We start from the raw sequence: 230,686 nt of genomic DNA, 5'->3' as shown, positions 1-230,686 counted from the left end.
CAAGCGCAGGCATAGAAGATATGGCTGACTCCCGTGATGTGCTTCTTGTAGACGGGTACAACATGATTGGCGACTGGCCGGAATTAACCAGACTGGCGGAAAGTGGGTTGGAAGAGGCGCGCAACAGGCTTCTCTTTCGTCTCGCTGACTACCAGGCCTTCTCTGGCCGTCGAGTCATTGTTGTGTTTGACGCCTACCTCGTGCCTGGACTCGGTAAATCCTTTACACAGAGCAAAGTGCAGATTTATTTTACAAAGGAAAAAGAGACGGCAGACGAATGCATTGAGAGACTCGTTCGGGAACTAAGCATGCGAAGACGCCAAATCTATGTGGCTACGAGCGATATGGTAGAGCAACATGTCATATTCGGACAGGGGGCGCTGCGCGTATCTGCAAGGGAGTTGCTGATTGAAGTAGAGCAGAACGAAAAAGAATTAAAGAAACGACTGGAAGAAGATCAGGCGAAGACAACACGGAATACACTTGGAGGCAAGTTAAGTCCGGATGTTTTGAAAGAGTTTGAACGCTGGAGACGGGAATGACTGTTCCTATTTACAAATTTTAGAATATTGAAACTCTTGACAATTATGTTATTGATGTTCTTTTTTAGGCAGAGCGTGGTTGACGGTGTGAGGTACCATCATATATACTGATCGTATATTTCATAGAGTAGAGTAACGGGGTACCTTGCGTTGCAGCCGGAGGGATTGTCTGTGAGTGTCGACCTCAAAGATATCATGTTATCAAAGTATGATTACCAAAGTGACGAAGACATTGTCGAAGCGGTCCGTGAAGGTGAAAGCGAAGCGCTGGAGTTTTTGATTAACAAATATCGTAACTTTGTACGCGCCAAGGCAAGATCTTATTTTCTGATTGGGGCAGACCGGGAAGATATTATTCAAGAAGGAATGATTGGCCTCTACAAATCCATTCGAGATTTCAAAGGGGACAAGCTGGCTTCGTTCAAGGCTTTTGCCGAACTGTGTATTACAAGACAGATCATCACGGCGATTAAGACAGCAACACGTCAGAAACATATTCCGCTTAATTCTTATGTATCTCTGGACAAGCCTATTTATGACGAAGAGTCTGATCGTACGTTACTCGATGTGATTTGTGGAACCCAGGTCAGTGATCCGGAAGAACTTATCATCAATCAGGAAGAGTTTGTGGGCCTGGAAGATAAGATGTCCGAGATTCTAAGTGATCTGGAACGTAAAGTATTGATGTTGTATCTGGACGGGAGATCTTATCAAGAGATTGCAGTAGATTTGGACAGACATGTGAAGTCCATTGATAATGCTCTTCAGCGCGTTAAGCGCAAACTTGAAAAGTACCTGGAAGTTCGAGATAATTAAACACATGTTGTCGTTGACGGAAAAGGCTCGGTGTTCGAGTCTTTTTTTAGTGTCTCAAGTTTATAAAATCAAAGAATGTTTATACTAGTAATCGCTCGGTCCATGCAGGAGAAGAGGAAAACAGAGATTTGAAACAAGAGTAAGTTGTACGGAAGTAATACCCAATGAATGAAAGGCTATTCTTTCATTGACATGGTTATACCCTTGTGATAAAGTGTTTTAGGTAGGCCTAAATTTATGGCTTTTTTTCAGGATCAATTTAGAGACTCTGCTTGAATGTGGAAGTCTTCGGGAGGTGTACATCATGCGGGTAATTATTACTTTGGCTTGTACTAACTGCAAACAAAGAAATTACACTACGACAAAAAACAAGCGTAATCACCCCGACCGCATGGAGATGAAGAAATTTTGCAAGTTTTGTAACGAGCAGACTTCTCATCGCGAAACCAGATAGTTTTTGGAGGTGTCGGCGTGAAACGAAGTTTCAAATCTCTGATTTCCTTTTTCACAGAAAGCTGGGCTGAACTTAAAAAAGTTCGCTGGCCTAATCGTAAAGAGCTGACCAACTACACATTGATCGTACTTGGTACTGTTGTGGTTATGACGCTGTTTTTTTGGGTCATTGACATTGGCATCTCCTTTGTGATCGAAGCGATTATTTAAGAAGGGTTCCGGTGGCTTGATATGGAAAAAAGATGGTACGTCGTTCATACCTATTCAGGGTATGAGAATAAGGTCAAAGCCAATTTAGAAAAACGCGTAGAGTCTATGGGCATGGAAGACAAGATATTCCGCGTTCTTGTTCCTATGGAAGAAGAAGTGGTAAACAAGGACGGTAAGAAAAAAACCGTTATGCGTAAAGTTTACCCCGGTTATGTCTTGGTGGAAATGGTACAGACGGATGATTCTTGGTATGTTGTTCGCAACACACCTGGGGTTACAGGATTTGTCGGTTCGACAGGTTCTGGGTCCAAACCAACTGCCTTGTTGCCTGAAGAAGTGGAACAAATTCTGAAGCACATGGGTATGGTTGAACCTAAGCCGAAAATTGAGTTCGAGATTAAGGAATCCGTACGTATTAAAGTCGGTCCTTTTGCGAATTTTGTAGGCTCCGTGGAAGAAATTTTGGTAGACAAAAGCAAGTTAAAAGTGCACGTGAACATGTTTGGACGGGAAACACCGCTTGAGTTGGAATATACGCAAGTGGAGAAGATATAGTCTCTTCAAGTTTCTTGTGGGAGGGTTGAAAAGCCCGTTAACCACTATTTTGCAAGGAGGTGTCAATCATGGCGAAAAAAGTTATTAAAATGGTAAAACTGCAGATTCCAGCAGGTAAAGCAAACCCAGCACCACCAGTAGGTCCAGCTTTGGGTCAAGCAGGTGTCAACATCATGGCATTCTGTAAAGAATTCAACGCTCGTACTGCTGATCAAGCGGGATTGATTATTCCAGTTGAAATTTCTGTATTCGAGGACCGTTCCTTTACTTTCATCACTAAAACTCCACCAGCAGCAGTTCTGTTGAAAGTGGCAGCTAAAGTTGAAAAAGGATCCGGCGAACCGAACAAGAAAAAAGTTGCTACTGTTAAACGTGATGCGGTTCGTCAAATCGCAGAACAAAAAATGCCTGACCTGAATGCAGCTGACGTTGAGTCTGCTATGCGTATGGTCGAAGGTACTGCCCGCAGCATGGGTATCACCATCGAAGACTAATTTTCATAAGAAACATGGCTTCGTAAAACCGGTCGATTCGCGACCGGTTGATGTGGGAGGTATATCCGCTAACACCACAAAGGAGGAATAAAACATGGCTAAACACGGTAAAAAATACCTGGAAGCTGCTAAGCTGATTGACAGCGAAGCAACTTACGAGCCTTCAGAAGCTGTAGAGCTTGTGAAAAAGGCAGCTACTGCAAAATTCGATGAAACAATCGAAGCGGCAGTTCGTTTGGGTGTAGACCCTCGTAAGCAAGACCAGGCTGTACGTGGTGTTGTTGTCTTGCCACACGGCACAGGTAAAACACAACGCGTATTGGTATTTGCAAAAGGTGACAAAGCGAAAGAAGCGGAAGCGGCTGGCGCGGACTATGTTGGTGATGCAGACATGATCAACAAAATCCAACAAGGCTGGTTCGAATTCGACGTCTGCGTAGCGACACCAGATATGATGAGTGAAGTAGGTAAATTGGGCCGACTGCTCGGCGGTAAAGGTCTGATGCCTAACCCTAAAGCCGGAACGGTAACTTTCGATGTAACTAAGGCTGTTCAAGAAATTAAAGCCGGTAAAATCGAATATCGTCTGGATCGTGCAGGTCAAATTCATGCACCGATCGGTAAAGCTTCTTTCTCTTCTGAGCAACTGAATGAGAACTTTAAAGCTCTCATGGAAGCTCTGAATCGTGCTAAACCGGCGGCAGCAAAAGGTGTTTATCTGAAGAATGTTAGTCTTTCTTCCACGATGGGCCCTGGCGCACGTGTGAACGCAGCAGCTTTTAGATAATAGTTCTTGACAGGGTTGACCTGTTTTGATAAGATATAAAAGTTGTGAGTCCGAGTGACTGACCGTTGACATTTGAATATGCTTACCGTAGACAGTAGGTGCCATTTGGCTTAATTTCCTGCCGAGGTGTGATTATAGAACTTAGAACGATGCAAATCGATGATGAGTATATATCAAGCCTTCGTGAATCTACGGAGGCTTTTCTTAATGGGATAAATTTGATCAGGAGGTGTACAGATTGGCAAACGCAAAAGTGATTCAAGCAAAACAAGAGTCCGTTGATGCAGTAACAGCAAAATTGCGCGAGAGCGTTACAACTGTTGTTGTTGACTATCGCGGATTGAACGTTGCCCAAGTAACTGAGTTGCGTAAGCAACTTCGTGAAGCAGGGATCGAATTCCAAGTGCTGAAAAACTCGTTGCTTCGCCGTGCAGCTGCAGCAGCAGAACTGACAGAACTCGATAGTGTTCTTACAGGTCCTACTGCAATTGCATTCAGCGTAGATGACGTTGTGGCTCCAGCTAAAATTCTGAACGACTTCGCGAAAAAGAACGATGCACTGGAATTGAAAGGTGCAGTCGTAGAAGGTCGCGTAATCGGAGTAGAAGAAGTTAAGGCGTTGGCAGAATTGCCATCCCGCGATGGACTCCTCTCCATGCTCCTCAGCGTGCTTCAAGCGCCAGTGCGCAACTTCGCGCTTGCGGTTAAAGCAGTTGCAGAGAAAGAAGAACAAGGCGCGTAAGCAACTTGGTCTGAACGCTGCTTAGGTGGCAAATGAATTTAAAAAAAATAATATTATATATGGAGGTTCACTCATGAGTAAAGAGCAAATCTTGGAAGCAATCAAAGGCATGACTGTACTGGAATTGAACGATCTTGTTAAAGCAATCGAAGAAGAATTCGGCGTAACTGCTGCAGCTCCAGTAGCTGCTGCAGGTGCAGTAGCTTCTGCTGAAGCTGAGCAATCCGAGTTCGACGTAATCTTGACTAGCGCTGGTGCTTCCAAAATCAACGTTATCAAAGCAGTTCGCGAAATCACAGGTCTTGGCCTGAAAGAAGCAAAAGAACTGGTTGACAACGCTCCAAAAGCATTGAAAGAAAAAGTTGCTAAAGAAGAAGCAGAAGCGGTTAAAGCTAAGCTCGAAGAAGCTGGCGCTACAATCGAAGTTAAATAATTTAGCTTTTATAAGCTAGATGAACAAAACAACAAACCCCTTGACTTATATCAAGGGGTTTGTTGCTGTAATTGTAAATGGAAAGTGAGTGAGGGCATGTCCAATCATTATTATTCGGACAAACCGCAAGTAGCGCATGATCGCAGAGCAACTGAAGCGGTTCTTCGCGGATTCAGTCTGCGACTCGTGACGGACGCCGGTGTGTTTTCTAAAAACGGAATCGATTATGGCAGCAGAGTATTGATTGATGCGATAGAGTTGCCACCAGGAGCTCATGTTCTCGATGTGGGTTGCGGGTATGGCCCGATGGGTCTTACAGCAGCCAAGCTTGTACCGGATGGGCATGTCACCATGATCGATATCAACGAGAGAGCCGTTGAACTTTCCAGGGAAAATGCAAAAGCAAACGGAATCAGCAATGTTACGGTATTGCAAAGTAATCTACTGGCTGAAGTAAAAAAGCAAGATTTTGACGTTGTACTGACCAATCCACCTATAAGGGCTGGGAAAGAAACGGTTCATGCTATTTTCGAACAGGCACATCGTCATTTGAAGGTAGGCGGTTCGTTATGGATTGTCATTCAGAAAAAGCAGGGGGCCCCATCAGCGAAAGCGAAATTGGAATCTTTGTTTGGACGAGTGGAAGAAGTGACGAAGGATAAAGGCTATCGGATTTTTAAAGCGGTGAAAGCGGAAGAAGCATCTACTAAAAGCTAAATCCGAGTTTGTAAAGTAAGCAGGGGATCATTTTTTTTGCAATAGGACTATTGACTTGAAATTCAGGTCGTGGTATTATTGTAAAATGTCAGTATTAAGATGCCCTACTTGGCTTTAGCTAACTAAAAATGTCAACCTTTTTTTACGCCGAACGGGCTTATTATGCCTACGTTTGGCGTATAATATGTACATTTTGGGCAAACTGGGGATAAGAATGATTTGGAAAGACATCCGCCGATCAAAGTTGCTCTTTTTTCGAACGACATTTCGAGTAAGGGCTTTTCTTTATTTGTGGATGCATTGCTTTGCTCTGTATGTGTACCATTATAAGGTTACAAACAGAGGTTCGCAACGAAATTTTTAAAGTGAGTAGACATTGAGGGGTGAGTTTAAGTTGGCAGGACATCTTGTTCAATATGGTCGACGCACTCGGCGCAGTTATGCACGAATTAACGAGATACTCGAAGTTCCGAACCTGATCGAAATCCAACAAAAATCCTATGATTGGTTTTTGGAGGAAGGGTTGCGCGAAATGTTCCAGGATATCTCGCCGATCCAGGATTTCACAGGTAACTTGATTTTGGAATTTATCGATTACAGTCTCGGTGAACCGAAGTATACAGTAGACGACGCGAAGGAACGTGACGTTACTTATGCAGCACCGCTTCGGGTCAAAGTCCGGCTCATTAATAAGGAAACCGGCGAAGTCAAAGAGCAGGAAGTATTCATGGGAGATTTCCCGCTGATGACCAACACGGGCACATTTATTATTAATGGTGCGGAACGGGTTATTGTCAGCCAGTTGGTTCGCTCTCCTAGCGTTTACTTCAGTACCAAAGTAGATAAAAATGCCAAAAAAACGTATACCGCTACAGTTATTCCTAACCGCGGCGCTTGGCTGGAACTGGAGATGGACGCGAAGGATGTTGTTTACGTCCGGATCGACCGTACACGTAAAATACCAGTTACGGTTCTCCTGCGTTCACTTGGTTTTGGCACAGATGCTGAGATTTTGGATCTGCTCGGTAATGACGAATATATTCGCAACACACTGGACAAAGACAACACGGATTCCACGGAGAAAGCACTCATTGAGATCTATGAGCGTCTTCGTCCGGGCGAGCCGCCAACGCTTGATAATGCGAAAAGCTTGCTCGTAGCGCGTTTCTTTGATCCAAAACGTTATGACCTGGCTAATGTAGGTCGTTACAAAATGAATAAAAAGCTTCACATCAAAAACCGTTTGTTTAACCAGCGTTTGGCTGAGTCACTTGTGGACGCTGAAACAGGTGAAATCATCGCTGAAGCAGGTCAAATGGTTGATCGTCGCTTGTTGGATGAAATCATGCCGTATCTTGAGAAAAGCGTTGGGTTCCGCACGTATCACGTGGGTAACGGCGTTTTGGATGCCAATGATATCCCTATGCAAACGATTGATGTGTTCTCACCAACTGAAGATGGTAAAGTGGTTAAACTGATTGCCAATGGAATCATTGACAAGTCCGTTAAAAACGTGACGCCGGCGGATATCATTTCCTCCATCAGTTATTTCCTTAACCTTCTGCAGGGGATTGGTAGCACGGATGATATCGATCATCTGGGTAACCGTCGTTTGCGTTCGGTGGGTGAACTCCTGCAGAATCAGTTCCGTATCGGTTTGTCCCGTATGGAGCGTGTGGTTCGTGAGAGAATGTCCATTCAGGATGCTAACGTAATTACACCACAGGCATTGATCAACATACGTCCTGTTATTGCATCGATTAAAGAGTTCTTTGGTAGTTCCCAGTTGTCACAGTTTATGGATCAAACGAACCCACTGGGTGAGTTGACACATAAACGTCGTTTGTCCGCACTCGGACCCGGTGGTTTGACACGTGAGCGCGCAGGTATGGAAGTGCGTGACGTCCATCCATCCCACTATGGCCGGATGTGTCCAATCGAGACTCCAGAGGGACCGAACATCGGTTTGATCAACTCCTTGTCTACGTTCGCCCGTGTGAATGAATATGGCTTCATTGAAGCTCCATATCGTTGGGTTGATCCGAAGACAGGTATTGTAACCGAGCAAATTGATTACCTGACAGCGGACGAAGAGGACAACTATGTCATCGCGCAAGCGAATGCGAAGTTGAACGAAGACGGTACATTTGAAGAAGAAGCGATCATTGTACGTTACAACAAACAGTCGGATAACATCCTTACGATGCCGAGTGAGCGAGTTGACTACATGGACGTATCTCCTAAACAGGTTGTATCCGTCGCTACAGCGCTTATCCCGTTCCTTGAGAACGATGACTCCAACCGTGCACTCATGGGATCCAACATGCAGCGGCAGGCGGTTCCACTCTTGATTCCTAAAGCACCACTTGTAGGAACAGGTATGGAGCACAAAGCTGCAAAAGATTCTGGTGTATGTATTGTCTCCGATTATGACGGAATTATTGAACGTTCTTCTGCGAACGAAATTTGGCTCCGTCGTGTTGAAGAAGTGGACGGTCAGGAAGTCAAAGGCGATATCGTTAAATATAAATTACACAAATTTATGCGTTCGAACCAAGGAACATGCATTAACCAGCGTCCGATTGTCAAAAGAGGTGCCGCTGTAAAAGCTGGCGATATCCTCGCTGATGGTCCTTCAACGGAAATGGGTGAATTGGCTCTGGGACGTAACGTCGTTGTTGCCTTCATGACTTGGGAAGGTTACAACTACGAGGATGCGATCTTGCTCAGTGAAAAACTCGTTAAGGAAGATGTATACACATCGATCCATATCGAGGAGTATGAGTCAGAAGCACGTGATACCAAGCTCGGACCTGAAGAGATCACACGTGATATCCCTAACGTTGGGGAAGAAGCGTTGCGTAACTTGGATGAGCGCGGTATTATCCGCATCGGTGCTGAGATTAGCGCTGGCGACATTCTGGTTGGTAAAGTAACGCCTAAGGGTGTAACGGAGCTGACTGCAGAAGAACGTCTCTTGCACGCGATCTTCGGTGAGAAAGCACGTGAAGTACGTGATACTTCCTTGCGTGTACCACATGGTACTGACGGTATCGTAGTAGACGTGAAAGTATTTACCCGTGAAAACGGTGATGAGCTGCCTCCAGGTGTTAACCAACTCGTTCGTGTCTATATCGCTCAAAAACGGAAAATCTCCGAGGGTGACAAAATGGCCGGACGTCACGGTAACAAAGGGGTCGTGGCCCGCATCTTGCCGGAAGAAGATATGCCTTTCCTGCCAGATGGTACACCTGTTCAGATCGTTCTTAACCCACTGGGCGTACCTTCCCGGATGAACATCGGTCAAGTACTCGAGGTTCACTTGGGTATGGCTGCGATGCAACTGGGTATTCACGTAGCAACTCCTGTATTCGACGGAGCGAAGGAGTATGACGTCTTCGATACGATGGAAGAAGCAGGTATGCAACGTAATGGTAAAACCGTCCTGTATGATGGTCGTACAGGTGAAGAGTTTGAACGTGAAGTTACTGTGGGTGTCATGCACATGATCAAATTGGCACACATGGTTGATGATAAAATCCATGCCCGTTCCACGGGTCCTTACTCACTTGTTACGCAACAGCCATTGGGTGGTAAAGCCCAATTCGGTGGACAGCGTTTCGGGGAGATGGAAGTATGGGCGCTTGAGGCATACGGTGCGGCTTATACACTGCAAGAAATCTTGACTGTTAAGTCCGATGATGTTGTTGGTCGGGTTAAAACGTATGAATCCATCGTCAAAGGCGAGAATGTTCCGGAACCAGGCGTTCCTGAGTCATTCAAAGTATTGATCAAAGAGCTGCAAAGCTTGGGTATGGACGTTAAGATTTTGAGTGAAGATGAGCAAGAGATTGAAATGAGAGAAATGGACGATGAAGATGACGCTGCGAGCGATAAGCTCAGCCTCAACCTTGAGGGTACAGAGGTCGGAGCGGAATAACCGCTTCGAGCGCATGATGACCGGCGTTTTTCATCAGGCTCGCGTCTCGCTCCGGCTTCGGCCGGAGAGGGCGTAACCTAGAATACAGGAATTGGTTAAGGAGGGTTGCTCCTTGTTGGACGTCAACAATTTCGAATACATGAAGATCGGGCTTGCTTCCCCAGAGAAAATTCGTTCTTGGTCCCGCGGAGAAGTGAAAAAACCGGAAACGATCAACTATCGTACGTTGAAACCGGAAAAAGAAGGGCTGTTCTGCGAAAAGATTTTTGGCCCTACAAAAGACTGGGAATGTCATTGCGGTAAATACAAACGCGTCCGTTATAAAGGCGTTGTCTGTGATCGTTGTGGTGTTGAAGTAACACGTGCGAAAGTACGCCGCGAACGGATGGGCCATATTGAGCTCGCTGCTCCGGTATCGCATATCTGGTACTTCAAAGGTATTCCGAGCCGTATGGGTCTTGCGCTGGATATGTCTCCAAGATCACTCGAAGAGATTATTTATTTTGCATCATATGTTGTAACTGATCCAGGAGAAACTCCACTGGAGAAAAAACAGCTGTTGTCCGAGAAAGAATACCGCAGCTACCGTGAAAAATACGGATATGGTTTCCAGGCTGGCATGGGCGCAGAAGCGGTTAAAAAACTGCTTCAAGACCTTGATATAGATAAAGAGCTTGAATTCCTGAAGGAAGAGCTCCGCACTGCACAAGGACAACGTCGTAATCGTGCGATCAAACGTCTGGAAGTTATCGAAGCATTCCGCAACTCCGGCAACAAGCCAGAGTGGATGATCATGGATGTACTTCCTGTTATCCCGCCGGAACTTCGTCCAATGGTACAGCTGGATGGTGGACGTTTTGCAACGTCTGACCTGAATGACCTGTATCGCCGTGTAATTAACCGGAACAACCGTCTGAAACGTCTGCTTGATCTGGGCGCGCCAGATATTATCGTGCAAAATGAAAAACGGATGTTGCAGGAAGCTGTTGACGCATTGATCGATAATGGTCGTCGCGGACGCCCGGTAACGGGTCCTGGTAACCGTCCTTTGAAATCCCTCAGCCACATGCTGAAAGGTAAACAAGGACGTTTCCGTCAGAACTTGCTGGGTAAACGGGTTGATTATTCTGGTCGTTCCGTTATCGTTGTCGGACCTTACCTGAAAATGTATCAGTGTGGTCTGCCAAAAGATATGGCACTGGAACTGTTCAAGCCTTTCGTTATGAAAGAGCTCGTTAATAAAGGCCTTGCCCACAACATCAAGAGCGCAAAACGTAAAGTTGAGCGTGTAAGTCCTGAAGTATGGGATGTTCTTGAAGAAGTAATCAAGGAGCATCCGGTTCTGTTGAACCGTGCCCCTACGCTTCACAGACTCGGTATTCAAGCATTTGAACCGATTCTCGTTGAAGGTAAAGCAATTCGTCTTCACCCACTCGTATGTACGGCATACAATGCCGACTTTGACGGTGACCAAATGGCCGTGCACGTTCCGTTGTCTGCTGAAGCTCAAGCGGAAGCGCGTATCCTGATGCTCGCATCAGGTAACATTTTGAACCCGAAAGACGGTAAACCGGTTGTTACTCCTTCCCAGGATATGGTGCTTGGTTCTTACTACCTCACTATGGACAACAAGGAAGAAAAGGGCACAGGTATGATCTTGCGTACAGTTAACGAAGCTGTATCGGCATACCAACGTGGTACTGCTGGTCTGCATGCGCGTGTAGCTATTCCGGTTAAGGCGCTTGGTAAAACAAGCTTCACGGAAGAGCAGCAAGAAGGAATGTTGCTGACAACTATCGGTAAAATTATCTTCAATGAAATTTTCCCGGCAAGCTTCCCGTATATCAATGATGCGACTCGTGCTAACCTGTACCAAGGTACTGCAGATCACTCATTTGTATATGAAAAAGGTGCTGATCTCAGAGAAGCTATTATGAATGCTCCTCTGGCTGGCGGTGTCGGTAAAGAATACCTCGGCTCCATCATTGCACGTTGTTTTGAAATTTATCACACAACGGAAACAGCCGTTATTTTGGATAAAATCAAACAACTTGGATTCACATACTCTACACGTGCCGGTATTACGGTTGCGGTATCTGATGTTATCGTTCCACCTGAGAAGTTTGAAATTCTTAGACAGTCTGAGGAAAAGGCACAAATCGTTACGAACCAGTACCGTCGTGGTCTGATTACGAATGAAGAGCGCTATGACCGTATCATTGATATCTGGTCAAAATCCAAAGATGACATCACTGAGATTCTGATGAAGTCCATGGATCGATACAACTCGATCATGATGATGGTAGACTCCAAAGCACGGGGTAACAAATCGCAAATCACCCAATTGGGCGGTATGCGTGGTCTGATGGCCAACCCATCCGGTCGTATTATCGAACTCCCAATCAAATCGAACTTCCGTGAAGGTCTGACGGTACTCGAGTACTTTATCTCCACTCACGGAGCGCGTAAAGGTTTGGCGGATACAGCCCTGCGTACAGCCGATTCAGGTTACCTGACTCGTCGTCTCGTAGACGTAGCCCAAGACGTAATTGTGCGTGATGATGATTGTGGTACAGATAAAGGCTTTACGGTAAGTCGTATCCAGGATGGTAAAGAAGTTATCGAAGATCTCTACGACCGTATTGAAGGCAGATACTGCTTCGAGACTCTTCGTCATCCGGAAACGAAAGAAATCATTGTAGGTCGCAATGAATTGATTGACTCCGATAAAGCAGAAGCGATCATCAAAGCAGGTATTACTAAATTGCAAATCCGCTCCGTCCTCAGCTGCCGTGCAAGTCATGGTGTCTGCAAGAAGTGTTATGGTCGCAACCTCGCGACTGGTAAACACGTGGAGATTGGTGAAGCAGTTGGTATTATTGCAGCACAATCCATTGGTGAGCCGGGAACACAGCTTACAATGCGTACATTCCACACCGGTGGTGTAGCCGGAGACGATATTACGCAAGGTTTGCCGCGTATCCAGGAGTTGTTTGAAGCTCGTAATCCTAAGGGTCAAGCAACAATCAGTGAGATTGATGGTGTAGTTAAAGAGATTCGCGAAGCGAAAGATCGTCGTGAAATCGAAATTCAAGGTGAGGCGGAATCCAAAGTTTACTCCGTTACCTACGGTTCCCGTGTACGTGTAAGTGAAGGCATGGAAGTTGAAGCAGGCGATGAGTTAACAGATGGTTCCATCGATCCAAAAGAAATGCTGCGCATTAAAGGCGTACGTGGCGTACAAAACTACATTTTGCAGGAAGTACAGCGCGTATACCGTAACCAAGGCGTAGAAATCAATGACAAGCACGTTGAAGTTATGATCCGTCAAATGCTGCGTAAAATCCGCATCGTAGATGCAGGGGATACAACGCTGTTGCCAGGATCGTTCGTAGATACGCATGAGTACGAAAGAGCTAACAAAATTGCGATTCTTAGTGATAAAGAGCCAGCGGTTGCTAAACCAATCCTGCTCGGTATTACGAAAGCATCCCTGGAAACAGACTCCTTCCTCTCGGCGGCTTCGTTCCAAGAAACTACACGTGTACTGACAGATGCAGCGATCAAAGGTAAAGTCGATCAGTTGCTCGGTCTGAAGGAAAATGTAATCATCGGTAAATTGATCCCTGCTGGTACAGGTATGCACCGTTACCGCAGCATCAAATTTGCTGAGCCAGAAGATGGCCAATCTTCAGTAGAAGAACTTGAGCCAGTTTCGGTTGATTAAATAGATTCCTCCTCATTTAGAGGGGAATGAAAGTTTTGTGCGTCAGGAGGCGGACGCTTGTATAATGCAGGCGGACGAATCCTGATGTACGTAAACTTTTAAAAAATGTTTTAGGATTAGCATTGACAATGCTTGCGCTAGATGCTAATATATCAAAGGTGCGTGGGCAGCTGATTGTACATGGTTCTATTCGGAGGAATACACAATGTCTAATGAAAAAGCCTTGCAAGATGCTCATGTCAAAATAGGTACCAAACAGACCATGCGGATGGTGCAGACAGGTTTGGCTTCCGAAGTCTATGTCGCAGAAGATAGTGATCCGCAGCTCACTTCCAAAATCATTGCACTGTGTGAACAACACAATGTGAAATGCACGAAAGTGGATACAATGAAAAATCTCGGCAAAGCTTGCGGGATTGGAGTGGGAGCAGCTATGGCTGCTGTCGTAAAATGATAGTGTAAGGAACGTTTTTGTCCGAGAACTTTTAAGGATTCTCCAAGGCAAAAACTTTTCATTTGTCTTTTTATGAACCGCCTGGGTCTGTGGACTTAGCGAAAAGAGGTTTATAAAGAAACATGAATATTTGAGGAAGGGGGTGGCAATCACATGCCAACTATTAATCAACTGGTTCGTAAAGGACGTCAAGCAAAAGTTGAGAAGTCAAAATCTCCAGCTTTGCAAAAAGGATTCAACGCTTTGAAACGTGAATCTACTAACATCAGTGCCCCACAAAAACGTGGTGTCTGCACTCGTGTAGGTACAATGACTCCACGTAAACCAAACTCTGCACTTCGTAAGTATGCCCGTGTTCGTTTGACGAACCGTCTCGAGGTTACTGCTTATATCCCGGGAATCGGACATAACCTTCAAGAGCACAGTGTGGTATTGATCCGCGGAGGTAAAGTTAAAGACCTTGCAGGAGTTCGTTATCACATCGTTCGTGGAGCTCTCGATACTGCAGGCGTAAACAACCGTATGCAAGCTCGTTCGAAATACGGTGCAAAACGTCCAAAAGCTAAAAAAGCCTAAACCATTATAAGCAGAGAACCTGAAAGCCTTCTGGCTTAGGTCTGGAAGGTACAGGGTCTGCTGAACAAGAAAGAAAGGGGGATATCCATGCCACGCAAAGGTCCAGTTACGAAAAGAGACGTGTTGCCTGATCCGTTATACAACAGCAAGTTGGTTACTCGTTTAATCAACCGCATCATGATCGGCGGAAAACGCGGTGTTGCTCAAAGCATTCTGTATAATGCGTTCAAGTTGATTCAAGAACGTACGGGTAATGACCCGATGGAAGTGTTTGAAGCAGCAATCAAGAATATCATGCCAGTCCTGGAAGTTAAAGCTCGCCGTGTCGGCGGTGCCAACTACCAAGTACCAATCGAGGTGAAACCAGAGAGACGTACTGCTTTGGGATTACGTTGGCTCGTGAACTACTCCCGCAACCGCGGTGAGAAAACAATGGAAGAGCGTTTGGCGGCTGAGATCATCGACGCTTCCAACAACACAGGCGCTTCCGTTAAAAAACGTGAAGATACGCACAAAATGGCTGAAGCGAACAAAGCGTTTGCTCACTACCGTTGGTAGGATTCAGTTCACAATAAAAAAACTTCAATTTTGAAGGGAGACCCATTTCATGGCTAGAGAGTTCTCCTTGAAAAATACACGTAATATCGGGATCATGGCTCATATTGATGCGGGTAAAACCACGACAACTGAGCGGATCCTGTTTTACACAGGACGTACGCACAAAATCGGTGAAGTACACGAAGGCGCTGCGACAATGGACTGGATGGAACAGGAACAGGAGCGCGGAATTACGATTACTTCCGCTGCAACTACCGCTGCTTGGAAAGGCCACCGCGTTAATATTATTGATACCCCGGGACACGTTGACTTCACTGTTGAAGTTGAACGTTCCCTTCGTGTATTGGACGGAGCAGTTGGTGTATTCAGTGCGAAAGAAGGCGTTGAGCCTCAGTCCGAAACCGTATGGAGACAGGCTGACAAGTACGGCGTACCTCGTATCGCATATGTTAACAAAATGGATATCATCGGTGCTGACTTCCTGAACGTTGTATCTGACATGCGTGATCGCCTTCAAGCGAACGCTGTTGCGATTCAACTTCCAATCGGCGCTGAAAATGATTTCAAAGGTATCATCGATATCGTTGCACAAAGAGCTCATATGTACAAAGATGATCTTGGACAAGATATCGAAGAAACCGACATTCCTGCAGAATTTGCAGATCAAGTTGAAGAACTTCGCAACGAGTTGATTGAGCGCGTTGCTGAACTGGACGAAGATTTGACAATGAAATACCTGGAAGGCGAAGAGATCACAATTGATGAGATCAAATCCGTACTTCGTAAAGGTGTTGTAGATGTTAAGATCTTCCCAGTTATCTGTGGATCCTCATACCGTAACAAAGGTGTTCAACTGATGTTGGACGCTGTTATCGACTACTTGCCAGCTCCAACAGATGTACCATCAATCACTGGTCATCTTGAAGATGGAACTGAAGCAGTTCGTAAGTCCTCTGATGAAGAGCCATTCTCCGCATTGGCATTCAAAATCATGACTGACCCTTACGTTGGTAAATTGACATTCTTCCGCGTATACTCCGGTGTTCTTCAATCCGGTTCATATGTATTGAATGCTACTAAAAACAAACGTGAGCGTATCGGTCGTATCCTTCAAATGCATGCGAACAGCCGTCAAGAGATCACTGAAGTTTACTCCGGTGATATTGCAGCTGCCGTAGGTTTGAAAGATACGGGTACAGGTGATACACTATGTGATGAGAAAAATCCGGTTATCCTGGAGTCAATGAACTTCCCTGATCCGGTTATCGAAATCGCCGTTGAACCTAAAACCAAAGCTGACCAAGATAAAATGGGTGTTGCTCTCGGTAAGTTGACTGAAGAGGATCCAACTCTTCGCGCTCATACTGACGAAGAAACAGGTCAAACAATCTTGGCAGGTATGGGTGAGCTTCACCTTGATATCATTATCGACCGTATGCGTCGTGAGTTCAAGGTTGAAACTACTGTGGGTAAACCACAAGTAGCTTACCGTGAAACATTCCGTGCTCCAGCGCGCGTTGAAGGTAAATTCGTACGTCAATCCGGTGGTCGTGGTCAATACGGTCACGTATGGGTTGAATTCGAACCTCTCGAGCCGGGTACAGGCAGCCAGTTCGAAAGTAAGGTTGTCGGTGGTTCCGTACCAAGAGAATACATTCAACCTGCACTGTCAGGGATTGAAGAGCAAATGAAAAACGGCGTTATTGCAGGCTTCCCGCTTGTTGACGTTAAGGCTACAATTGTAGACGGATCTTACCATGATGTCGATTCCAATGAGATGGCATTTAAAATTGCCGGATCTATGGCGCTTAAAGCGGCTAAAGACAAGTGTAAACCAGTTCTGCTTGAGCCTATCATGAAAGTAGAAGTAACTGTTCCAGAAGAGTACATGGGTGACGTAATGGGTATGTTGAACTCCCGTCGTGGCCGCATCGAAGGTATGGATTCCCGTAGTGGAGCTCAAATCATCCGTGCTAAGGTACCTTTGTCTGAAATGTTTGGTTACTCTACAACTCTTCGTTCCGGTACTCAAGGACGCGGCGTATTCTCCATGGAACTCTCTCACTATGAAGAAGTTCCTAAGAGCATCGCTGAAGAAATCGTTGCCAAAACAAAAGGCACCGAGTAGTTTTCTCACACTGGATGCAAGTGCATAAGAATTCAATTCGGAGCACTTCATTCAGTGAAAACATAAAATTATAATTTTAAGGAGGCCACGTTCAAATGGCAAAGGCTAAATACGAACGTAATAAACCCCACGTTAACATCGGTACTATCGGTCACGTCGATCACGGTAAAACAACTCTGACTGCTGCAATCACAACTGTATTGTCCAAAACTTACGGTGGTGCTGCTGTAGCATTCGACCAAATCGACAAAGCTCCAGAAGAGCGCGAGCGCGGTATCACTATCTCCACAGCACACGTTGAGTACGAAACTGACACTCGTCACTACGCTCACGTAGACTGCCCAGGTCACGCCGACTATGTTAAAAACATGATTACTGGCGCGGCACAAATGGACGGAGCTATCTTGGTAGTATCCGCAGCTGACGGCCCAATGCCACAAACTCGTGAGCACATCTTGCTCTCCCGTCAAGTAGGCGTACCTTACATTGTTGTATTCTTGAACAAATGTGACATGGTTGAAGACGAAGAGTTGTTGGAATTGGTTGAGATGGAAGTTCGCGACCTTCTTAACGAATATGAGTTCCCAGGTGACGATACTCCAATCACTCGTGGATCCGCTCGTGAAGCATTGGCTAACCCTGATGGTGAGTGGGCTCAAAAAATCGTTGAGATGTTCAAAGAGATCGACACTTACATCCCACTGCCTGAGCGTCAAACTGACAAGCCTTTCTTGATGCCTGTCGAGGACGTATTCTCCATCACTGGTCGTGGTACTGTTGCTACTGGCCGTGTAGAGCGTGGTACTGTTAAAGTCGGCGAAGAGATCGAAATCGTTGGTATCACTGAAGAAACTAAAAAATCTGTTGTAACAGGCGTTGAGATGTTCCGCAAATTGCTGGATTCCGCTCAAGCTGGTGACAACATCGGAGCACTTCTTCGTGGTGTTGACCGTAACAACATCGAGCGTGGCCAAGTTTTGGCTAAACCGGGTTCTGTTAAACCTCACACAGAATTCACAGCTCAAATCTACGTTCTGACTAAAGAAGAGGGCGGACGTCACAAACCATTCTTCACAGGTTACCGTCCACAGTTCTACTTCCGTACAACTGACGTAACAGGCATCATCAACTTGCCTGAAGGTACTGAAATGGTAATGCCTGGTGATAACATCACTGTTACTGTTTCCCTGATCTCCCCAATCGCGATTGAAGAAGGAACTAAGTTCTCCATTCGTGAAGGCGGACGTACAGTAGGTGCCGGTTCCGTAGCATCTATCCAAAAATAATTTAGCTTAACGCTGAATAAAGCATATGCAACAGTGTACTGGAACGAGTAACAGTGTATTGTAACGAAGCTTCGGAAGAGTTCTTTATCCGACATCGGATAAAGAACTCTTTTATTATGTGTAAAGTTTCGGAACCTGCGTCATGCGAAATGAACATCATTTACGAGTTTAGAAGGATTGGCAAGGCAGCCTGGATATTGAAGATAAACACTGCAGTAAACGAAGTCATTTCATCAGAAAAGATAAGTTTAAATGTTTTTCTTAAATATGCTTGCAATACGCCCATCTTTTCTATATAATAATGAATGTTGTTCTGTGACGTTGCGATGATGTGAGAGGTTACTGGCACACCCGGCCCCTTTGCCATGGGACAGTGGCTAGAAAATTTTCACGGAGTATGTCCGATAAAAAATTGGGCGATAGAAGGAGGGACTAAAATGGCAAAGCAAAAAATTCGTATTCGTTTGAAAGCTTACGACCACAGAATTCTTGATCAATCCGCGGAGAAAATTGTTGAAACAGCAAAACGTTCGGGTGCAGGTGTATCCGGTCCGATTCCGCTTCCTACTGAAAAACAAATCATTACTATTCTTCGTGCGGTGCACAAGTACAAGGATTCTCGGGAGCAATTCGAACAACGCACACATAAGCGTTTGATCGACATCGTTAACCCGACTCCACAAACTGTGGATGCCTTGATGCGCTTGGATCTGCCGTCCGGTGTAGATATCGAAATTAAATTGTAATATAGGCTACGACAAAGACCATGTATAAAGGAAAAGAGGTGTCAACATGAAAGCAATCTTAGGAAAAAAACTCGGAATGACTCAAGTATTTACACCTGAGGGTAACGTTGTACCAGTAACGGTTATCGAAGCAGGCCCTTGTGTTGTTTTGCAAAAGAAAGACATTGAGAATGATGGCTACGAAGCAATTCAAATCGGTTACTCCGATAAGAAAGAGAAAAATGCTAACAAGCCAGAAGCAGGTCACGCTAAAAAAGCGAACACTGCCCCTAAGCGCTACGTTCGTGAAGTTCGCGGTATCAACATCGCTGAATATGAAGTTGGCCAAGAACTGAAAGCTGACATTTTCGCTGAAGGCGAATTCGTTGACGTAACGGGTATTTCTAAAGGTAAAGGTTTTGCCGGCGTTATCAAACGTTGGGGACAAAGCACTGGACCTATGTCACACGGTTCGCGTTACCACCGTGGCCCAGGTTCAATGGGTTCGATCCAAGCTAACCGCGTTCCTAAAGGCAAACGCCTGCCAGGACACATGGGACATGATACTGTTACAATCCAACGTCTTGAAGTAGTTAAAGTAGACGCTGAACGTAACGTGTTGCTCGTGAAAGGTTCCATTCCTGGACCGAAAAACAGTCTCATCAGAGTTAAAGAAACGGTGAAAAAATAACCACTGAAGAAAGGAGGAACACAAAATGCCAAAAGTATCAGTTTACAATGTAGATGGTAGCCAAGTAGGTGAAGTTGAATTGAACGATGCGGTTTTCGGAATTGAGCCGAACCAACACGTTCTGTACGATGCAGTTCTTATGCAACGCGCTTCCCTGCGTCAAGGTACCCACAAAGTAAAAGGACGTTCTGAAGTACGTGGCGGTGGACGTAAGCCTTGGAAACAAAAAGGTACAGGTCGCGCTCGTCAAGGTTCAATTCGTTCACCACAATGGAAAGGCGGCGGTATCGTATTTGGTCCAACACCACGGAGCTATGCGTATAAACTGCCTAAGAAAGTTCGCCGCTTGGCGATCAAATCAGCCCTTTCATCCAAAGTGCTTGACAATGACATTATCGTTTTGGACGCTCTCACGTTGAGCACGCCTAAAACTAAAGAATTTGCAGCCATCTTGAGTAACCTCAAAGTGGGACGTAAAGCTTTGATCGTAGCTCCTAGCTATGATGATAATGTAGCTCTTTCCGCACGGAATATTCCAGGCGTGAAATTCGTAGCTGCTGACGGCATTAATGTTCTTGACGTGCTTTCGCACGACAAATTGATCATTACGAAAGAAGCAGTTCAGAAGGTAGAGGAGGTGCTCGCGTAATGAAGGATCCTCGTGATATTGTAAAACGTCCGATTATTACGGAACGTACTGCTGACATGATGAACGACTTGAAATATGTATTTGAAGTCGATATCCGTGCAAACAAAACCGAGATCAAAAAGGCAGTAGAAGCTATTTTCAATGTAAAAGTGAAAAACGTGAACACGCTTCGTGTTCCAGCTAAGCCAAAACGGTACGGACGTTATTCCGGATATACTAGCGAATGGAAAAAAGCGTTTGTAACGCTTACAAAAGACAGCAAAACGCTTGAGTTCTTTGAAACTGTATAATTGAATTTTTGAAGTAAGGAGGGAAACCCAGTGCCAATCAAAAAGTATAAACCAACATCCCCGGCAAGACGGAATATGTCCGTTTCAACATTTGAGGAAATCACCACAGATCAGCCGGAGAAATCGTTGTTGGCCCCGTTGAGCAAACAAGCAGGCCGCAACAACCAAGGTAAAATTACAGTTCGTCACCATGGTGGTGGACACAAACGTAAATACCGTATCATTGACTTCAAACGTACTAAAGATGGAATACCGGGCCGCGTTGCTACGATTGAGTATGACCCGAACCGTACATCTAACATCGCTCTGATTCACTATGCTGATGGTGAGAAACGTTATATCATCGCTCCTAAAGGTTTGAAAGTTGGAGATCAAGTATTCTCCGGACCGGAATCAGACATCAAAATCGGTAACGCACTGCCACTCGAAAACATTCCGGTAGGTACCGTTATCCACAACATCGAGTTGAAACCAGGTAAAGGCGGACAATTGGTTCGTGCTGCTGGTACAGAAGCTCAATTGCTTGGTAAAGAAGAAAAATACGTTTCCGTTCGTCTCTCTTCCGGAGAAGTTCGTCGTATTTTGAAAGTTTGCCGCGCGACAATCGGATCTGTTGGTAACCAAGACCACGAGCTCATCAAAATCGGTAAAGCCGGTCGTAGCCGTTGGTTGGGTAAACGTCCTGAGGTTCGTGGTGTAGTAATGAACCCTAACGATCACCCACACGGTGGTGGTGAAGGTCGTGCTCCAATCGGACGTAAATCGCCAATGTCACCATGGGGTAAACCTACTCTTGGTTACAAAACGCGTAAGAAAAATAAAGCTTCTGATAAATACATCATTCGCCGCCGCACGAAGTAATACACACTGTGCATAACTTCGTGAGGCATCTGCGGATGCATAATAGCTACGTTTGAAGGGAGGATCTCCACATGGGTCGCAGTTTGAAAAAAGGGCCATTCATTGATGGCTACATGCTCAAAAAGGTAGAAGAGATGGAAACTTCAGGTAAGAAGAACGTAATCAAAACCTGGTCCCGTCGTTCTACAATTTTCCCGCAATTCATCGGACACACATTTGGCGTTTACGATGGTCGTAAACACGTGCCAGTGTATGTAACTGAGGACATGGTCGGACACAAACTGGGTGAGTTCGCTCCAACCCGTACGTACAAAGGCCATACTGATGATGATAAGAAAACAAGAAGATAAATGAACATCTTTAATGTTTGAGAGGAGGTTACACAATGGAAGCAAAAGCACATGCTAAGTTTATCCGGATTGCTCCTCGTAAAGTTCAACTCGTTGTTGACTTGATTCGCGGCAAGCAAGTAGGTGAGGCGGTTGCCATTCTCCGTCACACTCCGAAATCCGCTTCTCCAATCGTTGAGAAGTTGCTTAACTCCGCTATTGCGAATGCGGAACATAACTATTCTTTGGATGTTAACAACTTGGTTATCTCGCAAGCTTACGTGAACCAAGGACCGACAATGAAACGTTTCCGCCCTCGTGCAATGGGACGTGCAAGTCGTATTAACAAACGTACTAGCCACATTACTTTGGTGGTATCTGAGAAGTAGAAGGAGGGGAAATGTGTGGGCCAAAAGGTAAATCCAGTCGGACTCCGTGTCGGAATTATCCGTGACTGGGAATCTAAGTGGTATGCAGGCAAAGACTTCGGTGATCTTTTGATGGAAGACGTGAGAATTCGTGAATTCCTGAAAAATAAATTGAAAGACTCCGCTTTATCTCGTGTAGAAATTGAGAGAGCGGCTAACCGCGTAAACGTAACGATTCACACTGCTAAACCAGGTATGGTTATTGGTAAGGGTGGTTCGGAAGTTGAGAATCTTCGTAACCAAATTACGAAAATTGCTGGCGGTAAAAAAGTACACATCAACATTTCTGAAATTAAGAACCAAGACTTGGACGCTGTTCTTGTAGCTGAAAGCATTGCACAACAATTGGAACGTCGTGTTTCTTTCCGTCGTGCTCTGAAACAAGCAATTCAAAGAACTATGCGCTCCGGTGCTAAAGGTATCAAAACTCAAGTAGGCGGACGTCTTGGCGGTGCTGAGATCGCACGTTCTGAAGGCTACAGCGAAGGAACTGTTCCACTGCACACACTGCGTGCTGACATTGACTATGGTACAGCAGAGGCTCATACTACTTACGGACGTATCGGCGTAAAAGTATGGATCTATCGTGGAGAGGTTCTTCCTACGGCTAAGAAACAAGCTGCTAAGGAAGGAGGCAACTAATCATGTTGGTACCAAAACGCGTAAAACACCGTAAGCAACAACGTGGACATATGAAAGGCCAAGCTAAAGGCGGAACAACTCTGAACTTTGGCGAATACGGTCTGCAAGCTACGGAACCGGCTTGGATTACGAACCGTCAGATCGAAGCGGCTCGTATTGCGATGACTCGTTACATCAAACGTGGTGGTAAAGTTTGGATCAAAATTTTCCCAGACAAACCAATCACTCAAAAGCCTCTCGAGGTTCGGATGGGTAGCGGTAAAGGTAACGTAGAAAAATGGGTTGCAGTAGTGAAACCAGGTAAGATCATGTTTGAACTTGCTGGTGTACCGGAGGAAATTGCACGCGAAGCAATGCGTCTTGCCGCTCACAAACTGCCAATCAAAACGAAGTTCGTGAAACGTGAAGAATTGGGTGGTGAAGCAAATGAAAGCTAGTGAATTTCGCAACCTAACCTCTGCTGAAATCGAGCAAAAGATTGCCGGATTTAAAGAAGAACTCTTTAACCTCCGCTTTCAATTAGCTACCGGTCAGCTGGATAACCCGACTCGCATTCGTGATGTGCGGAAAGAAATAGCTCGTGCTAAAACCATTATCCGTGAGAGAGAATTGGGAATCGGTTAATTAGGGATAGGATGGACAATCCGTCCGTAATCAGGAAGGAGGCCAACAATGAGCGAAGAACGTAACGCACGTAAAGTGCAAACTGGTAAAGTGGTCAGCGATAAAATGGACAAAACGATTGTTGTTGCTGTAGAAACTTACAAAAAACACAACTTGTACCAAAAACGCCTTAAGGTTACTAAAAAATTCAAAGCGCATGACGAAGAAAACACTGCGAAAATCGGTGACACGGTGAAAATCATGGAGACTCGTCCGCTTTCGAAAGATAAACGCTGGAGACTTACTGAAATCGTAGAAAAAGCGGTTATCATCTAATGCATCAGCAGCATTGCTGAAAGGAGGAATACTAAATGATTCAACCATTTACACGTTTGACTGTGGCCGACAACTCCGGTGCGAAGGAACTGATGTGTATCCGCGTACTCGGCGGTACGGGACGTCGTACAGCTCAAATCGGTGATCTGATCGTTTGTTCTGTTAAACAAGCAACACCAGGCGGCGTTGTCAAAAAAGGTGATGTAGTTAGAGCGGTTGTCGTTCGTACGAAACGTTCTGTACGTCGTAAAGACGGTTCCTACATCGGTTTTGATGAAAATGCAGCGGTTGTTGTAAAAGACGACAGAAGCCCACGTGGAACACGTATTTTCGGACCAGTTGCTCGCGAACTTCGCGATAAAGACTTCATGAAAATCGTTTCCTTGGCTCCAGAAGTTATCTAAAGCTTAATCTCGTGATGTTAGAAACAGGAGGTGTACGAAATGCCAAGAGTGAAAAAAGTTCTGGAATCCCATAACAACAAACTTCACGTTAAAAAGGAAGATACGGTTATGGTGATCAGCGGTAAAGACAAAGGTAAAAAAGGCCGTGTCATCGCTGCTTATCCTCGTGAGAACCGCGTCCTTGTGGAAGGTGTTAACATGGTGAAAAAACACCAGAAGCCTAACCAGCAAAATCCGCAAGGCGGCATTATCGAGAAGGAAGCTCCGATTCACGTTTCCAACGTAATGCACATCGATCCGAAGAGCGGAAAAGTAACCCGTGTAGGTTACAAAGTTTTGGATAACGGTAAGAAAGTGCGCGTTGCTAAACGTTCCGGAGAAATTATCGACTAATTGAACCGAATGAGAAAGGAGGGCTATGATTCATGGCATCAAGAATGAAAGAACGTTACCTGCAAGAAATCGCTCCTGCTTTGATGCAGAAGTTTAACTATACAACGGTAATGCAAGTGCCGAAAATCGAGAAAATCGTTATCAACATGGGTGTGGGCGACGCTGTCCAAAACTCTAAAGTGTTGGATTCCGCAGTAAGCGATTTGCAACTGATCGCAGGTCAAAAACCTGTAATCACTCGTGCTAAAAAATCTATCGCAGGATTCAAACTGCGTGAGAATATGCCTATCGGTGTGAAAGTAACATTACGCGGTGAGCGTATGTACTTCTTCCTAGATAAATTGCTCAACGTAACGCTTCCTCGTGTCCGCGACTTCCGCGGTGTATCGAGTAAAGCTTTCGATGGACGTGGTAACTACACACTGGGTCTGAAAGAGCAACTGATCTTCCCAGAGATCGAGTATGATAAAGTTGATAAAGTCCGCGGTATGGATATTGTCATCGTAACAACGGCGAAAACAGACGAAGAGTCCCGCGAATTGCTCACGCAAATGGGAATGCCTTTCGTTAAGTAATGTTGGCATAACGTTTCCGGGTGTCTGGAAAGACTCCCTTTTCTCCGAAATTATTTAGGAGGTGTCAGGCTAAGTGGCAAAAACTTCGATGAAAGTTAAACAACAACGTACACCTAAGTTTAAAGTACGTGCATATACACGCTGTGAGCGTTGCGGACGTCCACATTCGGTCCTGCAAAAGTTCAAAATTTGCAGAATTTGTTTCCGTGAATTAGCTTATAAAGGCCAGATCCCTGGCGTGAAAAAAGCAAGCTGGTAAAAAGTCCTGAACGGGAAGGAGGTTAACTCACAATGACTATGTCTGATCCAATTGCAGATATGCTTACTCGTATTCGTAACGCGAACACTGTTCGTCACGAAACGGTAGAAATGCCTGCTTCGACAATGAAAAAACAAATCGCCGATATCCTGAAGCGTGAAGGTTTCATCCGTGACGCTGAAGTTATCGATGATAACAAACAAGGGATTATCCGTGTTTTCCTGAAATACGGTCAAAATAACGAGCGCGTTATCACTGGTCTGAAAAGAATCAGTAAACCTGGTCTTCGTGTTTACACGAAAAGCAACGAAGTACCTCGTGTACTTGGTGGCCTGGGAATCGCGATCATTTCGACATCTAAAGGTATCATGACGGACAAAGAAGCTCGTCAATCGAAATCCGGCGGAGAAGTCGTTTGCTACGTTTGGTAATATAACGTCACAAGATAGGAGGTGCAACATATGTCTCGTATTGGTCGCAAACCAATCACAGTACCAAGTGGTGTAGACATCACCCTGGACAACACCGTTATTACGGTAAAAGGACCTAAAGGAACTTTGACTCGTGAGCTTCATAAAGACATGAAGGTTACAGTTGAAAATAACGAAATCACAGTTGTGCGTCCTTCCGATAACAAAACTCACCGTTCTTTGCACGGCACAACGCGTAGCGTTGTAAACAATATGGTGAGCGGCGTTACTGAAGGATTCGCGAAATCTCTGGAATTGGTTGGGGTCGGATATCGTGCAAGCAAATCCGGAGATAAAATCGTTCTGAACGTTGGTTACTCTCACCCGGTTGAAATTACACCGGAAGCGGGAATCGAATTCGAAGTACCTTCGAATACAAAAATCATCGTTCGCGGAATCGACAAAGAGCGTGTAGGTGCTTACGCTGCTAAAATCCGTTCCGTTCGTGAACCTGAGCCGTACAAAGGTAAAGGTATTAAATATGAAGGCGAGCGTATCATCCGTAAGGAAGGTAAAGCCGGTAAGAAGAAATAAGATTTCTCTTACCGCCTTTGCGCGGCTTTCGGCTTGCTTGCTTCGTGTGTTTCTAATATACCCCGTGGCTTCTGCTTTGAAGCCAGCGAGGTAACCTGAAAGGAGTGAATCTTTGAGATGATTACGAAACCAGATAAAAACAAGGCTCGTCTGAAAAGACACCTTCGTGTTCGTAAGAAAATCCAAGGAACGGCAGCACGTCCTCGTTTGAACGTATTCCGTTCTGGTAAACATATGTACGCTCAAATTATCGATGATGTTGCTGGTGTAACAATCGCTTCCGCGTCTACTGTAGACAAAGAGTTGAGCACTGACATCAAAAATGGCGCATCTGTTGAATCAGCTCGTAAAGTCGGCGAACTCGTTGCTAAACGTGCGAAAGACAAAGGTGTTTCCAACATCGTATTTGACCGTAGCGGATATCTGTACCATGGTCGTATCGCAGCTTTGGCTGAAGCGGCTCGTGAAGCAGGACTTGAGTTTTAAGATATTTTTCAAAAGGAGGTTAACGACTTGCGTGTAGATCCGAATACTTTGGAACTGACTGAAAGAGTTGTAAATATTAATCGCGTAGCTAAAGTAGTAAAAGGCGGACGCCGTTTCAGCTTTAGCGCACTGGTTGTAGTCGGCGACGGCAACGGCTGGGTTGGAGCTGGTATCGGTAAAGCGGGCGAAGTACCTGATGCAATTCGCAAAGGTATTGAAGACGCTAAGAAAAACCTTGTACACGTTCCACTCGTAGGAACATCGATTCCTCACTTGGTAACAGGTAAGTTCGGCGCAGGACGCGTGCTGTTGAAACCAGCATCTGAAGGTACTGGTGTTATCGCTGGTGGTCCTGTACGTGCGGTTCTCGAACTTGCTGGTGTAGGTGACATTTTGACAAAATCTCTGGGTTCTTCGAATTCCATGAACATGGTCAATGCGACTTTGGAAGGTTTGTCCCGTTTGAAGCGTGCTGAAGACGTGGCTAAACTGCGCGGAAAATCCGTCGAAGAGCTTCTGGGTTAAGGAGGGAATTCTCATGGCTAAATTAGAAATTACCCTCGTCCGCAGTTTGATCGGACGTCCGGAGACGCAAAGAACAACTGTGAAAACATTGGGTTTGCGCAAAATCAATAGCAAAGTGGTTCAAAACGATAATCCTGCCATTCGTGGTATGATTAACAAAGTAAGCCACTTGGTTGCTGTTAAAGAAGTAGAAGCTTAATAACGGGTTAATCCCACAAATCTTTAAGGAGGTGCAACGAACGATGAAGTTACATGAGCTTTCACCATCTCCTGGATCCCGCAAAGAACGTAAACGTCTTGGTCGCGGTCCAAGTAGTGGTACAGGTAAAACATCAGGTCGCGGTCACAAAGGACAAAACGCTCGTTCTGGCGGTGGAGTACGTCCAGGCTTCGAAGGTGGACAAAATCCATTGTATCGTCGCTTGCCAAAACGTGGTTTTGTAAACCCAACTCGCAAAGAATATGCAGTTGTGAATACTGAAGACCTGAACAGTTTTGCTGCGGGTACTGAAGTAACTCCAGAATTCTTGATGACGAACGGCGTAGTTAAAAACGCTAAATCCGGAATCAAAATCCTGGGTAACGGTGATGTCACTGTGAAGCTGACTGTTAAAGCTAACAAGTTTTCTCAATCTGCTATTGAGAAAATTGAAGCTGCCGGCGGTACAACTGAGGTGATTTAATGTTCAAGACCCTAAAGAATATCTGGCGGGTTGAAGATCTGCGCAAAAGGGTATTATTTACCCTTTTTGTACTGATCATTTACCGCATCGGCTCCTTTGTTCCCGTACCGGGAGTTAACAAAGATGTGTTCGAAGCGACAAATTCTGCGGGTAAAGAAGTTTTTGGACTTCTCAATACGTTCTCGGGTGGAGCGCTCTTCCAGTTCTCGATATTTGCGCTCGGGATCGTGCCTTACATCACTGCGTCTATCATAGTACAGTTGCTTTCCATGGACGTTATTCCTAAATTAGCGGAGTGGGCAAAGCAAGGTGAACAAGGTAAGAAGAAATCTGCACAGTTGACCCGTTATCTAACCATCGGGCTGGCATTGATTCAAGCGTTTGGTACGTCGATCGGATTCAACCGCTTGTACAATACAGAAATGGTTCCTAACGCTACATTTGCAGATTATATCTTGATTGCGATTGTACTTACGGCCGGTACTTCATTCCTGATGTGGCTTGGTGAGCAGATCACCGAGAAGGGCATAGGAAACGGGATTTCGATCTTGATCTTTGCTGGTATCCTATCAACGGTGCCTAATATTATCAAACAAACGATCGAATCTGACTTCATTCAACCTGACCAACTGTTTATGAATATTCTTAAAGGTGTAATCATCGCAATTGTTATTGTGTTGATCATCATAGGGGTCATTTACATTCAGCAGGCGATTCGGAAAATTCCGGTACAGTACGCTAAACGTGTCGTAGGTAACAAAATGTACGGTGGACAGAATACACATATCCCGCTGAAAATTAATGCAGCAGGTGTTATCCCTGTCATCTTCGCATCATCGCTGTTGATGTTCCCAACGATCATCGCCAACTTCTGGGCAGATCGCCTATGGGCACAGTGGATCGGACAGAACCTGACTACACACAAACCTCTGGGTATGTTGCTGTATGTCGTGATGATCTTCGGTTTCACATTCTTCTATACTTTCGTACAGATGAATCCACAGCAGATGGCTGATAATATGAAAAAGAACGGCGGTTACATCCCAGGCATTCGCCCGGGTAAAGCAACCGAGAAATATCTGACCCGTGTCATGACTCGTTTGACAATGGCCGGAGCCATCTTCTTGGCAGTCATTTCCGTTCTGCCTGTATTCTTAGGGGCACTTTCTGGTTTGCCTCAATCTGCGCAAATTGGAGGAACATCCCTCCTGATCGTTATCGGTGTTGCGCTGGATACGATGAAGCAAATCGAAAGCCAATTGATCAAACGCCACTACAAAGGTTTTATCAATAAATAGGCAATAGGTACCGGTCAAGCTAAGATTTACTTGCCGGCACCTATTGTGCTGTTTGTTGATGTAGGGTAGTCTTGGAGGGAGTGACATAACGTGAACATCCTATTCATGGGCCCTCCTGGGGCAGGAAAAGGAACACAAGCAGACGTCATCGTGAAAGAGTTCGGTATTCCCCATATTTCAACGGGCGATGCATTTCGTCTCGCGATCAAACAGGGAACTCCCATTGGCCTGAAAGCCAAGGAATATATGGATCAAGGATTGCTTGTACCAGATGATGTGACCATTGGCATCGTTGAAGAACGTTTGCAGCAGCCTGACTGCAGAGAAGGTTTCCTCTTGGACGGATTTCCAAGAACCCTGTCGCAAGCAGAAGCGCTCGATGGCATTCTGGATCGATTGAACTCAGGTCTCGATCATGTAATCAACCTGAAAGTGGACCGCAACAAATTGCTCGCTCGTCTGACGGGTCGTCGAATTTGTAAGAACTGTGGTTCCACTTATCATGTGGTGTTTAATCCGCCTAAGCAGGAAGGTATTTGTGATAAATGCGCCGGTGAGTTGTATCAACGCTCTGATGATAATGAAGAGAGTGTAGGTACCCGACTGGACGAGTATATCAACAAAACAGCACCACTCCTCACGTTCTATGAGACTAAAGGTCTTCTTCGTCAAATGAACGGAGAACAGGATATCGATCAAGTTTCTAAAGAAATCGTGTCCTTACTGAGAGGTTAATTGATGATCATTGGTAAGTCCGAAACGGAACTGGGCTTGATGAGGGAAGCAGGGAGAATTGTTGCGGAAACGCATCGTCTCTTGGCAGAGCATATCGCTCCCGGTATTACGACTGGAGAACTTGACCATATGGCCGATCAATACATCCGCAGTCAAGGAGCTGTGCCGTCTTTCAAAGGTTATAACGGTTTCCCTGCCAGTGTGTGCGCTTCAGTAAATGAAGAGTTGGTACATGGATTTCCCGGCAAACGCAAGTTGAACGAGGGCGATATCGTTACGTTTGACATTGGCGCGCAGTACCAGGGGTATCATGGAGATTCCGCCTGGACTTATCCGGTCGGCCGTATTTCCGAAGAAGCCCGTCGTCTTCTGGACGTTACCGAGGCTTCGTTATACGCAGGTCTGGCGCTGGTAAAACCGGACGTTCGCTTGTTTACAATATCTCATGCGATTCAGAAATATATTGAAGATGAAGGGTTCTCCGTAGTTCGTGAATATGTCGGTCACGGCATAGGCGCGGATCTGCACGAAGAACCACAGATTCCGAACTATGGTCTTCCCGATCGGGGACCACGGCTTAAAGCGGGCATGGTGCTGGCCATAGAGCCGATGGTTAACGTAGGTAGACGGTATGTGAAAACGTTGGAAGATAACTGGACTGTCGTCACGGTTGATGGAACGTTATGTGCCCACTTTGAACACACCGTAGCAGTTACACCAGATGGTATGGAAATTTTCACAAAACTGAATGCGTAGGTGATGAGGCATGAACAATCAGTCTAATCCGCAGCTCGGTCAACTTGTGAAGATCCGTAAAGGCCGCAATGCGGACCAAGCCGCAGTAATTGTTGCTATAGCGGACAGTAAGTTCGTGTATATTGCGGATGGAGACAAACGTAAGTTTGATCAACCCAAGAAGAAGAATCTTCTTCATCTTGAACTCCAGCCCATGATTAGTAGCGAGGTTGTAAACAGTTTAAACGAGTGTGGTCGGGTGACAAATGGAAAGCTCCGCTATGCGGTTCATTCATTTCTGGAATCCACCAACATTCAAGCTGATGAGAAAGGAGACTGACTAATGGCCAAGGAAGATGTCATTGAAGTGGAAGGTACGGTTCTCGAACCGCTACCGAACGCAACATTCAAGGTTGAGCTTGAGAACGGTCATCAAATTCTCGCTCACGTTTCCGGAAAACTACGGATGCACTTTATTCGTATCCTGACTGGAGACAAAGTAGTTGTTCAGTTGTCACCTTATGATTTAACAAAAGGTCGCATAACTTACCGTAAATAGTAGTAGACAGTTGCAATGAACTGTGAAGCTTATGTAGCGGGTTTTGCCCGGCAAAACTTGCGAAAGCTTCGAAGCCGGTTTTACAATAGTAGAACAAGGTCAATGCTTACGAAGAGGGTTTTGCTTAGCAAAACTTTGAGGAGGTAATTCACATGAAGGTAAGACCTTCGGTCAAGCCGATTTGCGAAAAGTGCAAAGTCATTCGCCGCAAAGGGAATGTTATGGTTATCTGTGAAAATCCGAAACACAAACAAAAACAAGGTTAAAGAAGGGGGTGTAGCGTAAAATGGCACGTATAGCTGGTGTGGATTTGCCACGTGATAAGCGCGTTGAGATCGCCTTGACTTATATTTTCGGAATCGGTAAAACGACTTCCCAGAAAATTCTGAGCACAACAGGCATCAATCCGGACACTCGTGTTCGTGATTTGACGGAAGATGAAGTCAGCAAATTGCGTGAAAGTATCGATAAAGAGGTCAAAGTAGAAGGTGACCTGCGTCGAGAAATCTCTTTGAATATTAAACGTTTGACGGAGATCGGTTGTTACCGTGGAGTTCGTCATCGTCGTGGTCTGCCTGTTCGTGGACAACGTACGAAAACGAATGCTCGTACTCGTAAAGGTCCTCGTCGTACAGTAGCGAACAAGAAAAAATAATAAGGGGGGATAAGAGAAAATGGCTAAACCGAAAAAAGTCGTACGTACTAAACGTCGTGACCGTAAGAATATTGAATCTGGCGTGGCGCATATCCGTTCCACTTTCAATAACACTATTGTTACTATTACGGATCCTCACGGAAATGCAATTTCGTGGGCAAGCTCCGGCGGCCTCGGATTCAGAGGTTCCCGTAAATCGACTCCGTTTGCTGCACAAATGGCTGCTGAGACTGCTGCCAAAGCTGCAATGGAACATGGGATGAAAGCCGTTGAGGTTATGGTTAAAGGACCAGGCGCAGGCCGTGAAGCAGCGATCCGCTCTTTGCAAGCTGCTGGTCTTGAAGTTAACCTGATCAAAGACGTAACTCCAGTCCCGCATAACGGATGCCGTCCTCCAAAACGTCGTCGTGTCTAATGAGATTTGCCCCTGCGTGTGGTATATTTCCGGCACAATCTGCTAATAATGGTTGTTTAGGCATACTACTACATGTTTTCGCAAGAGAAGGTAAATGTTTCATAGAGGACCGACGTTTTGAAGGAGGGGTATTGCAGTGATTGAAATCGAAAAGCCGAAAATTGAGACGGTAGACGTCAACGATGATGGCACCTATGGGAAATTCGTAGTAGAACCGCTTGAGCGCGGATACGGTACGACGCTTGGAAACTCGCTTCGCCGAATCTTACTCTCGTCACTGCCGGGTGCGGCAGTGTCTTCGGTTCAAATCGATGGCGTTCTGCATGAATTTGCTACAGTTCCTGGCGTAATGGAAGATGTTACGGAGGTTATTCTTAACCTGAAAGCTTTGTCGCTTAAAATTCATTCGGATGAGGAGAAAGTGCTCGAGATTGATGCTGAAGGCGAAGGAGCAATTACGGCTGGAGATATCCGTGCTGACTCCGATGTAGAAATCCTTAACCCGGATTTGCACATTGCTACGCTTGGACCAGGTTCGAGACTTCACATGCGTATTTTTGCCAATCGCGGTCGCGGCTACGTCCAGGCAGATCGGAATAAACGCGATGACCAGCCGATCGGCGTCATCCCAGTCGATTCCATCTTCACCCCGATCAGTCGCGTTAACTACGCTGTGGAAAATACGCGTGTCGGTCAAGTGACCAACTATGACAAGCTCACGTTGGAAGTTTGGACTGACGGAAGTATTCGTCCTGAAGAGGCTGTAAGCCTTGGCGCTAAAATTTTGACTGAGCATTTGATGCTCTTCGTGGGTCTTACAGACGAAGCGAAAGATGCAGAGATCATGGTCGAAAAAGAAGAAGACAAAAAAGAAAAAGTACTCGAAATGACGATCGAAGAGCTGGATCTCTCTGTTCGTTCCTACAACTGCCTCAAACGTGCCGGTATTAATACTGTGCAAGAGCTGACTACGAAAACAGAAGAAGACATGATGAAAGTCCGTAACCTCGGACGCAAGTCTTTGGAAGAAGTTCAAGAGAAGCTTGAGGAACTTGGTTTGGGACTCCGTACAGAAGAATAGACAGCCGAGTGCTTGAAGTGAAGGAGGGAAAACAATGGCATACCAAAAGTTGGGCCGTAATTCCAGCGCACGTAAAGCTTTGTTCCGTGACCTGGTAACCGACCTGTTCTTATACGAACGCATTCAGACAACTGAAGCGAAAGCAAAAGAGGTTCGCTCTATTGCTGAAAAACTGATCACTAAAGCGAAAAAGGGAGATCTTCATGCCCGTCGCCAAGTGGCAGCATATGTTCGCCGCGAAACTATCGATGGTGAGCAAGATGCAATCCAAAAACTGTTTAGCGAATTGTCCGGTCGTTACGCTGAGCGTCCAGGTGGATACACTCGTATCCTGAAACTGGGACCTCGTCGTGGTGACGCAGCGCCAATGGTTTACTTGGAACTGGTAGACCGCGCGTAAAACAGATGAGATGAGGAAAGGGGACAGAATCAACGATTCTGGATTAACCCTTTTTTTCTCTTCATTTCGGAATTCGTGCTGTAATAGAAGCTCCGTAAGGGGCTTCTTTTGCTGTTCGGGATAGGGATATGTATAGTATGGAACAAAGGTGTGGTAATAATGCGGAACTTATGTATGACGTTAACTTATGATGGCACTGCCTATTACGGCTTTCAAGTTCAGCCGGGAGGGAATACCATTCAGGACCATCTTGAAGATGCCATTCGTGCGTTGACCGGTGAGACTGTTAAAATTACAGGATCAGGCCGAACGGATGCAGGCGTTCACGCTCGCAGACAAATCTTCAATTTTCCTACGGCGTCCCAAATCCCGATTGAACGTTGGTGTATTGCACTCAACTCCAGATTACCATCTGATATTGTCGTTATTGACGCGATTGAAGTTTCGGCTGATTTTCATTCTCGCTATGCAGCGAAAAAGAAAACGTATCGTTATACAGTCAATGCGAACCAATTTCCGGATGTTTTCAACAGAAGACTGCAGTATCATCATCATGCGAAGCTGGACATTATGGCAATGCAGGAGGGCTTGCGTCATTTCATAGGGACGTATGATTTTACCTCTTTTGCTTCACGCAAGTCTCAGAAAGAGAATCATGTACGTTCGGTATACGAAGCATGGATGGAAGTGGACCGATCAATGTGCAGAGACCATCCGCGTGATCAGGGTGTCATTCACATTTATGTGAGTGGTAACGGCTTTTTGCAGCATATGGTTCGCATCATTGTAGGGACACTGCTGGAGATCGGAGAGGGCAAACGGAAAGCCTCTGATGTACCGAATATGATTGCTGCATGTAATCGATCTGCTGCAGGACCTACTGCAGTTAGCTGTGGTTTAATGCTCTGGGATCTTGAATACAAAAAAGATTAAATTTGGTGAGTGAAAAGCTTAATTAACACTTGCGGTTTAAGCGCCTATCATGTAATATAAAAGTTGTGTTTTCTTAATGGCTTTCCCACAGCCCCAATTAAGAGGTTCACATCAAATTTACAATCCATCAACACCTAAAGTTATAACTTAACGATCGAAGATAAATGAAAATGATGATTTTGAACATTTAAGGAGGAACTTTTCATGCGTACTACGTACATGGCGAAGCCTAACGAAGTTGAGCGCCAATGGCACATCATTGATGCTGAAGGCAAAACCCTCGGACGTTTGGCGAGCGAAGCAGCTGCTTTGATTCGCGGCAAACACAAGCCACAATTCACTCCACATGTGGACACTGGCGATTTCGTTGTTATCATCAATGCTGAGAAAATCGTATTGACTGGTAAGAAAATGCAAGGTAAAAAATACTACCGTCACTCAATGCACCCAGGTGGTTTGAAAGTAACTACAGCTGAAGAGATGGTTAAAAACAAACCTGAGCGTATGTTGGAATTGGCTGTTCGCGGTATGCTTCCTAAAACTCGCATGGGCGAGAAAATGAAGTTGAGACTTAAAGCGTACAGAGGTACTGAGCATCCACATGCAGCACAAAAACCAGAAGTTTACGAACTTCGCGGTTAATTAAAAGGAGGACAGTTTCATGGCACAAGTACAATACTATGGGACAGGTCGTCGTAAACATTCGGTAGCACGTGTTCGCCTTGTACCGGGTGAAGGACGCATTGTCATCAATAAACGTGATATTAATGAATACTTCGGTTTGGAAACACTCAAACTGATCGTAAAACAACCGCTGAACTTGACAGAAACGCTCAACAACTATGACGTTCTTGTTATCGCTCATGGTGGCGGAATCTCCGGTCAAGCCGGCGCAATCCGTCATGGTATCTCCCGCGCTTTGCTGAAAGCAGATCCGGAATACCGTGCATCCCTGAAAAAAGCAGGATTCCTGACTCGTGACCCACGTATGAAAGAGCGTAAAAAATACGGTCTTAAAGCGGCTCGTCGCGCACCTCAGTTCTCCAAACGTTAATATGTATAAAAGCCTTTGGCCTCGGCCGAGGGCTTTTTTTATTTATGTATGGCTATGTGGCCATCCAATTGTTCAGCTTGATCAATGGATCTCATATCTCTCCGATGTTTTTATTTTCATGCATAGCCTTTTTAAACACCCCTAATGTTCCTCTATATGCTTCCTTTAATATGTGCGCCAATGTGCCTTAATTATCCCCTATGCCCGTTATACGTTCTCTCGATGTACTCGTTCTGCATCTTTACTACCCTATCTATTTCAGTTCCTTATAAGTCCATCTAGCCGGGCTTATGCCTATTTCCTGAATGTGTTCATATGTTGTTATCCCATTATTTTTTAGTGTTAGTTTCATCAGTTTTTCTTATGGATACGATAAAAGTCTCTTACATATCAATTGCGACATATTGCAATCTTGCTCAGCTTAAAACTTGTTCTTCTCGTCCCTCATTTCCAATTGACCAGTGAAATTTTGGTTTTGCTCTTAGTACATGAACTTTCCAAACCCAGTAGCAGCAAAGGTTTCCAATGTCAAAGGGCAGGTTGTCACCTTCAGGGGGATTTGGTCCAAAATGATTGATTTTATCTGAATAACGGATAGATGCATAAATTGAACTAAAATATTCTCTGAAAGACACAGTTTAAATAGACAGGAACTGATCTTTTTTTACCAGATGGTAGGCATTGACATCCTCAATGAAAGATTTATAATAAACATAATTCATATTAGATTAGTCGGTTTTATGATTGAGGAGTATTGAAATGTAGAATGGGGGAAATTCAGGATGAACTTGTTGGAGAAAGAAGAACTGGCACGGACTAAGGCAGAGGAACTGGAACATGCAAGTCCAGAGGATATTATTCGTTATGCCATTGAAACATTTCCAAATATCACTTTTGCATGTAGCTTTGGTGCAGAAGATGTTGTACTTGTAGATATGCTTCAGAAGATCAGCCCATCCACAGATATTTTTTATCTGGATACGGATTTTCATTTTAAGGAAACGTACGAGACACGCGATAAGATGCAGCAGAACTACAATCTTGATTTTGTACGTGTTTCTCCTAAGATTACTCCTGAAGAACAGGCAGCTCAACATGGAGAAGAGATGTGGAAGTCTGACCCCAACGGATGTTGCAATATCCGCAAAGTGGAGCCGCTGACACGTATTCTTTCACAGTATGATGCGTGGATTACAGGTATCCGCAGAGATCAGGCACCAACTCGTGCTAATTCGAAGAAGGTTGAGTATGATTCAAAGTTCGGCCTGATGAAGTTTAATCCAATTGCGCATTGGACGACGGAGGATGTTTGGCAGTATATTCGTGACAATAACGTAGTATATAACCCGCTTCACGATCAAAACTACCCGAGTATTGGTTGTGAGCATTGTACACGTCAAGTTATGCCTGGCGAGGACCCGCGTGCTGGACGCTGGTCTGGTAATGATAAAACGGAATGTGGCCTTCATAAATAATAGATAAACAAGGAGCTGACAAGATGACATCGATTCTGCCTCATGGAGGTACGCTGGTTCAGCGTATCGTACAAGGAGAAGAACGGGAGCAACTACTGCGAGACAGTAAGGATTTATCCTCTTTGCGTATTAATACCTGGACGATATCAGATTTGGATCTGATTGGGGTGGGCGCATTCTCACCACTTCAAGGTTTCATGAATGAGGAAGATTATCTTTCAGTTGTATCACGCATGCGTCTCGCGGATGGGACAGTCTGGAGTATACCCATTACACTTGCTGTTGACGATAAACAAGCGGCATCCCTTCAACTTGGTGAACTTGTGAAACTTGTTGGTGATCAAGATGGGGTAACCTATGGATTGCTCGAAGTCCAAAGTATATACCAGGTGGATCAGGGTGAAGAAGCGCGACGTGTATTTAAAACAGATGATCCAGAGCACCCGGGTGTTAAAAAACTGTTGGAGCGCCCTGCAACATATGTAGGAGGTCCAATCCAAGTTCTGAATCGTCCGAAACCCGTGAAGTTCGAAGAGTTCTATTATGATCCTGCAGATACCCGGAAGATTTTCCAGGAGAAGGGTTGGAAGACGGTAGTCGGTTTCCAGACACGTAACCCGGTCCATCGGGCTCATGAGTACATTCAGAAGAGCGCTATGGAGATTGTAGATGCACTTTTCCTGAATCCGCTCGTTGGAGAGACGAAGTCGGATGATGTTCCCGCAGATGTTCGCATGAAGAGTTATCTGGTATTACTGGAGAATTATTATCCAGCTGATCGTGCGTTTCTTGGTGTGTTCCCCGCAGCTATGCGATATGCCGGACCACGAGAAGCTATTTTTCATGCAATGGTCCGCAAAAATTACGGTTGTACCCACTTTATCGTCGGTCGTGATCATGCGGGTGTAGGTGATTATTACGGAACATATGAAGCACAGGAGATCTTTACTAACTTTACAGCGGAGGAACTGGGGATTACCCCGTTGTTCTTCGAACATAGTTTCTTCTGTAAGAAATGTGGAAACATGGCTTCCAGCAAAACTTGCCCACATGATAAGGAGCACCACATGACGCTTTCCGGGACCAAAGTGCGCGGGTTGCTGCGTGACGGCCAGTGTCCCCCACCTGAATTTACACGCCCTGAGGTAGCCGAGGTGTTGATTGAAGGAATGGCGGAGCAAGTCCGATCCTAACGGTATATTTGTCCATCTTGTCCCATATAGATGATTAGAGTCATTTATAGGGACGAGGTGGTTTTTTTATGCGTAAAAATATGGGGAAGCACTTTGTAGTCTGGATCAGGTTAAAAACAATTAAAAGGGTTATGCTGAGCCTCTGTCTGTTGGCCATGTTAGTGGCAGTAATGTCCTACGAGTTACCTTCTGCAAAGACATCAGGCTACTGGAGTTTGCCAATGGCAGGTAAAGTCATTGCCATTGATGCAGGACACGGAGGTCCGGATGGAGGAGCTGTGAGTAAACAGGGGGTTATTGAAAAAGATATCAACTTGTCTATCGCTCTGTATGTGAGAGATTATTTGCAACAGGCAGGTGCCTTAGTGGTTATGACACGAGAAATTGACACTGATCTGGCTGATTCGGACACTAAGGGATACTCCAAACGCAAGACGGAAGATCTGAAGCAAAGAGTGCGACGAATAGAGGATAAGCAAGCAGACCTTTTCATCAGCATTCACATGAACAGTGTTCCTTCTAACCGATGGAGTGGAGCGCAGGTTTTCTATACACCTAACCATCCGGATAACGAAGGACTGGCCAATCTGCTTCAACAAGAGATGGTTCGTAATCTGGAGAATACAGATCGAATCGCCAAAACGGTTAACACGGTTTATCTGTTACAGGCTTTGAAGATCCCGTCAGCACTTGTAGAAGTAGGTTTTCTTTCTCATCCGGAAGAGGCACGTCTGCTTGCCGATGAAGCCTACCAACGTAAAGTAGCTGCTTCGATCTACAATGGGGTTCTAAGATATTCCTCAGGAGAACGGCCTAAAAGTTAGTCAGAACAAGAAAGGTAATGATATAATTGGAACAGCATACCTAAATTACATGCCAATAGATAAAGCTGAGGTGCTGTCTGATGTTATCAAAAGAACAGATACTTGAACTATTACAGCCATTACAAGAACCGCAATTGGGAGTAAGTCTGACCGAATTGGAATGGATTCGTGATGTTATGGTGAAAGAAAATCATGTGGCTCTGACCATGGTGACACTGGAGAACCGACCTGAGGATACAACGGCCTTGAGTGATGCTGCCCGTAATCTGTTATTCCAGCATGGATTGAAGGATGTACATATTCGCGTGCGTGCAGCTTCTGAGCATGATCGTGAGAGCCTGAATATGGGACAACCCGATGAAGAGCAAGATCGGGACGAAGTGCTCGTAAAAGGTCACGCAGCGGGTCTGGATGGACATGAACTGTTAAGTCCTGAATCAGGCGTTCGTTTTATTGCTGTGGCCAGTGGTAAAGGCGGCGTTGGTAAATCAACAGTGACGGTTAATCTCGCTGCGGCCTTGGCACGTCAAGGCAAGAAGGTGGGATTAATTGACGCTGACATCTATGGTTTCAGTGTACCTGACATGATGGGGATCGAAGAATATCCGGTTGTGGAAGATGGCGTTATTCAACCAGTTGAACGTTTCGGTGTCAAAGTTATGTCGATGGGTTTCTTTATTCGTGAGAACAACCCGGTAATCTGGCGCGGACCTATGCTTGGTCGGATGTTGCGTCAATTCTTTACTGATGTCCAGTGGGGCGAGTTGGATTATATGTTACTGGACTTGCCACCAGGTACGGGTGATGTCGCTCTGGATGTGCATCAGATGTTGCCTCAGAGCAAGGAAATTATCGTTACTACACCGCATGCAACTGCAGCTTTTGTTGCAGCACGTGCAGGTGCCATGGCCATCCAGACAGATCATGAGTTACTTGGTGTGGTTGAAAACATGGCTTACTACGAGTGTGGCAGTTGCGGAGAAAAGGATTATGTCTTTGGTCGTGGAGGCGGGGGGAGGCTTGCAGAAAGTCTGCATACGAACTTGCTTGCCCAGATTCCTTTGGGTACTCCGGATAATCATCCTTCCGAGCCTGACTTCTCACCGTCTGTATACAAAGCAGACTCCCGTATCGGAGCCATCTACGATGAAGTCGCTCAGTCCATTGAATCCAAATTCTAACGGGATGTTCGTTATAAATACAAATAAAGCCTGCGTCCATTCGGATGCAGGCTTTTAGTTTCTGGGGTATACCAACATCTACTGTTTATGAGCCTCCACCGCTGCCAGAATCTCCACTGCCTCCACCTTCTTCGCCACCGCCACCTTCTTGGCCCTGACCTTCTTGTCCTCCTTGCTCTTGCCCCTGCTGTCCGCCACTTTCTACTTTTGGTTGCAATTCCTCCTGTACAACCTTCTTGAGCAAAGTGAGTACTTCCATACGGAATAACGGGTTTTGCATTACTTCCTGCATAACAGTCATCGTCTGTTTGCGATAATCCGGTGTCTTGGTCATATCCATGAACATCTTGGAGACCTCAGGTGACTTCATGATGTCCCCAACAGATTTTTGGTACGTGGGATCTTTAATCAATTGCATGTGAAGCTGTTTGCTTTGAGCGTTGATTGCTTTGGCAAATTCTCCAGCAAACTTTGGATCGGTCATGATTTTCTCGAATTCCTTTTGGTATTCAGGAGCGGTGATGGTATCTTTTACTGCAATACGTATTTGTTCCGAAGATTGCACAGGCATTAACATTTTCATACCAATGGTTCCCGAACCACCACCCGATCCGCCACCACCTTCTTCTGAACCTCCACCTTCGCCCTCACCGCTGGATGAGCTTTGACCTGTAAGAGCTTCCTCTACTGCTTTCTTGCCTTCATCACTTTTTAAAATATCTACAACCATCGTTTTCATCTCTTTATAACTGCCCTGAGGAGGCGAAGAACTCTGATCTGAACCGCAGCCGGCAAGCATGACGGATAGCCCCAGTACGACACAGCATAGCTGCCACAAAGGCCGTTTCATGTGTACAATCCCTCCTTGATTAGATACTGGATGTAGTATGTGATGGGAAAGGGGGAAATATGTTGAGCAATGATGGTTTTTTGCTGAGAAGGTTGGTAAAATAAACACTCGGGGGTGGAAAACATTTGAATTTACGTAAATGGTTTTTCCTGTTTTGGACAGCCTTGCTTATTGGGGCCGCGGGATCATTGGGTACGGGATTAATTATGATGCTGGTGAACGGGGAGAAGACAAATGGATTAAATGATTTTCTTCTGTATCTTCTGATCCTGTTTGGATCCGGGGTTATGATCAGCGTGTATTCACAAATGGGTTTCTTTGCATATCTGATACTGAATTATATGGGGAAAGGTGTATTTCCCAAGCGCGGTTGGCAGATCGTGCAAATTATCTTAACGGTGTTAGCTCTGCTTGACGTGATGTTTTTGCGTCTGTTTGTAGGGGGGAATCGGGAACGCATATCGGATATTGTGCTCGGTATCATTATTTTAGCAGCTGCAATTGTTACCGCTTACGTCAAGGTGAGATTGACTCATATTTCCGCGCTCGTACCGACACTCTTTTTCATGATTGCCGTCACCGTAGTGGAGACGATCGGCGTATTGCGCATTGATGTAAATGCTGCAACCATATTTATTGTGGTTCCCTTGCTCTTATGTAATGCATACCAAATGCTGATATTGCACAGGCTGGTGGATGTGTCTTCGAACCAAAGTGTAAATGAAAGTGGAAAGGCAGAGCCGTTGAAGGAAAGTCGAGCATAGATTTTATTTTGAAAATAAAAACATACCAAAAAGAGCTAACCTGGTTAGCTCTTTTCAACTTTTGCACCCCTATTTGAGCTGTCGCTCCAATAATCTAGCAATTACTGACCGCTGGCTTGGTCACGGACTTCCTTACCTTCTACACTGGAATGGTTCAGTAACTCTGACACAGTGACGAATTCATATCCCTGATTTTTTAATTTGTCGATAATGACAGGGAGTGCTTCATGAGTTTGTTTGGAGGAATCGCTGGCATGCAGCAGCACAATGTCACCTGGATGCGCTTTGCTTACTACTCGATCAACAATCGTCTGTACACCAGGGTTTTTCCAATCCAAGGAGTCAGTATCCCATTGCACCACCTGATAGTTCAGACTATTGGCTACCTGGAGCACACGCTTGTCAAAGTCCCCATTGGGCAGACGCAGTAACTTCGGTTCTTTTCCCGTTAAATCGGTTAAAATGCTATGAGCTGTCGAAATTTCTTTGCGAATTTCTTCCTCGGTCAGGCTGCTGTAGTTTTCATGTCTATGTCCATGGCTGCCAATCTCATACCCTGCATCTTTGATAGCTGTGACAATCTCGGGGTGTGTCTTGCTCCAGGGGGAGGAAAGGAAAAAGGTGGCCTTCTGCACTTTATTCTCCTGAAGAACTTTCAGAATCGGTTCTGTCCGTTTATCACCCCAGCTAATGTCAAAGGTTAGTGCAATCACCTTCTTCTCGGTTGGAACGCTGTAGACGGCTGATGGTGCTTCTTCCGAGAATACGGAGACATTGCCGCTCTCCAGATAGATAATACCGATCGCAAAGACGGCAGCAACCAGGACAATCAGGTAACGTTTAATCTTTTTGCCGCTAAATACATAGAACGAGTTCATTTCAATAAGCGCCCCTCTCCCATAAGAAATGCTTGTTTACTCTCCAATGTATGCTCGTACTGCCCAGTTATTCGTCACTAATCCTTGTTTGTCCATCATTTTAGATTCTACAGGAGGTTATTATGTTAAAATTCAGTACATTTCTTAAAGATCTTGGGTCCATCCGTAGTGCATTGATCTGGTCCGTAGTTTTATTTGCTGCAGGAATAGGGGCAGGATGGGTGAGTACGGGTCCACTAGAGGAATTGTTGTTAAACCAAATTGGGGGCTTACGAGAGGTCAGTGAACGGCTGGAGCAGGGGGGCAATGTGCAATGGAACTTCTTCCTGTTCATCTTTTTCAATAATGCGATCAAAAGCGTACTTGTCATCTATGCCGGTATATTCTTCGGAATCCTGCCGGTTATCTTTCTGTTAATCAATGGTATGGTCCTTGGATTTGTAGTGCACACCACGATGAATTATGGGGCAAGCTTTTATGATATTGTGGTTAAGGGCTTACTTCCACATGGCATTATTGAGATTCCGGTCATCATCATTGCTTGTGCATTCGGACTGAAGTTTGGTGGGCTGGTTATCAAAAGTCTTGTCCAACTTGGAAGTGACAAACGAAATATGATTGGTACACGGTGGAGAGTATTCATGAACAGAACGTTAACCGCATCCTTCTGGGTTGTCATCTTGCTTCTTGTTGCAGCAATCATTGAAAGTACACTTACATATGCTCTGGTGAGAGGATAAAATTTTGTGATGGCCGGCATTCATAAATTTTCAGAAAGTTGACCATAACAATAAAACGGGTTCAAGCAGCACCCACAAAAAGCGAATACAAAGGGTGTTGCATGAAACTGAGTAAGTGTAATTAAAGAGGCTATGCACAAAAAGGAGAACTCTAATGCTGGGTATGTTGTTTAACGAGAAGGAATGCAAGGAACTAGACTATGTGCTGCGTAAAGAGTTAGATGAAATGCTGTTCGATCTAAGTGATAATCGTCTTGACCAAGAGATCAAATATGCTATCGCGAGCCGATATAAGACTGTGTTCCGTATGTATGCACGCTTTGCCCCGCCAAAAGAGTTGTCCAAGTATGCAAGAGGTGGGAAGCTGAAAAAGTCGAAGCTGTAATGATTAAGCTGGTCATATATTAGCTGTATAGTAGTGGAAGTGAGGTGCGGCTCTTAAAAAGTGGGTGCTGTACCTCTGAACCATGATCATAGCGAATTTGTCATAAGGGTTAAACTATTTGTCGAAAAAGGGTTGACCTTTCTAAATTCATATGGTAAATTAATTTTCGTTCCTTTTTTAGGAGCGGTTCACTGAAACAAGCATGAAAATAAAGCGATTTAAAATAATCGAAAAATAATGCTTGCAAAGAGAACTTCAATATGATATATTATAAAAGTCGCCGCTGAAACGACGACAACTTGAAAGACAGCAACAAATTGAATGTTTGATCTTTGAAAACTGAACAACGAGTGAGTAAACATTCTGCTTGCAGAATGAACGCGAAAGTTTGAGACAAGCCTTGGCTTGGATCGACTGGAGCACAAATGAGATTTTTAATCTCGTCAGATTCAAAATGAGCTTATCGCTCTTTTCAAATACTTGAGATGAATTTCATAGCGTTTAACCGCGCTACTGAAATTCGTCTTTATTGGAGAGTTTGATCCTGGCTCAGGACGAACGCTGGCGGCATGCCTAATACATGCAAGTCGAGCGGACTTGATGAGAAGCTTGCTTCTCTGATGGTTAGCGGCGGACGGGTGAGTAACACGTAGGCAACCTGCCCTCAAGTTTGGGACAACTACCGGAAACGGTAGCTAATACCGAATAGTTGTTTTCTTCGCCTGAAGAGAACTGGAAAGACGGAGCAATCTGTCACTTGGGGATGGGCCTGCGGCGCATTAGCTAGTTGGTGAGGTAACGGCTCACCAAGGCGACGATGCGTAGCCGACCTGAGAGGGTGATCGGCCACACTGGGACTGAGACACGGCCCAGACTCCTACGGGAGGCAGCAGTAGGGAATCTTCCGCAATGGGCGAAAGCCTGACGGAGCAATGCCGCGTGAGTGATGAAGGTTTTCGGATCGTAAAGCTCTGTTGCCAGGGAAGAACGCTTGGGAGAGTAACTGCTCTCAAGGTGACGGTACCTGAGAAGAAAGCCCCGGCTAACTACGTGCCAGCAGCCGCGGTAATACGTAGGGGGCAAGCGTTGTCCGGAATTATTGGGCGTAAAGCGCGCGCAGGCGGTCATTTAAGTCTGGTGTTTAATCCCGGGGCTCAACCCCGGATCGCACTGGAAACTGGGTGACTTGAGTGCAGAAGAGGAGAGTGGAATTCCACGTGTAGCGGTGAAATGCGTAGATATGTGGAGGAACACCAGTGGCGAAGGCGACTCTCTGGGCTGTAACTGACGCTGAGGCGCGAAAGCGTGGGGAGCAAACAGGATTAGATACCCTGGTAGTCCACGCCGTAAACGATGAGTGCTAGGTGTTAGGGGTTTCGATACCCTTGGTGCCGAAGTTAACACATTAAGCACTCCGCCTGGGGAGTACGGTCGCAAGACTGAAACTCAAAGGAATTGACGGGGACCCGCACAAGCAGTGGAGTATGTGGTTTAATTCGAAGCAACGCGAAGAACCTTACCAGGTCTTGACATCCCTCTGACCGGTACAGAGATGTATCTTTCCTTCGGGACAGAGGAGACAGGTGGTGCATGGTTGTCGTCAGCTCGTGTCGTGAGATGTTGGGTTAAGTCCCGCAACGAGCGCAACCCTTATATTTAGTTGCCAGCACTTCGGGTGGGCACTCTAGATAGACTGCCGGTGACAAACCGGAGGAAGGTGGGGATGACGTCAAATCATCATGCCCCTTATGACCTGGGCTACACACGTACTACAATGGCCGGTACAACGGGCTGCGAAATCGCGAGATGGAGCCAATCCCAACAAAGCCGGTCTCAGTTCGGATTGCAGGCTGCAACTCGCCTGCATGAAGTCGGAATTGCTAGTAATCGCGGATCAGCATGCCGCGGTGAATACGTTCCCGGGTCTTGTACACACCGCCCGTCACACCACGAGAGTTTATAACACCCGAAGTCGGTGGGGTAACCGCAAGGAGCCAGCCGCCGAAGGTGGGATAGATGATTGGGGTGAAGTCGTAACAAGGTAGCCGTATCGGAAGGTGCGGCTGGATCACCTCCTTTCTATGGAGAATCGTTTCCTGTAACGGAAACATTCAAATAAGCAGGTTCACTGAACCTGCGACCGCAATTCATTTCGGTCCTTCACCTTGGTGTGGATGAAATGAAGAGCAAAACTACTCACTCGTTGCTCAGTTTTGAGAGCTCAAACTCTCAAACGTTTGGTGGCGATAGCGAAGGGGTTCCACACGTTCCCATCCCGAACACGACCGTTAAGCCCCTCAGCGTCAATGGTACTTGGACCGCAGGGTCCTGGGAGAGTAGAACGCCGCCAAGCGTAACCCATTTTGGGTTCAAATAGTATATATAATGTGGGCCCTTAGCTCAGTTGGTTAGAGCGCACCTCTGATAAGGGTGAGGCCGGTGGTTCGAGTCCACCAGGGCCCACCATCTACACCTTTTAACTTCATATGGGGCCATAGCTCAGCTGGGAGAGCGCCTGCCTTGCAAGCAGGAGGTCAGCGGTTCGATCCCGCTTGGCTCCACCAAAATTGTTTTACAAGTTTGTTCTTTGAAAACTAGATATCGAAACGAAAGCAAATGCGAATTAGAACATTCCTTTTTAGCTGAACTTGTGCAAACAAGTCAAGTGTATAAAGGTAGTTAAATTGCTTTTGCGATGGTATCGGGTGGGAGCGACTTTTGGATTTGGACGCAGTCCAAACCAAGGGAAGCGACCGAAACCGGAGCAAAAAGGTTAAGCTACTAAGAGCACACGGAGGATGCCTAGGCGCTAGGAGCCGATGAAGGACGTGGCGAACAACGAAACTGCCTCGGGGAGCTGTAAGCAAGCTTTGATCCGGGGGTGTCCGAATGGGGAAACCCAGCTGGGGTAATTTCCAGTTACTCACAACTGAATACATAGGTTGTGTAGAGGCATACCAGGGGAACTGAAACATCTAAGTACCCTGAGGAAGAGAAAACAATAGTGATTCCGTCAGTAGCGGCGAGCGAACGCGGAGAAGCCCAAACCAGAGAGCTTGCTCTTTGGGGTTGTGGGACGTCTCACATGGAGTTACAAAGGAACCGGTTAAGCGAAGAGGTCTGGAAAGGCCCGCCAAAGAAGGTAAAAGCCCTGTAATTGAAAGTTGGTTCCCTCCGAGACGGATCCCGAGTAGTGCGGGGCACGTGAAACCCCGTATGAATCCGGCAGGACCATCTGCCAAGGCTAAATACTTCCTAGCGACCGATAGTGAAGCAGTACCGTGAGGGAAAGGTGAAAAGCACCCCGGAAGGGGAGTGAAATAGAACCTGAAACCGTGTGCTTACAAAAAGTCAGAGCCCGTTTTAGGGGTGATGGCGTGCCTTTTGTAGAATGAACCGGCGAGTTACGTTCCCGTGCAAGGTTAAGGTGAAGAGCCGGAGCCGCAGCGAAAGCGAGTCTGAATAGGGCGATATAGTACGTGGACGTAGACCCGAAACCGGGTGATCTACCCCTGTCCAGGGTGAAGGTGCGGTAACACGCACTGGAGGCCCGAACCCACGCATGTTGAAAAATGCGGGGATGAGGTGGGGGTAGCGGAGAAATTCCAATCGAACTCGGAGATAGCTGGTTCTCCCCGAAATAGCTTTAGGGCTAGCCTCGGAAAACAGAGTCGTGGAGGTAGAGCACTGATTGGGTGCGGGGCCCGCAAGGGTTACCAAGCTCAGTCAAACTCCGAATGCCATAGACTTACTTCCGGGAGTCAGACAGTGAGTGCTAAGATCCATTGTCAAAAGGGAAACAGCCCAGACCATCAGCTAAGGTCCCCAAGTGTGTGTTAAGTGGGAAAGGATGTGGAGTTGCACAGACAACCAGGATGTTGGCTTAGAAGCAGCCATCATTTAAAGAGTGCGTAATAGCTCACTGGTCGAGTGACTCTGCGCCGAAAATGTAACGGGGCTAAACACACCACCGAAGCTATGGCTTGATGCTTTGCATCAGGGGTAGGGGAGCGTTGTATAAGGGTTGAAGGTGTACCGTAAGGAGCGCTGGACATTATACAAGTGAGAATGCCGGTATGAGTAACGAAAAGATCAGTGAGAATCTGATCCGCCGAAAGCCTAAGGGTTCCTGAGGAAGGCTCGTCCGCTCAGGGTAAGTCGGGACCTAAGGCGAGGCCGAAAGGCGTAGTCGAAGGACAACAGGTCGAAATTCCTGTACCACCGTAAGCCGTTATGAGCAATGGGGGGACGCAGTAGGGTAGTGACGCGGACTGATGGATGTCCGTCTAAGCAGTAAGGCTGATGTGTAGGCAAATCCGCACATCGTAAGGCTGAGCTGTGATGGGGAGTGAAAATTACAGTAGCGAAGGTCATGATCTCACACTGCCAAGAAAAGCCTCTAGCCAGGTGATGGTGCCCGTACCGCAAACCGACACAGGTAGGCGAGAAGAGTATTCTAAGGCGCGCGGAAGAACTCTCGTTAAGGAACTCGGCAAAATGACCCCGTAACTTCGGGAGAAGGGGTGCCCCGGTAGTGTGAATAGCACGAGGGGGCCGCAGTGAAAAGGCCCAAGCGACTGTTTAGCAAAAACACAGGTCTGTGCGAAGCCGTAAGGCGAAGTATACGGGCTGACGCCTGCCCGGTGCTGGAAGGTTAAGGGGAGTGGTTAGGGACTAGTCCCGAAGCTGTGAACCGAAGCCCCAGTAAACGGCGGCCGTAACTATAACGGTCCTAAGGTAGCGAAATTCCTTGTCAGGTAAATTCTGACCCGCACGAATGGCGTAACGACTTGGGCGCTGTCTCAACGAGAGATCCGGTGAAATTTTAATACCTGTGAAGATGCAGGTTACCCGCGACAAGACGGAAAGACCCCATGGAGCTTTACTGCAGCTTGATATTGAATTTGGGTACGATCTGTACAGGATAGGTGGGAGCCTTTGAAACGTGAGCGCCAGCTTGCGTGGAGGCAACGTTGGGATACCACCCTGATCGTATCTAGGTTCTAACCTGGTACCGTAATCCGGTGCGGGGACAGTGTCAGGTGGGCAGTTTGACTGGGGCGGTCGCCTCCTAAAGAGTAACGGAGGCGCCCAAAGGTTCCCTCAGAATGGTTGGAAATCATTCGAAGAGTGCAAAGGCATAAGGGAGCTTGACTGCGAGACCTACAAGTCGAGCAGGGACGAAAGTCGGGCTTAGTGATCCGGTGGTACCGCATGGAAGGGCCATCGCTCAACGGATAAAAGCTACCCTGGGGATAACAGGCTTATCTCCCCCAAGAGTCCACATCGACGGGGAGGTTTGGCACCTCGATGTCGGCTCATCGCATCCTGGGGCTGAAGTAGGTCCCAAGGGTTGGGCTGTTCGCCCATTAAAGCGGTACGCGAGCTGGGTTCAGAACGTCGTGAGACAGTTCGGTCCCTATCTGTCGTGGGCGTAGGAAATTTGAGAGGAGCTGTCCTTAGTACGAGAGGACCGGGATGGACGTACCGCTGGTGTACCAGTTGTTCCGCCAGGAGCACCGCTGGGTAGCTATGTACGGAAGGGATAAACGCTGAAAGCATCTAAGCGTGAAGCCCCCCTCAAGATGAGATTTCCCAGTATGTAAGACCCCTTGAAGACGACGAGGTAGATAGGCTGGGGGTGGAAGTGCAGCAATGCATGGAGCTGACCAGTACTAATCGGTCGAGGGCTTATCCAATAGCAAGTTCTAATCGCAACTTTCGTTTCGAATCTAGTTTTCAGAGAATGATCTCTGAAATGAAAATTGGTACATCACAGAACGTGTGTATGATTTTCAGTTCCATATCTGATTTCAAGAAGCTGTGCTTCGACAAATCGCGTTTGGTGGCGATGGCGGAGGGGTTCCACACGTACCCATCCCGAACACGACCGTTAAGCCCTCTAGCGCCGATGGTACTTGGACCGCAGGGTCCTGGGAGAGTAGGACGCCGCCAAGCGAACTCTTTCATCATACATAGAAAACAGGCTCTGCATGTGGACGTTGTACGATGAGTTGCATTTGCACCGCAAATGCATATTATTCCCTGATAGCTCAGTTGGTAGAGCACTCGACTGTTAATCGAGTTGTCACAGGTTCGAGCCCTGTTCGGGGAGCCATTTGCTCTCATAGCTCAGTAGGTAGAGTGCATCCATGGTAAGGATGAGGTCACCGGTTCGATCCCGGTTGAGAGCTTTGAAAATGGGGCCCGTTGGTCAAGGGGTTAAGACACCTCCCTTTCACGGAGGTAACAGGGGTTCGAATCCCCTACGGGTCATATAGATGGAGGCTTAGCTCAGCTGGGAGAGCATCTGCCTTACAAGCAGAGGGTCGGGGGTTCGATCCCCTCAGCCTCCACCATCTAATTTAATGGGGATTAGCCAAGCGGTAAGGCAACGGACTTTGACTCCGTCATGCATAGGTTCAAATCCTATATCCCCAGCCATTTTATTATGAGTCATTAGCTCAGTTGGTAGAGCACCTGACTTTTAATCAGGGTGTCGAAGGTTCGAGCCCTTCATGACTCACCATCATATGCGCGTGTGGCGGAATTGGCAGACGCACTAGACTTAGGATCTAGCGTCTTTGACGTGGGGGTTCAAGTCCCTCCACGCGCATCCCTTATTTGCGGAAGTGGCTCAGCGGTAGAGCATCGCCTTGCCAAGGCGAGGGTCGCGGGTTCGATTCCCGTCTTCCGCTCCATTACTTTGCGCCCTTAGCTCAGCTGGATAGAGCGTTTGACTACGAATCAAAAGGCCGGGAGTTCGAATCTCTCAGGGCGCGCCATTATTTTTTAGTATCGGGATGTAGCTCAGCTTGGTAGAGCACCTGGTTTGGGACCAGGGGGTCGCATGTTCAAATCGTGTCATCCCGATTGTTGTTATGCGGGTGTAGTTCAATGGTAGAACTTTAGCCTTCCAAGCTAATAGCGTGGGTTCGATTCCCATCACCCGCTTACATGATATAAAGAAAAAGTCTTTGCAGATGCAGAGGCTTTTTTGATTTGTATTTTACGGTATGAAACATCAATTATTATATGTATTACATTTCTGCTTAAAAGAGCCAAGACCCCTTTGCTATTAAATAGGGAGGTCTTGGCTCTTGTGTTTACTCCTGCTTCTAAGGTACCGCCAAAATGCAGCGGTAGTGTTGTAACGTGCCTTAATTTCTGTTAACGATCGTTACGATCCGTAACTCTTTTACGCATGCCAGCTAGACCCAACAGTCCCAGCAAACCGAGCCAGCCCCAATCCATACCGTTGTCACGGTCGGTGGTATTGGCATTAGCACGAACGTTATTGGCACGATAGTCACCATTGTTGCGGTAGTTCCCATTCATGTTCATGTTGGTGTTGGTGTTTGTACGGTCCATGTTGTTGGTGTCCTGATAAGACTGGACACGTGAACCATTAGTAGCCATTGCGTTGGTCATATGACCATCAGCAGCAGCAGGGCCAGCTATTGACGCGACAAGAAGCACAGAAGCAATAATAGTTGTGACTTTTTTCATGATTTGGATTCCTCCTTTTTTGGTAAGAGCCTATAGACTAATCTGCCCAAGAAGGTAAGAATATTATGTAGAAATGGTCTGTTAAGATATTCCTTTGATTACACTTGTTTATCAAACATACATAAGAAACTTTCCTAATAAGCAGACTGTATAGGAAGAAAATTTATAATTACATCTTTAATTTATTGCGTCACTGTGGTAAAGTATACAAAAGCTTGCTTTGCCGGTCATGTTTCTTTGTATGGCATCTGTTTTTAGGCAATGAAATTATGCGGTTCAACCTTACAATCAGGTACATTGGATATATCTAAAGCCACTGCATATTTATGAAATTTTAAGAATAGGTATGAGACATTTGAGTTATCTAAAGTACGTGAAAAAGGTATCATGCGACAGCATATGACCATTAATTGAAGCAGAACAAGAAAATGAATAAAAAAGCGTGTTTTTGTGCTGTAAATCGGGGATAAACCCCATTTTTTCTAGTAGAAAAGTAAAGATTTTCGTGCCATTTTATTGTATGATGTTATGAAGGTGTCAAATTTACGTGTACGAATGGAACGATCAGATGGGAGGATAAGCATGACTGAAACTATGGTAACCGCCAGCAAAAGCCAATCCAACAACCTGCTTCGGCGAGACGTGCGGTTCCTGGGCAATATACTCGGGGAAGTTCTTGTCCATCAAGGCGGCACGGAGCTTCTAGATATCGTTGAGAAGATTCGGGAAACGAGCAAATCATTGCGTGCAGAATTTCTGCCAGAACTGTATGAAGAGTTCAAAACGATGATCCAGGAATTAGACTCGGACAATCGTCATCAGGTTATTCGGGCTTTCGCTATTTATTTTCAATTAGTTAATATTGCTGAACAAAACCATCGGATCCGGCGTAAACGGGATTATGAGCGTTCTGCAGGGGACGCGGTACAGCCAGGATCAATACAAAAAGCAGTACAGGATCTCAAGGAACGTGGACTGTCTCATACGGAAGTAGAAGAGATTCTGGACGAATTATCACTGGAACTCGTTATGACAGCTCATCCAACCGAAGCCATGCGCCGGGTTATTCTGGACATCCACAAACGAATATCCGAAGATGTCATGCTACTTGATAATCCTACGCTGACGTTACGTGAACGTGAACAGTTGCGGGAAAAACTGCTAAATGAGGTTATTACACTCTGGCAGACAGATGAACTTCGCGACCGCAAACCGACTGTACTCGATGAAGTGCGGAACGGGATGTATTATTTTCACGAAACGTTGTTCCACGTACTTCCGGATGTATATCAGGAGCTGGAACGCTGCCTGAATAAATTTTATCCTGACCATGACTGGCATGTGCCGACGTATTTGCGTTTCGGTTCCTGGATCGGTGGAGACCGGGATGGAAATCCTTCGGTAACTTCAGATGTAACATGGCAGACGCTGTTAATGCAACGCAAGCTCGCTTTGCGTGAATACCAACGGATTATGATTGAACTTATGGGCCACCTCAGCTTCAGCACGAACATCATCCATGTATCGGATGAGCTGGTGCAGTCGATTGAGCAGGACCGTAATTATGTTACATTGAAAAAAGTGGATATCTGGCGGAATGAGAAAGAGCCATACCGCATCAAATTGGCTTATATGATAGCCAAGCTGAACAATGTACTGGATGAGAACAAATCAGGTCAGCCTGACCGTTATGATAGCGCTCAGGATTTGATTGATGATCTGATGATTATTGATCGAAGTCTGCGCCATCATTTTGCCGATTACGTAGCGGATACGACTATTCGCAAAATGATTCGTCAAGTGGAGTTGTTTGGTTTCCACACCGCAGCATTGGATGTGCGTCAGCACAGTAAGGAACATGAAAATGCGATGTCTGAGATTTTGGCCAAAATGAACATTGTAGAAGATTATGCGCGTCTGACAGAGGACGGTAAAATCGATCTGCTTGCTCGTCTGCTGGATGATCCGCGTCCGCTTACTTCTCCTTATCATCAATACACGGAGGGAACCAAAGAGTGTCTGGATGTCTTCCGTACCATTAAGCGTGCCCAGAACGAGTTCGGGGCTGGCTGTATCACCAGCTACCTGATCAGTATGACGCAGGGCGCAAGTGATTTGCTGGAGGTTATGGTATTTGCGAAGGAAGTGGGCTTGTTCACCAAAGGACACAACGGTGAAATTACATCTACACTTCAGGCAGTTCCATTGTTTGAAACGATTGATGATCTACATGCGGCTTCGGATATTATGCAGAAGTTGTTCAACCTTCCTGTATACCGCGCAAGCGTAAGAGGACGCAATGAACTGCATGAAATCATGCTTGGTTATTCAGACAGTAACAAGGACGGCGGAGTGGTTACAGCCAACTGGGAACTGCGCGTAGCAATGAATGCCATCACGGCTGTAGGTAATGAACACGGTGTTAAACTGAAGTTCTTCCATGGACGTGGCGGAGCTCTTGGTCGTGGCGGCATGCCGCTTAACCGTAGTATTCTTGCTCAACCACCGCATACGATTGGTGGAGGCATCAAGATTACGGAGCAGGGAGAGGTCATTTCTTCCCGTTATTCCCTTCAAGGGATTGCATACCGCAGTCTGGAGCAAGCAACTTCGGCTCTGATCACGGCAGCACTTAATGGTCTTGAGCCGCAAGAGTCAGCATCCGAGCGCCATTGGGACAGCATCATCAAAGAAATTTCGGAAGTATCCCTGACAAAATATCAGGATCTGATTTTCCGTGATCCAGACTTCTTCACTTTCTTCAAGGAATCAACACCGCTTCCGGAGGTTGGTGAACTGAATATTGGTTCCCGTCCATCCAAGCGTAAGAATAGCGATAAGTTTGAAGATCTGAGAGCGATCCCGTGGGTATTCGCATGGACACAAAGTCGTTATCTGCTTCCGGCATGGTATGCGGCAGGAACAGGACTGCAAAGTTACTATCAGGATAAAGAGGAAAATCTGATTGTCCTGAAAGAAATGTATGCAAGCTTCCCATTCTTCCGCACGCTCATTGATACGGTGCAGATGGCAATTGCCAAAGCAGATCTTGTGATTGCCAAAGAATACTCAGCCATGACTTCCAACAAGGAAGCACGTGATCGCATTTACGGTCAGATCGAAGCTGAATTCAAGCTCACAAAAGAGCTGATTCTTAAAATTACCGGAGAAGCTGAAATTCTGGATGATGTACCGGTTATTCAGGAATCCATTCGCCTTCGTAATCCTTATGTAGATCCGTTGTCCTACATGCAAGTTCAACTTCTGAGCGAGCTCAGAGATATGCGCGAACGTGGTGAGGATGATACGGAACTGCTTAGAGAAGTATTGCTGACCATTAACGGCATCGCTGCGGGACTGCGTAATACAGGTTGATTATCAAACTGTTCAAATGAATGATTATATGAAACAAAGTACCCATTACTTGGTTAACTAAAAGCTCCATTCTCTGCTCTACGGAGTGAGAGATGAAACGGGACTCCTGCTGGAGTTCCCGTTTTTACTGTTTTTGGCGGATATTTGTCATACAGTCTTGATTTTTGACCAAAGTTGATTTACGATTTGATTGGTGAATTACAAGTGTGGACGGGTATCAGAAGACGGAAGACCCATCAGCATGTCTGGGGGAATAAGGGTGGACAATTTGGAGAATAGGCTTGTGAAACTGGTGCTTAAGGGCGACCAGAGAGCCTTCGCAGAAATCGTTGAACTATATAAGGACAAGCTGTTTCATTTGGCATACCGGATGCTGAACAATCGTCATGAAGCTGAAGACGTTGTGCAGGAGACGTTTTTACGTGTGTTTCGTAATATGGAGAAGTACGATCCGAACCAGAAGTTTTCAACCTGGATCTACCGGATTGCGACCAATCTGTGTATTGACCGACTGCGCAGAAAGAAACCTTCATACTCGTTAGATGCCGAACTGAATGATCAAGAAGGATCTGATGGTTATGCGATGCTCCCGAGTGATGATCGTACACCGGAGAGTGAAGCACTTCTGTCAGAGACGCAGACACTCATTCGTGAGGCCATTGACAGTTTGCCAACCAAGTATAAGTCCGTTATGATTCTGAGATATTTACAGGACTTGTCGCTACAGGAAATCAGTGATGTGACAGGTATGCCCGTAACAACGATTAAGACACGCGTTCATCGGGGCCGTGATTTTCTACGCAAAAAATTGGAGTATAAGTTATAAATGTTAAACGCCTTTAAATCTGGGCGAAATTAATTGAAACATATCCGAAACGGATGCGTATGTAATGTATGCAAGTCTTATGCGTCCTTTTTAATGGCTCATGGACTAAGTGATTTAAGAAAGGATTGGCTCTCATATGGATTGCAACTCGGCCGTCTCTTTAATGCATGAATGTTTGGATGAGTCGTTGTCCCCGGCCCAGAAGGTTGAACTGAAAAGTCACCTTGTGATCTGTCCGGATTGTCGCATGCGCTTTAAAGAGTTGGAACAGACGGAAATGTTACTCTTTGCCATGAAACACTATTCACCGTCTGCCTCGGATGAGCTGACCAATCGAATTATGAATGCTCTGCCCCAGCCCAAGAGACAGCAAGCATGGCTCAAATGGGTCAAAGGACATCCCGCGCTGACGGCGGCAGCCTTCTTTTTGGTCGTGATGCTCTTTAGCGCCTTGAATTTCTGGAATCAGAACAACGAAATGGTCGTTAAGGGAAATAATCTGGACCAGATCGTGATTCAGGGTAACACGGTTATTGTTCCTGAAGGTAAGTCTATTGCTGGCGATCTTACGATAGAAAATGGAACTGCACAAGTATATGGTGATGTGAACGGCAATCTGACGGTTATCGACGGACAACTGTTTCAGGCTTCAACGGCGCATATTTCAGGTCAGGTGAAAAGTATTGATCAGGCGCTGGACTGGTTCTGGTACAAAATAACCAATATGGTAAATGAAGTAGCTTATCGCTAGAACAGGGTAAATCTTCAATGGTATATACCAAGCAGGGTACCTCCAGATTGCATGGGGTACTCTTTTTTATACGTAAACTTTGTAATTCATGGTAAATGTGTGATGTTTATGTGCAGTTTGTGACTGCCGTAACTTGCAACCTGAACGTTAACGTTATAACCTAGATACTAAAGAGAACATACTACTACATATAGATAAGCATTTTGCAGGAATCCAATGATGTAAAATGCGGAGACAAGGATTATATAAAATCCTAATGGTTAATATGAGATCAGGGTTCACTCATCAATGGGGATAGCGGGGGCTGGCTTATGAATTATTTTGCTGACTTAACGTGGAAAGAGTCCATTAAGGACGTTATCGATATATTGATCGTTACCTATATTATGTACAAACTTATTTTGCTTGTGCGGGGTACGCGTGCGGTTCAGCTCCTAAAAGGAATTCTGTTCCTTGTGCTGATCTGGGCATTAAGTACGTGGCTAAACCTGTATACGCTCAAGTGGTTGATGAACCAGATGTTTACGTTTGGTGTCGTTGCGGTGTTCATTATCTTTCAGCCGGAACTACGTCGTGGTCTGGAGCAATTGGGACGTGGGAAGCTGTTTGGACGATCAGCGGCAGCAAGTGATGAAGAATTAACGGTGTTAATTGGTGAGATTATTAAGTCTGTTAATTATTTGTCACGACGTAAAATTGGCGCATTGGTCGTATTTGAACGTGAAACGGGTCTGAACGATTACACGGAATCGGGCATTAAGATGCAATCTCTCGTCAGCTCCGAGCTGATGATTAACATTTTTATTCCAAATACACCGCTCCATGATGGAGCCGTCATCATACAGGGAAAACAGATTTCGGCGGCAGCCTGTTATTTGCCATTATCAGAAAATCCGTTTATCAGCAAGGAATTGGGAACACGCCACCGTGCAGCAATCGGGATTACCGAAGTTGCAGATGCGATCTGTTTGGTTGTCTCTGAGGAGACAGGACAGGTGTCGCTGGCGATGAATGGACAGGTCGTTCGTGATATTAAGGAAGAATCGCTGATTGCCAAACTGTATGAGGAGTTGCGCCCTACATCCAATCTGAAAAAGAATGGCTGGACAACCTTCTGGAAACGGAAGGGAGGACGTAACAATGGATAAGTGGTTTAACAACAATAACTTTGCCAAAATACTTGCACTTGCGGTAAGCCTGCTGCTCTGGTTCATGATACATCTGGATGAAGTACCAACCACCCCTACGATTACGACAGGGACAACCAATAAGGTTGTGGAACGTACGGTGCCTGTTCAACCTTATGGATTAGATAGCAACAGTTATGTGCTTACTTCATTAAGTACCGATGAGGTCAGGCTGGAAATCAAAGGGCAGCGTTCGATGCTAACATCGATTTTTACCAATGACGATTATAAGGTACTGGTTGATCTGAGTCAGGTGAAAGATGGGTCTAATACACTTCCGCTGGTGCCTGATCTGCCTTCCGGGGTAGAAGTGGTCAGCATGGAGCCTTCCATGGTTACCGTGAATGTAGAAAAATTGGGCACCAAATCTTTCAATGTGAATATTGTACCCGAAGGAGAAGCATCCGCCGGATACAACGCTGGGACGCCCGTAGTTGAACCTTCAGCTCCGGTTAAGGTAACTCTGCCCGAAGGGCAACTCGAGGCTGTAGTGAAGGTTCAGGGCAGTGTGAGCGTGAAAGATGCCAAGGAAGATGTCATACAGAAAAAAGTGAAGCTTCAGGCATACGATGCTGAAGGCAAGGTCCTTGAAAATGCGATTATAATGCCACAAACGGTTGAAGTCCGGGTTCCGGTCAATCAGCCCTATACATCTGTACCCTTAAGAATCAAATATTCGGGACAGTTGCCTGAAGGCCTGGTTCTCTCCACGGTAGAGCCAAGCGTGAAAGAAGTCTCGGTTTATGGATCAGAGGATGTGCTTGCGGGTATACAGTCCTACGACCAAGTAACCCTTGATCTGACGCAGTTTGAGCAGTCGGGTACGTCGACAGTTAACGTGGACTTGACGCCGCCTTCCGGTTTTGAGAAAATCGAGCCTAGTTCGATTCAGATTAAGGTAACCATATCCCCATTTGACGAGGCAGAGGAGACGACGAAAGTCTTTCCGAATGTTCCCATCACACTTACGGGTACGGGGAATGGACTGGAAGGTACGCTGGTTACGCCTAGAAGTGGCGGTCTAAACCTTACACTCACAGGCTCAGCGAGTATGCTTGAGGGTCTGAGTAGTGATGATCTCACGTTGACGGGGGATCTTGCTGGACTTGCGGTCGGAACGCATGAGATCGAGCTTGAAGCCGACCTGCCCCGTTTTGCCAAACTGGATGAATCATCTAATGCTCTGAGTGCAACGGTCAAAATTAGCGAAAAGGCTGAAGATACAACGACCACTCCTAGCGAAGAACCGACGGATGAGGGAACGGTAGCACCTGACCCGACACCAGCCGAGGTTGAAAATGGGGAAACCGAGCCTGTTCCTGATGAAGAAGAGACGGAATCGAATACGGACAATCAGGATCAGGGTCAACAGGGGAGCACAACCAATCGAGGTAATTTAAATAATAATAACAGCGGTAGTGGCAGTAAAAGTGGCTCAAATCCGTAACGTTCTAATTCTAAAATGTTTAAAAAATAATAACAGTGCTCGTATATGATGCGAATAGAAGGAGTTAAATCATGGGGAAATATTTTGGTACAGACGGTGTAAGAGGGGTTGCCAATAAAGAGCTAACGGCAGAGCTGGCTTACAGCATTGGACGTTGTGGTGGTTACGTGCTTGCAGGGGGTGTGGAAAGACCGAAAGTGGTTATCGGCATGGATACTCGTATATCGGGATTGATGTTAGAATCCGCATTGGTTGCAGGTCTGTTGTCCATCGGCGCTGATGTAATTCGTCTGGGCGTTGTATCCACTCCGGGAGTGGCATACATTGCACGTTTGTTGAAGGCTGATGCGGGCGTGATGATCTCGGCTTCCCACAATCCGGTTGAAGATAACGGAATCAAGTTCTTTGGCGGAGATGGCTTCAAGCTGTCCGATGAGACAGAGAACCGGATTGAAGAGCTGATGGATGCGGAGACAGATCAATTGCCACGGCCAGTTGGTGGCGGTCTGGGTACCGTAACGACGGATGAGGAATCCCGCTATCGCTACCTCGATTTCCTGAAAACGACTGTAAATGAGTCATTCTCTGGTCTTAAAATTGTTCTGGACTGTGCAAACGGCGCAGCTTATGAGCTCGCACCGAAATTGTTCAGTGAACTTGGCGCAGAAGTCATTGCTATTGGCGCTGAGCCTAACGGCCTGAATATCAATGAGCAATGTGGATCAACTCATCCAGAGAACCTGAAACAGGAAGTGCTCAAACATAAAGCGGATCTGGGTCTTGCTTTTGACGGGGATGCCGATCGTCTGATTGCTATTGATGAGACAGGCGCTGAGGTGGATGGAGACTTCATTCTGTGTATCTGTGGTGATGCAATGAATCGTGCAGGCAAGTTGAAGGACAGTACCGTTGTATCGACCGTTATGAGTAACATCGGATTCTACAAAGCAACGGAGAAACTTGCACTGAAAACAGCTAAAACTGCAGTAGGTGACCGTTATGTGATGGAGGAAATGCGTCGCGGCGGTTACAACCTGGGCGGAGAGCAGTCCGGCCATGTTATTTTCCTGGATTACAATACAACTGGAGACGGTATGCTGACTGCGATTCAACTCGTGGATACACTCAAGGCTTCAGGTAAAAAACTGAGTGAACTAAAAGCGCTGATGACCCAGTACCCACAAGTATTGGTCAATGTGCGTGTTGAAGATAAGAGCAAATACGAGGGGAATTCTGCGATTGAGCAAGCTATTGCTACAGTAGAACAACAACTCGGCGATAATGGACGTGTACTCGTTCGTGCTTCAGGTACTGAATCCCTGATCCGTGTTATGGCGGAAGGACCAGATAAAGAAGAACTTAAACAATATGTGTCTCAAATCGCAGATGTAGTGCAAAAAGAACTGGTATAGGACTGGAAGAAATCCCTTCTGCATGGAATTGTTGTGTAAAAGGGGTCTAATAGAACAAGATTTAGGACTTATAATACGTGTTCAAAAAGTCGGGTTTTCAGTACCGAGAAGATGGAGTGAAGATAGAAATGGAGTAGCGGAGCGTAGGGAAACTACGTGAGCAACGGACATTTCGGCTGAATTTCATATTCGATGCTGATGATGCCTATAGGCATGATTCGTAATCAAAAGCGGACTTTTTGAATTACCTCTAATAGTGGAATATTCCTGCGTCCCGGCCTGATGAGACCAAGGGTCCGTTTATCCGGTCGGGATTGTGGGTAAATATGCTGAAATTGTCACAGGTACTTTGCTCCATTGCAAAATGGACCTGACGTGCATATAATGAGTGGAGTCGTCATTCAGACACAGAAAGTGAGGGACGTAAGGTTACAGTTACACAAGCGCCAGAGCTTGGAGTTGCGCGGGATGATGTTGATCAGGATTTCTTCTAGGTTGAAGAACGGCTGATTAAGATCAACGGCAATCAAGCTGACGAGGTGGAGGTGTTCGGATTGTTCGGCGGGGACCTCCCGGTGAAGCACCAGAGCCGTAAACCGGATTGCGGAAAATGGATGGGTGACTGTCCACACAACGCGCCGGTGTAGGTGCAAGAGTTAAACTAAAATTCAAATGAATGTGCGTGAAGAGCGTAAACAGTACGCGGACGGGAAAATGATGTACATTCATGATTGCATTCATAACAGCTTATGATGACAGCGGGGCGACACGAGGTCGCTCTGATCATTGATAATTGAATAGGTAACAAGTATTCATGAAACGCTAGGCAATCATTCATTTTTCCGATATGCCGCCTCTGCCTGTTTCTCTTCGTGACACAGTATTCATATACAAACGGAGGAAATAAACTATGTGCGGTATTGTTGGATATATTGGTAATAAGAACACTCAATCGGTATTGGTCGAAGGATTGAAGAAACTCGAGTATCGTGGTTATGATTCTGCAGGTATCGCGGTATTCACACCGGAAGGTCTGCAAATCACGAAAGCTCTCGGTCGTCTTGCGAATCTTGAAGCCAAGCTGAATGGTGCACCACTGGTAGGTAATGCCGGGATCGGACACACACGTTGGGCAACTCATGGTAAACCATCGGATGAGAACTCCCATCCACACACGGATGGAAGCCAAAAGTTCTCTGTTGTGCATAACGGTATTATTGAGAACTATCTGGATCTGAAGGACGAATTGATGGCTCAAGGTCACACGTTCACTTCCGAGACAGATACTGAAGTTATCTCTCACCTGATTTCACGTGAATACAATGGTGATATTGTTAAAACAGTGCAAAAAGTGATTACGTTGTTGCGTGGCGCATTCGCACTGGGTGTATTGACAGAGCATGAGCCTGAGAAACTCGTAGCTGTGCGTCAAGCAAGCCCATTGATTATTGGTATTGGTGAAGGCGAGAACTTCATTGGTTCCGACATCCCGGCAATTCTGGAACATACACGTAACGTGTACATTCTGAATGATGGTGAAATGGCTGTATTGACACATGATGCTGTCGAATTGATGACGATTGAAGGCAACTTTATTTCTCGGGAAATGATTCGTGTCGATTGGGATGCTGTAACCGCAGAAAAAGGCGGATTCGAGCACTTCATGCTGAAAGAAATTCATGAGCAACCAAAAGCATATCGTGATACAATGCTGGGTCGCATCGATAATGAAACCAAAAAGGTTCAACTTCCTGAGTTGAAAATGACAGAAGAACAAATTAAAAATATCCGTAACGTTCAAATCATTGCATGTGGTACAGCGTACCATGCAGGTCTGGTTGGACGTACAGTGATTGAGCAATTGGTACGTATTCCGGTTGAAACAGATGTGGCTTCCGAGTACCGTTACCGTTCCCCAATCGTGCACAAAGATACACTCGTAATTGTAGTGAGCCAATCTGGTGAAACTGCCGATACGCTTGCCGCATTGCGCGAAGCACAATCCAATGGCGCACATGTACTGGCAATCACGAACGTAGTGGGCAGCTCCATTGCGCGTGATGCAGATGATGTTATCGCAACATTGGCAGGTCCTGAAATTGCAGTAGCTTCTACCAAAGCGTATACTTCACAGTTGATCGCGTTCAACTTGCTCGGTCTGTACCTTGCACAAGTTCGTGGTACTCAATCTGCAGAAGAGATCGCACACACGCTGGCAGCGATGCAAGCATTACCTGAGCAAGTGGAATCCATGTTGGAGCAAGCAGAAGCAATCAAAGGATATGCAGAGCAAATCTCCAAACATGAACATCTCTTCTTCATCGGCCGTGGTCTTGACTATGCAGTAGCTCAAGAAGGATCGTTGAAACTAAAAGAGATCTCTTATATTCACTCCGAGGCTTATGCTGCGGGTGAGTTGAAACACGGTACGCTTGCATTGATCGAAGACGGTATCCCTGTTATTGCCCTGGCAACACAGGAAAACGTACTTGAGAAAACAGTGAGCAACATTAAAGAAGTGAAAGCACGTGGTGCGGATGTACTGGCAATTACGTACGAAGAGCACGTAGCACCATTGCTGAAATCCGTAGACCAAGCGTTTGCAATTCCTAAAACATTGCCATTGCTTAGCCCGGCTCTGTCCGTAGTTGCACTGCAATTGCTGGCATACTACGCTTCCCTGGCACTGGGTCACGATGTGGATAAACCACGTAACCTGGCGAAAAGCGTAACAGTTGAGTAAGGGCATTTATGTTTAATTATGTCCATTGATAAAGAAGAAGTGTGGAACCAGCGACAAAAGTATGGAACTACACGAACTGTTGTCCAATGACATGGATAACTGGCTGATCAATAGAATCAGTAAAATAATAATTTTTAAATAAAAATGGTCCTGATGACTCTAAGTCATCAGGACTTTCTTGATGTTTAAGGAGGGGCAAACAATGTAAACCTTTGGAGAAAGGATAAAACCCATTCGGAAACTACATAAAAAACCAAAATTTTTAGGAATGGACTTTGAGTGAATTAAGCAAAATAAATACAAGCTTTCCTTAGACTTGATCTTGGCAATTCATAATCATATCGTTCTCTTTCAATTCTCAAGAAATTGACTGATACTACCAAAGTGAAACTATAGATTTTATAAAAATGAAAATAAAGCGTTATTCATCAAGTAGGTAAAGAAGTTAAAGTAGGTGGTTCTGAATATTAGAACCACCTTATTTGTGTTCGTGCATCGTATCCAACTTGCATACCAAAAAAACTTCAAGTTTGAATAAGAGACCCAAAAATTAAATGGAAATTTCCTGTATCTTTGTAGGGTCTGACTTACTAGTATCATGCGTTTATTAAGACTATTGGATTCTACGGGAGAAAGTAATATTTTTGCTCAAGTCTTAAAGATAAGATTTAGAGTGGCAGTAAGTCCGTCATGGTATAAAGGGGTGTAAAACCTCGCCGTGAGCAAGCTTGTGAGCAGAGGCAACTGCTCGAAATTTTCCGTAAGCCAAGTATATTATGCGATTTAACAATGGCTCTGAAGTAAGGCAGAGGAGCGTATTAGGGAAGTCGTGAAGGAATGACTAGAACCTGCGAATATGCTCATAAATCATTCCAAGAAAATTTGGAATATTTAAACCCGAAAATACAGGGTTCGCGTAACCTACTATGCTACGACGTAAAGCGAAATGAAGATGACTAAACGTGACCGGTACTTCATCGACTCACAAAAGGGTACTCCAAGAAGCATTAACGAGCTCGATGGAGGAGCTCATTACGCGAAGTGAAATTAATGTCCGTTCAACTCAGACTCAGAACGCTGCTATGTAATCTGCATGCACATGAATGACGGACATCGGAAAGCGTCTGAGAGAAAACCTTACATACGGTTTGATGAGGAGGGGCAGAATATCCAGCCGACATCCGGTCACGTTTCCAGCCAGACTTCCAAAGATTCGTCAGGTAATCATGTTAAGTTATCGCAAAGCGCAAGGATTCGGAGCACGGCAGAGAATGTCTGCTGGGGATTTTTACCAAATTTCTGATATCTCGCCTGAATGTCGACACGCGTCGAATTCCTCGATTGATGGCAAACCAATCCCAGCGTTTCTTCTCCATTCCTCCTTTTTAGGTGAAAAATTAACACATTTATGTTTTATAGACCAAATTTAACAAAAGTTTTACTATATTTAACAAAAGATTTACTATACATTCTTCGAAATTTTGATATAATTCTACCTAGGTCATATTCCCTATTATACTAGAACATGGAATTATAGGTTTTATATACCTGTGTAAGCTGCGCGCGAGAGACCAGTCCACTGGATACCCAGCAAGCCGGCATGCGGGGACCAACAATTGTGGAAAATGACAACGAGAATATGTTGCTCCATGACGTCAGAAGGTTCAGAAAGGAAGGTTCAGAAAGAATGGGCCAACCTTATCCTAATTCCGATGGAGGATGAAGCGAGTGAGCATTTTTGAAAAGCTGGAATCGAACGTAAGATCGTACTGCAGAAGCTTTCCGGTAGTGTTCGACCGGGCCAAGGGGGACCTTTTATATTCTGAGGATGGAAGAGCATATATTGATTTTTTTGCAGGTGCCGGGGCACTGAATTACGGTCATAACAACGATTATATCAAGGACCAGATTCTCGAATACTTGACCTCCGACCGAATTATGCACGGTCTGGATATGTATACAATGGCCAAGCGTGAATTCATCCAGAGCTTCTCGGAGCGGATTCTGGAGCCGAAGAAGCTGAATTACAAGCTTCAATTCTGCGGTCCGACGGGGACGAACGCGGTGGAAGCGGCCCTGAAGCTCGCACGCAAAGCGAAGAAGAGATCCGGGATATTCGCATTCATGGGCGGGTTCCACGGCATGTCGCTCGGCAGCCTGTCGGCGACAAGCTCCAAGTCCATGAGGGAAGGAGCGGGGCTTCCTCTGGATGGAGTTACGTTCATGCCGCACCCGAGTGGGGCTTTCGGAGAAATGGATACGCTCGGCTATATCGAGAATATCCTGACTGATTCGCACTCCGGAATCGACAAGCCGGCCGCCATCCTGCTTGAAACGGTACAAGCAGAAGGAGGAATTCACGTCGTCGACGCGCAGTGGTTGCGCGGGCTGCATCAGCTTTGCCGAATGCACGATATCCTGCTCATTACGGATGAGATTCAAGTAGGCTGCGGCCGGACAGGCGAATTCTTTTCCTTCGAACGTGCGGGGATCGAGCCGGATCTCATTACCCTGTCGAAGTCGATCAGCGGGTACGGCCTGCCGATGTCCCTCCTGCTGTTGAAGCCCGAACTGGATCTATGGACGCCGGGCGAGCACAATGGCACCTTCCGCGGTAATCAGCTCGCTTTTGTGGCCGCCAAGGCCGCCCTCGAGTTCCGGGACAGAGCCGCCCTGGAAGCCCAAGTGAAGCAGAAAGAAGAGTTTGTGCGCTCGTTTCTTGATAAAGAAATCAAGCCTCTGCATCCGTCCATCGCCATCCGCGGACTCGGCCTGATCTGGGGCATTGACGTCTCGGGCTTTATGGATGAAGCCGGGGCGAAGCGGATGGCGGAGATCAGTTTCGAGAACGGGCTCATCATTGAAAGAGCCGGCAGAGGAGACCTCGTGCTGAAGATCATGCCTCCGCTGACCATTTCGATGGAGCATCTGGCCGCCGGTTGCGATATTATCAAGACCAGTATGCAGCAGGTGATCTCTCAGGAGACCCAAGATTTGCTGGTAACAACCTAATATCGACATACCCGATGGCCGCGCCCCGGCAAGAGGCGCGGAAGTGCTTCCTGGGGCTGTAAGGCCCTATGTTAAGATAACGTTCTCACCCCATTGGAAGATTTTCTCCCCATCCTGCCTGTTTTACTGTCAGGCAGGATGCAATTCACCGCCAATCCAAGGGCTGTCCCGTTCATGCAATACGGAGCATTCTTTGAGCCTCAATGCAGCACAATCGTCACATCTAATCGTCAGGATAAGCTCACTACCCCGCAGCCGGATCTTTACTTATCTATACTAGGGCTGCGGGGAATACACAAATCGTACATAGAGTGTATCAATACCCCCTTATACATAGGCTTCGACAAAGGCAGCTCAGTGCCGAATCCGGAGGTACGGTTTTCTCCTGCTGGCCGGCCGGAACCCTTCAGCAAGCCTTACATCGATGGGAGGAACATCCCTTGTCCACCCCCAAATCCAATTTTAACCCCACATTAAACCAAAGTCCGTCTTCGGGGGCTCGTCCGCATCAAGCATATTTGAAGCAGAAGACCCGGAAGCAGCGCTTGCGTAGAACGATGCTTTTTGTTGTCTTTCACGCATGGAAGCTGAGCGGGACGGTTGCTAGACAAAGATTGCTGCATGCGATAAACCGGACAAGCAAAGCGGTGACCTGGCGAAAGCCATTGATATTGTTGTCACATGTTTGAAAAGACGGGGGAGCGAAGCTGGAGCGTTGCTGCAGCATATGCTCCGCCGGATTGCTTTTACCGATGAAGAGAGGGGAACGATCCAGGTGGCTTTTGAAAAAGAAACGTTGTTTTGGAACGGAAAATTCGGTAGCGACGATTATACCTTGACGCGGCTGCCTTACAGTAAAGCTCCAAGCTCCCTGGCGCCCATTGTGAAGACCGTCGGCGGTTCGCTTTCGGAGGAAGCGGGGCAGCGCGTCCTTCAAATGAGCAAGGGCGCTCCGCTGGCTGCTTTTATGATTTTACTCGCCGGTGTTCAGTCGCTCTTGCATAAATATACAGGCGCTTCTGACATTCTGGTCGGCATGCCGGTTGTACAGAAACCGACGGAGACGCGCCGATCCGTTAATCATACGGTCATTTTGAAAAACTCGCTTTCGGCGGGTGCGACTTTTAAAACGCTTCTGAGCGAGCTGAGGACTTCCTTGCCGGAAGCAATTCAGCATCAACATATTCCGTTCTTGAGAATGACGGAGAAGCTGGACCTGCAATATGCAGACGGAATCCCCGTCGTCCATACGCTAGTATCCCTTAAGGAGCTGCATCTGGAAGATATCGGCCAAAACATGGTCACGGATTGTTCCTTTGAATTCAGCTTAACCGGCGGGACGATACAGCTGGCGCTGTCATATAACGAGCACTTATATGACTCCGAGTTCATGACTCGGGTCGTCGGCCATCTGAATCGCTTGCTGGCCGTGGGGCTTCACGAGTTGGAGCTGGGCATCGTGCGGGCGGACATGCTGTCGGAGAACGAGAAATTTCAATTGCTGCAAAGCTTTAACAATACCGAGAAGGACTATCCCCGTGATCGGACGATTCATCAGCTGGTGGAGGAGCAGGTGAAGCGGGTGCCCGAAGCGACGGCGGTTGTCTTTGAGGGACGGAGGCTTTCGTACGCGGAGCTGAACGAGCGGGCGAATGGGCTGGCGCGGACGCTGCGATCGGCCGGCTTGCAGCCCAATCAGCTGGTAGGCTTAATGGCTAGGAGATCGCCGGAGATGGTGGTTGGCATGCTGGCGGTTCTGAAAGCTGGCGGTGCCTATGTGCCGATCGACCCGGAATACCCTGAAGAACGCATCCGCTACATTCTGGGGAACTCGAACGCGCAGCTGCTGCTGACCCAAAGGGAGCTGCAGCAGCAGGTGCCGTTCGATGGAACCGTGTTGGCGCTGGATGACGAGCAATCCTATAGCAACGATGGCTCCAATCTGGAGCCGGCCAGCGGCCCGAATGACCTAGCTTATGTCATCTATACATCAGGTACGACGGGCAAACCTAAAGGGGTCATGCTTGAGCATCGTGGTTTGGTGAGCTTGAAGCTGATGTTCGCGGACAGGCTGGGCATCACGGAGCATGACCGGATCGTTCAATTCGCGAGCCTGTCATTCGACGCATCCTGCTGGGAAATGTTCAAAGCGCTCTATTTTGGCGCGGCTTTGTACATCCCGACGGCCGAGACGATTCTCGACACTCGTCTGTTCGAAAGTTATATGAACGAGCATGCAATTACGGCGGCGATTTTGCCTCCGACGTACAGCGCTTATTTGAGCCCGGATCGCCTTCCCAGCTTAACGAAGCTCGTAACGGGAGGCTCGGCTGTATCGGCCGAATTCGTACAGCAGTGGAAACCGAAGGTTCGCTATTTCAATGCTTACGGCCCTACGGAAGCTTCGATTGTTACGACGCTTTGGGATGCAGATGAGGAGCAGCCAGAGCACAGAGTCATTCCGATCGGGCGCCCGCTGGCCAATCACCAGATTTTTATTTTGGACGCCCACCTGCAGCTTGTGCCTCCGGGAGTGGACGGGGAGCTGTGCGTGGCAGGTGTGGGACTTGCGAGAGGTTACCTGAACCAACCGGAGCTGACGGCAGAAAAGTTCGTGGAACATCCGTTTGCGCCGGGAGAACGCCTCTACCGGACAGGAGATCTCGCCCGCTGGCTGCCAGACGGAAATATTGAGTATTTGGGTCGGATCGACCATCAGGTGAAAATCCGTGGATTCCGAATCGAGATCGGCGAGATTGAAGAGCAGCTTCTGAAGATCGGCTCCGTGCAGGAGACGATCGTAATCGCCCGGGAAGGCAAAAGCGGGCAAGAACTGTGCGCTTACCTGGTCGCGGACCGCCGGCTTACGCTCGGTGAGCTGAGAAGCGTGCTGGCGCAAAAATTGCCGAATTATATGATTCCGGCGTATTTTGTTCAGCTTCCTCAGATGCCGCTCACGCCGAACGACAAAATCGACCGCAAGGCTTTGCCTGCCCCGGAAGGCAACGCACTGACCGGCGGAGAGTACGTAGCTCCGCGCAATGAAGCCGAGCAGACGCTTACCGATGTGTGGCAGGCGGTATTGAACGCTGATCGCGTTGGGGTAACGGATCATTTCTTCGAGCTGGGTGGAGACTCGATCAAGTCCATTCAAGTATCTTCGCGGCTTCATCAAGCCGGGTATAAGCTGGAAATCCGGGATTTGTTCAAATATCCGACGATTTCACAGCTTAGTCTGCATGTGAAACCGATTGGACGTACCATTGATCAAGGCGAAATAACGGGTGAAACAGCGCTGACGCCGATTCAGCATTGGTTTTTCGAGAACTCCTTTGCGGACCCGCATCATTTCAACCAGTCAGTGATGCTGTACCGGAAGGAGCGCTTCGACGAAGAGACGGTGCGTCAGGTGCTACAAAAGCTGGCCGAGCATCATGACGCTTTGCGGATGGTGTTCCGCAAGACGGAACAAGGGGTTAGCGCGCGGAACCGCGCGATTCAGGAAGGCGGGCTGTTCACGCTGGACGTGTTCGACTTCAACGATGCGGAGAATATCGCGCAGGATGTGGAGGCGAAGGCAACGGACATTCAAGCGGGCATTGATCTGGAGAACGGGCCCCTCGTGAAGGCTGGACTGTTTCGGTGCGCTGACGGCGATCATTTGCTGCTCGCGGTTCATCATGCCGTGGTGGACGGCGTGTCTTGGCGCATTATGATGGAGGATTTCGTTCTGGGTTACCAGCAGGCCGGCAAAAGCGAGGAAATTTGTTTCCCGGCGAAAACCGATGGGTACCTCACTTGGTCCGAGCAGCTGGCCGCTTACGCGCAAAGCCCAGAGATGGCAAAGGAACGGGCCTATTGGCAGGCCGTGGAACAAATTGCGGTCCCGGCCTTGCCGAAGGATCTGGAGACGGACGTTACGACGCAACAGGACAGCGAATCGCTGTTCGTCCGTTTGACTCCTGAAGAAACGGAGCTGCTGCTGAAGCGGGTTCACCGGGCCTACAACACCGAAATGAACGATATTTTGGTAACGGCGCTTGGGATAGCCGTTCGCAAGTGGACGGGACACGAACGGGTGCGGATCAATCTCGAAGGACACGGACGCGAATCGATCGGAACGGATATCGATATCACGCGCACAGTCGGCTGGTTTACAACCAAGTTTCCGGTCATCCTGGAGCCGGAAACCGACCGGGATTTGGCCTATCAGATTAAACAGGTCAAGGAAAACTTGCGCCGCATTCCGAACAAAGGGCTTGGTTACGGCGTATGCCGCTATCTCTCCAAATCGGAGGATGGCTTTGTTTGGGGCGCAGAGCCGGAAATTAATTTTAACTACCTCGGCCAGTTCGACGATGATGTCAACCAGGACGAGATCGGCATATCTTCTTATTCAAGCGGCAGCCCGGCCAGCGACCGGCAGGCCCGCAGCTTTGTGCTGGATATCAACGGCATGGTGCTGGACGGCGCTTTATCGCTCGATCTCAGCTACAGCCGGAAGCAGTATCGCAAGGAAACGATGGAAGCCTTCGCTCAGCGACTTGAGCAAAGTCTCCGAGAACTCATCACCCACTGTGCAGGCAAAGAAAACACTGAATTGACGCCGAGCGACGTGCAATTTAAAGGCTTGACCATTGCGGAATTAGAGCAAATCGCCCAGCGCTCGGGCCATCTCGGGGAAATCGAAAATATTTACTCGCTTACGCCGATGCAGAAGGGTATGTGGTTCCACAGCGCGCTTGACCGGCAAACGGCAGCTTACTTCGAGCAGACGCGGTTTACGATGCGGGGAGCGCTCGACGTCAAGCTTTTTGAGAGGAGTTGGATGGAACTTGCAAAACGTCATCTGGTGCTGCGGGCGAATTTTGTGAAAGGGCCGGCGGGCGAGCCGCTGCAAATCATATACCGCGACAAGCCGGTCGGTTTTGAATATGAAGAGCTGCTTCATTTGCAGGTGGACGAGAAACAAGCTTACTTGGATAAAAAGGCCGAGGAGGACAAGCTTCGCGGCTTCGACATGGAACATGACCCACTCGTTCGGTTTACGATCCTGCGCACCGAAGAGCAGAGCTATCATGTACTGTGGAGTTTCCAACATATTTTGATGGATGGCTGGTGCCTGGCTCAGCTGACGCAGGAGCTGTTTGAGGCATACTCGGCCTTGGCATCCGGCGAGCAGTCAGCGGGAGATAAGGGATCGGATTATGGCGCTTATATCGAATGGTTGGAGAAACAGGACGATCAGGCGGCATCCGGCTATTGGACGGCATTTCTGGAGGGGTATGAAGGGCAAACTGTACTCCCAGGGCAAAAGGAACTGGCGCCCAACGGCAGATTTACGGCTGATCACGTCTCCGCCGAGCTGGGCAAGGACTTGAGCGAGCGGATGGACCGGGTGGCGAAACAGCGCCTGGTTACGGTCAATACACTGCTGCAAGCTATTTGGGGCGTGATGCTGCAAAAATATAACGGAACAACCGATGCCGTATTCGGCAGCGTCGTGGCCGGAAGACCGGCGGAAATCCCGGGCATTGAGTCCATGATCGGGCTGTTCATCAATACGGTGCCGGTCCGGGTCACGAGTGAAGCGGACACCGTGTTCGCCGACCTGATGGCGAAGCTTCAAGAGCGGGCACTGGAGTCCGGGCGTTATGATTATTATCCGCTGTATGAAATTCAGGCCCGTAGCGTGCAAAAGCAGAACCTTATCAACCATATCATCGCTTTTGAGAACTATCCGGTGGACGAGCAGATGGAGCAGGCGGGGGACCAGCAGCACGGCGACCTGACGATTGCTGATGTTCAGATGGATGAGCAGACAAACTATAACTTCAACGTCACCGTGGTGCCGGGTAACGAGATTGAAATTCGGTTCGATTTTAACGCCGAAGTGTTCGATAAAGATAGCATTGAGCGGCTCAAGGGGCATCTCGTTCATTTGCTGGAGCAGGTGGCGGATAACCCGGAAATTACCGTGGGTGAGCTGGAACTTGTGACGGAGGCGGAAAAGGCTGACCTTCTCGGACATTTTAACGACACCACCACGGAATTTCCGCGCGGGAAAACGCTCATTCAATTGTTCGAAGAGCAGGCGGAGCGCATCCCGAATGCAGCTGCCATCTCCTTGAATGGGCAAGAGCTGACCTACCGCGAGCTGAACGAACGCGTTAACCGCCTTGCTCGTACCTTGCGTAGCCACGGGATATCCAAAGACCGTCTGGTCGCCATTATGGCTGAGCGTTCCATCGAAATGGTGGTAGGAATGCTGGCGGCACACAAAGCCGGTTCGGCTTACGTACCGATTGACCCGGAATATCCGGAGGAGCGTATCCGTTTCTTGATCGAGGATTCGGGTGCGCAGATCATGCTGACGCAAAGTCGATTACGCGAGCGCCTGGCGGGTTCGGACTCCGTGATTTTACTGGATGACGAGTCCTTCTATCACGAGGACTGCACAAATCTAAATCCGGGCAACGAAGCGACAGATCTGGCTTGCATCATCTATACGTCAGGCACGACGGGCAAGCCAAAAGGAAACCTTGTTTCGCACCGCAATATCGTGCGGATCGTGCGGAATACGAATTATATCGACATCACTGAGCGGGATCATGTCCTCCAGCTTTCGAGCTATTCGTTCGACGGAGCGATTTTTGATATTTTCGGTGCTTTGACCAACGGGGCACGGCTGGTGCTGGTTCCCCACGAGACTTTGCTGGAAATCGGCAAGCTGGCGGATCTCATCCAGCGCGAGCGAATCTCGATCATGCTGATTACGACGGCTTTCTTCAACGTCCTTGTAGATGTGAACGTCGACTGCCTGAGGGATGTCCGGGCGATTTTGTTCGGAGGAGAGCGCGTGTCGGTCGGCCATGTGCGTAAAGCGCTCGCTCATATCGGACCGGGCAGGCTCAACCACCTGTACGGCCCATCGGAAAGCACGGTTTATACCACATACCTTCCAGTCGACTTTGTCGATGAGTCCGCGGTTACCGTACCCATCGGACGGCCGATCAGCAATACGACGGTGTATATCGTCGACAGCCAGAATAAACTTCTGCCGATCGGCGTGGCCGGGGAGCTTTGCGTCGGCGGAGAAGGCTTGGTACGGGGCTACAATAACCGGCCGGAGCTGACGGCGGAGAAATTTGTGGACCATCCGTTTGTGCCGGGAGAGCGCATATACCGGACAGGGGATTTGGCAAAATGGCTACCGGACGGCACGATTGAATACGTGGGGCGGACGGATGATCAAGTGAAAGTCCGCGGCTTCCGTATTGAGCTGGGCGAGATCGAAGCTCAGCTTCAGAAAGTGGAAGGAATTCGGAAAACGACGGTATTTGCGCGGGAAAACGCCTCCGGCGAGAAGCAGCTTTGCGCCTATTATGAAGCGGACCGTGAGCTTCCGGCGGCCGAGCTGAAGAACGTTCTTTCCCAGGAACTTCCTGCCTATATGATCCCGGCGTACCTGATCCAGTTGGAACGGCTTCCACTGACAACAAACGGCAAGGTTGACCGCCGCTCCCTCCCGGCACCTGAGGAGAGCTTGCAGGCGGGCGAAGGACATACTCCGCCTCGAACTCCGTTGGAAGCCAGCTTGGCTGAAATATGGAAAAGCGTGCTTGGATTGGAACACATCGGGGTTCATGACAACTTCTTTGACTTGGGCGGCCATTCCCTGCGGGCAACGACATTGGTGAGCAAGGTTCATCAGGAGTTGAACGTCGAGCTGCCTCTGCGCGACGTATTCCGCTACTCAACGATCGAAGAGATGGCTCTCGCCCTCTCACGGATTGAAGAGCAGTTGTTCTCGTCGATTCCGCTGGCAGATGAAAGAGCGTATTATCCACTTTCCTCAGCTCAGAAGCGGCTGTTTATCCTGAATCAGCTGGAAGGAGCCGATCAGAGCTACAACATGCCGGGTGTGCTGCTGCTCGAAGGATCGATTGATTATAGCTTGCTGGAGAAAGCTTTCCGCGGACTGATCAAACGACATGAAACGTTGCGAACCGGATTTGAGATCGTACAAGGCGAAGCGGTACAGCGTATTTACGAGAGCGTTGATTTTGCCGTCGTGTGTCGACATGCGAACGAGGAAGAAGCGTTTGCAGTCGTGCAGGCTTTTATCCGACCTTTCGATTTGGCGAAGCCACCGTTGCTGCGTGCCGAGCTCGTAGAGCTGGCAGCCGATCGTTATTTACTGATGTTTGACATGCACCATATCATTTCCGACGGGGTTTCGATGGACGTGTTCGTTGAGGAACTCGTTCGTCTGTATGGCGGTGAGTCATTAGAGCCTTTGCACATTCAGTACAAGGACTATGCGGTATGGCAGCAATCGGACGAGCAAAAAGTGCAATTGAAACGCGAGGAAGCTTACTGGCTGGACCGTTACCGGGGCGAGCTGCCGGTTCTGGAAATGCCAACTGACTATCCACGTCCTGCTGTACAGAGCTATGAGGGACATACGCTGACGTCCTTCGTGGATGAGGCAACGAACGAAGGCTTGAAGCAGCTGGCAACTCAAAGAGGAACGACGCTATATATGGTGTTGCTTGCCGCATATACCGTGCTTTTGCATAAATACACAGGTCAGGATGATTTGATCGTTGGCACGTCGATTGCGGGCAGAACGCACGGCGATATGCAGCCCTTGATCGGAATGTTTGTCAACACGCTGGCGATCCGCAATTATCCGGCTTCGGAGAAGACCTTCCTGTCGTATTTGGAAGAAGTGAAAGAAACGACCTTAGGCGCTTACGAGCATCAGAATTATCCGTTCGAAGAACTCGTCGATAAAGTGCAGGTTAGCCGGGATTTGAGCCGCAACCCGCTGTTTGACACGATGTTCTCCCTGCAAAACCTGGAGGAGTCAGAGTTTGAGCTGGAAGGGCTGAAATTGTCCCCGTACCCTAGCGAATATGGTATGGCCAAGTTCGACCTGAGTGTGGATGTTACGGAAGAAAATGGTGGACTGGAGTGCAGTTTTGAATTCGCAACGGCTCTCTATAAAGAAAGTACGATCCGGCGGCTGTCGATTCATTTTGGACACTTGCTTGCGGCGATCGTAAGCTGTCCGAATGCAAAGATCGCTGAGCTGAACTTGTTGACGGCAGAGGAAAACGAGCAAATTCTCGGCGCATTCCACCCGGCGCAATCGGAAGTGGCTCCTGCGGCTGCGTTCCACCAGCTGTTCGAGGAACAGGCGGTGAGCACTCCGGAAGCGGAGGCGGTCGTGTACGAAAACGATCGGCTGACGTATGCGGAGCTGAATGAGCGGGCGAACCGCCTGTCGGCAACGCTGCGCGCAAGTGGAATCGGCCGGGAGGAGATTGTTGGCATTCTCGCCGAGCGTTCGGTGGACCTGCTGGTGGCCGTGATGGCGGTCTGGAAAGCGGGCGGGGCGTATGTACCGCTTGACCCGGATTATCCGGCAGACCGCGTGCGGTTCATGCTGGAAGACAGCGGAGCGAAGGTGCTGCTGACACAAACGCCGTTGCGAGAGCGTGCTGAAGTTTGGCTCAGCGAAGAGGAACTGGCACTGGCGAAGGTGCTGTATCTCGACGACGAAACGTCATACAGCGAAGACGGTGAGAATGCACCGCTTGGCTCCAGCATGGTTTCCGGTAAAGTCTCCAGCAAGCTGACGGGTGCTGTGAACGACGGAGATGAGAGCCATTCGAATGTAGGTATGGATAGCTTCCATGAAGCTCATCCAGAGGATTTGGCCTATGTGATCTATACGTCGGGAACGACGGGCAAGCCGAAGGGTGTGATGATTGAGCACCGCAGCCTGGTGAATACGGCGGCGAGCTACCGGCGGGAATACCGGTTGGGTCAGTTCCCGGTGCGGCTGCTGCAGCTCGCAAGCTTCTCGTTCGACGTGTTCGTGGGCGATATCGCGCGGACGCTGTATAACGGAGGCACGATGGTGATTGTGCCGAAGAACGACCGGATTGACCCGTCTCGTCTGCACCACTGGATAGAGCAGGAGCGGGTTACCATTTTTGAATCGACGCCAGCGCTAATCGTGCCGTTTATGGAATACGTGTATGAGCAGCGGCTGGAGTTGAGCGGAATGGAGCTGCTCATCACAAGCTCGGACAGCTGCAGTGTGGCGGATTACCGTACTTTGCAGGAACGCTTCGGCTCGCTGCTGCGGATCATCAACGCCTACGGCGTGACGGAAGCGGCGATCGACTCCAGTTTCTACGACGAGGAGCTGGCGAGGCTTCCACAGACAGGCCATGTGCCGATTGGCAAAGCGTGGTTAAATGCGAAGTTCTACATCGTGGATGCACATCTCAATCCGGTTCCAGTCGGTGTGCTGGGCGAACTGGTCATCGGTGGCGTTGGTGTAGCACGTGGGTACTTGAACCGTCCAGAGCTGACGGAAGAGAAGTTTGTAGACAGCCCGTTTGTCGCGGGCGAGCGGCTGTACCGCACAGGAGACTTGGCGCGGTGGATGGAGGACGGAAACGTGGACTTCATCGGGCGAATCGACAATCAGGCAAAAATCCGGGGCTACCGGATCGAGACGGGTGAGATCGAGTCGCAGCTGTTGCGGGTGAAAAATGTGCGCGAAGCGGTGGTGCTGGTTCGTAATGATGCGAACGGGCAGAAGGCGCTGTGTGCGTATTACACACCAGATACCGGTGCGGAGCTGGTAGTGAACGATCTGCGCAGTGCGCTGGCGCAGGAGCTGCCGGGTTACATGATCCCGTCATACTTCGTAGAGCTGGAGCGTCTGCCTCTGACACCGAACGGGAAAATAGACCGGAAGGCGCTGCCAGCGCCGGAAGGAGAAGCGGGAAGCGGAACACAGTACGTCGCACCACGCAATGAGCTGGAAATGAAGCTGGTGGTTATTTGGCAGGAAGTGCTGGGGCTTACGAAGGAGATTGGTGTTAACGATAACTTCTTCGACATCGGTGGCCACTCCCTGCGCGCGACAACGTTGGTTGGCATGATTCATAAAGAGTTGAACGTGGATCTGCCGCTGCGCGACGTGTTCCGGCATTCCACGATTGAGAGCATGGCGGCGGCCATTTCCCGGCTGGATGAGCAGACATTCGTTTCCATTCCGGTGGCGGATGACCGAGAGGTGTATCCGCAATCTTTTGCTCAAAAACGTCTCTTTATCCTGAATCAGCTGGAAGGTACGGAGCTTAGCTACAACATGCCGGAAGCGATGCTGCTGGAAGGTGCTTTGGACCGGACAAGGTTCGAAGAAACGTTCCGTAAGCTCGTGGCGCGGCATGAAATGTTGCGCACCGGGTTCGAAATGGTGGATGGCGAAGCATCACAGCGGGTTTACCAAGACGTGAATTTTGCGGTGGAGTTCTATCAAGCGGATGAGCAAGAGGTCGAAGCGGTGGTTCACGGTTTCGTCCGTCCGTTTGACTTGGCGAAGCCTCCGCTGCTGAGGGTAGGCCTTGTCGAGCTGGCTCCGGAACGCCATATTCTAATGTACGACATGCATCATATTATTTCCGACGGCGTTTCGATGGAAATCTTTGTTGAAGAATTCGTCCGCTTGTATGGCGGCGGGCAATTGGAGCCTCTGCGCATTCAGTACAAAGACTACACTGTTTGGCAGCATTCGCAGGAGCAGAAGGAACGGCTTCAGCGTCAGGAGGCGTACTGGCTGGTCATATTCCAAGGCGAGCTTCCGGTGCTGGAAATGCCGACCGACTATCCGCGTCCGGCTGTGCAGAGCTACGAAGGTCAAACGCTGGAGTTTTTCTTCGACGCTTCAAAAACCGACGGCCTGAAGCAACTGGCCTCGGAAACAGGCACGACGCTGTTTATGGTGCTGCTTGCGGCGTATAACGTCCTTCTGCATAAATATTCAGGTCAGGAAGACGTGATCGTCGGTACGCCGATTGCCGGAAGGAATCATGGGGATGTGCAGCCGTTGATCGGGAATTTCTTAAACACGCTGGCTATCCGCAGTTATCCGGCTTCGGAGAAGACATTCCTGTCATACCTGAACGAAGTCAAAGAAACGACCCTCCACGCCTTCGAGCATCCAAACTATCCGTTCGAAGAATTGGTGGATAAGGTGCAAGTCGCCCGTGATTTAAGCCGCAATCCGCTCTTCGACACGCTGTTTACGATGCAGAATACGGAGAACGAGGAATTTGAGCTGGAAGGGCTTCGTCTAATTCCTTATCCGAGCGCACTGGATACCGCGAAGTTTGATATCAGCTTGGATGTGGGCGAGGAGAACGGCGGCTTGGATTATAGTTTCGAATACGCGACGGCTCTCTACAAAAGGGAGACGATCGAACGGCTGGCGAAACATTACGAGCAGTTGCTCGTAACGATCGTAAGTCGTCCGGAAGCGAAGATCGCCGATCTGAGCTTGCTGACACCGGCAGAAAAAGAGCAAATTCTCGGCGCGTTTAACCCGGCGCAGCCGGAAGCGGCCCCTGCGTCGGCGTTCCACCGGCTGTTTGAGGAACAGGCGGAGCGCACGCCGGAAGCGGCGGCCGTCGTGTACGAGAACGACCGGCTGACGTATGCGGAGCTGAACGAGCGGGCGAACCGTTTGGCGGCTACGCTGCGCGCAAGCGGCATCGGCCGGGAGTCGATCGTCGGCATTCTCGCCGAACGTTCGGTGGACTTGCTGGTGGCCGTGCTGGCCGTCTGGAAAGCGGGCGGGGCGTATGTGCCGCTCGACCCGGATTATCCAGTGGACCGCGTGCGGTTCATGCTCGAAGACAGCGGAGCGAAGGTACTGCTGACGCAAACGCCGCTGCGAGAGCGTGCCGAAGCCTGGCTCGGCGAAGAGGAACTGGCACTGGTGACGGTGCTGTACCTCGACGATGAAGCGTCGTACAGCGAGGAGCGGACGAATGCGCCGATGGGATCCAGCATGATTTCCCGCATAGTTTCCGGCAAACTGACGGGTGCTGTGGATGCCAGCGATGAGAGCCATCCGAATGTTGTGGGCATGGTTAGCTTCCATGAAGCTCGTCCAGAGGATCTGGCATATGTGATCTACACGTCGGGGACGACGGGTAAGCCAAAGGGCGTGATGATCGAGCACCGCAGCCTGGTGAACACAGCGGCGGGCTACCGACGGGAATATCGGTTGGATCAGTTCCCAGTGCGACTGCTGCAGCTCGCAAGCTTCTCGTTCGACGTGTTCGTGGGAGATATCGCGCGGACGCTGTACAACGGCGGCACGATGGTCATTGTACCGAAGGACGACCGGATCGATCCGTCTCGTCTGCACTACTGGATAGAGCGGGAGCAAGTGTCGATCTTTGAATCAACACCGGCACTGATTGTGCCGTTTATGGAGTACGTGCATGAGCAGGGGCTGGAGTTGAGCGGTATGGAGCTGTTGATCACAAGCTCTGACAGTTGCAGTGTGGCGGATTACCGAACCTTACAGGAACGGTTCGGCTCGTTGTTCCGCATCATCAATGCCTACGGCGTGACGGAAGCGGCGATCGACTCCAGTTTCTATGACGAGGAGTTGGCGAAACTGCCGCAGACAGGGCATGTGCCGATCGGTAAAGCGTGGCTGAATGCGAAATTCTACATCGTGGATGCGCATCTGAACCCGGTTCCTGTTGGGGTACTGGGCGAGTTGGTTATCGGCGGAGTTGGGGTAGCACGTGGGTACTTGAACCGTCCGGAGCTGACGGAAGAGAAGTTCGTAGACAGTCCGTTCGCCGCGGGTGAGCGATTGTATCGCACGGGAGACTTGGCGCGGTGGATGGAAGACGGCAACGTGGACTTCATTGGCCGGATCGACAACCAGGCGAAAATCCGGGGCTACCGGATCGAGACGGGGGAGATCGAGTCGCAGCTGCTGCGGGTGAAAGGCGTGCGCGAAACGGTGGTGTTGGTTCGAAGTGACGCGAACGGTCAAAAGGCGCTATGTGCGTATTACACGCCGGATACCGGAGTTAAGCTGGCAGTGAATGATCTGCGCAACGCACTGGCACAGGAGTTGCCGGGCTACATGATCCCGTCGTACTTTGTGGAGTTGGAGCGTCTACCTCTGACACCGAACGGGAAGATGGATCGGAAGGCGCTGCCAGCGCCGGAAGGGGAAGCAGGAAGCGAAACGGAGTACGTCGCACCGCGTAATGAGCTGGAAACGAAGCTGGCGGTGATTTGGCAGGAGGTTCTCGGGCTTACGAAGGACATTGGCGTTTACGACAACTTCTTCGACATCGGCGGCCACTCCCTACGAGCGACGACGCTGGCGGGCAAGGTGTTTAAGGAATTAAACGTCAATCTGCCACTGCGCGACGTATTCCGCCACTCAACGATTGCGGCGATGGCCGATGCGATTGCCCGGATGGAACGGCGGGAGCACGAGGCCATCCCTCGAGCGGAAGAGAGAGAGTACTACCCTCTGTCCTCCGCGCAGAAAAGGCTGTTCATTCAGCACACGCTGGATGGAGCCGATCAGCTTTACAACATGCCGGAGCTGGTGCAATTGGAAGGCGAGTTTGATTTAGAGCGCTTGGAAGCCGCCTTGCGGAAATTGATATCACGGCATGAATCACTGCGCACCGGTTTTGAAATCGTGAAGGGCGAAGCGGTTCAGCGGATTTACCCGCAGGTTGACTTTGCTATCGAGCATCACCAAGCGAATAAAGAGGATGCGGCTCAAATCGAGCAGATTGTACGCAGTTTTGTTCGTCCGTTTGATCTCGGCAAGCCACCGCTGCTCCGCGCCGGGGTCATCGAATTGGAGCCAAATCTGTATATACTTCTTTTCGACATGCACCATATCGTGTCCGACGGTGTATCGATGGCGATTGTGATGAATGAATTCTCGAGTTTCTACGACGGAGAAGAACTGCCACCACTGCGCATTCAATACAAGGATTATGCTGTTTGGCAGCAGTCGAAGGTCCACCGAGAGCGGATTGGGCTGCAGGAAGTGTACTGGCTACAAACCTTCGAAGGCGAGCTGCCCACGGCGGATCTGCCGATGGACTACGAACGGTCTACGGTTCGCGACTACGAAGGCATGCATCTGGATTTCGACGTCGAAGCTTCTCTCTCTGAGCGGCTGCGCCAATTGGCGGCCGAGCGTGAAAGCACGCTGTACATGGTGCTGCTTGCGGCTTATACCGTGCTGCTGTCCAAGTACAGCGGGCAGGACGACCTAATCGTGGGCACCCCGGTGGCGGGAAGAACCAATGCCGATTTGGAACCGGTCATCGGGATGTTTGTCAATACACTGGCCATCCGCAATCGTCCGTCGGGCGACAAAACGTTCTTGTCCTACCTGGAAGAAGTGAAGGAGACGGCATTGGGTGCTTTCGAGAACCAGGATTATCCATTCGAAGAGCTCGTGGAGCGTTTGAATGTGAAGCGGGAACCGGGCCGCTTTCCGCTGTTCGATGCTGTTTTCGACTTGCAAAATATCGAAGAACAAGACGTCGAACTGGAAGGGGTCAGCTTAAAGAATTATGAGCTGGATCAATTGGAAGAAGCGAAGTTTGATCTGACGCTGTTTATGTATGAAAACAAGGGGGCGCTGAGCGGGGGCTTCTTCTACGCCACCAAGCTGTTCAAAGAAGCGATGATCCGTACCTTGACCGAGGATTACCTGGGGATACTGTCGCAAATTGCGGAAAATCCACAACTTGAGCTGAGACGGATCGAATGTCATAAACCGTCGTCTGGCGCAAAGAGTGCGGTCGACACGATCGAATTCGCGTTTTAATTCTATAAGCGCGCCTCTGCCGTCAAGCGCAAGCGGTGCGCATCCCAAGGAAGACAGCGAACAACGTGCAAGCCCGTAGACACGCAGGTCGAAAGCAAGCTTTTGGATCTGCGCCAGGGCATGCGATCACTTCATTTTTAAGGGAGGTACGAATGAAATCTTTATTTGAAAAGGAAGAAAGGTACTGGAGCGGCAAGTTTGACGCCGATGACAGCCTGAGCTTCCTTCCCTACAGTCAATCCTCCAAATTATCCGAGGACGGGGAAGCTGCGGCCAAGCTGGGCTTGCTTCACCGTACTCTGCCGAGCGAACTCTCGGAGAGAATCATTCGCCTCGCGAGCGGTTCGGATTTGGCTATGTACATGATTGTTTTGGCAGGAGTAAAAAGCTTGCTGTTCAAATATACCGGGCAGGATCAAGTGCTGGTCGGCATGCCTTCTTATAGCGCAGACCCTGAGGAGACTCCACCGCCGCATGACATTTTGGTAATCAAGACGTCTGTGAGCAGCCAGACTACGCTGAAAACGCTACTCGGGGGCATTAAAACCTCCATCGGTGAGGCGCTGGAACATCAGCATCTGCCTTTTCGGAAAATGGTGGAGCCGCTCCATCTGGACTATACGGGAGACGGCCTCCCGGTCGTCAACACCGTCGCATCCTTCGGCCCGATTCATTCGGAATCGCTGGGTAACCGAGTGGCGGCCGATACGTTTTTTCGCTTCGACTGCCAAAACCACTCCATCGAGCTGGAAATAAGCTTTGACGAGCAACGGTATGAGTGGGCATTTGTGGAACAGGCTGCTGACCATCTTGTTCGGCTGCTGTCCATGCTTTTATTTCAGCCGGATCTGAAGCTCGGGCAAGCTGATTTGTTGTCCCCAGACGAGAGGGATACGCTGCTGAACCGATTTAATGACACTGAAACCGAGTTCGAGCGGGGGAAAACGATTCACGGCTTGTTCGAAGAGCAGGCGGAACTTTACCCGGACAACGTGGCCGCCGTCATGAACGAGCGGCAGCTGACCTACCGGGAGCTGAACGAGCGCTCCAACCGCCTTGCGCGGAAGCTGCGGGAGATGGGAGTCGAAGCGGACGAGCTGGTAGCAATTCTGGCCGAACGCTCGCTCGATACGGTCGTCGGCATTCTGGCGATTCTCAAAGCGGGCGGAGCCTACGTGCCTGTCGATCCCGACTATCCAGAGGAGCGTATCCGCTTCATGATTGAGGATTCGGGCGCGCCGTTATTGCTGATTCAAAAGCATCTACACGAGAAGACCAACTTTGCAGGAACGCGCCTCGAATTGGACGATTTCGTTTGGGGCGACAGAAGGGTGGATTCCGAAGGTACGCTGGACGCTTCGAATCTGGCGCCGATTTCCGGGCCGGGCAACCTGGCCTATGTCATCTACACGTCGGGAACGACCGGCAGACCAAAAGGAACGTTGATCGAGCATAAGAACGTTGTGCGCCTCCTGTTCAACGACAAGAACCTGTTCGACTTCGGGCCGTGCGACACGTGGACGCTGTTCCACTCGTTCTGCTTCGATTTCTCCGTCTGGGAAATGTATGGAGCACTGTTGTACGGAGGCAAGCTGGTCATCGTACCGCCGCTCACGGCGAAAAATCCGGCCGAGTTTCTGGTGCTGCTGGGCCGCGAACAGGTCACGATTTTGAACCAGACGCCAACGTACTTTTACCAGCTGTTGCGCAATGTCTTGGCGGATCATCCGTACGATCTGCGGATTCGCAACGTCATCTTCGGGGGCGAAGCGCTGAGTCCGCTACTGCTCAAAGGCTTCAAGACGAAGTACCCGGAGACGAAGCTGATCAATATGTACGGCATTACCGAGACGACAGTTCATGTTACGTATAAGGAAATTACGTGGGTCGAAATAGAGGCGGCGAAGAGCAATATCGGTAAGCCGATTCCGACGCTGAGGGTGTACGTCCTTGATGAAAACCGCTGCCCTGTACCGATCGGTGTAGCGGGCGAAATGTATGTGGCCGGGGAAGGCCTTGCAAGAGGATACCTGAACCGTCCGGATCTGACAGCGGAGAGGTTCGTCGATTCCCCGTTTACGGAGGGGGAGAAACTGTACCGCTCGGGCGATTTGGTGGCTTGGCTGCCGGACGGCAATATCGAATACCTGGGCCGGATTGACCACCAGGTCAAAATCCGCGGATATCGGATCGAGCTTGACGAAATCGAGACGCAGCTGCTGAAGATCGCCGCCGTGCAAGAAGCCAAGGTGCTTGACCGGGATGATGCGAACGGGCATAAGCAGCTTGTCGCTTACTACGTCGCGGAAACAAGGCTGGCGGCGAATGAACTCAAGGAGCAGCTCGCCAAGCAGCTTCCGGGGTATATGGTTCCTTCGCACCTGGTACAGCTTTCGCAGATGCCACTGACCTCGAACGGGAAAATTGATCGGAAAGCACTGCCCGCGCCGGAGGAAGCCGCAGCCGGGGGAGCGGAATATGTCGCGCCGAGAACGCTGCTCGAATTGAAGATTGCCCGCGTCTGGCAGGATACGCTTGGCGTTCCGCAAGTCGGCGTAAAGGATAACTTTTTTGAGCTCGGTGGCAATTCGTTAAGTCTGATGAGGCTCGTTCAAGCCGTTTACGATGAAACTGGCATTGAGGTACCGCTGAACCGCCAATTCCATCATGTAACCGTTGAAGCTATGGCTTTCGGAGAGAGTGATCTGGGCCTGGATAAAGGGGGAGACTCCTTCATTAAGCTGAATAAAGCAGGAGATCTGAACGTGTTCTGCTTCCCTCCAGGCAGCGGCTTCGGCATCGGTTACCGAGAGCTCGCAAGCAGGCTCGAAGGCCGGTTCGTGCTCTACGGCATTGATTTTATCGACGATGCCGCCAATTACGAGGCCATGCTGAACCGTTATGTAGACGAGATCGTCCGCATCCAGCCGGAAGGGCCTTACGTGTTGCTCGGCTATTGTTTTGGAGGCAACCTGACGTTCGAGGTAGCTAAAACAATGGAGAAAAGAGGGTATTCCGTAACGGACGTGCTCATGGTGGACTCGTGGATTAAGGACACGCTGACGCCTTCCGAAACGTCGGAAAAAGAGCTTGAAGAAACGCTTGCCGATTTCGACGAAGAAGAGAAGGAATTAATGAGCAACCCGCTCGTGCGGGAGCGTGTCCATCGGAAGGTCAAAGCGACCTTGGCGTACGAAGCGCAGCTTATTAATGCCGGCACGATCCCGACCCGGATTTACGAACTGATTGCGAAGGACAGCGAAGCGTTCCGCCTGGAGCACCAATTGCCGTCCTGGCGGGGGGCGACGACACAAGCTTACGCCGATTACCGGCTGGAGGGCGCGCACGAGGAACTGCTGGAACTCGCGCGCGTGGATGAAACGGCCGGTGTCATCCGGGACATCTTAGAGCAAATCAAGCGGCAGATCGAAGCGGAGTCCGGGGTCCTGCATGGAAGCTGACCGGCAGCCGTCTGTTCTAGAACAAGGTACAGCGGCGCCTTCCAAGCGCCAAACCGCTTACGCTACCTGGAAAGCGTTCCGCTGGCTGATGTCTTATGTAAGCCGTCACAAAGGCTGGATGATCGTCGGTATCTTGTCCGCGATTGCCGCCGCTGTTATTGAGATATGGATGGGAAGTTTGATCGAACAGCTGACAACCCAGGCCGAGAAAGGGGCGGGGCCAGTCGTTCAGCAAATCGTGTACACGGTCTTTGTGGTCATCTTGATCGGTGTGCCGGCGAAGTTTTTCATGAGCTTCGGCGTAGAGCGAAGCAGCGCCTCTGCGATGCAGGATATCCGCAACCATGTCATGCATCATATCGGCAAACTCCGGGTCTCCTATTTGGAAAAACAGCACTCCGGCGATGTGTTGTCGCGGATGAACAACGACCTGCAGCTCATCCAGCAGTTTATGATTCGGGATCTCGCCCAGTGGTTTTATCATCCGCTACTGTTCATCGGCTGTTTCGCTTATTTGATCTACCTCCAATGGGAGCTGATGCTGTACAGCCTGCTGTTATTTCCCTTAGCGCTGCTGGTTTCCCAATGGATCGGCAAGCAGTTGGAGCGGTTGACGGAGGAAGCCCAGGCGAACATGGGGCGAATGAACGTCAACCTCCAGGATACACTTGGGGGTATGCCTATTGTAAAAAGCTACTTGTTATCCGGCATGTTATCTCGCTCCTACCAAGTGCTGCTGCAATTGACAGCTCAAAAAAAGCTGGCCGTGAAAAAGCGGGAAGCCTGGGTCAACCCGCTGCTTTCCACGTTGATGATCAGCCCGATCATTTTCGCTGTCAGTTACGGAAGCTATTTGATCTATCAAGGGCAGCTAGGCGCGGGGGAGCTGGTAGCCTTTCTGTACTTGCTGAATCTGTGTCTAGAGCCGCTGGAGCATATTCCGGAGCTCATCACGCGCACGTTCGAAATGGCCGGTGCCTTGAGAAGAGTCTCCGAAATCGTCGAGCAGCCGACCGAAACGGAAAATGGCCGTTCGCTTCCGAAAGCGAGCGCAGCTCCTATCGAGTTTCAGAACGTAACCTTCGGGTATGAGGAGAATTCCCCGATCCTGCGCAACATTAGCTTCTTGGTACCGGAAGGGAAAACGATTGCGCTTGTCGGAGCGAGCGGCGGAGGGAAGAGCACGGTGTTTAAACTTGTATGCGGCTTTTATCCGCTTCCGGAGGACCAGGGGGAGATTCGCGTGTTTGGCAGCCTGATTGATGGAGCTAATCCGGAGCAGCTTCGGTCACATTTTTCCGTGGTAACCCAGGATTCATATTTGTTTAGCGGCACGATCGCTGAAAATATCGGCTACGGGCGTGAAGTAGCGTCGATGGACGAGATTATCGAAGCCGCCAAAGCCGCTCAGGCTCATTCTTTCATTATGCAGCTTGAGGGCGGCTACCAGACGTATGTCGGAGAGCGCGGAGGCTTTTTGTCCGGCGGGCAGCGCCAGCGAATTGCAATGGCCCGGGCTTTCCTGAAGGATGCTCCCGTTCTGCTGCTGGACGAGCCAACGTCGGCTCTTGATCCAGAGTCGGAAAGCGCGGTTCAGGAAGCGCTGGGCGTATTGATGAAGCAGAGAACGACGATGGTTATTGCCCATCGGCTTTCTACAGTACAAAACGCCGACGAAATTTGGGTTATGGAACAGGGGAATATTGTGGAAAAGGGCACTCATAAACAATTGCTGGAAATGAAGGGACTGTATGCCCAGTCGTACTATCAGGAATTTACCGAGTCTGCCGAACGCAGGGAGGTGGCGTACACATGAAAAAGGGCGGATGGCTCTCGCAAGTGAAAGAACTCGGCTACTTGCTGACGTTTATGAACCGTAAGCACAAAACCCAGTACGCCATTGGCCTGGCCGTGACGGCGCTCACCCAGACATTGTTCCTGATCGCCTTCAGTTTGGTCGTACATAATTTGGTTGATTTCGCCGTGTCCCGAGATACGTCCCTGATGGTGGAAGCCTTTATTATTTTGGGCGCGGCCCTGTTCTTAGAAAATCTGATTTCTCCCTGGTTCATTTACTTATACCAGCGTAGTGTCGAGCTGACTGTGCTGAATATCCGCAAACGTCTTTATGACAAGCTGTGCCGGGTGCGGCCGAGATTCCTGGAGCAGACGCACCATGGGGACTTGCTGTCGCGGGTGAACAACGACGTAACGACCGTTGAGTTTACATTCTCGCAGGTTTACTTCGTTTTGCTGCTTCAAGTTGTGTTTTGCATCGGCTCCATTGTCTCCATGGTGTTGATCGATTGGCGGTTTGCCGGCGTATCCTTCGTCATTCTGCTGCTGTCCTCCGTGGTTAGCCTGAAATTTGCGCGGGATATTCGCGTTTTGTCAGAACAAGGCTTGCAAACGCTCGGTAAAATGACCGAGAAATTCAAAGATTTTATGGGCGGTATTCAACTTGTGAAACTGTTCCGCATCCGCACGATTTACGGCCAGTACGAGGCACTGAACGAACAAATGACGCAGACGCTTCGGCAAACCGCGCAGAAGAATGGCATGCAGGCTGCGGTGAACCATTTTATCAGCTATGTCACGTTCTGCGGCATCATCGTCATCGGCAGTCTTCTTTATGCTTACGGACTGATGGGAATGGGAAGCGTCGCCGCCTTGGCGGTGCTGCAAGTGAATCTGACGCATGCCATGTTGAACTTGGGGATGGTTCTGTCGATGACCCAAAATTCGCTCGCGGGTGCTCACCGGATTCAAGAGGTACTAAGAGAGGAAGAGGAACCGGAACGTTTGGGATCTCCTCACAGCGAGCTTGTGTCGGAGACTGCGGTGGAGTTTTGCGGTGTTGAATTTTCCTATCAGGCGGATAAAAAGGTGCTTGTCGACATGTCCATGCAGGTGTTTCCCGGCCAGGTCGCTGCTATCGTGGGAGCCAGTGGCAGCGGCAAAAGTACGCTGATCAAGCTGCTGCTCGGCTTTTATCCTGTGGACAGCGGAGAAATCCTACTCCAAGGCAAACCGTTCGGCCATTACACGCTTGATGAAATCCGCAGGCAGATTGCATACGTTCCGCAGGAGCCGTTCCTGTTTACCGGAACGATTGAGGAAAACATCCGCTACGGCAACCCGGATGCAACGGATGAAGAAGTAATCGAAGCGGCCAAAGCGGCGTACGCTCACCATTTTATTCAGGAACTTCCTGAACAGTATAAAACGCCGGTGGGAGAGAGAGGAGCGTCGTTGTCGGGCGGACAAAGGCAGCGAATTGCGATCGCACGAGCGATTCTCAAAAACGCCCCGATTCTGCTGCTTGATGAAGCGACTTCCGCGCTGGACAATGAATCCCAGCATTGGGTACAGCAGGCACTGAATGTATTGATGAAGGGGCGCACCACCATTCTAATCGCCCACCGTCTCAGCACCGTGGAACATGCGGATTTGATTACCGTCATGAACCAAGGGACAGTCGTCGAGCGGGGGCGCCATCTGGACCTGCTGGCGCTCAGAGGTTATTACGCCCGGCTGTACGGCTAGACCCGCTTACGGCGGGCGGCTTCTTGCTTGCGAATAAGATAGAGTCTTTTAGTAATCCAAGGTATTACTTTATAACCGGTAGTTACCAGAAAACGTAGACACGAAAAAGGTGGAAGAGTCGGAAGGAGCCGTCTCGGGATTGGCCTGAACGGTTCTTCTTAAGAGTGACTAAGCGACATCTAGGTAGCAGCCTATCAATAAAGAATCTCTAAACCGGGAGTGTGTCGATGTGAGAGAGAATACTAACAAGCAATATGGATTAACGCAAGCCCAGCGCCGAGTATGGTTCATGGAAATTATGAATCCGGGAACGTCCATCACGATGCTTTCCGCGACCTACCAGATTACGGGTGAGATCGACACACAGCTTTTGGAGCAAGCGGCGGCAGAGATCGTCAAAACCTATGACGCTTTCCGAATTCGCATTAGCGGAGATTTGCAAAATCCAACGCAGTGGTTCGAAGAGCCGGAGAATGTCCAAGCCAGGGTAAGCCGCCTCGAAATAGGCACAACTGAACAATTCTATATGTGGGTGAAAGAAGTAAGCGAAAAACCGGCCAGCGTGTTCGACGAACAGCTCTACCAATTTACGATTATCCATTTTGCGAACGGCCAAGTATGGCTAAATTTGACGGTAAATCATATTATCACCGACGGCTTATCCGTCAATGCTTTGCTCCATGCGGTGATGGAAAAATACCTGGAACTGCGCAAAGGTATCTCCAGCAGTTATCAGGCCCCATCTTATCTGGATTATATTTCCGCGGAGCGTGAATATGAGCAATCACAGCGTTATCAAAAAGGCAAGGAATACTGGCTGACGAAGTACAACACTTTGCCTGAAACGACCGGTATTAAATCGGTTCCGTCATTCTCGATCGGCAGCGAATCCAATAAACTGTCCATCACTTTGGACGGTTCCCGGTATGAACGCATTCTGGCCTTCAGCGAACAATATCAGGTCAGTTTATATACGTTATTTCTATCCGCCATGTACGCCTTATTGTACAAGCTGACCGACAGCACCGATGTTCCGGTCGGCACGGTTTTCGCCAATCGCACCAGCAAGAAGGAAAAAGAAACGATCGGCATGTTCGTCAGCACCGTGGCTACACGGATTCGTCTGAATCCAGACGGGCATGTGCTTTCCTTGATCCAAACGGTTTCCAAGGAAAATACGGCGGATCTGCGGTATCAGAAATACCCTTATAACCAATTGATCCAGGATTTACGCGAACAACACGGCCGCAACGATCTTTCGGAGCTGTTCCGCACGTCTCTGGAATATCTGCCTTTGAAAATCGTGGAGTACGAAGAAATCAAGGTACGCCTGGAGGCTCACTTCGCTAGGCATGAGATGGACGATTTGCTGCTGCGCTTCGACCATATGCTGAATGAAGGCCATGTAATTCTCCATGCTTCCTATCGTACTGGCCTGTTCCAGACAGCCGAGATTGATCGGATTATGGAACAGTATGTAACCGTTCTGGACCAGTTTCTTCAGACTCCCGAACTGCCAGTACGCGAGATTTCTCTGCTGAGCGATGAGGAGAGACACCGCATTCTGGACGTTTTTAACCCGCCGGTGGCAGGGATGAACGAGGAAGAAGCGTTTCATCGGTATGTTGAAAAGTTTGCCCGGGAAACTCCTGATCATGCGGCAGTCGTCTACATGGACAAACAGCTGACCTACGGCGAATTGAACGAACGCGCCGATCGGCTGGCTTCTCTCCTTCGCGAACAGGGCGTGGGAAGGGAGACGATTACGGGGATCTGGGCGGAGCGTTCAGTGGAACTGCTGGTCGGGGTGCTCGCCGTTTGGAAAGCCGGCGGAGCCTATGTACCGCTGGACCCCGATTATCCGGCGGAGCGGATTGAGTACATGCTCAGCGATAGCGAAGCATCGGTGCTGCTTACGCAGCGTCATCTGTTGGAGCGGGCCGGAGGTTGGTTGGCCGATGACCGGCTGAAGCTTCAGGCTGTCTATGCCATGGACGATGAACAGATTTATAACGGGGATGTCTTATCGGTGGAATTTGAATCTGCCGGCTGCGCCCCGCAAGACTTGGCTTATGTGATTTACACCTCGGGTACGACGGGACGTCCGAAAGGCGTCATGATCGAGCACGGTAGTCTCGTGAGTACGGCGGACGCGTACCGTCGCGAGTACCGGTTGGATCAGTTCCCGGTGCGGCTGCTGCAGCTGGCCAGCTTCTCGTTTGACGTGTTCGTCGGAGACATCGCGCGGACGCTGTATAACGGAGGCACGATGGTGATTGTACCGAAGGATGACCGGATTGATCCGAACCGTTTATACGGGTGGATTCGCGATCAAAACATTACGGTATTCGAATCGACGCCTGCGCTCATCCTGCCGTTCATGCAGCATATTTATGAAGAAGGGCTGGACGTTAGCTCCATGCAACTGCTGATTACCAGCTCGGATGCTTGCAGTGTCACCGATTACCGATTGCTGCAGGAAAGATTCGGCGGACAATTCCGCATCATCAACAGCTATGGTGTTACCGAAGCGGCCATTGACAGCAGCTTTTACGATGAGCCGCTGGACAAGCTGCCGTCGTCGGGTCATGTGCCGATCGGTAAAGCTTGGCTGAACGCCCGGTTTTACATTGTCGATGCCGCGTTAATGCCGGTTCCTGTAGGAGTTCCGGGCGAACTTGTCATCGGCGGCGCCGGGGTAGCGCGCGGGTACTGGAACCGTCCGGATCTAACCGCCGAGAAGTTTGTGGACAGCCCGTTTGTAGCGGGCGAACGTCTGTACCGGACAGGTGATTTGTCCCGCTGGCTGGAAGACGGCAACGTGGACTTCATCGGCCGGATCGACTATCAGGTGAAAATTCGTGGGTTCCGGATCGAACTCGGCGAAATTGAAACGGCTCTGCTGCGTTTTCCGGGCGTCAAGCAGGCTGTAGTGATCGACCGTACGGATGAGCAGGGGCAAAAATATTTGTGCGGTTACGTGGCGGCGGATGCTTCCTTGCAGCTGAGCGCCCTGCTGTCCCAATTGAAGCAAGAGCTACCGGCCCATATGGTCCCGGCTCGACTGGTGTCTCTTGATAAGCTTCCGCTCACGCCGAACAGCAAAATTGACCGTAAAGCGCTGCCTGAACCGACCGGAGAGGTAGAAGCAGGCCGTGAGTATGTGGCTCCTCGCACAACGTTGGAGATAAGACTTGCTCTCATTTGGCAGCAGGTACTGGGTATTACGCGAGTTGGAGTCCGTGACGATTTCTTTGACCTGGGTGGTCATTCCTTGCGTGCTTCCTCGCTGGTTTCCAAGATTCGGAGAGAACTGCAAGTCGAGGTTCCACTGCGAGACGTTTTCCGTTACACCACGATCGAGCAGCTGGCTCAAAGAATTGGCGGTTTAAAGCAGCAGGAGACGTATGAGATTACAAAGACGGCAGAGGCCGAGTACTATCCGGTTTCATCCGAGCAAAAGCGTTTGTACGTCCTGCGCCAGCTTGACGGGGCCGAGCGCAGCTACAATATGTCGGCGGCGCTTCTTCTCGAAGGCAAGCTGGATCATATGCGCGTCGAGCAAGCGTTCCGGGCACTGATTCAGCGTCATGAGACGCTGCGTACGGGGATCGAGCAGGTTCAAGGCGAACTTGTCCAGCGTATCTATGACGAGGTGGAGTTTGCTGTGGATTATCTCCAAGCGAGCGAGTGGGAATTGGATCAAGTGGTGGAAGCTTACTACCGCCCGTTTGATCTGACCAATCCACCACTTCTCCGCATCGGCCTGATCAAAGTCACCGAAGATCGCCACATTCTGCTGTTCGATATGCACCATATCGTCTCGGACGGCATTTCGACAGCGCTGCTCTTCGACGAGTTCAGCCGCCTGTATCGGGGCGAGGAGCTGGCTCCGCTGCACATTCAATACAAAGATTATGCCGTTTGGCAGCATTCCGAAGCCTACGGGCAGTTGCTCCTTCCGCAGAAGGAGTACTGGCTGGAACAGCTGTCGGGCGAGCTGCCGGTGTTGGAGCTGCCGACAGACTTCCCGCGGCTTGCGGTGCAAAGTTTTGACGGCCGGACCGTGAAGTTTTATATCGGAAAAGAGCGGACGGAGAAGCTGAAAGAGCTGGCTGCGCGGACAGGCACGACCCTGTACATGGTGCTGCTGTCGGCCTACTCCATTCTTATGCATAAATATTCGGGTCAGGAAGATCTGATCGTGGGAACGCCGATTGCCGGGAGAACGCAGGAAGAAGTGCAGCCGATCGTAGGCATGTTTATCAACACGCTGGCCATTCGCAGCCGTCCGGAGCGTTCCAAGCCGTACCTTTCGTACCTGGAAGAAATCAAGGACATCACGCTCGGAGCTTTCGAACACCAAAATTATTTGTTCGAAGACTTGGTGGAAAGTCTTCACATTCCACGCGCGACTGGCCGGAATCCGCTCTTCGATACGTTCTTCTCTCTGCAAAATACGGAGAACGAGCAAATTGTCATCGAGGGGCTGGAACAATCGTTTTATCCGTTGGAAAACCGAACATCCAAGTTCGAGCTACTCCTGGATATTTCGGAGCTGGACGGTCAGCTCGAATGCCGCTTGGAGTACGCTACGGCTTTGTATAAACAGGAGACCGCGGAGCGGTTCGCCAGACATTATGACAAGCTGCTCGAAACCATCGCAGCAGCGCCGGACAGGGATATTGCCTCGCTGGAAATGCTCACGGAGGAGGAAATCCGCGAGCTGGTGAGCAGTTTCAACGATTCGGAGGCGGACTACCCGCGGCAGCAGACGATTCACGGCTTGTTCGAAGAGCAGGCGGAACTTTACCCGGACAACGTGGCCGCCGTCATGAACGAGCGGCAGCTGACCTACCGGGAGCTGAACGAGCGCTCCAACCGCCTTGCGCGGAAGCTGCGGGAGATGGGAGTCGAAGCGGACCAGCTGGTAGCAATTCTGGCCGAACGCTCGCTCGATACGGTCGTCGGCATTCTGGCGATTCTCAAAGCGGGCGGAGCCTACGTGCCTGTTGATCCCGACTACCCAGAGGAGCGCATCCGCTTCATGATTGAGGATTCGGGCGCGCCGTTATTGCTGATTCAAAAGCATCTGCACGAGAAGACTAACTTCGCAGGAACGCGCCTCGAATTAGACGATTTCGTTTGGGGCGACAGAAGGGTGGATTCCGAAGGCGCGCTGGACGCTTCGAATCTGGCGCCGATTTCCGGGCCGGGCAACCTGGCCTATGTCATCTACACGTCGGGAACGACCGGCAGACCAAAAGGAACGTTGATCGAGCATAAGAACGTCGTGCGTCTCCTGTTCAACGACAAGAATCTGTTCGACTTCAGGCCGTCCGACACGTGGACGTTGTTCCATTCGTTCTGCTTTGATTTCTCCGTCTGGGAAATGTATGGAGCGCTGCTGTACGGAGGCAAGCTGGTCATCGTACCGCCGCTCACGGCGAAAAACCCGGCCGATTTCCTGGCGCTGCTGGGGCGCGAACAGGTCACGATTTTGAACCAGACGCCAACGTACTTCTACCAGCTGCAGCGTGAGGTCTTGGCGGATCATCCGTACGATCTGCGGATTCGCAACGTCATCTTCGGGGGCGAAGCGCTCAGTCCGTTGCTGCTCAAGGGCTTCAAGACGAAGTACCCGGAGACGAAGCTGATCAATATGTATGGCATTACCGAGACGACGGTTCACGTTACGTATAAGGAAATTACGTGGGTCGAAATAGAGGCGGCGAAGAGCAATATCGGCAAGCCGATCCCGACGCTGAGGGTGTACGTCCTTGATGAAGAGCGCCGCCCTGTGCCGATCGGCGTAGCGGGCGAAATGTACGTGGCCGGAGAAGGCCTTGCGAGAGGATACCTGAACCGTCCGGATCTGACGGCGGAGAAGTTCATCGATTCCCCGTTTGCGGAGGGGGAAAAACTGTACCGCTCGGGCGACTTGGCGGCTTGGCTGCCGGACGGCAACATCGAATACCTGGGCCGGATCGACCACCAGGTCAAAATCCGCGGGTACCGGATTGAGCTGGACGAAATCGAGACGCAGCTTCTGAACGTCGAGGGCGTGGAAGAGGCGGTGGTGCTCGCCCGTCAGGACGGCGGGGGTGAGAAGGCGCTTGTCGCCTACTTTGTGGCGGACCGGACGCTGACGGTCAGCGAAATGAGAACCTCGTTGGCCCAGGGAATGCCGGGGTACATGATCCCGTCGTACTTCTTGCAGCTGGAGCGCATGCCGCTGACATCCAACGGCAAAGTGGATCGCAAAGCGTTGCCGGAGCCGCAAGGCGGCTTACAAACGGGCGTCGAATATGTAGCGCCGCGTAACCGGACGGAGTCCCAGCTTGTGAAGATCTGGGAGGAAGTGCTGGGGTACTCCGGCATTGGAGTCCTGGACAATTTCTTCGAGCTCGGAGGCCACTCCTTGCGGGCAACGAACCTTGTCAGCAAAATTCGGAAGGAAATGAATGTCGAACTTCCGCTACGCGATGTGTTCCGCTATACAACGGTAGAGTCGATGGCCGGGGCTATTGCCAGCTTGGAAGAAACGAGGCACAGCTCGATTCCGAAAGCGGAAGAGAAAGCGTACTATCCAGTTTCCTCCGCGCAAAAAAGGCTGTACGTCCTGCACCAGCTGGATGGCTCTGAGCTGAATTACAACCTTCCAAGCGCCTTGCAATTGGAAGGGGCTTTGAACGAGGGCAATGTGGAAAAGGCGCTGAATACTTTGGTGGCCCGGCACGATATGCTGCGCACTGGTTTTGAAATCGTGAATGGGGAGCCGGTTCAGCATATTCATCCGCTCGTAGCTTTCAAGGTCGAGAAGCTACGAGCAAGCGAAGATCAGGTTGCGGCGATTCTTGAAGGCTTCATTCAGCCTTTTGACTTGACCCATCCGCCTTTGCTACGCGCCCTGTTAATCGAACTGGAGAAAGAGAAATTCCTGCTCGCGCTGGATATTCATCATATTGGTTCCGATGGCCTTTCCATGGACGTGCTGCTGCGCGAATTCGTACAGCTTTACAACGGGGAAGAATTGCCGGAGCTGCGGATTCAATACAAGGATTACGCCGTTTGGCAGCAATCCGATGAGCAACACCAGCGTATCAAACGGCAGGAGGAATACTGGCGTGTGGTATTCAGCTCCGAGCTTCCGGTTCTTGAGCTGCCTCTCGACTTCTCCCGCCCGGCCGTCCAGCAGTTTGGCGGTCAAACGCTCACGTTTAAGCTGGATGCGGAGAAAAGCGAAGCTCTCAAACGGCTTGCTGGCGATTCGGGGGCGACACTGTACATGCTTCTGCTGGCTGCGTACTCCGTATTGCTTCATAAATACGCGGGACAGGAAGATATCGTGGTCGGCACTCCGATTGCCGTCCGTTCTCATGCCGACCTGCAACCGATTATCGGCATGTTCGTCAATACGCTGGCCCTTCGCTTGGGTCCGGCGGCGGAGCGGACGTTCCTGGATTACTTGCAGGAAGTGAAGGAAACGACACTTGGAGCCTACGAGCACCAGGACTATCCGTTCGAGGAGCTGGTGGAAGCTCTTCAGGTGAGCCGGGATTTAAGCCGGAATCCTCTCTTTGACACTATGTTTTCTTTGCAAAAGCACGAAAGCTTGGATTTAACCCTGGAAGGCTTGCAATGGTCGCTGTTCAACATCGAGGAAAAGACGGCGAAGTTTGATCTTAGCTTAGATATTGTTGAAGCGGGTAATGAGTTAGTTTGCAAGATCGAGTACGCTACTTCATTGTTTAAACCGGAAACGATGGTACGGCTGGCGGGTCATTACGAACAGCTTTTGGCGTCGATTCTGGCTCAGCCGGATGCGAGGATTTCCGATTTGGATATCTTGACGAACAGCGAGATGCATGATTTGCTGGTCGGGTTTGACGTGTCGTCTTCGGCTCTTGCGAAGCAACCCGCCGCAGAGGGTACAGGTTTGGAAGCGAATGAGTCGTGGAGAGATAGAACGTTCCATGAGCTGTTCGAGGAGCAGGCGGAGCGCACTCCGGGAGCGCTGGCGGTTGTCTACGAAGACAGCAAGCTGACGTATGCGGAGCTGAATGCCAAAGCGAATCGTCTGGCGTATGCACTGCGGGCGCACGGGGTAAAGCCCGAGCAGGTAGTCGGCATTCTGGCCGACCGTTCGGTGGAGCTGTTGATTGGGGTGCTCGCCGTATGGAAAGCGGGAGGCGCTTATGTGCCGCTTGACCCGGACTACCCGGCGGAACGGATCGAATACATGCTCGCAGACAGTGGGGCATCGGTGCTGCTCACGCAGACACGCCTGCTGGAGCAGGCAGAAGCTTGGCGCAGCGACGGAGCTTTAGTGCTGCAAACGGTGCTTGCGCTTGATGACGCTTCGACGTACAGCCTCGGAGATGCGGAAGCGGTCGTGGGTGTACAAGTACAAGCTTTGGGCGAAACAGGCGCAGAGGCGGAGGCTTTGGCGCAAGCGGAAACGGCTGCTGCCGAAACATCCGCCACGGCCGAAGCTGAGAAGAACGTATTAGCGGCGGATCTCGCATCGAATCCGGCGAATGTGAACAAGCCGCGCGATTTGGCTTACGTCATCTACACCTCCGGTACGACGGGCCGTCCGAAGGGCGTGGCGGTGGAACACCGCAGCCTGGTGAACACGGCAGCGGGCTACCGGCGGGACTACCGCCTGGATCAGTTCCCGATCCGGCTGCTGCAGCTCGCCAGCTTCTCGTTCGACGTGTTCGTCGGCGACATTGCGCGGACGCTGTACAACGGCGGCACCATGGTCATCGTGCCGAAGGACGACCGGATTGATCCAACCCGCCTCTACGGCTGGATTCGCGACTACGCCGTGACGTTGTTCGAATCGACACCGGCGCTGGTCGTGCCGTTCATGGAGCATGTGCATGCCGAGGGTCTGGACCTCAGCTCGATGCAGCTGCTGATTACAAGCTCGGATGCGTGCAGCGTAGCGGATTACCGCACCTTGCAGGAGCGCTTCGGCTCGCAGTTCCGTATTATTAACAGCTACGGCGTAACGGAAGCGGCGATTGACTCCAGCTTCTATGACGAGCCGCTGGAGAAGCTGCCGAAGACGGGCAGCGTGCCAATCGGGAAAGCGTGGCTGAACGCCAAGTTCTACATCGTGGATGCGAATCTGAAGCCGGTGCCGATCGGGGTGCTGGGCGAGCTGGTTATCGGCGGAACGGGTGTGGCCCGCGGTTACTTGAACCGCCCGGATTTGACGACGGAGAAATTCGTAGATAGCCCGTTCGCCACTGGGGAGAGGCTGTACCGGACGGGCGACCTGGCGCGCTGGATGCCGGACGGCAACGTGGACTTTATCGGTCGGATCGACAACCAGGTGAAAATTCGCGGTTATCGGATCGAGCTTGGTGAAATTGAAGCGGCCATGAAAAATGTTGCCGGCGTGCGTCAAGCGCTTGTCATCGACCGGACGGACGAGCGGGGGCAGAAATATTTGTGCGGGTATGTCGTAGCGGATTCCGGCTTTGATCTGCAAGGGCTTGTGTCCCATCTGGACGCCGCGCTGCCTTCCCATATGGTGCCTTCGCGCATCATGTGTCTGGATCAAATGCCGCTTACCCCGAACGGGAAGATCGACCGTAAAGCGCTGCCTGTACCGGAAGGAAGTATTCGTGCCGAGGCTGCATACACGGCGCCTCGTACTCCTGCCGAGCGAGCACTTGCGTCGGTTTGGCAGTCTGTACTGGGCGTGGATCAGGTTGGCACGATAGACAATTTCTTTGCGCTCGGCGGCGATTCGATTAAGGCATTGCAGGTATCGTCCCGTCTTTTGCAAAAGGGGTACAAGTTGGTCATGAAAGATTTGTTCCATTACCCGACGATCTCCGCCCTTAGTTTGCAGTTGCAAACGGCGGAGAGAACGGCAAGCCAGGCCGAAGTGACGGGAGAGGTCGTCTTGACCCCGATTCAGCGCTGGTTCTTTGAACAAAATCCGGCCGACGTGCATCACAGCAACCAGGCGTTCATGCAGTTCTCCAAGCAAGGCTTTGACGAAGAAGCTTTACGCCAAGCGGTGCATCAGCTTGTCGTGCACCACGATGCTCTCCGTACGGTTTACCGTCAAACCGAGAACGGTTATACCGCCTGGAACCGCGGCGCCGGGAAGAACGAAGCGCTGTTCGATCTGGAAGTTGTCAATTTCAAGGGAGCCCGCGACGTGAAAGAAGCCGTAGAAGCTAAGGCCAATGATATTCAAGCGAGCATCGATCTGGAAAATGGTCCGTTGGTGAAGCTCGGCTTGTTCCGCTGCGACGACGGCGATCACCTACTCATCGCGATTCATCACCTGGTTGTAGACGGCGTATCCTGGCGAATTCTGCTTGAGGATTTTGCTACTGGCTATGAGCAGGCTCTGCAAGGGCAGCCGATCCGTCTGCCGCTCAAAACGGATTCATTTCAAATGTGGGCGGGGCAGCTCGCTGATTATGCGAACGGTTCGGCGATGGAAAGCGAAAGAGAGTATTGGCAGCATGTCGAGCAATTGACCTATGAGCCGCTTCCGAAAGATTTTGAACAGGGCAGATCCAAGCTGAAGGACAGCGGGCTCGTGACCGTTCGCTGGTCGGCAGAGGAGACCGAACAGCTGCTGAAGCAGGCACACCGTGCTTACCATACGGAAATGAATGATTTACTACTTGTCGCGCTTGGCCTCGCGGTACAAGCTTGGAGCGGCCGGGAACGCGTGCTGGTGAATCTCGAAGGCCACGGTCGGGAAGAACTTTTGCCGGATGTGGACATTACGCGTACGGTAGGCTGGTTTACAAGCCAATTCCCTGTCGTTCTGGAGCCGGGTCAGGCCCAGGCGCTCGGTCATCAGGTGAAACAGGTGAAAGAAAGCTTGCGCCGCATTCCGAACAAAGGAATCAGCTACGGCATCCTGCGTTATTTGTCTGCGCCGCGTGACGGCGAGCGTTTCGTCTTGGAGCCGGAGATCAGCTTTAACTATTTGGGTCAGTTCGACCAGGATTACGAAAGCAGCGGCTTGCGGCCGTCTCCGTTCGGCCCGGGCTCCGATTCAAGCCCGGATACAGTGATGGATTTTGTCCTCGATATCAACGGTATGGTGTCGGAAGGCGTGTTGGAACTCACGATCCGTTATGGGGAGACTCAGTATAAACGGGAAACGGTGGAGCGCCTGAGCACCCTGCTTCAATCGAGTTTGCGTGAAGTCATCAACCATTGCATATCGAAAGAGCGGCCGGAGCTTACGCCTAGCGATGTACTGCTTCAAGATATGACGGTGGAGGAACTGGAGCGACTGGCCGAACATACGGCGGCGCTCGGCGAACTGGAGAATGTATACACCTTGACTCCGCTGCAAAAAGGGATGTTGTTCCACAGCCTGTTGGATGCTGATTCGGAAGCTTACTTCGAACAGGTGACCTTCGATCTGTACGGAAGCCTGAATGTCGAAGCCTTCACCCAAGGATTGGATACGCTGGTGCAGCGGAATGAGGCGCTGCGGACCAACTTTATTACCGGCTGGAGAGACGAGCCGATTCAAGTGGTATTCCGCGAGCGGAAGTGTGAAGTGTACTTCGAAGATATTCGCTCGGTAAGCGATGAAGACCCGGAGAAGACGATAGCCAATTTCGTCAGCGCGGATAAAGCGAACAAGTTCGCTTTGGCCCAAGGATCTCTGATGCGGGTGACCGTTTTGCGCACGGGCGACGAGTCCTACCATGTGATCTGGAGTCACCATCACATTTTGATGGATGGCTGGTGCATGTCTTTCATGATCAAGGAAGTGTTCGACACCTACTTCGCGTTCCAGGAGAAGCGGACGCTGGAGCTTCCTCCGGTTACCCCGTACTCTCGGTATATCGAATGGCTAGAAGCTCAAGATGCCGCGAAAGCTTCGCGTTACTGGTCCGAGTATTTGACGGGTTACGATCAGCAGACCAAGCTCCCCCAGGAGAAAACGCAGCTGAAACAGGGTGCTTTTGAAGCGGCTGAAATCGATGTGGAACTCAGTAAGGAACTGACCGGGCAAATCGAGCGGGTGGCACGTGAGCAGCAGGTGACGCTCAATACGTTCATGCAGACCGTATGGGGATTGGTTCTGCAGATATACAACAACAGTGAGGATGTCGTATTCGGCTCCGTTGTATCTGGGCGTCCGGCAGAAATTCCGGGCATCGAAAGCATGATCGGCCTGTTTATTAATACAATCCCGGTTCGTATTCAAGGCAAAGCCGAGGAGACGGTAGCCGATACCTTGAGAAAAACCCAGAATCAAGCACTGGCATCGGGAGCTTACGAAACGTTCCCGCTGTTCGAAATTCAGTCGCTGAGCGAGCAAAAGCGCGACTTGATCAACCATATCATGGTCTTTGAAAATTATCCGATGGAAGAACAGATTGAGCAGATCGTCGGCGGAGACAAAGAAGCGCTGAAAATCGCTAACATCCAGTCGCCTGAGCAAACGAACTACGACCTGGACATTACGGTCATTCCGGAAGAGCATATTTTGCTGCGGTTTACGTACAATACGCTGACGTTCAGAGAGGAAGACATCAGGCTGATCCACGGTCATTTTGCCCGGGCACTGGAGAAGATTGCGGCTAACCCGAACATCCGCGTGAATCAGTTGGAGCTTTTGACAGCGGCGGAAAAAGAGCAAATTCTTGTCGCGTTTAACCCGGCGCAGCCGGAAGCGGCTCCAGGGGCCGCGTTCCACCGACTGTTTGAGGAACAGGCGGAGCGCACGCCGGAAGCGGCGGCTGTCGTGTACGAGAACGACCGGCTGACGTATGCGGAGCTGAACGAGCGGGCGAACCGTTTGGCGGCTACGCTGCGCGCAAGCGGCATCGGCCGGGAGTCGATCGTCGGCATTCTCGCCGAACGTTCGGTGGACTTGCTGGTGGCCGTGCTGGCCGTCTGGAAAGCGGGCGGGGCGTATGTGCCGCTCGACCCGGATTATCCAGTGGACCGCGTGCGGTTCATGCTCGAAGACAGCGGAGCGAAGGTACTGCTGACGCAAACACCGCTTCGTGAGCGTGCCGAAGCCTGGCTCGGTGAAGAGCAGCTGGTGCTGTCAGCTGTGCTGTACCTCGACGATGAAACGTCGTACAGCGAGGAGCGAGCGAATGCGCCGATTAGCTCCAGTATGGTTTCCGGCAAGTTGACGGGTGCTGTGAACGACGGTGATGAGAACCATTCGAATGTCAGCTTGGGCAGCTTTCATGAAGCCCATCCGGAGGACCTGGCATACGTGATATACACGTCGGGAACGACGGGCAAGCCGAAGGGTGTGATGATTGAGCACCGTAGCCTGGTGAACACGGCGGCAGGCTACCGGCGGGAATACCGGTTGGATCAGTTTCCGGTGCGGCTGCTGCAGCTCGCAAGCTTCTCGTTTGACGTGTTCGTGGGAGATATTGCGCGGACGCTGTATAACGGAGGCACGATGGTGATTGTGCCGAAGGACGACCGGATTGACCCGTCTCGTCTGCACCACTGGATAGAGCAGGAGCGGGTTACCATTTTTGAATCGACGCCAGCGCTAATCGTGCCGTTTATGGAATACGTGTACGAGCAGCGGCTGGATATGAGCCGGATGGAGCTGTTGATCACAAGCTCGGACAGCTGCAGCGTGGCGGATTACCGGACTTTGCAGGAACGCTTCGGCTCGTTGCTGCGGATCATCAACGCCTACGGCGTAACGGAAGCGGCGATCGACTCCAGTTTCTATGATGAGGAGTTGGCGAAGCTGCCGCAGACAGGCCATGTGCCGATTGGTAAAGCGTGGTTGAATGCGAAGTTCTACATCGTGGATGCACATCTGCATCCGGTTCCTGTCGGGGTACTGGGCGAATTGGTTATCGGCGGAGTCGGTGTGGCGCGCGGGTACTTGAACCGTCCAGAGCTGACGGAAGAGAAGTTTGTAGATAGTCCGTTTGTCGTAGGTGAGCGACTGTATCGCACGGGAGACTTGGCGCGGTGGATGGAGGACGGCAACGTGGACTTCATCGGCCGGATCGATAACCAGGCGAAAATCCGGGGTTACCGGATCGAGACGGGCGAAGTCGAAGCGAAGCTGCTGAGTGTAGGTGGCGTGAAGGAAGCGGTCGTTGTTGTCAGGGAAGATCAAGAAGGGCAGAAAGCTTTATGCGCTTATTATACTGCGGAAGAAGGCTTGACGGCGGCAGACCTGAAACGAGCGATAGCCAGCGAGCTTCCGGGGTACATGATCCCATCGTACTTTGTAGAGCTGGAGCGCTTGCCTCTGACGCCGAATGGAAAGATCGACCGGAAGGCGTTGCCGGCACCGGAAGGGGGAGCAGGTGGAGGTCGCGAATACGTGGCGCCGCGCACCGAACTGGAGGCGAAACTGGCCGCCATTTGGCAGGATGTGCTTGTTCGGGAGAAGGCGGTAGGCGTAATGGACAACTTCTTCGACCTCGGCGGACACTCTCTGCGGGCGACGACGCTTGTCAGCAAAATGCATAAGGAGCTAGGCATTGAATTCCCGCTTCGCGACGTATTCCGCTACTCGACAGTTGAAGAAATGGCCGCGGCTATGGAGCGGCTGGAGATCGGCTCGTTCACAGCTATTCCCGATGCCGAACCTAGCGAGTATTACCCGCTCTCTTCCGCTCAAAAACGTCTCTATATCTTGAACCAACTGGAAGGAGCCGAGCTGAGCTACAACATACCGGGAGCTATGCTACTCGAAGGGGAGCTCGACCGGCAGCGGTTTGAAGAAGCGTTCCGCGGGCTCGTAGCTCGTCATGAAACGCTGAGAACCGGATTTGAGATGGTAAAAGGCGAAGCGGTTCAGCGGATTTACGAAGAAGCCGCCTTCCAGGTGGAATATGTGCAGATCAGCGGGCAGCAGGCGGAAGAAACGGTGCGCCAATTCGTTCGTTCGTTTGATCTAGCGAAGCCGCCACTTCTGCGGGTAAGCCTTGCCGAACTGGCGCCGGACCGACACATTCTGATGTTCGATACGCATCATATCGTATCTGACGGCGTTTCGATGGATGTACTGATCGAAGAGTTCGTCCGCTTGTACAGCGGGGAGCAGTTGGAGCCGCTCCGCATTCAGTACAAAGATTATGCGGTATGGCAACAATCGGACGAGCAGAAAGCTCAGCTTGCCAAGCAGGAAGCCTATTGGCTCGACATGTTCCGCGGAGAGCTGCCGGTTTTGGAATTACAGGCGGACTATCCGCGCCCGGCTATGCAGAGCTACGAGGGCCGCACGCTGCAATTGTTTATGAATAGCGAGAAAAGCGAGGGTCTGAAACGGCTTGCAGCCGAGAACGGCGCAACGCTTTACATGGTTCTGCTTGCTGGTTATACAATATTGTTGCATAAATATACAGGACAAGAAGATGTGGTGGTCGGTACGCCGATTGCGGGAAGAAATCACAGCGACGTTCAGTCGCTGATCGGGATGTTCGTCAATACCCTAGCCATCCGCAGTTATCCGGCTGCCGGTAAGACGTTCCTTGACTACTTGAAGGAAATCAAGGAGACGACGCTGGGTGCTTTTGAACATCAGAATTATCCGTTTGAGGAACTGGTGGATAAGGTGAACGTGGCTCGCGATTTAAGCCGCAATCCACTGTTCGATACGATGTTTGCTTTGCAGAATACAGAGAATTTGGAAATTCAGCTTCCGGGACTCCATTTGTCGACGTATGCCAGCGAAGAAATTGTTTCGAAATTCGATCTCAGCTTGGACGTCACAGAGATCGAGGAAGGTTTGGAATATCTTTTTGAATACGCCACTGCTCTCTATAAAACCGAAACGGTGGAGAAATTGGCCGCTCACTACTTGCAGCTGCTTGAATCCATTCTCCGCAAGCCGTCGGCGACTATTGCTGAGTTGGGCATTTTGACGGCAGAGGAAAAAGAGCAAATTCTCGGCGCGTTTAACCCGGCACAGCCGGAAGCGGCTCCTGCAGCCACGTTCCACCGGCTGTTTGAGGAACAGGTGGAGCGCACGCCGGAAGAGGCGGCCATCGTGTACGAGAACGACCGGCTGACGTATGCGGAGCTGAACGAGCGGGCGAACCGCTTGGCGGCCACGCTGCGCGCAAGGGGCATCGGCCGGGAATCGATCGTCGGCATTCTCGCCGAACGTTCGGTTGACTTGCTGGTGGCCGTGCTTGCCGTCTGGAAAGCGGGCGGGGCGTATGTGCCGCTCGACCCTGATTATCCAGTGGACCGCGTGCGGTTCATGCTCGAAGACAGCGGAGCAAAGGTACTGCTGACGCAAACACCGCTTCGTGAGCGTGCCGAAGCCTGGCTCGGCGAAGAGGCGCTGGCGCTGGCGGCGGTGCTGTACATGGACGACGAAGCGTCGTACAGCGAGGAGCGGGCGAATGCGCCAATGAGTGCTCCCGATCCAGTCGCCGGCAAGCTAACGGGGGCTGTGAACGGTGGTGGCGAGAGTCATCCAAATGATGTTGATGTTGTCGGTATGGACAGCTTCCATGAAGCCCACCCAGAGGATTTGGCGTATGTGATCTACACGTCAGGAACGACGGGCAAGCCGAAGGGCGTGATGATCGAGCACCGAAGCTTGGTGAACACGGCGACGGGTTACCGACGGGAATACCGGTTGGATCAGTTCCCGGTGCGTCTGCTGCAACTTGCAAGCTTTTCGTTCGACGTGTTTGTGGGCGACATTGCGCGGACGTTGTACAACGGCGGTACCATGGTCATTGTACCGAAGGACGACCGGATCGATCCGTCTCGTTTGCACTACTGGATAGAGCGGGAGCAAGTGACGATTTTTGAATCAACACCAGCACTGATCGTACCGTTTATGGAATACGTGCATGAGCAGGGGCTGGAGTTGAGTGGGATGGAGCTGCTCATCACAAGCTCGGACAGCTGCAGCGTGGCGGATTACCGTACCTTGCAGGAACGGTTCGGCCCGTCGTTCCGCATCATTAACGCCTACGGCGTGACGGAAGCAGCAATTGATTCCAGTTTCTATGACGAGGAGTTGGCGAAACTGCCGCAGACAGGCCATGTGCCGATTGGCAAAGCGTGGTTGAATGCGAAGTTTTACATCGTGGATGCACATCTGAATCCCGTACCGGTCGGGGTGCTGGGCGAGCTGGTTATCAGCGGCGTTGGGGTAGCACGTGGGTACTTGAACCGTCCAGAGCTGACGGAAGAGAAATTTGTAGACAGCCCTTTCACCGCTGGTGAGCGGTTGTATCGCACGGGAGATTTGGCACGGTGGATGGAGGACGGAAACGTGGATTTCATCGGCCGGATCGACAATCAAGCGAAAATCCGGGGTTACAGGATCGAGACGGGTGAGATTGAGTCGCAGATGCTGCGAGTGTTAGGTATACGCGAAGCCGTGGTGATGGTTCGAAGTGATGCGAACGGGCAAAAGGCGCTGTGCGCATACTACACAACGGATATCGAACTGACGGCGGCCGACCTGAAACGAGCGATCTCCAGCGAGCTACCGGGTTACATGATCCCGTCGTACTTCGTGGAGCTGGAGCATTTACCTCTGACACCAAACGGGAAAATCGACCGGAAAGCGCTACCGGCGCCGGAAGAGGGAGCAAGTGCAGGGCGCGAATACGTGGCGCCGCGCACCGATCTGGAGGCGAAACTGGTCTCGATCTGGCAGGACGTGCTTGGATTAGTTACGATTGGTGTGACGGACAACTTCTTCGACCTCGGCGGTCACTCGCTGCGGGCGACGACGCTGGTCAGCAAGGTGCACAAGGAGTTGCGCGTGGACCTGCCACTGCGCGATGTATTCCGGTACTCGACTATTGAAGCGATGGCTGAAGTGATTAGCCTATTGGAGCAGCAGGAATTCCTCTCCATTCCGGTTCTGGATAAAAGGGAGTATTATCCGCTTTCCTCCGTGCAAAAACGGCTGTACATCCAGCAGCAGATGGAAGGCGCTGAGCTTAGCTACAACATGTCCGGCATGACGGTTCTCGTCGGGCGCTTGGAGCAGAATCAATTCGAGGCGGCGCTCAAAGGATTAATCGCTCGTCACGAAGTTTTGCGAACTGGCTTCGAAATGGTCGACGGCGAACCGGTACAACGGGTTTATTCGGACTTGGAGTTTGCCGTCGAGTATACAAAAGCGACGGAAAGTGAAACGAAAAGCATTGCGGATGCCTTTGTACGTGTCTTTGATTTGGAGCGGCCGCCTCTGCTGCGTGTGGGCTTAGCTGAATGGGAAGAGGAACGTCATCTGCTTATGCTGGATATTCATCATATCGTCACGGATGGCATGTCGATGGGTATCTTCATCGAAGAGCTGCTGCGCCTGTATAACGGTGAGACGCTGGAACCGCTTCGGATTCAATACAAGGAATTCGCCGCTTGGCAGCAGTCCGAACCTGTAAAAGAACGGCAGAAATGCCAGGAAGCCTACTGGCTGGACATGCTGGAAGGTGAACTGCCAACGCTTGAGCTGCCTACGGACTTTGTCAGACCTGCCACTCGGAGCTTTGAGGGAGATGTGCTGCCTTTCAGTATCGACAAGCAGATGACCGACAGCTTGCAGCGCATTGCCGATGAGAACGGTGCTACCCTATATATGGTGTTATCGGCGGCCTATTCAATCCTGCTCAGCAAGTACTCGGGACAAGAAGACTTCATTGTAGGCACACCGGTTTCGGGCCGCACACATGCCGACCTGGAGCCGCTCATCGGAATGTTTGTCAACACGTTGGCGATTCGCCATTATCCATCCGGGGAGAAGACGTTCCTTAATTACTTGAACGAAGTCAAAGAAACGATGCTGGGGGCCTACGACCACCAGGATTATCCGTTTGAAGAACTTGTTAAAAAGCTGCAGGTGCCGCGCGATCAAAGCCGCAATCCTGTATTCGATGTCATGTTTGCACTGGAAACGAAGGAAGATAACGTTCAAAGCTTCGGGGATATCCAGATCGAACCTTATCCGGAAACGCATGCGGTTTCCCAATTTGACCTTACCTTGGTCATTTCGTTACTGGATGAGGGAATGAACGGGCAGTTTGAATATGCGACCAAGTTGTTTACGTGCAATCTGATCGACAATTTCGCTCAGGACCTGCTGGTGATTATCAACCAAATTGGCGAACAGCCTTCGGTGCTGTTAAAGGATATTTCCCTGAACGGTCAATCCGAACAGGAGCAAGATTTGCTAGAGACCATAGATATTATTTTCTAATCCCTACCCGGCTTGCGCGTATGCCGTATTTCTCTCGGTACGCATCCTGCCGGGTGTTTTTTTTCCAAATGAAAGGTAAGGTGGAGTGTCAGCTAGTCATACATTAGAGTGGATAAGCGGTCCCATGCAGGAATAAATATGGACAATTTCCAATATGGAAGAGCTGATGAATTAGGAGTTACAAACTATTTTTTAACACTAACAAGCGATAAAGAACTATGAACTAGAATATTTAGATGATGAGGCATTCTTAGAAGGGTTTTATAGGAAAGTGAGCGGGGAAGAGAACATTATATCCATTAAGGGTACGCTATTTGTCTTCTTTTAGTAGAAGGCAAAGCCTTTTGTCATTTCCATAGCGTTAAAGAGTCATTGAAAGATTTATTAAACATGCTCCAGCAAACCCAGATAATATTGTCTTAGATCCTCCTTCAGGCTGGCTGGCTCGACAATTTTGATCGATTTACCATAGTCCGCAAGATATCTCACAATGAAATCAAGTTCATGAGGTTCATATGAACCGACAAGATACATGTGTCCCATCTTCTCCATGATCTGCATAGATGGAAAATGTTCTTGCTGGAAAAGCTCAATTCCGGCTTCGTCAATTCGACATTGAAATGGAATAGCGACCTGTGATGGTTTCCATTGCGAATGAGCACCTTGTGCTTGGAGATCATTTACATGAGCCAAGGGTTCAATCTCCGTTGCTTCGGCTGAAGTGATGCGGTCGCAGCGGAATACACGATAGGCCTGCTTATTCAGATCATACGCTTGGCAATACCAGTAGCCTCTCTTGGCATAGAGAGCGATGGGTTGGATCGTGCGGATGTTGGAGTTGGATGGACAAGAAGATGAATTCGATTGCTCAGGATCAGGATGGTTTGCAGGAGACGGCCTTTGATCAGGAGATCTTCGCTGAGCAGGATACGTAATCAGGATCACGATATTTTGCACAGCCGCCATCAACAAAAACTCCAAATGCGCACTATCGCGGATCTGCTCCGTATGTCGGAAGGATACCCGGTGTTGAATGTTCTCAATATCCTGTCGTTGCTTGTCGGATAACGAGCTCATAAATTTCTCATGAATGGTACGGTATGAGGCCTGAAAGGGTAAGCTGGAGAAACTGCGGAGGGCCTGCATCGCAAAATAAAGGGCATGAAGCTCACCTGTATTAAATGATATGGGAGGCAGCTGCATCTGTTGTAACAGTCGGTATCCGCCGTAGCGTCCATACTCCACATAAATGGGCGCACCTAACTCTTCCAATGAAGCGACGTCTCTTAACGCGGTTCGCTTGGAGATCTGGAACTCCTGCATAAGATCTTGCAGGGTGAACTGCTGTTTTTGATTAATGAAGCGTAGCATCTGGTTCATGCGTTCTGATTTTTTCATATCGAACCCTCTTAATGGTGCCATAGATTGGCACCTTTCGTTGTTATAGTGATAAGTGTAATCCAATAGGAACTAGGAGGCAACATAATGAATTTTGAAGCGATACCATTTTTATCGATGAACGGAGATGCGGCGGCAGCCATTGCTTTTTATGAGGAGTTTCTGGGCGCCAAAGTGATATTCAAGAAAAGTTATAAAGAAATGAAGGAGATGAACCCGGGCTTCGAGTACCCAGCTGGCCAAGATGAATATATTACACATTCAGTGCTGGAAATTGGGGTTAACAAGATCATGATTGCGGAGGAGGCAATGGACACGGAGAGACCGTGGCAGCTGGGAAACAACACATCACTATGTATTCAATCCAAGGATAAAGATACAATCGATCAGCTGTATCATTCTCTGATGCAACATAAGGGTGTGAAGGTACTGGTACCGTATCAACAAAATGAATTCAGCCCAGGTTACGGCATTGTCCGGGATCCGTTTGGCATTGCGATTCAGCTGTGTGTGACGGTGCATGATTTTTAATCGAGGTGAGGAGCCCACTCATTCATTCATGCCTCGAGTGAATATTCGTCACTAAAGCCCACTTCAGTAATCTGATAGGCTGCGAATGATGTTGGAATACAAAAGAGACATGCTCTTGTTGATCATGTCTCTTTTGAGCTTGATAACTTTCATTCAGCCATTTGCTGAGTCTAAATGTGACTCTCTTTTCTAAACCTCCTGCAAACTCGCGGCCTCCAGCTTGGCAAGACGTTTCATTACTTTCTTGAGCATCACAGAGGCTTTGACGCGTAAAGGAAGATCGGCGGAGATTTCGATGGTGTACGCTTCCGTAAGAATCTGCTCTTTGAGTTCAGCCACCGTTGCACATGGACGATCCAACACGTTGTATACACTGCCGTATTGCAGACATTGGTGTGTATCACTTCCGGCGGTAACCGGCTTGCCTAGGGATTGGGCAAACGGTTCGACCTGACTGCGGCAGGTTTGGATATCCATTTTGTACATGTCCTTGGCGTTCAGGTCAAATGCATCCAGACGCCCAAGCAGGTTGCGGTCCAACTGATGCAGCGGAGTGGATTCGCGGAAAGGGTGTGCGCCAATTTTGAGTAAAGGCCATGCTTCGGCCAGATCCAGCAGGTTGGCAAAGGGAATGAAAGACCCCTTGGCCGTATAATTTTCCAGCCCGGCACGGATGGTGAGGATATGTTCTTTTTGACCAATCAGCAAAATGTGCCCCGTCTCCTGAATATCCACTTCCATCCCTGGGAAAATGCGAAGTCCGTCTGCATCGTAGTATTCTCCGTTATAAGGGTAAAGACGATCCAGCGTCTCATAGACATCGTAGAAGTGACGGGTGTTAAAATGCTCTGTAAGCGCGAGGGCATCCAGCCCGCTGGCTTTCGCTTCCGTGACCATTTCGGTGAAATACTCGATCGAGAAATCAGAGTTTTTGGATAGTTTGCCGTGAGTATGAAGATCAATGCGCATAATGACACTTCCTTTATTCCATGAATGGTTAAGTATATGAATTACAGAATTTCATAGTGTGTGCCGAACCAGAACAGCAGTGCCACATAAAGTGCCGATGCAGCAAGAAATCCGATGTCACGTGGGGTGATTTTTAAATGGGCTAGCTTCAGACGTTTGGATTCTGGATGTTTCATCCCGTAAGAGAAACCGCGTGTCTCTAGTGCTTCAACGGTTGTGCGTGAGCGTTTGGCTGTAGCCAGCATGAGTGGGAAGAAGGACACGACGAAAAGTTTCATATAATAAACGACAAGCCGCCAATAGAGCCATCCATGCCGGGAAGGAACAAGGCCCCGCAGTCGGTAGGACAACATGATATTCCGGAATTCACCAAACAGCACTGGCAAGATCCGATAAGCGTAAGAGAGGCTGAACGAGAATGTTGCAGGCATGCCGAGTGCAAGTAATCCATCACCAATCCGTTCCGGGTCCATACCCGAGAAGACGGTAATACTCGCCAGCGAGACGATCGATAGTTTCAGGGTAAGCAGCAACAGGGGGAATGCAGATTCCCAATTGCCTCCGAAGAACAGCGAGATGATAAACATCCAGCCCACCTGACCGATTAACCCCAGGCAGAGAATGATGATAATAAAGGGAGCAGCCCGAGATAAAATCGTCGTGAAGACCATGAGCAGGAACATACCAAGCAGCACGCTGCCGTTATGAATAAACCAGGGTACGATGGCAAAAAAGAGATACCAGATCAGCATTACACGCGGGTCAATGCGTGCCAGGCTGGCATGACCACTGCCATATACGGTATTCATTAGCTCCAGCTGTATGCGTTCAATGGATAGTTTGTCAAACCAGTTGCGGACAAGCTGCATAACGAGCCTCCTCCTTGGCGAATGATTGATTCAACAGACTTGTAACAAAGGCATCGGTTGTAGGACAAAGTGTAGGGAATCCGATACGGTGCGAGAGCTCCATGATCTGCGTAAGTGCAAGTCCCGATCGACGCAGAAGGGGTTCATCTTCGAATACCTCGGAAGGGGTGCCGTCGGCTTCTACCCGACCATTGTGAAGTACAATGACCCGACTGGCCCACTGGGTAACCAGTTGCATGTCATGCGTGGCAATGACAGTTGTTCGCACATGCTGATCGAGTTCATCCAGTACACCGATTAATTCTTCGCGCGTAGCCAGATCCAGATTAGCAGTAGGTTCATCGAGCAACATGAGGGAAGGCTTCATGGCTGCGCCGATGGCGAGGGTAACTCGCCGTTGTTGTCCACCGCTAAGGAGTCGGGCATCCCTCTCTTGGAGTGGCGTAAGCCGGAAGCGATCCAGCACATGAGTGATCTGCTTGTCAGCTTCCTGAATGTGACGGGTTTTCAGAAAATACGCCACTTCTTTGCGCACACTGTCTTCGATAAACATCTCGGAGGAGTTCTGAAAAATATAAGCGACCCTGCCAGCAAGCTGTTCCAAAGAAGATCTATGGGTAACTTCACCCAAAACGCTGACGCTGCCTTCTTGAGGCAAGCTGATTCCAGCCATGAGTTTGAGCAGTGAAGACTTGCCGGCTCCGTTGTTGCCCACCAAGGCAATCCGTTCTCCTTCATGTAGTGAAAAGTTAATGCCACGAATAACCTCATGCTCTTTTTTGCCCAGTCCTCTGTACCGTAGCCGCGTATTTCGAAATTGGACAATGGGAACGGGCAGCGCAGTAGAATCTGTCAGTGTGCCTCCCGATATCCGAGACATGGCTGAACCGTTCTGATCCATGGCAGACTGGATCGTATTCACGGTTTGCATCTGCAACGAATGCTCTGCAGCATCCCTCTGTTTGCCTGAAGCATCTATGTCCTGCTGGTATTGTCGTTGTACAAAGTAAATCGCGGCTTCATCCACCGTAATGGGTAACCAATGACGAGTAGCAGAATCCTGAACACCGGTGGAGAATTCACCTTCCTTAAATTGCTCAACCGCTTGAATAGCTGCACGAGTCACCTCTGGTGGCTGAATGCCAAGTCGCTCCAGATCGGCGATTCGATTCAGGCCTTCCTTGACGGGAAGATTCCATAACACACGGCCTTTATCCATCAGCACCACATCCGCGCAGAAGTCGGCGATAAATTCGGTATGATGTTCAATGACGATAATCGTCTTGCCATATTCCGTATTTAATCGGGACAGACATTCGTAGATCAGTCTCGCATGCTGCGGATCAAGCTGCGAGACAGGCTCATCGACGATCAGAATATCCGGGTCGAGTGACAGGGCGCCAGCTAGAGCGAGCAGATGTTTCTGCCCACCACTCAATTCCCAGATGTATCGGTTATGAATGGTATCCAGTCCGCACATGGCAAGTGCATGTTCACCCAGCTCCCGGTAGTTGGATAACCCGTAGTTCAGAGGTGCAAAGAAGGCTTCATCCAGAACGGTTGGGCGGACCAGTTGGTTATCAAAGTCCTGGTATACGTAACCGATTTTTCTGGACAGGTCTGCAACACTTCGGCCTTCGGCAGGTACACCAAGTACATGGACTTCACCAGAGAAATCTCCCGTGTAGAATTGGGGGATCAGGCCGTTGAACAATTTGCACATCGTGGATTTGCCACAACCATTGCTCCCGATGATTGCAGTGAAACTGCCCCGTGGGAGTTCAAGTGAAACCCCGTTCAGGACAGGCTCCTCTGAGCCGGGATAGGTAAAGGTCACATTTTGAATGGAGATAGCGGACTCCGGTGTGGAAGTAGAAACGGATTGGGACATTACATTATGCATAAGGACGGTTCTCCGTACCTGGAACGGATTTGTTCTTGTTGCGTCTGGCCCGCATGAAGATGAGTGTCACCACAGCGATTAATGCCGCAGCACCAATACTGATCCAGATGGAGGCAGAACCGTATTGATCCGCATAGTCCGTCTCCCACACCGCGAAGTTAATGTCCATCTCGGAGAGGGATTCGGCGCCGAAAGCTAACGCGAGCAGTAACACACCGATCAGGATAAGCTTTGGACGGAAGAAGCCAATGCCTTCATATTTCATGCCAGAATTGCGAGGTTTGATTCCGAGCAGTGGTTCAATTTTGCCATAGAGCAGGGGAACCAGATACAGCGTAGGCAGTAGAGCGAATAGGATGCCCGAGAATAGTACGTCATTGAGGAAACCAACGCCTTCGATCAGCACTACACTTTCAGCGAGTCCCGGAACCGCTTCAAGCTGTTCCACACCGATCCATACTTTGCCGATATCGACCAGCGAACTGAGGAACTGATGAATGATGACTCCGGTCATGGCTGCAATGCCGACCTGCCTGCGATTGCGTGGATCACTGACCATACGTCCTGCGACGTACATGGCGAAGGAAAATGTAATGAACTTTTCCAGCTCGCCAAGTCCACCGAATTGTCCCAACATCAACTCACCAAAAATGACTTCGCCAAGAGCCGCACCAAGAGCGGCAATCATGGGATGGAACAGAATGCAGAGGGTCAGCGGAATAAAAGCAAAGTATTCGACTGACAGTTCAATGGGTCCAAGCTGCAACTTGGGAATAAGCTCTGTGAACATGTTGGACAAGCCGTACAGTGACATGGAAAGCACAAACACCATCATTTTCTGTGAAGACGTCAGCGTATAACGCTCAGTCATCTTCTTCATCGATACATACCTCCCTGAAAGTTGGTGATCATAGCCACAGTCTAGGGGCAGAGTATTAACGGGAAAGAAGACATTTGTAAATCGATTGTAATTTTTATTACATATTTTAATTTGTATGAAAAAAATATTACATAATTTGACCACTTCTTCTTCAGTCTATTGATATACTGGTTGGAGAGCGAGAAAAGGAGTGTATCCTGAATGAATTTGTTTACCCAAAAAGAGCAGCTATCGCCAGGTCATCTGAAAATTGCCGATTTTGTTGAACGTAATCCCGAAGAGATTCTATTCATGACGGAACAGGAGATTGCCGATAGGCTGGGGGTTAGTATTGCAACGGTATCCCGTTTCTGGCGTGCAGTTGGATATGACAATGCCAAGGCGTTCAAAATACGCCTCCGCACCTCTGAAGATACCACGCCGGCGTTGAAATTAAATAAAACCATATCCCGCATGGATACGGATAGCTTGCCTGTTCAATTATTGGAAGCTTCCGTTAGCCATTTGCAGGAGACGTTGTCTCATATGAAGCAAGGGGATCTGGAGCGGGCCGCAGCGATTCTTGCTGAAGCCCGAAGAGTGTACATCTATGCCCCTGGACCATCTGCAGGTCTGGCTGAGCTGTTATCATTCCGCTTGTCCAGATTCGGATTGACTGTCATTCATCTCGCGAGAGGTGGACATGAGTTATTGGAATCGTTGATGCATATGCAGCAAGAGGACATGGTGATGCTCATGTGTTTCACCCGTTTGCTGCCTGAAGCAGAGGTCATTCTGGATTATGCCAGTGATATGGGAAGCAAATCCTTACTTGTGACAGATCGGGAAGACCTGTTATATGGACTGGCGACCGAATTATCTTTTTACGTCAGTAGAGGGGAACTGGGAGAATTTCATTCCATGGTTACTCCATTGCTCTTAATGGAACAGATGGTGCTGGCTGTGGGATTGATGCAGAAGGAGCGTGCGCTGTCCAAGTTGGAACGGCTTGCTGAACTGCGCAGTCGGTATGGAAATAAGCTGCCGCGAGGCTGATGAATATATAGGCGATAACGATAAAGATGAAGTTCATTAAACAAACAGGGCGATGATCACGGAATCGTCCTGTTTTTCTTGTTTGCAAAGGACATTCAGTTACTGGAAACAGAAACAGACGAAATGCTAGCTATATATAAGTGTGTGTTTCTTTGCTTTGTGTTACGATACGTACAAGTAGATACAGAGACGTTTTACGGATCGGGATAAGCTATTGAGTCTCTTTTCTGGAAGACGCACATGCTCCGTAAGCATGATGATGGATGCGGTGGCTTCAATTGAATTCTGATCAGTCTGGACGATTTTGGAACAGCTTAAAGTTCATTGAATTACTAAAAATGTACACGCATTCACAAAGTGAAAAATGACATATAAAAATTAAACGGCAATAGGTGATCCAAAATTCTGCAAATCGGGTATCAATATTAGAGCCATCTAGAACCTGCAGGATACATATATTGCTGTGATCGTAGTTTTACTGGTTAAAGGCTGTTTATTATGGAATGAACTGTGGGGGTTATCAAGTGCCTATATTAGATATGGAAAAGAAAGATGTTGTCACCGATGCAATGGTCATCAAGGCGATGGAGAAAAGTCTTGCTATCATTCGATTTGATATGGATCGACGTGTTACTTATGTCAATGAAGTCTTTGCCCGGACGATGGGATACACGGTAGATGAGATGTATGGCATGAAGCACCAGCAGTTATGCTTCAGCCATTTCGTGAACACCCCGGACTATGATGCTTTTTGGCAAAGCATTTTTAATGGAGTCAGCTTCCAGGACAAGGTTGAACGCAAGGATGCAAAGGGAAGTCCCGTATGGCTTGAGGCAACGTATATACCCGTTTTTGATGAAATGGATCAAAAAGTACTGGGTGTCTCCAAAATAGCCACCAACATCACCAATCGTCAAACTAATATTTCAGTCGTAGTGAATGAACTGAAAACCATGTCCCATGAGCTAAATGGGCAGGCAGATGTAGGTATTGAACGCAGCCAGGAATTAATGTCCAGTATCTCCTATATCTCCGAGGTGTCGGCTTCTAACCGTGCGACGCTTACACACCTACAGGAACAGGCCGGATCGATCCAGGGCGTGGTACGAACCATACGCGAGATTTCATCACAGACACAGCTGCTGGCATTAAATGCAGCCATTGAAGCTGCACATGCAGGAGAATTTGGACGAGGATTCGATATCGTGGCCAAGGAAGTAAAGAACCTCTCCACAATGGTGGAGAGTTCGATTGACGAGATTCGTGATAGCGTTACCGGAATAACCAAGGAGATCGGTAATATCACAGGTGGTATACAAAAAGTAGAGGAATATGTTGAGCAGAGCCAGAAAAGGATTGAGATTGCTTTGCAAGAATTTACGGCTATTGCTGCATCCGCTCAGTTGCTTGATGCGAAAGCGGAGCATGTGACCAAAATCGTTTAAATAAATAGTGGGTAGTGGCGGTTCCTTATACAGGGACCGTTTTTTTTGCTGTTCTGCACACAAAAAAACGGGAATTATTGTGATCAAAGGGGGACACAATACTCGGGAATACCTGCAGCTTCATCATGCAGAGAAATGTTGGGGTGGGAACATGTGGTCAACAATTGTATCCTACGTGCCGGATTGGGCCATATGGATTCAGGCATTCTTGGTCCTTATCGTACCGATCGGCATTACAGTAACCATGCGGTGGATCAATGCCGCCATTAAGCGTGGAACCTTCTCTCGTTCCCAAAAAACCTCCATATCCTCGAAAGATATTTCTCCTGCTACAGCGGGTCAGGGTCAGGGAACCGAAACGGGCCACTATGCCAATATTAAAATAACCGGCAAGTACAATACCGATCTGATTAGCGTAAGAGAAAGCTTTGGTCAAAATGCTGACGTGCATATTCGGGAATTTACCATTAGGGGTACGAATACACGGACAGCCGTCATATATACCGAAGGCATGGTAGACCAAGACTTAATCGATGATCACCTGATTTCACCGTTAATGTTGGAAGGCGTTCCAGAGCTTAAGCGGGAGGGTTTCCTCCATCCGGATAATGCACATTTACTCTCGGCCTACCTGCAAGATCAATTACTACCTGTCAGTCTGGTTGAGGAGACCAAGTCCCTCCAAGCGGTCGCAGTTGGCGTGCTTTTTGGCAAAACTGCACTGTTGGTCGATGGATTGCCGGGGGCTCTGTTAATTGGAGCTCATAAAATCAAAACACGTGGTGTGAATGAACCGGTGTCAGAGGGGTTGCTCCGTGGTCCCCGGATTGGTTTTACAGAACAGCTAAGTGATAACACAGGTATTTTACGTCGATATGGAAGTGATCAGAGCCTCTTTATTCAGAAGTTTGAGGTAGGTTCACGGATCAAGAAAGAATTGGCTGTTGCCTATATTCAGGATATTGCTGATCCTAATCTCGTGGCGGAAGTCGGAAAGAGAATTGAAGCGATGGATATGGATTCCATATTGGAATCTGGGTATGTCGAACAGCTCATCGAAGATAGTACGCTGAGTCCTTTTCAACAGGTACTGAATACGGAAAGACCGGACCGAGTGATGGGTGCTTTGCTGGAAGGACGAGTGGCCATTTTACTGGATGGAACACCATTTGCACTGATTGTACCGGTGACCTTTAGCATGTTGCTCCAATCCCCGGAGGATTACTATGAACGCTGGATTCCTGGAACATTCCTGCGAATACTGCGCTTCATGTCTGCCATGCTGGCCTTGCTAGCTCCTGCGCTCTATATCTCGTTTATCTCGTTCCATCCGGGACTTATCCCAACTAAGCTAGTACTCACGATTATTGAAACGCGGACGGGAGTGCCGTTTCCTTCAATCATCGAAGTACTGATCATGGAACTTTCAATTGAGATTCTGAGGGAGGCGGGGATTCGTCTACCTAAGCCGATTGCACCCGCGATGGGTATCGTTGGAGGTCTTATTATCGGCCAGGCGGCCGTACAGGCAGGAATTATAAGCCAGTTCCTGGTCATCGTTGTTGCGGTTACCGCCATATCCTCCTTTACAATACCCGTCTATAGTGCCGGCATAACGCTGCGAGTTCTGCGATTTGCTGCCATGTTTAGCGCGGCTGTGCTCGGATTGTTTGGCGTGGTTATGTTCTTTCTCCTCATATGTACCCATCTGGCGAGACTCTCGAGCTTCGGCGTTTCTTATGTTGCACCGGCTGTCCCTTATCATTTTGGGGATTGGAAGGATTTCATTATCCGTGCTCCGCTAAATATGATGAGGAAGCGTCCCGAGATGTCCAATCCGATAGATCAAGACCGAAAAAATGAAATAAATTAAAGTGGTTGGGGTGAAATAAAGTGAATAGCTCCGAAGGAAAGATCAGTACTAGGCAAGCTGTTGTGGTTATTGTCAATTACATGCTTGGCGCTGGGATATTAACGCTTCCTCGAACAACGAGCAAAGCTGTCGGAACCCCGGATGTCTGGATGTCAATTATTCTGTCTGGACTGATTATTATGGGTGTCGGAATTATTCTGGTTACCCTGTGTCGCAGATTTCCGGAGAAAACAGTATTCCAGTTCACCCGTGAGATTACGGGGAGCTGGATTGCTTACATATTGGGATTCGCCATGATTATCTATTTTATGGTGATTGCCGCATTCGAAATTCGGGTCATGGCTGAAGTGACAGGCATGTATTTGCTTGAGCGCACACCAACATGGGCCATCGTGATGGTGTTTATGTGGATTGGCATCTATTTGATCTCTGGCGGACTTGCTGTCATTGTGCGCGTATTTGAGATCATTTTGCCGATTACACTGATTATATTTGTGATTGAAATCTTGCTTAGTAATCAGTTATTTGAAATCGGCAATCTGAGGCCCGTACTCGGAGAGGGAGTCATGCCAGTTATCAAAGGATTGAAACCTTCGCTGCTGGCATATACGGGGTACGAAGTCATGTTTGTTATGACTGCTTATATGAAAAATCCAAAAAAAAGCAATGCCGCCATGAGCTGGGGCATGTTCATATCCACAATGATTTACCTAATTACGGTGGTGATGGTTGTAGGTAGTCTTTCTCTTGACGGGATTAAGACGCGGACTTGGCCAACGTTGGATTTGGTGAGAAGTTTTGAGATACAGGGTTTGATTTTCGAGCGTTTCGAATCCTTGCTACTGGTCATCTGGATAATGCAGATCTTCTCGAGCTTTACGATCACACACTATTGCGCTTCGGTGGGCATTCGCGACTTATTTCGTACGAAGAAGATCAAGGTCATTATGTATGCTCTTCTGCCGTTAATTTATCTGACGGCATTGATGCCCAAAACCGTGGATGAAACGTTTGCACTGGGTGATATGCTGGGCAATTCATCCGTACTTCTATTTGCCATTTTACCCCTGTTGCTGCTGATACTAAGTCTGGTTCGTAAAAAAGGAGGCAAACATGCATGATTCGTTTCCGTATGCTTTTACGTATAGCCTTTGTGTTGTGTGTTCTTTTGTTGATATCCGGATGCTGGAGCAGTCGGGAGGTAGAGGATCTAAGTGTCTATGTTGGTCTCGGGATCGATGTCGGAAAAGAAACGGAATTTGAGAAGAATATCGCCGCTCAGGGAGGAACGTATTCCAAGCAAAACAATATAACTGCTACGGTACAGATTGCTCCGGGCAGCTCCAGCAGCAAAAAAGGCGAACAGTCCGGATCACCTGGTTCTGGTAAGACTTCATATTCCAATGAACAGCTGACCGGAGATTCCTTGCTGCAAATCTTTCGTCAGTTTGCATTAAGACGAGATCGTCCGCTCATCGGACATCATCTGAAGGTCATCGTCATCTCCAAGGATATAGCCAAAAAGTATGGTCTGGACCAACTGCTGGATTTTGTACTTCGGGATAACGATATTCGTCCAAACTGTCTCGTTCTGATTAGTCATCATCGTGCCCTGGATGTGCTCACTTCGGAGGACCCTTCTCAAATTCCAGCATTTTATCTCACAAGCATTACCGACAATTCATACTTGTCCAACAAAATCCTGGACCCCGTTTTGCTCTCCAAATTAGATGCCCAAATGCAATCCGGTTCTAGCTTTTTACTTCAAAATGTACTGAGCAATGGAGAGGATAAGTTCTCTGGTGGCAGTATCTTTGATGGAAAAACGACCAAATTCCTCGGGGAACTCAGCCAAACCGATCTGGAAGGGCTATCGTGGATCAGACCTAAAGAAAAGGGAGGCGTATTGAAAACATACAACAAAGAGGGTTTCACCGTTGTATATGAAATGAAGAAGAAGAAAACAAAAGTGATTCCCAAGGTGGTTGGCAATGATATTTCATTCCACGTGAAAGTCGATTCCGAAGGCTGGTTGATGGAAGATTGGCGTGCTCCCGAAGAAGAGGAAAAGGGGGCCTATCTCAGGGAACTGGAAAAAGAATTTTCTGAATTGGCGGAACAACAGATCCGTCAAGTGTTATACAAACTTCAGCATACCTACAAAGTGGATGTTGCGGATTTTCGGGACAGCTTGCGTATTAAAGAACCTAAAACATGGAAGAAAGTCAAAGATGATTGGGATAACATTTTTAGTACCGTACCAATTACGTACGATGTGAAGACCACTATCACCAATCTCGGATCTTCTACCGAATAGCGAGGAGGGTGGCCAATTAGTATTAAAATGTTGACACATTCATGATAGATCGCTATATTTATAAAAAATCATTTTCTTATCCAGAGAGGTGGAGGGACTGGCCCTTAGAAGCCTCAGCAACAGATCTGAAGGATACTGTGCTAATTCCAGCGGGTGAAAGCCTGATAGATAGGAGCGTTTGTTTTTATTTGTCAGTAACGGCGCACTCTTTAGGAAGAGTGGGTCTTTTTTGTTTTTCTGGATGAAGAAGTAGGGAGCAACAGGTATGGATAACAACAACGACAAAGGACATTTTCAGCGGAAAATGCAGGCACGGCATGTGATCATGCTCTCTCTCGGTGGAGTGATTGGAACAGGATTATTCCTAAGCTCGGGTTACACGATTCAACAGGCGGGACCCCTGGGAACCATTCTGTCCTATCTGATCGGGGCGATCGTCGTATATCTGGTTATGCTCTGTCTCGGTGAACTGTCTGTTCATATGCCAGAGACGGGGGCATTTCATAGCTATGCTGCCAAATATATCGGACCAGCAACAGGCTACACGGTGGCCTGGTTGTACTGGTTAACCTGGACCGTTGCACTGGGTTCCGAATTCACAGCCGCCGGACTGCTGATGCAGCGCTGGTTCCCATCGGTCAACGTATGGATATGGAGTGCCATTTTTGCGTTGATGATTTTTCTGTTCAATGCATTAACAGTAAAATTATTCGCGGAATCCGAGTTCTGGTTCTCATCTGTGAAAGTAGTGACGATCGTAGTCTTTATAATTATCGGTGGCGCAGCCATGTTCGGGTTCATTCCGATGGCGGATGCTGAACCGGCTCCGTTTTTATCGAATATTACCGCATCCGGGTGGTTTCCCCATGGGGCTACAGCGATATTGATGACCATGCTTGCTGTAAACTTTGCATTCTCGGGCACCGAGTTAATCGGCATTGCTGCCGGGGAGACCGAGAACCCGGAGAAGACGATACCCAAAGCCATTCATACGACGCTCTGGCGTTTGGTTATTTTCTTCATCGGAACGATTGTTATCTTGTCTGCCTTGCTACCTATGTCGGATGCCAGTGTACTGCAAAGTCCATTTGTAGCAGTAATGGAACGAGTGGGTGTGCCGTATGCAGCAGACATTATGAACTTTGTTATTCTGACGGCGATTCTCTCTGCAGCCAATTCAGGCCTGTATGCTTCGTCACGGATGCTCTGGTCTCTGGCTGATAAACGAACGATCTCTCCATGGTTTGCCAAATTGACCAAACGCGGTGTGCCATTGAATGCACTCCTGATCAGTATGGTTGGTGGTGCGCTGGCCTTGCTGTCCAGCATCATTGCGCCAGGTACCGTGTATATTACACTGGTTTCTATTTCGGGTCTGGCTGTTGTTGCGGTATGGATGAGCATCAGCGCTTCCCAATACATGTTCCGCAGACAATATATCCGGGAAGGCCACGCGGTCAAAGATCTGGTGTACCGCACACCGCTATACCCGGCGGTACCGATTATTTCATTTATATTATGCCTGGCTTCATGCATAGGTATTGCCTTTGACCCGACACAGCGGATTGCGCTGTATTGTGGGATTCCATTTATCGCAGTGTGTTACGCAGCCTATTATCTGACAGAACGTGTGAATAAGAAAAGAGGACAAGTACATGACGCTAGCACAACAGAATAACCCCATAGAAGAGATCCTGCGTGAACATCCGGTCATGATTCTGGACGGAGCGCTGGCGACCGAACTTGAACAGCATGGATGTGATCTGGACGATCCGCTCTGGTCTGCTCGTGTATTAATTGAGAATCCGGATGTTATCGTTCAGGTTCATGCGGATTATTTTCGAGCAGGAGCCGACTGCGCGATTACATCCAGTTATCAAGCGACAGTGGATGGCTTCAGCAAGAGAGGAATCGGAGAGCAGGCAGCGTTGGACCTGATCCGCAAGACGGTGAAACTGGCTGCACAAGCGAGAGATGACGTATGGGCAGAAGTGCAGGACAGTATAGTTGAGAACACGGAAGTTAAACCGGAGGGCAATTCTTCCTTGTTGGATACGCAACAACAAACGCCTGTTGTCCCAGAGAAATGTGCCCTGGTTCGGCCGCGACCGCTCGTTGCCGCATCCGTTGGACCCTACGGTGCATACCTTGCTGATGGATCGGAGTACATTGGTCATTACGGCGTCACAGATGAGACCTTGGCTGAATTCCATCGTCCGCGTATAGCGGCGTTGCTTGAAGCGGGTGCTGATATTCTGGCATTGGAGACCATTCCATCCTTGCAGGAAGCACAGGTGCTGGTTGATTTGCTGAAGGAGTTTCCTCATGCATATGCCTGGTTATCTTTTTCTTTAAAAGACGGGACAAGCATCAGCGAGGGCACAGCGCTTGAGTTATGTGCACAGACGTTTGGTTCCGAGCCACAGATTGCGGCGATTGGCCTGAACTGTGCTCCCATGGAAGTGGTGACAGAAGCCGTAAGTATTCTTAGCCGTGCCAGCGACAAACCTGTTATTGTGTATCCGAACTCGGGAGAAGTATACGATGCAGCAACGAAGACGTGGAGTGGACAGGGTACATGTGGCAGTATGAGTGATGCTTCGGAGGCATGGGTTGCTGCGGGTGCAAAAATCATTGGCGGCTGTTGCCGTACTACGCCACATCAGATTGGCGAACTTGCGAAGAAGTGGCGGAGCTGAAGGATATACCCAGCCAAGCCAGACCTACATGGAAAAGCCCTTTCGTATCTTATAAAGGATACGAAAGGGCTTTTTGGGTACTTTTTTTATAATTACTTATTCTCTACCTTAATGGTTCCTACAGATGTGCTCAAGGAAAGCAGAGGTCCACCGCCGTTGATATCACTCTTTCCCCTCGAAGCACCCGAGACCTTGCCCAGATCCGTTTCCGCTTTTAGTGTGTAAGCCAGATTGGAAGGCAGCAGGGCAGTGATGGTACCCAACTCAGTTGAAGCTTTGAGCTGGCTTCCATCGTGCAGCTGATTCAGATCAAGACGGATGGTACCTGCATCGGATTTGATGCTGGATTTGCCTTGGACTTGAATGTTGTTAAGATCAATGGAGCCTGTGTTATTGGCAAGCTCATAGCTTCCTGTTAAACCTGCAAGTGAAATATTGCCAACTTCTGTAGAAATCTCATATTCAACGATATTGGCCGGAGCCTCAATCACATAGTTTACGATGAAATGGGAATTCCCTATATTTTTGTCGGCCCATGACCAAAGATCGGTTCCCGTTTTATCCTTGGGATGGATCTCAACGGTGGTTGTGTTCCCCTTGGTCGTTAAGGAGACTTCGGCGTTTTGAGCCAGTTCCTCCAATGTGGATTCACCGGTACGATTGTTCAAAGCCTGAATGTACGTACGGACTTGAAGTTCACCATCTTCACTGTTCCGCACCTCGATATTTCCTACAGGATGATCAACAACCAAAAGACTGGATGCGGATTTCTCACTGACTTGATCAAGTTCCTTATCTATAGCATTATTGCTAATCAGCTTCATCCATTGGGACTCGGCGCCTTGGGCATTTCCGCTCTCTGATGAGGAGTTGAGAGGATTATTCGTACAGGCCGCAAGTAAGCCAACGGAGCCTAGGGCGGCGACCAGAAGCTTTTGTATACGCTGTGCATGAGCACTCCTTCTTTCTACATGTTATTCGACAACAAGAATACGCGGCGATGCCTGACGAATCACCTTGGACGATACCCAGGATCCTAGCGCTGCGGCAAGAATACTCAGACAAGCAAAGAGTATAATGCCTCCCCAGTTCAGAATGAGAGGAATCTGTACGATACCGTATCCCGATAGGACTTTTTCAAGTAACAGGGGGAGAAGGTATACGCCTACAATGACTCCAAGCATTGAACCAATCAGAGCTAATGCAACTACTCCAGTAGCAATGGAGAAACGGATTTTTCCAGATGTCATTCCAATCGACTTATATATGCCATACGTCTTGCTCTCTTTGCGAATACTGATCCGGCAGGTGCTGAAGATAATGATAAATGTAACCAAAATGAACAGCAGACCAATTAGAGCCATGGGGTACACAAAAATGCTTGCAGCTTCTGCATAAACAGAATCCAGCAGCGTTTTTTGCGTGACGATGGAAGCAGAGTCTTTGAACCGCCCATTCAATTGGTTAGCAATGGCTCCTGCCTGTGAAGGATCGTTGACATTGATAAACGCGACATTTACATCTCCGTAATCCGGATTCACGCTTCGAACCGCTTGAGCTGTGATTCTTCCGGATACCGACATGTCGGAGATGGCCTGATAGATGCCCGAAATCATGAACGTGCGCTTCTCTCCTTCAATGTAGAGATCAATGAGATCTCCCATATCCTTGTTTAACATCTTGGCAACACTAACCCCGATTGAAATTTCATTTTCGAGTTCCGGATTGTTTCCTCTCAACGTCTCAAAACCAAGATCTTGATAGCTTCCATCCAGTACTCTTAGATAAAGACTGGTAGACTGGCTGGCCACGTCGGTTGAATCATCGGGAAGGATAACTCCGGTGATGTTCCCTTGCCAGCCCACATTTTTGATGCGAGGATCTTCTTCCAATACGTTCTGCAGCTCTGCTCTCGGAAACGTAGTTTTGTTTACAAAGACTGCGGCAATGTTAGCATTGTCATAACCCCATTTGGCCGCCGTCTGATAGATTCCGGTAATGCTGGTCAGTACAACATACCCGAGGACAAGTACGGAAGCAGCCATCGTTGTTAGCAATAACATCAGAACCGAGCTTTTGCTGTTTTTGACCAGATTGCGTATGCCGATTACAAAAGAGACGGGCAATCGTCCAAACAAGGCCCGGTTTGCGAGCGGTGAATTCATTCGTCGCGCCATGCGTACATTGTCGCTCTCCGACATACCGTACCGAATGGCCTGAACAGGCTCGATCGTGCGAGCTTTTCTGGCGTATAACACGACAAATGCAATAACCAAGACGAGTAGGAGCAGCCCTACAACAATAGCAGATCCAATGCCCTCAATTGGAAGATCACCCTGGCCAGTCCGCAGGGACGATACGGAGATGTTGATGATGAATTTGGAGACGAATACGCTAAGTACCAGCCCGGGAAGAACGGCGATGATGGACAGCAGGGCATATTGAATGACGTAGGTACCAATGGTGCCCCGGGAAGTGAGTCCCAGCGATTTAAGGATACCTATCGTTTTGTAGTTGGCCAGAATGGCATCGGATATGGTGAAGCCAATCGTAATGAGGGCAATTATCATCATGACGGCCCCTAAGAATATCATAATGAACCCGACGATCTGATTGATGATCAGATAAAAGGATGAGATACTTTCAAATTCCATTTTGGTTTCCAGAAATGGGGCACCCGTCTCGCTTGTATAACGATCCCAGTAGCTGGAGTTCGTACTGTAATCATCAAAATGGATGCCCATCATGTGAATATCTTTTCCTGCAAGCGTACTAAAATCATTTTGGTAATCCGTACTGTTCATCCAAATTCTTGCCGTATTGGTGAACGGTGCTCCATAAGGAACATCCACAACAATAGCTGAGACTGCGAGGTCAAGTGTGGTAGATCCAGTTTTGAAGCCAATGGTATCACCGACAGCGATGTTATAGCCATTCGCCATGGAAGTTGGGATCCATACGCTTCCTTGTTCAGGAGCCGAATGCTGTGTACCACTTGCAAATACAAGTTCATCTACACTCCACGGAGGAGGCGGGGTATTCATCATGTACAGATAAAGGTTAGGGATGTCAGTGCCGCCAAAAGTGATGCCCGACAAGGTGCGGTAAGTAAGCAAAGGTGAGACTTGAACACCGTTCTGGGCAGCCCACCAGTCATGCACAGTTTGGGGAGCATTCAGTCCTTTGTCGAACGTCAAGATCTGATGGGACCCGTTGGTCCGACTATGCATGTCCTTGAACTGGTTACCCGTATTGGCCAGAATGACAATGGCTGTAGACACGAGAAGTGTCGACAGTAGCAGGAGTAATGTAATCAACGCATTTTGTATTTTGTTCCTGCTCAGATAAGACAAGCTAAGTTTAAACATGACCACCATCGTTATTCCTTCCCCGTAACCAAAGCGAAGATGATCGCTTCACGATCCTGAATTTGATGTTCGTCATAGTTGTCAAACTCAAGGATTCCGCCAATCTTGCCGTCTTGAATATAGATTAGGCGATCTGCCCGGCATGCAGCCTTGATATCATGCGTCACCATAACAACGGACTGTCCTTTCCGGTGAAGGTCCGTAAGGATATCCAGAACGGCTGTGCCATGTTCCACATTCAGGCTTCCGGTCGGTTCATCGGCAAAGATGATATCCGGCGAATTAATCAAAGCTCGTGCAATGGCAGCTCGTTGCTGCTGTCCTCCAGAAGTTTGGGAGGGAAGCCGGTTGCTCTGTCCTTCGATATCCATGGCATTCATCAGATGGGCAGCCCTGGATTTGATATCATTCTTTTTGTTTCCCGCGATATATCCTGGCAAGGCAATGTTCTCTTTGATGGAAAGGTCCGGGACCAGGTTGATACTTTGATAGATATAACCGATCCGGCGGGTGCGGAAGTCGGACATTTCTCTTTCACTATAAGCGTCAATCCGTTGGTTACGAAAATAGACCTCACCGGCGGTAATCTGATCCAGTCCGCTTAGCAGATACAAGAGGGTTGATTTGCCAGAGCCAGAGTTACCCATGATGACCGTGAATTCCCCTTCATAGATGTCGAGATCGATATTACGAATGGCATGATGTTGCTCACTCCCGCTGTTGTACGTCTTGCACAGGTTCTGTGCACGAATGATGGTTGTTTTGGACAAGTTGAATCACTCCCGAGTGCAGTATAGGATTCATTCTAGAGGAGGGATGTTGAGGAAGCCTTATCAAATTATGAATAAAGTATTACAGCCAAATGGGTTAAAGTGAAAGTTAAAGACGTCTGGTAAAATAGCCAGGCCGGAATGGCTCAGCAGATGGGCAGGTAGAACCGGAAGGTTGTACCTTGTCCTTCTTTACTAGTGAAGGAAATATGGCCTCCATGTGCTTCGATAATGCTCTGGCAGATGGAAAGACCCAGTCCCGTACCTTCCTGAACACGTTGGTCTACATGGCTAGTCTGGCCTCTGAAATATCGCTGGAAAACAAACGGCATGTCCTGTACACGTATTCCTTGACCCGAATCGGCGATGGTCACTTTCAAGTGCCCGGATTCCAGTTCCGTGACTATACGTATCGTGTCTCCCGGAGCCGTATGCTTGAGGGCATTGGCGGCAAGATTGGAGATGACCTGTTCAATTCGGGTAGGGTCGATTGCGACTAACACATTGGGGATGTGGTTGGATTGAGGTCCGTCGTAGACCAGACCTTTCGTTAGAACAACATGTTCAATAGGTTTTAACATGGCTTCCAGGACAGGACCACTGTACATTTCACGAGGTTCCACCGAAATTTGCCCGAGTTCCTGCAGTGCATGAACCAGCAGGTCCTCCACAAGTCGGGCCGTTTTATCCGTATGGGTCCGCATGACTCTCATATATTCCATCAGCGTCTCCTGATCATTACCTAGCCCTTCCTCAATAGCTTCTATGTATGCTTTTATCGTGGTGATCGGTGTCTTAATATCATGAGATATATTGGTGATGAGTTCCTTTTGTGCTTGTTCCTGCTGGATGCGTATCTCGTTCATATGTTTAATTTCGGTGCGCATCAAATCCAACATGGCGTAGAGGTCGCCCATTTCGTCCGTCTGGTTGTACTGAATCTGTTCTTCATAATTGCCTTTGAGGATGGATTCCGCATGCAGCTTCAATTGATGGATGGGAGAGAGCAGCTGTTTCTCCAGTTTTCGTTTCATCCAAAATAGAAATAAGCTCAGGACCAGTGACAGGAGCAATAGTGCGCTAATCCATATCACTAGAAAAGTCATTGGTTTCTGAACAGTAACCATAGCTGGGGGGATGGAAAAGATCGCATTGCCGATCTGGCTCCCCAAAGGTCCGTCCAGCACGGGAAAGGCAATTTCAAGCAATTCGTTACCATTCGCAGCCTGCGCGGCATGGTGCAGATCATAATGAAGGGATGAACGCAGATTAACATGGGTTCCTTCAGAGGTGGGGACGGAGGACAGAATTACTGTTCCATCCAAGTTCACATAGGTAAGCACAACCCCGCTTTCTCTGGCGGTGGAACGTATATCTTCATGAATATTTTGTTCGTCCAGATGTTGATGATTTTGCTCCAGAGCGAGCAGAGTGGGATTGACCTTGAGGCGAATCTGATTCATAGACAGATTGGACTCATCTGAAATTCGATTTTGGAATAGCATCATCGACAGCGCGAGGATACTTAAAATCATAATAATCAGAAGGCCAAGTGATGTTAACAGCCAGCGTCTGGACCAGGTGTTCAATGACATGTGGATGTCTCCAATCTGGATTATTCGTAATTGAATTTGTAGCCGACACCCCAGACCGTCTTCAGAACAGTGGGATGGGAGGCATCTGCCTCGATTTTTTCTCGTAGTCTGCGAATGTATACGGTTACGGTGTTTTCATCCCCATAGGTTGCATATCCCCAGATGGCGTCAAGCAACTGGGCTTTGGAGAAAACCTGATTCTTATGGCTTGCCAGATAATGAAGTAATTCGAATTCCTTGGCAGACAGAGAAACTTCCGATTCGTTAAGTGTGACCTTATAGGCTTTTTTATAAATCACCAGGTTTCCAAGACGCAGTAGGTCTGTTCGCTCCCGATCCGATGTCATGCTGTCATAACGCCTAAAGTGGGCATTGATCCGTGCCAGCAGCTCGCTTAGCGAGAAGGGTTTCGTCATATAGTCGTCTGCTCCAAATCCAAGACCTAGTACTTTATCGGTATCACTGCCTCTGGCACTCAGAATGAGGATGGGGATATTGTTGCGCCGTCTAATCTCTCGGCACACTTCAATCCCGTCCATGTCCGGAAGCATAATGTCCAGAATAATGTAATCTGGTTGAATAAGCTCCATAATCTGAAGTCCATCTTGCCCAGTGGCTGCCAGGGCAGCTTCATACTGGTTTTTGGTCAGATAATCTCGCAGAATACGCGATATATCCGGTTCATCCTCGATGATGAGGACTTTGCGCGGGTGGGTTAGCATATGTATCGCTCCAGTATTTTTAATGGGAATTCAATGAGATATATGAATGGGTAAGATGACAGTCTTTATAATTGTACAGTCTTGTTCTGTTGGAGTCACATGAAATATTGAAGTGAACATCATTCTTATTAATCGCGGCCTTACTAGTAGCTGTCTATAAGTTTCATCGTATCAAAATAACCCATGAACCTGCTTAAAGGTCATGGGTTCCTGGCACTAATACATCACACACGTTCTAAATCAATAGGTTCATGCTGCTTGGATTTGAGATACTCCGCCGGAGATACACCAAAATGCGCCCGGAATACCCGGTGGAAATAGGAGTAGCTTGCAAAACCGCAGGATTCAGCAATATGCTCCAGTGTCATCTCACTGTATTTCATACGTTCCAGTGCCGCATTCAGACGGATCTCAATCGCATATTGAATCATGGTCTGATTGTAGTGCTCCTTAAATAACCGGACTGCGCGCGACAGGCTGAGTCCGGCATAACGTGCGGCTTCTTCAAGTTTAAAGGTAACTGTGGCATGTTCCTCAATAAAACGTTTTAACTTCAACGCAGAGGAAACTGCCCGATCCGTCTGGATATTCTCGGTGATTGCCCTATCGATATATAGACATAATCCGCGCAGTAATGCATCCTTAAGCTCCGCATTTTCTTCAAGAGGTCCGCGACGTTTCTCCAGTAGCATATTTCGCCATAGGCTGATCAGCTTATCATCCAGTCCAATCCGGCTCACAGTGGATCTTTGCTGCCGTTTCCACCAATTCTCGATCCAATTGCCCTCGCAAAACAGATAATAATCTCCGCTAGACAAGCGTCCTTCTTTATGTGGTTCATCGACCACGAGATGATAATCGTCGCCAGGCTTGAGCAGCAGCAAATCCCCGCTCGTCATCCTGAATTCTTCATCCTGTACATATACTTTGCACGAGCCTTCGGTCTGCAGGCGGAACAGATAGGTTTGCAGCTCGCCCTTCATATTATGAGTGAACGCCTTATAGTGGTATGAGTAGTCGCAGATCAGTACAGATGTCTCTAACGTATCCAAAGATGAAATCCCCCAGTATATGCATCCTGCATACATTCAAATGGGCTACATTTAATAGATGCAAAATGATGGAAATAAAATTTGATCAGATAGTTCATGTTCTGACTATATTGTATATGTTCATTCTAGCCTGTTTTGCGGTAGGATGATACCAGATAGAGCAATGAAAGCAAATTTGAGAACAGAGGTGTATCCTACATGAAAAAACTTAATATTGGTTTGCAATTGTTTACACTCCGTGATGAAACAGCAGCAGATTTTCGTGGTACGTTGCGTAAGGTAGCGGCCCTTGGATATGAAGGCGTGGAGTTTGCCGGATATGGTGACATTCCAGCCGAAGAAATGAAAGCGCTACTAGATGAACTTGGGTTGAAAGGATTCAGCAGCCACGTTTCACTACATGCGATGCGCGAAGACTTGCAAAAACAAATCGATTATCTGAAAACAATTGGTGCACAATATATCATTTGCCCTTACCTGATGCCAGAAGATCGTCCTGAGAATGCAGAAGGTTGGACCAAGCTGTTCGCTGAGTTACAACAATATGGAGCTGAAGCGGCGAAGCAAGGTTTGATCTTCGGTTACCATAACCATGACTTTGAATTCCATGGTCAGGTTGGCGATGCCAATGCCTTTGATGCCATGTTCGCTCAAACATCTCCGGAAGCGGTAAAAGTGGAAATGGATGTATGTTGGGTACAATTTGCGGGACAAAATCCGATCGAGTATATTAATAAATATGCAGGTCGCTTGCCGCTACTTCATCTGAAGGATTTCAGCAAAGACGAACAGGGTCAGATGAAAACGCTGGAACTGGGACAAGGTTCGGTTGACCTGCCGGCTGTTATTGAAGGCGCTACGAATGCAGGCGTGGAGTGGTTGATTGTGGAACAAGACGTATGTCAGAATCCTCCGCTTGAGAGCGTATCCAATAGCTACAACTGGCTGAAACAGAACTATTTGAACCAATTCTAATGGACCATCGAACCATGAAAAATGCTAATCTATTTGTCAAAGGAGACTTATGTACATGAGTAAAATTAAAGTTGCTGTATTCGGCTGTGGAGCCATTGCCGAGCGCAGACATATTCCAGAGTACGCTGCCAATGAGAACGTAGAACTTGTCGCTTTTGCCGATCCGATTGTGGAGCGTGCGGAGAAGATGGCCGAGACTTACGGCGGTAAAGCTTATTCCAGTTATGAAGAATTGCTTGCAAACGAAACGGTTGATGCCGTTAGTGTGTGTACACCGAACTATCTGCATGCGCCAATGGCGATTGCTGCTGCAAATGCAGGCAAGCATGTTTTGGTTGAGAAACCAATGGCAGTATCTACTGAAGAAGGCGAGCAAATGATCGAAGCTGCCAAGAAAAATGGTGTGTATCTGATGGTTGGACACAACCAGCGTCTGATGCCTCCTCATGTCAAAGCAAAAGAAATTCTCGACTCCGGCAAACTCGGTAAAGTCCTGAATTTCCGTACTTCCTTCGGTCACCCGGGTCCGGAAGCATGGAGTGTGGACGGAGCGGAAAGCTGGTTCTTCCGTAAAGAAGAAGCGATTATGGGCGCTATGGGCGACCTCGGCGTTCACAAATCAGACTTCATCCGTTACTTGCTGAATGATGAAGTATCTGAAGTGGCTGGTTTCATCAGCACACTGCACAAGGAAGGCACCAAGGTTGACGATAACGCAACTTGCTTGCTTCGTATGAAGAGTGGAGCAATCGGAACGCTGGTAGCGAGCTGGACGCAATACAGAGCTGGAGACAACAGTACAGTTCTGTGGTGTGAGAATGGTGTTATGAAGATTGGAACAGTGGAAGGCGATGAAGTTATCGTTGAGTTGACCAACGGTACGGTTGAAACGTACAAAGTCGGTGCCATGGCTACTAACGAGAAACAAGTGCCGAGTGGTGTGATTGACGCTTTTGTAGAGTCGATTGTGACCCAAACACCTCCAGCGATTTCTGGGGAAGAGGGCTTGCGTTCCTTGCAAGTCATCCTGGCCGCATTCGAATCCGAGAAGACAGGTCAGATCATTAAGCTGTAATTCAACCGAATGACAGTGCAATTTCTAACATTTTATATGTCTTAATCTATGGTATAAGGGACTTACCTTCAGAGATGTGTTCTGGGGTAAGTCCTTCTGTATTTGTTGATGAATATTTAACTTTCTTTAGATGCCAGCCGGCACTTCACTGCCCAGATCCAGCCATGCTATTTCAGCAGGAGTCAGGGTGATCCGGGACCCTTCGTCACAGGAGAGCAATTCCGCCTGATTCTGGGCTCCGATCAGCGCACAGGTTGGGAACGTCTGATTCAATACATAAGCGAGTGCAATCTGGATAGGTGTTGTTTTCTTCGAATTCGCCAATTGCTCAGCGCGGCGCAATCGTTCCCAGTTGCCGTCACTATAGAATACTCGAACCAGATCTTCGTTATCCCGAACTTCAGGTGTGAATCGTCCAGTGAAGAAACCGCGTGCCTGGGAAGACCAGGACAGCAATGGCAGCTTGGTTTGTTCATGCCATGCGAGCGTCTCTGCATCTGCCGATACACAGCCTTCCCAGAAAGGCTCGTTGGCTTTGGCGAGACTGAGATTCGGACTGCTGAAGGTGAAGCCCTTCAGGCCATTCGCGGCAGCGTACGCATTGGCTTCCTCTAAACGTTGCCAAGTCCAGTTGGAGGCACCGATGGCTCCGATTTTGCCGGATTCAATATGTTCGTTCAGTGCTTCAAGAATAACACTCACAGGGGTATGGGGATCATCCCGGTGCAAGGCATACATCTCTACGTGATCCGTCTGCAGACGCTCCAGACTTTCCAGCAAGTCACTACGGATCGCATCAGCGTTAACACGTGGTCCGTTCTGGTCATGATGCGCGCCTTTGGTGAGGATGACAATCTGGTCGCGGTTACCGCGTTCCTTCATATAACGACCAAGGACTTCTTCACTCTGTCCATCACAATAAATATGCGCTGTATCGACGGTGTTACCGCCAATGGACAGAAAAGCATCCATATTCGCAGCAGCTTTATCGTAGGCATCATGCACGAAATAATCGGTTCCTTTAATCAATCGGGAGACGCGTTTACCTGCACCAGCAATTTCGATATATTCCATAACTCAGTTCATCCTCTCGATTATAGTGTAATTCGTGTGCGTTGTTCCGCTGAACGAAGACAAGCTTCCAGTACTTTCATATTAGCTACTGCATCAGACGGGGCGAAGCGCAGATCCTTGCCCTGAAGGACAGCACGTGCCATATCATCTCCCTGCAGAGAGTAGTGGTTCACTTGCGGGACTTCAATCTCTCTACGTTCACCGCCAGCGGTAACATAGAAGTTGGAGCTACGGTCCTGCTCGCTGACGAATGCGGAAGGGACTTCAATAATTCCTTCGGACCCCAGTACCTCAAGTGTATTGCGGAATGCTGCCCACATGCTGCTGTCAAAGGTCACACCAACGTGATTATCGAATTCCAGGAGTCCCGAGGCCATCATATCGACCTGATCATGCTCTGGGGAGAACATGCCAATAACAGTGGCTGCACTTGGTTCTTGACCAAGCAGCAGACGTGCTACGCTGATGGAATAACATCCGATATCATACAGTGCACCTCCACCCCAATCCCGCCGAAAGCGGACATTGCCGGATGCATTGGAATTATTGAACGAAAATGTACTGTGAATGCCGCGGATCTCGCCAATCTCACCGCTGGCGATGATGTCTCTGATCTGATCGTATCGTGGATGATGGCGGTACATGAACGCTTCGGCCAGCTGCACTCCTGCATCTGCACAAGCTTGAACCATCTCCTGAGCTTCCTGCTCTGTCAGAGCCAGTGGTTTTTCGCACAAAATATGTTTGCCTGCTTCAGCTGCCCGGATCGTCCATTCCCGATGCAAATGATTCGGTAGCGGGATATATACGGCATCAATGGAATCATCCGCGAGCAAAGCTTCATAACTGCCATAAGCCTTGTCGATCCCAAGTTGATCGGCCGTCTGCTTGGCTTTATCCTCGTTCCGACTGGCGATCGCGGTTACTTCATTCAACTCGGATTGCTGCAAGCCTGGAATGACGGATTCCACAGCAATGCTAGCGCTACCAAGAATGCCCCAACGCAATTTTTGAACTGAATTCATGTGTTGTTTCCTCCTGTGTATAAATGTATATTGTGATTATAAGGAATAGATGATCGAATTAAAATGATAATATATTGAAGTTAGTTAACACAATATTGTTGAGTAAGGAGAAGTCGTTATGATGAGGCAAACGGTATTGCTAACCCTGCAGGATATTCCATATTTTTGTTACCCGGAATCCGTCGGACACTATATGGATCATCCCCAGCATTCCGTATTACGGGAGGCCGGCGTATTGAACAATTTTAATATTCACTATGTTGCTGCGGGCAAGGGATACGTGGAAGTGGACGGGGTGGTGCATGAGCTTCGAGCGGGTCAGGCCGTGCTTTATTTTCCGCAGCAACAACAGCATTATTACAGCAGTGAAGATGATCCGTGGGATGTGAGATGGGTGCACTTCTATGGGGAACGTCTGCATGATTATATGATTGAGCGAGGATTGCATCGCAATCTGCTGTGGACGCTACGGCAGCGTAGTTCATGGGAAGAGGCTCATCTGGCCCTGCTAACTGAAGCGGAACAGAACACCATGCTGCGGCCAGCTCAGCTATCCACACTGACCTATGCTGTACTCGCCGAGTTCGTGCAGCATGCGGTACCTTTAAAGAGCACACGCACTACCAGCAAGGCGGAGAGTCGGGTTCTTGCGCTGCTTCCACAGATGCAGCAGGAGGCCTGCCAACCTTTCCTGTTACAAGACTGGGCGGATCTCGCAGGTGTGAGTTCGTATTACTTTTGCAAAATGTTCAAGAGTGCTGTGGAGATGACGCCCATGGAGTTTATCACTCGTTCACGGTTACAGATGGCGAAACAATGGCTGCTGGAACGGCCTACGGCCAATATTGGACAGATTGCGGAGGACGCAGGGTATCCCAATGCCAGTTATTTTAACCGTCAATTCATGGCTCACGAGGGGATGACACCTACAGATTATCGTGGATTGTATCACAATTAACCCAGAGCCTCTCGATGTTCCCAGCGCTTGAAGTGCAGTAGTTTGACAGAGAGCTTAATCAAGTCTATTATGGATAAATTAAATCCGTATATAATGAGGTGCCCTCATGAAATATTCAAAAGCGACAAATTATGCTTTGCACACCATGCTTCATCTTGTAAGTACTGCCCCTGAGCAGCTGGTTAGCGTACACCAACTTGCAGAACTGCAAAAGGTATCCCCAACCTATCTGTCCAAAATTTTGACCAAATTGGTTAAGGCGGGCATGATTGAATCTACTTCTGGCGCCAATGGTGGCTACCGGCTTAGTCGTAAAAATCCCGACCCCTCCTTCTTGGAGATCATTCATGCGATTGAAGGGCAGGCGTCCCTGTTCGAATGTTCTCAGAATCATAACGCAGGCTGCTTGATCCAGCAGGTGATGGTGCAGGCGGAAGAAGAGATGGAGAGTTTTTTGAACAATAAAAAGATGTCAGAACTGGCTTCCCAGATGAAGGGTGCACATACCCTGTAACTTGAGGCAAATGAAGTATCAATGAACGGTATTCGTCTGAAATATCGATTTTGTCTAAATCTTTCCCCATCCTCGTGAGAGGTAAGGAAAGATTTTTTTGTATCGTAGGTATTTCGTTGTGCCTAATAGAAGCCGAATGGTACAATAAGGAAGGTATAGTTGCATACATATTCAATCCAATCTTACATCACATTTTACATCTCTGGAGGGACAACACATGAGCCAATCAACGATTACAGGACTGGAACAATTGCTCGCGCTGGAAAACATTCGGAACACCAAGGCGCGCTATTGCCGCTATATTGATACGAAACAGTGGGATACCTTGGGTGACGTGTTCGCTCCGGATGCAATCGCCGATTTCAGCACAGAAGGCAATCCGATCCCGGTATTAACAGGTCGTGATACGATCGTACAAGTATTCCGTGATCTGGTGGATGTTGCCGTAACCGTGCATCATGTACATAGCGCCGAGGTTGAATTTGTATCCGAGAACGAAGCGAAGGTCATCTCCCCAATGGAAGATTGGGTAACGTTCCCGGAGGGCAATGAGAACAAATCCTTCCACGGATTTGGGCACTACCACGAGACTTTTGTCAAAATCGACGGTCAATGGTATATCAAACATACGAGCCTGAAGCGTCTTCGTTTGGACTTGTTTTAATAGTAAAAACTGTATAGAAAAATGTAGAAGTGAGCATCAATAGAATAATAGCCTCGGGGAGCGTGATGAATGCGTCCTTGGGGTTGTTTTGTTTATTGCGTCTGTGTGAAAGGTTAGTGGAATGAATACAAAGGGCGACGAGCCCTAGAATACAGGCTCTCAGAGCGGTTCTCGACTAATTGGCCTTCTTAGTCCGTCATCTTTCACTGGGAAATGTCCTATGTATGGAATTAAGTTTTAATTCGAATTTTCGAGGGTGATATTTATAAAAATTTTTATTGAAGTAATAGACCATACAGATGAAGAGGAGATCCGCATCAGGTGTCACCAGGTAGACGAAAAAATACATGAGCTCGTTAATAAAGTAAAAACCGAAACGCTCATGATACTTGGTTATCATGAGGATAAGATCAGCCGTATCAAAATTAGTGATATTTATTATTTTGAAGCTGTTGACGGAAAAGTGTTTGCGTATTGTAAGAACACCATTCATGAAGTCAAACAAAAGCTTTATGAACTGGAGGACCTTTGCAAAGAGAAACAATGTTTTCGCGCCTCCAAATCCACCATTCTAAATATAGCTAAGATTTCCAGTATTCATCCGTCGATCAGCGGCCGTTTTCAAGCACTATTGGATAATGGGGAGAAGGTAGTCATATCACGGCAGTATGTGCCAATGCTTAAACACATACTTGGATTATAAAAGGGGACCTATATGAAGTATTCCGAGCTCATAAAAGAAATGATTAGAGATTTCTTAATTATATTCGCTTCTATAATTATAATCATCGCTATTTTACGGCAAATCTATGCTCCTGATGCTAGTTTCGAATTACAGACTATTTTTACAATTATGGCTTTCTCTTTTCTGGGTACTTTGACCGGAATTATTTTATATACGCCACATGCGATTAGCGAGAATAAAATGCGCCTCCGAGTGATTTTGCATTTCTTTTTTCTGGAAGCCCTATTAATTTCTCTGGCTGTTATATTGAATCTTGTAAACGGTACTTTCAGTATACTATTATTGGCTTTGCAAATTGCCGCAGTATACGCTATCGTTCGCCTACTAACGTATAAGAATGACAAAAAGGAAGCTGAAAAGATCAATGAAAGACTAAAAACACTTAAAAACAAGGTTTAGAAGATATACACAAACTGCTCCTAAATAAAGTCGTATTTGCAACGTATGTACACTTCATTGGGTTGTTTCTTACAACTTATTGGCTCTCAGCTACAGCTTAAGCGTTTATGCGTATACACCTGCTCGGCCATTTATTATGATGAACTCATAAAAAGTTGGAGGAGGAGCAGAGAAGTCTTATGGAGATTCTAATACTTGTCGTTACTTTGGTCTCTGAGCTGGCAATTGCGGTTTATTCCATTGCAACCAAGCAAAGCTGCAGCAAGATAAAGAGTTGGACGAGGATCGCAATGTTTATAGGATTCATGATGCTGAGCTTGGGGAAAGTTGTCGTATGGGAGTACACTTGGGGGTTGTTTGCAAGCTTGCTCTTTATATTAGCGTTCAAGGAAATGGTTGCACTTCTGCGCAAACAAACACACACTTCACGTTACAAAGCTTTCTATACGATATGGAAGTTCCTTTTGTTAACACTGACCGTAGTTGTTACTCTTGTTCCTGCATTACTTTTTCCACAGTTTAGGTTGCCGCAAGTGACAGGTCCGTATGCAGTGGCTACCGCCACATACAGCTATGTAGACATGAACCGTATCGAAGAATTTACGGATCAGGAAGACAATCGGTCTGTTAACGTGGAATTTTGGTATCCTGAACAGGCAGAAGGAACCTATCCTTTGCTTGTGTTCTCTCATGGGGCATTCGGTATTAAAGCAAGCAACACTTCTACCTTTACAGAACTTGCGAGCCACGGTTATTTCGTCGTTTCGATTGACCATCCCTATCATTCATTTTATACCGTTTCCGAGGATGGAAAAGTCGTGACGATAAATTCCGAGTACATGCAAGAAGTCAACAATGCAAATAAAGATGGGGTTTACTCGCTTGGTGAGTTTTACGAGCTTACTCAAAAATGGATGAAATTGCGAACGGATGATATGGATTTTGTCATGGATACAATTCTGGAACAAGCCGAGCAAAAAAAAGATTCTGTATATGAACGCATCGATACACAGAAAATAGGTGTCTTCGGTCATTCTATGGGGGGTGCAGCAAGCGTAGCACTGAGCAGAGAGCGCGATGACATTAACGCCGTAGTAAATATAGATGCTCCGTTCTTTAGCGAGCTTGTGTATGATAAAGTTACGAACGAAATAACTGCAAAATCCGAAGCTTTCACCATCCCGCTTCTAAACGTTTATTCGGATGATGTGTGGATACAGCTCTACAGCAGTTCTCCGTATATCGCGAATCGTATTTCGAATGAAAATTTTAAAGATGCATACAACGTTCATTTTAAAGGCGCAAAACATTTAAGTTTAACCGATTTACCTTTATTCTCGCCTATATTGGCAAACCTGTTGCATGAAAGCAGAAAAGCAGATATCGATAAATATTACGCGATTGAAACTCAAAATGAACTCATCCTGCGTTTTTTTGACTATGCTCTAAAGAATCAAGGTCATTTTGCTCCAAAAGCGACGTATTGAGTGTTTGCGTGTGAAAAGAGAGTTTTGAGTCATTTGGTCAAATAATCACTTTCAAAGTAGATTGAAAAAAATATAAAGACCCAAACAGTAATAACGTATCCTTGCTTGCGAGTCAATGTATATGAGGTAAAAGTGGGAAAGAAAAGCGCTTGTGAAAGCGGAATAAATTATGCGAATGACAAAGACGGCAGTGTAGTCTTATCTGCTGGATAATTGAGCTAACGAAAAAAAAGCTCAATAAAAGATAAGAAGGGAGCCGGTCAAATTAGTTAGCAGAGCTGCTCTCAACTAGAGGAGTACAATACGGATCGTTGCAGAAATGCTGACGATCCTTTTTGTATACAATTAAAAACCAGGTTTGGACTGAAGTGGCCCTCACCTGGTTTCTTTGAGATAAATACGATGATGTAACGAGTTAAGATGAGATATTAAATCTGATGACTTGTTTCCGTGACTTTCCGTGACTGCATTCTCAGATAAACCTGAGAGAAAATAACCGATGCAAGTGCGACCACAGTCATACCCCAGAAAATATTAGTGTACGCTGAGGATAGCGGCATGTTTTGCATCGCAGTTAACGCTACACCAGTGACAGCAACGCTGAAAGCACCGCTGAAGAACTGACTAAGTTGGAACAATCCCATACCTGCACCGACCTGATCCATCGTCAGATTGCCAGATAATTCATTGGATACGCTGGTTGTCAGGGAAGAGAAGCCTACGCTGAGCAGGACATATACGCCCATGATGGCGTAGATGCTATTGTCTGCAAATAAGGCGAATAACCCGGCAGCTGCCAGTAGCAGCCATGGAGCAAACTTCAACAGTAACGTATTGCCGTGTCGGTCAATCATTCGACCGATCCGGTTGGACAGCAGCATGGACACGACTGCACCAGGGAAGATGATAAGTCCGGATTGAGCAGGAGTCAGTCCATACAGATGCGCCAAAATCTGTGGCAGCAGGAACAGCGTTGAGAAGTTATTGATGTACGATACAATCCCTAGTGAACTAAGCATCATATATTTTTTGTCTTTGAACAAAGCAGGTTGAACAAATGGATCTGCCGCGCGCCGAATTCGGAGCCAGAACAGAAGCAGTGCCGCAGCACCGATGACAAGCGTGAACCACTGACGGGAAGTCAGGAATAACAGCACACCCGTAGTACCGATGGCGAGAAGCACGGCACCGAGCAGGTCAAATGACCCTTTTTGCGGTATTTCCCGAGGAAGCAGTTTGAAAAATACAGGAATCAAGAATAATGTTAATCCCGTCACGATAAACAGATCATGCCATCCTAGAAACTGGGTAATACTTCCGCCGATGACAGGACCGAGTCCAAGACCCAGCGAACTGGCGGACATGATGACAGCCATCGATTTACCCCGTCGATCATGTGGAATGTATCGAGTAATCAGCACAATGGCAAGCCCCGGAACTGAAGCAGCACCTGCTGCCTGGATCAGACGTGCAATGAGCAGAATGATGAAGTGATTACTGAAAAAACCCAGAACGGATGCGGCACCGAGTAAAGTAAGCCCGGTTGTAAATAATGTACGAATGGGTACGAAATCGGATAGACGTGAGAACGTGATCGAGGAAATGGCAAATACAATGGAATACCCTGTAACGATCCAGGAAGAAGCGACAGATGTAAGCATAAATTCGGCTGCTATTTTGGGCAGGGCCAGATTAAACATCATTGTATTCATCACAACGAGTACAACGGTGAAGCCAAGCAAGCTTACGATTAATCCTTCCTGTATTCCGGTCCGTTCCCCAGATGATGCGGTTGCGGTGTTGTTCATAAAAAACCTCCTGGAGTGATGTGTATTTCGCAACATTTCAGAAACGGTGTGTAACATTTGCAAAATGCAGTATGATGTCAATCCCGTGCCTGACAGCAGGGGTTACATAACGAAATCATTAAAGTTCGATTGGTGTCGAACATTAGAAATATATCATGGATCTGTGTTAAAATACAATGGATAGTCTGAAAAAAGGAGACTACAATATGAAAATTTTACATCATCCACAAGTATCCGATATTGAACTTTCCTCCGTTTTGTATGCGTTGAGCGACCCGACCCGTCTTGGGATTGTTGTGGAAGCAGCGAGAAGCGGGGAGCAGCCGTGCAGTCATTTTCAGGCACCTGTTGTGAAGTCAACGATGTCGCACCACATTCGCACTCTGCGGGAAGCCGGAGTTATTCGGGTCAGAGTGCAGGGCACACAGCATTTTCTCACCTTGCGGTCCGATGATCTGGAAACACGCTTTCCAGGGCTCTTGCAACCGTTATTGCAGGCCGCAGCACAGACGAGCACAGATCCTTCCTAAATGGTGTCCTTTCTTCAAGTAGAAGAGGGGACATTTTTTTATTTTCTAATACTGCTGCGACATTCTGTGTCGTACCATGACCTCTATAATAACGGTGAACACACAAACCATATCGAAAAGAGGTTCACAACCATTGGCAAAAACCAAAAGAGGACGCATCTTGTGGAGTCTTCCTTCCAGGGGCCGGGGAACATGCCCGGTGTGCAGCAGTACCCGAATTAAATTGTTGTATACGCAAACGAAAACAGACGGTACAAGTCTGAAAGTATGCAAGAAATGCTTCAAAGCAGTGCAATCCAGAGTGGATATGGCACAGGTATAACATAACTGGCCTGTCCTTCGGAACAGGCCATGTCTTTTGATATAATCGAATATATTGGGATTGGATGAGATGAGGGTGGGAAGATGAGTAACATGCATCGGATTCACTGGTTTGATGAACAGATTCGGGGTGGACGTTTTCCGAACAGCAGCTGGCTTGCCCGTGAATTTGAAATTTCCCGTCGTCAGGCTCAGCGTGATATTGAATATATGGCAAGCTCCCTGCGAGCTCCTTTGGTGTATATGGCAAAATATCGGGGCTATTGTTATGAGGATCAGACTTTTCGATTGCCCCATTTGTATATGACCGAAGAAGAGCAGCGTGTGCTGAAATATCTGGCCCACCGCTATAGACATTACGATTATGATCAATCGGACGCGGTGAAACGTGTAGCACATTTGCTGGAGCGTTTTACGTTGGAGGAACAACAGATGGGAAGCAGTGAGCTTCCAGTGTTTTCGGCGCAACCGAAGCAGCTGCAATTCTTTGAATTGTTGTCCCATGCCATAACCGACTTGCGTAGAGTACATATTCATTACAGGGATCACGATGGAGAACGGCAGTTTTCCTTGTCTCCTTTGAAGATGATATCCCAGTTTAACGCCGATTACGTGGTGGGTTATGAAGCAGATCCTATGCAGCAAGTGGCCATTCGATTGGAGGGTATTGTTCATGTATCGATCTTGGATGAGAGATTTGAGTACAGGTCAGATGCTCTGCTAGGTGGATGGGAAGAACCACTACCTGTTCGTAAACCGTTTGTAGCTGAGATTCGCTTGAAGGAATTACAGCAAATGGACATATGGCAAGGGTATCGTATTCGGGCTAGGCAAGATCAGATTTATTCAATTGAATTTTATGACACGAACGCTTTCTTGCAGCATTTGTTTATTAGTGAATGGGAGGAAATTTTGTCTCCTGGGTGGCTTAGACGCAAGCTTCAGCAAAGCGCAGAAGGATTAATTGACAGGCTTCGTGATACAACGTAAGCAAAACGTGGAATAAACCAGCGTAGAGAGGAGAAGGTACGTCATTGGCTGAGATTATTTTAGATAACCTCATCATGAGGCGGGAGTCCAAATCGTACGTGGATAGTCTGCATGCGATACTTACCCATACGGGCCAGTTTCAAGGTTCGAAGTATTTACTTGCCGGATACACGGGCATGGCTTTCAAGCTGGCGGTGCATCGCAGACTACTTCCCATGTCGGTTACAGCGTACGGACAATGGGGGGAAGCACATCGTCCGGGAATTGATAACCTGGGGATATTCACGATCTGGGATGGGGGACGTACACGTCATTCCACGTTTGGTTATTACCAGCAGGATGCAGTGAATTGGGTAAGACGTAGTCTTAATGAAGGCACTGGTGTGATTTACTGGATTCCTGAGTTCGGCGTTATTCATGGGTATGATGACAGTGACCGCATCTTTTATGTGCAAGACGGATGGAGCAAGGAACCGCAGATTTTGCTATATGATAATTTCGGCTTGAACTTTACCGGATTTTGGTATTGTCAGGTGCTTGGTGATCAGATCCGCATCCCTGAACAGCAGATGTTGCTGGAATCCCTGCGACTGGCGATTGAGGATTGGGATATCCCCTATCGTCTGCTGCCTGATCGGAATATTGCTTCAGGTAGACAGGCCTATGATGTGTGGGTACAGGCCCTGCGGAGTGGGGATTTCGATGAATCGGGTGCAGCTTATATTTTGGAATCCTTCTGCCAATCTCGAACTGAAATCCGGATGTATATGCAGGATGTTCGAGGGATATGGAACGAACTGGACCAAGCTTGTGCATGTTATGAACAGATTGGGACGTTAATACACCAGATGAAAGGATGTATGGTCCAGCAGGAGAACAGACATGTCTTGCGACCAGACACCACAGAAGATCTGGCATATATACTATTGAAGGCAAAAGCATTGGAAGAGCAGGCTATTGATTATTTTCGATTGATATCCAGGAAGTATCCTGACCGTAAACGGTCCACTATACCACGGTGGGGAGCACATTCCGCACGATAGAATGAGAGAGGAAGGGCGTGAAGGATGATGGCTGCAAAAGTAGTATTAGAGGACTGGACTCAATCCACGCAAGCTGCGAATTCTGCTGATGCATACAGATCATGGAGCGGTGTGAGCGCGTATACAGATGCGATGCATCGCATTTTATTACATAAACAGTGGACGGATTTCCCACGCTACATGATTGCAGGCATGACAGCAAGTGCATTCCGATTAGTGGTGGATCGGCGTCTGACGGCAGAGTCAATCTCAGCATATAACTGGATGGCAGAGAACTTTGTCGCAGCTGACTTCATTGGCGTGTCGGCGAGCCAGGCAGCGGGCTTTTCGTTCGAACCAACCTTTCCCCTATATCAGAAGCAGGCTCTGCTGGACATTAAAGCTTCCGTTGACCGGGGCGTAGGTGCAATTCTCTGGCACGATCAATTTGTTATTGTTACTGGATATGATGATGTGGAAAGGGTGCTATTCATCTGTGAAAGTAAAGGTAATGAAGTCATTCGTCTGCCCTATGGTTCGATTGGCAGGAATAGTACACCCTACTGGTACTATCAGGTGCTGGAAGCCTGTGCACCCATAGATCTATGGGAAGTCTGCAAGGAATCGTTAATCCAGGCCGTGTACAAATGGGAAACCCATGACTACATGCTGCCGCCCCAGGATTATGCCTGTGGAGCGGCTGCGTATACGGCTATTGTCACTGCTTTGCAGTCAGGAACATATGACGTAGAACAAGCGGCAACTGTACTGCGCTATTATGCCGAATCAAGACTGGATATTGCATCTTATGTTGCAGGACTTAAGCATCTGTCCATTCAAATGGATCAGGTCATAGACGAGTACGAGCTACTCGCAAACCTGTGTACAACGATTGTTGAGGTAGTAGGTGACTCCATCTCTTGGGATTCGAGAGAACCAGAATGTGTGCAAAGCGTGATTGAGCATATTCGGAAGGCAGGGGCTACGGAACAACGTGCCATTGATGCCATTAAACATGCCTTTCCGGAGACGATCGGCAATCGCTTTGATGACGTTGGTTTAAGGTGAATGGAATATGATAGAGAAAATTGAAAATCTCAGCATGAATAAAACCGGACAGGCCGTGGCCTATCCGGTTAATTTGCTGTGACGTAGATGCAGATCAGGGCATGAGAACCAAACCAGTTATAACTTTTACAAGAAAAAAAATACAAAAATTTAATTTTGGGGTAATCCAAACCCTCTCTTGTTCCGAATATTATATTAGATGGTCTTTTTTGGATGATGATATTCAAGGAAACAGGGGGCGGGAGTATGGTACATAATCCGGAAACAATTCAGGAGTGTATCGAACATGCACGGCAAAGACTCTACCAGATTGCAGCTCAATATCCGGATCTATGGCATCCGGAGGTTATTCGCCAATCCATGGTGCTGGATGAGTTAATTAATGAATATAACAACGTAACCCGCGGGAGAACAACCGCGGATCAACTGAAATCATAGCCTTTCTAAACCAAGAATCCCATGAAGGGATTCCGTGTGTTTGCCTTACTCTTTAACCGCCCCGAGCACAATCCCCTTTACGAAGAAACGCTGCAAGAACGGATATACGAGCAGGATCGGCAGAGCTCCAATAAAGATCTGAGCCGCGTTTACTGTACGCTGAGACATGTTCTGAAGCTGCGTTGCATCCACGTTCATATTAGAGAAATCCTGCTGTACGATAATGGTCTGCATTAACGTGGCGAGTGGATATTTGGAAGCATCATTCATATAGATCAACCCATCGAACCAGGAATTCCACTGACCTACCATGGTGAACAAAGAGATCGTGGCAATGGCCGGCATGGATACAGGCAGATAGATTTTGAACAGTGTCGTGATATGGTTGGCTCCATCGATAAATGCAGCCTCTTCCAGCTCTTTCGGCACGTTACGGAAGAAGTTCATCATGAGAATCAGGTTCCAGACAGCCACCGCTCCCGGCAAAATGAGAGCCCACATCGTATTAATCAGTCCAAGCTTCTGAATTAAAATATAGGACGGAATTAATCCCCCGCTGAAGAGCATCGTGAAGATGAAAAACCACGCATATAGCGAGCGCCCCTTGAAGTGCAGACTCTCCTTGGATAACGGATAAGCCGTCAGGAAGACAAGTGTCATACTGAGCAGTGTGCCCAGAACTGTACGCTGGACTGAAATCCAGAGTGCACTCAGAAAGTTACTGTTACCAAATGTTTTGGTATAGGCGTCCACCGTAAAATCAATGGGCCAAAGTGTCACCAGATTGGCGGATGCTGCGGCTTTACCACTGAAGGAAACGGCCAGAATATGGACCAGTGGCAGGATGCACAGGATCGAAACGGCCGCAATGAATATCAGGTTAAAGCCATTGAATATACGGTACCCGGTTGTTTTGTGATACACCTTGATTCCTCCTTAGCATTTTGCATCATTCGATTTGAATTAAAATATACGGTAATTGGCGATTTTGTACGCCATCCGGTACGCAGAGATGACCAGGAACATCGCGACAAATGATTTGAATAGTCCAACGGCGGTCGCAAAGCTCATTTTGCCATTCAGAATCCCCATCCGGTAGACAAAGGTATCGATAATATCGCCTTTCTCATATACCAGTGGATTGTACAGGTTGAAGATCTGGTCAAAGCCTGCATTCAGGATATTGCCCAGTGATAACGTACCTACTACGATAATCATTGGCACGAGTGCAGGCAGGGTAATGTGCAATGTCTGTCTAAGTCGTGTTGCTCCATCGACCTCTGAAGCCTCGTACAGTGCCGGGTTAATGCCCGCAAGTGCTGCCAAAAATACAATCGTACCGAATCCAAACTCCTTCCACACATCACTGACAACGACCGTGACACGGAACCAGTCGCCATCCCCCAGAAAGAAGATCGGTTCAACCCCAGCCGCCGCTAACACCTGGTTTACCAGTCCACCTTCCGGTGATAACATGTCGAGCAGAATTCCACCAAGGACAACCCAGGACAGGAAATGGGGCAGATACACCAAGGTCTGTGAGAAACGTTTGAACGTGGAGTTCCGAACCTCATTCAGCAAAATGGCAAACACCACGGGGGCCACAAGTCCGGCCACGATTTTCATTGAAGCGATCAGTACCGTGTTCCAGATGACCTGAACGCTGTCGGGATATTCGAACATGAATCGGAAGTTGTCCCAGCCCACCCATTTGGAGCCAGTGAACCCCAGCCACGGTTTGAAGTCCTGAAAAGCAATGATAATGCCGCCCATGGGCACATAGGCGAACAGTAATGTGAGCAGTACAGCGGGCAGCAGCATCAGATGCAGCGGCCATGTGCGTTTGAAATTCCAGCGGGTACGTTTGCGTGAATGGGGTGTCATTTTTCGCACCGGCGTATTGGTTGTTAACGGTTGTTCGATAGCCATCAGGGTCCCTCCTTTATCTCGTCCAGCCCTGGCATAATGAGGCGAGTATGCCTCTGTACAGAGTGGAGCAACTGAATTATAGCAACGGAAAAGGGCGGACTATAGAACAACATTTCAATGCGGATGTTGAAATATTAACTTGTTGATGGAACAGGAGATTACAAGTCACAGGAAAGCAGGAGAACAAAAAATCATATAGAATTGTAAGGGCTTTCAATATAAAATAGGACTTCGGGTGTAGAAAGACTTCAAATTCAGGGACAGGGTGAAACAATGAAATTCACAGTATTTGCGAAGACGGTCATTCTTCTAATCTGCCTGCTGGTACCCATTCTGCTGCTGTATACATACGCGAACCAAGCAAATGTGGACATGGTGGTGGAGGAGAAACAGCAGTCGAGTCTGAACCAGTTCAATTATTTCAGTTCCCAGGTGGATAAAAATATCGAGCAGCTCTCCCTGTATGGTCTAACATTGCTGCGAGATCCCAGTATCCTGCACTACCGTTACATGACGGACTCCACCAGCCAATATGAGAAGAATAGTATCTATCTGGATATCCTTGACAAATTATCACTGTACCAGTCCACCAGCCGCTGGAAGAACGATATTACCATTGTGCTGCCACAAGCGGAGCTTGTGTTATCCACGATGTCCAGCCGGACGGTCTACGACGAGAAAATGTTGACGTTTCCGCAACCGGGCCAATGGCAGCTGGAGCAGGGGAGTTTCACCTACTTTTTCACAGATAACTATGAGTGGAATGAAAAACCGGTGAACACAGGTGTGCGAACGGTGATGGAGATTAATTTTGACCCGATGAACGTGGTTGCCATGTTGGATGATTTTAAAGAGACGCAGGGGGGAGATCCCTTCTTGCTGGTACCAGGTAACGATCCGTTGCTGAACCGTACGGCGGACCCCGAATTGGTCCAAGCGATCATGCGGGATATCCCCTTTAACGGAGCGGAGAGGGAAGGTAATCATCAGCTGGAGGTAGGCGACAAGCAATATCTGGTCAGTTACGTGCACTCCAAACAACTGCAAGCGGTATACGTGAACCCGGTGGTATTGGATGACCTGTTGAACCCGATGGACAAGAGCCGGAATATGTTTATTACATCCATTCTGTTACTACTCGTGCTGAGTATCGGGGCTGCACTGCTTTTGTATCGAAAAGTTCAGGTTCCAATCCATCGTTTGATGAGAGGGCTGCAGCAGATTCGCAAAGGCCAGCTGTCTACACGGATTCCGGTCGATCACTCCCGTGATGAATTCGCGTACCTGACCCAGAGTTTCAACCATATGGCGGAGCAGATTCAGGAACTGATCGAGAAGGTATACGAGGAACGTATCCGCTCACGGGAAGCGACATTGAAGCATCTGCAATCACAGATCAATCCGCATTTCCTGTACAACTGCCTGTTTTATATCAAAAATATGACCCAGCTCGGCAACCGTGAAGCGGTTATTGCCATGTCGCTAAGCCTGGGTGACTACTATCGCTACATTACGCGAGGCGAGAATGACATGACGACAGTAGAAGAAGAGATCCGGCTGCTGGACCATTATCTGTCCATTCAACAGATGCGGACCAACCGGCTGACCTACGAGATCGCCGTACCGCAGCAACTGATGCAGCTCCACATTCCACGACTGCTCATTCAGCCGATCGTAGAGAATGCAGTGATCCATGGCATTGAGCCGATGGAAGGCAGTGGGCATGTCATCGTAACGGGTATGGCGGTACCCGAACGTATTGAGGGTCGGACATATACAAGATATAGCCTGTTTGTTGACAATGATGGTTTCACGCTGACAGCGGAAGAGATTGCCGAATTGGAACGGGAGATCAATGAACCGATGGGTGAGGAGATTGGAACAGGCACGTGGAATGTGCACCAGCGCCTCGTTACGCGATATGGGCTGTCGTCCGGGCTTCATTTTGGAGCGATTCCGTATGGTGGACTTAGTGTAGAAATTCGATGGTTTGAGGAGGAACAAACGTATGATGAATCTGATGGTCGTGGATGATGAACATTCGGCAGTAGAGTCGATTGCTGTCTCGATACCGTGGAGAGAACACGGGATTGGTCAGGTATTCAAAGCCTATTCAGTCAAAGAGGCCCTGGAACATATGGCAGCATATCCAATTCATATTATTATTACGGATATCCGCATGCCGGGTCTGTCCGGTCTGGATCTGGTCAGTCATATCCGGCAAAAGTGGGAACAGACGAAATGTATTATTTTATCGGGGCATGCTTCCTTCGATTATGCGAAGCAGGCACTCAAACACGGAACGGTCAGTTATCTGCTCAAACCGGTTCGGGACGAAGAGCTGATCGAATCCGTACAGCAGGCTGCTGTGCAGATTCGTCTGGAGGGTGAGAAACAGTTGCTGCACCAGCGGGCCATGTATTCGGTGAGGGAGCATCTGCCGGAGAAGCGAGCGGAGCTGATGAAGGATGTGCTGTTAGGACATAAATTTGCGGATGCAGAACTCGTAGCCAAGCTGGAGCAGCTGGAGATCGGATTCCGTCCACAGGATAAAATGCAGCTGCTGCTCATCCGTTATGATGACCACCAACCTACACATAAAGCGTTTCGACTGATGAAGTACGCCATCTCGAATGTGGTGGAAGAGATCTACGGCAGTACCTATCATCTATGTCATACGGATGACGCCTACGATGATCTGGTTTTCATGGCTAGTCCAAAACAAACTCAGGCTGAACCTGAAATGCGAATGGGCCGACTCGGGGAACGACTGCTTCACAGTGTGAGGCAGTATCTGAACGCGACCATTTCCCTGTCCGTTAGTCGTATGGGACGTTTTCCAGATCAGGTGCCGCAGCTATATCATCAAGCCGTGAGTGCGCTTCGCAAGCAAGCCGAGGCAGGCAAAGGATTGCATCTGAATGCGGCAGCAGGCTCCAATGGGGCCACGTTGAAGTCACTTGCAGCGCTGTATGAACCGCCGGGTCTGACGACGTTACTGGAAGCGGGGCGGATGGAGGATGCACACCGCAAGATTGATCAGATCTTTGCCGAACTGTCGAACAGTGTATTCCCGGAGCATGTGTATGTGGCTTTTCATTATTTGGCGGCGGCATTTTCCTATATGGCTCATCGGGAAGGCAGACAGTTAGCCGAAGTGCTTGGTGATCAGTACCAGCAGTTGCTTAAGGACGGCTATGGCATCTCGCTGCGCAGTCTTGAAACGTGGACTCGGTCTGTGATGCAGCAGTGGGCTGAGAGCACCAGCGATGCGGAACAGAACGCCGGATCAACGCTCATCAGGCAGGTGCAGCAATGGATCGACCATCATCTGGGTGAGGATCTATCGTTGCAGGTCATTGCCGGAGAGGTGCATCTGCACCCGGTATATCTGTCGAAAATGTACAAACAATCCACAGGTGAAGGCATTAGTGATTATATTATCCGTTCCAGAATGGAACGGGCCGTTCATTTGCTGAAGCATACGGCGATGAAGATCTATGAAGTCGGTCAGGAAGTGGGGTACAACAACACGCCTTATTTCATTCAGGTGTTCCGCAAACATTATGGACTGACCCCGCAGGATTTTCGGAACGGTTAACAAATCAATATGAACATTGAAATTGTGATATATGTTTGCCTCCCCGGCTGCACTATCCTTTTCATGTAAGGTGCATTTGGCATCAATCCAATCAGCGACTTGCATCAGCAAAATAAGGATCGAAATGGTGTTGTTCGTCCATATTTTGTACCCGTGAGCGTTGAAATCGAATGATGGCAAATGCAGAGGTGCATTTGGCACAAAGGGTATCCAAGTTACCTGAGGAGGGGTTAGTTCATGTATAGAAAAATGATGACGACATTGCTCGCAATCACGATGGTTGCTGTAACGGCATGCAGTTCGGGGGCCAAGGAAGAACCGGCGAAGGAAGCCGCTGCACCACTTGCTCTGCAAGACGGGAAGTATGAACCGGCGGTACAGATGAGCTATTTAAGGGCCTGGAATGATGATACGAAATTCAAGAACGGGGAAACGGCTCAGAACAACGTGCATACGAAATGGGCCAAGGAACGACTTGGCATCGATCTGACCACACCGTGGGCTGTATCGGTGACCAATGATGCATTTTACACGAAATTGCGCTTGTCCCTGTCGGCTAACGAGGAACTGCCGGATATCGTCTCCATTCGGGGAGACTACAATCTGGTCCGGGAATTAATTGAGTCCGGCAAATTTGCCAATGCAGGCGAGTTGTTTGACCAATATGCTTCGGACACATGGAAACAGGCTTCTGAATCGGCACCGGAGGAATGGTATCCATACATGTATGAGGGCGAGCGTTATGGCATTCCAATCTTCGATTATGCCTACAACGGCGATTCAGTCATGTTTATCCGGGAAGACTGGCTGAAGAAGTTGGGACTGGAAGAACCAAAAACCATGGATGAGCTGGTTACGGTCATGGATGCTTTTACGAATCAAGACCCGGATGGGAATGGCAAGAAAGATACGTATGGTCTGACCGTGGGCATGAAGAATGCGCTCAATACCTGGATGACGGAATCGGGCTGGATCTTCGGTATGTACAACACCATGCCTGGACAGTGGAATGATGCCGGAGACGGAACACTGCAATATGGCTCCATTCAGCCAGGTGTGAAGGAAGGCCTTGCGACGATGAAAGATTGGTTGTCCAAAGGCTACCTGCCCAAAGAAGCGGGTGTCTATGACGAGATCAAGGCAGCAGAACTGTTCACCGCAGGCAAAGCTGGCATTATCGTGGGGCCACACTGGATGCCAAACTGGCCGATTGATGATGTGAAGAAAAATGTGGATGGTGCCACGTACAAGGCCATTGCTTTGCCTACAGGACCAACAGGCGAGAGCCACCAACATGGTTCTGGTGCAAGCAACGGGGTGGTGCTGATTAACAAGGACATGGCGAATCCGGAGATTTTCTTCACGTATCAGAATTATCTGTTCGACAACTTTGCCAATCCGGAAGTGGGCAGCGAGTTCGAACATGGCTTCGCGCAAGGATATGACTATGACATCGTGGATGGCAAAGTGGTTGGTGAAGCCGAAGTGAAGGACGGTGTATCACCACTCAAATATACGATTACGTATGATGGTGCACGGATTCCGAATCTAATGATGGATACGCTGGCGGAACTTGCGAAGGGCAAGGAGCCGGAGACTCCTTTTGAGAAAAATACGAAGATTGCCAACAAACCCGAAGTATTTGCAGCCGCTGAAGTTGTCGTTGCGAATAAAGATAACGCGATCAAGAATAAGTTCACGGGAGCACCGACCGAGACGATGAAAATGAAGAAGGATGCGATCGACAAGCTGGAGAAGGATACGTTCAGCAAGATCATCTATGGACAGGTGGGCATTGAGGAATTTGATGCGTTTGTGACAAAGTGGAAGTCCATGGGCGGCGATGATATTACAGCGGAAGTGAACGAATGGTATAAGACAGTCAATTAACAAAAAAAGCAGGGTAGAACGGATGAATTCATCAGTCTACCCTGCTTTTTTAGTAGGCATTTTAATGACAAAAAACAACAAAGATAAGAATAATAGAGCCTTTGAAGTCGTAACCAATAATCGGATTCCTTCACTCAAATCTTTTATACCGAACAAAATATCTATTAAAGACACTGAACCTGAAATGACGAGTACCATCAGTGCAAGTAAGTACATGATCATCTATGACTCGCAGCGGACAAATGTAACGTTTTTTCCTAAAATCACATTTTCCACCTTCCATCCGGCATTTAACCAGGATAGTGCCTGTGTATGATTATTGGAATTATTCACCCACCATTGTTCGCGATTATACGCTGTAGGGGGTAGCGTAAATCCGAGAATCTCCTCAAGCTCTGAGTATGTAAGGGTGATTGAAACTTGATTCAGATAGTTTTCCAAGGGGAAGTATTTGCTGTAGCTCATTTAGTCGGACCTCCTGAAAAGGAATACAATGATTATACAACGTGGGCATGATGATAGCGAGAGCCTGCCGCGTCACTTTCCCTTGACGTGCCCCGGCACGCCTGCGAAAAACTTCCTTGCCTGGAACGAAAATTCGGCAAAATCTGCTTCCTTCGGAGTCTTCAGACACGCCCTAGCGAACAACCGTGCATAAGCCTTATTGTTCCCGTTGTACTTGAGAGAGTAAAATAATAGGTAATATACGAACATCAATACGTATTTATAACATAAATGCCTCGAATTGAATCGGGATTCATAGAGGTTCAAGTGTGGTTGATGAACATCATAAGATGCGTGGGAAAGTAGGAGATTAGATGAGCACACTTTATGATCAGGCGATGGAAGAGATGATTACGACGATCCATGAATGGTTTGATGAACAGGAGAAGCGGGATGACTTGGAAAGTGTTGTGAAGCGAACAACGCTGCAAATGGGCATCTTCAATGATATTGTACTGGATTATAGACCTGGACGGACCACAGTAGACAGTCTGGATCTAGGTCTGGATGATGGTTGGAAATCGAAACAGGCAGGGGCCTTTACCGAGGAACAGGTACGTAATGAGATCGGGCCTAAGCTGGTAGAGGTTGTCCAAGTTAGATTGGACAAGCTGGCTAACACACCGTTGATTGACTACCGCTTCACCTTCCGTGGGAAATTCCCAACAACCGAAGGTAAGCTGCAATTGACGTTACTGGAATATATTAATGAAGAGAAAAGACAGCTGCTCCTTGAGCGTATTCATATCTATGTAGACAAAAAGCTGGAACATGGTACATATCCGACGAAGCAACTGGAATCTTTCTTTTTGACGGGGCATCTGCTCGATCCTAAGCTGTTCCCGGAGTTGGATGCAGCATGGACCATCCGGCAGTATGATCGGATTCAAGAGTTGAATCAGGGTCGTCCGGATGCACTGGCAGAACATCGTGGTGAGATTACTCGCGCGGTGACGGCATGGGCAGAAAACCAATTTTTGCCACAGTATTATGATGTGCAATCTTCAGTATATCGTGCCAATGAGTATTCACTAAAACCAGGAGCAACGCTGGATTCGAACGTTGAGACACAGTCAGGCCAACATTTGGACGAGCCTCAGAAGCAGCAAACACCCGGGTCTCAACCAATCGATTTGCTGTTATACGCAGCAGTCATGATTCTACGTTTTGAGCCCAGTTATAGCAAACCCAAAGGTCTGACTTTCCTGGAACTCGCGAAGCAGCTTGGTAGCCATCGTGCAGCAAGCATGATGACGGAAGGTAGCGGCACGTATGCGAAGGATGATATTCATGTGAAAACGGAAGAAGTAGAATGCAAAGCAAATGATGTATTTGCTCTAATGAATATTCACATTCGTAAGGAAGAGCCGGGTGCCTATCAGCAGGCAATTACCTGTATCACTCATTTATTGAAGCAGGGATTCCCAAAAAGTTATAAGATCAAGCTCAAATCTGGCGTAAAGCAGTATCTGCCGATCAAAGGACTCGCGAAGTCGGATACCCACCGATTCTTTGCCAATGCACTGGAGTACCCGGAGCTGCATCCACTCCTGGAAGAGTATGCACGTGAGGCTATTCAGGAGTTCGAGTTCTACGGGGACACCGAGGGCGAGAAGAGCTGTATGCCAGGCAGTTATGCAACCTTTGGACTGGGGCTCGTGGATGAGCGGTATTTCCCGCTGGTTGAATATTACATGGGTGAAGTGGATGATGAGCATCAGTTAATTCAGGATAAGTTCATTGCTGCATTTGTAGAAAAACAGGGTGTAACGGCCCAATCCATACCTGCGTTAGTTGCCAGCTTGCGTCGTTCCACTCACAATCTGAAGCTAAAGATTCAGCCCGTGCTGGAGAATGATGAAATACTCGAACGGTTGGTTAGACAGATTCAAGGACTCGAACGTTATGAAGCAGAACGTGTGCTTTACCCGATCTTCGGTAAGGTGGAGAAGATAACAACGCTTGCTCGCAAGGCAGAGGGAAGACGGAAGGACTTATTGATGGAACTGTTGCAGGCCGCAGGGAAATAAAAGTGTAAGCAAGACAAGTAAGATTGTGCTGTACTAGTAAAGCATTTTAGGGAATTGGAGTTGTATCAGAAAGGGGGGAAGTCGTGGAAGCATTGAGTCGAGACATGTGGCGGGCGTTGAATACTCAGGAGAAAGAGGCTTGGATGCATAAGCTTGTTCATCGGCTACCGGATGGTAGGGCATGTGCCTTTTTCTATTTTAGTGGGTATATATAATCAGGCCTAACGGCTTAAGATCAGGAGTGGGGGCGCATTGAGCCCAGCCAAGGTTCCTTTTACAATAAAAGAATAGAATTTTTCGCCAACCTCTTTAAATTGACATCATGGAAAAGGGGAATGATCTTGCCTACATATACATCGTTTCAGTGTTCCGGCCGTGAGGCCTTGTTTCTGTTTCAATTGATGAATATTCCGGAAGCGAATCAGCTGCTCGCGGATCTGAATGACCCGGAATTACAGGGTGAACAGGCACAGCTTGTTTACGAACAGATTCTTAGAGGTCTTGTTGAAGACGGTGTTATGGTGGAAGACAACAAGCAGATCACCATAGAGCCGCAGGTACATAACCTGCTTACAGGCTGTAAGCTCAGCAGTGCAATAACCCGACTCGAATTGCATGCAGCAGATGGGAAATCGTCGGTGACCTATGGATTTTTGTCAGGTACGCAGATGGTTGAATGGCTGTGGAAGCCTGTAGAAGACCAGACGGTGCTAACATCTTTTGATGAGTTGCAGGATATGTTACAAGTCATTGGCAATCGGATTGAACTACCCGACCCATCAGCATCCAATAGTAATCCTGAATCACAGGATACGATTCGTACAACCATCCAGGGCGAAACGTTGCAGCGTCTGTCTGCGTTGACGATTGGTTCATCCATGGAGAAGTTCGCGTCCATCTTGCAGCAGGACCATCATCTGGATCACACAGTATTACAGACATTGGCGAAGGGCTTTGCCACGCTTGAGAAGTGGGGGCAGTTCGAGGTGTACACCCGGGGACAGGAAGGACAGCCACAGACCCTTTATTTTATAGGCAGCACCCAAGGTAACTGGTTGTTCCTTGAAGGGGAAAATTCCAGTCTGTTTACAGCATTTAAGTTGACGGAAGAAGAATTGGTGCAAAGCCTGTTTCTGTTAACGACGCGTTCGTTATATGTACTGCCCGGAGTTTAAATCCAATATAGACATACATAAATGTAAATCAAGGGGGGAATCCAGTTGACCAAAATTGTCATGAAGGCTGACTACTTGAACTCACTCGCACAGCAGATTGAACAAGTGACGGCACAGCTGCAGCAGGTGGACGGTGTTCTTCAACACGCCATTCAGGGAGCAGCCTGGCAGTCGGGTAATCGACAGACTATTATTGGTTTGTACCAGACCCATCAGCAGCGGTTTCAGACCGCTGGACAGAGCATGCAGCAGCTGGCTGCGTATGTAAAGACGACTCGGGAGAAAATGGAACAGGAAGATCAGTCGGGTGGTACATTTGGCCTTACGGGTGTTAACCTGCTCGCACCATTTGACGGACCCGGAAGCACAGTAGGTACGCTAACTGCGGCTGCGGCTGTAGCCAAACTGGGATATCGGGTGAAAAATGGCTATATGGTCAAGCAGGAGCTGAATCGAAACACACCACGCATTTTGGTTCGCGAGAGCTACGATTCAGTGAAGGGGAATCCGTTGGTAAACGGCAGACCAAGGGACTACAAAATCCATTATGTCCGTGACATTGAAGCCAAAATAGCAAACGGAACAGCCACGCCTCAGATTAAGGAAATTGCCTCGATGATGAAGCCGGGTTATGCAGTCAAATCCGCCTTAACGGACAAGCTGGGCTGGGCCAGTGTTGGCATTGATGTATTCACGGATACACAAGAGAACATCAGCCAGAATGCATCCGGTGACAAGATTGCTGGTGATATCATCGGTAATGTTGTCGTCGGTGGGGCAACAACCGTGGGAGCAACTCTCTTGGCAGCGGCTATTCTGCCTGCGGCGGCGCCTGTCCTAGCCGTAGGTGCGGTCGGCCTGGGTGTATCCGTAGGTTTGACGTATCTTGCAGAAGGGGTAACCATGAATATGGATTTGGATGGCGATGGGCAGGATGATTCCGTGAAGGATGTTGTGAAACATGGAGCGAAGAAAGCCTGGTCTACCGTTAGCGGGTGGTTTAAATAGATGAAGCGTCATACACGATCTGCCAAGACTTCCAATACTGCCGAGTCTGCCATGTATGAAGGAACATCCTACAACCGGGATGCATTCGAGAACTATCTTGCGGTATACGCCGTGGATGGAATTCGTTTCAGCGCAGGTACGCTCGTACTTTTCTTCCTAAATGTATTTCTGCTGATTCCGGTGTTTAGCGTTCCGGTTCAACTTATGTACGCATATATACTACTGCCGCCTCTGGCAGTGATGAATGTGTGGGCCATCGCACTGATTGTGGCTCCCCGCAGGCTGCAATTGAATTATGTCCTGTTTCGAGGTGTGTTTGGTATCGTATGTTCGTTGGGTTTTATGATTATTATTCAAAAGTTTGCCTACGGCATGTTAGGTCTCACAACACCATGGTATGCGATTGGTTCGTTTGTCGTATACGGTTTTGCATTCTTTCAGTATGCGAAGTTTCATATAAACAGATTGAAGGAGTCACCTAACAGTCCCAAGTCTGAAAAGGGCTCTCGTATGCCTGTTGCGACGCTGACCCTATTGACTGGCGGGGGTTACTTGCTGGCTAATATTTCCCTGGCCTTTGTTACAGAACAGACGGTTGCTGTTGTACTCATGAGTGTGTATATCATGCTGGCCTTTGTTGTGTTTCATTTTATGATGGATGTACATCGGTACTACTGGCTTCGCCGGGTGCTGAACACGCCTGTGAAAGTCCAGGGTAACACATCACAAAATACAGAAAGGAAGATTACATGATGGCAAACGAAACATCTACCTTACTGCCTAATGGCTCCGTGATTCGGTTGAAAGAAGGTACCAAAAAGCTCGTCATCTACGGACGAAAGCAGATGCTGCTAACCGAACCGCCGCGTCAATTCGATTATATTGGCTGTCTGTATCCTGAGGGATACATTAATCCGGATTACACATATGTATTTAATCATGAAGATATTGAAGAGATCATTTTCAGAGGATATGTGGACGAAGAGGAAGAGGCTTTTGTAGCGGAGCTTGAGAATAAGTAACTTTATTTATAAAGAGCACTTTTATCTTTTTTTATATGTGAAGGAAAATAAAATAAACGGATCAGTCCTAACGTGACTGATCCGTTTCGCGGAAACGCGTCGCTGTCTGCTGAAGACTGGTGCTGGTTTCCTGTAAACCGCGCAAATAATGACTGATGTTCGTCATGCTGTCATTCATACGCCCGAGAAACTCCCGCTGGCGTTCGCCTTCCCATTGTCCCTCAGACTGATCGATCATCGTTTTGAGTTGGGCAAGAATATCTTGTCCGTTCTGGGATGCCTTGTTGAACTCACCTGCAAGTTGTTGCAGTTCTTCTGGGGACAGATCAATACGCTGGTTCATGAGGTACACTCCGTTTCGCTTCTGATGTAAGATGCTGTACACTCCATTATAACCCCATCCTTTTCAAAATGTAGCTGGACGAAAGCCTTGTTTTTTGAATAGCTAAAATTCGTCTTACATAGGACAAAACACACATTTTACTTTTTGGACGGATACCGCGATTTGCTCCAGTTGAGTGTGAGTTAATTGGTTATTTGGCGAGCTAAGGGTAACGTAACGATCATCCAGTTGGAACGTGAGCATATCCGTTTGATCCGGTGTGTACCATTTGGCGGATACACCATTAGGCAGTTTTACCGTTTTACCATCATAGCTGAACGAGTAGTCTTTAGGGGATACCGTTACATTCATGCGATTGAAAACAAAGTTTACACCATCACCGCCCGCACCTACGCTTTTGAACGTATCTCCAGCAACCATATGTTGTGGGGCATAGGCAGTTGTGAACCCATCGAATTGTGCAAAAGCCTTTTGAATTGCCTCTTTTTGTACTGCACTATATGTTACATTGGTCAGAGCTGATGGATTGCTTGTCGCTTGGCCGATCATGACCTGTCCCTTTTTGCCGTCATAGGATACGGGTACATGCAGCACATCAGCAAGCGCTCGAACGGGCAGATAAGTGGAATTGTTATAGGTAATTGGCGCAAGTTTGTTGCCATTGCCGTCCGTTGGTGTGTACGCCGCTCCATCGACATTGAAGCTAATTCCATGGTTAAGGTATGCAGAGATTTTCTCCAGTTGCGTTCCGGCAAATATGCCCGTTGCTCCTGTCAATGTCATGCCAAGTACCATCATTGTTGCTACGGATTTCTTCATGTTTTTTTTCATCATCTATCTCTCCTTCAAGTTGGGGGTTGTTTAGTTTTATGGACTCGCTGTCCCTTATGGCTTTATATTAAACCCCAAACATATCCAGAATAATTCTGAATTATCTCCAACTTGTAAACATGTGCATGTAGACAGGAGAATATAGAACGAAACCTGAAGCTACTCAGCATGTTTGAACGTATTCTTTGCTGAATTGATTATTTTCAGTTAAAAAGATAGAGGATAAGTCCGCCCATACCAAGTACAATCGCTCCAGCGTATACATAGGTAAGTTTGCTGAGGTTTTGCTTTGTGCGTCGGTCATATTCGGGGTTACTGGTCTGATTGGCTTTCGAATTTCCAATAATCATGGTAGCAACACCTCCAAATAAGGCGATACCCACAATTAAAACATAAGGCAACCAGGTCATGATTGGACCTCCTTCACCAATATAATATGATTTGTCTTTATTGTACTTCAGGATAACCTTTTATGTAAGCTTCGGTTGATAAAAAAAGGAAGAAAAATGGGAGTGCGACTGTATTTATAAATAAAGATGGATGCACGCAAGTACCTCTGCGTTTCATTGCTGAACTTCTGAACGGGGACGTGAAATAGGCACAAAAAGATGGATCCATTATGCTGACTAAATCTATGTAATAGTAAAGATTTAATAAGATTAAAACAAAAAGAGCTGCCCTATACGGCAGCTTTTATTTGTTGTTATCATAAGGAGGTCATTGTATTTCGATACATAATTTGATGAACAGGATGACGTACCGTCTGATGTCCATTTTTCGTACCTTTACCAACAGCGATCAGCATGACATCCAAGTATCTTTCAGAAATATTCAGGCTGGCTTTTAATTGTGCGGAATCATAACCTGACATCGTGATGGTTTCGAAACCAGCTTCATTGGCGAGCAGAATGAATGACATGGATGCTAGGCTTACATCTCGGGTTAACTCCAGTTTCAGCTCTTCATCGGATTTATTTGCATAGTATTGTATTGCCGCATTCGCCAGATAATCTCGGAGTGATGCATCAAAAAAGCCCGACTGAAATCCTTCTTCATGAATGTTGATGATGTTATCCGCTTCAAATGCTTGATAATCCCCTAACATGACGATCAAAGCGGAAGCATCGATCACCTGTTGCTGATTGTAAGCAATAGGTAGTAATGCGCTCCGGAGATCGGGGTCATCAATAATAAGATACCGGGTCGCTTGAATATTATTCCCATTTGGTGACTTGCTTGCAGATTCAATGAATGAAGTGAGAATCTCCGGGTGTATCGTATAACTTGAATCAAAATGTCGAACGGAACGCCTATGTTTCAAAACGGATTGTACACTCATGAATTCATCTCCATCGTTGTTATTTAGGACTCCCTTGAATTATAGTAGGCATTAACAAATGAGAAAATAACGCACAAAAAGGTGGGATAGCCACTTTAAAGTATCTATTGAGGAGGAACGGCACATTGGTTAAATATAATACCGGAATAAATATTTTCATGGATATCGCTGGGGGGAAATGGAAGTGTCTTATCCTTTTCTTTCTGAGTCAACAATCGGTTCGAACCAAGGAATTCTATGAACTGATACCTGGAATCACACAAAAGGTCTTAACCGACCAATTGAAACAGTTGGAGAGCGACGGACTTGTTCATAGGGAAATATTCAAGGAAGTCCCGCCAAAAGTAGAATATAGCTTAACTGATCTCGGACGATCCTTCGTTCCGGTCTTGAACACGATGTGCGACTGGGGTAATACGTACGCAAGGTCCAAAGGTATGGATCAGGATGAACATATTCAATGTGATCATAAATGAACCAAAAGTTCAAAAATTTGGTATAATTATCGGGTAATGACCTACATAACAGCTTGAATAGCCGATCGAGTCCAGAATGAGGTATGATAATTTGGTATAAGCAAAATGAAGAGGGGGACAGAGGAAATGAGTACATCATCAAAATCGGAGCGTCCGGCGAAAAGTGTGGATACCCGGTTATTTGTTGCTTGGGCCGTTTCGGTTATTGCAACAGGGGGAAGTCTCTATTTTAGTGAGATCAAGGGCTATCTTCCATGTGATCTGTGCTGGTACCAGCGCATATTCATGTACCCGCTAACGATCTTGTTGGGCATTGCCTACTTTAAGGATGACGCGGGTATCGCGAAATACGTGCTTCCGCTTAGTTTTATCGGTGGCGGCATTTCGTTATATCATGTAACGATCCAACGTATTTTTTCAGCTACAGGTAACGCCGTGGCGTGCGGGAAGGTTCCATGTTATACCGACTATTTGAACTGGTTTGGTTTTATCACCATTCCGCTACTGGCACTCATTGCATTTATTATCATCATCGTGATGCTGTGGGGCATCGGCAAAACATCAAAATCTTCTTAATAAGAAAGGACAGATGGTGATGAGCGGACAAGCTCGTTGGTTCATGCCCTTCATTGTTCTGATCCTCCTGACCGTGGGATGCTCCTATGAGGAACAGTCCACGTCGGGCGAGATGCCAGAGATGATTAAAGTGAAACTTGACGTTCCAGAGAAGGCTTCTCTTCATAAACCAACACGGTTGCAGGTGAAGCTTACACAGGGAGATGCACCGTTAAGCCATGCCGACCATGTGCAATTCCAGATCTGGAATGACCTTGATGATCCGCCTTCTGTATCTCCGGAGCAAGGTATGATGACAGCGGACGAACTGGAGAATCAGGGGGCAATTACTGCCAATGAGGCAGAGAAAGGGCTGTATGAAATCCAGCATACCTTTGAAGAACCCGGCACGTATGTGGTACAGGTTCATGTTACGCACGGAGCTATGCATAGCATGCCCAGAGCGAGAATTGTAGCGGAATGAAGCAGCGGGCGGATTCCGAGGGTTTGGTTCAGGGTTAGCAATAGGTTTATAATAATATCGGTATGAAGAATGTTGTAGGAAAAGAGGCTGTTATGGCAACTATTCATGATGTTGCACTCAGGGCAGGAGTTTCTGTAACTACCGTCTCGCGTGTATTAAACAACCGGGGATATATCAGTCAGAAGACTCGGGATAAAGTGTATCAAACCATGGACGAACTGAACTATCGACCCAACGAAATTGCCCGCTCTCTTCTGCGTAAGCAATCTAACGTTATAGGCTTGATTATTCCCGATGTATCCCATCCGTTTTTTGGAGAATTGGCTAACTTTGTTGAGTATCATGCATATCAGAATGGATTTAAAATTATGTTATGCAATTCCCACATGGACCCTTCCAAAGAGCGTGAATATGTGGAGATGCTCAAGGGTAATCGCGTGGATGGCATTATTATGGGAAGCCATACCCTTGAAGTTGATGAGTATATGAATCTGCATTCCCCAATCGTGACCTTTGATCGTAAGATCGGTGAGGACATCCCGTTTATCTCATCTGATAATTATCAGGGAGGGATTATGGCTGCTGAAATGCTGCTCGCGAAGAACAGACGGCATTTGGCGCATATCTGCGGTAATCTGGAACTGCAAATGCTGTCCAATCGCCGGACGACAGGTTTCGTTGATACATTGCAGGCTCATGGAGTCGAGCCGGTTATGATTCATGAAACCGATCTGAATGTGTTTGATCAGCATCAGTATACGGAATTGGTGGATAAGTTGCTTGCACAACACCCGGAGGTGGACGGGCTTTTTGTAACAAGTGATCTGATGGCGGTGCATGCGCTGAGGCAGATCGTGTTAGGGGGGCGCAAGGTACCCGACGATATCGCTATTATAGGTTATGATGACATTCGTGCGGCAGCTTATATGGTGCCTGGCATTACAACGATAAGGCAGCCGGTGGAGGCCATGGCTAAGCTAGCGATTGATCTGATTAGGCGCCAGATCGCGGAAGAGAAGATCGGGATGGAGCATATTTTGCCGGTTACCCTAGTGGAGAGAGAGACGACCTGATGCAGGTCGTTTTTTCCTATTAGTCCTTTTGACGCGAAAAGATGAAGTCAGGCTAATTTTTTTAATAGTATGTCAAACGATTGACATGTCAAACCTTTGACATTATAATTCGAGTTGTAAGCGTTTCCTTTTAAACTATTGATCGGGGGCCATGACAAGATGAAAAGAGAACAGAGATGGATGAAATTATCGGTATTTTTATTGGTTATGATGCTTGTAATTACAGCATGTGGAGGTAAAGCAGCAACAGAGTCCGACTCCTCTTCTGAGGGTAGCGGCAGTGAGAGTGTCAAAATTACTTTGCTCAATTCCAAGTCAGAAATTAACAGTCAACTGGAGCAAGCAGCTAAGGACTTCAAAGTTGAAAATCCAAATATCACACTTGAAATTATACCTGTAGGCAGTGGACAGTCTCCGTTTGAAAAAGCGTCTGCCTTGTATGCCTCCGGCAGCCCTACAACGATGATGATGCTGGATACAGGGGATGTAGAGAAATTCAAGGATCGTGTTCTGGACCTCACATCCGAGTCTTGGATGAAGGATGCTGTGGAGAACAGCACGACAGCAACAACGTTTGATGGTAAAAACTATGCCTTCCCTTTATCTATTGAAGGATATGGATTCATTTATAACCAGAATGTACTAGATCAGGCGGCAGGGGGGACATTTGATCCGAAGTCTGTACAGACCACTGCACAGCTGGAGGATCTGTTCCAAAAGATCACTGCTGCTGGAAAATCACCTCTGATTGTATCTCCGATGGATTGGTCACTTGGTGCGCATTATCTGGGGCTTGCATATGGTGGACAGTCGCCGGACCATACGAAGGTGGATCAATTCATTACTGATCTGAAGGCAGGTCAAGTGGACCTTGCTTCCAACGCTGTGTTTAATGGTTTGATGGATACATTTGATCTGATGAAAACCTACAATATTGACAAGGCTTCCCCACTGTCTGGAACCTATGAGCGTGGACCTGAGGTGCTTGGCAAAGGTGAGGTTGGTATCTGGTTCCAGGGCAACTGGGCTTGGCCGCAAATTTCCAGCTTTGATACAGCAGATGGGAAATATGGATTCCTCCCTGTACCTGTGAGCAATAATCCGGATGATTTCGGTAATACGCAAATCTCTGCTGCCGTATCCAAACGAATATTGCTGGATAAGGAAAAGAGCACACCAGCGCAGCAGGAAGCGGCGAAGAAATTTTTGGATTGGATCGTTTATAACGAAAAAGGTCAGGACTTCCTGGTGAATCAAGCCAGTATTATTCCGGCATTCAGCAACATTACATTGGAGCCAACCGATCCGCTTGGCAAATCCATTAGTGAATACATCAAGGCAGGCAAAATCGAGGAATCAATGAGTACACTTCCTGCAGATCACTGGTCCAAACTGGGTGCATCCATGCAGAAGTATTTGGCTGATGTCATTGACCGTGCCGGACTTGCCAACGAAATTCAGGCATATTGGAGCAACGTAAAATAAAGGAATTATTCTTGGCCCTGTGCAGCACATAGAGAGAGAATTGCGGTACGCCGGAGATGATGAACGTACAGCTTCCACTGTTCGACTTGTTTCCGGCATAACCGCCAGGCTAATCATTTGGATAGAGTGGAGGAAGACAATGCTGACCGAAAAAGGATTATGGACTCGTCTGCGCACCCGCCTGATCTTTACGGGCCCGACATTATTTGCGTTTGCTACAGTGATGATTATTCCATTTCTGTATGGTATTTATTTGACGTTTACGAACTGGGATGGCATTGCCATCGATCAAAACTTTGTTGGCTGGGATAATTACATCGGTGTGTTCAAGGACACGGTGTTCTGGAAATCATTCGGGATGACACTGGAGTACGTATTTATTACAGTTGTGTTGACCAATGCGGTTGCCTTCCTGCTCGCTTACGCTGTAACCCGGGGAATGAAGGCACAGGGCTGGTTTCGTGCCGGATTTTTCCTGCCGAATCTGGTGGGTGGAATCGTACTTGGTTTCATCTGGCAGTTTATTTTTAATCAGGTACTGGTATTTGCAGGACAAAAAATGAATCTCACTCTGTTTTCCACCTCCTGGCTGGCCGACCCGGATAAAGCGTTCTGGGCACTCATTGTGGTGACCGTTTGGCAGTATGCCGGCTATATGATGGTTATCTACGTTGCGGGACTGATGAATGTGCCGAAGGATGTTATGGAAGCAGCCAGCATTGATGGGGCAAGTAATCGCAAAATGCTGGGGCGCATTGTATTACCACTGATGGTTCCTTCGTTTATCGTATGCATCTTTTTGTCACTGCAACGGGGATTTATGGTGTACGATCTGAACGTCTCCTTGACCAGTGGCGGGCCCTTCAAGAGCACAGAGATGGTATCCATGCACGTCTATGAGCAGGCCTTTCTTGCTCGTGACTACGGATTGGGTCAGGCAGAAGCGTTTGTTCTGTTTATCCTTGTAGCCGTCATTACATTGCTCCAGGTCTATTTCAGCAAAAAACTGGAGGTCGAGGCATGATGGCTGGACAATCGCGCATTCTCAACTGGATGAAGTTTATTGCATTAATCATTGTGATGATTTTGTTTGTATTTCCTTTTGTACTTCTGATCGTCAATTCATTCAAGGCTAACCAGGCAATTACCTCCGATCCGCTGGGCTTGCCAAGCTCGTTTCAATTCGATAATTACGTCAATGCGTTTGATAAAATGGGATATGTATCCGCCTTCAGCAATTCATTGCTCATTACCATTGCAGGTGTATTACTAATTGCTCTTTTTGCGGCGATGACAGCACATTATTTTGTTCGTCACAAAAGCAAGCTGAATCAGTATCTCTTTTTCCTGATGGTAGCTGCGATGATTATTCCGTTCCAGGCCATTATGATTCCGCTGGTTAAAATATACGGCTCGCTCAGCTTGCTGGATAACAAGTGGTCGCTGATCTACATGTATATTGGCTTTGGCAGTCCGCTGGCCGTATTTATCTACCATGGGTTTATCAAAAGTATTCCCCTGGAGCTTGAAGAAGCGGCTCTAATGGACGGCTGCGGCAGAGTGCAGACCTTTTTCCGCATCGTACTGCCGGTGTTACTGCCGACAACCGTAACGATTAGTGTCCTGAATGTATTGTGGATATGGAATGATTTTTTGCTGCCTTCCTTAGTGCTGACTTCGTCTGAGCAGCGAACGCTCCCGCTGTCCACGTTTTATTTTTATGGGACATACACCGTGGATTACGGTCCATTGATGGCTGGTCTGGTGTTGACCCTGCTGCCTGTACTGGTCGTTTATTTGTTTGCCCAGAAGTACATTATTCAGGGGGTCATGCAAGGGGCTATCAAATAAGTTCAGTTGGGTGATATAGAGAGAGACAGGAGTGAAGGACATATGAACCAGGAACGATACGAGAAACAGGAAATAGACACAAGGCAAGAGACAGACCTTGGACTGACGAGTTCTTCGGCTCAAACGAAGGAGAGTTATACACTCGCCCGGGCCAACGCATATATCAAGGAGCATCGACATCAGGTTGATCCAACCTATCGAATGGCCTATCATTTGATGCCAGAGGTGGGCTGGATGAATGACCCCAACGGCTTCATATACTTCAATGGGATGTATCATATGTTCTATCAGCATTATCCCTACGAACCGGTATGGGGGCCGATGCACTGGGGCCATGCGGTGAGCCATGATCTGGTTACGTGGTCTTATCTGCCTGTTGCACTGGCACCCGATCAGAGCTACGACAGTGGAGGATGTTTCTCCGGAAGTGCAATCGTTCAGGACGGCAAATTGGTGCTGATGTACACGGGGCATGTTGTGACTGGACCTGACAAGGATAACGATTACTTGCAGACACAGAATATCGCTGTTTCGGACAATGGGATCGATTTTGTCAAAAGCACAATGAATCCGGTCATTCGGGTGAATCAAATCCCAGAGCATACCAGTCCGAAGGACTTCCGTGATCCGAAAGTGTTTGAACGAAACGGTGTATACTATTGCGTCCTTGGATCGAATGACGCTGCGGGCAAAGGGGTCATTCTGTTATACCGTTCAACAGACTTGCTGGATTGGAGTTATGTTAACATTATGGCCCAGAGTGACGGGACGCTTGGCGACAATTGGGAATGTCCCGATCTGTTCACACTGGATGACCGAGATGTGCTGATCATGTCTCCGCAGCGCATGCCTGCTCAGGGAGATAACTATCGCAACTTGCATTCGACCGTTTATATGATGGGAACTCTGGATGAAGAACCGGGTGTGCTGAAGTACGAGCAGTACGTTCCACTGGACTGTGGCTTCGACTTTTACGCACCTCAGACGATGGAGGATGCACAGGGACGACGAATCATGGTGGCCTGGATGGATACGTGGGAAACGGAAATCCCGACACAACAGTCCCATGCCTGGGCTGGAGCGATGACTTTGCCAAGACAACTAATTCGTAGGGGAGAGCGATTGATATTCCAGCCTCTTCCAGAGCTTAGACAGTACAGGTGGGAAGGCACCGAGCAGTATGGTATACATTTAAACGGTGATGAACATGATCTTGACCTTGGAGTCAGCGGAGACTGTTACGAACTGCGTGCTGTATTCGAAGCTGAACAGGCACAGCACTTCGGGTTGAAGTTGCGAACGGGTAGGGATGAAGAAACAGTGATTACCTATGATGTGCAACAGCAACGTCTATGCTTAAATCGCGAGAAGGCCGGGCAAGGGCCGGGCGGTGAACGAGCTACAACAGTGGAACTTCTTGACGGGAAGCTTGAACTTCATATTTTTATGGATGTTAGCTCCGTTGAGGTGTTCATTCAGCAGGGAGAGCAGGTGATGACGGGGCGGATATATCCTGGGCCGAACTCGACAGGTATTAAGGCTTTCTCGGCCGGAACGTGTACGTTGACTGAACTTCACAAATGGGATTTACGAATTCCTCAATAAAATCTTTCTAATATTCAGCCTTGACCTTGAAGTATACTTCAAGGTTTATTCTTGTCTTATCAAGAAATATTGGAGGCAGAATAATGAGAATTTTAGAATGGATGTTGGTATTGGTAACCGTAGCTGCTACGGTATGTATGCTGGTGTTTCCGAAGCGCCGATCAATGACAATAGACATACTCTCCGCTTTGATTCTGGCAGTGCTACTGCATGGCTTAATCAATTCATTCCGTGTGCAGATGGTCCCAACCTATATCGTTGGACTTATATTATTTATTACATTAATCATTCAACTCATGAATTTATACCGCAGTGACCGCTACGTTCAGAGCACGCAGAAACATAACCGTCGTTCATGGATAAAGATGACGTTGGTATCCATCCTGGTTCTGGCTTTCAGTGTGGGCTCATTCATACTGACCTGGCTGTTACCTGCCTTTATGATGCCTGAACCTACCGGTACATTTGCGATTGGTACGTTCTCTCAACACCTGGTGGATGAATCTCGCGAAGAGACCAAAACACCCGAGGTTCTCGGGCGCTCTCTTCTGAAGGTGTCTTTATTTCTATCTTAATGATCTCAATCATGTTAAGCCCGCTTCACGTAGAAAATGGTGCACAATCTTCGTTTGATACTTGATACGGGTCGCGCGCTTCAGACTCCAGCAGGTCTCCACCGTAACAGAACGGGCTTGTAATAGTCTTGAAGCCGCTGTGCGGGCAGATCCCGGCAATTCATGCTGCTTGAGGTTAAAATGACGATCACGAGTGGCAATTGACCGATTCATCCGTTCGATAACTCTTCTGCAAGCCGGAATGGTACGACTGCCAGGATTGGTAATCAGCGTCTGTCCAAGCACTCGCGTACTAAGCTGTGACAGCCCGTTGGCTTCATGCAGATCGAGCCACCAGTCAGCCCGATGTTCACGGGCCAGCTGAAAAACCGCTGCAGCCAGTGAATGCTTGGCCTTGCCTGACATACGACGTGGAAACGTACGATTCAGATCTGGCTTGCCTCTGATTTTCTTGGCGTAGGCTTTCTGGTTCACGCGTGGCACGATAATCAGCAGTCCTCGCTGAATGACAAGGCGACCCGTCGCACAATCATCTGCGAGCTTTTGCGCAGCGGCCATGCTCGCCGTTTCGTTCCCGTGAACTCCGGAAGTAATGAACATCACCGGTCCGGGAAGCATGCCACGCACGATGTAATAGGGAGTGGCGTGTGCGCTGGATGCCGCAAGTACATGTTTGGTCACAAGCATGACGCTTCACCTCCGCTATTACAGTACGCCATGTCCCTCTTTCATGTAACGGCATAAGAACAGGTCTTCATCCAATTTCATCACAAAATAGGCTGACTAGTATACACGGTGAATAATATCTTCGAAATCCGGTTCTTTCATCTCTACATCTTCAATCTCGCCCCAGTATTCCAGTTGTTTCAGAATGTCCATTGTGCTCCATTCCTTCCGGTTCACTTCAACGGTAACAATTTGGCCTTCCACACCTGTGATGTGAATAGCGGACGATACAACGTTGGGGATGTGAAACGCTCCACGGAAGGTTACTCTAATCAATGTTGGCAGTCCGATGGTTTCGCGAAGCGATGAGATCGTGCCGTCATATGTCAGTTGACCATGGTTGATCACCATGACCCGGCTGCATAACTGCTCGATATCGTCCATATCATGTGTGGTCAGCAAAATCGTTTTGCCAAACGTTTCATTCAAGGTACGTAGAAACTGGCGAATGTTCCGCTTCGCATTCACATCCAGTCCAATGGTTGGTTCATCGAGAAAAAGCAGTTCCGGGTCATGCAGCATGGAAGCTGCGAGATCCGCACGCATGCGTTGTCCAAGCGAGAGTTTGCGGACAGGCGTTGCCCAGAATGATTCAAGGTCCAGCAGCTCAGCGAACTGGGACAGCCGTTTCTTTTTGTCCTCGGCATGGACGCCGTACATCTCGGCCAGAATATCATATGAATCTTTCACAGGCAGATCCCACCAGAGCTGACTGCGCTGTCCAAACACAACGCCCAGTCGACCGACGGTTCTGCGCCTGTCCTGATGCGGGTTCATACCGCCAAGTAGTACCTCACCCGAGGTTGGGTGGAGGATACCTGTCAGCATTTTGATCGTGGTAGACTTGCCGGCCCCGTTCGGACCGATGTAGCCCACAAACTCCCCCTGCCCGATATCAAAACTGATATCGCGTACCGCTTCCTTGGACACATACTCACGTGAAAATAACGTACGTAACCCAGAGAAACGTCCTTCCCGAATAACAGGGGTCTTAAATTCCTTTTGCAGATGCCGTGCTGTGATCATGTTCATGATTCGTTTCGCCTCCTTAGCTACCTGTACTTTGATATTTGGTCATGCCGAAGTGCCAGAAACGCAGACTTGCAGCCAAACTCAGTACGGCAACTGCCGCAATAGCAACAAGGACCCACGCGCCTCCTTCACCCCGCAGTAGATAGAGTGACGGGATGTAATTGACGAATCCCACCGGAATCACTGTTAGCAGAATGCCAGACATCCATTTGGGATATAACGTTAGCGGATATTGGGCAGCCGTTCGTGCTGCATCTTCAGTGATCGTCTGTAATTCCTCGATACGCGTAGTCCAGAATCCGAGTGTGGCGGTAGCGAGTCCGATGGAAAAGAGAATGACTGCCCCCGTGAGGATAATGAACAGGGAGAAGGGAATGGCTATCCAGCCAATCTGTCCGCTATGCATCATGCCTGCCAGAGACCAGCAGAGAATGAACCCGCCTTGCAAGACTTCCCCAGCCATGATGCGGAAGTTCTGCGGCAACAGGGCCAACAATACGGGCATAGGACGTGTTAACAGTTGATCAAGCTCACCACCCACCAGATATTTTTCCAGATGGTGAACCTCATTGCCGAATGTACGGTACAGTGTTTTGGATAGGGTCATGATGGCGAAGAGATAACCGATCTCATGGAGGGACCAGCCTTTAATCGCTCCGAATTTATGCAGCACCAGAGCAACCATCAGAAACTCGGAGATCTGAATTAAAGCGGCGAGTACGGACGCCATAATGAAATTGAACTTGTATTGCATCCGGCTGCGGATGCTTGTTCGAATGAGCATTTTATATAATTTGAACCAGGAAGTCCGTTTCATCCGCCCTGCACCTCCACTTTACGACGTAACACTTGAGTGATCGCAAGACAGATCAACGTCATGAAGACGCACCAAAGCAAGGTTCCCCATAGCAAGGAGCCATCTTCGAAACCAAGGTAGATTCGGGTAGGTACATACAGCAGGAAAGGGTAGGGGGATAGCCAGGCAAGTCGTTCAAGCCAGTCCGGTAGCCACTCCAGTGGAATGAAGAAACCAGCCAGCAGATTCATCATGGCGTGATTGCCCCAGTGAAGCCAGGAAGACTCCGTGGTCCACATTGACGTAGCACCAATGATGTAGTTCATGCAGATGGACAAGTATGCGGCGCTGGCAAGACCAAGTGCGGCATAGAACAGCGTTGAAACGTCTGAGGGCCAATCCAGGGAAAAGACAATGGAGAAGAGCAGGTAGATCGGAATACTTTTGTACACGAACTGGTAGGCAATCTGCCCCCATTCGCGTGCCATCAGGTGGGTGAACAGATGAACTGGCCTCATGAGATCCAGCGCGATCTGCCCTGTCCTGACGGTTAAGGGGATACCCAGTCCGTTCGTGAGAAAACCCGAGATCCAGAGAGAGGATTGCGTGAACGCAATGTAACTGATCATCCCTTGTGTCCCGTATTCCCCGAGCGTGTGGTCGGCCCCGATGCCGATCCAGAGACAGGCGTACATGTAACCAAACATGGCGCTTGCCAGGTTATGTACCATGTGTGCCCCGCGGTATTGCAGATTCCGGGAGTAGGCTTTGGAAGCCAGGGTGAAATAAAGCATGTGACACCTCCGATAAGTGGATTGAACGGCGGTTCCGTTCACTTCAGTCAAGGCGAAAAAGAGAGAAGGACAACAGCATACCAATTTATTCCTTCACAGGCAAGACATTTTTTTAGCTAAAAATGGAATTAAAAGGGTTGTTCATGATTGCGCCACAAGACAACGGTCTGTCCGTTCCTTTATAATTGAGAGGTAGAATCGCAAACGTTTACAATATGTAATATTCAAATTTTAAATAAAAACCGCCGGGCTTGTGCCTGATGATTGAGATACAGAACGAACAATCCGGCAAGAGAGAAGGATGTCATGAAGAAAATTGCATGGGTCACCGATAGTACCAGTACACTGGATCCCGTTTTTGCGGAGCAAAATCATATCTATATCGTACCGCTGCGCATCGTATTTGGAGAGGAATGTTACCGGGAAACCGATGACATCACATCTGAAATGTTCTATGAGAAACTTGCGGAGTCTTCACGTGCGAGCAGTTCGCAGCCACCCATTGGTGAGTTCATTGAACTGTATGAGTCGCTCAAAGACAAGTACGATGAGATTATTACGATTCATTGCTCTACTGCACTGAGCGGAACGCTGCATACGTCCATGCAGGCTGCAGAGATTGCAGGAGTGACGGTGACCGCAATTGATTCAAAGGCAGGCGCCTATCCTCACCGTGAGATGATTATGCAAGGACTGGAATGGCAGAAGCAGGGATGTTCAGCTGCCGAGATCAAAGTAAACATTGAACAGATGATTGATAATATGTCCTTTTACCTCATACCCGCCAGTCTTCAGCATCTTCACCGCAGTGGGCGGGTGTCGGGGACACAGCTGATCATCAGTCAACTGCTCAAGATCCATCTGCTGCTTCGATTTGAAGAGGGCAAAGTGGTTGTGAATGAGAAGATTCGCACGTTCAAGCGGACGAAAGAGCGCATGCTGGATATGCTCAAGCTGGATGTGGAGAAAGTAAAGCATGTGTGCATTATGCATGCGAACAATCAGGAAGAAGCCGTCACAATCAAGAAGCAGATTGCCAATCTGCTCCCTAAATTAAAGACCGAAATCATGCCGTTTATCCCTGTGGTAAGTATCCATGCAGGTGCAGGAACCATTGGACTGTGCTGGATCCACAGCGAGAACGGTTATAGAGATTAGAAGCACCAGCATTAATCTACAGACGCTTATAGACCTGGCAGGAAACACACTTGATTTCAAAGTGATGATCCTGTCAGGTTTTTTCGTATGTCATTGCCAATTCAAACAAACTGTGAGGTAATAAAGAAAAATGTTCATGTTGGAGGGAAACATGTGTTAAGTCACCGCTTGTTGCTTGTTGAAGATGATCGTTCAATTAGTGAGATGGTCGGACCCTACTTGGAAAAAGAGGGCTACGACGTCACTTATGCATATGACGGCTTAGAGGCAGAACGTCAGTTCAGCCAGTCACAACCTGGGTATGATCTGGTTATTCTGGATCTGATGCTGCCCCGCAAAAGTGGGATGGATGTGCTGCAAACCATTCGGGCAGTCAGTCTGGTGCCTGTGCTTATTCTGTCTGCGAAAGATGGGGAGGTGGACAAAGCGCTGGGCCTGGGTTTCGGCGCAGATGATTACTTGAGCAAACCTTTCTCGTTAATCGAACTGACTGCCCGCATCAAAGCCGCGATTCGCCGCGCCAATTATACCACTCCGCCTGTGACTGAAATGGTTAAAGATCAACGTATTCACATTGGTGGACTCGTGGTTGATATGGAGACGTACGAGGTGGAGCGCGAAGGTACACCCGTCAAACTGACATCCAAGGAATTTGGCATCCTGAAGCTATTGGTTACCCATCCTGGCAAAGTGTTCACCAAGGCGCAGATCTACGCTTCCGTCTGGAACGATCATTATTATGGGGACGAAAATATCATTAACGTACATATGCGTCGTCTGCGTGAGAAACTGGAGGCGGATCCTTCGGCTCCCCAATATATCAAGACACTCTGGGGCATCGGGTATAAGCTGGAGGCGGAGCAGGGATGACACTGATTTTTGCCATTACAACGGGTATTCTGGCCATTGCCGTCATTGGATTGTGGATGAGATTGCGGAAACGCCCCCAACACCTGTCCTATATTCATCAGAAAATATCCGCGATTCTGGATCAAGGCACCTTTGAGCGCTTGCTCGTATTCAATAGTGATGACCAAGTCAGCCAGCTTCTGAAAGACATGAACCAGCTGCTGGACTATGCCCACCGCGCCAAAGCCGGTTATGCGAACCAGGAGAAGGAGATGCGTAATATGCTTTCCAACATTTCACATGATCTGAAAACGCCGCTCACCGTTGTGCTGGGTTATAGTGAGACCTTGCTGCACGGCCCATCATTAACCGATCAGGAACGCAAGATTATGACAGAGAAAATACAGGAGAAGGCGCAGGAAGTGTTGCGTTTGATTCATTCCTTTTTCGATCTGGCGAAGCTGGAATCCGGAGACACGGATCTGGTGCTTAGTCGGGTGAATCTAAGCGAATTATGTCGGTTGAAGATGCTCTCCTTTTATGAAATGTTGACGAATCTCGGGTTGCACGTGGAGCTGGAGATTCCTGATGGTGATATCTTCGTGCAAGCGAATGAAGAAGCATTGGACCGTGTGCTGGATAATCTCATTACCAATGGGATGAAATATGGAGCAGAGGGTAAGGTGCTAGGACTTTCGCTCAACCATTCGATAGGTGGACCTGTGACGCTACAGATCTGGGACCAGGGAAAAGGGATTCCTGAGAGCGAGCATAGTCGTGTGTTCGAACGCATGTATACGTTGGAAGATTCCCGCAATCGACTCTATCAGGGCAGCGGCCTGGGTCTGACGATCACGAAGCGGCTAGTCGAACAGATGGGTGGAAGCATTCACTTGCATAGTGTGCCACATCAACGGACTGTATTTTCGGTTACCCTAAAGGCCTGATAGAGCCAGCGTTGGCATTTCCGGTCAGACTTAAGGTTTTTGTAAGATTTGATTAATAAAAAAGAAGACTTTTCTCTTTACAATATAGATATAGGAACCCGGACAGGGGGCGTAAAGGAGAACAAGACGATGAATTATATCGCACGAACAATAGATGTGACCAAAGTATATGAAGGGGCAGAGGTTGTATCCAACGTCAATATGAATATAAAGCAAGGTGAGATCTATGGATTTCTCGGTCCGAATGGTGCAGGTAAAACAACCATCATGAAGATGCTCACCAATCTCGTCAAACCAACCACAGGGGAGATTGAACTATTTGGAGAGAAGCTTACGCCGACCTCCTATGAAGTGCTGAAGCGAATGGGCAGTATTATTGAATATCCTTTTTTCTACGATAGACTGTCTGCTCGCGAGAATCTGGAGCTGCACTGTGAATACATGGGATTCTACAACAAAAAGATCATCGACAACACGATGGAAATGGTAGGGTTAAAAGATACGGGCAAGAAATCGGTTAAAGACTTCTCTCTGGGTATGAAGCAAAGGCTCGGGCTGGCTCGTGCACTCATAACCACTCCTGAATTGCTTATTCTGGATGAACCCATTAACGGATTGGATCCGGTAGGGATTCGAGAGATGCGAGATTTGTTCAAGCGACTTAGCAATGAGTATCGGATCACCCTGCTGGTCTCCAGTCACATCCTTGGCGAGATAGAGCAGATTGCCGACACGGTGGGTGTCATTCGTGGCGGTCGTTTGGTGGAGGAGGTCTCGATGGAGAGCATTCGCGGAAGTCAAAATGAGTACATCGAGTTACAGGCGGTAGATATCCGTAAAGCGACCTATGTCATTGAACATCAGCTTGGTTTGAGTAATTATAAACTGGTTGATGACCAAACGTTACGCATCTATGATCCGGGAATCATTCCATCGGAATTAACCACCAAGCTGATCCAGCATGGCATTGAGATCGAATCGATATCCAAACGGGCTCATTCCCTGGAAGAACACTTCATGAAGCTTGTGAAAGGGGATGAAGACGTTGCTTAAACTAATCAGACTTGAGATGCGGAAGCACCGTTTTGCACGAAATTTTGCAGGTGCAGGTATTGCCAATATAGCCATTCTTCTTTTCCTGATCATGATTGGATTTGTGGATGTGGGAGCGGAAGATTATGCCTATACCGATTACCAGACTGCCTTTACGATTATCGATACGTTTGTGAGAGCGACCTTTATCATATTTGCAGGAGCTTTATTAACCAAGCTGGTGATCAGTGAGTATAGAAATAAAACGATGAACGTCATGTTCACCTATCCCATCCAGCGTCATAAAATTATCGCTGCCAAATTGATTATCGTGTTTGTTTTTACGTTTGTTATGATTATGGTTAACGATCTGTTGATGGGTTCACTGCTGCTGATTGTTAATCAATTCTACTCCTTCATTCCTGGCTCATTGACGAATCAGGATGTATTGGGACTTCTGGTGAAGTACATTATGAGTTCTTTATCGGCTGCGAGTATGGCACTCATTCCCCTATTCTTCGGTATGCGTAAGCATTCTGTTACAACCACAATGGTCTCGTCCATTCTGCTGGTTTTGATTGTCTGCTCCGGATTCAACGGGTCGGAAATTTCCATTCATTCGCTTATTATTATCCCTCTGACCCTTGGAGCTATAGGGATATGGATTGCTTCGATGTCCATGGTTCGTCTGGAGACCAAAGATGTGAACTGAATCATCCTAAAAGGCATGCTCCGTATGGCTTCAGATGCCATTGACATCCGCTCGTACAAGGGATAGGATAATGTCAACTGAGACACGAAGGAGAATGCGACTACCATGACGATTCCAAAAACATTAACAATAGCTGGTTCGGACACGAGCGGCGGAGCAGGGATTCAAGCTGATTTGAAAACTTTTCAGGAGCTGGGTGTGTATGGCATGACCGTACTGACTACGATTGTGGCAATGGAGCCCGAAACATGGGATCACCAGGTCTTTCCTGTTGAATTAAATGTAGTTGAAGCGCAACTTCGCACTGTTCTGGACGGCATCGGTTTCGATGCAATGAAGACAGGTATGCTCGGTTCTGTAGATATTATTGAACTGGTAGCGAAGCATATTCGCCGCAGTGGCTTGCCACAGATCGTTATCGATCCGGTAATGGTCTGCAAAGGTACAGACGAAGTACTGCAACCGGAAAATACGGAAGCGATGATCGAATTCCTGTTGCCAGGTGCTGATCTGGTTACACCGAATCTGTTCGAAGCATCCCAACTGGCGAAGAGTGGACCGATTCGCTCCAAAGAGCAGATGGAAGCAGCGGCAGCAGCAATTCATGCCCATGGCTCGAAGCATGTACTGATCAAAGACCGAGGTGTGATTAACCCGGGTAAAGCAATGGATCTACTCTATGATGGAACCAACTACGAATGGTTTGAAGCCGATGTTGTCGGCTCCGGATATACGCATGGCGCGGGTTGCACGACGTCTGCAGCGATTACTGCAGGGTTGGCTCGTGGTCTTACAGTGAAAGAGGCTGTTCGTGAAGGTAAAGCCTTCGTGACCAAAGCGATTGCTGGCGGATTCCCGCTGAACCGTTTTGTTGGCCCAACACTGCATGTGGCACATCGTCTGGAGCAACAACGTTAAGTGTTGCCAGGGAGCGCGCAGTAGTAGCGCATTACTTCTGGATAACACAATTCGATATCATTCAAGTAGCTGTCAATGAGCAGGAAGTTGCTCGTTGGCAGCTTCTTTTTTGTGCGCATTTTGATAAAAATTAGTAACTTTTGGCTTATATTAATCGTATATATCATGGGGTTCATTCCAAAACATGTATGGACACATGAACGACACATGGAATAGGTATGTTATTATCAGGAATCTAAAAAGGAGAGTCGGCCATGATCAGAACAGTGCTTCTGGTGGAAGATGAAAGCCGCATTCGTGAGATTGTGGCCGATTATTTCATAAAAGAACAATGGAACGTCTTAGAAGCAGAACATGGAGTACAGGCATTGGAACTGTTGGCTTTGCATGAGGTGGATCTGGTTATTTTGGATGTTTTGATGCCTGAAATGGATGGATGGACATTATGCGGGCATATTCGTTCCCAATCCACCGTACCTATTATCATGCTGACTGCACGGTCTGAGGATGACGATAAAATTCATGGATTCCAGCTGGGCGTAGATGATTACGTCACGAAGCCATTCAGTCCACGTGTGCTGGTTGCACGTGCAGAGACCTTAATGAAGCGGGTTGAAGGTTCATTTGCAAGAGAGCAGGGTGTGATTTGCTTCGGACACGTAACCCTTGATCCATGGGCTCGGCGGCTGGAGAAGGACGGGGCTGAAGTTGAGCTTGCGCCAAAGGAATACGATCTGTTGCTTTATTTGGTACGAAATGCAGGCATTGTATTGTCCCGGGATGCCATTTTGAATCGGATCTGGGGATTTGATTTTGAAGGGGACTCACGTGTTGTGGATACTCACATCAAGAAGCTGCGCAGCAAACTGGGTGATGAAGCCAAGTGCATCCGGACAGTGATTGGTACCGGATATCGTTTCGAGGCAGAAGCATGAGAAGAAATGGCGTAACGATGAAGCTATTCCTGGTCATGGCCGGATGTCTGGTTCTTTTATACGGAACAACGGTTTTTGCCCAGTTGGTCTGGTTTCCTGATTTTTATCAGCATCAGAAGGTCAGCAGTATGAAGAAAAAGCTGTCCAAGTTCGAACAGCAATATTCCAATGGACATTGGAGTGATTTGCAATTAGCTAAGGAGACCGGGAAGTTCATGCGTCAGAATCAGTCGCATCTGGTCATCCTGACGAATACCGGAAGACTGGTTAATGACCCGTTCCACATAACGCTGCTTCAGGAGGACGGGACTCACGTGAAGGTATCCTTGTCCTTGTTTATCAATAGTGAGAATGCAGGCTGGATTACGTCCCATCTGAAGTATGGGCAGGAACTGACGGTTAGAGGGCCGGGCAGCGGGTCCATGGTCTATCCATTCAAAATCCAGGATGCCAATTCTGCTGCATGGGGAACAGAAAGTTTTCAGGAATCGATTGAACCGGTGCAGGAATGGTCAGGTGTATTGACCGAGGTTGTTCTTCCCAATCTGGCAACGTGGAGTCAGAGGCAGGGACTGCTCGTGCAGGCACTGGATAGCCGTTTCCCTTTATCCACCGAAGATCAACTGGCCTTGGCAAATGGGAAAATGCTTAATGAAGAATGGACGGATAGCTGGAGCGGTGTTCGGAATGTGATCACCATTGCTCCAGTGCATCGTTCAGGACCTGAGCAACAACTGATCTTCTCGCTCACTTCTCTGCAAGAGATGAGGGAAGCAAATGAGGCAACACGTTTATTTTATGCGTATTTTGGTATTGGCGCATTTGTATTAATTCTGTTATTGGCCTTGCTCTTGTCCCGAATTGTAACTAAGCCGCTCCTGGCCTTGAACCATGTTGCCAAGAAAATGTCTACGCTGGATTTTACGGTGAAATCACCAATTCGGCGTAATGATGAAATCGGCAGCCTGTCCAATAGTCTGAATGCATTATCGGAAACCTTGGGCAAGACACTGGAAGAGCTGAGGCAGGCCAACACACAGATGCGCACAGATATGGAAATGAAGCAGCAGATTGAACAGCGTCAACGCAAGTTTTTTGGCGATGCATCACATGAACTTAAGACGCCAATCAGCATTATCAAGGGGTACTCCGAAGGGCTTAAGGATGGCGTGAGTGAGAACAAACGGGAGCGTTACATTGAGATTATCGCTGATGAGGCGATCAAGATGGAAACGATGGTTGAAGAGATGCTGGATCTGGTGCGATTGGAATCCTCAGCGATTCAATTGAATACAGATGCTGTTGCAATGGCTGACATGATTGAAGATATCGCCGGCCGTCTGGGTCCGCAACTGAAGGACAAAGGATTGGATGTGGTGCTTGTATCCACAACAGAGCAGACGGTTGAGGGTGACCGAAGCAAGCTGGAGCAAGTTATTTTCAATATCATGATGAATGCTATACGTCATGCGGTACCACATACCGATATAACTATTGAGATCAGCAGGCGTGACGGTTTTGTTCACATTTCCATTGAGAACAAGGGCGAGCGAATTGCTGAAGCTGAGCGGCAGTTTATATGGGAGAGGTTCTATCGAGTAGAGCGCTCACGTAATCGCAAAATGGGGGGAACCGGGCTCGGCCTGGCCATTGCGAAGCAAATCCTTGATCTGCATGGGTGCAATTATGGAGTGGAGAACACACCGGATGGAGTCCGTTTTTATATTATTTTTCCTAAAGCCTAGTACGAAAGGGAGTCAAATCTTATGAAGTCTTTACCATCAATTTTAACCTTGGGGAATCTGAGTTCGGGCATGCTGGCAGTCATTATGGCTATTCATGGTGAATTCGCCCTGGCTGTGATGATGATATGGGTAGCGATGTTCTTTGATCTGTTTGATGGCTATGCAGCCCGCAAATTGCATTGTGAGGGTGAGTTCGGCAAAGCCCTGGATTCACTTGCTGATGTAGTTTCGTTCGGAACAGCCCCTGTGCTGATTCTGTACCTGAACTCCATGAATGAAGTGAGCGTGCTCGGGATGGCACTGACCGCATTGTTTCCGGTGTGCGGTGCATTGCGTCTGGCCCGTTATAACTGTCAGAAGACAGCAAGCAGTGGTTTTGTCGGGATGCCGATTACATTTGCAGGGGGTCTGATGTCCTTTTTCGCGCTCTGGAGTCCTTATTTCACACATGGCGTAGCCTATCTTGTCATTATTGTACTATCTGGTCTCATGGTGAGCCAAATCCGATTCCCATCACTAAAACAAGTGCTAGCCTCTCATGAGAAGGATATTGTGGAACCGAAATAAGGAGCGAGTCAGTATGGAATTTGCAAAAGAATTTATTGGTCAATATGGATATTTCGCAATATACGGACTACTGGCTCTTGGTGTCATTGGCATGCCGATTCCGGATGAGGTGATGATGACATTTGTCGGATATCTCGCCTCCATCTCGGTATTGAATTACTCCGTATCCATTGCCGTCAGTTTCGGTGGGGCATTTACCGGGGGGCTGCTCAGTTACATGATCGGCAAGAAGGCGGGCAGGCCGCTGGTTGAAAAATATGGCAAGTGGGTCGGCGTTAACGCCAAACGATTCAGCAGGGTGGAGGCGTGGTTTCTCAAATACGGATATTGGTCCATCATCCTGGGTTACTTCATTCCAGGCATTCGTCATCTGATGTGTTGTTTCTCCGGAATTAGCAAGATGGCTATCGGCAGGTACGTTCTCGTATCGGGCATTGGTGCATTTGTATGGTGCGTTGTCTTTATTTCGATTGGGTTTTACGTTGGCGTGTTAACTTAAAATGGGACAGCCTGTTGCAAATGTGCAAGGATCGAAGACCTCTTGAGTATAAGGTGGTCTTTTTTTGTTTTGTAACGAATTATGAGGAATTGAGAAGGATCACGAATACTTAGGATTTTATGATAATATAAAAAAGCCGCTCTGATCCTCTCCAACCTCCCGGGTTGAAGGTGAATGGATCAAAGCGGCGTTTGTTTCACGATTAAAGTCATTAACGACATGAAACGCTGCTACGCTTGCATCAGAGCGTCCACACCACCACTTTCACAACTACATCTTTCTTCTGAGTTATCCACTCAGGTGGGATTCCTCAATACCTCTTTCCACGCGCTTTTCTCCCTTTTTACGTGCAAAGGTGATCTTGAGCAACGGTGGTGTAACCAAGGTAGTGATAATAACCATGATCACGACGCTGGTGAAGTACTCCGGATCAAGCAATCCGGCAGCGAGTCCGGTAGAAGCGATAATTAGGGCAACTTCACCCCTGGAGATCATTCCCGAGCCAATAGCCATGGAAGATGTCAGATCAAATCCGGTAAATCTTGCACCAAGCGCACCACCAATCAATTTGGTCAGAATGGCGATGATGCTAATCACAATAATGAGCCAGATCTGTGAACCGACACCATCGAATGTGACATTAAGTCCAATACTGACAAAGAATACGGGTACAAAAATACTGTAGGCAATTGGCTCTAGCTTGCTTTCGACCTCATGTTTGAATTTCGTTTGGGAAATCGCAATCCCTGCGGCAAAAGCACCAATGATACCGGCAACACCCATCCACTCGGCAAAATACGAGAAGCCAAAGCAGATAATAAGGCCTGTCGTAATCACCGTTTCGGTAACCCGCAGTGGTGCCATCCATTTCATTATCCGTGGAACAGCCAACCAACCAACAGCGATGATAATAACGAAGAACAGCAGTTTCTTGCTAATCAGCCATCCGATGGAAACGTCTCCTCCACCTGTTCCGAGCAAGCTCATCATGACAGCAAGGAGAACTACAACGAGTACGTCATCCACAACAGCCGCTCCGAGAATCGTGGTGCCTTCACGCGAGCTGAGTTGATCCATGTCCTTCAATGTCTGTACAGAGATACTTACCGAAGTTGCACAGAACAACAATCCGAAGAACATCGCGTGTGTCTGCGACATGCCAAAGGCAAGAGCAGAACTGTATCCCCCAATGAAGGGTAAAATAATACCACCAACAGCAACAGCGAAGGCTGCTTTCCAGTTTTTCTTCAATTGATCCAAATCTGTTTCCAGTCCGGCAATGAACATAAGCAATAATACCCCGATCTCGGCCATGTAATGGACGAAATCACTCTGTTGAACCCAACCAAGTAGCGCAGGTCCCAGGATGACACCGACAATCAGTTTACCTAAAACAGAAGGTTGACCGAGCCTGACGGACAAATCACCAGCAAGTTTGGTGAAGATCAAAATAAGTGCAAGAACCAAAATAAATTCCATAGGTGTGCTCCTCTCCAGCAGTTGCGTTTTTATAGGATTACCAGCCCAAGGGCGAAAGATTCCAAGCCTAAAAAACAAAAAAAGGCATAGAACAGCATTAATAAAAAGTGCCATTCATGCCTAAAAAAAGACAAGGAGGGCCCTTGGTGACAGGCTCCTCCGGTTTAACGCGTATGTGATTAATGACACTAACTATAACACAAATTTGAGCTGTGGTAAACATCTTGCTGTCTTGGTAAGTATGAAAATGGCAGTAACGGGCACACTAACGTCGTTTGTGTCACGTTTTGTTCAGAGTGTTGTCACTTAACAGCCCGGATTTGCCGCGATATAATGATATAGAACATAGAAGTTAGGATATGAGGAGGATTTGGCATTGGGCAAAAATAACAAAGGGGAGTCGAACATTCCATCCCCGACGAGCAATAAAAATTTCGCAGGCATCATTATCACGATTTCCATTCTCGCTAATGTCATTATTTTATTATTGTTCTTCGCACCATCTATTGGTTACAAAGGTGATGTAACCTTTGATATTACGGTGTTGCCGCGTTTTAATGCCGTGTTTAACAGTTTTACCTTCATCTTCCTGCTCGCAGCGCTCATTGCTATTATCAAGCGTAATGTGAAGTTGCACAAACGATTCATTCTTGCTGCATTCTCAACGACCCTTTTATTCCTTGTGACATATCTGACGTTTCATTACCTCTCACCAGAAACGTCCAAATTTGGCGGCGAAGGCATCATTCGTTCCATCTATTTCTTCATTCTGATCACGCATAGTATACTGGCTGCCCTCATTGTTCCATTGGCGTTGTTCACACTTGTATGGGGCTGGACGAATCAGCTAAAGAAACACCGCAAAATTGCACGCTGGACCATGCCAATCTGGTTGTATGTCAGCTCTACAGGTGTCGTGGTATACCTGATGATGGCACCGTATTATTAATGTAGTTAAATGTAGTTAAGCATATCTTGCTGAACTTGGGGTAATGTTTCCATGGAAGGAAGGTTCACAGTTATGTACAGAGTTGTTTTGATTCGCCATGGACAGAGCATGTGGAATGTGGAGAACCGATTTACTGGTTGGACAGATGTGGATCTGACGACGGATGGTTATGCAGAAGCTCGTAAAGCAGGGAAAATCATGAAGGAACAGGGGTTTGATTTTGATTGCGCTTATGCATCTGTTCTGAAACGTTCTATCCGTACACTCGATATTGCGCTGGATGAGATGGACCTCATGTGGATTCCCATTACGAAGACCTGGAAGCTGAACGAACGCCATTATGGTGCTTTGCAAGGGTTAAATAAACAGCAGACGGCTTTGAAATATGGGGAAGATCAGGTGCAGGAATGGAGACGCTCCGTTCGCGTATCACCCCCGGCATTGGACGAAAACGATGATCGATATGTGCAGGACCTGGACAAGTACAAGCGCCTTGATTGCACTATCCCGTTTACGGAAAACCTGATGGATACATCGAAGCGTGTGCTGGATTATTGGAATGTGGAGATTAAACCGATGGTGTCGGCTGGCAAAAGAGTGCTGATCTCTGCGCATGGTAACACGCTTCGTTCACTCGTCATGCATCTGGACCAGCTGTCCGAGGCAGACGTCATGGCCCTCAACATTCCGACAGGCATTCCACTGATCTATGAACTGGATGAAGATCTGCATCCCATCGGCCACTTTTATCTGACCGCGGATGGCTCGACCTACAAACATGAAGAAATGACTCATGTGGCAACGCCATCTGATTAATAAGGTGGAGATGTGAGCAGGTGCCTGAACGAGATCATATGTACGAAAGCTTGTTTAACTGTTCTTGTTCTGCGGAGCCGCAAAAGAGCGAGTGGAAGATGACCGCTGAATTTTAATTCGGAGGTCATTTTTTTTTGCGCGATCATGCTTCCGCTTCGTTTCGTTTTCCTCTCAAAGGGTAATTGTCAAACAAGACACGATGTACATTTATCCTGAAGGAGGAGAAGCACATGTCTAAAAGAAGAGGAATCATGATGACGGCTATCGGTGCAGGCGTAACTTACCTGATGAGGAACAAACAAGCAAGAGATAAGTTGTTTAGTACCGTCTCCGGTATGATGAAAAGATCCAATTCATCTCATGCAAGCAAAACCAGACCACGCGTTGAAGTGAAATAGATTTTGACATACTCGTTTAATAATTCATATCGTTATCATGAGAAAACCTGGAGCTGCAGTAGTTCCAGGTTTTTTGGTGACTTAAAAGCAAAACTTTGCTCTAGTCTGGCATGCGATTTTTGCCAGCAAGAATGATACAATGGATACTTGCAGAACGTAATGGAAGGAGATGCACACATGAAGAAAAATCATTTGGGTACATCCGAATTGATGGTGTCTGAGATTGGACTGGGCTGTATGTCTCTCGGAACCGATATAACACCTGCCGTAGCTCTAATTCATGAAGCTCTGGATCATGGCGTCAATCTGTTGGATACAGCCGATCTGTATGACGCAGGGCGTAATGAAGAAATTGTAGGACAAGCGATTAGAGGACGTCGGGATCAAGTCATTGTAGCAACCAAAGTAGGTAATCGTCGTATTGCCGGTAAAGAGGGCTGGTCGTGGGACCCGTCCAAAGCTTACATTAAGCAAGCTGTACATGAAAGTTTGAAGCGACTGCAGACGGATTATATCGATCTGTATCAGCTGCATGGCGGTACGATGGACGATCCCATTGAAGAAACAATTGAAGCCTTCGAGGAACTGAAACAGGAAGGACTTATCCGTTATTACGGTATCTCCTCCATCCGTCCGAATGTCATCCGGGAATATGTGAAGAGGGCTTCTCTCGTCAGCGTCATGAACCAATACAGTGTGGCAGATCGCCGGGCGGAAGAGGAAGTGTTACCTTTACTTGAGCAAAACGGTATTAGTGTAATCGCTCGTGGACCTGTAGCCAGTGGTGTGCTCGCCGATTCCGGATCTGCCAAGGCAGAGAAAGGTTACCTGGATTATACGCCAGAGCAACTGCACATCATTCGCCAAGGACTAAGTCGTCTTGTCACGGACCAACGCAGTATGGCTCAGACGGCTATTCGTTACGCATTATCCCACCCTGCCGTGGCAGCTGTTGTCCCTGGTGCCAGTTCAGGAGAGCAGTTGCTGCATAATATTGCCGCTTCGAATGCACCTGAGCTCACAGTTGCGGAAATTCAGGAAATACGGGAGCTCAGTCCCGCTAATCTGTACAAGCAGTATCGTTAACTCCATCCGGCCTATTTTCAATTGTAACTATACGAGGTACAATGAAGATCAGCCAAAAAAGGAACATACAAGGGAGAGAAGACCTATGGAAAGAATTCAAAGTGAACAACAATATCTGGATACAATTAACTCTGATGGTTTTACCGTCATTAAATTTGATACAACCTGGTGTCCGGATTGCAAAAACCTGGATCGCTTTATCGGGGACGTTATCGATCAGCATACAGATAAAACCTTCTATGCCCTGGATGCAGAGAAGTTCCAGCCGTTTGCTGAAGAGAATGGTGTACGCGGCATTCCGAGCCTGCTCGTATTCCAGAACGGCAAGAAGATCGCACATCTGCATAGCAAATGGGCTAAAACACCTGCTCAAATCTCCGAGTATTTGGAGACGCTTGAATCCAAAGTTTAATTCATTTCGTGTTCGTTTAAGCAGAAGCTATCTCATGACCTCTTCCTACCGCATCACTTGGGAAGGGGTTTTTGCTTTTGAAAATGGTACGTAATAGGAGATGGAACGGGAGTTGTTTAGAATTTGTTCAGTGTGTCTCTGTATACTAGGTATTACAAACCGAATACTGGGGTGAAACGAGATACATATGAACAAAACCATTTTTGAAGAAATGCACCAACTCAGCCATAATGATGACCAAAGGTACAGATTGTTAATGAGAGGTGTAAAGCAACTGTTACAGGAACAGAAGCAAAATAGATATAATCTGCTGGAGAAATTAAAAGTTCGGAAGAAACAAAGGAATATTCAAGTGAAAGAGTGGTATTAAGCCAGAAGACATTTCAGTAGTAAACAGTCTGGTTGCCCATGTTACATAGTATACCTAAGTCGGGATCACCAATGATCTAAACGAGCGATAAAGAAAGAAGTGCAGGGGAGTCACGAAGTCACAAAAGCATAGTACAGAATATAAAATATGGCGGCCTCGTTCCGAAGGGAACACGGGGCCGCCATTGATTTTGCCTGTCTAATGAATAGGATTGTAAGACTACATCAAAATAATAAAGAACACAGCTGCCAGGACGAAGCGATATACAGCGAAGACGGTCAGACTCAATTTTTTCAAAATGGACAAGAACGTCTTAATCGCAAGCATGGCAACGATGAAAGCAGCGATGAATCCAATCGCGAAGATCGGGAAATCGCTACCGTTCAGGTGATCGATACTCTTGTACAGGTCATATCCCGTAGCACCAATCATAATTGGCACAGACACGAGGAATGTGAACTCGGCAGCAGCTACACGGCTTACCCCTGCAAAGAGGCCGCCTGAGATCGTTGAACCGGAACGGGAGAAGCCTGGCCATAACGCCAAGATCTGAAATATCCCCACGACGAATGCCTGTTTGTAGGAGATATCATCGACATCATGGGTAGTAATCCGTGCACTCTTGCGACTCCAGCGTTCGGCTACAATCATCAATATACCACCAATAACGAGGCTGTACAGCACTGTCTCTGGACCAAATAAATGTGCTTTGATCCAGTCACGGAATACAAGTCCGATGACTACGGCAGGAACCATCGCCAGGAAGATATGTCCCAGATTGAGGCGGCGGGAATAAGATCGTGTCCCTCCAGTGAAGCGGAACATATCAATGAATTTGTTCCAGTACAGTACAACAACAGCAAGTACAGCTCCGAGTTGAACAACCACCTCAAACGTTTTGACTGACTCGTTGTCCTCCGATAAACCCAGCAAGTGGGCAGTCAGAATCATGTGTCCAGTAGAAGACACGGGCAAAAACTCAGTCAAACCTTCGATGATGCCCATAATAATGGATGATATAATGTCCAATTCTCTTCCTCCTTGAAATGCAGATGACAGCACAGGCTGTCCTGCTCGACAATGCTTGTTCATCTGAACAAGACTATCACCTATTATGATCACAAATGCACTCAACTTCAACTTATGCCTGTAACCATTTGTTTAAAACTATATTGACAAAAACCTAGTTATCCCATAGGATATAACTTAACTGACTGACTGATCAATCGGGAGGGTTACATGAATGACCAAAATTAACGGTTTGGAACCCGGAGAAGAACGCCGGGACCAGATAATACGCATAGCGATGGAACGGTTTGCGACCCAAGGCTACCATCAGACGAAAATTTCCGATATCGTCCGTGAAGCTGGTGTTGCGCAAGGAACGTTCTACTGGCACTTCAAGAGTAAAGAAGCCATTGCTTCGGAGATTGTATTAACGGGCAAGGAGAAGTTACTTGAGGCCATTGGGCAAGGCTACCGCAAGGATGCCGGATCGGTAGAGGATATGGTGAAAGCATCGGAAAGGTTGTTCACCGACATGTTCTCATTTGCTGCGCAGAATCGTTATTTTATGGAACTGTTGCTCAAAGGTATCGTATCCGAAGAATCCGTACAACGTCTGGTCGAGGAGACACGTAATGCCGTCGAGACTGCGTTCCGTTACAATATGGAACGTGCCATCGAACTCGGCATGTTGCCTGAGGACATGGATGTGCCACTTCGAGCAGCGCTGCTGGTGAGCATGATTGAAGGGATGATATCCCGCTGGTTATTCGGCTCTGATGAGTTGCACAGCAAGTTCTCAACCATGACAGCTTCATCCCTGGCAGCCGAGGCAGCAAGCTTTGAGTTTTATGGACTCCTGGGTAGATAAGATTCACATGATTAAGCAAAGAGCAGGGAATAATGGGTACAACTGCGGTTTAATGGACAACGAAGTAACCCAATGTACACCATGAGATGAAATACACGAATGAGAGGAAGTTAACGTAATGAACAAAACATATGGATCGAAAACTCGTAAAGGCTGGTCTTTGACAGCGATTCTGCTGATGACGATGCTCGTACTTAGCGCTTGTGGAAGTAAGGCAACAGACAATGGAGGCACGAACGGTGCACAGGCAAGTAATGAACTGGAGCAGATCAAGTCTGCTGGCGTCATTAAAGTGGGCATGATGGGCACATACGCACCGTACAACTTCCTGAATGATAAGAAAGAAATGGATGGCTACGATGCCGATATCGCACGTGAGGTTGCCAAACGTCTGGGTGTAGAGGTTGAATTTGTATCCCAGGAGTTCTCCGGTCTGACACCTAGTCTGCAAGCTAAAAAGCTGGATGCCATCATCAGCCAGATGACCATTACCGATGATCGTAAGAAAGTACTGGATTTCAGTGATCCGTATATTACGAATCAAGTTAAAATTATTGTAAAAGAAGACAATAACGATATTACCAAGTTGGAAGACTTCAAAGGTAAAACGATTGGCGTAGGTCTGGGTACGAATGATGAGTCATATTTGCGTAATGAGGTGTTGCCAAAAGTGGGAGACTTCACAATTAAAACCTATGACGATGTGATCTCTTCACTCAAAGACCTGAATGCTGGGCGAATTGACGCAACAATTAACAACATGTACGCGCTGAAACCGATTGTGGATGCCAACGGATTAAATATCAAAGCTGTAGGTGAACCGATTAAGAGTGATCAGGCAGGTATTGCTGTTCGCAAAGACAATCCGGAACTTGTTGCTGCACTGAATGATGCCCTCCAAGGCATGAAGGATGATGGCACGTACAATACCATTTTCAAAAAATGGTTTGGTGAAGAGCCTGCGCAATAATGAACCTGCAAGGCGAAGGGAAGATTTGACCCATGGAACTGGTATTTGAGAATATCCCCTTCTTTCTGAAGGGGGCTTACTATACGCTGTATGTAACTGTGATCTCCATGTTTTTTGCGTTCATCATCGGGGTGCTCGTTGCGATTGCTCGTCTGAAGGGACCGATGTGGCTTAGGTTGATCGCAAGATTCTATGTATCCATCATGCGGGGAACGCCGCTGCTGGTGCAATTATTCGTCATCTATTACGGATTGGTTGATTATGGAGTGACCTTGGGATCGCTCACGGCTGCATGTCTGGGACTCAGTCTGAATGCAGGTGCGTTTCTGTCGGAGACGTTCCGTGGAGCCATTCAGGCTGTACCAAAAGGACAGACGGAAGCTGCATATGCAACGGGAATGACCCCCGCTCAAGCGATGAGACGGATTATCTTCCCGCAGGCTGTGCGCATTGCCATCCCGCCAATGGGTAACACGTTTATTGGCATGTTGAAGGAAACATCACTTGTGGCGGCGATTGGTGTTACCGAGTTATTACGGTCAGCACAACTGCTGGTATCACAATATGCATTGAACATGCCGTTTTATCTGGCCATCGGTGTGATCTACTGGATCATGAGTATCGGCTTCTCGGCCATTCTGGAACAAGTGGAGCGCCGGCTGGCTCGGGCCTACTGATGGGAGGAGAGAAGCGATGATTACAACGACTGGACTTACCAAACGTTTTCAGAAAAATGAAGTACTTACGAACATCGATCTGCATGTCGATGCCAAAGATATTGTTGTATTACTTGGCCCAAGTGGTTCCGGCAAGAGTACCTTGCTGCGCTGCCTGAATGGACTGGAAGAGCTGTCCGGTGGACAGATTGAAGTGAACGGTGTTGTGGTAAACAGTACTGATTCGCTGCGTGTCCAGCGTGCCCGGGTATTGGAGATTCGTCGCCAGACCGGAATGGTATTCCAGCAGTTCAATCTGTATCCGCACAAGACGGTGCTGGGCAATGTGATGGAAGGTCTCGTTACGGTGAAAAAAATTAAACGTGACGAAGCAGCCGAACGCGGCCGGATTCTGCTGGATCGGGTGGGCTTGTCGGACAAGCAGGACGCGTATCCATCCCGATTGTCCGGTGGACAACAGCAGCGGGTCGCCATTGCACGAGCACTTGCGATGGAACCGGAAGTGATGCTGTTTGATGAGCCAACTTCAGCCCTTGACCCTGAATTGGTCGGAGAGGTACTTTCCGTTATGAAGGAGCTGGCAGAGGAAGGCATGACGATGCTGGTCGTGACACATGAATTGAAGTTTGCCCGTAATGTGGCGAACAAAATCGTCTTTATGGCGGATGGAGCGATTGTGGAAGAGGCAAGTCCACAGGCTTTCTTTGAGAATCCGAAGCAGGAGCGCACTCGTCGTTTCTTGCAGCAGATAACTGAATTTTAACGAAACCTACGAAGAAGAAAGAAGGATAACATCATGAATGTAACAACCGTATGGAAAGGCAAACGCGCGTTTACTTCCGAAGGACCCTCTGGCTACGCCGTTGGCATGGATGCCACTGCTGCTTATGGTGGTGACAGCAAGGGAGCTACCCCGATGGAGTTGTTACTGGCGGGTCTCGGCGGCTGTATGGGAATCGATATTACGATGATTCTGGACGCATTTTTGGACAAAATTGAATCGATTGAGATTGAAGCGCAAGGCACACGCAGCGAAGAGATGCCTAAAGGCTTCACATCCATTGATCTGATCTTCAAAGTAGATGGTGATATCCCGGATTATCGAATCTGGAAAGCCATCCAGATGGCTGAGGAAAAATATTGTGCAGTCTCCGCTTCGCTGAGCGCCGATATTCATCCGAAACTGATCCTGAATGGTGTAGACACACCTCGTCCTTAAGAGCATATGGATAGATCTTAAACTGAGAAGGCACTTCCAATCGTGGGAGTGCCTTTTTTGGCTTTTCTAACCCATCAACAGTTCGTAGGTAAAGTCAGGCTGAATGTTGAACAATGTTCCAGATGCCCATGAATTCCGTGATAGCCTGATCGATCGTTGCAAAAGGAACACCGTCCCGAGCTTGTGTAGATATGCCTTGCATAAAGGTATCAAATATGGTGGTCAGCATGGCTACATTCGTGGCAGCAGGAATTTCACCGATATCCACAGCTCGCTGGATACAATCCTGCAGGCGGTTGCGAGTCAGCTTTCTTTTCTCGGCGGCAATGTCACGGATATGATTGTTTTTGGAAGAACATGTGCTGGCTGAGAGCACAATTAAACAGCCAGATGGATGCGAGCTGTCTGTTTGCATTTTTGCGGTACTTCTTAATGTTGTTTCAATGGCTTCTCTTGGTGACAGGGTGAGATCCGAGAAACTTTCTGTCACGCGTCCAAACGTGCCCATATATCGTTCTATCACTTCCTTATACAGCGCTTCTTTGGATTCAAAGGCTGCATAGAAGCTGGCTGCTGAAATATCCCCCATGGCTGCTCGAAGCTGAAGTAATGAAGTGGCCTCGAATCCTTGCTCCCAAAAGAGCATCATCGCCTGTAATAAGGCTTCATCCCGATCGAAAATGCGCGGACGTCCCGTTCTTGCCATAAGAGATTCCCCCTTTTTTTCTTAATTATATACTAATCGATCCAAAAGTCATTGACAAGGTGAGACAGTCTGAATAATATAAGGAATGATCGATCCATAATTTGATTACTTGTTCAATACTACCTTAAAAGGAGCTGCACAGATGTCGGATATATCTTCTCATCGTTTTCCGTGGTTGGGGTTGCTGGCCCTGGCTATGGCGGGTTTCATAGCCATTATGACCGAAACACTTCCTGCGGGGTTACTGCCGCAAATTAAAGAAGGGCTGCAGGTCTCAGAGGCAGGGGCGGGGCAGCTTGTCACCTTTTATGCTGTTGGGTCTTTGGTTGCTGCCATACCTGTGGCGGTGCTGACTAAGGGGTGGCGGCGGCGCCCGCTTTTACTTCTGTCCATTATCGGTTTTCTTGTCTTCAACACCATTACTGCCCTTTCGTTAAACTATGTGCTGACACTATTCGCCCGCTTTATGGCCGGTGTTGCAGCAGGTGTCTCTTGGGGCCTGATTGGCGGTTATGCATTACGCATGGTACCTGATCATCTAAAGGGAAGGGGAATGGCTGTGGCTATGATTGGAACGCCGATTGCCTTATCATTCGGTGTTCCGGCAGGTACGTTGCTGGGTTCATTTATGGGCTGGCGCTCAGTGTTCTGGCTAATGTCGTTGCTGGCCTTTATACTGATTTTCTGGGTGCTCTGGAAAGTACCCGACTATCCGGGACAGTCAGCTGATAAACGCATCTCTGTCAGGCAAGTATTGTTCACCCCCGGTGTCATTCCCATTTTGACTGTCGTTTTGGCCTGGATGTTGGCTCATAATATTTTATACACGTATATTGCTCCTTTTCTCGCCGATGTCGGATTGGAATCCAAGGTTGGACTCATTTTACTTGTATTTGGTCTGATGGCATTGGTGGGCATCTGGGTTACAGGTATATTCATTGATCGGTGGTTGCGTATGCTGGTTCTCATGAGTCTTGCAGGCTTTGCTTTGATTTCCCTTGTATTAGGTCTTTGGAGTGAGCACGTTGTTGTGGTCTTCGGTTCGGTTGCGCTGTGGGGTCTGACATTTGGCGGTGCGGCTACCCTGTTACAGACTGCCCTTGCTCAAGCTACTGGCGAACAGGGTGTGGATCTCGTAATGCCGATTAATACAACCGTCTGGAATCTGGCTATTGCCCTTGGGGGAATGGTGGGAGGTGTTCTTCTGAATCAAGGGGGGGCATCGTCCTTTACATGGGCCATCTTGGCATTATCACTGGTGGCTCTGATTGTTGCATGGCGTGCCAAAGGATATGGATTCCGCCCATCTAGGAGTCACTAAACTTCTGTCAGCAAAAATAATTCGGTAAGCCCGGTCGCCACGTTAAAGGCGGCCTCTTCTGCTAGAGGTAGGCTGGCTTGAAGCCTGGCAATATACACCCATTTCAATGACCATCCGAAATCTGGCGGTTATGTGGTATGATAAATTAAAAGGACAGGACATCCTGATCCTGCTCTTTATATGTAAGCGCTTATACAGGAGACGGAAGGTGCAGACATGTTTAAAAGGCTGATACGAACCACCAATAATCTCAAATTAAAGCATAAATTGCTCATTTCCTATGTACTGGTTGTCATGATCCCGGTCTTGATCGTCGGTCTTGCTGTGACCAGTTATTTTCGCCAGCAAGCCCTGGATAATGCGATTGGGCAGACCATCATTAATGTGGACAGGATCAAGAGCCAGACGGCGACCATGCTGCGTGTGCCAACCGATATATCCAACCTTTTAATGTTTAACGCGGACCTCAAGGAGATCGTGAACAAACGGTACGAGAGCGTTGTGGAGCTAACCTCGGCTTATCTTGCATACAAAGATTTTCAGGAGTATAAGCGTTTGTACCGTGAGATAGCCGGTATTCGCTTTTACTCTACCAACCCGACCTTGATCAACAACCTCGAATTCATCCCGGTGGACAAGAAGACGGAAGAGAGCTACTGGTACCAACAGGCATTGAAAACGACCAGCATTGGGTGGTTCTACATTCCGGATAAGGAAGACAATCCTGTACACAAGCTCAGTTTGGTGCGCAAAGTGCCTTTTGCCGAATATCGGACCGAGGGTGTACTGATGATTGTAATCAATCAGGATGAGCTGAATGGATTGTTGCGTCAAGAACAGTTCGAGACGATGATTACGGATGAGCAGGGCTATGTGGTTGCAGCCAAGAATACCGAGCTCGTGGGTAAAACACTGGATGAGCTTGATTTTGGTGTCGATCTGCAGAATCAGGCGAAAGGCACCATAGAGGGTGATTTCCGGGGGGAACCATCTAATATTGTTATTGATGAGCTGGGCCCTGGATCGAGTATGAACAGCCTGAAGGTGATTTCGGTTTTTGCCACCAAAAATATAGTCAAAGACGCCAACACCGTCAGCTTGATCGGCATGATTTTTATTATACTGGTGCTGGTCATCGCCCTATTATTCGTATATATTATCTCGTTCCTCACTTCGAATCGATTGCTGCGGCTGAGTAAACATCTCAACAAGCTTGCATTAGGAGACCTGAACGTGACTTCCCGAATTGATGGCAACGATGAGATTGGACAACTGTCACGACAGTTCAACTACATGGTGAAAAGTATCAATGAACTCATGACTCAGGTGGTAGAGGCAACGGAACAGAACAATCAATTGGAAATCGCCCAGAAAGAAATTAAACTGAAAATGATGGCGAGTCAGATCAATCCACATTTCTTGTTTAATGCACTGGAGTCCATTCGTATGAAAGCCCATATCAAAGGAGAAGCAGAGATTGCCAACATCGTCAGGCTGCTGGGCAAGCTAATGCGCAAAAGTCTGGAGATTGGCAGCGGAAAAACGACCTTCCGGGCTGAACTTGAAATGGTACGTTCCTATTTGGAAATTCAGAAATTTCGGTACGGCGACCGACTTGCTTTCCAGATCGACATTGATCCCGAGGTGGAGAAGATGTACATTCCCCCGCTCATTATTCAACCTTTGGTTGAGAATGCGATTGTCCATGGCCTGGAGAACAAAGAGGGTACGGTCCGAGTTCATATCAGTATTCGTTTAGTACAGAACATTGTGCAGATACGTGTAGAAGATGATGGAGCGGGCATAACGCCGGAACGACTGGCTGAGGTGATGCAGTTCATCTGTGGACCGGAGGAACAGGAGAAGAGCCGGATCGGTATGCGCAATGTACATCAACGTTTAACACTGACATATGGGGAGCCATATGGATTGCAGATTACGAGTGTATATGGGGAAGGAACAGAGGTTTCTTTCACTTTGCCAGCAGGAGGGGACCAACATGTATAAAGTATTTTTGGTGGATGATGAACCGAGCATACGTGAGGGACTGACAACCATTATCGAGTGGGAGAAATATGGATTTCAAGTCATCGGTACAGCGGCTAGCGGGCGTGAGGCCATCACTCGTTTTGAGGAACTGGAGCCTGACCTGACCATTATAGATATTCGGATGCCTGGTATGACCGGGCTGGATGTTATTGAAAAAGTGCGCGTGAACCATCCAGGTTCGCACTTTTTGATATTGAGCGGTTATGCAGATTTTGATTATGCCAAGAAAGCCATCAGTTTTGGTGTGGATGGTTATCTGCTCAAACCTGTGGATGAAGAAGAGATTATTGGTGAGCTGGAGCGTATTGCTGCGATACTGACCCGTGAACGGGAGACGATGGCGCGTCATGCGGGTGAAGATACCGTCTATAGGGAACATCAGATCGAGGCTTTACTCTTTGACAGTCTGGAGGGTGCAGGCAGTATGGAAGAAGACAGCCTGGGTCTGCACTGGCCTCACTATCAGATCGTGCTGCTTGAGATGCATGCGGCGCCAGATTTGCAGCGGGGAAGTGTCATGAAACGCAAACTGATTGAAGCGTTTGATCAGAAGGATCGAGGCATCATATTTTCATTCCATTCCGGTCTGGGTCTGTTAAGCAAGGAAGTGATCACATCCGAGTCGTCTGCAAGGAATCTGTATGTTGAGCTGGAGGGACTGCTGGGAGAATGGGATATTCACATGTATGGGGCTGCAGGGGAACTTGTACAGTCCACTGCTAAGATTGCACGGTCTTACACACAGGCGAATCGTACACTTGGGGAACGCTTCTTGTTTGCGGAGCAACGTATCATTCTATGGAATGAAGGTAGCGAAGGTGGAGGCGTTATTGGCCCAGGAGTTGAAGCTGTGGAAGGAGCACATGAACCGGATGAGGAGGAACTTGCGGACAAGTTGTATTATGCGCTGGACATCCGCAGTAGTGAGTCGGTCATGCGGGTGCTGGGTGAGATGGAAGAGCGTCTGGTTCCCTATCATCGGACAGAGCAAGCCATCAAGACGGCGTTCTCACAGGTGTTTTCTCTCGCGATCAACAAGCTCGCAGCGACGAATCAACATATGCACTCCATCATGCAGGAACACTCGGTTCTGATTAACGAAGTCTATCATCAATTCACGCTGTCTGATCTCAAAGTGATGGCAGCCGAACATTTGAATCGACTTATTCAACGTATGGGTGGAGGCAGTAAGGATACCGTACTGAAACAGATGATTGAATTTATCCAGCGTAATCCTGGTGAAAACCTCAAGCTGGAGGTACTTGCTGAAGTATTCAACTATAACAGTAGTTATCTGGGCAAGTTGTTCAAGAATCACACAGGGGAGTACTTTAATGTATTTCTGGACAAGGTCCGTATGGAGAAGGCAAAGGAATTGCTGGATGAAGGACTCAAGGTCCATCAGGTTGCAGCCAGAGTGGGATATGCGAACGTGGACTATTTCCACGGTAAGTTCAAGAAATATGTAGGAGAATCCCCTTCCGCGTACAAACAAGCCAGAACCCAGTCCCTGTCCAAAGAATCTGCCCCTGATATGAACGAAGAATAAGTATGAAATGCCGGGCTTTGCCCATGCTTATTGAATAAAACGTTTTCGGGATCACTGGATATTTCCAGATTCATCATATTGTCCATGCACTTCCCATGATAAGCAATGGTCACGGAGTGTCTCATACCTTAGACTGGATTTACAAGAATCCAGACGAAGGGATGACTATAACATATGAATTTGTCTGATATAGGCACTGTACGTCATACATTGAACTTAAATGGAACATGGCAGTTTTGTTTGGATCTGGAGTCCGATGAACTTGTTCAACAAAAGATATTACCGCCTTCACAGCGTAAAGACACCTCATGGGGAACCCTTCAGATTCCCGGTTCATGGGAAGAGCAAGGATATGGAGATGAGCCTGAATACGGAAGGCTCGATACCTGGACCAAGGTGCGTAAGTATGAAGGCTCAGCTTGGTATGCTCAGGATGTTCTGGTTCCAACAGACGATCCTGATTGCCAGTATATATTCAGATTGAAAGGGGTCCGCTGGACAACGAATCTCTGGATCAATGGACAATACGCCGGGCAGCAGGATAGTCTGGTGAATCAGCAGAAGTGGGATGTTACCTCTCTGGTGAAGCAGGGAGAAGTGAATCGGATGGAGATTCGCGTGGATAATATGATGAAACTTCCGCTGGCTGGTAGCCATATTCATTCATTACACACGGCCACAGCCTGGGGGGGAATCACGGGTGGTGTCTATCTGGACCGTCTGCCCCCATGCCGCATACAGACGTTACGTATTCAACCAGATGCTGAAAATGGAACCATTCTGGTTCATTGTACTGTAAGCGCTCCCGCTAATGAGATGGATAGAGGTATGCAATTGCATGTGGATATCCAGCATCCGGATGGCACATGGCTTGATCGATACAGTTGTAATGTCAAACTAAGTGCTCCTCCGAATGCTGATATAAGCTCAGAAGGTACAACTGAAATCAACGCTGTAATAGATCAGTGGCGATTGGACCTTGGGAAAGAGAAGCCTGTTGTATTATGGACGGATGAATCCCCGGAACTTTACAAAGTAGTGATCCACCTCCATGACGGTGAACAGGAACTGGATCGGCTGGAGCAATCATTAGGTGTACGTTCCTTTGCAACAAACGGGCAGCAGCTTGTATTGAATGGCACACCAGTGTATCTGCGCGGGTACGTCGATTGCTGTATCTTCCCCCTTACAGGTTATCCCGTCTGGGACAAGGAGCATTATATTCAGCAGTTTCGAGTCGCCAGATCGTACGGATTCAACCATGTTCGTCTGCATGGGTGGAGTGCACCAGAGCCATTCTGGGAAGCTGCTGATGAAGAGGGCATGCTGGTACAGGCAGAACTTCCACATTGGTCTCGATTCTTTGAGCAACCGAATCAGTCTGCGCCGGCTGAAGTGTTGTCTTATCTGACACAAGAATTGGACGGGTTGCTCCAGTCGCTTCACAGACATCCCTCATTCGTCATGTTCTCCATGGGGAATGAGCTTATTGGTCCGAATGGCCATCCTGAACTTAATGCATGGGTATCGAGGGCAAAGGATATCGACCCCACCCGGTTATATACGGACAATACAGGTTTTGGACAGGTACCGGCGCAAGGGCGGGAAGGTGATTATTATATCCAGTCATTGAACTGGCATCCCCCGCTGGAATCCGCATACTCCGCTGTGCCGGATACCACGCTGGACTATCATGCAGTTACCCGACTTGCGGAGCATCCCGTCATTGGGCACGAACATGCACAATACACCATGTATGTGCGGCCTCAGGAACGAGCCAAGTATACGGGCGTTCTGCGTCCTACCTGGTTACAACCCGTTGAAGAATCATTGACACACAAAGGAATGATGGCGGATCTGGAGCATTTTCAACAGGCCAGCGGTACACATCTGGTGCGGTCCCTAAAAGAAGCTATGGAGCGGATTCGGCGAACGCCAGATGCTGCCGGCGTACAGTTACTGGATATCCGCGACTTTCCGGGCCAGGGACATGCTACGACGGGCATTTTGGACGTATTCTGGGACGACAAAGGCATTACAACACCTGAAGAATTCAAGCGATTCAACGCAGAAGTGGTTCTATTGTTAAGTTGCAAGGAGCGTACATTTTACGCTGGTGAATCTATCCAAGTGGATGTACGCATATCTCACTATGGTAAAGAGCCACTTAAGGATGCATCCATACAGTGGAAGTTGATTAGCGATGATGTGATACTTAACAAAGGGGAATGGAAAACCGGAGACATCCAATGTGGGTCTGTAATGTCACTGGGATGCCTCGTCGCTACCGCACCGCATGAAGGGGCAGCAGCTTTTCGAATCGAAGCGGAACTGCGATCAGGCGATTCGGAGAGGATCGCAGTCAATATGTGGCATGGCTGGTCCTTCCCATTTTATCGGACTCATTCGCAATCAAAACGAATCTGGAATACCGTGGCAGAGCTGCAGCCCTTCCTTGGGGAAGCACAACATGATGCTGTGGATCGTATTGATGGATTTCAGTTGTTGAAAGACCGGGAGATTGACTTGGTTATCGTTCAGTCGTTAACACCCAATGTCGTTGATTATGTGGTCAACGGGGGAAGTGTTTGGTTACAGCCAACCGCAGAAGGGTTATATGATTCGGTGGAGACCAAGTACCTGCCTGTATTTTGGAATTATCTCATGTTCGCTACACAGCCTGGTGCAACAATGGGCATGTATTTGAACGATCAGTTACCACTGTTGGGCTCCTTCCCGCATGATGGAGCTTCCGACTGGCATTGGTATCACCTGGTGAACGGTACCCCAGCAATATGTTTGGATACTTTGCACGGGGTGAAGCCGCTGATTGAAGTGATCGATCATTTCCATCGGGCCAAACGGCTCGCGTATGCTTTTGAGGCAAAAGTAGGGAAAGGCAGGATGTTGGTATCCTCAATTCCGTTCACCAACCTGGCGTTAATGAAGCGTCCGGAAGCCGCCTGCTTATTTCAGGAGATACTTGCGTATCTGCATGGAGATCAATTCTGTCCGGCAACCTCCATTTCTGTTGCGCAATTGCTCGGGATCGTTAAACTGCAAACGATTCAATTCACATTGTAATTATAGGGACCCGAAAGGGTCCTTTTTGTATGCCATCAGGTTGAAGTAAACGATTTCTATAAAACGTTTTCGAAATTCACCATATCAGATTCATTTTACCTTTATATTACTTTTTTTGCATTCGGAAGTAGAATTTATCACTGATTTCAACTAAATAATGTCTGATTATATAGGCCTATATCTAATTTTTATATGATTTTCTCTAAAATCCAGATGGTATTTTGAAAACGCTCTATCGAGTATGATTATTTTATAAAACAGAGGAGGGGGAACGGAGATGGAAACGCTAACAAAAAAATCCGCTTCCGCGAACAGAAGCAGTGACCCCAAACCGCCTTTAAAAAATCGGCGGAACGGAATTTGGGACAGAATGAAGCAGCAGAAATATCTCTATCTCATGTCATTGCCATTCGTAGCTTGGGTTTTCGTATTTAACTATCTGCCACTATGGGGATGGACGATGGCTTTCCAAAACTATAAACCTGCCAGGTCATTTGGTGATCAAGAGTGGGTTGGCTTTAAACACTTTGTAGAGCTGTTCAGTGATGAACGTTTCTATCTGGTACTTCGAAATACGCTTGCAATGAGCTTGATGGGGCTAGTTGTCGGTTTTATCGTGCCGATATTCTTCGCTATTCTCCTGAATGAAATGAGAGGCATGTTCTTCAAGCGTGCCGTGCAAACGGTGTCATATCTGCCTCACTTTGTATCCTGGGTCGTTGTAGCCGGGATCATTACCAAGATGCTCTCCACCGATGGAGGGATTATCAATGACATTTTGGTAGGCCTGAACATTATCGATCAGCCGATCCAGTTCATGGCCAAGGGGAACTTGTTCTGGTACATTGTAACCGCTTCAGATATGTGGAAGGAAACTGGTTGGAATGCGATCATCTATCTTGCAGCGATCACTGGTATCGACCAAGAGTTGTATGAAGCTTCCCGTGTAGATGGAGCTAACCGCTGGAGACAAATGTGGCACATCACGCTGCCAGGCATTCGGACTACGATTTCCGTACTACTAATCATGTCTATTGGGCATCTTGTTAGTATTGGAATGGAGAAACAGTTGTTGCTGGGGAACAGTCTTGTTACCGACTACGCGGAAGTCCTTGATTTATATGCGCTCAATTATGGTTTGAATTTGGGGCGATTCTCATATGGTACAGCCATAGGTATATTCAACTCCGTTGTCAGTATCATCCTTCTGTTTACTGCTAACGGCTTGTTCAAAAAAATCACCAAAGAAAGCATCATGTAGAGAGGGGAGTCACTATGGCGAACAAAGCATTTAATGCTACTCGGGGCGATAAAGTGTTCGATATATTCAATATCCTTGCGATGACCTTGGTGCTGATCGTAACGCTTTATCCATTCCTTAACGTACTTGCGATCTCTTTAAATAACTCAGCTGATACGGTACGCGGTGGAATATACCTATGGCCCCGTGAGTTCACGTTACAGAATTATAAAACGATTTTTCAATATGAAGGGTTACTGCAAGGTTTGCAAATTTCCATTCTGCGTACGATTGTAGGTACCGTGCTCGGATTGATCAGTTCCTCAATGATCGCATTTACACTGAGCAGACCTGATTTTGGTCTAAGAAAGTTCGTTTCTACAACGCTCGCACTCACGATGTATTTCTCCGGTGGTCTGATTCCGGTGTACCTCTTGATGCGTGACCTCAACCTGATCGGTACATTCTGGGTATATGTATTGCCAGGCATGATCAGTGCTTTTAACGTATTCATCATCCGTTCATTCATTGATGGTCTGCCGTATGCCTTGCAGGAATCGGCGAAATTGGACGGAGCGAACGACTTTACAATCTATTACAAAATAATCCTACCACTTTGTAAACCAGTGCTCGCAACCATCGCTTTGTTCCTGGCGGTAGGCCAATGGAATGCATGGCTTGATACTTATCTTTACAATGGCTCAAAAGCACATCTCACGACACTTCAGTACGAGCTGATGAAAGTACTGCAGAGTACACAGCAAGGTTCTGGTGCTGGACGGAATGCCAATGACATGGCACAGCAAATGACACAGATTTCACCGGAATCAATTAAGATGGCAATTACGATCGTCGTAACGGTTCCAATCCTGATTGTATATCCGTTCCTTCAGAAGTATTTTGTTGGCGGTATGACACTAGGCGCAGTAAAAGCATAAGCGAGCTTGTACAGGCAGCCACATAGCGGTCGTACATTTACAAATGAAGTATCAGGATACCCGAAGCGCAGCCATTTGGTCTGCGCTTCACCGTATAGGGCTGCGGTGTGGTATTCATGAGCTTATAGACAGGGATAAAAAAGTCCCGGACAAACAGACATATGAAACAGGGAGATTACCATTATAGCAAGTTCCAAATTGAAGATTGCACTGGCACCAGTGTTTGCATGTATTTACTCGCAGGTTGCGGTGGAGGGAACGGCGGTGATACGTCGTTCAAGGATACAAGCGTATAGAAAACTCCACTTACTTTTGATATCTTCAGTGTTGATCCCAGTCCGCACTGAAATGGCATGAAGGATGAGTTGGTAAAGTCCTTACAGTAAAAAAAAGGGATAACCCTTAACGGTGAATTTTGCCGTTAGTAGTGAGGATAAAATATCCTTAATGGCTGCGAGCGGAGACTATCCGGATATCGTCTCACCCAAAGGAAAGCTTAGCATACTGGTGGATGTCGGAGCAATGCTCGGTCTGAAGGATCTGATCGACAAATATGCTCCCAATCTGAAGAAGCTGTATGGTAATTACATGGACCGGTTGAAATACAGTAATGAGGATCAGGCTATTTATGTGCTGCCGACGTATTATGCGGTAGACCAGAAATACTTTGATGCAGGTGGTGGATTTGGGATTCAGCACCGTGTACTGAAAGAACTCGGATACCCGGAAGTGCGAACACTTCAGGATTACGAGAATGTCTTGAAGGCGTACACCCAACGATTGATGGTCAGCCAACAATCCCGTTAACACTGGACGCGGATGATTGGAGAATCATGATTACGGTAACGAATCCTGCTTTCCAGGCAACAGGTGCCCCGGATGACGGTGAATACTACATCGATCCAGAGACGTATGAAGCAAGTCTGCATTACCAACGTCCAGAGGAAAAAGAGTACTTCCGCTGGTTGAACCATATGTATAACACTGGATTGCTGGATCAGGACAGCTTCATCCAAAAAACAGACCAATACAAATCCAAAATTGCGAGTGAGCGTGTTCTTGATGTCATTGACCAGGGTTGAGGATATTCCGATGCAGAGAAAGAAACACTCAAAGCTTACTGTGCTACTACGTGGAAAGATGTGTTCCCGAGTGAAGACGAGTTCACAATCAGCATGCAATCTGCCAACACCAGGTGACTCTAACTACAATGTTATCTTCAAGAAAACACAGGATATCATCCGGAAACGTATCCCAGAGGCCATTCTGAGTACTCCTGAACAGCTCGATCATCTATGACGGCATGATTGATGAAGTGAACAATACACTGAGCTTGTCCAAAACGGTGTTCAATTGTGGAGCTGCGAAGAAGCTAAATAAGTTATTGATTGAACTGAATTAAACCGAGAAAGAACCCGGAGAACCGGGTTCTTTTTTGCCTAAAACGTTTTCTAAAAAACGTTTTATATTTTATATATTCACTATTGACAAGGGGTGTAGGAGCGATTATTATTCAATTATGAAAGCACTTACATTAGCTCGTACATCAGAGAAAAACAACATACATCTCCCTTATTTATTCTAGGGGAATTCCAGAGGGTGACGAGTGAATTAAGGTGTGTGGAGATCCATTCACTGCTTTGTAGAAAGCGCTTTAAATGTTAGAGGAACAAGAAAATTACATTATCTTCATCTGGACACGGTATGTGCAGGTCAGCCTGTTATACAAATATACAGCTTCATTATATCCATAAGGGGGATTACACATGAAGGGCAAAACACCAAAAACATTCGCAATGCTTCTGTTAGCCAGTGCACTTGCAATTACCGGGGGATGCAGTGGAGGGGGGACTACCGCTTCAGAAAAGCCAACCGATTCCGGGGATACAACCAGTCCAGTAACCTTTACATTCTTTGGTGCTGATGCAAGTCCTAACTGGAATAACATGAAGGATGCTGTCGGTCAAGAGATTACCAAGGCAACTGGAGTTACAATTGAGGCTGAGTATGATGTGAATAATGGTGGCGATCAGAAGATTCCTCTAATGGCTGCAAGTGGTGATTACCCTGATATTGTCTATCCTAAAGCAAACTTGTCGAAGCTGGTAGATGCAGGCGCAATGCTTGACCTGACGGACCTAATTAATGAGCATGCTCCGAACCTAAAGAAGATTTATGGTGACCAGATGAACCGTTTGAAATATAGCTTAGAAGACCAAGCGATCTATACGATTCCAACAAATATGGGCGTAGATAACGTTGCTTTTGATGCAACTGGCGGATTTGAAATTCAGCAAAAGGTGTTAAAAGAGCTTGGTTATCCTGAAGTGAAAACACTAGAGGATTATGAGAACGTACTGAGAACTTATTATGAAAAACATCCAACCATTGACGGTAAACCAACAATTCCACTGACATTAAATGCAGATGATTGGAAAATCATGATCACCGTAACGAACCCGGCCTTTCAGGCAACGGGTGGACCAGATGATGGTGAGTACTATATTAATCCTCAAACATATGAAGCAATACTACACTACAAACGTCCGGAGGAGAAGGAATACTTCCGCTGGTTGAACAAAATGTACAATGAAGGTCTGCTTGACAAAGATACATTTGTTCAAAAGGATGACCAATATAAGTCCAAAATCGCCAGTGGTCGTGTACTCGGTTTGATCGACCAGGAATGGAACTATGGTGAAGCTGAAAATGCGTTGAAATCAGTTAACAATGGTGAGCATACGTACGCTCACTTCTCTGTGTCCTTGAACGAGGATATTGTGGATCACACGTTTCAACCAACGGGTTTTGACGGTTATGGCATCGGCATTACTACATCCGCGAAAGACCCGGTACGTATCATTAAATTCATGGATTGGCTTGCTTCCGATGAAGGTCAGATTCTGAGAAACTGGGGCCTTGAAGGTCAGCATTATAAAGTTGAAAATGGAAAACGTATTGTTCCGGATGATATTCAGGAGCGCAAAGTGAATGACAACTCTGCCTTTACGAAAGAAACAGGAATCGGTATGTATAGTGTTTTTAGTGCAAGATATGGCGACGGCGTGAAAGATTCCACAGATAACTACTACACAACTAACTTTCCTGAGCAAATTCAAGCTGGTTATACCCCTGCCGAAAAAGAGACGTTGAAAGCATATGGCATCACCACTTGGAAGGAATTTTATCCATCTGAAGAGGATCTGCCAGTAAAAGATTGGGGCGCAGCATATAATATGCCAGTACCTTCGGATACAGAATATGAAGTGACGTCTAAGAAAACACAGGATATCGTACGTAAACGGATCCCGGAAGCTATCCTTGCCAAGCCTGAGAACTTTGACAGCGTGTATGATAGTCTTCTGACTGAACTCGATAAAGCAGGTGCAGTAGAGATGGAAAAACAGTATACCACATGGATTAAAGAGCGAGTATCCCTCTGGACTGGAACAGACGTGAAATAAATTTGAAAACAAGGCATAAAAGCTATTGATTTTCACAACAAAAAAAGCCCTTAAGAAAGGGCTTTTTTTGTTGTTGACGTAGGGTGACGGATAGCATATAATCTTCATGTAAGCACTTTCAGTAATTGTTATATAATCATTACGAAAACGTTTTATGCTTGTTAGCTAGTTTTACAAAAGGTCAGAATGGATTGAATCGAAAGCGCATTCAATGAAAGTGGTATCCTCAGGCCTTAAGGCTTGTTATACAGATAAAACCTTCATAAATTATAGGGGGAACTAGACAATGAGAGGCAAAATGAAAGGTAATACACCCAAGACGTTTGCGATGTTGATGCTAGCAAGTGCGATGTTGGTAACAGCTGGCTGTGGGAATTCGGGAACCAAAGAGACTACAGAGTCCAGCGGAAACGAACCAATTACAGTTACGTTCTTCGGGGCGGATGCTAGTCCGACTTGGAACAAGATGCAAGATGCAGTTGGTAAAAAGATCACGGAGCAAACAGGCGTTACAATTGAAGCTGAGTATGATGTAAACAATGGCGGCGACCAGAAGGTAGCACTTATGGCTGCAAGCGGTGATTATCCTGATATAATTTACCCTAAAGGTAACTTATCTAAACTTGTGGATGCAGGCGCGATGCTGGACCTCACCGATTTGATTGAGGAGCATGCTCCCAATTTGAAAAAAATCTATGGAGAACAAATGAACCGTTTGAAATACAGTCTGGAGGATCAAGCAATATATACCATTCCGACTAATATGGGTGTCGATAATGTCACGTTCGATGCTACAGGTGGTTTCGAAATTCAACAAAAGGTATTGAAAGAGCTCGGATACCCTGAGGTGAAGACACTTGAAGATTATGAGAATGTGCTGAAAGCCTATTATGAAAAACATCCAACGATTGATGGTCAGCCAACGATTCCACTGACTTTGAATGCGGATGATTGGAAAATCATGATTACGGTAACGAACCCGGCCTTCCAAGCAACGGGTGCACCAGATGATGGAGAATATTACATTAATCCTGAAACATACGAAGCGATGCTTCACTATAAACGTCCAGAGGAAAAAGAATATTTCCGGTGGTTGAACAAAATGTATAATGAAGGACTACTGGACAAAGATACATTCGTCCAGAAGGATGACCAATATAAATCCAAAATTGCTAGTGGCCGTGTTCTAGGCCTAATCGATCAAGAATGGAACTATCAAGAAGCCGAGAATGCACTTAAATCGGCAGGCAAGGATGACAGCACGTATGCTCACTTCTCCGTATCTTTAAACAAGGATATTGTGGACCATACGTTCCAACCAGCGGGATTTGATGGCTATGGTATCGGAATCACTACTTCAGCCAAAGATCCTGTACGTATAATTAAATTCATGGATTGGCTCGCTTCCGATGAAGGTCAGATTTTGAGAAATTGGGGTATTGAAGGTGAACACTACAACGTAGAAAATGGTCAACGGGTTATCCCAGATGAAGTTCAGGATCGTAAAACGAATGATAACTCGAATTTCAGTAAGGAAACGGGAATCGGCATGTATAACGTATTTAGTGCTAGATATGGTGATGGTGTAAAAGATTCTACGGATAACTACTTCACAACGAACTTTCCTGAACAGATTATAGCTGGTTACACAGCTGCCGAGAAAGAAACGCTGAAAGCCTATGGCATCACAACATGGAAAGAGTTATATCCATCTGAAGAAGATCTTCCAGTCAAAGACTGGGGTGCAGCATATAACATGCCAGTACCTTCAGATTCAGATTACGAGGTAACATTTAAGAAAACCGAAGATATAGTTCGTAAACGGATTCCAGAAGCTGTTCTTACTACCCCTGAGAATTTTGATAAAACATATGATGCTTTCCTAGCTGAATTGGACAAAGCTGGTGCGGTTGAAATGGAGAAACAATTTACTGTTTGGGTTAAGGAACGTGTCTCTCTGTGGACAGGAAAAGACGTAAAATAATATGAATTGTCTGCAATCCATGGTTGCACAAGGAGAGGCCCTGTAAAGGGCCTTTTTTTGTGGATGATATGATGATTTACATTGACGCAAATTTTGAAATCACATATAATTTTCTTATTGTAAGCACTTACCGAAAACGTTTTATGCTAACGAGAGTTTTACAGTTTATTTAGGAACAGGAGCTAATCATGTCCCAACATAATAATCAAACCAAAATCAATCGTTTATGGTATCGACAACCGGCAAAACGCTGGGAAGAAGCGCTCCCCATCGGGAACGGCCGTCTTGGAGGCATGGTGTACGGTGGCGTAGCAGATGAACGAATTCAGCTCAATGAAGATACGCTATGGTCAGGATTTCCACGGGATACGATTCAATACAGCAGCCAACGGTATTTGAAACAGACGCGTGAGTTGATCATGTCCGGACAGTATGGTGAAGCTGAGGATTTGTTAAACCGTGAAATGCTCGGTCGTGATGTAGAGGCCTACCAGCCGATGGGTCACTTTCTATTGCATCATGAAGGTCTGGATGATCTTTCGTATGATGCATTTGAGCGCGAGCTTGATCTGAAATCAGGTATTGCAACCACGGCTTATTCATGGGAAGGAACTCGATATGTGCGTGAAGTGTATTCCAGTGCTGTGGATGATGTGATGGTCTGCATATTGACTGCTGACCGGAAGGGCGCTGTGAACGTAAGTGTTTCTCTAGACAGTCCACACCCTTATCAGGTTCAGACTTCGGGAGATGCACTCACCATGTTTAGTCGGTGCCCCAGTCATGTGGAATCCAATTACTTCAGAGATCACCCGGAATCCGTTATCTATGAGGAAGATCGGGGAACGGCATATGCTGTCCGTGTAGCAGCTACGGCATCAGGCGAGCAGGTGAAGATCTCCAAACTGGAAGGCAAGCTACATATTCAGGGTGCTGATCAGGTTGTTTTCTATCTTGCAGCAGCTACGTCTTTTGAAAGTTATGATGTGTTGCCTGTGAAGGATCATCTTGTATTGGAAGAGGAATGCAAGGAGTTGATCTCCAAAGCGATCACACATGGCGTGGAAGCGCTTCGTGACCGACATGTTCAAGATCATAGCGCGTTGTTTGACAGAGTCTCTATTGATCTAGGTGTATCGGCTAACGCAAATTTACCTACAGATGAGAGATTACAAGCCTATCAAGTAGGTGAACAAGACTCCGGGCTTGAGGCACTTTATTTTCAATATGGAAGATATCTGTTAATGGCTAGTTCACGTCCTGGAAGTCAGCCTGCCAATCTGCAGGGAATCTGGAACCACCAGGTGGAGCCGCCGTGGCACAGTGACTACACAATCAACATCAACACCGAGATGAATTACTGGCCGGCAGAAGTCTGCAATCTCAGTGAATGTCATGAGCCGCTGTTTGATATGCTGACAGATCTCAGTGATACAGGGCGCAGAACAGCGCGGATTCTCTACGGAGCCCGTGGATGGACTGCGCATCATAACGTGGATATCTGGAGAACCACCACGCCTACTGGCGGAGACGCGAGCTGGGCATTCTGGCCGATGGGCGGCGTGTGGCTGACCTCTCATCTATGGGAGCATTACCAATTTACCGGGGATCAGCGTTTTCTTGAGGAACGTGCGTATCCCATTATGAAAGAGGCTGCCTTGTTCTGTCTCGACTGGCTAGTGGAAGGACCTGACGGTTATCTGGTCACGATTCCATCCACTTCACCAGAGAACAAGTTCCTAACAGAAGACGGAGAGGCGCGCAGTATATCCATGGCTTCAACGATGGATATGACGTTAATTCGTGAATTGTTCAGCCGCTGTATTGAGGCTGCGAAGCAATTGAATCTAGATGAGTCATTGGTGAGCGAGTGGGGGGAGGCTCTGGACAAACTCTATCCATTCCGTATTGGAAGCGAAGGACAATTGCTGGAGTGGTTTAAGGACTTTGCTGAATCTGAACCAGGACATCGTCACGTTTCCCATCTGTATGGACTGTATCCGGGGGAGCAGATTAATCGCGTGCATACACCGGAACTTGTGGAAGCAGCACGGGTGTCGCTTGAACGTCGTATCTCACAAGGTGGTGGGCATACAGGATGGAGCTGCGCATGGTTGATCAATCTGTATGCACGACTGCTGGATAAGAACCAGGCACATCAGTTTGTACGCACATTGCTGGCCCGATCCACGCATCCGAATCTGTTTGACGACCATCCACCGTTCCAGATCGATGGAAACTTTGGAGGTACGGCTGGAATGGCCGAGATGTTATTGCAGAGCCACTTGAACGAGTTACATTTACTGCCGGCATTGCCTGACCTATGGTCTCAAGGCCATGTTGAAGGGCTTCGTGCAAGAGGTGGTTACACGGTGGGCATAACGTGGGCGGACAACAAGCTCGCGTCAGCAATCATTCAGGCAGACCGAAATGACTCGCTGACCATTCGCAGTGCTTATCCGCTACGAGTGGAAGGGCACGAACAAGCCAAGTCAGAGCTTACGCCTCAGGGAGATTATGTAGTTATTTTAACCATGACCGCAGGACAGACGATCCGCGTGTCATCATGAGACGGAGGAGTAAAACCATGACTATTTTTAAATTTCCGCAAGATTTTCGCTGGGGGACAGCCACAGCTTCCTATCAAATAGAAGGAGCGGCTCAGGAGGGTGGACGTGGGGTATCCATCTGGGATACGTTTGCACGTACGCCCGGCAAAGTATATAACGGAGACAATGGTGATGTCGCGTGTGACAGTTACCACCGGTATGAGGAAGATATCGAATTGATGAAGAAACTCGGAATTAATACGTACCGATTCTCCATTGCTTGGCCGCGTATTATTCCTGACGGAGATGGTGAGATCAATCAAGAAGGTCTGGACTTCTACCACCGCTTCGTGGATGCATTGCTGGAGGCTGGCATCGAGCCGTTTCTCACACTGTATCACTGGGATCTTCCACAAACGCTGGAGGATAACGGGGGTTGGGGGAACCGCAGAACTGTAGATGCTTTTGTGAAATATGCCGAAGTCATTTTCAAAGAATTCTCAGGCAAAATCAACTTTTGGCTGACATTCAACGAACCATGGTGTATCGCGTTCCTGTCGAACCTTCTTGGTATCCATGCGCCAGGAAAAAAAGACCTGCAAACATCAATTAATGTTGCTCATGGACTGCTGGTTGCTCACGGTAAAGCCGTACAATCCTTCCGTCGCTTGGGGACAACCGGACAGATCGGTATTGCTCCGAACGTATGCTGGGCTGAGCCGTACAGCAAATCTCCTGAAGATCAGGCTGCGTGTGACCGATCAATTGCGCTCAATACCGATTGGTTCCTTGATCCGATCTACAAAGGTTCATATCCGCAGTTTATGGTGGATTGGTTTGCAGAAGCGGGTGCTACCGTGCCTATTCAAGAAGGTGACATGGAGATCATCTCACAACCGATCGACCTGCTGGGCATTAACTACTACACCATGGGGATCAATCGCTTCAATCCAGATGCAGGTGCTCTTCAATCGGAAGAAGTCGATATGGGCTTGACCAAGACGGATATCGGCTGGCCGGTGGAATCCCGTGGTTTGTATGAATTCATGCATTACTTGCAAAAGTATGGCAATGTGGATGTATACATCACGGAGAATGGTGCCTGCATCAATGATGATCTGGAGAATGGCAAAATTAATGATGATCGCCGGATTGCCTATTATGAACAGCATTTGGCTCAAATTCACCGCATCATTAACGATGGCATTAACCTTAAAGGATACATGGCGTGGTCACTGATGGATAATTTCGAATGGGCAGAAGGCTACCGTATGCGCTTCGGTCTCGTTCATATGGATTATCGTTCACTGGTGAGAACGCCGAAGGAGAGCTACTACTGGTATCAGAATGTCATCAAGAATAACTGGTTGGAGACACGGAACGAACATAATCCCCAATAGACACAATGGCAGGGTTTAAGGGAATTAAAAAATGAGAAAGACGGTAGCTTTGGAGTATTCCAATGCCCGTCTTTTTTTGGTTTTCCACAGATGAAAATGAGTAGTTCATAAAGGTTTCATAAGGTCAAGTGTGTTTTACTGTTATGAAGAGACTGTTTTTGGGTTATAAGAAGTAAGGGAGAAAGTAATAATTATTTGTCAACAGGTAAATTTAAAATAAAGTGTCCAAATTGCGAAGAAAATTCGAACATTTGTTGACTAAAAATCATACTGATGTGGTATATTGATATAAGGAAAGCACTTACAAAAAGGGAAAAGGAAGTGTTTACTATGGCATCGAAGACAGCAATGGTTAGCCAATTGGAGCGCAAAGACAAAAATATGCGGCGCGCCGTCTTGACGATGACAGTCCTGGCATGGGTCGCACTCATTACGGGAGTGATCATGTGTCTGATTAATCTGAATGAATTTAACGATCGTAATCTTGGCTTGATGGTCGGTATTGGATTCCTTGTAGGTAGTGTGTTTATTTACGTTATTGCCAAAGCGATTGGCCTTGTTCATACACGCCGGGAAGACGAAGGCGCCGATTGATTATAATCCTGCGTGTATTCGTTCATAATAAGACTGGATAAGTACCCGGAATCCAGTCAATAAAGCCCTTTGCGGATTCGTTGACACTGTTCAACGGAATTGCAAAGGGTTTTATTTTGTGACTTGATGTGTAAAGATGAAAATAAGTAAATATCAACCATGCAAGCGATTTGTGAGAAAAAATTCACACATTTAAGGTGTAAAATCGACAAATTTGTTAACAAGAACAAAAAAGTTGTTCATTTCTGATATCTTTAGTAGGAAGAGAGTAGTATACTGATTTTTCAGTATGAGCGAATTTAAGGAGAGGGGATCAAGATGAACAAGAAACCTAGGTCGCTAACCCGGATTATTATTCCGGTTGTCCTGACGTTGGTTACAATTGCATTGATTGTCTGGCCAATGCTGGCAGGCGGGCAGTACGTTGTTATGGATCCGAAGGGCCCTGTTGGGACCTCGCAGAGAGATCTGATTGTGATAACGACAGCGTTATGTGCTTTGATTATCGTGCCAGTGCTGATTTTATCCTTTGTCATCATGTGGCGCTACCGTGATAAACCGGATAGCAAAGCAGCTTATGAGCCGAACTGGGCTCATAGTACTAAAGCCGAAGCTATTTGGTGGACTGTACCTATTATTATTGTAGGGATAATAGCTATTATTACTGTGCGCTACACTTATGATCTGGAGCCTTCGAAGCCACTGGCTTCTGAGAAAGCACCGATTACCATTCAAGTGTCTTCACTGGATTGGAAATGGCTGTTTATGTATCCTGAGCAAGGGATTGCAACGGTCAACACGTTGAATATTCCGGCAGATCGGCCCGTGAAATTTGAACTCACTGCGGATTCACCAATGAACTCGTTCTGGATTCCACAACTTGGAGGACAAATTTATACGATGTCGGGTATGGCGATGACCTTGTACCTGCAGGCAGATCATGAAGGTAAGTACTGGGGTTCCGGTGCTAACTTCACAGGTGAACATTTTGGAGAAATGCGTTTTGATGTGAATGCTACATCGGACGAAGATTTTGACAAATGGGTAGCTGATGTGAAACAGAATTCTCAGGAATTGACCACAGAAGGTTACAATGCACTGGCTGAACCAGGAAAAAGCAATGTTGCTTATTATTCTGCCTTCCCAGAAGGATTGTTCCAAAATATCGTAACCAAGTATGTTGTAGATGGTCAAAGTGCTCATAGCAAACATGGAACTTCAAACGAAGTTTCTGGAGCCATTCAAAATGCAACTGATACGTCCAATCAAGACGAGGACAAGAGTGCTAACTAAAGATTCGAAAGGAGGCCCCCAATGTTAGAGGGACTTAAAGAGTTTGCATCGGAGTTTTTCGTAACCGGTGATCCGCTCATTTATGGTGCGATGGTAGCTATCGGAATCACCATGATTACTATTGTAGCGGTGCTAACTTATTTCAAAAAATGGGGCTGGCTCTGGCGTAACTGGTTAACGACTGTCGATCACAAAAAGATCGGTATCATGTATATCATCGCTTCCATTATCATGTTGTTCCGTGGTGGTGTGGATGCGCTAATGATGCGCCTTCAGCTGGCTATGCCTAACAATGAATTTCTAAATCCTGAACACTATAATCAGGTCTTCACAACTCACGGCACGATCATGATCCTGTTCATGGCGATGCCATTTATGTTTGGTCTATTTAACGTTATCGTACCACTACAGATCGGAGCAAGAGACGTTGCGTTCCCGTTCCTGAATGCACTCAGCTTCTGGCTGTTCTTCTTGGGCGCAATGCTGTTTAACCTGTCCTTCGTTATCGGTGGTTCACCGGATGCGGGATGGCTGAGTTATCCGCCTTTATCGGAGCTGTCACACAGTCCGGGGGTAGGACAGAACTTCTATATATGGGGTATACAGATCTCAGGTATCGGTTCCCTGGCCACCGGTATCAACTTCCTGGTTACCATCATTAAAATGCGTGCGCCAGGCATGAAATGGATGAAAATGCCGATGTTCACATGGTCGGTGTTCTCCACTTGTATCATGATCTTGTTTGCATTCCCAATCCTGACGGTAACACTTGCGTTGCTCTTCCTGGATCGATTTGCCGGTGCGCATTTCTTCACGCTTGATTTGGGCGGTAACCCGATGATGTATATCAACTTGATCTGGATGTGGGGTCACCCTGAGGTATATATTGTTGTTGTACCAGCATTTGGTATATTCTCCGAGATTGTAAGTACGTTCTCGAAGAAAAAATTGTTTGGTTACAAATCGATGGTATTCGCGATGTTGATCATTAGCTTCTTGTCCTTCTTCACATGGGCGCATCACTTCTTCACGATGGGTTCGGGAGCGGACGTTAATGCATTCTTCGCTATTACAACGATGTTAATCGCGATTCCGACAGGGGTTAAGATCTTTAACTGGTTATTTACAATGTTCCGTGGACGCATCAGGTTTGATACACCAATGCTCTGGACTGCAGCTTTTATTCCATGTTTTATTGTAGGTGGAATGACGGGTGTAATGTTGTCCGTTGCACCTGCTGACTTCCAGTTCCACAACAGTTACTTCCTGATTGCCCACTTCCACCAAGTATTGATCGGTGGTGTCGTATTCGGATACTTCGCGGGTCTGTACTACTGGTGGCCAAAAATGTTCGGTTTCCAACTTGAAGAGAAACTGGGCAAATGGGCTTTCTGGACTTGGAATATTGGTTTCTATGTCTGCTTCATGCCGCAGTACGCTGTCGGTTTGATGGGTATGACACGTCGTCTGAGCACCTACGGCTGGGATACCGGCTGGTGGGAACTGAACTTTGTATCCACAATCGGGGCATTCCTGATGGGTGTCGGATTCCTGTTCCAGGTTGCACAAATTGCAGACGGTATTCGCAAATACAAAACGCTCAAAGCATCCGGCGATCCATGGGATGGTCGTACACTCGAGTGGTCGATTCCTTCACCAGCTCCTGAGTACAACTTCGCCATTACACCGCGCGGAGATGATATTGATGAGTGGTGGGAAGAGAAAGAACGTCGTGCCAAAGGCATCTATCCACCAGAACAGCCGCTTGAGCCGATTCATATGCCTAAGAACTCCGCAATTCCATTTATCATGTCCGTCTTCTGGTTCATCGCCGGTTTCGGCTTTGTCTTCGGATGGTTGTGGATGGCAATCCTCGGACTCGCTGGCGTAGGGATCTGCATGATCGCGCGTTCATTCTCATACGATACGGATTACTATATTCCGGTCGACGAAATTAAGCGTACCGAAGCGTCGTTAAGGGGGTCGGTATAGATGGCTCAAGCAGCCGCTAAGCACGGTGAGAATCATGCACATGGTCACGACCATGGACATCATGATCCACAGGAAATGAAAATTCTCGGATTCTGGTTCTTCCTGATTTCCGACGTTATCCTGTTCTCCGTATTGTTCGCAACCTTCATTGTGTTGCGTGACAATACGGCGGGCGGACCAATTTTGTCTGAATTGATCAAAATGCCTGGTGTTATTGCCGAAACATTTATCTTGCTCACAAGTTCATTCACGAGCGGACTAGCCGTATTGGCGATGAATCAAGGCAAAGTAAAACAATTAATCAGTTGGCTGGCCGTTACAGCTGTTCTGGGTGCAAGCTTTATCGCACTGGAAGTATATGAGTTTATTGAGTTGATTCACGAAGGGTTTAGCTTTACAACGAGTGCTGCTTCTGGCGCATTCTTCACCCTTGTGGGAACTCACGGACTTCACGTATCGCTCGGTCTGATCTGGATGATTGGACTTATGTTACAATTGAAAAAACGTGGTATTACCGATGTTACTCGCGGTAAAATCAACGTAATCAGCTTGTACTGGCACTTCTTGGACGTCGTATGGATTTTCCTCCTGTCGATCGTCTATCTCATGGGGGTGATGTAGATGTCAGAGCACAACTCACATGATTCCCACGGTCATGAGCAACATGGTTCACTGAAGTCTTATGTCATCGGCTTCATCCTGTCCGTCGTTCTGACAATCATTCCACTTGTGGTGGTTCTCAATGATATGATGGAAAGAACAGGAACACTCATTGTTGTTCTTGGCACAGCGGCACTGCAGTTTGTGGTTCAACTCTTCTTCTTCATGCATATTCGTGAAACAGAGAAACCACGCTGGAATGTTATGGCTCTTATCTTCGGTTTGCTGATCATGATGACTATCGTGATTGGTTCGATCTGGATTATGCTTAACAACGCTGTTGCACATTAATTCATATGATGAAAGAGCTTCACGACCTTGGAATTCAAGGTTGTGGGGCTCTTTTTTTTTCTAAGCAGAAGTTATCGCATAATTTAATGAAAAAAAAGTTGGATTATATCATAATAAATCGTTGATGAAATAATTTACCAGTGGTACTATTGTTATACATTCTGTAAATATACTCAATATTTTAGTTAGAGTTATTTTAGCAAAATTATTTTAGGAGATGTACCAATGAAAGCTAGGGTAATCCGTTATTATCGTTTTGGCGAACCAAGTGAAGTGTTATGTATGGAAGAAAAAGAAGTGATACCCCCTGGCCCCGGTGAATTAGCAGTGAGGATGTATGCTCGGCCTATTAATCCCTCCGATATTATTCCTGTTCGAGGAGCTTACCCGCATCGTACCCAATTACCAGCTGTTCCCGGGTTTGAGGGTGTGGGGATAGTAGAAGCAGTAGGGCCGGGAGTATCCAATCAAATGTTGGGGCGCCGTGTCCTGCCTTTGAAAGGCGAGAATACGTGGCAGGACGTCGTGAAGACCTTGGAGCGACATACGATTATTGTGCCGAATGATATCGATGATCAATCAGCCAGTCAGCTCTATATTAATCCGGTTACGGCTTGGTTGATCTGTACTGAGGTGCTTAAGCTTACGTACGGTGATACCCTGATTGTGAATGCAGGGGGATCTGCAATCGGACGAATCTTTGCACAGATCTCAAAAATCAATGGATTTAAATTGATTGCGCTTACGAGAAATGATCGTCATACTGCTGAACTTTATCGTCTTGGAGCAGTTTCTGTTATCAATGCGACGAAAGAGTTGCTACAGGATAGAATCTCGGAATTAACAGAGGGGTGCGGTGCTGATGCAGCCGTGGATTGTATTGGAGGGACAGATGGGGAACAGTTGGTCAGTTGTCTGAAGCCAGATGGTACGGTCATCAGTGTAGGACTGCTTTCGGGGATCACACCGTTATGGCATGAAGTAACCCGGGGAACACAAGTTCATGTGAAACTTTTCTGGTTAAAGCATTGGGTGGAACGCTGTTCGCAAGAACGCTGGGAACAGGTATTTCATGAGGTGATGGAGCTGGTCAGAGCAGGGAGGCTTGTCATGGCAAACATTGGAGCGACGTATGAACTAACGAATGTGCAACAGGCTATCGAAGCGGCTGAATCGGGTATCGAGGGGAAGGTTCTCTTATTACAGTAGTACATAAGACATAGAAAAACTCAACATAAAGAATGCGTAATTAACAACTAATTCATATTGGGGGCCTTGTTGTGAAGATTAAAGATATGATGTTTACTGCGATTATGGCAGCCGTTATTGCAGTACTTGGACTATTACCTCCGATTCCACTACCATTTATACCTGTGCCAATTACAGTCCAAACGCTGGGCGTGATGCTGGCAGGCAGTATCCTTGGTGCCCGATTGGGAGGGGTAAGTCTCTTGCTCTTTGTTGTTCTGATCGGTTTAGGAGCTCCATTGTTGTCCGGTGGCAGAGGGGGCTTGGGCGTTCTGGTTGGACCTACAGGCGGGTATGTTCTTAGTTATCCGATTGCTGCTTTTGTGATTGGGTTGCTGGTTCAACGGACATCCGTCGCAGGCATTAAATTTTGGAACTTTCTACTTAGCAACATCGTGGGCGGAATCCTTGTTGTGTATGCAGTGGGTATTCCATTCCTGTCCTTTATAACGGATGTACCTATTACAAAGGCTATCATAGGCAACCTTGTTTTCATTCCAGGTGACCTGCTCAAAGCGGTGCTTGCTTCACTTATTGCTGTTAGAATTCTCAAGGTAAGTCCTACAATGATCCAGGATACGAAAAGGCAAACTCCGGGGGTCTAACATTATGATATTCAGAGACTGCACATTCCTAAGCACTTCTGTACAAGTAAATCGCGCCAAGTGATGGAGGTACTACAGTGATTCATTTTTCCAATGTAACGTTTGGTTATGCAAACCGAGCAACAATGTTAAACGATATTAACCTTCATATTCGTTCTGGTGAATACGTGGCGTTTGCTGGAAGGAATGGAGCAGGGAAATCCACCATAGCTAGGTTGATGAACGGGTTACTCCTTCCAACCACAGGCCAAGTAACTTTTAATGATTATGTGACATCCAATGAAAATGATTTAAGTATCATTCGTCAGAGAATCGGAATGATTTTCCAAAATCCAGAGAATCAAATTGTGGCATCTACAGTGTTTGAAGATATCGCCTTCGGCCTGCAAAACGTTTGTGTCCCTACAGAAGATATCGAGCGTCATGTAACAGAGGCATTGAGGCAAGTGGGGATGCTGGATTATTATAATTCCGATGTATATTCGTTATCAGGAGGGCAAAAACAGCGTATCGCTATTGCTGGAGTTCTCGCTATGGGACCAGAAGTTATTGTTTTTGATGAATCTACCTCAATGCTCGACCCGGAAGGCAAAGATCAGATTGCACTGCTGATGGGAGAGTTGCATAAACAAGGAATTACGATTGTAACGATTACGCATGACTTAGAGGAGATTGCAGCATCATCGAGGGTTATTGTACTTGATCAGGGTGACATTTGTTATGATGGATCGCCCGAAGCCTTGTTTCAAGGCGAATACTGGCGTTTTCCCGGGGTAAAGGCTCCTTTTGTCGTCGAGGCAAGAGAGGCATTGAACCGGAAGGGGCTACACTCTTCTTCGGCACTCACTCTGGAAGATTTGGTGGATGATTTATGCATATTACACTAAAAGAAGTGGACTTCTCATATCATGTTGGAACACCATTGGAGAACAACGTATTGAGCAACATTACACTCACCATGAGCGATAATCGTATTTTTGCTGTTGTGGGAAAAACGGGATCAGGCAAGTCAACTTTTGTACAGCTGCTCAATGGGCTTCTGCAACCTACAAATGGAACAGTTGATATAGGGGATTTTCGAATGACAACCGATCGAAAGAAAACGCACGTTCTCTACGATAAAGTAGGTATTGTATTCCAATTTCCTGAGCATCAATTATTCGAGGATACGGTATTAAAAGACATTTCTTTTGGTCCCAAGAACTTGGGCTGGTCGGCCGAAAAAGTTCGTAGTACATGCTTGGATGCATTACACATGGTAGGTCTGGACGAATCTTTCTGCAATAGATCACCGTTTGAATTAAGTGGCGGAGAGAAGCGGAGAGTGGCAATCGCAAGTGTGTTAGCGATGAACCCGGAGGTGCTTATTCTCGACGAGCCAACCGTAGGGTTGGATTCGGAAGGGAAAGAGCAGCTGATGGAACTCTTTCGTTCCTGGCAGCAGGAACAGGGGAGTACGATCATTATGGTGACGCACGATATGGAGACTGTTGCCGAGTATGCCGAAGAAGTGATTATATTTGAACGTGGTCAAGTACATAGACATACGACTCCGCTCCAATTGTTCACTGAATATCAAGATGAGTTGAAAGATATGGGATTGAAGCTACCTAAAGCGATCCAGCTCGTGGAAGCCATAAATGTAAAATTGAACGTTGAATTGCAGTTGGAGTCGGTAAAGAAAGAATGGATTTTGTCATATATTGCTGATTTTTTTCAGAGGAAGGAATTGTAGTTATGTCCTTATCTCAATCCTTTATCATTGGTCAGTATGTCCACAGAAATTCAATCATTCACCGGCTTGATCCAAGAGCTAAGCTCGTCATCGCGTTCCTGTTCATGTTATCTGTCATGTTGTTGAACTCATGGCTTTCATACGCATTGTCTGCGGTGTTTGTGGCGTGTGTAGTCACTATATCGCAAATACCACCCTCCTATATTGTTAGAGGACTGAAACCAGTTTGGCTAATAGTCATTGTCACATCTGTGTTTCACATATTTTTGACGCAAGGGGGGCAGTTATGGCTTAAAGCGGGAGTGTTTTCGATCTACGAGGAAGGTGTCATTAAAGCAGGTAATATAGCCATTCGCATCATTCTTCTTCTCGTCATCGCTTCATTGTTGACGCTTACGACAAAGCTGGGTGATCTCGCACAGGCTATTGAAGATCTGTTGAAGCCTGCCAAGCGGCTGGGTGTTCCTTCACAGGAATTTGCGTTGATGATCTCGTGGACGATCCGCTTTATTCCAATCCTGTTGAATGAAACCGACAACGTGATGAAGGCACAGCGGGCAAGAGGTGTTCGTTTTAATTCCGGTAATATCGTTCGTCGTCTGCGAAGTTTTATCCCAATTGTAGTACCTATCCTTCTGTTAGCGTTCCAGAAAGCCGAAAGCGCTTCACTGGCCGTCGAGGCACGCGGATATAGCCCAGGCATGAATCGAACGCAACTGAGAACGTTAGCTTTCAAAAAGCTCGACTATCAAGTGCTGATCATATCCATTTTTTGTTTCGCACTTTTGTTGGCATTACGAAAGTGAGGTAATCTATGAGAATTTACCCGACAAATCTACATGAATATCACAGACTCATTTCAGTATCTAAAGGTGATCAGCCTGCGACAATGTGGTTTAGACAGGCATCTTACTTGAACGTATACACGGGGGAAGTTGAACAAGCGAATATCTATCTGTCCGGAAGTCGTATTGCCTACGTTGGAGCGAAGGAACTGCCCACTTCAGACCAGACCCAGGTCGTTGAATTGGAGAAAGGTCATGTTGTTGTTCCAGGATATATTGAACCTCATGCACACCCATGCCAAATGTACAATCCTTATACTTGGGGAGAAGCTCTGTTACAAAAGGGTACGGTCTTGTCCATTAATGATAATCTGTCTTTGTTAACGTTTCTAGGAACTGAAGCTTTGTCATTCATTGAGAAGCTGGAGGAGACAAGTCACCATATGTTCCTATGGTGGTGTAACATTGACCGTCCTGATCTAGCTGATCCAATGACTATGGAAAAGTGGCTGCAACATAACCTTGTGATACAGAGCGGGGAACTGACCGAATGGCCTAAACTGCTGGCGAACGACGAAGTATTGGTAGAGCAACTTTATCTTACGAAGGCTCATCATGGGATGAGAGCGGAAGGACATTTGCCTGGCGTATCTTATGAAAAAATAAGTACCATGGCTGCAGCGGGCATCACAGCTGATCACGAAGCTCTTCATGCCGAAGATGTACTTAGACGATTAAAAGCGGGGCTATACGCCTCTCTTCGATACTCATCTATTCGTCCTGATTTGCCACACCTCCTTAAAGGGATGAAAGGTGATTCCCGGTTCAATATGAACCGAATGATGCTTACCAGCGATGGCCCGTCACCGAACTATGTGGAGAAGACGAGCTGTTCCAGCATGATCAAGATCTGTATGGAAACGGGAATATCTGTAGCGGATGCCTATCGTCTTGCTACCTTAAATCCGGCAGTATATTACGGTCTGGATGAAGACTTAGGCGGGATTGCACCAGGCAGACTGGCTTGTTTGAACGTCCTAGCCTCCATAAATGAACCTGAGCCACTGGATGTCCTGCAACGAGGTAAGTGGATGGTCCATAATCAAAGGCGAGTAGTAGAGTCAGATGAATCAGGGATACGCACTTGGCTGCGCTCCGCTTTTCCGTCTCGTCGAACGATCGTTAACCTGAGGCTGGACCAGATGGAAACTCAAACCGACACCGGTATTGAACTGGTGAACGATGTCATCACCCAATCGTACCATTTTGATCCCCGAGCGGAATTGGGAACGGATGAGAACTGGATGACATTGCTGGATGTTAACGGAAGTTGGGTGATCAACACCCGAATCAAAGGTTTTGCGTGTGGGGTCAAGGCATTAGCAAGTACGTACAACGCTTCGAACGATACACTTTTGCTTGGGCGATCTCTGTCTGCCATGCGCGAAGCGTCTCAGGAGTTGGAACTTCGCGGGGAAGGTATATTAGTATATTTCGTGGATGGGGAGCAACTGTACATTCCACTTCCTCTCAGTGGAGCTATGAGCTTGGAGAGCGTAGCATCAATCGGCGCTAGTGTGGGTCAGTTCAATGAGAAAATGCGTGTCCACGGTTACCGATTTGGTGATCCTCTGTATTCCCTTTTATTTCTGACAGCTTCACATTTGCCGCATATTCGTGTATCGGACAAAGGGTTGTATCTAGTTAAAACAGGTGAGATAGTGCACCCGGCTACCCCCTTGGTTAATACAGTAAGGAAGGTGAAATGATGTTACTGGCTGATGCGATACGCATACATGCTTCTCAGAATCCAGAGAAAACTGCCATCTTTGATGATGCCCGGCAGATTTCGTACGCCGAGCTATACCATGGAATAAAGCTGGCAGCAAATACAATTCTCGCTACTCAGGAAGATTTCGAAGCCGATGAACTTCCTCTTGTCGGCCTGCTGATGAACAATAGTGCCGCGATGATCGAATACTTCCTTGCAGCCACCAAAATTGGAATGTGTGCTGCTGTATTTGATCCCAAGTGGAGCGATGCAAATCTAACAGAGGTTATTAACGAATGTGAACCTCGTGTGCTTGTCATAGATGTGGAGTTCAAAGCCAGAATACCTCATATTCCATCGTCAACAAGGGTGATTACTGTGGATACAGGTGAACCTCGTTCTCTCAAAAGGGAAGAAGCCGAACCACAGCGTTCCTCAACTGAAGATAGCCTGTTCTATATGGGATATACTTCTGGGACGACCGGACGACCGAAAGGCTATCTCCGTTCTCAGCGTTCATGGATCGAAAGCTTTGCATATGCGCGTGAAACATTCGTGCATGATGCAGGAGACCATGTATTGGCGCCGGGTTCTTTGGTCTATTCACTTACGTTATATGCGTGCATTCAAACTTTGTATATTGGCGGGACGTTCCATCTGACAAGCAAATTCCGAGCGGAATACGTATTGGAGACGTTAGAAACACATGCGGTTACACATCTTTATCTTGTACCTACGATGTTTGAAGCACTCTACAAAGCGTTCATGGCTTCTGATTCAGTTACTGCGCTGCCATCCGTCAGATCTCTCATTACGTCAGGTGATAAATGGTCGCCAGAATCAAAACGGAAGGTGACAGAGGTATTTGAAAATGCAGGCTTGTATGAATTTTATGGTGCATCCGAGCTAAGCTTTGTCACAGTACTTGATCCGGAAGGGAATCGGTATAAACCTGATTCAATCGGTAAACCGTTTGCCGGTGTGCAGGTTTCCATTCGTGAAGCGGATAATACGGAAGCAACCGAAGGTACAGTAGGACAATTGTTTGTGAAGAGCCCGATGATCTTTGCCGGATATTATGGTTCCGAGGAAGAGACTAGCCAAGTTGTACATGGTGAATGGGCAACCGTCGGAGACCTTGCTACACGAGATTCCGAAGGTTATTTATATCTGGTTGGTCGAAAGAAAAACATGATTATTAGTGGAGGGCTTAATATATATCCGGAGGAAATCGAGAAGCTGTTATTAACATTGGATGGTATCGAGGAGGTCATCGTTGTAGGTGTATCCGATGTATACTGGGGGCAAAAGGTGACCGCACTTATCAAGCTCAAAATGGGTAGCGAGGTTAGTAATGATGAGATTGTATCATTGTGCAGTCGTGAGCTTGCTACCTACAAGTGTCCAAAGGAAATTATACGTGTGGATGCCTTCCCCTATACAACGAGTGGAAAGATTTCGCGAACAAAACTGAACGAGTTTCTGAAAATAAAGATATGAACAATATGTTGGTTCCTGTTATTCTCTCCGCGAAGCGAACTGCAATCGGCAAATACGGGGGGATGTTTAAGGAGACACCGCCGGAGATACTGGCTGCAGAAGTCATTCAGGCCATTTTAAGCGAAATTCCCATCCCTCCCGGTGACATTGATGATGTTCTATTGGGGAATGCAGTAGGCGGGGGAGGCAACATCGCCAGGTTATCCGCGTTACAAGCCAAACTCCCAGTAGAGGTCCCTGGCGTGACGATTGATCGTCAATGCGGATCTGGTCTTGAAGCCATTCATTTAGCAGCGAGGCTGATTCAATCAGGTGCCGGGGAAGCATATCTGGCTGGTGGTGTCGAAAGCACAAGTCGTGCACCCTGGAGATTGGAGAAACCCTTGTCTCTGTACGGGAGTGCAGTACCTCAAGTCATCACTCGCACAAGATTCTCTCCGGAATGGATCGGAGATCCGGATATGGGGAAGGCGGCTAACAACGTTGCTAAGAAGTACGGTGTGACTCGAATGGACCAGGACGAATATGCGCTTTCCAGTCATAGGAAAGCGATTGCTTCAATGCAAAGCGGACGTTTCGACAATGAAATCGTTCCGTTGTCTATCCCGGAGGGCAAGCAACTTAGAATCACTCATACAGACGAATGTCCTCGGACGAATACAACACTGGCGAAGCTTGCAGCATTGCCACCTGTTTTCGAACCGGATGGTACAGTGACGGCTGGTAATGCATGTCCATTGAATGATGGTGCCGCTATCGTTTTAATCATGTCAATGGGAAAAGCATTATCGTTAGGACTTACACCCTTAATGAAATTTATCGACAGTGTGGCAGTGGGGGTTGACCCGAACTACTTGGGTATCGGTCCGGTTCCTGCCGTTACCAAGTTGCTCAGCCAAAATCGCTTGGCAATGGAAGACATTGATCTTGTGGAATTCAACGAAGCGTTCGCTTCACAAGTTCTGGCCTCTTTAAGAGAACTGCATATTCCAACTCACATTGTCAATGTGGGAGGCGGGGCACTGGCGCTTGGACACCCGTTCGGTGCATCGGGAGCTATCCTGGTTACACGCCTATTCAACGAGATGAGGCACATAAAGGAGGCTCGGGGAATCACAACACTGGGTATTGGTGGCGGGATCGGGCTTGCATCATTGTGGGAGAAGTGCGAATAGGAGGAAACAGCCTTTGTTGTTAGAGGGACAGGTAGCAGTTATTACGGGTTCCAGCCGCGGAATTGGGCGTGCAACCGCAATACGTATGGCACAAGAAGGAGCCAAGGTAGTTGTCAACGGTGTACAAGAAGGTGGGGTATGGGACGTTGTTCAGTTGATTCGGGATCAGGGTGGGACCGCCATCGGGGTCGTTGAATCAGTTGCAACCATGGTCGGTGGGGAACGCATTATATCGGAGGGGCTTCGCGAGTTCGGCAAGATTGACATCCTGGTGAACAACGCCGGAGTTGTTCACGATAAGATGGCCCATAAAATGAGTGAAACCGAGTGGGATCTTGTATTGAATTCGCATCTTAAGGGAGCCTTTGCTTGCATCCGGTCCGCTCTGCCGGGCATGAGGGAACGAAGGGAAGGCAGCATTATTAATATGATCTCTGTTGCGGGCTTGACCGGAATGATTGGGCAATTAAATTACAGTGCTGCCAAGGCCGGATTGATAGGCATGACGTGGACACTTTCGCTGGAACTTGAATCTTATGGCATTAATGTGAATGCCGTTGCTCCTGCAGCGCGTACTGACATGATAATGCCCTATATCGAACGCGCCAAACAGACCGCCGAGATGAAAGGTGAGTCGTTTCCCGAGTACTGGAAAGTAGGTTCACCGGAAGATGTGGCCGAATTGATGCTTTCCTTATGTCTGCCGCGTAGCCGTAGGGTTACCGGTCAGATTTTCTCTGTTAATGGCGGAAAGATCGGTGTGTGGTCCGCTCCAGAGCACCGTATAGCAACCTCCCAATCCAGTAGGGAGAACGGTTGGGAAGCAGGCGAACTTTTTGAGCAAGTGTTGTCAGCCTACGTGAATGTAGAACTATTTCCGAAATATACGAATTAATGGAGGAAATTTTGTTGAAGAAAAAACGCATTTTTATTGGGATGATGGCCGGGATGGGGAGAGTGAATCGTTGTCTTCCCATAGCACTAAAGTTACGAGAGATGGGACATGAGGTGGCGTTTACAATCTGGGGAAATGCCGGGGTTGCGATGGAACAGATGGGTTTTACCTATATTCCGATTCCAGTTATTCCTGCTCCCAAGGGACAAGCATTCCACCCAAACTTCAAGGATATGAATCACTTTTTGTCCATGATGGGGTACGCCGATCCTGATTACATGCGAGATGAGCTTGAAGCTCGTCTGCGGGTAACCATCGGTTTTAAACCGGATCTTGTTATTTCCGATTCGAGTGTCCCCGCGGCGTTCATTGCCTGTAAGCTGGACATTCCTCTCGTTTCTATGAATCAGTCCAGCACACTTCCAGGTGGTCTTCCTTTTACAACGAATTATGGATCATATGGAGATATACCAGATGTCACGAATGTGTTGAACGGAGCATTGGTTGAGTATGGTCTGCCTGAAACGGACAACATTCTTACATTTTTGGCGGGTGACCTTGCCCTTCTTCCAAGCATACCGGATTTTGATCCGGTACAGCTCGGGAAGCTGCCCGTTCCAATTGAATATATCGGTCCCGTTGTATGGAGAGATGCGAATGAGACAGGATTGCCTGCGAACTGGTTGATGAAATCAGACAACGACAGGCGGCCTCGTGTATTTGTGTACACAAGTCGTCTCGTGGAATGGGGTGTGGAGAGTGGTGGTCATATTTTCAGGGAAGCCGTTAGAGCACTCGGTAACACTTCGACGGAGCTTTTGATTGCTACTGGTTTTAATCCATTGGAGGGGGACAGCGTGGATGTTCCCCCTAATGTACACTTCACCTCATATGTATCGGGAGTTATGGCAGCCAAGCATAGCGATGTCATGATTCACCATGGCGGACATGGAAGTTGCATGACGACGATCTTAACAGGCACGCCGTCGTTGGTCATTCCGACCTGGGCAGAACGTGAGTTTAACGCCAAGCAGTTACAGGACGTTGGCGGTGGCAGAGTAATGTCCCCAGATGAGGTTACGGGATCTGCTCTAGCTGAGACCGTTAACGCGATGATGACTAATGGAGACATGGATAAGGCTGTGGCGCTGAAGGAAAACGTCTGTGCTTCGCAGTACGGAGGAGCCGAGCGTGCAGTTGAACTCATTCGTCGGTTGTTGTAAAGAGGGGGCAAGGTTCTATTGAAAAGTCTTTTGGTTGTCCTGAGAAGCCCAGCCTTACTTTTATTATCCGTGTGCATTTTTTTTATTGGTTTGGGATACGGATTAACGCTACCATTCATGCCATTATTCGGAGTAGAACGGGCAGGAATGAGCCCCTTATCATTAGGGATCTTTATGGCGTGTGGATCGTTAAGCGGCATTATCATTAGTACACTTTTTAGTCGATTGTCCGATAAAAGGCCTGTGCGCAAGTGGATCATTGTTGGATCATGTGTATCTGCCTCTGTAGGTTATGTATTCTATGCAAATACGGACAGTTACATTGTGTTAATGCTGGTTTCCTGTACTTTCATGGCCTTGTCATTCTCGGCCTTTCCGCAATTATTTGCTCTTGCGAGAGAAGTGGTCGAGAGGGAGGCGAGTGAAGATGTCACCGTTGTTATGGCTGTATTGCGAGCTCTGGTGTCTCTGGCCTGGATTCTTGGTCCTGTAATGGCGTCTTTTATAATCTACCAGTTCTCGTATACAGGCCTGTTTCTGGTTGTTTCGTTGATGTACATGCTCGTCGCCATATTTGTACTGATGATTCGAGCACACGAGAGTCGGGAACTGGGGAGCGGAACGGAATTATCATCTGACTCAGTACGCAGTTTCAAGCGCCTGCTGATGGCGCCGCAGATTGTATTTTCATTACTTGCTTTCATGGCATTTGAGTTGGCTAATACGATGGGGGCCATTGTAACTCCTTTATATGTTAC

The 230,686-nt window shown here is 47.8% G+C and carries 189 protein-coding genes, 13 tRNA genes, 4 rRNA genes, 1 pseudogene, 1 riboswitch and 1 other annotated feature (2 of these 209 running past the window's edge); of the genes and pseudogenes, 176 read left to right on the top strand and 31 right to left on the bottom strand.

The annotated features are described in order from the left end of the window. The 56 genes from rlmB to M1D71_RS25880 form a co-directional block, all read left to right on the top strand. Window positions 1–15: the end of a 23S rRNA (guanosine(2251)-2'-O)-methyltransferase RlmB gene (gene rlmB, locus M1D71_RS26155; protein WP_458124246.1), read on the top strand. It extends 732 nt beyond the left edge of the window; only the last 15 of its 747 coding nucleotides appear in the window; the start codon falls outside the window, past its left edge; the stop codon is at window positions 13–15. A gap of 5 nt (window positions 16–20) precedes the next feature. Further along, a complete protein-coding gene (locus M1D71_RS26150; protein WP_062836174.1) occupies window positions 21–542 on the top strand; it encodes an NYN domain-containing protein in 522 nt (173 codons plus the stop codon). Between the two features lie 171 nt (window positions 543–713). Next, entirely contained in the window at window positions 714–1,358 is a 645-nt protein-coding gene (gene sigH, locus M1D71_RS26145) for an RNA polymerase sporulation sigma factor SigH (RefSeq protein WP_024633601.1), read from the top strand. 304 nt (window positions 1,359–1,662) lie between these two features. Further along, window positions 1,663–1,812: a 50S ribosomal protein L33 gene (gene rpmG, locus M1D71_RS26140; RefSeq protein ID WP_072735843.1), complete on the top strand. Its 150-nt coding sequence runs from the start codon at window positions 1,663–1,665 to the stop codon at window positions 1,810–1,812. 17 nt (window positions 1,813–1,829) lie between these two features. Further along, on the top strand, window positions 1,830–2,021 hold the full coding sequence (secE, locus tag M1D71_RS26135) for a preprotein translocase subunit SecE (RefSeq protein ID WP_105406954.1): 192 nt from the start codon (window positions 1,830–1,832) through the stop codon (window positions 2,019–2,021). 21 nt (window positions 2,022–2,042) lie between these two features. After that, a complete protein-coding gene (gene nusG / locus M1D71_RS26130) occupies window positions 2,043–2,576 on the top strand; it encodes a transcription termination/antitermination protein NusG (protein ID WP_145336484.1) in 534 nt (177 codons plus the stop codon). A 68-nt stretch (window positions 2,577–2,644) separates the two neighbouring features. Next, window positions 2,645–3,070 (top strand): 50S ribosomal protein L11, encoded by a 426-nt coding sequence (gene rplK, locus M1D71_RS26125; protein WP_056697655.1) that lies wholly within the window; start codon window positions 2,645–2,647, stop codon window positions 3,068–3,070. A 94-nt stretch (window positions 3,071–3,164) separates the two neighbouring features. After that, complete coding sequence (rplA, locus tag M1D71_RS26120; RefSeq protein ID WP_017692063.1) at window positions 3,165–3,857, top strand: 50S ribosomal protein L1; 693 nt, start codon at window positions 3,165–3,167, stop codon at window positions 3,855–3,857. 67 nt (window positions 3,858–3,924) lie between these two features. Further along, window positions 3,925–4,071: a sequence feature (ribosomal protein L10 leader region), on the top strand. Window positions 4,072–4,095: 24 nt separating this feature from the next. Further along, a complete protein-coding gene (gene rplJ / locus M1D71_RS26115) occupies window positions 4,096–4,599 on the top strand; it encodes a 50S ribosomal protein L10 (protein ID WP_017692064.1) in 504 nt (167 codons plus the stop codon). Window positions 4,600–4,672: 73 nt separating this feature from the next. Further along, on the top strand, window positions 4,673–5,032 hold the full coding sequence (gene rplL / locus M1D71_RS26110) for a 50S ribosomal protein L7/L12 (RefSeq protein WP_145326574.1): 360 nt from the start codon (window positions 4,673–4,675) through the stop codon (window positions 5,030–5,032). 96 nt (window positions 5,033–5,128) lie between these two features. After that, window positions 5,129–5,749 (top strand): class I SAM-dependent methyltransferase, encoded by a 621-nt coding sequence (locus tag M1D71_RS26105; RefSeq protein ID WP_458124245.1) that lies wholly within the window; start codon window positions 5,129–5,131, stop codon window positions 5,747–5,749. Window positions 5,750–6,143: 394 nt separating this feature from the next. Beyond that, window positions 6,144–9,689, top strand: coding sequence for a DNA-directed RNA polymerase subunit beta (rpoB, locus tag M1D71_RS26100; protein ID WP_145326572.1), 3,546 nt, complete (start codon window positions 6,144–6,146; stop codon window positions 9,687–9,689). A gap of 112 nt (window positions 9,690–9,801) precedes the next feature. After that, window positions 9,802–13,416 (top strand): DNA-directed RNA polymerase subunit beta', encoded by a 3,615-nt coding sequence (gene rpoC / locus M1D71_RS26095; protein WP_458124244.1) that lies wholly within the window; start codon window positions 9,802–9,804, stop codon window positions 13,414–13,416. Window positions 13,417–13,621: 205 nt separating this feature from the next. Then, on the top strand, window positions 13,622–13,870 hold the full coding sequence (locus M1D71_RS26090) for a ribosomal L7Ae/L30e/S12e/Gadd45 family protein (protein WP_458124243.1): 249 nt from the start codon (window positions 13,622–13,624) through the stop codon (window positions 13,868–13,870). A 153-nt stretch (window positions 13,871–14,023) separates the two neighbouring features. Further along, complete coding sequence (rpsL, locus tag M1D71_RS26085) at window positions 14,024–14,446, top strand: 30S ribosomal protein S12 (RefSeq protein WP_017692070.1); 423 nt, start codon at window positions 14,024–14,026, stop codon at window positions 14,444–14,446. Between the two features lie 87 nt (window positions 14,447–14,533). Then, window positions 14,534–15,004, top strand: coding sequence for a 30S ribosomal protein S7 (rpsG, locus tag M1D71_RS26080; RefSeq protein WP_017692071.1), 471 nt, complete (start codon window positions 14,534–14,536; stop codon window positions 15,002–15,004). Between the two features lie 49 nt (window positions 15,005–15,053). Next, window positions 15,054–17,132, top strand: coding sequence for an elongation factor G (gene fusA / locus M1D71_RS26075; RefSeq protein WP_124118838.1), 2,079 nt, complete (start codon window positions 15,054–15,056; stop codon window positions 17,130–17,132). Between the two features lie 95 nt (window positions 17,133–17,227). Then, window positions 17,228–18,418: an elongation factor Tu gene (gene tuf, locus M1D71_RS26070; RefSeq protein ID WP_062836181.1), complete on the top strand. Its 1,191-nt coding sequence runs from the start codon at window positions 17,228–17,230 to the stop codon at window positions 18,416–18,418. A 437-nt stretch (window positions 18,419–18,855) separates the two neighbouring features. After that, the gene (gene rpsJ / locus M1D71_RS26065; protein ID WP_017692074.1) at window positions 18,856–19,164 is read left to right on the top strand and encodes a 30S ribosomal protein S10; all 309 of its coding nucleotides are present in this window, start codon (window positions 18,856–18,858) and stop codon (window positions 19,162–19,164) included. 46 nt (window positions 19,165–19,210) lie between these two features. Beyond that, window positions 19,211–19,834 (top strand): 50S ribosomal protein L3, encoded by a 624-nt coding sequence (gene rplC / locus M1D71_RS26060; RefSeq protein WP_458124242.1) that lies wholly within the window; start codon window positions 19,211–19,213, stop codon window positions 19,832–19,834. Between the two features lie 25 nt (window positions 19,835–19,859). After that, complete coding sequence (gene rplD / locus M1D71_RS26055; RefSeq protein WP_017692076.1) at window positions 19,860–20,483, top strand: 50S ribosomal protein L4; 624 nt, start codon at window positions 19,860–19,862, stop codon at window positions 20,481–20,483. Continuing rightward, window positions 20,483–20,773 carry a 50S ribosomal protein L23 gene (rplW, locus tag M1D71_RS26050; protein WP_017692077.1) on the top strand — a complete coding sequence of 97 codons (291 nt, stop codon included), beginning with the start codon at window positions 20,483–20,485 and terminating at the stop codon, window positions 20,771–20,773. The genes rplD and rplW overlap by 1 nt, the downstream gene beginning before the upstream one ends. A 30-nt stretch (window positions 20,774–20,803) precedes the next feature. Further along, the gene (gene rplB, locus M1D71_RS26045; RefSeq protein ID WP_024633585.1) at window positions 20,804–21,634 is read left to right on the top strand and encodes a 50S ribosomal protein L2; all 831 of its coding nucleotides are present in this window, start codon (window positions 20,804–20,806) and stop codon (window positions 21,632–21,634) included. A gap of 71 nt (window positions 21,635–21,705) precedes the next feature. After that, the gene (gene rpsS, locus M1D71_RS26040; RefSeq protein ID WP_301249827.1) at window positions 21,706–21,984 is read left to right on the top strand and encodes a 30S ribosomal protein S19; all 279 of its coding nucleotides are present in this window, start codon (window positions 21,706–21,708) and stop codon (window positions 21,982–21,984) included. Between the two features lie 35 nt (window positions 21,985–22,019). Then, window positions 22,020–22,352 (top strand): 50S ribosomal protein L22, encoded by a 333-nt coding sequence (gene rplV, locus M1D71_RS26035; protein WP_024633583.1) that lies wholly within the window; start codon window positions 22,020–22,022, stop codon window positions 22,350–22,352. Window positions 22,353–22,367: 15 nt separating this feature from the next. Then, window positions 22,368–23,033 carry a 30S ribosomal protein S3 gene (rpsC, locus tag M1D71_RS26030; RefSeq protein ID WP_076216858.1) on the top strand — a complete coding sequence of 222 codons (666 nt, stop codon included), beginning with the start codon at window positions 22,368–22,370 and terminating at the stop codon, window positions 23,031–23,033. 2 nt (window positions 23,034–23,035) lie between these two features. Continuing rightward, window positions 23,036–23,470, top strand: coding sequence for a 50S ribosomal protein L16 (rplP, locus tag M1D71_RS26025; protein ID WP_017692082.1), 435 nt, complete (start codon window positions 23,036–23,038; stop codon window positions 23,468–23,470). Then, the gene (gene rpmC, locus M1D71_RS26020) at window positions 23,460–23,657 is read left to right on the top strand and encodes a 50S ribosomal protein L29 (protein ID WP_017692083.1); all 198 of its coding nucleotides are present in this window, start codon (window positions 23,460–23,462) and stop codon (window positions 23,655–23,657) included. Before rplP ends, rpmC begins: the two co-directional genes overlap by 11 nt. Window positions 23,658–23,705: 48 nt before the next feature. Further along, window positions 23,706–23,972 carry a 30S ribosomal protein S17 gene (rpsQ, locus tag M1D71_RS26015; RefSeq protein WP_458124241.1) on the top strand — a complete coding sequence of 89 codons (267 nt, stop codon included), beginning with the start codon at window positions 23,706–23,708 and terminating at the stop codon, window positions 23,970–23,972. 35 nt (window positions 23,973–24,007) lie between these two features. Further along, the gene (gene rplN, locus M1D71_RS26010) at window positions 24,008–24,376 is read left to right on the top strand and encodes a 50S ribosomal protein L14 (RefSeq protein WP_017692085.1); all 369 of its coding nucleotides are present in this window, start codon (window positions 24,008–24,010) and stop codon (window positions 24,374–24,376) included. A 39-nt stretch (window positions 24,377–24,415) separates the two neighbouring features. Then, entirely contained in the window at window positions 24,416–24,769 is a 354-nt protein-coding gene (gene rplX, locus M1D71_RS26005; protein WP_017692086.1) for a 50S ribosomal protein L24, read from the top strand. Window positions 24,770–24,801: 32 nt separating this feature from the next. Continuing rightward, window positions 24,802–25,344, top strand: coding sequence for a 50S ribosomal protein L5 (rplE, locus tag M1D71_RS26000; protein ID WP_221825249.1), 543 nt, complete (start codon window positions 24,802–24,804; stop codon window positions 25,342–25,344). 73 nt (window positions 25,345–25,417) lie between these two features. Further along, on the top strand, window positions 25,418–25,603 hold the full coding sequence (locus M1D71_RS25995; RefSeq protein ID WP_013312154.1) for a type Z 30S ribosomal protein S14: 186 nt from the start codon (window positions 25,418–25,420) through the stop codon (window positions 25,601–25,603). 32 nt (window positions 25,604–25,635) lie between these two features. Next, on the top strand, window positions 25,636–26,034 hold the full coding sequence (rpsH, locus tag M1D71_RS25990) for a 30S ribosomal protein S8 (RefSeq protein WP_017692088.1): 399 nt from the start codon (window positions 25,636–25,638) through the stop codon (window positions 26,032–26,034). Window positions 26,035–26,064: 30 nt separating this feature from the next. Then, the gene (gene rplF, locus M1D71_RS25985) at window positions 26,065–26,607 is read left to right on the top strand and encodes a 50S ribosomal protein L6 (protein WP_017692089.1); all 543 of its coding nucleotides are present in this window, start codon (window positions 26,065–26,067) and stop codon (window positions 26,605–26,607) included. Between the two features lie 117 nt (window positions 26,608–26,724). Further along, window positions 26,725–27,093: a 50S ribosomal protein L18 gene (rplR, locus tag M1D71_RS25980; RefSeq protein WP_017692090.1), complete on the top strand. Its 369-nt coding sequence runs from the start codon at window positions 26,725–26,727 to the stop codon at window positions 27,091–27,093. Window positions 27,094–27,120: 27 nt separating this feature from the next. Then, window positions 27,121–27,618, top strand: a complete 498-nt coding sequence (gene rpsE, locus M1D71_RS25975) for a 30S ribosomal protein S5 (protein WP_017692091.1) — start codon at window positions 27,121–27,123, stop codon at window positions 27,616–27,618. 13 nt (window positions 27,619–27,631) lie between these two features. Continuing rightward, a complete protein-coding gene (gene rpmD, locus M1D71_RS25970; RefSeq protein ID WP_017692092.1) occupies window positions 27,632–27,817 on the top strand; it encodes a 50S ribosomal protein L30 in 186 nt (61 codons plus the stop codon). 43 nt (window positions 27,818–27,860) lie between these two features. Beyond that, window positions 27,861–28,301 (top strand): 50S ribosomal protein L15, encoded by a 441-nt coding sequence (gene rplO / locus M1D71_RS25965; RefSeq protein WP_062836188.1) that lies wholly within the window; start codon window positions 27,861–27,863, stop codon window positions 28,299–28,301. Beyond that, complete coding sequence (secY, locus tag M1D71_RS25960) at window positions 28,301–29,599, top strand: preprotein translocase subunit SecY (RefSeq protein WP_047841120.1); 1,299 nt, start codon at window positions 28,301–28,303, stop codon at window positions 29,597–29,599. The genes rplO and secY overlap by 1 nt, the downstream gene beginning before the upstream one ends. Window positions 29,600–29,689: 90 nt before the next feature. Then, window positions 29,690–30,334, top strand: a complete 645-nt coding sequence (locus tag M1D71_RS25955; RefSeq protein ID WP_145326568.1) for an adenylate kinase — start codon at window positions 29,690–29,692, stop codon at window positions 30,332–30,334. 3 nt (window positions 30,335–30,337) lie between these two features. Then, a complete protein-coding gene (gene map / locus M1D71_RS25950; RefSeq protein ID WP_062836189.1) occupies window positions 30,338–31,090 on the top strand; it encodes a type I methionyl aminopeptidase in 753 nt (250 codons plus the stop codon). A 10-nt stretch (window positions 31,091–31,100) separates the two neighbouring features. Beyond that, a complete protein-coding gene (locus M1D71_RS25945; protein WP_458124240.1) occupies window positions 31,101–31,409 on the top strand; it encodes a hypothetical protein in 309 nt (102 codons plus the stop codon). Window positions 31,410–31,412: 3 nt separating this feature from the next. Next, window positions 31,413–31,628 carry a translation initiation factor IF-1 gene (gene infA, locus M1D71_RS25940; protein ID WP_017692098.1) on the top strand — a complete coding sequence of 72 codons (216 nt, stop codon included), beginning with the start codon at window positions 31,413–31,415 and terminating at the stop codon, window positions 31,626–31,628. Between the two features lie 152 nt (window positions 31,629–31,780). After that, the gene (gene rpmJ, locus M1D71_RS25935; RefSeq protein WP_003333770.1) at window positions 31,781–31,894 is read left to right on the top strand and encodes a 50S ribosomal protein L36; all 114 of its coding nucleotides are present in this window, start codon (window positions 31,781–31,783) and stop codon (window positions 31,892–31,894) included. Between the two features lie 20 nt (window positions 31,895–31,914). Then, window positions 31,915–32,283 carry a 30S ribosomal protein S13 gene (gene rpsM / locus M1D71_RS25930; protein WP_062329455.1) on the top strand — a complete coding sequence of 123 codons (369 nt, stop codon included), beginning with the start codon at window positions 31,915–31,917 and terminating at the stop codon, window positions 32,281–32,283. Window positions 32,284–32,302: 19 nt separating this feature from the next. Further along, entirely contained in the window at window positions 32,303–32,698 is a 396-nt protein-coding gene (gene rpsK / locus M1D71_RS25925) for a 30S ribosomal protein S11 (RefSeq protein ID WP_017692100.1), read from the top strand. Window positions 32,699–32,834: 136 nt separating this feature from the next. Next, window positions 32,835–33,779, top strand: coding sequence for a DNA-directed RNA polymerase subunit alpha (locus M1D71_RS25920; protein ID WP_017692101.1), 945 nt, complete (start codon window positions 32,835–32,837; stop codon window positions 33,777–33,779). Window positions 33,780–33,813: 34 nt separating this feature from the next. Further along, complete coding sequence (gene rplQ / locus M1D71_RS25915; protein WP_017692102.1) at window positions 33,814–34,179, top strand: 50S ribosomal protein L17; 366 nt, start codon at window positions 33,814–33,816, stop codon at window positions 34,177–34,179. 159 nt (window positions 34,180–34,338) lie between these two features. Beyond that, window positions 34,339–35,112, top strand: coding sequence for a tRNA pseudouridine(38-40) synthase TruA (gene truA, locus M1D71_RS25910; RefSeq protein ID WP_458124239.1), 774 nt, complete (start codon window positions 34,339–34,341; stop codon window positions 35,110–35,112). 204 nt (window positions 35,113–35,316) lie between these two features. Next, on the top strand, window positions 35,317–35,754 hold the full coding sequence (gene rplM, locus M1D71_RS25905; RefSeq protein WP_024633564.1) for a 50S ribosomal protein L13: 438 nt from the start codon (window positions 35,317–35,319) through the stop codon (window positions 35,752–35,754). A gap of 19 nt (window positions 35,755–35,773) precedes the next feature. Continuing rightward, the gene (gene rpsI / locus M1D71_RS25900) at window positions 35,774–36,166 is read left to right on the top strand and encodes a 30S ribosomal protein S9 (protein WP_017692105.1); all 393 of its coding nucleotides are present in this window, start codon (window positions 35,774–35,776) and stop codon (window positions 36,164–36,166) included. A gap of 782 nt (window positions 36,167–36,948) precedes the next feature. Next, window positions 36,949–37,641, top strand: a complete 693-nt coding sequence (locus M1D71_RS25895; protein ID WP_458124238.1) for a phosphoadenylyl-sulfate reductase — start codon at window positions 36,949–36,951, stop codon at window positions 37,639–37,641. 23 nt (window positions 37,642–37,664) lie between these two features. Beyond that, on the top strand, window positions 37,665–38,834 hold the full coding sequence (gene sat / locus M1D71_RS25890; protein WP_458124237.1) for a sulfate adenylyltransferase: 1,170 nt from the start codon (window positions 37,665–37,667) through the stop codon (window positions 38,832–38,834). 68 nt (window positions 38,835–38,902) lie between these two features. After that, window positions 38,903–39,658 (top strand): N-acetylmuramoyl-L-alanine amidase CwlD, encoded by a 756-nt coding sequence (gene cwlD / locus M1D71_RS25885; protein WP_458124236.1) that lies wholly within the window; start codon window positions 38,903–38,905, stop codon window positions 39,656–39,658. Window positions 39,659–39,738: 80 nt separating this feature from the next. Further along, on the top strand, window positions 39,739–40,839 hold the full coding sequence (locus tag M1D71_RS25880) for an Mrp/NBP35 family ATP-binding protein (RefSeq protein ID WP_458124235.1): 1,101 nt from the start codon (window positions 39,739–39,741) through the stop codon (window positions 40,837–40,839). Between the two features lie 85 nt (window positions 40,840–40,924). Here the strand turns inward: M1D71_RS25880 and gerD are convergent, their stop codons facing one another. Then, window positions 40,925–41,689 carry a spore germination lipoprotein GerD gene (gene gerD, locus M1D71_RS25875; protein ID WP_458124234.1) on the bottom strand — a complete coding sequence of 255 codons (765 nt, stop codon included), beginning with the start codon at window positions 41,687–41,689 and terminating at the stop codon, window positions 40,925–40,927. 125 nt (window positions 41,690–41,814) lie between these two features. On the opposite strand from gerD, the gene M1D71_RS25870 reads away from it, so the two are divergent. Then, entirely contained in the window at window positions 41,815–42,453 is a 639-nt protein-coding gene (locus M1D71_RS25870; protein ID WP_458124233.1) for a KinB-signaling pathway activation protein, read from the top strand. A 101-nt stretch (window positions 42,454–42,554) separates the two neighbouring features. Here the strand turns inward: M1D71_RS25870 and pdaB are convergent, their stop codons facing one another. Then, window positions 42,555–43,331: a polysaccharide deacetylase family sporulation protein PdaB gene (gene pdaB / locus M1D71_RS25865; RefSeq protein ID WP_145326559.1), complete on the bottom strand. Its 777-nt coding sequence runs from the start codon at window positions 43,329–43,331 to the stop codon at window positions 42,555–42,557. Between the two features lie 122 nt (window positions 43,332–43,453). Here pdaB and M1D71_RS25860 point away from each other — a divergent pair, with 122 nt between their 5' ends. From M1D71_RS25860 to M1D71_RS25770, 19 genes are all read left to right on the top strand, one after another. After that, window positions 43,454–44,071 carry a stage II sporulation protein M gene (locus M1D71_RS25860; protein ID WP_458124232.1) on the top strand — a complete coding sequence of 206 codons (618 nt, stop codon included), beginning with the start codon at window positions 43,454–43,456 and terminating at the stop codon, window positions 44,069–44,071. A 154-nt stretch (window positions 44,072–44,225) separates the two neighbouring features. Continuing rightward, window positions 44,226–44,456, top strand: coding sequence for a hypothetical protein (locus M1D71_RS25855; RefSeq protein WP_458124231.1), 231 nt, complete (start codon window positions 44,226–44,228; stop codon window positions 44,454–44,456). Window positions 44,457–44,982: 526 nt separating this feature from the next. Then, a 16S ribosomal RNA gene (locus M1D71_RS25850) occupies window positions 44,983–46,535 on the top strand. Between the two features lie 157 nt (window positions 46,536–46,692). Beyond that, window positions 46,693–46,809 (top strand): 5S ribosomal RNA (gene rrf / locus M1D71_RS25845). Window positions 46,810–46,845: 36 nt separating this feature from the next. Then, window positions 46,846–46,922 (top strand) — tRNA-Ile (locus tag M1D71_RS25840). 22 nt (window positions 46,923–46,944) lie between these two features. Next, a tRNA-Ala gene (locus tag M1D71_RS25835) sits at window positions 46,945–47,020 on the top strand. A gap of 207 nt (window positions 47,021–47,227) precedes the next feature. Next, a 23S ribosomal RNA gene (locus tag M1D71_RS25830) occupies window positions 47,228–50,155 on the top strand. A 142-nt stretch (window positions 50,156–50,297) separates the two neighbouring features. Beyond that, window positions 50,298–50,414, top strand: a 5S ribosomal RNA gene (gene rrf, locus M1D71_RS25825). Together the 16S, 23S and 5S rRNA genes with 13 tRNA genes alongside form the textbook arrangement of a ribosomal RNA operon. Window positions 50,415–50,498: 84 nt before the next feature. After that, window positions 50,499–50,574 (top strand) — tRNA-Asn (locus M1D71_RS25820). A gap of 3 nt (window positions 50,575–50,577) precedes the next feature. Then, window positions 50,578–50,650, top strand: a tRNA-Thr gene (locus tag M1D71_RS25815). A 10-nt stretch (window positions 50,651–50,660) separates the two neighbouring features. Next, window positions 50,661–50,732: transfer RNA gene (locus M1D71_RS25810), tRNA-Glu, on the top strand. Between the two features lie 7 nt (window positions 50,733–50,739). Next, window positions 50,740–50,815: transfer RNA gene (locus tag M1D71_RS25805), tRNA-Val, on the top strand. 10 nt (window positions 50,816–50,825) lie between these two features. Beyond that, a tRNA-Gln gene (locus M1D71_RS25800) sits at window positions 50,826–50,900 on the top strand. Between the two features lie 9 nt (window positions 50,901–50,909). Further along, window positions 50,910–50,985 (top strand) — tRNA-Lys (locus tag M1D71_RS25795). 6 nt (window positions 50,986–50,991) lie between these two features. Then, window positions 50,992–51,072: transfer RNA gene (locus M1D71_RS25790), tRNA-Leu, on the top strand. A 10-nt stretch (window positions 51,073–51,082) separates the two neighbouring features. After that, a tRNA-Gly gene (locus M1D71_RS25785) sits at window positions 51,083–51,157 on the top strand. A 7-nt stretch (window positions 51,158–51,164) separates the two neighbouring features. Beyond that, window positions 51,165–51,241: transfer RNA gene (locus M1D71_RS25780), tRNA-Arg, on the top strand. Between the two features lie 14 nt (window positions 51,242–51,255). After that, window positions 51,256–51,329 (top strand) — tRNA-Pro (locus M1D71_RS25775). Between the two features lie 10 nt (window positions 51,330–51,339). Next, a tRNA-Gly gene (locus M1D71_RS25770) sits at window positions 51,340–51,410 on the top strand. 216 nt (window positions 51,411–51,626) lie between these two features. On the opposite strand, the gene M1D71_RS25765 is transcribed toward M1D71_RS25770, so the two are convergent. Continuing rightward, entirely contained in the window at window positions 51,627–51,965 is a 339-nt protein-coding gene (locus M1D71_RS25765; protein WP_458124230.1) for a WGxxGxxG family protein, read from the bottom strand. 582 nt (window positions 51,966–52,547) lie between these two features. Between M1D71_RS25765 and ppc the strand changes: the two genes are divergently transcribed. The 13 genes from ppc to M1D71_RS25700 all read left to right on the top strand — a co-directional run bounded on the left by ppc (window position 52,548) and on the right by M1D71_RS25700 (window position 108,620). Further along, window positions 52,548–55,340, top strand: a complete 2,793-nt coding sequence (gene ppc, locus M1D71_RS25760) for a phosphoenolpyruvate carboxylase (RefSeq protein WP_458124229.1) — start codon at window positions 52,548–52,550, stop codon at window positions 55,338–55,340. 259 nt (window positions 55,341–55,599) lie between these two features. Next, window positions 55,600–56,166, top strand: coding sequence for an RNA polymerase sigma factor SigW (sigW, locus tag M1D71_RS25755; RefSeq protein WP_458124228.1), 567 nt, complete (start codon window positions 55,600–55,602; stop codon window positions 56,164–56,166). A gap of 136 nt (window positions 56,167–56,302) precedes the next feature. Beyond that, entirely contained in the window at window positions 56,303–56,917 is a 615-nt protein-coding gene (locus M1D71_RS25750) for a zf-HC2 domain-containing protein (protein ID WP_036614042.1), read from the top strand. A gap of 311 nt (window positions 56,918–57,228) precedes the next feature. Beyond that, complete coding sequence (gene cdaA, locus M1D71_RS25745) at window positions 57,229–58,065, top strand: diadenylate cyclase CdaA (protein WP_145325921.1); 837 nt, start codon at window positions 57,229–57,231, stop codon at window positions 58,063–58,065. Beyond that, window positions 58,058–59,551 (top strand): CdaR family protein, encoded by a 1,494-nt coding sequence (locus tag M1D71_RS25740; RefSeq protein WP_458124227.1) that lies wholly within the window; start codon window positions 58,058–58,060, stop codon window positions 59,549–59,551. Before cdaA ends, M1D71_RS25740 begins: the two co-directional genes overlap by 8 nt. A gap of 71 nt (window positions 59,552–59,622) precedes the next feature. Further along, a complete protein-coding gene (gene glmM / locus M1D71_RS25735; protein ID WP_458124226.1) occupies window positions 59,623–60,963 on the top strand; it encodes a phosphoglucosamine mutase in 1,341 nt (446 codons plus the stop codon). Window positions 60,964–61,873: 910 nt separating this feature from the next. Then, window positions 61,874–63,706, top strand: a complete 1,833-nt coding sequence (gene glmS, locus M1D71_RS25730) for a glutamine--fructose-6-phosphate transaminase (isomerizing) (protein WP_458124225.1) — start codon at window positions 61,874–61,876, stop codon at window positions 63,704–63,706. A 1,728-nt stretch (window positions 63,707–65,434) separates the two neighbouring features. Next, entirely contained in the window at window positions 65,435–66,718 is a 1,284-nt protein-coding gene (gene ectB, locus M1D71_RS25725) for a diaminobutyrate--2-oxoglutarate transaminase (protein WP_458124224.1), read from the top strand. A 727-nt stretch (window positions 66,719–67,445) separates the two neighbouring features. Next, the gene (locus tag M1D71_RS25720; RefSeq protein ID WP_458127356.1) at window positions 67,446–82,424 is read left to right on the top strand and encodes an amino acid adenylation domain-containing protein; all 14,979 of its coding nucleotides are present in this window, start codon (window positions 67,446–67,448) and stop codon (window positions 82,422–82,424) included. A gap of 152 nt (window positions 82,425–82,576) precedes the next feature. Beyond that, window positions 82,577–85,885, top strand: a complete 3,309-nt coding sequence (locus M1D71_RS25715) for a non-ribosomal peptide synthetase (protein WP_458124223.1) — start codon at window positions 82,577–82,579, stop codon at window positions 85,883–85,885. Continuing rightward, window positions 85,875–87,701, top strand: a complete 1,827-nt coding sequence (locus tag M1D71_RS25710; RefSeq protein WP_458124222.1) for an ABC transporter ATP-binding protein — start codon at window positions 85,875–85,877, stop codon at window positions 87,699–87,701. The genes M1D71_RS25715 and M1D71_RS25710 overlap by 11 nt, the downstream gene beginning before the upstream one ends. After that, complete coding sequence (locus M1D71_RS25705; RefSeq protein WP_458124221.1) at window positions 87,698–89,431, top strand: ABC transporter ATP-binding protein; 1,734 nt, start codon at window positions 87,698–87,700, stop codon at window positions 89,429–89,431. Before M1D71_RS25710 ends, M1D71_RS25705 begins: the two co-directional genes overlap by 4 nt. Window positions 89,432–89,660: 229 nt before the next feature. Beyond that, window positions 89,661–108,620, top strand: coding sequence for a non-ribosomal peptide synthase/polyketide synthase (locus M1D71_RS25700; protein ID WP_458124220.1), 18,960 nt, complete (start codon window positions 89,661–89,663; stop codon window positions 108,618–108,620). Between the two features lie 384 nt (window positions 108,621–109,004). Here the strand turns inward: M1D71_RS25700 and M1D71_RS25695 are convergent, their stop codons facing one another. Then, complete coding sequence (locus M1D71_RS25695) at window positions 109,005–110,018, bottom strand: helix-turn-helix transcriptional regulator (RefSeq protein ID WP_458124219.1); 1,014 nt, start codon at window positions 110,016–110,018, stop codon at window positions 109,005–109,007. An 87-nt stretch (window positions 110,019–110,105) separates the two neighbouring features. On the opposite strand from M1D71_RS25695, the gene M1D71_RS25690 reads away from it, so the two are divergent. Then, complete coding sequence (locus M1D71_RS25690; protein WP_458124218.1) at window positions 110,106–110,549, top strand: VOC family protein; 444 nt, start codon at window positions 110,106–110,108, stop codon at window positions 110,547–110,549. Window positions 110,550–110,738: 189 nt separating this feature from the next. Here M1D71_RS25690 and M1D71_RS25685 read toward each other — a convergent pair whose 3' ends face one another. Genes M1D71_RS25685 through M1D71_RS25670 form a run of 4 tightly spaced genes read right to left on the bottom strand, consistent with a single transcriptional unit; the run spans window position 110,739 to window position 115,170 of the window. Next, window positions 110,739–111,518: a PHP domain-containing protein gene (locus tag M1D71_RS25685; protein WP_458124217.1), complete on the bottom strand. Its 780-nt coding sequence runs from the start codon at window positions 111,516–111,518 to the stop codon at window positions 110,739–110,741. Between the two features lie 41 nt (window positions 111,519–111,559). Continuing rightward, window positions 111,560–112,387 carry an energy-coupling factor transporter transmembrane component T family protein gene (locus M1D71_RS25680; RefSeq protein ID WP_458124216.1) on the bottom strand — a complete coding sequence of 276 codons (828 nt, stop codon included), beginning with the start codon at window positions 112,385–112,387 and terminating at the stop codon, window positions 111,560–111,562. Continuing rightward, a complete protein-coding gene (locus tag M1D71_RS25675) occupies window positions 112,362–114,290 on the bottom strand; it encodes an ABC transporter ATP-binding protein (RefSeq protein ID WP_458124215.1) in 1,929 nt (642 codons plus the stop codon). The genes M1D71_RS25680 and M1D71_RS25675 overlap by 26 nt, the downstream gene beginning before the upstream one ends. Beyond that, a complete protein-coding gene (locus M1D71_RS25670) occupies window positions 114,283–115,170 on the bottom strand; it encodes a cell division protein FtsQ (RefSeq protein WP_458124214.1) in 888 nt (295 codons plus the stop codon). The genes M1D71_RS25675 and M1D71_RS25670 overlap by 8 nt, the downstream gene beginning before the upstream one ends. 201 nt (window positions 115,171–115,371) lie before the next feature. On the opposite strand from M1D71_RS25670, the gene M1D71_RS25665 reads away from it, so the two are divergent. The 7 genes from M1D71_RS25665 (at window position 115,372) to mmuM (ending at window position 124,539) form a co-directional block, all read left to right on the top strand. Then, on the top strand, window positions 115,372–116,205 hold the full coding sequence (locus M1D71_RS25665; protein WP_458124213.1) for a MurR/RpiR family transcriptional regulator: 834 nt from the start codon (window positions 115,372–115,374) through the stop codon (window positions 116,203–116,205). Between the two features lie 524 nt (window positions 116,206–116,729). Continuing rightward, a complete protein-coding gene (locus M1D71_RS25660) occupies window positions 116,730–117,650 on the top strand; it encodes a methyl-accepting chemotaxis protein (RefSeq protein ID WP_458124212.1) in 921 nt (306 codons plus the stop codon). 151 nt (window positions 117,651–117,801) lie between these two features. Continuing rightward, complete coding sequence (locus tag M1D71_RS25655) at window positions 117,802–119,523, top strand: spore germination protein (protein WP_458124211.1); 1,722 nt, start codon at window positions 117,802–117,804, stop codon at window positions 119,521–119,523. A 20-nt stretch (window positions 119,524–119,543) separates the two neighbouring features. After that, window positions 119,544–120,644 carry a GerAB/ArcD/ProY family transporter gene (locus M1D71_RS25650; protein ID WP_458124210.1) on the top strand — a complete coding sequence of 367 codons (1,101 nt, stop codon included), beginning with the start codon at window positions 119,544–119,546 and terminating at the stop codon, window positions 120,642–120,644. Further along, window positions 120,641–121,840: a Ger(x)C family spore germination protein gene (locus tag M1D71_RS25645; protein ID WP_458124209.1), complete on the top strand. Its 1,200-nt coding sequence runs from the start codon at window positions 120,641–120,643 to the stop codon at window positions 121,838–121,840. Before M1D71_RS25650 ends, M1D71_RS25645 begins: the two co-directional genes overlap by 4 nt. Window positions 121,841–121,913: 73 nt before the next feature. After that, window positions 121,914–122,015, top strand: a riboswitch (SAM riboswitch). Between the two features lie 90 nt (window positions 122,016–122,105). Continuing rightward, on the top strand, window positions 122,106–123,518 hold the full coding sequence (mmuP, locus tag M1D71_RS25640; protein WP_458124208.1) for an S-methylmethionine permease: 1,413 nt from the start codon (window positions 122,106–122,108) through the stop codon (window positions 123,516–123,518). Beyond that, window positions 123,496–124,539 (top strand): homocysteine S-methyltransferase, encoded by a 1,044-nt coding sequence (mmuM, locus tag M1D71_RS25635; protein ID WP_458124207.1) that lies wholly within the window; start codon window positions 123,496–123,498, stop codon window positions 124,537–124,539. Before mmuP ends, mmuM begins: the two co-directional genes overlap by 23 nt. 92 nt (window positions 124,540–124,631) lie before the next feature. On the opposite strand, the gene M1D71_RS25630 is transcribed toward mmuM, so the two are convergent. The 6 genes from M1D71_RS25630 to M1D71_RS25605 form a co-directional block, all read right to left on the bottom strand. Further along, complete coding sequence (locus tag M1D71_RS25630) at window positions 124,632–125,363, bottom strand: DUF4097 family beta strand repeat-containing protein (RefSeq protein ID WP_458124206.1); 732 nt, start codon at window positions 125,361–125,363, stop codon at window positions 124,632–124,634. A 150-nt stretch (window positions 125,364–125,513) separates the two neighbouring features. Beyond that, entirely contained in the window at window positions 125,514–127,916 is a 2,403-nt protein-coding gene (locus tag M1D71_RS25625) for an ABC transporter permease (RefSeq protein WP_458124205.1), read from the bottom strand. A gap of 2 nt (window positions 127,917–127,918) precedes the next feature. Beyond that, window positions 127,919–128,677 carry an ABC transporter ATP-binding protein gene (locus M1D71_RS25620; protein WP_458124204.1) on the bottom strand — a complete coding sequence of 253 codons (759 nt, stop codon included), beginning with the start codon at window positions 128,675–128,677 and terminating at the stop codon, window positions 127,919–127,921. A 146-nt stretch (window positions 128,678–128,823) separates the two neighbouring features. Further along, window positions 128,824–130,272 (bottom strand): HAMP domain-containing sensor histidine kinase, encoded by a 1,449-nt coding sequence (locus M1D71_RS25615; RefSeq protein WP_458124203.1) that lies wholly within the window; start codon window positions 130,270–130,272, stop codon window positions 128,824–128,826. A gap of 20 nt (window positions 130,273–130,292) precedes the next feature. Then, window positions 130,293–130,994: a response regulator transcription factor gene (locus M1D71_RS25610; RefSeq protein ID WP_458124202.1), complete on the bottom strand. Its 702-nt coding sequence runs from the start codon at window positions 130,992–130,994 to the stop codon at window positions 130,293–130,295. 224 nt (window positions 130,995–131,218) lie between these two features. Then, a complete protein-coding gene (locus tag M1D71_RS25605) occupies window positions 131,219–132,046 on the bottom strand; it encodes an AraC family transcriptional regulator (protein ID WP_458124201.1) in 828 nt (275 codons plus the stop codon). Between the two features lie 198 nt (window positions 132,047–132,244). On the opposite strand from M1D71_RS25605, the gene M1D71_RS25600 reads away from it, so the two are divergent. Continuing rightward, window positions 132,245–133,021 (top strand): sugar phosphate isomerase/epimerase family protein, encoded by a 777-nt coding sequence (locus tag M1D71_RS25600; RefSeq protein ID WP_210110083.1) that lies wholly within the window; start codon window positions 132,245–132,247, stop codon window positions 133,019–133,021. Window positions 133,022–133,076: 55 nt separating this feature from the next. Beyond that, window positions 133,077–134,096, top strand: a complete 1,020-nt coding sequence (locus M1D71_RS25595; RefSeq protein WP_062836369.1) for a Gfo/Idh/MocA family protein — start codon at window positions 133,077–133,079, stop codon at window positions 134,094–134,096. Between the two features lie 126 nt (window positions 134,097–134,222). On the opposite strand, the gene M1D71_RS25590 is transcribed toward M1D71_RS25595, so the two are convergent. Together M1D71_RS25590 and M1D71_RS25585 are read right to left on the bottom strand one after the other, a co-directional pair. Further along, window positions 134,223–135,170 carry an aldo/keto reductase gene (locus tag M1D71_RS25590; RefSeq protein ID WP_458124200.1) on the bottom strand — a complete coding sequence of 316 codons (948 nt, stop codon included), beginning with the start codon at window positions 135,168–135,170 and terminating at the stop codon, window positions 134,223–134,225. A 20-nt stretch (window positions 135,171–135,190) separates the two neighbouring features. Further along, window positions 135,191–136,195 carry a Gfo/Idh/MocA family protein gene (locus M1D71_RS25585; RefSeq protein WP_458124199.1) on the bottom strand — a complete coding sequence of 335 codons (1,005 nt, stop codon included), beginning with the start codon at window positions 136,193–136,195 and terminating at the stop codon, window positions 135,191–135,193. A gap of 118 nt (window positions 136,196–136,313) precedes the next feature. On the opposite strand from M1D71_RS25585, the gene M1D71_RS25580 reads away from it, so the two are divergent. The 6 genes from M1D71_RS25580 to M1D71_RS25555 all read left to right on the top strand — a co-directional run bounded on the left by M1D71_RS25580 (window position 136,314) and on the right by M1D71_RS25555 (window position 140,962). Beyond that, on the top strand, window positions 136,314–137,153 hold the full coding sequence (locus M1D71_RS25580) for a helix-turn-helix domain-containing protein (RefSeq protein WP_336764830.1): 840 nt from the start codon (window positions 136,314–136,316) through the stop codon (window positions 137,151–137,153). A gap of 106 nt (window positions 137,154–137,259) precedes the next feature. Continuing rightward, a complete protein-coding gene (locus M1D71_RS25575) occupies window positions 137,260–137,667 on the top strand; it encodes an RrF2 family transcriptional regulator (protein ID WP_145325891.1) in 408 nt (135 codons plus the stop codon). 217 nt (window positions 137,668–137,884) lie between these two features. After that, on the top strand, window positions 137,885–138,331 hold the full coding sequence (locus M1D71_RS25570; RefSeq protein ID WP_458124198.1) for a nuclear transport factor 2 family protein: 447 nt from the start codon (window positions 137,885–137,887) through the stop codon (window positions 138,329–138,331). 256 nt (window positions 138,332–138,587) lie between these two features. Continuing rightward, window positions 138,588–139,034 carry a LytTR family DNA-binding domain-containing protein gene (locus M1D71_RS25565; protein WP_458124197.1) on the top strand — a complete coding sequence of 149 codons (447 nt, stop codon included), beginning with the start codon at window positions 138,588–138,590 and terminating at the stop codon, window positions 139,032–139,034. Window positions 139,035–139,046: 12 nt separating this feature from the next. Next, complete coding sequence (locus M1D71_RS25560) at window positions 139,047–139,475, top strand: DUF3021 family protein (RefSeq protein ID WP_458124196.1); 429 nt, start codon at window positions 139,047–139,049, stop codon at window positions 139,473–139,475. 179 nt (window positions 139,476–139,654) lie between these two features. After that, entirely contained in the window at window positions 139,655–140,962 is a 1,308-nt protein-coding gene (locus M1D71_RS25555; protein WP_458124195.1) for an alpha/beta hydrolase family protein, read from the top strand. A gap of 428 nt (window positions 140,963–141,390) precedes the next feature. On the opposite strand, the gene M1D71_RS25550 is transcribed toward M1D71_RS25555, so the two are convergent. Next, window positions 141,391–142,770, bottom strand: coding sequence for an MFS transporter (locus M1D71_RS25550; RefSeq protein WP_458124194.1), 1,380 nt, complete (start codon window positions 142,768–142,770; stop codon window positions 141,391–141,393). A gap of 206 nt (window positions 142,771–142,976) precedes the next feature. On the opposite strand from M1D71_RS25550, the gene M1D71_RS25545 reads away from it, so the two are divergent. The 6 genes from M1D71_RS25545 to M1D71_RS25520 all read left to right on the top strand — a co-directional run bounded on the left by M1D71_RS25545 (window position 142,977) and on the right by M1D71_RS25520 (window position 147,139). Next, window positions 142,977–143,300, top strand: a complete 324-nt coding sequence (locus M1D71_RS25545; RefSeq protein ID WP_458124193.1) for an ArsR/SmtB family transcription factor — start codon at window positions 142,977–142,979, stop codon at window positions 143,298–143,300. A gap of 133 nt (window positions 143,301–143,433) precedes the next feature. Continuing rightward, window positions 143,434–143,622 (top strand): hypothetical protein, encoded by a 189-nt coding sequence (locus tag M1D71_RS25540; protein ID WP_458124192.1) that lies wholly within the window; start codon window positions 143,434–143,436, stop codon window positions 143,620–143,622. 83 nt (window positions 143,623–143,705) lie between these two features. Then, window positions 143,706–144,611: a helix-turn-helix transcriptional regulator gene (locus M1D71_RS25535; RefSeq protein ID WP_458124191.1), complete on the top strand. Its 906-nt coding sequence runs from the start codon at window positions 143,706–143,708 to the stop codon at window positions 144,609–144,611. 44 nt (window positions 144,612–144,655) lie between these two features. Further along, window positions 144,656–145,654, top strand: coding sequence for a hypothetical protein (locus tag M1D71_RS25530; RefSeq protein ID WP_458124190.1), 999 nt, complete (start codon window positions 144,656–144,658; stop codon window positions 145,652–145,654). Between the two features lie 24 nt (window positions 145,655–145,678). Further along, on the top strand, window positions 145,679–146,701 hold the full coding sequence (locus M1D71_RS25525) for a hypothetical protein (protein WP_458124189.1): 1,023 nt from the start codon (window positions 145,679–145,681) through the stop codon (window positions 146,699–146,701). A 246-nt stretch (window positions 146,702–146,947) separates the two neighbouring features. Then, window positions 146,948–147,139 (top strand): aspartyl-phosphate phosphatase Spo0E family protein, encoded by a 192-nt coding sequence (locus tag M1D71_RS25520; RefSeq protein WP_458124188.1) that lies wholly within the window; start codon window positions 146,948–146,950, stop codon window positions 147,137–147,139. A 45-nt stretch (window positions 147,140–147,184) separates the two neighbouring features. On the opposite strand, the gene M1D71_RS25515 is transcribed toward M1D71_RS25520, so the two are convergent. Then, window positions 147,185–148,063, bottom strand: coding sequence for a carbohydrate ABC transporter permease (locus tag M1D71_RS25515; protein WP_017692164.1), 879 nt, complete (start codon window positions 148,061–148,063; stop codon window positions 147,185–147,187). Between the two features lie 39 nt (window positions 148,064–148,102). Beyond that, window positions 148,103–149,023, bottom strand: a complete 921-nt coding sequence (locus M1D71_RS25510; protein ID WP_340033067.1) for an ABC transporter permease — start codon at window positions 149,021–149,023, stop codon at window positions 148,103–148,105. Window positions 149,024–149,341: 318 nt separating this feature from the next. On the opposite strand from M1D71_RS25510, the gene M1D71_RS25505 reads away from it, so the two are divergent. The 3 genes from M1D71_RS25505 to M1D71_RS25495 all read left to right on the top strand — a co-directional run bounded on the left by M1D71_RS25505 (window position 149,342) and on the right by M1D71_RS25495 (window position 154,559). Then, window positions 149,342–151,102, top strand: coding sequence for a sensor histidine kinase (locus M1D71_RS25505; protein WP_458124187.1), 1,761 nt, complete (start codon window positions 149,342–149,344; stop codon window positions 151,100–151,102). After that, on the top strand, window positions 151,077–152,669 hold the full coding sequence (locus M1D71_RS25500) for a response regulator transcription factor (RefSeq protein WP_458124186.1): 1,593 nt from the start codon (window positions 151,077–151,079) through the stop codon (window positions 152,667–152,669). The genes M1D71_RS25505 and M1D71_RS25500 overlap by 26 nt, the downstream gene beginning before the upstream one ends. A 237-nt stretch (window positions 152,670–152,906) precedes the next feature. Beyond that, entirely contained in the window at window positions 152,907–154,559 is a 1,653-nt protein-coding gene (locus tag M1D71_RS25495) for an extracellular solute-binding protein (RefSeq protein WP_458124185.1), read from the top strand. Between the two features lie 222 nt (window positions 154,560–154,781). On the opposite strand, the gene M1D71_RS25490 is transcribed toward M1D71_RS25495, so the two are convergent. Next, entirely contained in the window at window positions 154,782–155,024 is a 243-nt protein-coding gene (locus M1D71_RS25490) for a DUF7662 domain-containing protein (RefSeq protein ID WP_458124184.1), read from the bottom strand. A 353-nt stretch (window positions 155,025–155,377) separates the two neighbouring features. On the opposite strand from M1D71_RS25490, the gene M1D71_RS25485 reads away from it, so the two are divergent. The 5 genes from M1D71_RS25485 to M1D71_RS25465 all read left to right on the top strand — a co-directional run bounded on the left by M1D71_RS25485 (window position 155,378) and on the right by M1D71_RS25465 (window position 160,298). Further along, window positions 155,378–157,093 carry a DUF6138 family protein gene (locus M1D71_RS25485; protein WP_458124183.1) on the top strand — a complete coding sequence of 572 codons (1,716 nt, stop codon included), beginning with the start codon at window positions 155,378–155,380 and terminating at the stop codon, window positions 157,091–157,093. Window positions 157,094–157,434: 341 nt separating this feature from the next. Continuing rightward, on the top strand, window positions 157,435–158,268 hold the full coding sequence (locus M1D71_RS25480; RefSeq protein WP_458124182.1) for a hypothetical protein: 834 nt from the start codon (window positions 157,435–157,437) through the stop codon (window positions 158,266–158,268). 45 nt (window positions 158,269–158,313) lie between these two features. Continuing rightward, window positions 158,314–159,276 (top strand): hypothetical protein, encoded by a 963-nt coding sequence (locus tag M1D71_RS25475; RefSeq protein WP_458124181.1) that lies wholly within the window; start codon window positions 158,314–158,316, stop codon window positions 159,274–159,276. 51 nt (window positions 159,277–159,327) lie between these two features. Further along, window positions 159,328–160,029, top strand: a complete 702-nt coding sequence (locus tag M1D71_RS25470) for a hypothetical protein (protein ID WP_458127355.1) — start codon at window positions 159,328–159,330, stop codon at window positions 160,027–160,029. Then, window positions 160,029–160,298, top strand: coding sequence for a DUF4176 domain-containing protein (locus M1D71_RS25465; protein ID WP_458127354.1), 270 nt, complete (start codon window positions 160,029–160,031; stop codon window positions 160,296–160,298). The genes M1D71_RS25470 and M1D71_RS25465 overlap by 1 nt, the downstream gene beginning before the upstream one ends. A gap of 67 nt (window positions 160,299–160,365) precedes the next feature. Here the strand turns inward: M1D71_RS25465 and M1D71_RS25460 are convergent, their stop codons facing one another. From M1D71_RS25460 to M1D71_RS25445, 4 genes are all read right to left on the bottom strand, one after another. Beyond that, window positions 160,366–160,641 carry a WXG100 family type VII secretion target gene (locus M1D71_RS25460; RefSeq protein WP_145325876.1) on the bottom strand — a complete coding sequence of 92 codons (276 nt, stop codon included), beginning with the start codon at window positions 160,639–160,641 and terminating at the stop codon, window positions 160,366–160,368. Between the two features lie 114 nt (window positions 160,642–160,755). Beyond that, window positions 160,756–161,475: a hypothetical protein gene (locus M1D71_RS25455; RefSeq protein WP_458124180.1), complete on the bottom strand. Its 720-nt coding sequence runs from the start codon at window positions 161,473–161,475 to the stop codon at window positions 160,756–160,758. A 200-nt stretch (window positions 161,476–161,675) separates the two neighbouring features. Then, complete coding sequence (locus tag M1D71_RS25450; protein ID WP_458124179.1) at window positions 161,676–161,882, bottom strand: hypothetical protein; 207 nt, start codon at window positions 161,880–161,882, stop codon at window positions 161,676–161,678. Window positions 161,883–162,178: 296 nt separating this feature from the next. After that, a complete protein-coding gene (locus M1D71_RS25445; protein ID WP_458124178.1) occupies window positions 162,179–162,811 on the bottom strand; it encodes a nitroreductase family protein in 633 nt (210 codons plus the stop codon). Between the two features lie 125 nt (window positions 162,812–162,936). On the opposite strand from M1D71_RS25445, the gene M1D71_RS25440 reads away from it, so the two are divergent. From M1D71_RS25440 to M1D71_RS25400, 9 genes are all read left to right on the top strand, one after another. Beyond that, a complete protein-coding gene (locus M1D71_RS25440; RefSeq protein WP_458124177.1) occupies window positions 162,937–163,287 on the top strand; it encodes a winged helix-turn-helix transcriptional regulator in 351 nt (116 codons plus the stop codon). Between the two features lie 126 nt (window positions 163,288–163,413). Continuing rightward, the gene (locus tag M1D71_RS25435) at window positions 163,414–163,863 is read left to right on the top strand and encodes a disulfide oxidoreductase (protein WP_145325871.1); all 450 of its coding nucleotides are present in this window, start codon (window positions 163,414–163,416) and stop codon (window positions 163,861–163,863) included. Window positions 163,864–163,882: 19 nt separating this feature from the next. Next, entirely contained in the window at window positions 163,883–164,326 is a 444-nt protein-coding gene (locus M1D71_RS25430; protein ID WP_458124176.1) for a FixH family protein, read from the top strand. Between the two features lie 92 nt (window positions 164,327–164,418). After that, complete coding sequence (locus tag M1D71_RS25425) at window positions 164,419–165,399, top strand: LacI family DNA-binding transcriptional regulator (RefSeq protein WP_458124175.1); 981 nt, start codon at window positions 164,419–164,421, stop codon at window positions 165,397–165,399. Window positions 165,400–165,558: 159 nt separating this feature from the next. Further along, the gene (locus M1D71_RS25420) at window positions 165,559–166,884 is read left to right on the top strand and encodes an ABC transporter substrate-binding protein (protein ID WP_458124174.1); all 1,326 of its coding nucleotides are present in this window, start codon (window positions 165,559–165,561) and stop codon (window positions 166,882–166,884) included. Window positions 166,885–167,023: 139 nt separating this feature from the next. Further along, window positions 167,024–167,908, top strand: a complete 885-nt coding sequence (locus tag M1D71_RS25415; protein WP_458124173.1) for a carbohydrate ABC transporter permease — start codon at window positions 167,024–167,026, stop codon at window positions 167,906–167,908. Then, window positions 167,908–168,735 carry a carbohydrate ABC transporter permease gene (locus M1D71_RS25410; protein WP_458127353.1) on the top strand — a complete coding sequence of 276 codons (828 nt, stop codon included), beginning with the start codon at window positions 167,908–167,910 and terminating at the stop codon, window positions 168,733–168,735. The genes M1D71_RS25415 and M1D71_RS25410 overlap by 1 nt, the downstream gene beginning before the upstream one ends. Window positions 168,736–168,777: 42 nt before the next feature. Further along, window positions 168,778–170,340, top strand: coding sequence for a glycoside hydrolase family 32 protein (locus M1D71_RS25405; RefSeq protein WP_458124172.1), 1,563 nt, complete (start codon window positions 168,778–168,780; stop codon window positions 170,338–170,340). 83 nt (window positions 170,341–170,423) lie between these two features. Next, complete coding sequence (locus M1D71_RS25400) at window positions 170,424–170,915, top strand: hypothetical protein (RefSeq protein ID WP_458124171.1); 492 nt, start codon at window positions 170,424–170,426, stop codon at window positions 170,913–170,915. A 9-nt stretch (window positions 170,916–170,924) separates the two neighbouring features. On the opposite strand, the gene M1D71_RS25395 is transcribed toward M1D71_RS25400, so the two are convergent. The 4 genes from M1D71_RS25395 to M1D71_RS25380 all read right to left on the bottom strand — a co-directional run bounded on the left by M1D71_RS25395 (window position 170,925) and on the right by M1D71_RS25380 (window position 174,263). Continuing rightward, on the bottom strand, window positions 170,925–171,602 hold the full coding sequence (locus tag M1D71_RS25395) for a succinylglutamate desuccinylase/aspartoacylase family protein (protein WP_458124170.1): 678 nt from the start codon (window positions 171,600–171,602) through the stop codon (window positions 170,925–170,927). Between the two features lie 96 nt (window positions 171,603–171,698). Next, window positions 171,699–172,667, bottom strand: a complete 969-nt coding sequence (locus M1D71_RS25390) for an ABC transporter ATP-binding protein (RefSeq protein WP_458127352.1) — start codon at window positions 172,665–172,667, stop codon at window positions 171,699–171,701. Window positions 172,668–172,689: 22 nt separating this feature from the next. Beyond that, window positions 172,690–173,490: an ABC transporter permease gene (locus M1D71_RS25385; RefSeq protein ID WP_458124169.1), complete on the bottom strand. Its 801-nt coding sequence runs from the start codon at window positions 173,488–173,490 to the stop codon at window positions 172,690–172,692. Further along, window positions 173,487–174,263, bottom strand: a complete 777-nt coding sequence (locus M1D71_RS25380) for an ABC transporter permease (protein WP_458124168.1) — start codon at window positions 174,261–174,263, stop codon at window positions 173,487–173,489. The genes M1D71_RS25385 and M1D71_RS25380 overlap by 4 nt, the downstream gene beginning before the upstream one ends. 306 nt (window positions 174,264–174,569) lie before the next feature. On the opposite strand from M1D71_RS25380, the gene M1D71_RS25375 reads away from it, so the two are divergent. From M1D71_RS25375 to M1D71_RS25330, 10 genes are all read left to right on the top strand, one after another. Continuing rightward, window positions 174,570–175,421 carry a DegV family protein gene (locus tag M1D71_RS25375; RefSeq protein WP_458124167.1) on the top strand — a complete coding sequence of 284 codons (852 nt, stop codon included), beginning with the start codon at window positions 174,570–174,572 and terminating at the stop codon, window positions 175,419–175,421. 204 nt (window positions 175,422–175,625) lie between these two features. Then, entirely contained in the window at window positions 175,626–176,291 is a 666-nt protein-coding gene (locus tag M1D71_RS25370) for a response regulator transcription factor (RefSeq protein ID WP_440131314.1), read from the top strand. Continuing rightward, complete coding sequence (locus M1D71_RS25365; RefSeq protein WP_458124166.1) at window positions 176,288–177,217, top strand: sensor histidine kinase; 930 nt, start codon at window positions 176,288–176,290, stop codon at window positions 177,215–177,217. Before M1D71_RS25370 ends, M1D71_RS25365 begins: the two co-directional genes overlap by 4 nt. Window positions 177,218–177,346: 129 nt before the next feature. Continuing rightward, window positions 177,347–178,270, top strand: coding sequence for an ABC transporter ATP-binding protein (locus M1D71_RS25360; protein ID WP_458124165.1), 924 nt, complete (start codon window positions 177,347–177,349; stop codon window positions 178,268–178,270). After that, on the top strand, window positions 178,263–178,961 hold the full coding sequence (locus tag M1D71_RS25355) for an ABC transporter permease (RefSeq protein ID WP_458124164.1): 699 nt from the start codon (window positions 178,263–178,265) through the stop codon (window positions 178,959–178,961). Before M1D71_RS25360 ends, M1D71_RS25355 begins: the two co-directional genes overlap by 8 nt. A gap of 105 nt (window positions 178,962–179,066) precedes the next feature. After that, window positions 179,067–179,879: a bifunctional hydroxymethylpyrimidine kinase/phosphomethylpyrimidine kinase gene (gene thiD / locus M1D71_RS25350; RefSeq protein WP_458124163.1), complete on the top strand. Its 813-nt coding sequence runs from the start codon at window positions 179,067–179,069 to the stop codon at window positions 179,877–179,879. Between the two features lie 254 nt (window positions 179,880–180,133). Then, window positions 180,134–180,814, top strand: coding sequence for a response regulator transcription factor (locus tag M1D71_RS25345; RefSeq protein ID WP_458124162.1), 681 nt, complete (start codon window positions 180,134–180,136; stop codon window positions 180,812–180,814). Further along, window positions 180,811–182,559 carry a sensor histidine kinase gene (locus tag M1D71_RS25340; protein ID WP_458124161.1) on the top strand — a complete coding sequence of 583 codons (1,749 nt, stop codon included), beginning with the start codon at window positions 180,811–180,813 and terminating at the stop codon, window positions 182,557–182,559. Before M1D71_RS25345 ends, M1D71_RS25340 begins: the two co-directional genes overlap by 4 nt. Window positions 182,560–182,580: 21 nt before the next feature. Then, entirely contained in the window at window positions 182,581–183,126 is a 546-nt protein-coding gene (pssA, locus tag M1D71_RS25335; RefSeq protein WP_253441014.1) for a CDP-diacylglycerol--serine O-phosphatidyltransferase, read from the top strand. A gap of 13 nt (window positions 183,127–183,139) precedes the next feature. Beyond that, window positions 183,140–183,625, top strand: a complete 486-nt coding sequence (locus M1D71_RS25330) for a DedA family protein (protein WP_458124160.1) — start codon at window positions 183,140–183,142, stop codon at window positions 183,623–183,625. 288 nt (window positions 183,626–183,913) lie between these two features. Here M1D71_RS25330 and M1D71_RS25325 read toward each other — a convergent pair whose 3' ends face one another. After that, window positions 183,914–185,104: a cation:proton antiporter gene (locus M1D71_RS25325; RefSeq protein ID WP_458124159.1), complete on the bottom strand. Its 1,191-nt coding sequence runs from the start codon at window positions 185,102–185,104 to the stop codon at window positions 183,914–183,916. A gap of 376 nt (window positions 185,105–185,480) precedes the next feature. Between M1D71_RS25325 and M1D71_RS25320 the strand changes: the two genes are divergently transcribed. From M1D71_RS25320 to M1D71_RS25295, 6 genes are all read left to right on the top strand, one after another. Beyond that, on the top strand, window positions 185,481–186,053 hold the full coding sequence (locus tag M1D71_RS25320) for a DUF420 domain-containing protein (protein ID WP_458124158.1): 573 nt from the start codon (window positions 185,481–185,483) through the stop codon (window positions 186,051–186,053). 72 nt (window positions 186,054–186,125) lie between these two features. Beyond that, a complete protein-coding gene (gpmA, locus tag M1D71_RS25315) occupies window positions 186,126–186,869 on the top strand; it encodes a 2,3-diphosphoglycerate-dependent phosphoglycerate mutase (RefSeq protein ID WP_458124157.1) in 744 nt (247 codons plus the stop codon). Window positions 186,870–187,099: 230 nt separating this feature from the next. Then, window positions 187,100–187,267, top strand: coding sequence for a hypothetical protein (locus M1D71_RS25310; protein WP_458124156.1), 168 nt, complete (start codon window positions 187,100–187,102; stop codon window positions 187,265–187,267). A 177-nt stretch (window positions 187,268–187,444) separates the two neighbouring features. After that, window positions 187,445–188,353, top strand: a complete 909-nt coding sequence (locus M1D71_RS25305; protein WP_458124155.1) for an aldo/keto reductase — start codon at window positions 187,445–187,447, stop codon at window positions 188,351–188,353. An 85-nt stretch (window positions 188,354–188,438) separates the two neighbouring features. Then, window positions 188,439–188,765, top strand: a complete 327-nt coding sequence (locus tag M1D71_RS25300) for a thioredoxin family protein (RefSeq protein ID WP_017692202.1) — start codon at window positions 188,439–188,441, stop codon at window positions 188,763–188,765. Between the two features lie 187 nt (window positions 188,766–188,952). Further along, window positions 188,953–189,135, top strand: a complete 183-nt coding sequence (locus tag M1D71_RS25295) for a hypothetical protein (RefSeq protein ID WP_145325849.1) — start codon at window positions 188,953–188,955, stop codon at window positions 189,133–189,135. Between the two features lie 219 nt (window positions 189,136–189,354). Here M1D71_RS25295 and M1D71_RS25290 read toward each other — a convergent pair whose 3' ends face one another. After that, window positions 189,355–190,140, bottom strand: a complete 786-nt coding sequence (locus tag M1D71_RS25290; protein ID WP_260871203.1) for an undecaprenyl-diphosphate phosphatase — start codon at window positions 190,138–190,140, stop codon at window positions 189,355–189,357. Between the two features lie 238 nt (window positions 190,141–190,378). On the opposite strand from M1D71_RS25290, the gene M1D71_RS25285 reads away from it, so the two are divergent. From M1D71_RS25285 to M1D71_RS25265, 5 genes are all read left to right on the top strand, one after another. Continuing rightward, window positions 190,379–191,011 (top strand): TetR/AcrR family transcriptional regulator, encoded by a 633-nt coding sequence (locus M1D71_RS25285; protein ID WP_458124154.1) that lies wholly within the window; start codon window positions 190,379–190,381, stop codon window positions 191,009–191,011. Window positions 191,012–191,129: 118 nt separating this feature from the next. Continuing rightward, entirely contained in the window at window positions 191,130–191,981 is an 852-nt protein-coding gene (locus tag M1D71_RS25280; protein WP_458124153.1) for a substrate-binding periplasmic protein, read from the top strand. 32 nt (window positions 191,982–192,013) lie between these two features. Then, complete coding sequence (locus M1D71_RS25275; RefSeq protein WP_017692207.1) at window positions 192,014–192,658, top strand: amino acid ABC transporter permease; 645 nt, start codon at window positions 192,014–192,016, stop codon at window positions 192,656–192,658. A 16-nt stretch (window positions 192,659–192,674) separates the two neighbouring features. After that, entirely contained in the window at window positions 192,675–193,421 is a 747-nt protein-coding gene (locus tag M1D71_RS25270; protein ID WP_458124152.1) for an amino acid ABC transporter ATP-binding protein, read from the top strand. 33 nt (window positions 193,422–193,454) lie between these two features. Beyond that, window positions 193,455–193,877 (top strand): OsmC family protein, encoded by a 423-nt coding sequence (locus M1D71_RS25265; protein ID WP_145325844.1) that lies wholly within the window; start codon window positions 193,455–193,457, stop codon window positions 193,875–193,877. A gap of 94 nt (window positions 193,878–193,971) precedes the next feature. Here the strand turns inward: M1D71_RS25265 and M1D71_RS25260 are convergent, their stop codons facing one another. Next, window positions 193,972–194,583 carry a TetR/AcrR family transcriptional regulator gene (locus M1D71_RS25260; RefSeq protein WP_458124151.1) on the bottom strand — a complete coding sequence of 204 codons (612 nt, stop codon included), beginning with the start codon at window positions 194,581–194,583 and terminating at the stop codon, window positions 193,972–193,974. A 142-nt stretch (window positions 194,584–194,725) separates the two neighbouring features. Between M1D71_RS25260 and M1D71_RS25255 the strand changes: the two genes are divergently transcribed. The 27 genes and pseudogenes from M1D71_RS25255 to M1D71_RS25125 all read left to right on the top strand — a co-directional run. After that, on the top strand, window positions 194,726–195,904 hold the full coding sequence (locus M1D71_RS25255) for an MFS transporter (RefSeq protein ID WP_458124150.1): 1,179 nt from the start codon (window positions 194,726–194,728) through the stop codon (window positions 195,902–195,904). A 216-nt stretch (window positions 195,905–196,120) separates the two neighbouring features. Beyond that, window positions 196,121–197,911, top strand: coding sequence for a histidine kinase (locus M1D71_RS25250; protein ID WP_458124149.1), 1,791 nt, complete (start codon window positions 196,121–196,123; stop codon window positions 197,909–197,911). Further along, window positions 197,904–199,502, top strand: a complete 1,599-nt coding sequence (locus M1D71_RS25245; RefSeq protein WP_458124148.1) for a response regulator — start codon at window positions 197,904–197,906, stop codon at window positions 199,500–199,502. Before M1D71_RS25250 ends, M1D71_RS25245 begins: the two co-directional genes overlap by 8 nt. A 174-nt stretch (window positions 199,503–199,676) precedes the next feature. After that, window positions 199,677–202,586, top strand: coding sequence for a glycoside hydrolase family 2 protein (locus tag M1D71_RS25240; RefSeq protein WP_458124147.1), 2,910 nt, complete (start codon window positions 199,677–199,679; stop codon window positions 202,584–202,586). A gap of 277 nt (window positions 202,587–202,863) precedes the next feature. Continuing rightward, window positions 202,864–203,847 carry an ABC transporter permease gene (locus M1D71_RS25235; protein WP_458124146.1) on the top strand — a complete coding sequence of 328 codons (984 nt, stop codon included), beginning with the start codon at window positions 202,864–202,866 and terminating at the stop codon, window positions 203,845–203,847. A gap of 14 nt (window positions 203,848–203,861) precedes the next feature. Continuing rightward, window positions 203,862–204,764, top strand: coding sequence for a carbohydrate ABC transporter permease (locus M1D71_RS25230; RefSeq protein WP_289390399.1), 903 nt, complete (start codon window positions 203,862–203,864; stop codon window positions 204,762–204,764). A gap of 161 nt (window positions 204,765–204,925) precedes the next feature. Further along, window positions 204,926–206,144: pseudogene (locus M1D71_RS25225) on the top strand (hypothetical protein). A gap of 386 nt (window positions 206,145–206,530) precedes the next feature. Next, window positions 206,531–208,228 (top strand): ABC transporter substrate-binding protein, encoded by a 1,698-nt coding sequence (locus M1D71_RS25220; protein WP_458124145.1) that lies wholly within the window; start codon window positions 206,531–206,533, stop codon window positions 208,226–208,228. A 286-nt stretch (window positions 208,229–208,514) separates the two neighbouring features. Continuing rightward, the gene (locus tag M1D71_RS25215) at window positions 208,515–210,212 is read left to right on the top strand and encodes an ABC transporter substrate-binding protein (RefSeq protein WP_458124144.1); all 1,698 of its coding nucleotides are present in this window, start codon (window positions 208,515–208,517) and stop codon (window positions 210,210–210,212) included. A gap of 188 nt (window positions 210,213–210,400) precedes the next feature. Then, window positions 210,401–212,782 (top strand): glycoside hydrolase family 95 protein, encoded by a 2,382-nt coding sequence (locus M1D71_RS25210; protein ID WP_458124143.1) that lies wholly within the window; start codon window positions 210,401–210,403, stop codon window positions 212,780–212,782. 17 nt (window positions 212,783–212,799) lie between these two features. After that, entirely contained in the window at window positions 212,800–214,161 is a 1,362-nt protein-coding gene (locus M1D71_RS25205) for a GH1 family beta-glucosidase (protein ID WP_458124142.1), read from the top strand. Window positions 214,162–214,491: 330 nt separating this feature from the next. After that, entirely contained in the window at window positions 214,492–214,755 is a 264-nt protein-coding gene (locus M1D71_RS25200) for a hypothetical protein (RefSeq protein WP_036606904.1), read from the top strand. Between the two features lie 318 nt (window positions 214,756–215,073). After that, window positions 215,074–216,048 (top strand): ubiquinol oxidase subunit II, encoded by a 975-nt coding sequence (gene cyoA / locus M1D71_RS25195; RefSeq protein WP_458124141.1) that lies wholly within the window; start codon window positions 215,074–215,076, stop codon window positions 216,046–216,048. A gap of 21 nt (window positions 216,049–216,069) precedes the next feature. Next, window positions 216,070–218,040, top strand: coding sequence for a cbb3-type cytochrome c oxidase subunit I (locus M1D71_RS25190; RefSeq protein ID WP_458124140.1), 1,971 nt, complete (start codon window positions 216,070–216,072; stop codon window positions 218,038–218,040). Then, the gene (gene cyoC / locus M1D71_RS25185; RefSeq protein ID WP_036606911.1) at window positions 218,041–218,661 is read left to right on the top strand and encodes a cytochrome o ubiquinol oxidase subunit III; all 621 of its coding nucleotides are present in this window, start codon (window positions 218,041–218,043) and stop codon (window positions 218,659–218,661) included. Next, window positions 218,662–218,991 carry a cytochrome o ubiquinol oxidase subunit IV gene (gene cyoD, locus M1D71_RS25180; RefSeq protein WP_036606914.1) on the top strand — a complete coding sequence of 110 codons (330 nt, stop codon included), beginning with the start codon at window positions 218,662–218,664 and terminating at the stop codon, window positions 218,989–218,991. Window positions 218,992–219,216: 225 nt separating this feature from the next. Next, window positions 219,217–220,200: a zinc-dependent alcohol dehydrogenase family protein gene (locus tag M1D71_RS25175; RefSeq protein WP_458124139.1), complete on the top strand. Its 984-nt coding sequence runs from the start codon at window positions 219,217–219,219 to the stop codon at window positions 220,198–220,200. A gap of 71 nt (window positions 220,201–220,271) precedes the next feature. Then, a complete protein-coding gene (locus tag M1D71_RS25170) occupies window positions 220,272–220,844 on the top strand; it encodes a biotin transporter BioY (protein ID WP_458124138.1) in 573 nt (190 codons plus the stop codon). A 77-nt stretch (window positions 220,845–220,921) separates the two neighbouring features. Next, window positions 220,922–221,731 carry an energy-coupling factor transporter ATPase gene (locus M1D71_RS25165; RefSeq protein WP_458124137.1) on the top strand — a complete coding sequence of 270 codons (810 nt, stop codon included), beginning with the start codon at window positions 220,922–220,924 and terminating at the stop codon, window positions 221,729–221,731. Beyond that, window positions 221,716–222,579 (top strand): energy-coupling factor transporter ATPase, encoded by an 864-nt coding sequence (locus M1D71_RS25160; RefSeq protein WP_458124136.1) that lies wholly within the window; start codon window positions 221,716–221,718, stop codon window positions 222,577–222,579. Before M1D71_RS25165 ends, M1D71_RS25160 begins: the two co-directional genes overlap by 16 nt. A 2-nt stretch (window positions 222,580–222,581) precedes the next feature. Then, complete coding sequence (locus tag M1D71_RS25155; RefSeq protein ID WP_458124135.1) at window positions 222,582–223,385, top strand: energy-coupling factor transporter transmembrane component T family protein; 804 nt, start codon at window positions 222,582–222,584, stop codon at window positions 223,383–223,385. An 83-nt stretch (window positions 223,386–223,468) separates the two neighbouring features. Beyond that, window positions 223,469–225,133: an adenine deaminase C-terminal domain-containing protein gene (locus tag M1D71_RS25150; RefSeq protein ID WP_458124134.1), complete on the top strand. Its 1,665-nt coding sequence runs from the start codon at window positions 223,469–223,471 to the stop codon at window positions 225,131–225,133. Then, complete coding sequence (locus tag M1D71_RS25145; RefSeq protein ID WP_458124133.1) at window positions 225,130–226,635, top strand: AMP-binding protein; 1,506 nt, start codon at window positions 225,130–225,132, stop codon at window positions 226,633–226,635. Before M1D71_RS25150 ends, M1D71_RS25145 begins: the two co-directional genes overlap by 4 nt. After that, window positions 226,632–227,810, top strand: coding sequence for a thiolase family protein (locus tag M1D71_RS25140; protein WP_458124132.1), 1,179 nt, complete (start codon window positions 226,632–226,634; stop codon window positions 227,808–227,810). The genes M1D71_RS25145 and M1D71_RS25140 overlap by 4 nt, the downstream gene beginning before the upstream one ends. A gap of 13 nt (window positions 227,811–227,823) precedes the next feature. Beyond that, window positions 227,824–228,705, top strand: a complete 882-nt coding sequence (locus tag M1D71_RS25135; RefSeq protein ID WP_458124131.1) for an SDR family NAD(P)-dependent oxidoreductase — start codon at window positions 227,824–227,826, stop codon at window positions 228,703–228,705. 14 nt (window positions 228,706–228,719) lie between these two features. Next, window positions 228,720–229,928, top strand: a complete 1,209-nt coding sequence (locus tag M1D71_RS25130; RefSeq protein ID WP_458124130.1) for a glycosyltransferase — start codon at window positions 228,720–228,722, stop codon at window positions 229,926–229,928. A gap of 18 nt (window positions 229,929–229,946) precedes the next feature. Then, on the top strand, window positions 229,947–230,686 hold the 5' portion of the coding sequence (locus M1D71_RS25125; RefSeq protein ID WP_458124129.1) for a sugar efflux transporter. It continues 493 nt past the right edge of the window; only the first 740 of its 1,233 coding nucleotides appear in the window; the start codon lies at window positions 229,947–229,949; the stop codon falls past the right edge of the window.

Source organism: Paenibacillus sp. Z3-2, from assembly GCF_054161325.1.
This window is presented reverse-complemented; position numbering and strand designations above follow the sequence as displayed.

Excerpts from the sequence above, each read along its gene's own strand:
- M1D71_RS26150 (WP_062836174.1), top strand. The coding sequence starts at position 21 with ATGGCTGACTCCCGTGATGTGCTTCTTGTAGACGGGTACAACATGATT.
- rpmG (WP_072735843.1), top strand. The coding sequence starts at position 1,663 with ATGCGGGTAATTATTACTTTGGCTTGTACTAACTGCAAACAAAGAAAT.
- nusG (WP_145336484.1), top strand. The coding sequence starts at position 2,043 with ATGGAAAAAAGATGGTACGTCGTTCATACCTATTCAGGGTATGAGAAT.
- rplK (WP_056697655.1), top strand. The coding sequence starts at position 2,645 with ATGGCGAAAAAAGTTATTAAAATGGTAAAACTGCAGATTCCAGCAGGT.
- rplA (WP_017692063.1), top strand. The coding sequence starts at position 3,165 with ATGGCTAAACACGGTAAAAAATACCTGGAAGCTGCTAAGCTGATTGAC.
- rplL (WP_145326574.1), top strand. The coding sequence starts at position 4,673 with ATGAGTAAAGAGCAAATCTTGGAAGCAATCAAAGGCATGACTGTACTG.
- M1D71_RS26105 (WP_458124245.1), top strand. The coding sequence starts at position 5,129 with ATGTCCAATCATTATTATTCGGACAAACCGCAAGTAGCGCATGATCGC.
- M1D71_RS26090 (WP_458124243.1), top strand. The coding sequence starts at position 13,622 with ATGTCTAATGAAAAAGCCTTGCAAGATGCTCATGTCAAAATAGGTACC.
- rpsL (WP_017692070.1), top strand. The coding sequence starts at position 14,024 with ATGCCAACTATTAATCAACTGGTTCGTAAAGGACGTCAAGCAAAAGTT.
- rpsG (WP_017692071.1), top strand. The coding sequence starts at position 14,534 with ATGCCACGCAAAGGTCCAGTTACGAAAAGAGACGTGTTGCCTGATCCG.
- fusA (WP_124118838.1), top strand. The coding sequence starts at position 15,054 with ATGGCTAGAGAGTTCTCCTTGAAAAATACACGTAATATCGGGATCATG.
- tuf (WP_062836181.1), top strand. The coding sequence starts at position 17,228 with ATGGCAAAGGCTAAATACGAACGTAATAAACCCCACGTTAACATCGGT.
- rpsJ (WP_017692074.1), top strand. The coding sequence starts at position 18,856 with ATGGCAAAGCAAAAAATTCGTATTCGTTTGAAAGCTTACGACCACAGA.
- rplC (WP_458124242.1), top strand. The coding sequence starts at position 19,211 with ATGAAAGCAATCTTAGGAAAAAAACTCGGAATGACTCAAGTATTTACA.
- rplD (WP_017692076.1), top strand. The coding sequence starts at position 19,860 with ATGCCAAAAGTATCAGTTTACAATGTAGATGGTAGCCAAGTAGGTGAA.
- rplW (WP_017692077.1), top strand. The coding sequence starts at position 20,483 with ATGAAGGATCCTCGTGATATTGTAAAACGTCCGATTATTACGGAACGT.
- rpsS (WP_301249827.1), top strand. The coding sequence starts at position 21,706 with ATGGGTCGCAGTTTGAAAAAAGGGCCATTCATTGATGGCTACATGCTC.
- rplV (WP_024633583.1), top strand. The coding sequence starts at position 22,020 with ATGGAAGCAAAAGCACATGCTAAGTTTATCCGGATTGCTCCTCGTAAA.
- rplP (WP_017692082.1), top strand. The coding sequence starts at position 23,036 with ATGTTGGTACCAAAACGCGTAAAACACCGTAAGCAACAACGTGGACAT.
- rpmC (WP_017692083.1), top strand. The coding sequence starts at position 23,460 with ATGAAAGCTAGTGAATTTCGCAACCTAACCTCTGCTGAAATCGAGCAA.
- rpsQ (WP_458124241.1), top strand. The coding sequence starts at position 23,706 with ATGAGCGAAGAACGTAACGCACGTAAAGTGCAAACTGGTAAAGTGGTC.
- rplN (WP_017692085.1), top strand. The coding sequence starts at position 24,008 with ATGATTCAACCATTTACACGTTTGACTGTGGCCGACAACTCCGGTGCG.
- rplX (WP_017692086.1), top strand. The coding sequence starts at position 24,416 with ATGCCAAGAGTGAAAAAAGTTCTGGAATCCCATAACAACAAACTTCAC.
- rplE (WP_221825249.1), top strand. The coding sequence starts at position 24,802 with ATGGCATCAAGAATGAAAGAACGTTACCTGCAAGAAATCGCTCCTGCT.
- rpsH (WP_017692088.1), top strand. The coding sequence starts at position 25,636 with ATGACTATGTCTGATCCAATTGCAGATATGCTTACTCGTATTCGTAAC.
- rplF (WP_017692089.1), top strand. The coding sequence starts at position 26,065 with ATGTCTCGTATTGGTCGCAAACCAATCACAGTACCAAGTGGTGTAGAC.
- rplR (WP_017692090.1), top strand. The coding sequence starts at position 26,725 with ATGATTACGAAACCAGATAAAAACAAGGCTCGTCTGAAAAGACACCTT.
- rpmD (WP_017692092.1), top strand. The coding sequence starts at position 27,632 with ATGGCTAAATTAGAAATTACCCTCGTCCGCAGTTTGATCGGACGTCCG.
- rplO (WP_062836188.1), top strand. The coding sequence starts at position 27,861 with ATGAAGTTACATGAGCTTTCACCATCTCCTGGATCCCGCAAAGAACGT.
- secY (WP_047841120.1), top strand. The coding sequence starts at position 28,301 with ATGTTCAAGACCCTAAAGAATATCTGGCGGGTTGAAGATCTGCGCAAA.
- map (WP_062836189.1), top strand. The coding sequence starts at position 30,338 with ATGATCATTGGTAAGTCCGAAACGGAACTGGGCTTGATGAGGGAAGCA.
- M1D71_RS25945 (WP_458124240.1), top strand. The coding sequence starts at position 31,101 with ATGAACAATCAGTCTAATCCGCAGCTCGGTCAACTTGTGAAGATCCGT.
- infA (WP_017692098.1), top strand. The coding sequence starts at position 31,413 with ATGGCCAAGGAAGATGTCATTGAAGTGGAAGGTACGGTTCTCGAACCG.
- rpmJ (WP_003333770.1), top strand. The coding sequence starts at position 31,781 with ATGAAGGTAAGACCTTCGGTCAAGCCGATTTGCGAAAAGTGCAAAGTC.
- rpsM (WP_062329455.1), top strand. The coding sequence starts at position 31,915 with ATGGCACGTATAGCTGGTGTGGATTTGCCACGTGATAAGCGCGTTGAG.
- rpsK (WP_017692100.1), top strand. The coding sequence starts at position 32,303 with ATGGCTAAACCGAAAAAAGTCGTACGTACTAAACGTCGTGACCGTAAG.
- rplQ (WP_017692102.1), top strand. The coding sequence starts at position 33,814 with ATGGCATACCAAAAGTTGGGCCGTAATTCCAGCGCACGTAAAGCTTTG.
- truA (WP_458124239.1), top strand. The coding sequence starts at position 34,339 with ATGCGGAACTTATGTATGACGTTAACTTATGATGGCACTGCCTATTAC.
- rplM (WP_024633564.1), top strand. The coding sequence starts at position 35,317 with ATGCGTACTACGTACATGGCGAAGCCTAACGAAGTTGAGCGCCAATGG.
- rpsI (WP_017692105.1), top strand. The coding sequence starts at position 35,774 with ATGGCACAAGTACAATACTATGGGACAGGTCGTCGTAAACATTCGGTA.
- M1D71_RS25895 (WP_458124238.1), top strand. The coding sequence starts at position 36,949 with ATGAACTTGTTGGAGAAAGAAGAACTGGCACGGACTAAGGCAGAGGAA.
- sat (WP_458124237.1), top strand. The coding sequence starts at position 37,665 with ATGACATCGATTCTGCCTCATGGAGGTACGCTGGTTCAGCGTATCGTA.
- cwlD (WP_458124236.1), top strand. The coding sequence starts at position 38,903 with ATGCGTAAAAATATGGGGAAGCACTTTGTAGTCTGGATCAGGTTAAAA.
- M1D71_RS25880 (WP_458124235.1), top strand. The coding sequence starts at position 39,739 with ATGTTATCAAAAGAACAGATACTTGAACTATTACAGCCATTACAAGAA.
- gerD (WP_458124234.1), bottom strand. The coding sequence starts at position 41,689 with ATGAAACGGCCTTTGTGGCAGCTATGCTGTGTCGTACTGGGGCTATCC.
- pdaB (WP_145326559.1), bottom strand. The coding sequence starts at position 43,331 with ATGAACTCGTTCTATGTATTTAGCGGCAAAAAGATTAAACGTTACCTG.
- M1D71_RS25860 (WP_458124232.1), top strand. The coding sequence starts at position 43,454 with ATGTTAAAATTCAGTACATTTCTTAAAGATCTTGGGTCCATCCGTAGT.
- M1D71_RS25855 (WP_458124231.1), top strand. The coding sequence starts at position 44,226 with ATGCTGGGTATGTTGTTTAACGAGAAGGAATGCAAGGAACTAGACTAT.
- M1D71_RS25765 (WP_458124230.1), bottom strand. The coding sequence starts at position 51,965 with ATGAAAAAAGTCACAACTATTATTGCTTCTGTGCTTCTTGTCGCGTCA.
- ppc (WP_458124229.1), top strand. The coding sequence starts at position 52,548 with ATGACTGAAACTATGGTAACCGCCAGCAAAAGCCAATCCAACAACCTG.
- M1D71_RS25750 (WP_036614042.1), top strand. The coding sequence starts at position 56,303 with ATGGATTGCAACTCGGCCGTCTCTTTAATGCATGAATGTTTGGATGAG.
- cdaA (WP_145325921.1), top strand. The coding sequence starts at position 57,229 with ATGAATTATTTTGCTGACTTAACGTGGAAAGAGTCCATTAAGGACGTT.
- M1D71_RS25740 (WP_458124227.1), top strand. The coding sequence starts at position 58,058 with ATGGATAAGTGGTTTAACAACAATAACTTTGCCAAAATACTTGCACTT.
- glmM (WP_458124226.1), top strand. The coding sequence starts at position 59,623 with ATGGGGAAATATTTTGGTACAGACGGTGTAAGAGGGGTTGCCAATAAA.
- glmS (WP_458124225.1), top strand. The coding sequence starts at position 61,874 with ATGTGCGGTATTGTTGGATATATTGGTAATAAGAACACTCAATCGGTA.
- M1D71_RS25720 (WP_458127356.1), top strand. The coding sequence starts at position 67,446 with ATGCTCCGCCGGATTGCTTTTACCGATGAAGAGAGGGGAACGATCCAG.
- M1D71_RS25715 (WP_458124223.1), top strand. The coding sequence starts at position 82,577 with ATGAAATCTTTATTTGAAAAGGAAGAAAGGTACTGGAGCGGCAAGTTT.
- M1D71_RS25710 (WP_458124222.1), top strand. The coding sequence starts at position 85,875 with ATGGAAGCTGACCGGCAGCCGTCTGTTCTAGAACAAGGTACAGCGGCG.
- M1D71_RS25705 (WP_458124221.1), top strand. The coding sequence starts at position 87,698 with ATGAAAAAGGGCGGATGGCTCTCGCAAGTGAAAGAACTCGGCTACTTG.
- M1D71_RS25695 (WP_458124219.1), bottom strand. The coding sequence starts at position 110,018 with ATGAAAAAATCAGAACGCATGAACCAGATGCTACGCTTCATTAATCAA.
- M1D71_RS25690 (WP_458124218.1), top strand. The coding sequence starts at position 110,106 with ATGAATTTTGAAGCGATACCATTTTTATCGATGAACGGAGATGCGGCG.
- M1D71_RS25685 (WP_458124217.1), bottom strand. The coding sequence starts at position 111,518 with ATGCGCATTGATCTTCATACTCACGGCAAACTATCCAAAAACTCTGAT.
- M1D71_RS25680 (WP_458124216.1), bottom strand. The coding sequence starts at position 112,387 with ATGCAGCTTGTCCGCAACTGGTTTGACAAACTATCCATTGAACGCATA.
- M1D71_RS25675 (WP_458124215.1), bottom strand. The coding sequence starts at position 114,290 with ATGCATAATGTAATGTCCCAATCCGTTTCTACTTCCACACCGGAGTCC.
- M1D71_RS25670 (WP_458124214.1), bottom strand. The coding sequence starts at position 115,170 with ATGAAGAAGATGACTGAGCGTTATACGCTGACGTCTTCACAGAAAATG.
- M1D71_RS25665 (WP_458124213.1), top strand. The coding sequence starts at position 115,372 with ATGAATTTGTTTACCCAAAAAGAGCAGCTATCGCCAGGTCATCTGAAA.
- M1D71_RS25655 (WP_458124211.1), top strand. The coding sequence starts at position 117,802 with ATGTGGTCAACAATTGTATCCTACGTGCCGGATTGGGCCATATGGATT.
- M1D71_RS25645 (WP_458124209.1), top strand. The coding sequence starts at position 120,641 with ATGATTCGTTTCCGTATGCTTTTACGTATAGCCTTTGTGTTGTGTGTT.
- mmuP (WP_458124208.1), top strand. The coding sequence starts at position 122,106 with ATGGATAACAACAACGACAAAGGACATTTTCAGCGGAAAATGCAGGCA.
- mmuM (WP_458124207.1), top strand. The coding sequence starts at position 123,496 with ATGACGCTAGCACAACAGAATAACCCCATAGAAGAGATCCTGCGTGAA.
- M1D71_RS25630 (WP_458124206.1), bottom strand. The coding sequence starts at position 125,363 with ATGAAGCTGATTAGCAATAATGCTATAGATAAGGAACTTGATCAAGTC.
- M1D71_RS25625 (WP_458124205.1), bottom strand. The coding sequence starts at position 127,916 with ATGGTGGTCATGTTTAAACTTAGCTTGTCTTATCTGAGCAGGAACAAA.
- M1D71_RS25615 (WP_458124203.1), bottom strand. The coding sequence starts at position 130,272 with ATGTCATTGAACACCTGGTCCAGACGCTGGCTGTTAACATCACTTGGC.
- M1D71_RS25610 (WP_458124202.1), bottom strand. The coding sequence starts at position 130,994 with ATGCTAACCCACCCGCGCAAAGTCCTCATCATCGAGGATGAACCGGAT.
- M1D71_RS25600 (WP_210110083.1), top strand. The coding sequence starts at position 132,245 with ATGAAAAAACTTAATATTGGTTTGCAATTGTTTACACTCCGTGATGAA.
- M1D71_RS25595 (WP_062836369.1), top strand. The coding sequence starts at position 133,077 with ATGAGTAAAATTAAAGTTGCTGTATTCGGCTGTGGAGCCATTGCCGAG.
- M1D71_RS25590 (WP_458124200.1), bottom strand. The coding sequence starts at position 135,170 with ATGGAATATATCGAAATTGCTGGTGCAGGTAAACGCGTCTCCCGATTG.
- M1D71_RS25585 (WP_458124199.1), bottom strand. The coding sequence starts at position 136,195 with ATGAATTCAGTTCAAAAATTGCGTTGGGGCATTCTTGGTAGCGCTAGC.
- M1D71_RS25580 (WP_336764830.1), top strand. The coding sequence starts at position 136,314 with ATGATGAGGCAAACGGTATTGCTAACCCTGCAGGATATTCCATATTTT.
- M1D71_RS25575 (WP_145325891.1), top strand. The coding sequence starts at position 137,260 with ATGAAATATTCAAAAGCGACAAATTATGCTTTGCACACCATGCTTCAT.
- M1D71_RS25570 (WP_458124198.1), top strand. The coding sequence starts at position 137,885 with ATGAGCCAATCAACGATTACAGGACTGGAACAATTGCTCGCGCTGGAA.
- M1D71_RS25560 (WP_458124196.1), top strand. The coding sequence starts at position 139,047 with ATGAAGTATTCCGAGCTCATAAAAGAAATGATTAGAGATTTCTTAATT.
- M1D71_RS25555 (WP_458124195.1), top strand. The coding sequence starts at position 139,655 with ATGGAGATTCTAATACTTGTCGTTACTTTGGTCTCTGAGCTGGCAATT.
- M1D71_RS25550 (WP_458124194.1), bottom strand. The coding sequence starts at position 142,770 with ATGAACAACACCGCAACCGCATCATCTGGGGAACGGACCGGAATACAG.
- M1D71_RS25545 (WP_458124193.1), top strand. The coding sequence starts at position 142,977 with ATGAAAATTTTACATCATCCACAAGTATCCGATATTGAACTTTCCTCC.
- M1D71_RS25535 (WP_458124191.1), top strand. The coding sequence starts at position 143,706 with ATGAGTAACATGCATCGGATTCACTGGTTTGATGAACAGATTCGGGGT.
- M1D71_RS25525 (WP_458124189.1), top strand. The coding sequence starts at position 145,679 with ATGATGGCTGCAAAAGTAGTATTAGAGGACTGGACTCAATCCACGCAA.
- M1D71_RS25520 (WP_458124188.1), top strand. The coding sequence starts at position 146,948 with ATGGTACATAATCCGGAAACAATTCAGGAGTGTATCGAACATGCACGG.
- M1D71_RS25510 (WP_340033067.1), bottom strand. The coding sequence starts at position 149,023 with ATGACACCCCATTCACGCAAACGTACCCGCTGGAATTTCAAACGCACA.
- M1D71_RS25505 (WP_458124187.1), top strand. The coding sequence starts at position 149,342 with ATGAAATTCACAGTATTTGCGAAGACGGTCATTCTTCTAATCTGCCTG.
- M1D71_RS25500 (WP_458124186.1), top strand. The coding sequence starts at position 151,077 with ATGATGAATCTGATGGTCGTGGATGATGAACATTCGGCAGTAGAGTCG.
- M1D71_RS25495 (WP_458124185.1), top strand. The coding sequence starts at position 152,907 with ATGTATAGAAAAATGATGACGACATTGCTCGCAATCACGATGGTTGCT.
- M1D71_RS25490 (WP_458124184.1), bottom strand. The coding sequence starts at position 155,024 with ATGAGCTACAGCAAATACTTCCCCTTGGAAAACTATCTGAATCAAGTT.
- M1D71_RS25485 (WP_458124183.1), top strand. The coding sequence starts at position 155,378 with ATGAGCACACTTTATGATCAGGCGATGGAAGAGATGATTACGACGATC.
- M1D71_RS25470 (WP_458127355.1), top strand. The coding sequence starts at position 159,328 with ATGTATGAAGGAACATCCTACAACCGGGATGCATTCGAGAACTATCTT.
- M1D71_RS25465 (WP_458127354.1), top strand. The coding sequence starts at position 160,029 with ATGGCAAACGAAACATCTACCTTACTGCCTAATGGCTCCGTGATTCGG.
- M1D71_RS25460 (WP_145325876.1), bottom strand. The coding sequence starts at position 160,641 with ATGAACCAGCGTATTGATCTGTCCCCAGAAGAACTGCAACAACTTGCA.
- M1D71_RS25455 (WP_458124180.1), bottom strand. The coding sequence starts at position 161,475 with ATGATGAAAAAAAACATGAAGAAATCCGTAGCAACAATGATGGTACTT.
- M1D71_RS25450 (WP_458124179.1), bottom strand. The coding sequence starts at position 161,882 with ATGACCTGGTTGCCTTATGTTTTAATTGTGGGTATCGCCTTATTTGGA.
- M1D71_RS25445 (WP_458124178.1), bottom strand. The coding sequence starts at position 162,811 with ATGAGTGTACAATCCGTTTTGAAACATAGGCGTTCCGTTCGACATTTT.
- M1D71_RS25435 (WP_145325871.1), top strand. The coding sequence starts at position 163,414 with ATGAGTACATCATCAAAATCGGAGCGTCCGGCGAAAAGTGTGGATACC.
- M1D71_RS25430 (WP_458124176.1), top strand. The coding sequence starts at position 163,883 with ATGAGCGGACAAGCTCGTTGGTTCATGCCCTTCATTGTTCTGATCCTC.
- M1D71_RS25425 (WP_458124175.1), top strand. The coding sequence starts at position 164,419 with ATGGCAACTATTCATGATGTTGCACTCAGGGCAGGAGTTTCTGTAACT.
- M1D71_RS25420 (WP_458124174.1), top strand. The coding sequence starts at position 165,559 with ATGAAAAGAGAACAGAGATGGATGAAATTATCGGTATTTTTATTGGTT.
- M1D71_RS25415 (WP_458124173.1), top strand. The coding sequence starts at position 167,024 with ATGCTGACCGAAAAAGGATTATGGACTCGTCTGCGCACCCGCCTGATC.
- M1D71_RS25410 (WP_458127353.1), top strand. The coding sequence starts at position 167,908 with ATGGCTGGACAATCGCGCATTCTCAACTGGATGAAGTTTATTGCATTA.
- M1D71_RS25405 (WP_458124172.1), top strand. The coding sequence starts at position 168,778 with ATGAACCAGGAACGATACGAGAAACAGGAAATAGACACAAGGCAAGAG.
- M1D71_RS25400 (WP_458124171.1), top strand. The coding sequence starts at position 170,424 with ATGAGAATTTTAGAATGGATGTTGGTATTGGTAACCGTAGCTGCTACG.
- M1D71_RS25395 (WP_458124170.1), bottom strand. The coding sequence starts at position 171,602 with ATGCTTGTGACCAAACATGTACTTGCGGCATCCAGCGCACACGCCACT.
- M1D71_RS25390 (WP_458127352.1), bottom strand. The coding sequence starts at position 172,667 with ATGATCACAGCACGGCATCTGCAAAAGGAATTTAAGACCCCTGTTATT.
- M1D71_RS25385 (WP_458124169.1), bottom strand. The coding sequence starts at position 173,490 with ATGAAACGGACTTCCTGGTTCAAATTATATAAAATGCTCATTCGAACA.
- M1D71_RS25380 (WP_458124168.1), bottom strand. The coding sequence starts at position 174,263 with ATGCTTTATTTCACCCTGGCTTCCAAAGCCTACTCCCGGAATCTGCAA.
- M1D71_RS25375 (WP_458124167.1), top strand. The coding sequence starts at position 174,570 with ATGAAGAAAATTGCATGGGTCACCGATAGTACCAGTACACTGGATCCC.
- M1D71_RS25370 (WP_440131314.1), top strand. The coding sequence starts at position 175,626 with ATGGTCGGACCCTACTTGGAAAAAGAGGGCTACGACGTCACTTATGCA.
- M1D71_RS25365 (WP_458124166.1), top strand. The coding sequence starts at position 176,288 with ATGACACTGATTTTTGCCATTACAACGGGTATTCTGGCCATTGCCGTC.
- M1D71_RS25360 (WP_458124165.1), top strand. The coding sequence starts at position 177,347 with ATGAATTATATCGCACGAACAATAGATGTGACCAAAGTATATGAAGGG.
- thiD (WP_458124163.1), top strand. The coding sequence starts at position 179,067 with ATGACGATTCCAAAAACATTAACAATAGCTGGTTCGGACACGAGCGGC.
- M1D71_RS25345 (WP_458124162.1), top strand. The coding sequence starts at position 180,134 with ATGATCAGAACAGTGCTTCTGGTGGAAGATGAAAGCCGCATTCGTGAG.
- M1D71_RS25340 (WP_458124161.1), top strand. The coding sequence starts at position 180,811 with ATGAGAAGAAATGGCGTAACGATGAAGCTATTCCTGGTCATGGCCGGA.
- pssA (WP_253441014.1), top strand. The coding sequence starts at position 182,581 with ATGAAGTCTTTACCATCAATTTTAACCTTGGGGAATCTGAGTTCGGGC.
- M1D71_RS25330 (WP_458124160.1), top strand. The coding sequence starts at position 183,140 with ATGGAATTTGCAAAAGAATTTATTGGTCAATATGGATATTTCGCAATA.
- M1D71_RS25325 (WP_458124159.1), bottom strand. The coding sequence starts at position 185,104 with ATGGAATTTATTTTGGTTCTTGCACTTATTTTGATCTTCACCAAACTT.
- gpmA (WP_458124157.1), top strand. The coding sequence starts at position 186,126 with ATGTACAGAGTTGTTTTGATTCGCCATGGACAGAGCATGTGGAATGTG.
- M1D71_RS25310 (WP_458124156.1), top strand. The coding sequence starts at position 187,100 with ATGTCTAAAAGAAGAGGAATCATGATGACGGCTATCGGTGCAGGCGTA.
- M1D71_RS25305 (WP_458124155.1), top strand. The coding sequence starts at position 187,445 with ATGAAGAAAAATCATTTGGGTACATCCGAATTGATGGTGTCTGAGATT.
- M1D71_RS25300 (WP_017692202.1), top strand. The coding sequence starts at position 188,439 with ATGGAAAGAATTCAAAGTGAACAACAATATCTGGATACAATTAACTCT.
- M1D71_RS25295 (WP_145325849.1), top strand. The coding sequence starts at position 188,953 with ATGAACAAAACCATTTTTGAAGAAATGCACCAACTCAGCCATAATGAT.
- M1D71_RS25290 (WP_260871203.1), bottom strand. The coding sequence starts at position 190,140 with ATGGGCATCATCGAAGGTTTGACTGAGTTTTTGCCCGTGTCTTCTACT.
- M1D71_RS25285 (WP_458124154.1), top strand. The coding sequence starts at position 190,379 with ATGACCAAAATTAACGGTTTGGAACCCGGAGAAGAACGCCGGGACCAG.
- M1D71_RS25280 (WP_458124153.1), top strand. The coding sequence starts at position 191,130 with ATGAACAAAACATATGGATCGAAAACTCGTAAAGGCTGGTCTTTGACA.
- M1D71_RS25275 (WP_017692207.1), top strand. The coding sequence starts at position 192,014 with ATGGAACTGGTATTTGAGAATATCCCCTTCTTTCTGAAGGGGGCTTAC.
- M1D71_RS25270 (WP_458124152.1), top strand. The coding sequence starts at position 192,675 with ATGATTACAACGACTGGACTTACCAAACGTTTTCAGAAAAATGAAGTA.
- M1D71_RS25265 (WP_145325844.1), top strand. The coding sequence starts at position 193,455 with ATGAATGTAACAACCGTATGGAAAGGCAAACGCGCGTTTACTTCCGAA.
- M1D71_RS25260 (WP_458124151.1), bottom strand. The coding sequence starts at position 194,583 with ATGGCAAGAACGGGACGTCCGCGCATTTTCGATCGGGATGAAGCCTTA.
- M1D71_RS25255 (WP_458124150.1), top strand. The coding sequence starts at position 194,726 with ATGTCGGATATATCTTCTCATCGTTTTCCGTGGTTGGGGTTGCTGGCC.
- M1D71_RS25250 (WP_458124149.1), top strand. The coding sequence starts at position 196,121 with ATGTTTAAAAGGCTGATACGAACCACCAATAATCTCAAATTAAAGCAT.
- M1D71_RS25245 (WP_458124148.1), top strand. The coding sequence starts at position 197,904 with ATGTATAAAGTATTTTTGGTGGATGATGAACCGAGCATACGTGAGGGA.
- M1D71_RS25240 (WP_458124147.1), top strand. The coding sequence starts at position 199,677 with ATGAATTTGTCTGATATAGGCACTGTACGTCATACATTGAACTTAAAT.
- M1D71_RS25235 (WP_458124146.1), top strand. The coding sequence starts at position 202,864 with ATGGAAACGCTAACAAAAAAATCCGCTTCCGCGAACAGAAGCAGTGAC.
- M1D71_RS25230 (WP_289390399.1), top strand. The coding sequence starts at position 203,862 with ATGGCGAACAAAGCATTTAATGCTACTCGGGGCGATAAAGTGTTCGAT.
- M1D71_RS25220 (WP_458124145.1), top strand. The coding sequence starts at position 206,531 with ATGAAGGGCAAAACACCAAAAACATTCGCAATGCTTCTGTTAGCCAGT.
- M1D71_RS25215 (WP_458124144.1), top strand. The coding sequence starts at position 208,515 with ATGAGAGGCAAAATGAAAGGTAATACACCCAAGACGTTTGCGATGTTG.
- M1D71_RS25210 (WP_458124143.1), top strand. The coding sequence starts at position 210,401 with ATGTCCCAACATAATAATCAAACCAAAATCAATCGTTTATGGTATCGA.
- M1D71_RS25205 (WP_458124142.1), top strand. The coding sequence starts at position 212,800 with ATGACTATTTTTAAATTTCCGCAAGATTTTCGCTGGGGGACAGCCACA.
- M1D71_RS25200 (WP_036606904.1), top strand. The coding sequence starts at position 214,492 with ATGGCATCGAAGACAGCAATGGTTAGCCAATTGGAGCGCAAAGACAAA.
- cyoA (WP_458124141.1), top strand. The coding sequence starts at position 215,074 with ATGAACAAGAAACCTAGGTCGCTAACCCGGATTATTATTCCGGTTGTC.
- M1D71_RS25190 (WP_458124140.1), top strand. The coding sequence starts at position 216,070 with ATGTTAGAGGGACTTAAAGAGTTTGCATCGGAGTTTTTCGTAACCGGT.
- cyoC (WP_036606911.1), top strand. The coding sequence starts at position 218,041 with ATGGCTCAAGCAGCCGCTAAGCACGGTGAGAATCATGCACATGGTCAC.
- cyoD (WP_036606914.1), top strand. The coding sequence starts at position 218,662 with ATGTCAGAGCACAACTCACATGATTCCCACGGTCATGAGCAACATGGT.
- M1D71_RS25175 (WP_458124139.1), top strand. The coding sequence starts at position 219,217 with ATGAAAGCTAGGGTAATCCGTTATTATCGTTTTGGCGAACCAAGTGAA.
- M1D71_RS25160 (WP_458124136.1), top strand. The coding sequence starts at position 221,716 with ATGCATATTACACTAAAAGAAGTGGACTTCTCATATCATGTTGGAACA.
- M1D71_RS25155 (WP_458124135.1), top strand. The coding sequence starts at position 222,582 with ATGTCCTTATCTCAATCCTTTATCATTGGTCAGTATGTCCACAGAAAT.
- M1D71_RS25150 (WP_458124134.1), top strand. The coding sequence starts at position 223,469 with ATGTGGTTTAGACAGGCATCTTACTTGAACGTATACACGGGGGAAGTT.
- M1D71_RS25145 (WP_458124133.1), top strand. The coding sequence starts at position 225,130 with ATGATGTTACTGGCTGATGCGATACGCATACATGCTTCTCAGAATCCA.
- M1D71_RS25140 (WP_458124132.1), top strand. The coding sequence starts at position 226,632 with ATGAACAATATGTTGGTTCCTGTTATTCTCTCCGCGAAGCGAACTGCA.